At 70.8% G+C, this 164,161-nt stretch carries 137 protein-coding genes, 4 tRNA genes and 3 pseudogenes; 79 read left to right on the forward strand and 65 right to left on the reverse strand.

Translation table 11 applies throughout. From position 1 onward, the window contains the following. Positions 1 to 101 precede the first annotated feature (101 nt). Positions 102 to 692 carry a class I SAM-dependent methyltransferase gene (locus IEY73_RS10340; protein WP_189078919.1) on the forward strand — a complete coding sequence of 197 codons (591 nt, stop codon included), beginning with the start codon at positions 102 to 104 and terminating at the stop codon, positions 690 to 692. Positions 693 to 720: 28 nt separating this feature from the next. On the opposite strand, the gene IEY73_RS10345 is transcribed toward IEY73_RS10340, so the two are convergent. Next, complete coding sequence (locus IEY73_RS10345; RefSeq protein WP_229715725.1) at positions 721 to 1,185, reverse strand: DUF6069 family protein; 465 nt, start codon at positions 1,183 to 1,185, stop codon at positions 721 to 723. Positions 1,186 to 1,315: 130 nt separating this feature from the next. On the opposite strand from IEY73_RS10345, the gene IEY73_RS10350 reads away from it, so the two are divergent. Both IEY73_RS10350 and IEY73_RS10355 read left to right on the forward strand, forming a co-directional pair. Further along, positions 1,316 to 2,488 carry a sensor histidine kinase gene (locus tag IEY73_RS10350; protein ID WP_229715726.1) on the forward strand — a complete coding sequence of 391 codons (1,173 nt, stop codon included), beginning with the start codon at positions 1,316 to 1,318 and terminating at the stop codon, positions 2,486 to 2,488. After that, entirely contained in the window at positions 2,485 to 3,138 is a 654-nt protein-coding gene (locus IEY73_RS10355; protein WP_189078920.1) for a response regulator, read from the forward strand. Before IEY73_RS10350 ends, IEY73_RS10355 begins: the two co-directional genes overlap by 4 nt. Positions 3,139 to 3,234: 96 nt before the next feature. Here IEY73_RS10355 and IEY73_RS10360 read toward each other — a convergent pair whose 3' ends face one another. After that, entirely contained in the window at positions 3,235 to 3,948 is a 714-nt protein-coding gene (locus tag IEY73_RS10360) for an aggregation-promoting factor C-terminal-like domain-containing protein (RefSeq protein WP_189078921.1), read from the reverse strand. Between the two features lie 218 nt (positions 3,949 to 4,166). Between IEY73_RS10360 and IEY73_RS10365 the strand changes: the two genes are divergently transcribed. Together IEY73_RS10365 and IEY73_RS10370 are read left to right on the forward strand one after the other, a co-directional pair. Next, the gene (locus IEY73_RS10365; RefSeq protein WP_189078922.1) at positions 4,167 to 4,499 is read left to right on the forward strand and encodes a YciI family protein; all 333 of its coding nucleotides are present in this window, start codon (positions 4,167 to 4,169) and stop codon (positions 4,497 to 4,499) included. Positions 4,500 to 4,578: 79 nt separating this feature from the next. After that, positions 4,579 to 5,169 (forward strand): dienelactone hydrolase family protein, encoded by a 591-nt coding sequence (locus tag IEY73_RS10370; RefSeq protein WP_189078923.1) that lies wholly within the window; start codon positions 4,579 to 4,581, stop codon positions 5,167 to 5,169. A 41-nt stretch (positions 5,170 to 5,210) separates the two neighbouring features. Here IEY73_RS10370 and IEY73_RS10375 read toward each other — a convergent pair whose 3' ends face one another. Beyond that, a complete protein-coding gene (locus IEY73_RS10375) occupies positions 5,211 to 6,017 on the reverse strand; it encodes an S-methyl-5'-thioadenosine phosphorylase (protein ID WP_189078924.1) in 807 nt (268 codons plus the stop codon). Positions 6,018 to 6,193: 176 nt separating this feature from the next. Between IEY73_RS10375 and IEY73_RS10380 the strand changes: the two genes are divergently transcribed. The 3 genes from IEY73_RS10380 (at position 6,194) to IEY73_RS10390 (ending at position 7,334) form a co-directional block, all read left to right on the forward strand. Continuing rightward, entirely contained in the window at positions 6,194 to 6,751 is a 558-nt protein-coding gene (locus tag IEY73_RS10380) for a YqgE/AlgH family protein (RefSeq protein ID WP_189078925.1), read from the forward strand. 86 nt (positions 6,752 to 6,837) lie between these two features. Continuing rightward, positions 6,838 to 6,910 (forward strand) — tRNA-Ala (locus IEY73_RS10385). A 79-nt stretch (positions 6,911 to 6,989) separates the two neighbouring features. Further along, positions 6,990 to 7,334: a hypothetical protein gene (locus tag IEY73_RS10390; RefSeq protein ID WP_189078926.1), complete on the forward strand. Its 345-nt coding sequence runs from the start codon at positions 6,990 to 6,992 to the stop codon at positions 7,332 to 7,334. Positions 7,335 to 7,455: 121 nt separating this feature from the next. Here IEY73_RS10390 and IEY73_RS10395 read toward each other — a convergent pair whose 3' ends face one another. Then, the gene (locus IEY73_RS10395; protein WP_189078927.1) at positions 7,456 to 7,872 is read right to left on the reverse strand and encodes a hypothetical protein; all 417 of its coding nucleotides are present in this window, start codon (positions 7,870 to 7,872) and stop codon (positions 7,456 to 7,458) included. Between the two features lie 145 nt (positions 7,873 to 8,017). Here IEY73_RS10395 and IEY73_RS10400 point away from each other — a divergent pair, with 145 nt between their 5' ends. The 3 genes from IEY73_RS10400 to IEY73_RS10410 are packed head-to-tail and all read left to right on the forward strand — an operon-like array spanning position 8,018 to position 11,300. Beyond that, entirely contained in the window at positions 8,018 to 8,287 is a 270-nt protein-coding gene (locus IEY73_RS10400; protein WP_189078928.1) for a hypothetical protein, read from the forward strand. Further along, the gene (locus tag IEY73_RS10405) at positions 8,280 to 8,903 is read left to right on the forward strand and encodes a DUF6879 family protein (RefSeq protein ID WP_189078929.1); all 624 of its coding nucleotides are present in this window, start codon (positions 8,280 to 8,282) and stop codon (positions 8,901 to 8,903) included. Before IEY73_RS10400 ends, IEY73_RS10405 begins: the two co-directional genes overlap by 8 nt. A gap of 18 nt (positions 8,904 to 8,921) precedes the next feature. Beyond that, the gene (locus IEY73_RS10410) at positions 8,922 to 11,300 is read left to right on the forward strand and encodes an ATP-binding protein (protein WP_229715727.1); all 2,379 of its coding nucleotides are present in this window, start codon (positions 8,922 to 8,924) and stop codon (positions 11,298 to 11,300) included. Here the strand turns inward: IEY73_RS10410 and IEY73_RS10415 are convergent. Beyond that, the gene (locus tag IEY73_RS10415; protein ID WP_229715728.1) at positions 11,275 to 12,141 is read right to left on the reverse strand and encodes a methionyl-tRNA formyltransferase; all 867 of its coding nucleotides are present in this window, start codon (positions 12,139 to 12,141) and stop codon (positions 11,275 to 11,277) included. The two genes, IEY73_RS10410 and IEY73_RS10415, sit on opposite strands and share 26 nt — an antisense overlap. 173 nt (positions 12,142 to 12,314) lie before the next feature. Then, positions 12,315 to 14,414, reverse strand: coding sequence for a methyl-accepting chemotaxis protein (locus IEY73_RS34095; RefSeq protein WP_189078931.1), 2,100 nt, complete (start codon positions 14,412 to 14,414; stop codon positions 12,315 to 12,317). A gap of 267 nt (positions 14,415 to 14,681) precedes the next feature. Here IEY73_RS34095 and IEY73_RS10425 point away from each other — a divergent pair, with 267 nt between their 5' ends. Both IEY73_RS10425 and IEY73_RS10430 read left to right on the forward strand, forming a co-directional pair. Next, on the forward strand, positions 14,682 to 16,418 hold the full coding sequence (locus IEY73_RS10425; RefSeq protein WP_189078932.1) for a glycoside hydrolase family 3 protein: 1,737 nt from the start codon (positions 14,682 to 14,684) through the stop codon (positions 16,416 to 16,418). A gap of 59 nt (positions 16,419 to 16,477) precedes the next feature. Then, positions 16,478 to 17,374 (forward strand): LLM class flavin-dependent oxidoreductase, encoded by an 897-nt coding sequence (locus IEY73_RS10430; protein ID WP_189078933.1) that lies wholly within the window; start codon positions 16,478 to 16,480, stop codon positions 17,372 to 17,374. Positions 17,375 to 17,415: 41 nt separating this feature from the next. Here IEY73_RS10430 and IEY73_RS10435 read toward each other — a convergent pair whose 3' ends face one another. The 11 genes from IEY73_RS10435 to IEY73_RS10485 form a co-directional block, all read right to left on the reverse strand. After that, on the reverse strand, positions 17,416 to 18,063 hold the full coding sequence (locus IEY73_RS10435) for a GntR family transcriptional regulator (RefSeq protein ID WP_189078934.1): 648 nt from the start codon (positions 18,061 to 18,063) through the stop codon (positions 17,416 to 17,418). Between the two features lie 67 nt (positions 18,064 to 18,130). Next, positions 18,131 to 18,733, reverse strand: a complete 603-nt coding sequence (locus IEY73_RS10440; protein WP_189078935.1) for a PulJ/GspJ family protein — start codon at positions 18,731 to 18,733, stop codon at positions 18,131 to 18,133. Beyond that, entirely contained in the window at positions 18,730 to 19,161 is a 432-nt protein-coding gene (locus IEY73_RS10445) for a type IV pilus modification PilV family protein (RefSeq protein WP_189078936.1), read from the reverse strand. Before IEY73_RS10445 ends, IEY73_RS10440 begins: the two co-directional genes overlap by 4 nt. Positions 19,162 to 19,171: 10 nt before the next feature. Further along, the gene (locus IEY73_RS10450) at positions 19,172 to 19,840 is read right to left on the reverse strand and encodes a type 4a pilus biogenesis protein PilO (RefSeq protein WP_189078937.1); all 669 of its coding nucleotides are present in this window, start codon (positions 19,838 to 19,840) and stop codon (positions 19,172 to 19,174) included. Beyond that, positions 19,840 to 20,544: a PilN domain-containing protein gene (locus IEY73_RS10455; RefSeq protein WP_189078938.1), complete on the reverse strand. Its 705-nt coding sequence runs from the start codon at positions 20,542 to 20,544 to the stop codon at positions 19,840 to 19,842. The genes IEY73_RS10450 and IEY73_RS10455 overlap by 1 nt, the downstream gene beginning before the upstream one ends. After that, positions 20,544 to 21,569: a type IV pilus assembly protein PilM gene (gene pilM / locus IEY73_RS10460; protein WP_189078939.1), complete on the reverse strand. Its 1,026-nt coding sequence runs from the start codon at positions 21,567 to 21,569 to the stop codon at positions 20,544 to 20,546. The genes IEY73_RS10455 and pilM overlap by 1 nt, the downstream gene beginning before the upstream one ends. Positions 21,570 to 21,585: 16 nt before the next feature. Continuing rightward, positions 21,586 to 22,374: a prepilin peptidase gene (locus IEY73_RS10465; protein WP_189078940.1), complete on the reverse strand. Its 789-nt coding sequence runs from the start codon at positions 22,372 to 22,374 to the stop codon at positions 21,586 to 21,588. Between the two features lie 88 nt (positions 22,375 to 22,462). Further along, the gene (locus IEY73_RS10470; RefSeq protein WP_189078941.1) at positions 22,463 to 22,912 is read right to left on the reverse strand and encodes a type II secretion system protein; all 450 of its coding nucleotides are present in this window, start codon (positions 22,910 to 22,912) and stop codon (positions 22,463 to 22,465) included. Positions 22,913 to 22,985: 73 nt separating this feature from the next. Further along, the gene (locus tag IEY73_RS10475; protein WP_189078942.1) at positions 22,986 to 24,215 is read right to left on the reverse strand and encodes a type II secretion system F family protein; all 1,230 of its coding nucleotides are present in this window, start codon (positions 24,213 to 24,215) and stop codon (positions 22,986 to 22,988) included. 3 nt (positions 24,216 to 24,218) lie between these two features. Continuing rightward, entirely contained in the window at positions 24,219 to 25,349 is a 1,131-nt protein-coding gene (locus IEY73_RS10480) for a type IV pilus twitching motility protein PilT (RefSeq protein WP_189078943.1), read from the reverse strand. Positions 25,350 to 25,437: 88 nt separating this feature from the next. After that, a complete protein-coding gene (locus tag IEY73_RS10485) occupies positions 25,438 to 27,105 on the reverse strand; it encodes a GspE/PulE family protein (protein ID WP_189078944.1) in 1,668 nt (555 codons plus the stop codon). Positions 27,106 to 27,376: 271 nt separating this feature from the next. On the opposite strand from IEY73_RS10485, the gene IEY73_RS10490 reads away from it, so the two are divergent. The 4 genes from IEY73_RS10490 to IEY73_RS10505 all read left to right on the forward strand — a co-directional run bounded on the left by IEY73_RS10490 (position 27,377) and on the right by IEY73_RS10505 (position 32,146). Further along, a complete protein-coding gene (locus tag IEY73_RS10490) occupies positions 27,377 to 28,675 on the forward strand; it encodes an acyltransferase family protein (RefSeq protein WP_229715729.1) in 1,299 nt (432 codons plus the stop codon). Continuing rightward, the gene (locus IEY73_RS10495) at positions 28,672 to 29,907 is read left to right on the forward strand and encodes an NAD(P)-binding domain-containing protein (RefSeq protein WP_189078946.1); all 1,236 of its coding nucleotides are present in this window, start codon (positions 28,672 to 28,674) and stop codon (positions 29,905 to 29,907) included. The genes IEY73_RS10490 and IEY73_RS10495 overlap by 4 nt, the downstream gene beginning before the upstream one ends. A gap of 24 nt (positions 29,908 to 29,931) precedes the next feature. Next, positions 29,932 to 31,167, forward strand: a complete 1,236-nt coding sequence (locus tag IEY73_RS10500) for a cytochrome P450 (protein ID WP_189078947.1) — start codon at positions 29,932 to 29,934, stop codon at positions 31,165 to 31,167. 205 nt (positions 31,168 to 31,372) lie between these two features. Then, entirely contained in the window at positions 31,373 to 32,146 is a 774-nt protein-coding gene (locus IEY73_RS10505) for an AfsR/SARP family transcriptional regulator (RefSeq protein ID WP_189078948.1), read from the forward strand. 8 nt (positions 32,147 to 32,154) lie between these two features. Here IEY73_RS10505 and IEY73_RS10510 read toward each other — a convergent pair whose 3' ends face one another. The 7 genes from IEY73_RS10510 to IEY73_RS10540 all read right to left on the reverse strand — a co-directional run bounded on the left by IEY73_RS10510 (position 32,155) and on the right by IEY73_RS10540 (position 40,500). After that, complete coding sequence (locus IEY73_RS10510; RefSeq protein ID WP_373292766.1) at positions 32,155 to 32,868, reverse strand: lysophospholipid acyltransferase family protein; 714 nt, start codon at positions 32,866 to 32,868, stop codon at positions 32,155 to 32,157. A 140-nt stretch (positions 32,869 to 33,008) separates the two neighbouring features. Further along, positions 33,009 to 33,746 (reverse strand): SDR family oxidoreductase, encoded by a 738-nt coding sequence (locus IEY73_RS10515; RefSeq protein WP_189078949.1) that lies wholly within the window; start codon positions 33,744 to 33,746, stop codon positions 33,009 to 33,011. Further along, on the reverse strand, positions 33,743 to 34,267 hold the full coding sequence (locus tag IEY73_RS10520; protein ID WP_189078950.1) for a hypothetical protein: 525 nt from the start codon (positions 34,265 to 34,267) through the stop codon (positions 33,743 to 33,745). Before IEY73_RS10520 ends, IEY73_RS10515 begins: the two co-directional genes overlap by 4 nt. Beyond that, the gene (locus IEY73_RS10525; protein ID WP_229715731.1) at positions 34,264 to 36,525 is read right to left on the reverse strand and encodes an FAD/NAD(P)-binding protein; all 2,262 of its coding nucleotides are present in this window, start codon (positions 36,523 to 36,525) and stop codon (positions 34,264 to 34,266) included. The genes IEY73_RS10520 and IEY73_RS10525 overlap by 4 nt, the downstream gene beginning before the upstream one ends. Positions 36,526 to 36,529: 4 nt before the next feature. Continuing rightward, positions 36,530 to 37,657, reverse strand: coding sequence for a pyridoxal-phosphate-dependent aminotransferase family protein (locus IEY73_RS10530; RefSeq protein ID WP_189078951.1), 1,128 nt, complete (start codon positions 37,655 to 37,657; stop codon positions 36,530 to 36,532). Further along, positions 37,654 to 38,841 (reverse strand): phosphonopyruvate decarboxylase, encoded by a 1,188-nt coding sequence (gene aepY / locus IEY73_RS10535; RefSeq protein ID WP_229715732.1) that lies wholly within the window; start codon positions 38,839 to 38,841, stop codon positions 37,654 to 37,656. The genes IEY73_RS10530 and aepY overlap by 4 nt, the downstream gene beginning before the upstream one ends. Further along, on the reverse strand, positions 38,842 to 40,500 hold the full coding sequence (locus IEY73_RS10540) for an isocitrate lyase/phosphoenolpyruvate mutase family protein (RefSeq protein ID WP_229715733.1): 1,659 nt from the start codon (positions 40,498 to 40,500) through the stop codon (positions 38,842 to 38,844). Between the two features lie 378 nt (positions 40,501 to 40,878). Between IEY73_RS10540 and IEY73_RS10545 the strand changes: the two genes are divergently transcribed. From IEY73_RS10545 to IEY73_RS10610, 14 genes and pseudogenes are all read left to right on the forward strand, one after another. Beyond that, positions 40,879 to 41,505 carry a lysophospholipid acyltransferase family protein gene (locus tag IEY73_RS10545; protein WP_229715734.1) on the forward strand — a complete coding sequence of 209 codons (627 nt, stop codon included), beginning with the start codon at positions 40,879 to 40,881 and terminating at the stop codon, positions 41,503 to 41,505. Positions 41,506 to 41,508: 3 nt separating this feature from the next. Next, positions 41,509 to 42,411, forward strand: a complete 903-nt coding sequence (locus IEY73_RS10550; RefSeq protein WP_189078954.1) for a sterol desaturase family protein — start codon at positions 41,509 to 41,511, stop codon at positions 42,409 to 42,411. Positions 42,412 to 42,503: 92 nt separating this feature from the next. Then, positions 42,504 to 44,075 carry an MFS transporter gene (locus IEY73_RS10555; RefSeq protein WP_189078955.1) on the forward strand — a complete coding sequence of 524 codons (1,572 nt, stop codon included), beginning with the start codon at positions 42,504 to 42,506 and terminating at the stop codon, positions 44,073 to 44,075. Positions 44,076 to 44,109: 34 nt separating this feature from the next. Then, positions 44,110 to 46,680: a class I SAM-dependent methyltransferase gene (locus IEY73_RS10560; protein ID WP_229715735.1), complete on the forward strand. Its 2,571-nt coding sequence runs from the start codon at positions 44,110 to 44,112 to the stop codon at positions 46,678 to 46,680. Positions 46,681 to 46,704: 24 nt separating this feature from the next. Beyond that, positions 46,705 to 47,928 carry a beta-ketoacyl-[acyl-carrier-protein] synthase family protein gene (locus tag IEY73_RS10565; RefSeq protein WP_189078956.1) on the forward strand — a complete coding sequence of 408 codons (1,224 nt, stop codon included), beginning with the start codon at positions 46,705 to 46,707 and terminating at the stop codon, positions 47,926 to 47,928. 204 nt (positions 47,929 to 48,132) lie between these two features. Beyond that, on the forward strand, positions 48,133 to 49,020 hold the full coding sequence (scoE, locus tag IEY73_RS10570; RefSeq protein ID WP_189078957.1) for a (3R)-3-[(carboxymethyl)amino]fatty acid oxygenase/decarboxylase: 888 nt from the start codon (positions 48,133 to 48,135) through the stop codon (positions 49,018 to 49,020). Positions 49,021 to 49,051: 31 nt separating this feature from the next. Beyond that, on the forward strand, positions 49,052 to 50,251 hold the full coding sequence (locus tag IEY73_RS10575; protein ID WP_189078958.1) for a cytochrome P450 family protein: 1,200 nt from the start codon (positions 49,052 to 49,054) through the stop codon (positions 50,249 to 50,251). A gap of 5 nt (positions 50,252 to 50,256) precedes the next feature. After that, a complete protein-coding gene (locus tag IEY73_RS10580) occupies positions 50,257 to 50,844 on the forward strand; it encodes an FcoT family thioesterase (RefSeq protein WP_229715736.1) in 588 nt (195 codons plus the stop codon). After that, positions 50,841 to 51,230: an acyl carrier protein gene (locus IEY73_RS10585; protein ID WP_229715737.1), complete on the forward strand. Its 390-nt coding sequence runs from the start codon at positions 50,841 to 50,843 to the stop codon at positions 51,228 to 51,230. Before IEY73_RS10580 ends, IEY73_RS10585 begins: the two co-directional genes overlap by 4 nt. Positions 51,231 to 51,250: 20 nt before the next feature. Beyond that, positions 51,251 to 57,631 (forward strand): type I polyketide synthase, encoded by a 6,381-nt coding sequence (locus IEY73_RS10590; protein WP_229715738.1) that lies wholly within the window; start codon positions 51,251 to 51,253, stop codon positions 57,629 to 57,631. 4 nt (positions 57,632 to 57,635) lie between these two features. Further along, complete coding sequence (locus IEY73_RS10595; RefSeq protein ID WP_189078960.1) at positions 57,636 to 59,075, forward strand: beta-ketoacyl [acyl carrier protein] synthase domain-containing protein; 1,440 nt, start codon at positions 57,636 to 57,638, stop codon at positions 59,073 to 59,075. A gap of 26 nt (positions 59,076 to 59,101) precedes the next feature. Beyond that, positions 59,102 to 60,679 (forward strand): long-chain-fatty-acid--CoA ligase, encoded by a 1,578-nt coding sequence (locus IEY73_RS10600; protein ID WP_189078961.1) that lies wholly within the window; start codon positions 59,102 to 59,104, stop codon positions 60,677 to 60,679. A gap of 27 nt (positions 60,680 to 60,706) precedes the next feature. Then, on the forward strand, positions 60,707 to 61,549 hold the full coding sequence (locus IEY73_RS10605) for an alpha/beta fold hydrolase (RefSeq protein WP_189078962.1): 843 nt from the start codon (positions 60,707 to 60,709) through the stop codon (positions 61,547 to 61,549). Positions 61,550 to 61,647: 98 nt separating this feature from the next. Further along, positions 61,648 to 68,610, forward strand: a pseudogene (locus tag IEY73_RS10610) (SDR family NAD(P)-dependent oxidoreductase); the annotation flags it as partial. A 49-nt stretch (positions 68,611 to 68,659) separates the two neighbouring features. Here the strand turns inward: IEY73_RS10610 and IEY73_RS10615 are convergent. Then, positions 68,660 to 69,598: a beta-ketoacyl-ACP synthase III gene (locus tag IEY73_RS10615; RefSeq protein ID WP_189078964.1), complete on the reverse strand. Its 939-nt coding sequence runs from the start codon at positions 69,596 to 69,598 to the stop codon at positions 68,660 to 68,662. A gap of 126 nt (positions 69,599 to 69,724) precedes the next feature. After that, the gene (locus tag IEY73_RS10620; RefSeq protein WP_189078965.1) at positions 69,725 to 70,042 is read right to left on the reverse strand and encodes an STAS domain-containing protein; all 318 of its coding nucleotides are present in this window, start codon (positions 70,040 to 70,042) and stop codon (positions 69,725 to 69,727) included. A gap of 104 nt (positions 70,043 to 70,146) precedes the next feature. Between IEY73_RS10620 and fxsT the strand changes: the two genes are divergently transcribed. Beyond that, a complete protein-coding gene (fxsT, locus tag IEY73_RS10625) occupies positions 70,147 to 72,564 on the forward strand; it encodes an FxSxx-COOH system tetratricopeptide repeat protein (RefSeq protein ID WP_189078966.1) in 2,418 nt (805 codons plus the stop codon). Between the two features lie 13 nt (positions 72,565 to 72,577). Here fxsT and IEY73_RS10630 read toward each other — a convergent pair whose 3' ends face one another. Both IEY73_RS10630 and fxsA read right to left on the reverse strand, forming a co-directional pair. Beyond that, positions 72,578 to 74,035, reverse strand: a complete 1,458-nt coding sequence (locus IEY73_RS10630) for an aKG-HExxH-type peptide beta-hydroxylase (protein WP_189078967.1) — start codon at positions 74,033 to 74,035, stop codon at positions 72,578 to 72,580. A 4-nt stretch (positions 74,036 to 74,039) separates the two neighbouring features. Further along, positions 74,040 to 74,240, reverse strand: a complete 201-nt coding sequence (fxsA, locus tag IEY73_RS10635) for an FxSxx-COOH cyclophane-containing RiPP peptide (RefSeq protein WP_229715739.1) — start codon at positions 74,238 to 74,240, stop codon at positions 74,040 to 74,042. Positions 74,241 to 74,411: 171 nt separating this feature from the next. Between fxsA and IEY73_RS10640 the strand changes: the two genes are divergently transcribed. Further along, positions 74,412 to 74,888: a YbaB/EbfC family nucleoid-associated protein gene (locus tag IEY73_RS10640; protein ID WP_189078968.1), complete on the forward strand. Its 477-nt coding sequence runs from the start codon at positions 74,412 to 74,414 to the stop codon at positions 74,886 to 74,888. A gap of 48 nt (positions 74,889 to 74,936) precedes the next feature. After that, a complete protein-coding gene (locus IEY73_RS10645) occupies positions 74,937 to 75,317 on the forward strand; it encodes a hypothetical protein (protein ID WP_229715740.1) in 381 nt (126 codons plus the stop codon). An 8-nt stretch (positions 75,318 to 75,325) separates the two neighbouring features. Here IEY73_RS10645 and IEY73_RS10650 read toward each other — a convergent pair whose 3' ends face one another. Beyond that, a complete protein-coding gene (locus IEY73_RS10650) occupies positions 75,326 to 75,610 on the reverse strand; it encodes a DUF427 domain-containing protein (protein WP_189078969.1) in 285 nt (94 codons plus the stop codon). A gap of 163 nt (positions 75,611 to 75,773) precedes the next feature. Here IEY73_RS10650 and IEY73_RS10655 point away from each other — a divergent pair, with 163 nt between their 5' ends. From IEY73_RS10655 to IEY73_RS10665, 3 genes are all read left to right on the forward strand, one after another. Next, complete coding sequence (locus IEY73_RS10655) at positions 75,774 to 76,859, forward strand: hypothetical protein (RefSeq protein WP_189078970.1); 1,086 nt, start codon at positions 75,774 to 75,776, stop codon at positions 76,857 to 76,859. Then, positions 76,856 to 78,322: a hypothetical protein gene (locus IEY73_RS10660; RefSeq protein ID WP_189078971.1), complete on the forward strand. Its 1,467-nt coding sequence runs from the start codon at positions 76,856 to 76,858 to the stop codon at positions 78,320 to 78,322. Before IEY73_RS10655 ends, IEY73_RS10660 begins: the two co-directional genes overlap by 4 nt. 64 nt (positions 78,323 to 78,386) lie before the next feature. After that, the gene (locus tag IEY73_RS10665) at positions 78,387 to 79,370 is read left to right on the forward strand and encodes an ADP-ribosylglycohydrolase family protein (RefSeq protein WP_189078972.1); all 984 of its coding nucleotides are present in this window, start codon (positions 78,387 to 78,389) and stop codon (positions 79,368 to 79,370) included. 2 nt (positions 79,371 to 79,372) lie between these two features. On the opposite strand, the gene IEY73_RS10670 is transcribed toward IEY73_RS10665, so the two are convergent. The 4 genes from IEY73_RS10670 to IEY73_RS10685 form a co-directional block, all read right to left on the reverse strand. Then, positions 79,373 to 81,157 (reverse strand): SpoIIE family protein phosphatase, encoded by a 1,785-nt coding sequence (locus tag IEY73_RS10670; protein ID WP_229715741.1) that lies wholly within the window; start codon positions 81,155 to 81,157, stop codon positions 79,373 to 79,375. A 118-nt stretch (positions 81,158 to 81,275) separates the two neighbouring features. Beyond that, entirely contained in the window at positions 81,276 to 81,950 is a 675-nt protein-coding gene (locus tag IEY73_RS10675; RefSeq protein WP_189078974.1) for an activator of HSP90 ATPase, read from the reverse strand. A 27-nt stretch (positions 81,951 to 81,977) separates the two neighbouring features. After that, the gene (locus IEY73_RS10680) at positions 81,978 to 82,820 is read right to left on the reverse strand and encodes a bifunctional DNA primase/polymerase (RefSeq protein ID WP_189078975.1); all 843 of its coding nucleotides are present in this window, start codon (positions 82,818 to 82,820) and stop codon (positions 81,978 to 81,980) included. Positions 82,821 to 82,844: 24 nt separating this feature from the next. Further along, positions 82,845 to 83,858: a beta family protein gene (locus tag IEY73_RS10685; protein ID WP_189078976.1), complete on the reverse strand. Its 1,014-nt coding sequence runs from the start codon at positions 83,856 to 83,858 to the stop codon at positions 82,845 to 82,847. 170 nt (positions 83,859 to 84,028) lie between these two features. On the opposite strand from IEY73_RS10685, the gene IEY73_RS10690 reads away from it, so the two are divergent. The 5 genes from IEY73_RS10690 (at position 84,029) to IEY73_RS10710 (ending at position 87,845) form a co-directional block, all read left to right on the forward strand. After that, positions 84,029 to 85,306, forward strand: coding sequence for an AAA family ATPase (locus IEY73_RS10690; RefSeq protein WP_229715751.1), 1,278 nt, complete (start codon positions 84,029 to 84,031; stop codon positions 85,304 to 85,306). 76 nt (positions 85,307 to 85,382) lie between these two features. Beyond that, positions 85,383 to 85,781, forward strand: coding sequence for a YbaB/EbfC family nucleoid-associated protein (locus IEY73_RS10695; protein ID WP_189078978.1), 399 nt, complete (start codon positions 85,383 to 85,385; stop codon positions 85,779 to 85,781). Then, positions 85,774 to 86,088 carry a type VII secretion target gene (locus IEY73_RS10700; RefSeq protein WP_189078979.1) on the forward strand — a complete coding sequence of 105 codons (315 nt, stop codon included), beginning with the start codon at positions 85,774 to 85,776 and terminating at the stop codon, positions 86,086 to 86,088. The genes IEY73_RS10695 and IEY73_RS10700 overlap by 8 nt, the downstream gene beginning before the upstream one ends. After that, complete coding sequence (locus IEY73_RS10705) at positions 86,085 to 87,371, forward strand: WXG100-like domain-containing protein (protein WP_189078980.1); 1,287 nt, start codon at positions 86,085 to 86,087, stop codon at positions 87,369 to 87,371. The genes IEY73_RS10700 and IEY73_RS10705 overlap by 4 nt, the downstream gene beginning before the upstream one ends. 15 nt (positions 87,372 to 87,386) lie before the next feature. Next, positions 87,387 to 87,845: a hypothetical protein gene (locus IEY73_RS10710; RefSeq protein ID WP_189078981.1), complete on the forward strand. Its 459-nt coding sequence runs from the start codon at positions 87,387 to 87,389 to the stop codon at positions 87,843 to 87,845. 280 nt (positions 87,846 to 88,125) lie between these two features. On the opposite strand, the gene IEY73_RS10715 is transcribed toward IEY73_RS10710, so the two are convergent. Both IEY73_RS10715 and IEY73_RS10720 read right to left on the reverse strand, forming a co-directional pair. Further along, positions 88,126 to 88,446 (reverse strand): hypothetical protein, encoded by a 321-nt coding sequence (locus IEY73_RS10715; RefSeq protein WP_189078982.1) that lies wholly within the window; start codon positions 88,444 to 88,446, stop codon positions 88,126 to 88,128. Further along, positions 88,443 to 89,627 (reverse strand): WXG100 family type VII secretion target, encoded by a 1,185-nt coding sequence (locus IEY73_RS10720; protein WP_189078983.1) that lies wholly within the window; start codon positions 89,625 to 89,627, stop codon positions 88,443 to 88,445. Before IEY73_RS10720 ends, IEY73_RS10715 begins: the two co-directional genes overlap by 4 nt. 739 nt (positions 89,628 to 90,366) lie before the next feature. Between IEY73_RS10720 and IEY73_RS10725 the strand changes: the two genes are divergently transcribed. The 3 genes from IEY73_RS10725 to IEY73_RS10735 all read left to right on the forward strand — a co-directional run bounded on the left by IEY73_RS10725 (position 90,367) and on the right by IEY73_RS10735 (position 96,341). After that, positions 90,367 to 91,038: a hypothetical protein gene (locus tag IEY73_RS10725; RefSeq protein WP_229715742.1), complete on the forward strand. Its 672-nt coding sequence runs from the start codon at positions 90,367 to 90,369 to the stop codon at positions 91,036 to 91,038. A gap of 204 nt (positions 91,039 to 91,242) precedes the next feature. After that, the gene (locus IEY73_RS10730; protein ID WP_189078984.1) at positions 91,243 to 92,016 is read left to right on the forward strand and encodes an SDR family NAD(P)-dependent oxidoreductase; all 774 of its coding nucleotides are present in this window, start codon (positions 91,243 to 91,245) and stop codon (positions 92,014 to 92,016) included. A 47-nt stretch (positions 92,017 to 92,063) separates the two neighbouring features. Further along, on the forward strand, positions 92,064 to 96,341 hold the full coding sequence (locus tag IEY73_RS10735) for a PDDEXK-like endonuclease domain-containing protein (protein ID WP_189078985.1): 4,278 nt from the start codon (positions 92,064 to 92,066) through the stop codon (positions 96,339 to 96,341). Positions 96,342 to 96,351: 10 nt separating this feature from the next. Here IEY73_RS10735 and IEY73_RS10740 read toward each other — a convergent pair whose 3' ends face one another. Next, complete coding sequence (locus IEY73_RS10740; RefSeq protein ID WP_189078986.1) at positions 96,352 to 97,938, reverse strand: restriction endonuclease; 1,587 nt, start codon at positions 97,936 to 97,938, stop codon at positions 96,352 to 96,354. A 423-nt stretch (positions 97,939 to 98,361) separates the two neighbouring features. Here IEY73_RS10740 and IEY73_RS10745 point away from each other — a divergent pair, with 423 nt between their 5' ends. From IEY73_RS10745 to IEY73_RS10755, 3 genes are all read left to right on the forward strand, one after another. After that, positions 98,362 to 100,023 (forward strand): EAL domain-containing protein, encoded by a 1,662-nt coding sequence (locus IEY73_RS10745; RefSeq protein WP_229715743.1) that lies wholly within the window; start codon positions 98,362 to 98,364, stop codon positions 100,021 to 100,023. A gap of 67 nt (positions 100,024 to 100,090) precedes the next feature. Continuing rightward, positions 100,091 to 100,480, forward strand: coding sequence for a cupin domain-containing protein (locus tag IEY73_RS10750; protein WP_189078987.1), 390 nt, complete (start codon positions 100,091 to 100,093; stop codon positions 100,478 to 100,480). Between the two features lie 244 nt (positions 100,481 to 100,724). Beyond that, positions 100,725 to 101,207: a MarR family winged helix-turn-helix transcriptional regulator gene (locus IEY73_RS10755; RefSeq protein WP_189078988.1), complete on the forward strand. Its 483-nt coding sequence runs from the start codon at positions 100,725 to 100,727 to the stop codon at positions 101,205 to 101,207. Between the two features lie 66 nt (positions 101,208 to 101,273). Here the strand turns inward: IEY73_RS10755 and IEY73_RS10760 are convergent, their stop codons facing one another. Then, positions 101,274 to 103,367, reverse strand: a complete 2,094-nt coding sequence (locus IEY73_RS10760; RefSeq protein WP_229715744.1) for a TPM domain-containing protein — start codon at positions 103,365 to 103,367, stop codon at positions 101,274 to 101,276. A 139-nt stretch (positions 103,368 to 103,506) separates the two neighbouring features. Here IEY73_RS10760 and IEY73_RS10765 point away from each other — a divergent pair, with 139 nt between their 5' ends. Continuing rightward, positions 103,507 to 104,592, forward strand: coding sequence for an S-(hydroxymethyl)mycothiol dehydrogenase (locus tag IEY73_RS10765; RefSeq protein WP_189078989.1), 1,086 nt, complete (start codon positions 103,507 to 103,509; stop codon positions 104,590 to 104,592). Continuing rightward, entirely contained in the window at positions 104,589 to 105,188 is a 600-nt protein-coding gene (locus tag IEY73_RS10770; RefSeq protein WP_189079056.1) for an MBL fold metallo-hydrolase, read from the forward strand. Before IEY73_RS10765 ends, IEY73_RS10770 begins: the two co-directional genes overlap by 4 nt. Positions 105,189 to 105,237: 49 nt before the next feature. Here the strand turns inward: IEY73_RS10770 and IEY73_RS10775 are convergent, their stop codons facing one another. Further along, positions 105,238 to 106,584 (reverse strand): MGH1-like glycoside hydrolase domain-containing protein, encoded by a 1,347-nt coding sequence (locus tag IEY73_RS10775; protein WP_189078990.1) that lies wholly within the window; start codon positions 106,582 to 106,584, stop codon positions 105,238 to 105,240. 437 nt (positions 106,585 to 107,021) lie between these two features. Between IEY73_RS10775 and IEY73_RS10780 the strand changes: the two genes are divergently transcribed. The 3 genes from IEY73_RS10780 to IEY73_RS10790 all read left to right on the forward strand — a co-directional run bounded on the left by IEY73_RS10780 (position 107,022) and on the right by IEY73_RS10790 (position 111,434). After that, complete coding sequence (locus IEY73_RS10780) at positions 107,022 to 108,131, forward strand: FAD-dependent monooxygenase (RefSeq protein WP_189078991.1); 1,110 nt, start codon at positions 107,022 to 107,024, stop codon at positions 108,129 to 108,131. 124 nt (positions 108,132 to 108,255) lie between these two features. Continuing rightward, positions 108,256 to 110,007: an aa3-type cytochrome oxidase subunit I gene (gene ctaD, locus IEY73_RS10785; protein ID WP_189078992.1), complete on the forward strand. Its 1,752-nt coding sequence runs from the start codon at positions 108,256 to 108,258 to the stop codon at positions 110,005 to 110,007. Positions 110,008 to 110,147: 140 nt separating this feature from the next. Continuing rightward, the gene (locus IEY73_RS10790; protein ID WP_189078993.1) at positions 110,148 to 111,434 is read left to right on the forward strand and encodes an MFS transporter; all 1,287 of its coding nucleotides are present in this window, start codon (positions 110,148 to 110,150) and stop codon (positions 111,432 to 111,434) included. Between the two features lies 1 nt (position 111,435). Here the strand turns inward: IEY73_RS10790 and IEY73_RS10795 are convergent, their stop codons facing one another. The 3 genes from IEY73_RS10795 to IEY73_RS10805 are packed head-to-tail and all read right to left on the reverse strand — an operon-like array spanning position 111,436 to position 115,932. Next, complete coding sequence (locus IEY73_RS10795; RefSeq protein WP_189078994.1) at positions 111,436 to 112,017, reverse strand: isochorismatase family protein; 582 nt, start codon at positions 112,015 to 112,017, stop codon at positions 111,436 to 111,438. Between the two features lie 11 nt (positions 112,018 to 112,028). Further along, positions 112,029 to 113,315: a nicotinate phosphoribosyltransferase gene (locus IEY73_RS10800; RefSeq protein ID WP_189078995.1), complete on the reverse strand. Its 1,287-nt coding sequence runs from the start codon at positions 113,313 to 113,315 to the stop codon at positions 112,029 to 112,031. A gap of 10 nt (positions 113,316 to 113,325) precedes the next feature. Beyond that, positions 113,326 to 115,932 (reverse strand): helix-turn-helix transcriptional regulator, encoded by a 2,607-nt coding sequence (locus IEY73_RS10805; RefSeq protein ID WP_189078996.1) that lies wholly within the window; start codon positions 115,930 to 115,932, stop codon positions 113,326 to 113,328. 318 nt (positions 115,933 to 116,250) lie between these two features. Here IEY73_RS10805 and clpS point away from each other — a divergent pair, with 318 nt between their 5' ends. The 5 genes and pseudogenes from clpS to IEY73_RS10830 all read left to right on the forward strand — a co-directional run bounded on the left by clpS (position 116,251) and on the right by IEY73_RS10830 (position 118,994). After that, the gene (gene clpS / locus IEY73_RS10810; protein WP_189078997.1) at positions 116,251 to 116,541 is read left to right on the forward strand and encodes an ATP-dependent Clp protease adapter ClpS; all 291 of its coding nucleotides are present in this window, start codon (positions 116,251 to 116,253) and stop codon (positions 116,539 to 116,541) included. A gap of 19 nt (positions 116,542 to 116,560) precedes the next feature. Then, positions 116,561 to 117,064, forward strand: coding sequence for a DUF2017 domain-containing protein (locus IEY73_RS10815; RefSeq protein ID WP_189078998.1), 504 nt, complete (start codon positions 116,561 to 116,563; stop codon positions 117,062 to 117,064). 73 nt (positions 117,065 to 117,137) lie between these two features. After that, positions 117,138 to 117,628: pseudogene (locus tag IEY73_RS10820) on the forward strand (M67 family metallopeptidase). A 55-nt stretch (positions 117,629 to 117,683) separates the two neighbouring features. After that, the gene (locus tag IEY73_RS10825) at positions 117,684 to 118,022 is read left to right on the forward strand and encodes a MoaD/ThiS family protein (RefSeq protein WP_189079000.1); all 339 of its coding nucleotides are present in this window, start codon (positions 117,684 to 117,686) and stop codon (positions 118,020 to 118,022) included. Positions 118,023 to 118,028: 6 nt separating this feature from the next. Next, entirely contained in the window at positions 118,029 to 118,994 is a 966-nt protein-coding gene (locus IEY73_RS10830; RefSeq protein ID WP_189079001.1) for a PLP-dependent cysteine synthase family protein, read from the forward strand. A 76-nt stretch (positions 118,995 to 119,070) separates the two neighbouring features. Here IEY73_RS10830 and IEY73_RS10835 read toward each other — a convergent pair whose 3' ends face one another. Beyond that, positions 119,071 to 119,463: a hypothetical protein gene (locus tag IEY73_RS10835; protein ID WP_189079002.1), complete on the reverse strand. Its 393-nt coding sequence runs from the start codon at positions 119,461 to 119,463 to the stop codon at positions 119,071 to 119,073. A gap of 265 nt (positions 119,464 to 119,728) precedes the next feature. Between IEY73_RS10835 and IEY73_RS10840 the strand changes: the two genes are divergently transcribed. The 4 genes from IEY73_RS10840 to rdgB all read left to right on the forward strand — a co-directional run bounded on the left by IEY73_RS10840 (position 119,729) and on the right by rdgB (position 123,142). Continuing rightward, positions 119,729 to 120,475 (forward strand): MBL fold metallo-hydrolase, encoded by a 747-nt coding sequence (locus tag IEY73_RS10840; RefSeq protein ID WP_189079003.1) that lies wholly within the window; start codon positions 119,729 to 119,731, stop codon positions 120,473 to 120,475. 34 nt (positions 120,476 to 120,509) lie between these two features. Beyond that, entirely contained in the window at positions 120,510 to 121,712 is a 1,203-nt protein-coding gene (locus IEY73_RS10845; protein WP_189079004.1) for a glycosyltransferase, read from the forward strand. A gap of 84 nt (positions 121,713 to 121,796) precedes the next feature. Further along, positions 121,797 to 122,525: a ribonuclease PH gene (gene rph / locus IEY73_RS10850; protein ID WP_189079005.1), complete on the forward strand. Its 729-nt coding sequence runs from the start codon at positions 121,797 to 121,799 to the stop codon at positions 122,523 to 122,525. Further along, a complete protein-coding gene (rdgB, locus tag IEY73_RS10855) occupies positions 122,522 to 123,142 on the forward strand; it encodes an RdgB/HAM1 family non-canonical purine NTP pyrophosphatase (protein ID WP_189079006.1) in 621 nt (206 codons plus the stop codon). The genes rph and rdgB overlap by 4 nt, the downstream gene beginning before the upstream one ends. 10 nt (positions 123,143 to 123,152) lie before the next feature. On the opposite strand, the gene hutH is transcribed toward rdgB, so the two are convergent. From hutH to IEY73_RS10925, 14 genes are all read right to left on the reverse strand, one after another. Beyond that, a complete protein-coding gene (gene hutH, locus IEY73_RS10860; RefSeq protein WP_189079007.1) occupies positions 123,153 to 124,688 on the reverse strand; it encodes a histidine ammonia-lyase in 1,536 nt (511 codons plus the stop codon). Continuing rightward, a complete protein-coding gene (gene hutI, locus IEY73_RS10865; RefSeq protein WP_189079008.1) occupies positions 124,685 to 125,857 on the reverse strand; it encodes an imidazolonepropionase in 1,173 nt (390 codons plus the stop codon). The genes hutH and hutI overlap by 4 nt, the downstream gene beginning before the upstream one ends. Beyond that, the gene (locus IEY73_RS10870) at positions 125,854 to 127,167 is read right to left on the reverse strand and encodes a formimidoylglutamate deiminase (RefSeq protein WP_189079009.1); all 1,314 of its coding nucleotides are present in this window, start codon (positions 127,165 to 127,167) and stop codon (positions 125,854 to 125,856) included. The genes hutI and IEY73_RS10870 overlap by 4 nt, the downstream gene beginning before the upstream one ends. Beyond that, the gene (locus IEY73_RS10875; protein WP_189079057.1) at positions 127,164 to 128,357 is read right to left on the reverse strand and encodes an allantoate amidohydrolase; all 1,194 of its coding nucleotides are present in this window, start codon (positions 128,355 to 128,357) and stop codon (positions 127,164 to 127,166) included. The genes IEY73_RS10870 and IEY73_RS10875 overlap by 4 nt, the downstream gene beginning before the upstream one ends. 2 nt (positions 128,358 to 128,359) lie before the next feature. Then, on the reverse strand, positions 128,360 to 129,994 hold the full coding sequence (gene hutU, locus IEY73_RS10880) for a urocanate hydratase (protein ID WP_189079010.1): 1,635 nt from the start codon (positions 129,992 to 129,994) through the stop codon (positions 128,360 to 128,362). 26 nt (positions 129,995 to 130,020) lie between these two features. Next, positions 130,021 to 130,866, reverse strand: coding sequence for a MurR/RpiR family transcriptional regulator (locus tag IEY73_RS10885; RefSeq protein ID WP_189079011.1), 846 nt, complete (start codon positions 130,864 to 130,866; stop codon positions 130,021 to 130,023). Between the two features lie 83 nt (positions 130,867 to 130,949). Next, a complete protein-coding gene (locus tag IEY73_RS10890) occupies positions 130,950 to 131,891 on the reverse strand; it encodes an expansin EXLX1 family cellulose-binding protein (protein ID WP_189079012.1) in 942 nt (313 codons plus the stop codon). 54 nt (positions 131,892 to 131,945) lie between these two features. Beyond that, a complete protein-coding gene (locus tag IEY73_RS10895) occupies positions 131,946 to 132,752 on the reverse strand; it encodes an MOSC domain-containing protein (protein ID WP_189079013.1) in 807 nt (268 codons plus the stop codon). A 66-nt stretch (positions 132,753 to 132,818) separates the two neighbouring features. Beyond that, positions 132,819 to 132,902 (reverse strand) — tRNA-Leu (locus IEY73_RS10900). A 167-nt stretch (positions 132,903 to 133,069) separates the two neighbouring features. Beyond that, the gene (locus IEY73_RS10905; protein ID WP_189079014.1) at positions 133,070 to 134,689 is read right to left on the reverse strand and encodes a methyl-accepting chemotaxis protein; all 1,620 of its coding nucleotides are present in this window, start codon (positions 134,687 to 134,689) and stop codon (positions 133,070 to 133,072) included. 96 nt (positions 134,690 to 134,785) lie between these two features. Further along, positions 134,786 to 135,259 (reverse strand): thioredoxin-dependent thiol peroxidase, encoded by a 474-nt coding sequence (bcp, locus tag IEY73_RS10910; protein ID WP_189079015.1) that lies wholly within the window; start codon positions 135,257 to 135,259, stop codon positions 134,786 to 134,788. Positions 135,260 to 135,307: 48 nt separating this feature from the next. Further along, a complete protein-coding gene (locus tag IEY73_RS10915; RefSeq protein ID WP_189079016.1) occupies positions 135,308 to 136,054 on the reverse strand; it encodes a DsbA family protein in 747 nt (248 codons plus the stop codon). After that, positions 136,051 to 136,545 (reverse strand): MauE/DoxX family redox-associated membrane protein, encoded by a 495-nt coding sequence (locus tag IEY73_RS10920; protein WP_189079058.1) that lies wholly within the window; start codon positions 136,543 to 136,545, stop codon positions 136,051 to 136,053. Before IEY73_RS10920 ends, IEY73_RS10915 begins: the two co-directional genes overlap by 4 nt. 100 nt (positions 136,546 to 136,645) lie before the next feature. Beyond that, the gene (locus IEY73_RS10925; RefSeq protein ID WP_229715745.1) at positions 136,646 to 137,194 is read right to left on the reverse strand and encodes a sigma-70 family RNA polymerase sigma factor; all 549 of its coding nucleotides are present in this window, start codon (positions 137,192 to 137,194) and stop codon (positions 136,646 to 136,648) included. A gap of 160 nt (positions 137,195 to 137,354) precedes the next feature. Between IEY73_RS10925 and IEY73_RS10930 the strand changes: the two genes are divergently transcribed. From IEY73_RS10930 to IEY73_RS10945, 4 genes are all read left to right on the forward strand, one after another. Continuing rightward, complete coding sequence (locus IEY73_RS10930) at positions 137,355 to 139,010, forward strand: copper resistance CopC/CopD family protein (protein ID WP_189079018.1); 1,656 nt, start codon at positions 137,355 to 137,357, stop codon at positions 139,008 to 139,010. Positions 139,011 to 139,204: 194 nt separating this feature from the next. Further along, positions 139,205 to 141,727: a hypothetical protein gene (locus tag IEY73_RS10935; RefSeq protein WP_189079019.1), complete on the forward strand. Its 2,523-nt coding sequence runs from the start codon at positions 139,205 to 139,207 to the stop codon at positions 141,725 to 141,727. A 390-nt stretch (positions 141,728 to 142,117) separates the two neighbouring features. Then, on the forward strand, positions 142,118 to 142,708 hold the full coding sequence (gene orn / locus IEY73_RS10940) for an oligoribonuclease (protein WP_189079020.1): 591 nt from the start codon (positions 142,118 to 142,120) through the stop codon (positions 142,706 to 142,708). A 96-nt stretch (positions 142,709 to 142,804) separates the two neighbouring features. Next, a tRNA-His gene (locus IEY73_RS10945) sits at positions 142,805 to 142,880 on the forward strand. 57 nt (positions 142,881 to 142,937) lie between these two features. Here the strand turns inward: IEY73_RS10945 and IEY73_RS10950 are convergent. The 3 genes from IEY73_RS10950 to IEY73_RS10960 all read right to left on the reverse strand — a co-directional run bounded on the left by IEY73_RS10950 (position 142,938) and on the right by IEY73_RS10960 (position 146,005). Next, positions 142,938 to 143,369, reverse strand: coding sequence for a hypothetical protein (locus IEY73_RS10950; RefSeq protein WP_189079021.1), 432 nt, complete (start codon positions 143,367 to 143,369; stop codon positions 142,938 to 142,940). Positions 143,370 to 143,392: 23 nt separating this feature from the next. Next, positions 143,393 to 144,643 carry a L,D-transpeptidase gene (locus IEY73_RS10955; protein ID WP_189079022.1) on the reverse strand — a complete coding sequence of 417 codons (1,251 nt, stop codon included), beginning with the start codon at positions 144,641 to 144,643 and terminating at the stop codon, positions 143,393 to 143,395. Between the two features lie 126 nt (positions 144,644 to 144,769). Then, complete coding sequence (locus tag IEY73_RS10960) at positions 144,770 to 146,005, reverse strand: L,D-transpeptidase (RefSeq protein WP_189079023.1); 1,236 nt, start codon at positions 146,003 to 146,005, stop codon at positions 144,770 to 144,772. Positions 146,006 to 146,181: 176 nt separating this feature from the next. Between IEY73_RS10960 and IEY73_RS10965 the strand changes: the two genes are divergently transcribed. From IEY73_RS10965 to IEY73_RS10985, 5 genes and pseudogenes are all read left to right on the forward strand, one after another. Beyond that, a tRNA-Lys gene (locus IEY73_RS10965) sits at positions 146,182 to 146,254 on the forward strand. Between the two features lie 174 nt (positions 146,255 to 146,428). After that, positions 146,429 to 146,617: pseudogene (locus IEY73_RS10970) on the forward strand (type II toxin-antitoxin system RelE/ParE family toxin); the annotation flags it as partial. After that, complete coding sequence (locus tag IEY73_RS10975; RefSeq protein WP_189079025.1) at positions 146,614 to 146,913, forward strand: helix-turn-helix domain-containing protein; 300 nt, start codon at positions 146,614 to 146,616, stop codon at positions 146,911 to 146,913. The pseudogene IEY73_RS10970 and the gene IEY73_RS10975, both read left to right, overlap by 4 nt. Before the next feature lie 284 nt (positions 146,914 to 147,197). Further along, entirely contained in the window at positions 147,198 to 147,809 is a 612-nt protein-coding gene (locus IEY73_RS10980) for an adenylate cyclase (protein WP_189079026.1), read from the forward strand. An 11-nt stretch (positions 147,810 to 147,820) separates the two neighbouring features. Continuing rightward, positions 147,821 to 148,252, forward strand: a complete 432-nt coding sequence (locus tag IEY73_RS10985; RefSeq protein ID WP_189079027.1) for a hypothetical protein — start codon at positions 147,821 to 147,823, stop codon at positions 148,250 to 148,252. A 388-nt stretch (positions 148,253 to 148,640) separates the two neighbouring features. On the opposite strand, the gene IEY73_RS10990 is transcribed toward IEY73_RS10985, so the two are convergent. From IEY73_RS10990 to IEY73_RS11000, 3 genes are all read right to left on the reverse strand, one after another. Beyond that, on the reverse strand, positions 148,641 to 148,934 hold the full coding sequence (locus IEY73_RS10990) for a hypothetical protein (protein WP_189079028.1): 294 nt from the start codon (positions 148,932 to 148,934) through the stop codon (positions 148,641 to 148,643). A 213-nt stretch (positions 148,935 to 149,147) separates the two neighbouring features. Continuing rightward, on the reverse strand, positions 149,148 to 149,351 hold the full coding sequence (locus IEY73_RS10995; protein ID WP_189079029.1) for a cold-shock protein: 204 nt from the start codon (positions 149,349 to 149,351) through the stop codon (positions 149,148 to 149,150). A gap of 179 nt (positions 149,352 to 149,530) precedes the next feature. Further along, complete coding sequence (locus IEY73_RS11000) at positions 149,531 to 150,577, reverse strand: fatty acid desaturase family protein (protein ID WP_189079030.1); 1,047 nt, start codon at positions 150,575 to 150,577, stop codon at positions 149,531 to 149,533. 121 nt (positions 150,578 to 150,698) lie between these two features. On the opposite strand from IEY73_RS11000, the gene IEY73_RS11005 reads away from it, so the two are divergent. The 4 genes from IEY73_RS11005 (at position 150,699) to katG (ending at position 155,494) form a co-directional block, all read left to right on the forward strand. Beyond that, positions 150,699 to 151,964: a sensor histidine kinase gene (locus tag IEY73_RS11005; protein ID WP_189079031.1), complete on the forward strand. Its 1,266-nt coding sequence runs from the start codon at positions 150,699 to 150,701 to the stop codon at positions 151,962 to 151,964. Continuing rightward, positions 151,937 to 152,572 carry a LuxR C-terminal-related transcriptional regulator gene (locus tag IEY73_RS11010; protein WP_189079032.1) on the forward strand — a complete coding sequence of 212 codons (636 nt, stop codon included), beginning with the start codon at positions 151,937 to 151,939 and terminating at the stop codon, positions 152,570 to 152,572. The genes IEY73_RS11005 and IEY73_RS11010 overlap by 28 nt, the downstream gene beginning before the upstream one ends. Positions 152,573 to 152,782: 210 nt before the next feature. After that, on the forward strand, positions 152,783 to 153,214 hold the full coding sequence (locus IEY73_RS11015) for a Fur family transcriptional regulator (RefSeq protein WP_229715747.1): 432 nt from the start codon (positions 152,783 to 152,785) through the stop codon (positions 153,212 to 153,214). Between the two features lie 66 nt (positions 153,215 to 153,280). After that, a complete protein-coding gene (katG, locus tag IEY73_RS11020) occupies positions 153,281 to 155,494 on the forward strand; it encodes a catalase/peroxidase HPI (RefSeq protein ID WP_189079034.1) in 2,214 nt (737 codons plus the stop codon). 572 nt (positions 155,495 to 156,066) lie between these two features. On the opposite strand, the gene IEY73_RS11025 is transcribed toward katG, so the two are convergent. Then, positions 156,067 to 157,080, reverse strand: a complete 1,014-nt coding sequence (locus IEY73_RS11025; protein ID WP_229715748.1) for an ArsR/SmtB family transcription factor — start codon at positions 157,078 to 157,080, stop codon at positions 156,067 to 156,069. A gap of 369 nt (positions 157,081 to 157,449) precedes the next feature. Here IEY73_RS11025 and IEY73_RS11030 point away from each other — a divergent pair, with 369 nt between their 5' ends. Continuing rightward, positions 157,450 to 158,841, forward strand: coding sequence for a DUF1996 domain-containing protein (locus tag IEY73_RS11030; protein ID WP_189079036.1), 1,392 nt, complete (start codon positions 157,450 to 157,452; stop codon positions 158,839 to 158,841). Positions 158,842 to 158,900: 59 nt separating this feature from the next. Here IEY73_RS11030 and IEY73_RS11035 read toward each other — a convergent pair whose 3' ends face one another. Next, the gene (locus IEY73_RS11035) at positions 158,901 to 160,292 is read right to left on the reverse strand and encodes an MFS transporter (RefSeq protein ID WP_229715749.1); all 1,392 of its coding nucleotides are present in this window, start codon (positions 160,290 to 160,292) and stop codon (positions 158,901 to 158,903) included. Positions 160,293 to 160,300: 8 nt separating this feature from the next. Beyond that, complete coding sequence (locus IEY73_RS11040) at positions 160,301 to 160,738, reverse strand: MarR family winged helix-turn-helix transcriptional regulator (protein ID WP_189079037.1); 438 nt, start codon at positions 160,736 to 160,738, stop codon at positions 160,301 to 160,303. 117 nt (positions 160,739 to 160,855) lie between these two features. Between IEY73_RS11040 and IEY73_RS11045 the strand changes: the two genes are divergently transcribed. The 3 genes from IEY73_RS11045 (at position 160,856) to IEY73_RS11055 (ending at position 164,087) form a co-directional block, all read left to right on the forward strand. Further along, a complete protein-coding gene (locus tag IEY73_RS11045) occupies positions 160,856 to 161,974 on the forward strand; it encodes a MalY/PatB family protein (RefSeq protein WP_189079038.1) in 1,119 nt (372 codons plus the stop codon). 83 nt (positions 161,975 to 162,057) lie between these two features. Further along, positions 162,058 to 163,044, forward strand: coding sequence for an aldo/keto reductase (locus tag IEY73_RS11050; RefSeq protein ID WP_189079039.1), 987 nt, complete (start codon positions 162,058 to 162,060; stop codon positions 163,042 to 163,044). A gap of 65 nt (positions 163,045 to 163,109) precedes the next feature. After that, positions 163,110 to 164,087, forward strand: a complete 978-nt coding sequence (locus tag IEY73_RS11055; protein ID WP_189079040.1) for an acetylxylan esterase — start codon at positions 163,110 to 163,112, stop codon at positions 164,085 to 164,087. Positions 164,088 to 164,161 lie beyond the last annotated feature (74 nt).

Here is a 164,161-nt window from a genome sequence, read left to right on the forward strand (position 1 = left end):
ACAGGACGGGACGGGACGGGACGAGGTGAGTTTGTCCGGCCGTACGAGAATGGCGCGCAACCGCAGATGCGCCATGACCGCCGGAGGGGAGCGCGAGAGCCGTGGCCGACGCCTTCGCCGCCTACCGCGACGCCAAGTCCACTCTGATCGGCGGCCTGCGCGGCACCGTCCTGGAGATCGGCGCCGGCCGTGGGCGCAACTTCGACGCGCTGCACCGGGGCGTCGTCTGGATCGGATGCGAGCCGCACCGCCGAAGCCGCACCCGGCTGGCCGTCGCCGCACGTCGGCACGGGCATTCGCGCGAGCCGCTCCCGTCGGCGGCGGAATCGCTGCCGATGCCCGACGCGAGCGTGGACGGGGTGCTCGCCACCGTCGTGCTGTGCTCGGTCCGCGATCAGTCCCGCGTCCTCGATGAGATCGCGCGGGTGCTGCGACCCGGCGGTGCATTCGTGTTCGCCGAGCATGTCGCGGCGCCGGATCACACCTGGAAACACGCCTGTCAGCGAATGATCTCGCCGGTGACGCGTCTGCTGGACCGGGGGTGCGATCCGGCGCGCGAGACCGAAGCTGTCGTGCGGCGGTCACTGTTGGACGTGGACCTGGTGCGGCACTTCGAGCTGCCGGTGCTGGGTGCGGTCACGGTGCCGTTCATCGTCGGGCGGGCGGTGCGCCAGGAGCGGTCCGAGGCGTGACCCCACCCCGGTCGCACATCGCATCGCCTCATCGCCGTGCGGTGCGTGCCAGCCCGGGGATGAGGACCGCCGCGACGGCCAGGTGCATGCCCGTCAGCACCAGCCGGCTTGCCATGTCCGCGCCGTCGCCGAGCGGTCCGACCAAGGAGACCACCAGGACGATGAGCGCGACGACGGTCCAGGTCCGTGCGGGCCGGGCGATTCTCCGTTCCAGTACGGCGAGCAGCGCCCAGGCGGCCAGGCCGGTGACCAGCGCCGCGGCCGCCACGGTGCCGGGTCCGACGTGCTGGACGTCGGTTCCGCTCGTGACGGACAGGGCGACGCCGGATGCCGGGCCGGCCAAGGCCCAGGTCACCAGTGCGGAGACGGTCGCGCCGACCACCGCGGCGATGCGGCGGGCGGTGGCGCCGCACGTCGCGGAGCCGCCCGCCACGATGCGGCGGAGCTGGACGCGGCGGGTCGCCGGACGTGTGCGGTTCGATGTGTTTGTCATGCGGCGAGCATCGCCGCGGCGGCGGTGTCCGCACATCGTGCGAAGGGCAGCGCCGGATGCTTCTCCGGTCGGATCGGGCACCGACTTTGGTCGGTATCGGCGCCGCCGCGCCCGGCGTTAGCGTCGGCGCGTGACTGACGTGACGGTGCCACGGCCGGACTGCCGACGTCGACGTGCCCTTGCCGTCGCCGCGACGATGAGCGTGACCGGCGGCTTGAACGCGCTGACCATCTGGGGCGGGTGGAACGGCGGTCATCGCGGCCTTGATCTCGCCGTCGGCCTGCTGAGCTGGGTGCTCGCGCCGCTGTTGGTGTGGCGTCCGGCCGTCGGGGCGCTCGTGGTGGCTCCGCTGGCGGCGTTGTCCCCGGTGGGCAGCCCGGCGGCTACGGCGGGCACGCTCCAGGTCGCCCGCCGGTGCCGGTTCTCGCTCGCGGCGGCCGTCGCGGCCGTGGGGTTCGCCGCGCACGTGGCGCAGGGCGCATGGCGGCCGAACGGCGGCATCTCGCTCGGCTGGTGGCTGCTCCTGATCGCGCTCGCCCACGGTGCGCTGCTGGGCTGGGGCGCGTGGGCGCAGGCGCGAGCGGCGCTGATCCGGTCGTTGCGGGACCGGGCCCGCCGGGCCGAGGCCGAACAGGGCCGCCGGGTGGCCGAGGCGCGCATCGCGGAGCGGCACCGGATCGCCCGGGAGATGCACGACGTGCTGGCCCACCGGCTGTCGCTGCTGGCCACCTTCGCCGGGGCGATGGAGTATCGCCCGGACTCGTCTCCGGAGCGACTGGCAGGTGCCGCCGGCGTCGTGCGTGCCGGGGTGCACCAGGCACTGGACGAACTCCGGGAGGTCGTCACGCTGCTCCGCGACGATGATCCGCGGACCGCCGACGGTGAGACATCCGACGTGCGCGCGGATTACCGGCCCCAGCCCGCGCTGACCGACATCCCGCGGTTGATCGGAGAGTCCCGCGAGACCGGTACGCCGGTGCAGTTGCGTGACGAGGTGGACGACCCCTCCACAGCCCCCACGGTCACCGCGCGGACCGCGTACCGGATCGTCCAGGAGGGGCTGACGAACGCCCGCAAGCACGCCTGCGGCCAGCCGGTCGTGGTCACGCTGCGCGGTCGGCCCGGCGCCCGGCTGGTGGTGGAGATCCGGAACCCGCTGGGCACGGAGCCTGTCGTCACGCCGGGCGCCGGCGTCGGGCTGATCGGGCTCACCGAACGCGTGCATCTCGCCGGCGGCCAGCTCGACCACCGGGCCGACGACGGTGAGTTCCGCGTGCATGCCTGGATACCGTGGCCGGCATGACCCGTCCGTTGCGCGTCCTGGTCGTCGACGACGACGCCCTCGTCCGTGCCGGCTTGACCATGATGTTGGACGGCGCGCGGGGCATCGCCGTGGTCGGCGAGGCGGCCGACGGCGACCAGGTGCCCACCGCTGTCGACGCGCACGCGCCCGACGTGGTGCTGATGGATCTGCGGATGCCGAGGGTGGACGGCATCACCGCCACTCGCCGACTGCGGCGCCGCGTGCGTCCGCCCGAGGTGGTGGTGCTGACCACCTTCGACACCGACGAGAACATCCTGTACGCCCTGCGTGCGGGCGCGAGCGGCTTCCTGCTCAAGGACACCCCTCCGGAGCAGATCGTCACCGCGGTACGCCAGGTCGCCGCCGGGGAACCGATCCTGTCGCCACGGGTCACCCGTCGGCTGATGGACCGTGTCGCCGGGCAGGCCGATGCGTACGTGCGAGCCCGCGACGTGCTGTCCGCGCTCAGCCCGCGGGAGACCGACGTGGTCGCTGCGCTCGCCAGGGGCGGGAACAACGCCGAGATCGCCGCCGAGCTGCGGATGACCGTCGCCACGGTCAAGGCGCACGTGTCGCACATCCTCACCAAGCTCGATCTCGACAATCGAACACAGATCGCGATGCTCGCCTACGAGGGCGGATTGGCCTGACGGTTCAGTGAACCATTTTCAACCTGGCATCGAGACCGTCGGTTGCGCGCCGTCGACCAGCGGCGGCATCTGCCGGCCTCGCCATGTTGACAAGGTTCAGTACGAACCCGTGCGCTCCGAATGGGACCATGCGCCGCACGGCGTGTTGTACCGGCCCGCGATATAACCGAGACCCCACGTGATCTGGGTCGCCGGGTTCGTCTTCCAGTCCGATCCGGCCGAGCCCATCTTGCTGCCCGGCAGCGCCTGCGGTATGCCGTACGCTCCGCTGCCGGAGTTGGAGGCGTGCGCGTTCCAGCCGCTTTCCTTGTTCCAGAGCTTGTTGAGGCAGGGGAACTGGTCGATGGCGAAACCGGCGTCCAGCATCAGCGCGCAGCCGGTGGCCCGGTTTCCGCTGTACTCCTTGCAGGAGGTGGGAATCTTCCCGGCGTAGGGCACCGTCCCGCCGGACGCCTCGGCCTCCTCGGCCTTCTTCTTGGCCTCCGCCTCGGCCTTCGCTTCGGCCTTGGCCTTGGCCGCCTTCTTCTCCAGGGTGTGCGCCCGGCTCGCCGCCTTCGTGGCCTCGACGGCGGCCATGGCTGCCGCGTCGCTCTCCGCCTCCTGGCGCCGGGCCCGGTCCGCGGCGTGATCGTTCAACCCGGACTTCAGCAGCCGGATCTCCTCGGCGTCGGCCTGGACGACCATCTGCGCCTCGGTGCCGTGCTGGCGAACGTCGCGGAGCTGTCCGAGGTGGACCCCACCGACGACCCCGGCGACCAACAGGCCCACGGACGTGACGCGTACGCCCACCCGGCTCCAAAGCCGCTTCACGCCGATCCCTTCGCCTCGGGGCGCGACTCCGCGCCCGTGTTCGCGGAACACCTTCGCGCACACCGTGGTCGATGGGGAAGGAGCATCCATCGATGTGGGATTGGTCATATCTGTCGGGATGAGCGTCGCGGGTGCCGACCGCGGCCACTGCTTGCATTGTGCCATCAGATTCCCTAGCCTCCATCCAGTTGCAATTTGCAATCGGATGGAGTTGAGTGATGCCGAAGTTCGTCACCATCGGATACGGCGACCGGGCCGGCTACGAACGCACCGATCCGGCCGTCCGCGACGAGGCGCATGCCCACGACAGCCGGTTGCGAGCCGACGGCGCCGTCACCGGCGTCGCCGGAACGCCCGTGCAGGTCCGCAATCACGATGCCGCCGGATTGACGGTGACCGAGGGGGCATACCTGTCCTCGGCGCTACCCGTGGCCGGATTCTCCATCATCGACGCCCCCTCGCTGGACGAGGCGATCCGGATGGTGTCGCGGGTGCCCTGCGCGGTGGCGCACGGCGTCGTCGAGGTCTGGCCGTTGCGCGACACGCCGTGACACCGCCAAGCTGGGCGCGAGACGTGCACCGATCATCGTCGTCCGCCACGGGAGAGTCGTCCGCCACGGGAGATCAGAGATGGCCGAGGTTGTGCTGTTCCACCACGTCCAGGGGCTCACGGACGGCGTACGCGCGTTCGCCGAGCTGCTGAAAGCCGGTGGGCACACCGTGCACACGCCGGACCTGTTCGACGGCGAGCGGCCGGCGAGCATCGACGACGGGATGGCGCTGACCCGGCGCATCGGCGGCGACACGCTCGACGAGCGTGCCGACCGGTACGTCGCCGACCTGCCCGCCGGCCTGGTCTTCGCCGGGTTCTCCTTCGGCGCGGCCATCGCCCAGCGCCTCGCCCAGACCCGGCCCGGCGCCCGCGGCGCCCTGCTGTACGAGGCGTGCCTGCCGATCGTCGGCGAGTGGGCCGTCGGGCCGTGGCCCGACGGTGTCCCCGTTCAGGTGCACGGGATGGACAAAGACCCCTTCTTCGCGCTCGAAGGCGACCTGGACGCCGCACGCCAACTCGTCGAGGCGGCGGGGGAGGCCCTCGCCGCCGTGTACACCTATCCCGGCGACCGGCACCTGTTTACCGACGGCTCGCTGCCGTCGTACGACGCGGAGGCGACCGCGCTGGTCATTCGGCGCTCGCGGCAACTCCTCGACCGGGTCGGTTGACCGTCGGCCGACCGGTGCGCGTCAGGGCAACTCCAGCGGCGTCAGGGCAACTCCAGCGGCAGCTTGATCCCGTCCAGCGACCGCGCACACGGGCAGTCCCGCTCCAACGGCAAGCTCGTCACCGCGTTCAACAACACGCTCCGCAGCTTCTCGGTGTTCTCCCGAAACACCGAGAAGACCTCCTCCTGAGTCACTCCGTGATCGCCGTCCACTCCGGCGTCCAAGTCGGTGACCAGGGCGATCGCCGAGTAACACAGCGACAACTCCCGCGCCAGCACCGCCTCGGGATGCCCGGTCATGTTCACCACCGTGCCGCCGATCGCGGTGAACCACTTCGACTCCGCGCGGGTGGAGAATCGCGGTCCCTCGATCACCACCATGGCGCCGCCGTCCACCGGGTGCACCGCGCTCGCCGCCTGCAGCAGGGTGCGGCGGCCGGCCGGGCAGTACGGGTCGGCGAAGTTCACGTGCACCGCGCCGGTGTCGTAGTACGTCTGCGCCCGTCCGCTGGTCCGATCGATGAGCTGGTCCGGAACCACGAACGTGCCCGGTCCCAGTTCCGGCCGCAGGCCACCGACCGCGCACGGGGCGAGCACCTGCCGTACGCCCAACGACCGCAGCGCCCACAGATTCGCCCGATAGTTGATCTTGTGCGGAGGGTATCGATGATCCCGGCCGTGACGTGGCAGAAACGCGACGTGACGACCACCCAGGTCGGCGATCGTGATCGGATCCGACGGAGGTCCGTAAGGAGTGGACACCTCATGTTCGGAGGCATTGTCGAGCAGCGCATACAGCCCCGAGCCGCCGATGACGCCGATCTCTGCCGCTGCAGGTGGATGGTTCATGTGCAGACCTTATCGAGGGTCAGATCCGCAAGCTATGGTGCGAGGCATGGCGTGGCACGCTCCCGGTTCGCGGGCCTTTGATTCACTCGACCCTGCCCAGCGCGGACGGCACGGCGCCGCGCACGGGCAACGGGGACGCTGTGCATAGCGAGGAGCAGCGGATCGGAGGTCGGCCGATGGAGTCGATGACCGGTCAGTTGCTGGTCGCCACCCCGACGCTCAAGGATCCCAACTTCGACCGTACGGTCGTCCTGCTGGTCGCCCACGAAACCGGCGGCGCGCTCGGCGTGGTGCTCAACCGAGCCACCGAGGTGCCGGTCGGCGAGGTCTTGGGCGACTGGGGCGAACTGGCCGGTGAGCCCGCGGTGCTGTTCGAGGGCGGTCCGGTGCAGCCCGAGTCGGCCATCTGCCTGGCACGCACCAAGCCCGAGGTGAAGCGTCGCCTGTCCGGCTTCCACCCGGTCGCCGGCGCGCTCGGCACGGTCGACCTCTCCGCCGACCCGGACCGGTTCCGGGACGCCATCGCCGGGGTGCGCGTGTTCGCCGGATACTCCGGCTGGTCGGCGGGCCAACTGGAGGACGAAATCGCGGGCGGCTCGTGGTTCGTCTTCGACGCTCTGCCTGGCGACCCGTTCGTCAACCGCCCGGACGACCTGTGGTCGATGGTCCTCCGACGGCAGGGCGACATCCTGGCGGCGGTGGCGCACTTCCCGCCGGACCCGCTGCTGAACTGAGGCCCCGCGGAACCCCAGGGGGTGCGCACGGCATCCGCCGCGGGTGTGTACTATTCCGTGAGTGCCCGGGATGCCGGGTGCGGCAAGGGGCTGTGGCGCAGCTGGTAGCGCACCACACTGGCAGTGTGGGGGTCAGGGGTTCGAGTCCCCTCAGCTCCACCGACCGCACCATTGTGCGAACCGTCGGTTGTTCATCGCGTGTGCCCTCATCCGTTCGGGTGGGGGCATCGTGGTGTCTGTGGGGATCCTGAACACGGGTACGGCGCCCTCGCGGGGTGAGTTGGACTTCGCGGATGAGGGTTTCGATGGCGGCTTTGCGTTCGGTGACGGTGCCGCGGTTCACGATCTCGGTCAGGTGTTCGCGGATGCGGGGTCCGGCGGTGGCGTCGTCCATGGTGCCGTTCTCGAACGCCGTGTGGTAACGGTCGAGTGCGGCCTGGCCGGTGGTGACCTGGGTGGTGAGGGCGGCGAGTTCCGCATCGCTGTCCCCGATCGAGGCTTGGCGGTGTGCTTGGAGCGGTGTGCTTGGACTCGGTTGATCATGTCGGTGAGGACGGCCTCGGTGTTGGCGGAGAACTCGTAGATCTCCGCGGAGCGGTCATCCGCCTGCTTGCACACGACGGCCGTCCTGAACGAACCCCATGATCGAGCGGTGGAACCCGCTCGCCGTGTTGTGAACACCGGTGACCTGCGGCTGCGCCGGTTCAGCGGTCGATCCGGGCAGGGCCGCCGAAGGAGATGCCGCCGTGGACGTCACGCGCCTGCACCATGTTGCCGCTCACGGTTCCGGCGACGCTGTTAATCGTTCCGGCTTCTCCTGTGGTCATCAGATGGGGTGACAGCTCCCGCCATCGGTCTCTCAGTTCCGCCTCGAACGATGGATCCTCCGCGACCGCTTGCGCCAGCGCCTCGCGGAGGATTTCGATATGCGTGTCTTTCGTCGACTCGACCCCGGCCTCGGCGTCGGTGAGCGCGGCTTGCGCGGACGCCCGGTTTGCGAATCTGCGCCGGACCAGCCCCGCGAGGGCCTCGAACGCGGCGCGGCCGGTCTCGGCGAGCCCCTCGGCGGTCTTGGTCGCCAGGGTAACCGCGATCGTCGTCAACAGTTCCGGATCGGCCACCGTGCCTCCCAGTTGCGTAGGCGTTGCGCGTCGGCCTACTCCCGAGATGATAGATGTACGCCTATATTCAGCGCGGTTGCCTGTCGCATTTCCGTCATGTAGTGTCACTTTGGGTAATTTTGATCTCGAATTCGGGAGCGCTTTCGTGGGGAAAAGGTGGGAAGCTGATCCGTCCGCGTCATTTGCCCGGCGTATCGGAAAGTCATCTCACGAGCTTGGGCAGACGTCCGGGAATTCGAGTTGCCCGGACATCTGGGAACTCGACAACGGTGACGTCGCGGTCATCGGATCAGACCTGACCACCTCGTACGAGGGCCGGCTGCCCGAGGGCGTCAGCGTCGATCCCGGCGAGCGGCTGGTGATCATTCCACGGAAGACCATCCTCGCAGCGAAGGTGGACATTCCAGATGCCTGACCTTCTTGACGGCGCCGAGGGCGAGCGGATGGAACTGGACGCCTACTACGCCGACTTCGAGAAGAACTTCTGGACGATCAACGAGCTGGGTTTCTGGAAACTGGAACGCCAGCAGTTCTTCAAAGAGCCCGGCTACGACAGTTGGGAGGCGTTCGCGAGGGGCGACTGGGACGCATCGCTGGGCCTGCTTGAGGCCGGCCGAGCCGACATGGCCGCCTACCACCGTCGCGTCGAGGAGCACGGCTTCGCCGCCTACCGCGTGCGGGTCGTCGAGGAGCCGATCACCGCGTACCTGCAATGGGAGTTGCACGCGCTGCGGATCCGCGACCAGTGCGGCGGCAGCGTCCACATCGTCGGCCCGCAGCAGGTCGCCGAGTTTGAACACCTTTCGGCGCTTCCAGAGATCTACACTCTCGGAACCTCGGTGATGTATCAAGCGATCTACGACGACACCGGGGTGCTGGAATCCGTCCGCCGCTTCACCGACCGTGATCTCATCGTGCGCTGCCAGCGGTTCATCCAAGACCTGTACGAGGCTGGCCAGCCACTGGAACCGTTCTTCGTCAACCACGTCGCGACACTGCCGCCGCCCACCAGCCATAACGTCAGTGACTGACTGGACACGGCGATGCCCATGGGTGACCCCGACGACGGCGACGACCTCTCCCGCCACGTCAATCGCCTGACCGCGACCGGAACCGGCGATATCGTCCAAGCCCGCGATGTCCACGGCGGAGTGCATTTTCACCGTAATGAGGCCGCCTTCGCGGTGACGCCGTCGCAGCTACCCGGCGACGTGCGCGGCTTCGTCAACCGCCACGCCGAGCTCGCCACCCTCACCAGCGTGACCACCGAACAACACGACGATCCGCACGCCGCCGCCGTCACGGTCATCACCGGTACCGCCGGGGTAGGCAAGACCTCGTTGGCCCTGCACTGGGCACACCAGGTCCGTGACCGGTTTCCCGACGGCCAGCTCTACGTCAACCTGCGCGGCTACGACCCCGGGCCACCCGCCAACACCGACGAAGTCCTCGACAGGTTCCTGCGCGACCTCGGCGTCCCTGCCACAGCTATTCCGGTTCGTCTGGACGACCGGGCCGCGCTGTACCGGTCGCTGCTGGCCACCCGGCGCATGCTGGTAGTCCTCGACAACGCCGCTACCACCGGACAGATCCGGCCGCTGCTGCCCGGAACCGCCAACTGCCTCGTCTTGGTGACCAGCCGCAGCCGACTGTCCGGGCTGGTCGCCCGCGACGGCGCCTACCGGCTCGGACTCGACATCCTGCTGGAAAACGATGCCGTTGCCCTGCTGGGAAACGTGACAGCCCGCTACCGCGGACACGATCAACACCAGGAACTGGTCGAGCTGGCCCGGCTCTGCGCACGCCTGCCCCTCGCGCTACGGATCGCCGCCGAACGCGCCGCCAGCCGACCGATGATGCGGCTCGCAGAACTGATCGCCGACCTACGCGACGAGTCAGGACTGTGGGACGCCCTGACCGCCGAGGGCGACGACGACGCCGACGCCGTCCGGACGGTGTTCGCCTGGTCCTACCGGGCCCTGCCGGAACCCGCAGCCCGACTGTTCCGACTGCTCGGCCTGCACCCCGGCAACGAGTTCGGCCTGCCCGCCGCCGCGGCGCTCGCCGGGCTCAGCACCGCGCACGCACGACAGCAACTCGATGTCCTCGTCGGCGCGCACCTGCTGGAACAGCCGGCACCCGGCCGGTACGAATTCCACGACCTGCTCCGCGCGTACGCCGTCGACCAGGCCCACCACCTCGAAACCTCCGAAGCCCAGGACGAGGTACATCGCCGCATCCTCACCTGGTACTTGTACAGCGCCGACGCCGCCGCGGCCAGCATCACCGCGTACGACCGATACGAGCTCGCCTCGCCGATCACCGGCGACGCGGTACCGCTTGCCTTCGACAACCACGAGACCGCGCTGCGCTGGTACCAGACCGAAAGCCGCAACCTCGTCGCCGCGACCCGGGCCGCGGCCGAAGCCGGCCTGCACTCGATTGCCTGGCGGCTCGCCGCCGTCCTGCGCGGCATATACATCCACCAGAACGCCTTCGACGACTGGCTCGCCACCAGCACGATCGGCGTCGAATCCGCCGGCCACGACGGCGATCGCACGGGACAGGCCGAAGCCCTGGAAAGCCTCGGCCGCGCGTACTTCCAGTCCCGCCGCCTCGACGAGGCCGAGACCAGCCACCGCGCCGCACTGGCCATCCGGCAACGCCTCGGCGACCGGTTCGGCGAAGCCGTCTCCCTCAACACGCTCGGCCTGATCGGCCTGCGCCGCCGCCGACTCGACGGCGCTCGCGCCTACTTCGAACAGGCCGGAGCGATCTTCCACGCCCTCGGCGACCAGCGATGGGAAGCACTCATCCGCAGCAACCTCGCCGAAACCCTCTGCGAGGTCCAACAGCCCCAAGCGGCAGCCGACATCCTGACCGACACCGTCACCGTCTTCCAGGAACTCGGCGACCCCGCCAGCGAGGGCAATGCGCTGTTCCATCTCAGCTGGGCCCAGCGAGAAATCGGCAACCTCGCAGCCGCCCGCACCCACATCGACCAGGCGCTTCGCATTGCCGAAGACAACGAAAACCAGGTGTGGCAGGCGCACTGGCTCGTCGAACTCGGCACCGTGCAACGCGCCGCCGATCAACCCGCCGACGCTCTGGTTTCCTACCAGCGGGCTGCCGTAATCCAACGGCAACTCGGAGACCGCAGCCGGGAAGCCATCGCCCTCGACGGCGCCGGACAGGCATACGAAAATCTCGGCCGCATCGAGGACGCCATCGGCTTTTACCACACTGCCGCCGCCGTACACCGCGACCTGGACGACCGGTGGAACCTGGCCCAGACGCTGCACCACCTCGGCCGCGCCGCTGGCGACACCAACGCGTTGCGGCAGGCCCGCGACCTGCTCACCGACTTCGACGACCCCCGGGCCGCAGCACTGCACCGCCTCCTCAGCCAGGCACTGCCGGGTTCGTAGCCGGCTCCGACTCCTCGATCCAAATCGGCGCGTCCGCGCACTCGACCCGGATGCCGTCCGCCGGCTCCAACCGGGTGCGCAACACCGCCAACCAGCGCCCGCCCACCTCGGCAACCGGCGCGTGGTCGCGGCCCATGAACGCGAACATCCGCACCTGGTTGTGGACCTCACGCGCCGACCGCGACCAATCCACCACCGAGAACTCCGGCTCGATGAACCCCGCCGACGATGCGCCCGAATCGTCCTGCGGGGTTCCGGGATTCTGACTCGCGACCATGCCCAGGGCATCCACCACCAAGTCGCGGATGACCGGGCGGATCCGCGTCCATAGCCGTCCGGGAGTGACGTCCTCGTCGAGCGGAATCCCACCGCGCTGAACCAGGACCGGGCCGGAGTCGAACCGATCATCCATCCGATGGATCGTCACGCCGATCTCCGGATCACCGTTACGGACAGCCCACAAGACCGGGGCTGGTCCTCGGTAGCGGGGAAGCAGCGACGTGTGAATGTTCACCACACCAAACCTGGGCGTGCCCAGCACCGAGGCCGGAAGCTTCCAGTTGAACCCGTAAACCATCAAGAGATCCAAGCGATATCCAGCCAGCGCGCTGGCCAATCCATCGGCGGCACCTGGCAGCAACAGGTCCATTCCGGGTGGCAGCGCCTCAATGATCCGGGCGGCTCCCTCCGCAGCCTGCGCATCCGTGTGACTGTTAAGCCTCATCGAACGGCAGTACACGTACGCGACGGGAACGTGGCCAGCATCCACACATGCCGCATGGAGCACTGCGAACTCGTCCACACCGAAGGTCGCGAGCGCGACACGCATCGAGTCCTCCACATCCGCGACGATACCGGTCGAACAGGCACGAACTGCTGTCCGCTCCGTCGCCGTGCGCCGCCCAACTGTCGCTTGGACGGGTCGCTGGAGGTGTGACGTGGTGAGCCCGTCAGCGGTGATGACGGGGTCGGCGTCGTCGCCCGGGAGGCGCGGATGAGGCCGGGAGGCGCGGATCAGGCGGGCAGGGCCGCGTTCAGCAGTCGCTTGACAAACGTCTCCAGTTCGTCGGCCAGCCGTTGGTCCGGCACCAGGAACTGCAGGCCGAGCTCGTGATCCCCGCCGCCGGTGTCCACCACGTTGATCACGTTGCCGCTCACGCGGAGCTGGTTGCCGTCGTGTTCCAGATCGATGTCCACGGTGTCGCCCTCGGTGATGCCGAGATCCGTGGGGACGGCGCAGCGCAGGCCGCCGGAACTGACGTTGATCATGGTCGCCTCGATCTTTTCACGGCCGGGGATCCGCAGCCAGGTGCGCCCGGTCGCGGCGATGCGGTCGTGCTGACGGCGTTCCAGTTGCTCGGCGAGGTGCGACATCTCCTGCACCCGGGCCAGGGTGCCGCCCATGTATTCGGAGAGCTTGTCGACGAGCGAGTCCTGATCGGCGGCGACGGTGCGCAACGAGCCGGTGGCCTCGCCCACCCCGGAGATGCCCTCGATCATGGTGGTGATGGCGCGCGCCATCTCGGTGGTGTCGTGTTCCAGCGCGTTGATCGTGGCGGTGATCTGCTCGGTGGACTTCGCGGTGCTGTCCGCGAGCTGCTTCACCTCGTCGGCGACCACGGTGAACCCGGCGCCCAACTCGCCCGCGCGGGCCGCCTCGATGGTGGCGTTCAGCGCGAGCAGGCGCGTCTGCCCCGCGATGCCGGTGATCAGCGTGGCGGTGTGGGCCACCCGGCGCAGGCTTTCCTCCAGTGAGCCGATCACCTGCTCGGCCGCCCGCGCGTGCTCGATGACGGCGGTGGTCGCGGCGCCGGTGGTGGTGATGTTCTCGTCGATCGTGGTCGCCGCCTCGCGTACCTGTCCGACCTGCTCGGTGACGTGGCGCAACTCGTCCGCGATGGTGGCGGTGGACTCGTCGATGATGGTCTGGGCGCGGTTGCGGAACTGGGCCTCGACCTGCCTCTGGTGCAGGAAGCTGGAACGTAGCTGCTGCTCGCGGGCGGCCTGCGCGGCGCGGATCTCGGTGTCCTGCTCCTCCAGGCGCCGGCGGGCGGTGGTCAGAGACCGGCCGATGTCGCCCATCTCGTCGCGCCCGTCCGGCAACGACTTCTCGGTCAGGTCGCCGCCCGCGATGGCGCTCACCGCGCGCACGGTGTCCCGCACGTCGCGGCCGGTCTGCCAGAGCACCGCGGTGGCGAACCACCCGGCGAGCAGGAATCCGCCGATTGCCACGGCCAGCACGAGCGTGCGTTCCATCGAGAACACCGAGATGCGGGTGTCGAGCAGGTCGACGAGCACGTCATGCAAGGCCGGAACGGTGTCGCGGGCGGCCCGTGCGGCGGCGACCGGGTCGGTCGGCCCCGGCTGGTTCAGTGTGCTGGTCAGCGTCTGGGCGAGCGCGTCGATGGCATCGGCCGCGGTCTGCACCGGGGCCAGTCGCCCGCCGACATCCGCACGGTCGGTGTTCTGGACGGTGGTGTCGACGTCGCTGCGCAGGCTTTCCGCGGCCGCGGACAGTTGGCCGGCGAGGACCGCCTGGGCGGCCAACGCGGCCTGGGCCCCGTCGGCGCTGGGCTCGGTGGCCGCCTTCGCCGCGGCGACGAGCGCCCGGGGAAGCACCACGATCTGCGGATCCATCACGTAGAACGAGTCCAGATCCGGGTCGAGGATCAGGTTCGACGTGTTACCGATGTGTGTGATGAGGTCGGCGAGCCCCTGCGCGAGCGCCACCCGTTGCGTCGGTGAACCGTCGCCGAGGCCGGGCAGGGCCGCCGCCATGTCCACGGCACCCAGGTGCGGGTGGTCGTTCACGACGGCGCGTACGCCGTCCAGGTCGGGGGTGTCGCCCGCCACCGTGTCGCTGAGCGCGACCAGCAGCGGCCGGACCACATCGACGCCTTCGCGTTCGGCCGAGGAGAAGGCGATCCGGTCGGTGGTCTCCACGGTGTACATGGTGGTGGCGATGCCGCCGGGGATGAGCAGGAAGACGACCAGCGCGAGCAGTCGCATGCCGGTCCGCATCCGGTTGGCGATGGACAGCATCGGCCGCAGCGTGCCCGGTGCTCGCCGTGCCGGGCCTGATCCGCCGTGCGGCGCCTGTTCGATGACCGTCATATGCCTTCCACCACCGTGTGCTCGCCGGACGGATCGCGCGTCGTGCCTCGACACGTAGTGTCGCGGCTCAACATCACCGAAGTGGGCCAAACCGGGAAACAGTGACAGAGCACCGCCTATCGGTGATCGTGAAATCGGCGGCAGACGGTAAGTCGTTATGCAACTATTGCGCTATATCGGGCATCCGGTGACGGCGTGATCGGCGACGTCGAGCCGTCGAGGATGAACAGGTTGACACATGTCAATCAATCGGCATCTCATGAGTGGATGATTCGGCGCATCGCGGTGATCGTTCCTACGGTTCTGGGCATCCTGGTCGCCACCACGGCGGCCCCGGCGAACCCCGCCGCGGCGGCGACCCGGGCGAACGCGGCGACGGCTGCCCGGATCTCCGCCGTCCTGGCCGGGATGAGCCTGCCGGAGAAGGTCGGCCAGATGTTCGTGTCCTATGTGTACGGCGCGAGCGCCACCGCCGCGACGGCTTCCGAGACGGCGGCCAACCGTGCTGCCTACGGCGTGGACACGGGCGCCGAAGCGGTCGCCCGCTACCACCTGGGCGGCGTCATCTATTTCACGTGGTCGGGCAACCTCACCGGCCCGGCGCAGATCGCGGACCTGTCCCACGGGTTGCAGTCCGTCGCCGGGCGCGTCCCGCTGCAGATCAGCACCGACCAGGAAGGCGGCGTGGTGAACCGGATCGGCGCCCCGCTGGCGGTGTCACCCGGAAACATGGCGGTGGGTGCGACATTCGACCCGCGCAGCGCGTACGACGCGGCGAAGGTGAGCGGCACGGAACTGACGGCGCTGGGCATCAACACGGTCGACGCGCCCGTGGTGGACGTGAACACCAATCCCCGCAACACCGCCGACGGGCCGCGCGCCTTCAGCGACCGCACCCCGCACGTCACCGCCGACGCCGTCGCGGCCGTGCGCGGCTACGCCGACGCGGGCATCGGCGCACAGGCCAAGCACTTTCCCGGCCTCGGCGACACGGAGGTCAACACGGACAACGGGGTAGCCGTGACGGACGAGACCCGTGCGCAGATCATGGCGACGCACCTACCGCCGTTCCGGGCCGCGATCGCCGCGGGGGTGCCGAGCATCATGGCGGCGCACATCGTCGCGCCCGCGCTGGATCCCTCCGGCGCCCCGGCGAGCCTGTCCCGCCCGATCGTCACCGGCCTGCTGCGGGGCACGCTGCACTACGACGGAGTGGTGATCACCGACGCGCTGAGCGCCGCCGCGCTCGCCGACATCCCGGCCGACCAGATCGTGCTGCGCGCGATCGAGGCCGGCGACGACCAACTGCTGATGCCCACGGACGTGCCGGCGGCGATCGCGACGGTGCTCGACGCGGTGGCCGCGGGCACCATCTCGACGGCACGGATCGACGCGTCGGTGCGCCGCATCCTGCGGATGAAGATGCGGCTCGGCCTCTTCGGCGCCGGCCCGGTGGGCGCACCGCCGGTGGTCGGCACCGACGCGCACCTGAGGACCATGGCGGAGGTCGCCCGCCGGTCGATCACCGCGTTGCGCTCCGCCGACCTCCCGCTGCCCGGCGGCGACGTGCTGGTCACCGGCTGGGGCGTGAGCACCACGCAGAACCTGACGAACGCGCTGACCGACCGAGGGCGGCACGTGATGCGTCTCTACACCGGTTCGCCCGACGATGCGCTTGTGGCACGGGCGGTGGCCGCGTCCTCGGACGTCGACGTCACGGTGGTGACCACGTACAACGCGTGGGGCGACGTCCGCCAGCAGCATCTGGTCACCGCGCTGTTGGACACCGGGCGGCCGATCGTGGTGGTCGCGGTGGGCGGCCCGTACGACATCGCGTACTTCCCGCAGGCGGACACCTACCTGGCCGCGTACGACTATCAGCCGGTCTCGGTCACCGCGGCGGCCGACGTGCTCACCGGCCGGACGGCGGCGACCGGGCGACTGCCGGTGACGATCCGGACCCCGGACGGCGGCGCGGTGCTGTTCCGTTACGGCACGCGGTAGCGCTACGCCGGTGGCGAAACGGCTTCCCCTGACGGAACTCCGGCGGCAGAGTCGCGGCCATGGTCGAGTTCGCCTATCAGGCCGTGCCGGACAGCGCCGCGACGTGGCGGGAGACCGCACGCCGCGCCGAGGCGGTCGGTGTGCACACCCTTCTGGTCCCGGACCACCCCGGATCGTGTGCGGCACCGTTCGTGGCGCTGGCCGCAGCGGCGGCCGTCACCGACACGATCCGGCTCGGCTCGTACGTGTGCAATGCCGGCGTGCGCGAACCGATGCTGCTCGCGGCGGACGTCGCGACCCTGGACGTGGTCTCCGGCGGCCGTGCCCTGCTGGGCATCGGCGCGGGGCACACCCCAGCGGAGTGGCAGGCGATCGGGCGCAGCCGACCGGACGTGAACGGGCGGGTCGCGAGGTGCATCGCGGTCGCCGAGGCGACGATGCGGCTGCTCAGCGGTGCGGAAGTCACTGTGGACGGCCCGGCGCTGACGATGGCCGGGGCGCGCCTGACCGAACCGCGACCGGTGCAGGATCGGGTGCCGTTGCTGTTCGGTGGTGGCAACACGAGGCTGCTGGAGTGGGCTGCCGACCACGCGGACATCGTCGGGCTGTCCGGCCTCGGACGCACGCTTGCCGACGGCCACCGGCACACCGTCCGCTGGCGGCTCGACGACGTCGACGCGCAGGTGGATCGCGTGCGCGGCCGGGTCCTGGAGACGTTGGTGCAGCGTTTCCAGATCACCGACGATGCGGAGGGCGCGTTGGCCGACATGACCGAGCACACCGGCCTCACCGCAGCCCAGCTGCGGGCCACGCCGTACGTCCTGGTCGGCACGGTGGACGAGATCGTGTCGTCGATCCGGGAGCACGAACGCCGATGGGGGATCAGCCGGTACGCGGTGCGTCCCCCGGCGCTCGATCTGCTCCCGACGATCATGGCGGGGCTGAGCGCCGCCTGAGCGCGGCACTCCGGGACGGTCGTTACTTCGAGTACCACGACCTAGTCGAAGAGGAACGCCTCCACGCGAGCCCGGAAGTCGACATAGATCTGGCGGTAACGCTGCACCGCGCCGCGGTTGTCGCCGGCCTCCAGCAGCCGGATGATCGCCTCGTGGCCGGTGATCCATGTGTTCCACAGGTCGCTTTCGGCGGTCATCGCGAGGATTCGCGTGGTCCGCGCCACCACGAGATCCACCATGGATTGCAGCTCGCGGTTGCCGCTGGCCAGAATGACGATGGTGCTGAAATCGGCGCCCGCCGCACCGGCCGCCAGCACATTGCCCTCGCGCAGCGCCTCCACGAACTCGCGCTGGCGGCGGCGCAACAGGTCGAGGTGGGTCTCGGTGAGGTTGTCCACGCCCCACTCGAAGCCGGCGCCGGCGAGCACGCCCATCACGTCGATCAGCTCCAGGGCGTTCTTCTGCGTCACCCGGGTGACGTGGCGGGTGCGGTTCGGGGCGATGTCGATCAGCCCCTCGACGGAGAGCTGCGCGATCGCCTCACGGACCGGGGTGATGCTGACACCGAGGCGGGCGGCCAGCTCACCATCCTTGATCAGGGTGCCGGGTGGCAGTTCGCCGGTGACGATCTCGTTGCGCAACTGGCGCACGACCGCTGCCGTCCGTGTCGGCGGCACCGCGAAAGACATGCCGGAAGCGTACTCACGACGACTGCTCGGGGGAGCCGGCGTGCGACCGCGCGGCGCTGAGCGAGGTTCACTTGTCGCAGGCGATCGTTTCGGAGACGGTGTTCAACGCGGTGAACTTGAGCTGGTACGCCCGGGTCGCTCCGTTGGTGGCGACGCCCACGGTGCTGGTCACGGCCAGCGTCATGCGGTCGAAGTTGGTGCCGTCCGATCCGGACGGTTGCACCCGGAAGGGGTTCGTCCCGTCGGTGGATTCCAGGTGCTCGGCGACCGCGGAGACGGTGGCGCCCGCGGACATCGCGGAGCGCTGCGGCCAGATGGTCCGTTTCAGGGTGCCGCCCGCCTTCGGCAAGGTGAGCTGGACGCACTGCTGCACGTTGTCCGGGTCGGGGATGACATAGTCCACGGCGTACAGGCTGTTGCCGTCGCCGGTCTGGTACGGGGTGCCGATGTGATAGGCGTACCGGACCTCGGTGTCCAGTTTAGAGAATGAAGCCATCAGGGCCGTTTGTGCCAAGGCGGCAGACTCGGTCCGGTCCGCGGTGCGATACATGGTGACCAGCCCGGCGGTGGCGATCGCCATCACGACCGACATGATGGCCGAGCCGACCATCACCTCCATCAGGGAGAAACCGGAGTCGTCGCGCCGCAGCCGGTGCATCCGGGCCCTCACGGCGCCGCCGGGTCGAAGACGGGCTCCACGGACGACGTGCTGATCAGCGTCGACGTGCTGTACGAGCAGGTGTCGTCCGGGCAGCCCTTGCTGCGCCAGGTGACGTGCACCGTCGCGGTGATCAGCGACGACGACGGCGGCACGTCCCAGCCGCGGTGGTAGGTGATGCCGTTCATCTGCACCTCGACCGGGTCGGCGTGCTTGGTCAGCCAGGTCAGCGCGAGCTGGCCGGAGACGGCGCGCAGTTCCTCCATGCCCGATGAGGCGACGCGGATCGCGGTCTGCCGCGCGCCCTGCAGGTCGACAACGACCATCGACCGGATGAAGAAGGTGGTCACCGCGGTCAACACCACGCCGATCACGGCCAGCGCGGAGAGCACCTCCACGAGGGTGAAGCCGGCGTCGGCCGGGTCCTTACGCGCGGTCATCGGCGTCCACTCACTTGCTCGTCACGGTGGGAGCGCCGGTGCCGGCCGGGGGGATGACGTACGCCTTGAGCGCCAGGCTGAGCGTCATCGTGGCGGCCTGGTCCGCGTCGCCGGCATCGCCGCCGTTCTCATCGGTGCCGGCGGAGTCGGTGCTGGTGGAGTCGGTGCTGGTGGAGCCGGAGGTTCCCTGCGACGTCAGGGTCGCCGCGGTGATCAGCACCGCTCGTGGCTGCGCGGACTGCATCCGGGTGAGGAACGAGCTGAGCCTGGCCGCGGTGCCGTTGACCGACACGGTCATCGGCAGCTCGTATACGCCGGCCTGCTCGACGACCTCGGACGGTGCGGCGACGCTGATGCCGTTGACGTCCACGCCCAGTTCGTCGCCGGAGGCCTGCAACTGCCGCAGGAAGTCCGGCACGCCCGAGTCGGCGGGCAGCGCGGCCTGGGCCTGCTTCAGCGCGGCCTTGTACTTCGGCAGTTCGTCGCTCTCCTGCTTGAGCTGCCCGACACGCTTGCGCAGGGTGATGGTCTGGATCTCGACGGTCTCCCGCTCCGCGCGAGTCTCGTCCGCCTCGGCGTACTTCGGCCCGATGAACAGGAACCAGCCACCGGCCGCGAGCAGCAGGATCACCGCCAGCCCGGCCGCCTGCCAGACCCGGTCCGCGCGAAACCGCCCCATCAGTCTTCCCCTGCCTTCTTGCATGCGGTGGTGAAGCGGCCGCAGAGCGCCGCGGAGGTGACGTCGACCGACAGGCTGAACTGCACGCCCGCCTCGTTCTGGGTCACGCTCGTCACATAGGGATTGGCGACCATGGTCACCGCGTTCAGCGTGTCCACGTACCGGGCCACCGAGGGCTTGTCCGGTGCGATACCGGTGATCGTCAGCATGCCCACCGTGGTGGCGCCGGAGGCACTGGGCAACGTCGAGGTGACGCCCTTGCCACCGTCGGAGACCAGGCTGCCGTTGACGCCGGTGACCGTCACGCCCGCCTCGTCGCCCACGTCACGCAACGTGTCCAGCAGCGTCGACCACGGCAGATCATCGGCCAGCAGGGCGGACAGCCGGTTGGTGATCGCGTCGGTCTGCGCCTGCACGGTGAGCACCTCGTCGTACTGGGTCTCGCTGTGCCGCACCGCGGTGGCCGCGGTGGTTGCGGCGGCCAGCTCGTCGTCCGCGGAACGCTTGACCGTGGCGGCGTGCACGTACCATCCGGCGAGCGCAAGCACCACCAGGAACACCGTGATCAGCACCCAGGTGCGGCTGCGCCGTGCGCGCCGCGCCGCGACGATCTCCGCGGGCAGCAGGTTGGCCGAAATGGTCAGCACACGGGAGACCCGCTGCGGGGACACGGCCGGGTCCAGGGGCATCAGGGTGGTCGCCATCAGGCTGCCGCTCCCAGGGTGAGGCCGATCGACACCGCGGCCGACGGCAGGAAACTGTCGAAGCCGCGCTGCCGGGCACGGCGGGTGTCACGCAGCCGGCCGGCGCTGTCGGCGTACATCACCGGTACGCCGAGGCGCTCCTGCAGGTGCTCGGCCAGGCCGGGCATCAGGGCGCTGCCACCGCACAGCGAGATGCGGGTGACCTGCTTCTGTCGTTCACCGGAGGCCAGGTAGGTGAAGGAGCTGCGCAGTTCGCTGATCAGTGGCCGGACCGCGTCAGCGGCGGCTGCGGCCGTCGCCGGATTGCCGTCGCCGTGCAGGCCGAAGCGGCACTTGAGCAGTTCCGCATCGGGTTCGGCAAGGCCCAGCCGGGCGGCGAGACTCGTGGTGATCTCGGTGCCGCCGCGCGGCACGGTGCGCACGATCAGCGGTTCGCCGTCGGCGTGCACCACCACGCTGGTGACGTCCGCGCCGATGTCGACGATCGCCTCGACCTGGGCGTCCAACCGGGATGCGGCGCGCAGCAGGGCGAACGACGCCAGGTCCACCGCGACCACGTGCAGCCCCGCCTTCTCCGCCGCCTGAACGGCGGTCAGCACGGCGTCCTTGGGCATGGCGATCAGCAGTCCGCGTACGGTCGGGGCGTTGCCCGCCTCCTCCAGCGGCCGGAAGTCGAGCACCGAGCGCTCCACGGCCAGCGGCAGCATGTCGCGTACCTGGAAGGGCAGCGCGCTGGCCATCTCCTTGGCCGGCAGGTTGGACACGGACATCTCGCGGACCACTAGCTGCGGGTTGGTCATGCCGAGTACGACCTTGCGGGTGTCGAACTTGCAGCCCGCCCAGAGTTGCTTGAGTGCGGAGGTGACCGCTGCCGGCTCCTGGATCACGCCGCCCTGCACGGTGCCCGCAGGCAGCGGAACCTGGCCGAAGTTGGTGAGGTTGTGCTCGTCCTTGGCGCGCCGCACCTCGACGGCACGCAGGGACGACGAGCCGATGTCGAGCCCGATCGGATTGACGCCAGCCATCGGTGTTCCTTCCTGATCAGGCGGACGGGAGCAGCAGGGACGTGTACCAGTCGGCGATCGGCGCCGCGGCGAAGACCGCGAGGAAGGCGCCGCCGAGCATGTACGGGCCGAACGGGATGCGGCTCTTGCGGGTCGCCAGCCGGGCGGCCAGCAGCACCATGCCCACCGCGCCGCCGAGCAGAAAGGCGGCGAACGCGCCGACGGCCACCCAGCTCCAGCCGAGCCAGCCGAGGTAGAAGCCGAGCAACGGGGCGAGCTTCACGTCACCGCCACCCATGCCCTTGGGCAGCACGGCGAGCACCCAGTAGAACGCGTACAGGGCCGCGGCGGCGGCCAGGGCGCGCAGCGGGGCGCTCCAGTCATGCCCGGCGACGGCGGCGGGCAGCAGCAGCGCGGCGGCCACGCCGTACGAGGGCAGCACGATCCGGTCCGGCAGCCGCAGCACGTCCAGGTCGATGGCGGCCAGGGCGACGGCGATCGCCGCGAGGTACAGGTAGGCGGGCAGCTCCCAGGACAGCCCGAACCGGGCGGTCACCGCGACGAACAGCGCCGCCGTCACGGCCTCGACGAGCGGGTAGCGGGCGCTGATCGGCGCCGCGCAGTCCGCGCATCGCCCGCGCAGCAGCAGCCAGCCGAGCACCGGGACGTTGTGCCGCGCACGTACCGCGACGCCGCAGTGCGGGCAGTGCGATCCGGGCGCGACGAGCGACTCGCCGCGCGGCACCCGATGGATGACGACGTTGAGGAACGACCCGACCACGAGACCGAGGACGCCGGCGGCACAGAGCAGTGCGGGCTGCGGCATGGCCGTCCTCCTGTTCTCGTGATGGGGTCGGTGGGTGTGCGTCGGGCGGCGAGCTGCGACGGCTCGCCGCCCGGAACGCGGTGCGGGATCAGGAGGCGCAGGTGCCGATCTGGACGTCGGCGTCCTTGACCGAGCCGCCGGCCGAGCTGTCGTACAGGTAGACCTTGCCGCTGCCGCCCTCGTTGGTGGCGCAGACCAGATAGCTCGTGGTGGGGCTGCCGACCGGGACGTAGGTCATCTTGGTCTTGTCGGACAGCGTGATCTTCTGGTCGCCGATGGTGACCGGTGAGGTGGTCTCGTTGGCGAACCCGGTCGGGTAGGCGTTGCCGTTGTCGGTGTAGTACTGCTCGATCGCGCTGATCGCGCCGCGCACGTCGGACTGCGCCGACTTGTCGGCCGCGCCCTGCCGGTAGTTCAGATAGACCGGCACGGCGATGGCCACCAGCACGCCGATGATGACCACGACCACCAGCAGCTCGATGAGGGTGAACCCCTCATCCTCCTTCTTGGCGCGCAGCCGTGCGATGGTGTCCTGCATTGGGGGTGCCTCCAGGGTGGCTCAGGGGTGGGGACGGTCGGCGACCGAACCGGTCGCCTGGTGTTCCAGGGGCTCAGCCCTGGATGTTCTGATAGATGGTGAACATCGGTAGGTAGAGACAGACCACCATTCCGCCGACCACGGCGCCCATGACGAGGACCATGATCGGTTCGATCGAGGCGGTCAGGGACTCGGCGGCGCTGTCGACTTCCCTGTCGTAGAAATCGGCAACCTTGTCGAGCATCTGACTGATTTGGCCGCTTTCTTCGCCGACCTCGATCATCTGTGTGACCATCTCGGGGAAGATCTTGTGGCGACGCAGCGCCGACGACATGGGCTGTCCCTCGCGCACCGCGGCCTGCACGTCCCGCATCGCCGCGTTGATCACCGCGTTCCCGGTGGTCTCGCCGACCACGGACAGCGCCTGCATCACCGGGACGCCGACGTTGAGCAGCAAGCCCAGGTTGCGGGAGAACCGGCTCATCGCCATCTTGCGGAACAGCGAACCGAACACCGGAAGCCGCAGCTTGAACCGGTCGAATGCCTCGCGCAGTTCCTCGTCCTGGCGCAGGCGCTGCTTGAAGACCGCAGTGCCGCCGCCGACGATGATCACTACGAGCGGGCCGATCCACCACATGTTGTGACTGGCGTCGACCATCGCCTGGGTGATGGCCGGCAGCTCGCCGCCGAGGTTCTTGAACATCTGTTCGAAGATCGGCACGATGAAGATCAGCACCGCCGCGATCAGCACGAAGGTGAACGCGAGCACGATCGCCGGGTACGTCAGCGCGCTCTTGATCTTGCCGCGGAGTGCGGAGTCCTTCTCCAGGCTGTCCGCGATCTGCTCCAGCGCGCGGTCGATCATGCCGCCCGTCTCGCCGGCCCGGATCATGGCGATCATCAGCCGGGGAAAGGCCCGGTCGTGTTTGGCCATCGCCGCGGACAGCGAGGCGCCTCCGGACACGTCCGTACGCACCTCGCCCACCGCCCGCTTGAGTGCGGGCGAAGTGGTCTGCTCCTCCAGAATCGCCAGCGACCGCAGCAGCGACATGCCGGAGGCGGTCATCGTGGCGAACTGGCGGGCGAACACCGCCAAGTCGTTGAGCTTCACCCGGCTGCCCAGACCGGGGATGCTGATCTCCCGGTTCAGGCCCTGGCCGGCCGCGGTCAGCTCCAGCGGCATCTCGCCGCGGCTGCGCAGCAGGTTGGACGCGGCGGCCTCGTTGGCCGCCTCGATGGTGCCCTTCGACTTACGGCCGTCGGCGTCGATGGTGTTGTACTGAAAGGTCTTCAGCGTCGGCACGGCTCACCGCCCTCCGATCAGTCGGCGTAGCTCTTCCGGCGAATGGCAGATCTCCATCGCCACCTCCACGGCGACCACACCCTCGCGGACCTTCTCAGCCAGGTGCTGGTCGAAGGCCAACATCCCGTCGCCCGCGCCGGCCTGCATGAACGAGGGGATCTGGTGCGACTTGCCCTCGCGGATCAGGCTGCGGATGGCCGGGGTGGCGGTCAGGATCTCGCAGATCACCTGACGCCCCTTGCCGTCGGCGCGGGGCGCCAGCGCCTGGGTGACCACGCCCTGCAGGCTCGCGGCGAGTTGCGCGCGGATCTGCAACTGCTGGTGCGGCGGGAAGATGTCGATGACCCGGTCGATGGTCTGCGTGGCGCTCTGCGTGTGCAGCGTGGCCAGCACCAGGTGGCCGGTTTCCGCCGCGGTCAGCGCGGTGGCCGTGGTCTCCAGGTCGCGCAGCTCGCCGACCAGGATGATGTCCGGGTCCTGGCGCAGGGCGTGCTTGAGCGCGGTGGCGAAGGTGCCGGTGTCCGACCCCACCTCGCGCTGGTTGACCACGCTGCGCTTGTGCGGGTGCAGGAACTCGATCGGGTCCTCGATGGTGATGATGTGCGACGCCCGCGTACGGTTGGCGAGATCCAGCACCGACGCCAGGGTGGTGGTCTTGCCGGAGCCGGTCGGCCCGGTGACCAGCACCAGGCCGCGGGGCAGGTGGGCGAAGCGAGTGACCGAATCCGGCATGCCGAGCTCGTCCAGCGGCTTGATCTCGTGCGGGATGGCCCGGAAGACCGCGCCGCAAGAGTTGCGCTGCACGTAGAGGTTGCCCCGGAACCGGGAGACGCCCACGATGCTGTGCGCGAAGTCCATCTCCTGGTCGCGCTGGAACGCGGACCATTGCTCCGGGGTCAGCGCCGCGCGGGCGAGCAGGGCGGTGTCGGCGGAGTTCAGCTTTCCGTACCCGGTGATCGGCCGGAGGCTGCCGTCCACCCGGATCATCGGCGGGGAGCCGACGGTCAGGTGCAGGTCCGAACCGCGGGACTCGACGAGCGTGACGAGCATCTGGTTGAGCACCGCGAGATCGTCTGGGGCGTGTGCGTCAACCGGTTCCGTCTGCCGCGGGACCTGGTGGTCGAGCGTGTGCATCTGCTCACCGGCAATCTCTGGGCTGATCCGACGCCCCCTTTCATCGGCACGGTGACCGGGTGGTTTAGCCGGGACGTCCCGGTACGCCTCAGATCGCCACCCGGGACACCTCGCGCACCGCGGTCAGGCCGCCGGCCGCCTTCGCCAGACCGTCCGCGCGCAGGTCGTACATGCCCTGGGCGAGAGCCACCTCGCGGATCTCGCCGGCGGAGGCACGTCGGATGGTGAGCGACTCGATCTCCGGGCTGATCGGCATCACCTCGTGCAGCGCGATCCGGCCGCGGAATCCGGTGTTGGCGCAGTTGCGGCAGCCGACCGGCCGGTACACCGCCTCCGGGACCCGCAGATCCTCGAACGGCCAGCGCGCGCCGACCAGCTCCTCCTCGGTGGGCACGTACGCCTCCTTGCACCAGTCGCACAGCCGGCGGGCGAGCCGCTGCGCCAGCACACAGTCCAGCGACGAGCCCACCAGGAACGGCTCGATGCCCATCTCGGTGAGCCGGGTGACCGCGCCGGGGGCGTCGTTGGTGTGCAGGGTGGAAAGCACCAGGTGGCCGGTGAGGGAGGCTTCCACGGCGATCTGCGCGGTGTTGCCGTCCCGGATCTCGCCGATCAGCACCACGTCCGGGTCCGACCGCAGGATGGCCGGCAACACGGCGGCGAAGGTCAGCCCGGCCTTGGAATTCACCTGAACCTGGTTGACGCCGCGCAGCCGGTACTCGACGGGGTCCTCCACCGTGATCACGTTGATCTCCGGTTTGCTGATCCGGCCCAGCGTCGCGTACAGCGTGGTGGATTTGCCGGAGCCGGTGGGTCCGGTGACCAGGACCATGCCGTGCGGCTTGCTGAACGACTCCTGGAACCGGGCCAGGTTGTGCTCGGTGAAGCCAAGCTTGGTCATGTCGAGGTCGATGCCGCCGGTGTCCAACACACGGAGCACGATCTTCTCGCCCCACACCGTGGGCAGCGTCGCCGTGCGCAGGTCGACGGTGCGGTCCCGGATCAGCGCGGTGATCCGGCCGTTCTGCGGCACCCGCTTCTCGGTGATGTCGACCCCGGACATGATCTTCAGGCGGGAGGTGAGCGCCGCGGTCACGCCGCGCGGAATGGTGTCCAGTTCATGCAGCACGCCGTCGATCCGGTAGCGGACCCGCATGTCGTCCTCGGTCGGTTCCAGGTGCAGGTCGGAGGCGCGGTTCTGCACCGCCTGCTCGATCAGGCTGTTCACGTAGCGCACGATCGGCGCGTCGTCGGCGCTGGTGGCCTGGGCGGTCATCCCGGCCTGGTCGTCCAGCACGTCGTCCGCGAGCTCGGCGAGGTCGCTGTCCTCACGCTGCAACCGTTCGATGATCCGGCGCACCTCGCTGCGGGCCACCACCACCGGGCGAACCGTCATGCCGGTGGCCGCCCGCACGTCGTCCAGCGCCACCACGTCGCCCGGGTCGGTGACGCCGACGGTCAGCTCGCCGTCGCTGATCGCCAGGCCGAGCACGCGATGGCGCAGCACCACGGGCAGCGGGATGCGGCGCAGCGCGGCCGGGTCGGGGGAGAACCCGACCAGGTCCAGGGTGTTGATGCCGAACGCGGCGGCGGCCGCCGTGGTGAGCTGCTCCTCGGTGACGACCTGGTCGTTGATCAGCACGGCCCGGACCGACCGGCCGCTGCGCTGCGCCTCATCGGCGGCAGCATCCACCGCGCGGGGGTCGGCGCCGATCTGCTTCAGCGCGTCCAGCAGCGGGCGGAAGGTCTGATCCATGACATCCTCGGAAAACAGTGCGTTAGGGATACGTCTGTCCCATCGGACGCCGCCGCCGGGAACTGAGTGACCGCACGCCCGCCGGGCCGGGCCCGATCCCGCCTCCAGGGGTGAACACCGGCCGCCACTGGCCGCCGTTGTTGCGTTCCGCTAAAGCGGATCTATCGACGCGATTAATGGCAGATTCGACAACCTTGTCTTGTCGTCGACCGTGGGCGATAGTGGGACCGCTCGCGTCGACGAAATCATCGACAATGAGCCGTTTTTTTGAATGACAAATTCGGGGGCGTGCGTGGAAAACGGCGTTGGTGTGGCGAGAAATTCGACCAGTGCGGTCGATATCTCATCTCCGGTCTCCTCGTCCACGCGCCTCGATTCGCTGACCGGGCTGCGTGGCTTGACGTCCACCTGGATCTATGTCTTTCACTTCTTTACTTTTCGGTTCGTGCTCGATCAGAGCCACCACCTCCAATTCGTGCAACTCGACCGGCCGCGGTTTCTCACGATGGCCGGCAACATGGCGCTGTCCAGCTTCTTCGTGCTGAGCGGTTTTGTGCTCACACTGACCACCAGTCCGCGAACCAGCCTGATGAACTTCTGCGCCAAACGCGTCGGGAAGCTCTATCCCATTTATTTCGTTACGTCGGCCCTGGCCATAGTTGCGATCCTTCTCATCGGCATGCCGATCACCGGCGAGAACATCGCCCTGCACCTGACGCTGCTCCAGTCCTGGGTGCCCTTCCAGGACATCTACCACGGCGTCAACCCGGTGACCTGGTCACTGAGTACCGAGGCGTTCTTCTACGTGCTGTTCCCGTTGTCCCTGTTCCTCTTCCGGCGGTTGTCCACCCGGGCCCTGGTGATCCTGATGGGCGTTGCGATCTTCCTGGAGTTCGCCCTCCCGCTGTATGCCGCCCGCTACTTCACGGTGCGCTCCGGCGGCGATCACTCGGCGTTCCTGACGTCCGGCAACAACGGCGGCGACCTGGTCTACTGGTTCACCCTCGCCTGCCCGCCGTACCGATTCCTGGAATTCGCCGTGGGGATGATGTGCTGCCTGCTCCTGCGGCGCCGGGTGGTGCCGGTGGTGCGCCAGCGATGGGCGTGGACACTGGTGGCGATCGGCTATCTGGCCGGCACTTTCGCTCCCGGGCCGTGGCAGCGCACGTCCGTCGGGCTTATCCCGCTGGCCGTGCTCCTGATCGCCCTGGCCCAGGCCGATCTCGCCGAACGCGCCTGTTTCCTGCGGATGCGGATGTTCGTCCGCCTCGGCGACCTGTCCTACGGGCTCTATGCGATCCAGTTGCTGGTCCTGCTGCCCAGCTACCCGTTCCTCTTGCGCGGGCTCTCGGCCGGGCTGGGCATCGACGAGCAGGTGCTCGGGCGCGCGCCCTGGAACCTCGTCTTCCTGGTGGCGTACTTCCTGCTCATCGTCGCCTTGGCGATGCCGCTGCACCGGTACGTCGAGGTGCCGGCCTATGAGTTCGCGCGCAAGTTGTTCCGCGACCGTCCCGCCTCGCCGACGTTCGCCGCCGAGCGGGCGGAGACGCCGGATCGGGCCGCGCCGTGAAGATCGCCGTGATCGGCTCCGGCGTTTCCGGCATCGCAGCGGTTCGCGAGATCGGCGCCGAGGTTCCGGGCGCCCACGTCACCTGGCTGTCCGCGGACACCGAAGCCGGAGGTCTGTGGAACGCGTCGTCGACCTGCGCCCGGGTCTACGACTCCCTGTTTCTCAACACGTCGCGGCGGCAGAGCACATTCCACGGCACCCGCATCCCGGTGGATCCATGGATCGAATTCGTGCACCACTCGATCTACGCGACCTATCTGGCCGAGGTGGCGGCCGATTGCCGCGGTGTGGACCGGCGATGGGGGCATCGGGTGACATCGGTGTCGCGGCATGCCGACGGTGGTTGGCGGGTCGCCTGGCGGGACGCGGACGGCCATGCCGACGCCGCGTGCTTCGCGGCCGTGATCGACGCGACCGGTCGCAACGCCGAGCCGCGATGGCCCGGCGTCGCCGTCGACCCCGAACCGTCGTACGAGTATCGGCATTCGGCGGCATATCGCAACGCGGCGCCTTATCGGGGCCGGAATGTGCTGGTGGTGGGCAACGGGGCCTCCGCCGTGGACATCGCCTGCGAACTGGTCGGCGTGGCGTCCGGGGTCACCGTCAGCGTGCGTACCCCGAAGTGGCACCTGCCCAAGATGATGTTCGGGCGGCCGGTGGACCGGTCCGCCGAGGGCTTGCTCGGCCGGTTCCCCGGGGCGCGTCGCCTCACCGCGGCCGTCGCCGAGTTCGTGGTCCGAAAGGTGCTCGGGCCCTACCCCACGTACGGTCTCGGGGTCCCGCCGTCGCCGCTGGCGGCGTCCACACCGGTGCTCAACGACCACTTCCTGGGTGACCTCAGCCACGGGCGGATCGCGGTGCGGGGACCGGTGGTCGAACTCGGACGGACCGCGGTGCGTTTCGCCGACGGCGAGGCGGCCTTCGACGCCGTCATCGCCGCTACCGGATTTCGCGAACGGGCCGTTCACCTGCCCGGCGACGTGCAGGAACTGCTCGGCACCGGAGGGCTCGGGCTGGCCCTGGAAGCGCCGGGGCGGCCAGCTCTCTTCCTCATGAACCGGTTCCGCTGCGGCGACGCCGCGGTGCGATGCGCCGAGGTGCAGGCCGCCGCGATCGGCCGGGCCCTGCGGCGCGGCCAGGCGCTCCGGCCGGGTCCGCTGCCGCGGCCGGTGGCGCCCGGCGCCCGGATCACCGCGGGCGTCCTGCGCGGCGCGTACGCCGCATATCAGTGAGAGAACAGATCGAGAGGTGGGAAGATGACGATCGACTCCGAAACCCCCGCGCTGCCACCGCTGCCGCACGGCGCACCCGACGGTTGCCCGTACGCACCAGCGCCGGCGATGGCCGACCTGCGTGATGCCTCGGGCGGACTGACCAAGGTCCGGCTCCCCGACGGCACGTGGACCTGGCTGGCCACCGGCTACGACCGGGTCCGCGAGATCATCGCCCACCCCGCCTTCAGTTCCAGCCCGCAGTCTCCCGGCTTCCCGAGCTGGAACCTGCCCGGTGGTCTGGATCTGCCGCTCAACATGACCCAGGCGGACCCGCCGGTGCACACGCGGATGCGGCGCATGGCCGGTGGCGAGTTCAGTGTGCGGCGGATCGCTGAGCTCCGCCCGGACATCATGCGCATCACCGACGAGCGGTGCGCGCACATCGAGTCCTTGCCGCAGCCGTTCGACTTCGTGGACAACTTCGCCACGCCGATCCCGGCCACCGTGATCTGCCTGATGCTCGGGGTGCCGCAGGACGAGTACGACTACTTCGTGCGGCGGATCCGGCTGGTGCTCGCCCACGACGACCTCGACTCCGACCAACGTCAGCAGGCCAAACTCGACCTGCTGCAGTACATGTTGCGGCTGATCGAGGTGAAGCGGGAGGCACCGGACGGCCGGCTGCTGAGCAAGCTGATCATCGAAAACCCGGAATTGGACCCGGTCGAGCTGGTCTCCTATGCCTCGTCGCTGCTGCTTGCCGGCTTCGCGACGACGGCGCACATGATCGAGCTCAGTACCCTGACGATGATCGAACAGCCGGAACTGGCCGCACGCATCCGGGCCGACCCGGACATGATTCCGGACGTCGTCGAGGAACTGCTCCGGTTCCACTCGGTGGTGCGCGACTCGCCGCGGCGGGCGGCTCTCGCCGACGTCGAGTTCGGCGATGTCACCATCCGGGCGGGTGAGGGTGTGATCGCCTCCGTCCAGGCCGCGAACTGGGATCCGACGGCGTTCCCGGATCCGGAACGGGTCGACGTCGACCGCCCACACGAGCGGCGCAACCTGGCATTCGGGCACGGCATCCACGCCTGCATCGGCGCCATGCTGGCCAAGGCCGAGTTGGAGATCGTGCTGGAACGGATCGTCACCCGATATCCGGCGATCTCGTTGGCCGTGCCGCTCGCCGACGTGCGTTTCCGGACGACCACCCACCTGCACGGCTGCTACGAGCTGCCGGTCGATCTCAACCTGGGCGGGCCGTCCGGACGGTGATCGGTATCCGTCGCGTTCGGACGGTCATCGGGGAAGCGCCCGGACCGCCCATCGGGCACAACGGCATCCGTCACCCTGTTATCAAGTCGCCACTCCGCGTATGATCCTGCTTCATAGATCGCGGAGTGCCATCGGGGGAGGCGGCGATTTGGTGGAGCAGACGTATGCCCAAAACGGCGAACGGGACAGTCAGCGCCGAGTGGGGATGAGGCTTCTCGGACCCTTTGAAGTCGTCGGGCCGGACGGCCAGACGATCACCCCGCGTCCTGCGAAGATGCGCACCCTGCTGGTCCTGTTGTGCGCCCACGCCGACACGGTGGTCTCCACGGCGCAACTGGAGGCGGCACTATGGACGGATTGCCGGCCGCGCACCGCGGCCACCGCCCTGCACGTCTATGTGTCACGGGTCCGGAAACACTTGGAAGGGCACGGGGCCGAGCCGGTTGGCATCGCCACCCGCTGCGCCGGGTACGTCCTGGAGAGCGCCGTGTACGACCTCGACCATCAGCGGCTGCGGCACCTGGTGCAGCGTGCCGAGCGGGCGGAGGCGCTGGGAGCGGTCACCGAAGCGGTCGACATCCTTCAGGAGGCCACCGCCCTGCGCCGCGGTTCGGCCCTCGCCGATTTCCGTGATGTGCGGGTGCTCAACTCGGTCGGACGGCAACTGGACGAGCAGTTCCTGGTGGCGTACGAGCGAAAGGCCGAACTGCAGATGCGGCTGCTCAGGCATGCCCAGCTCATTCCGGAACTCTACGCCGTGGCCGCGGAGTACCCGACCCACGAACGTCTCCACCAGCTTCTCATGCTGTGTTTTTACCGCGCGGGGCGCACGGCCGAGGCGTTGTCGGTCTACGCGCAGTTGCGTGAGCATCTGGTGGATGCCGTGGGTCTTGAGCCGAGCGCCCGATCACAGCGCCTGCAGCAGCGCATCCTGCACTTCGACACGATACTCGACGAGTCGAGCGCGCTGGTGATCTAGGCCGGCCCCTATGCGTCCGGTGTCTGCTCGCCCGAGCGAGTCGCGTAGACGTCCATGATCTCCTGTCCGGAGAGTTTCGCGATCCGGCCCATGATGTCGTCGGTGATCTCCCGCAACTTCTTGGCGTTGTGCCCGATGGTCTCGGCATGTCCGTAGAAGACCGGTTCGCCGATCCGCACCGTCACCGTCCCCCCGGGATGGGGGAACGCGGTGCCGATCGGCTGCACGTGATTGGTCCCGACCAGACCAACCGGCACCACGGGCGCCCCGGTCATCAGGGCCAGCCGGGTGACACCCGTCTTCCCGCGATAGAGCCTGCCGTCCGGCGAACGGGTGCCCTCGGGGAAGATGCCGAAGACGTTGCCGTCCATGATCACCTTTCGGGCCTGCTCCAAGCCGGCAAGCGCCGCCCGGCCGCCGCTGCGCTCGATCGGGATCTGGCCGACCGACCGCATGAACACACCGCGGAAACGGCCCTTGAGCCCGCCTTGCAGGAAGTAGTCCGACTTGGCCATGAAGAACACCAGCCGCGGGCAGGCCACCGGGAGGAACAAGTGATCCGAAACTGATAGGTGATTGGCCGCCAGGATGACGGGTCCGGTCTTCGGGACGTTCTCCCTGCCGGTGACCCGCAGTCTCCAGAATGCGTGCAGTGTCGGAACGGCGAGGGCGCGCAGGCCCGTGTAGATGAGAGACAACAGTGCCTTTCCGATCCTTCTCACGCCGCCCGCGGCGGCCAAACGTCTCAGCAACGACCCCTTCCACGGCCGGAAGTGACCGCGGTCATCATAGAGGTTGGGTCGGCGGGGGCGGGGTCCTCATTGTCGCGCGCGGCGGCATCATGCCCGCCGGTCCCCGGGTCTCAGTACACCAGTCCACCGTCCGCCCGGATCACCACGGCGTTGATGTAGTCCGCGTCGGCGCTGGCCAGGAACGCCGCCGTGGCCGCGATCCGCTCCCCGGACCCGATGCCGAGCATGGACCGCTCGGCCTTCTCCCGTACGATCCGGGGGTCCAGCGCCTCGCCCAGGCCGGTGTCCAGCAGGCCCGGTGCAAGAACCACCGTGCGCACGCCGTACCCGCGGTACTCCTGGGCCACCGTCGCGGAGAGACCGTGCAGTCCCGCCTTGCTCGCGGCGTAGGCGGCCTGCCCGGCGTTGCCCAGGATCGCGGCTCCGGACGACAGATACACGATGCGGCCGTACCGCTGGCGCATCATGACCCGAACGGCGTACTTGGAGAGCAGGAACGCGCCGCGCAGATTCACCCGGTGGACCTCGTCCCAGTCCTCGACCGGCATCCGCACCAAGAGCTGGTCCCGGGCGATTCCGGCGTTGTGGATCAGGGCGTCGAGCCGGCCCAGTCCGCGCGCGGTGGCCACCAGATCGGCGGCGGTCTCCTCCACCGCGATGTCGCCCTGGTGCAGCACCAACTCCGGGTGTTTCTCGGCGAGCTGGTCCAGGTCCGGCGACGGCGTGCGGTAGTTGGCCACCACGCGCGCGCCGCGGTCCAGCAGCGTACCGGCGATCTGCAATCCCAGACCGCGCCCCGCGCCGGTCAGCGCGACGACCCGGCCGGCGAGGCTGTCCCGGCCGGTCATGCGGCCGGCACCGGGGCATCGAGGTGGGCGTTGGTCGCCGGCGCGGCGAACAGGTGGGCGACCACTTCGCGGAGATGGCGCGGCCACAGCGGTTGTGGACTGGTGCGCCGCGCGAAACGGAGCGCGCCGGTCGCATCGTCGAGCAACAGACCAAGAACCAGCAGCCGTGGTCGTGCGGCGAGCACTCCCGAGCTGGCGGCCAGAAATTCGAGCCCGCGCGCCCGCAGCGGCCCGGGAAGCCAGTCGAGCACGTCAACGGTGACGTCCAGCGGATCCGGGCCCGGTGCCGAGCCGTCGCACTCGTCGCGGAACACCGCCGTCGACACCGGTCCGCCGAGAATCACCAGTACCGGATCGCCCGCGTCGATGCGCGCGCACACCCGGTCGCGCTCGACCGCGTCGGGCCAGACACCGGTCATCTGCCATCGTCCGGTCTCCCTTCGTCGCCAGCGCAATCGCGCGCTGCCCTCGACGATGACCAGACAGCCGTCCAGGTCGATTTCGGCCTCGTTCGCCGTCATCGGCGTTCACCCCTCGCTTCGGCGTCGTGATGTGCGGGCCCGGGCTGCCCCACCTGTTCGTGACATGCCGCCCAGAAGGTCTCCAGCCACGTCAGGACGTCCCGCATGACGTAGTGGTCGCGCCCCGGGCGCAGGGCGGACAGCAGGAACGAGCGCCGTCCCTCGGCCGCCGGGCCGAGCACGGTCAGCCGTGTCTCCGGCATGCCGTCGGCCCGGACCGGGTGCGCCTCGTCGGTCAGGTCGAGGCCGCCCGGCGCGAAGGCGGTGCCGTCCGCGCCCAGGTTGCGCCACCTCCGCACGAGCCCGCGGGCGGCGAGCGAACGAAACAGCGGCCGCTCGTCCAAATCCGGGTCGAAGGGGTGGATGCGGGCGTCCACCAGGACGTCAACGGTGCGGCTCGCGCCGGTGAGCGGGCCGATGATGCGGAATCCGCCGGTGGTCTCGTCGCCGTCGGCGCGGGCCTGCGGACCGGTGCCGACGTCCACGATCCCGCTGCGCACCAGGGCGGTGATCCGCGCCATCACCTCCGGCGCCGCGCCGTTGGCCAGCCTGTTGTGATGGCGCGGATACCGGGCCAGGAAGGTGCGATGCGAGGGCGGGGTGAGGCCGCCGTCATCGACCGCGTACGAGATGACGCCTCGCAGATCGCGCCACACACCGTCGGCGGCTGCCTTGTGCGGGTTGTCGAGGTTGCCCTGGTTCGCCCAGCGCAAGTCCTGTTCCATGAAGGACCGCACGCGTGCCGCGTACCGCTGCGGGCCGGGCCGGTCGTCGGTCGTGATCGGGGCGCACGTGCGAGTCCAGTCGAAGCGATTTCCCGCCACCGAGGGCACCAGCCCGGTGGGTACCGGCCATTCGGAGGCTGCGGCGGCCAGCGCGGCCGGGTCGTCCAGCAGACCGGCGAGCTGGGTGGCGGCGTCGTCGCCGTGCACCACGCGTACCCATCGGGCCAGCGCACCGGCCACCGGCCATCTGGTCGTCCGGTGCCCGGCTTCGGCGAGGCTCCGCCGGCCCGCCAGCACGTCGGTCAGCGTGCCGGCGATCTCGTCGACTGCCTGCTCCAGCGGAGCGATCAGGTCGCCGTCGGTGGACGCGCCGGCCAGGAATGCCTCGTACGCCGGGCGTGCGCGGGCCGCTAGGTGACGCCCGGTGCGCGCCCCGAACAGGGTCGTGTAGTGCACGTGTGCCATTTCCAGCAGGACCACCGGCAGGAGGTGCGCATCGAAGTCCAACTGCCGGATCCGGCGGCCGGGCGCGGCCACGCCGACGGACGCGCGCAGCCGATCCACCGCCGCCGTGGTCAGAAAGGTGCCTCGATGCTCCTGGCCGGCGTCGCGCTTGTGGTTGTCCGGGCGGGTGAAGGTGAACACCCCGGCCGGGCTGCCTGCCACGATCACCGCCGGCTCCGCCCCGCTCGGACGATAGACCAGCCGGTCGTCGCGGCCCGGTTCGAAGGTTCCACCGCGCCCCTCGGTGAGATGCAGGATCACGTCGATCGCGGTGAGGCCCATGCCCAGGCAGCCCACGCTGCACCCGGGCGGGGCCTCGGCCGGGGAGAGCGTGACCTCCAACGGATATGCGTACGGGACGTAAGGCACCCGGTGCCGTGCGGCGAACGCCGCGACGCTGCGCCCGGCGCGCGACCGCCACGGGTCGTGCGGCGAATGGCCGGTGACCAGCAGCACGCGGTCGGCCGGATAGTGTCGGCCGTCGGCGGTGCACACGATGAGTTCGGCGCCGTCGTCCCGGATGTCGACGACCTCGCCGCCGACGAGATCGACCCGCGCATCCGGGCGGGCCTCAAGTTCGGCCACGAACCGGGCGAACATGTCGGACAGTGCGGCGCCGTGCACGTACCGCCGCGGCCAGTCCGTGGGGGACAGGTCGAGGTCGGGGTGTCCGCTACGGGCGTGCTGCTCACGGCACCACTCGTACAGGGTCGGCCGCTGTTCCGGGGCGCGCAACGGACGGGCGCCCCGCATGGTCTCGTCGGCCGCGAGGCCGACCTGCGCACAGGTGCGGTTGAGAAAACTGGTCCGGCTCTGCCGAGCGCTGTGCACCGCCCCGGCACCGAACTCGCCGGTCCGCTCGAACACGCGCACATGCAGTTGCCCGCCGCCGATCCGGTCGGCGGTGGCGGCGAGCCGCTCCAGCGCATAGGTGGCACGCGGGCCGCCGCCGACGATCGCCAGCCGGACGGTTGGACGCCCCGCCGCCCCCGGCGCGGCGAACGTGGGATGCACGGTGGTCATCGACATCGGATCACCTCGTTTCTCCGGTCGGGGCCGATGCGACGAGCGCACCCAGCCGTTCCAGGAAGCAGTCCACGTCGGCGGCGGTCATCGTGCCCATGGTGGAGAGCCGCAGGTGACCGTCGGCCAACGACTCCTGCGCCGGGTAGACGACGAATCCGGCCCGCCGCATGCCGTCGTGGACGGTGGCGAACGAGATCCCGACCGGCAGCGCCGCGGCGGTCAGGCTTACCGCGCGATCGTCGCGGTCGAGCAGGAGCCGGAAACCCAGCCGCACGAGACCGGCGCGGAGCCGTTCGGCCAGCCGCGCATAGCGGGCTCCGCGGGCCGCCACGCCCTCGTCCAGGGCGAGCCCGAGGGCGACGTCGAAGGCGTAGAAGGCCGGTACCGCCGGGGTGAAGGCGGGGGCGCCGGCTGTCTCCTGCGCGGCGTAGTGCCGATGCAGATCCAGGGAGTAGCCCCGTCGGGGCAGAGTTTCCAGGTCGGCGAATCCGGCGCGACTGCCGCAGACGAAGCTCAGACCGGGCATGCCCTCCAGGCACTTGTTCGCCGAGCCGGCGAGCCAGTCGATGCCGTCCGTCCGCAGGCCGAGCGGCTCGGCGCCGACGCTGCTGACCGCGTCCACGATCACCTGACGGTCGTGCCGGTGCGCTTGGGCGGCGACGGCCCGCACGTCGTTGCGCATGCCCGTGCTGGTCTCGTGGTGGACGATCAGCACGTGGCTGAGCCGTTCATCGGCGGCCAGTTCCCGGCCGATCATGTCCGGGTCGATGCGTGTGCCCCAACCGAGTTCCAGAAGGCGACGGGGAATCCCGTACGCCTGGGCGATGTCGTGCATCCGACGCCCGTAGTGGCCGTTGTCCACCACCAGCACGCCGCGGCCCGGCGGTACCGCCGAGCTGATGGCCGCCTCCACCGCAGCGGTTCCGGAGCCGGTGAGCACCACCGCGGCGTGGTCGTCGTCGCCGCCGCAGATCCGCGTCACCCGGTCCCGGACACGGTCCAGCAGCTCGGTGAACTCGACCTCGCGATGGCATATGTCCGGGCCCGTCAGGGCGGCGCGCACCCGCTCGTCGGCGTTCACCGGACCCGGGTTCATCAGGATCTGCCGCGGAGGGCGAACGGTCTCAGTGCTCATCGTGCTGCCCCTGCCGTACGGGCCGCCGCCGACCGGTGTGCGGACGTGCCGTCGGCAACGGGTGGCATGTCGGCTACGGCGGCGCGGAATCGAGCCGCGGATGCCGGTGGTGCCAACGCGGGCCGGCCCAGCCCCGGATGCGAGCCGGGCACGATGGGTATCCGGATGAGCCGTGGGCCATCCGCGCGCACGGCACGGCGCACCGCCGCGCGGATGGCCGGACCCTCGGACACGCTCGCCGCGTCGTGGTAGCCGCAGGCGCGCGCGACGCCCGGCAGATCGACCGAGCCGGACATGGTCGGCTGGCCGCCGGTCGACTCGTACGACTCGTTGTCGAGCACGATGTGCAGCAGGTTGGCGGGGGCGTGCCCGCCGATGCCGGCCATCGCCTCCAGGCGCATGAGCGCGGCTCCGTCGCCGTCCAACACCACGACCCGCCGGTGCGGGGCGTGCAGCGCCAGGCCGAGCGCGACGCTCGACGCGCACCCCATCGAACCGACCACATAGAGGTTGCCCGGCCGGTCGCGGTCACGTTCCAGTTCCCGGGCCGTCTTGCCGGTGGTCGCCACGACCAGCACGCTGTCGTCCAGCGCGGACATCACGTGACCGATCGCCGCGGCGCGTCGTAGCGTGGCTCCGGCGACGCTCCGGTCGTCCGCGCCCGGCTCGGGCGCGACCGAGCCCTTCGGCACCACCAGCGCGAACGGTCGGCCGGTGATTTCCATGTGCCGTCGTGCGCCGGCGATCGTGGCGGCGAACGCATCCGGATCGGGCCGGAGCACCTCGTTCCGGATCTCCATCGCGTCCAGCAGATCGCCGGTGATCCGGCCCATCAGCTCATGCTGCGGCTCATCCGGGCGCCCCGGTTCACCGCGCCAAGTGACAAGCAACAGGACCGGGACCCGGAGGGTGTGGCACAGCGAGGTGAGCGGGTTCACGGCGTTGCCCAGACCGGAATTCTGCAGGAGCACCACCGGCAGCCGCCCGGCGAGCCGGGCACCCACCGCAACCGCTACGGCCTCGCCCTCGTTACCGCTGATCAGGTACTGGTCTGGCCGATGACGCTGAAGATGGCTGATCACCGGACCGAGGAATGAGCAGGGCACCCCGGTGAACGGCCCGAAGCCCTCGTCCAGCAGCGTGCCGACGATCGTTGCGGCGTCCAGCCGGGCGGCGGGTGCCACCTACGCCTCGTCACGGGTGAGGAGCGCGGAGACCCGGCGCAGGTCGTCGGCGGTGCGCAGCTCGGCCCACCCGGAGGCGATCTCGACCGCGTGTACCGGCCAGCCTGCCGCGACCAAGTCGGCGAGCAGTTCGGCGAGCGTGGCGCAGGGGTGACCGCCCGCCCGCCGAGCGACCGCGGCGTCGTGCAACGCGGCGAAGCCCTTCGCCGACAGCACCGCAGCGCCGGCGAACTCGGCGTCGGCCTCCGCATCGGGCACACCGAGGGCGGTGAGCCGCGGAACACCGTCGCCGCAGATCCGTCGCCCGTTCGTACCCCAGGAGTCGAGCGTGACTCCGCAGGCGTCCGGCGCCCGGTGTCCGGGCCCCGGCACGCCGACGTCGACGAGGACAGCGATGTCCGAGGGCTCGGCGAGGAGTTGTCGCAGCGGTCCCGGGTCGAACAGGACGTCGGACGCTGTCACGACGGTCCGGCCGGAGAATTGGGTGCCGAGGGACGCGAGAGCCTCGGCGGTGTCCGCGGGACACCGGGTCACGCCCGCCGCTGCCGCGCCCGCCACGTCCGCGCACGCGCTGATGTCCTGGACGTCGGCCCGCCGCAGCGCACCGGCCTGTCGCTCCAGGACGGTGGACCCGGCGATGGTGATGCTCGCCGGACTGCCCGGAACACCGAGGGGCGGTGCGGTCCTCGCCCCGCTCACCATGACGGCGCGTACCTGCTGGCCCCGCCGGTGCAGGAAGCGGTCCTCCTGCTCCTGGAGGCGGGCGACGCCCTGCAGATCGAAGACCGTCGACAGCGGCGCGATGCTGGGCTCGATCTCGGTGGTGCGCCCGTCGCGCAGGATGGCCGCGAAGGTTTCGCTGACGGCCGCGATGCTGGCCCGGAGACCCTGGTTCGCGTAGATCACCATGCGGGCGCCGGCTCGGTGCAGTTCGTCGGCGGTGACCGTGTGATAAGTGGTGGGCACCACAACCACGGGCACGGGCAGGCGCCAGCGCTGGAGGAACGTCATGATCGGTTCGGGGCTGTCGCCCTTGGCGTGGATGAGCACGGCATCGGCGCCGGCTTCCACATAGGCGTGCCCACGGCGTAGCGCTTCGGCCATGCCCCACCCGGCGATCAGCGCCTCGATGCGGGCGATGACCATCAGGTCGGGATGGCTCTGTGCGGCCTTGGCGGCGGCGATCTTTCCGGCGAATTCGTCGATCGGCACGAGTTCCTGGCGGCCGGGCACGAAGCTGTTCAGCTTGGGGAAGGGTTTGTCCTCGATGGACACCGCGGCGATGCCCGCGGCCTCATACTGGCGCACCATGTGCATCACGTTGTTGGCGTTGCCGTAACCAGCATCGCAGTCCGCGACGACCGGCAGATCCACCGCCATGGCCATGGACCGCGCGACGGCGAGCAACTCGCTCATGGTGAGGATGTCGGCGTCCGGAACGCCGTGTGAGGCGGAGATCTCCAGCCCGCTCGACCAGACGCCGTCGAAGCCGGCGCGTTCGGCCAGACGCGCGCCGAGGGGGTTGTGCGCACCTGCGATGCGAACCGGTCCGGGACGGTCGAACGCCTGACGGAGCCGGGCGGCGCCGCGAATGGACGGCACAGTGCGACCGCCAGCGTGCTCGATGCGACCGCCAGCGTGCTCGATGGTGTACGTCAAGACACATTCCTCCGTTGCCGGCTGAGGGCAAGCCCGGCTTACCCACGTCGGCATGCCGAGAGTTCGCACGAGGCGAACGGATTTGCGGACCGACGGTAAACGGCGGCATTCCGGATCCGCCAGCGCCTGCGCGCAAATTTAGCGGAGATGCAAAGTTTGTGAACGGTCTGATTTAGCGGCCATTTAGGAGCGTTTCAGAGGGAGCCCTAAATGCGCTGCTAGCATCGAGGCCGCCGAATTGACGAGCGGAGTCCCGCCTCCTCGCGAACAGGGAAGTTCCTCGTCGAGTCGTGCTCGGTGCAGGGAGGTATTCATTTGTTGCGGAGATTCGCGCGGTTCGCGGTTTCCACTCTGGTGAGGGTGGTGTGCCGTCCTCGGGTGTCGGGAACGCGCCACATTCCAACGGCTGGGCCGTGCATCATCGCGGCCAATCACTTGTCTTTTTCCGACCATGTTTTTATTTCTCTGGCGACGCGGCGTCCGGTGGTCTTCATCGGCAAAGCCGAGCGCCTCGCCGGGGGAGGGCTCAAGGGCCGCTTGGGGGCGGCGTTCTTCCGTGCCATCGAGATCGTTCCGGTGGAGCGTGACGGTGGCCGGCGAGCAACGGCCGCCCTGGACGCCGCGCGGTCGGTGCTCGACGAGGGCCGGATCTTCGGCATCCATCCGGAGGGCACCCGCTCGCCGGACGGTCGGGTGCACAAGGGCCGTACCGGCGTCGGTTTCCTGGCGCTCGCCACCGGGGTGCCGGTGGTTCCGTGCGGCCTTGCGGGGACGGACCGGGTGCAGCCGCTGGGCAGCACGATGCCCCGGCCCGCCCGCTTCGCCATGCGGTTCGGCGCGCCGATGACCTTCACCGGTTCGGAGACCGATCCGCGGCTGCGTCGCACGGTCACCGACCAGATCATGCACGAGATTCAGCGGCTGTCCGGCCTCGACTACGTCGACCGGTACGGATCCGTGGACAAGACGGCACCCGTCGAGACCTCGACGAGAATCGGAGGCTGACTCATGTGGGAACAGTTGCTCGATCGGCTGCATGATCCGGCCGTTTATGCGCTGCCGGCGATCGCGCTGCTCATCGTGATCGAGATCATCGCCACCTATCTGGACGACGACGTCAAGGGCTACGACCGGCGAGACCTGAAGGCCAACGTGCTGACCGGGCTGGGCGCATTGGTGGTGTCCACCGTGATGCGCACCGCCGCGCTGGCGCTCTACGCCCTGGTGTGGGTCTACGTCGCGCCCTGGCATCTGGACCCGGGGGCCTGGTACACCTGGGTCCTCCTCTTCTTCGGCGTCGACATCCTGCTGTACTGGTACCACCGCATGGCGCACCGCGTCCGCCTGATGTGGGCCGGCCACCAGGTGCACCATTCGAGCGAGTACCTGAACATCTCGGTGGCGCTGCGGCGCAAGTGGGCGCAGTGGTTCGAAAAGATCATCTGGTTGCCGCTGCCCTTGCTCGGTGTGCCACCGTGGATGGTCTTCACCATGCACTCCCTGCATTTGGTGTACGGCCTCTTCGTGCACACCGAGAAGATCGGCAAGCTGCCCCGGCCAATCGAGTTGGTGCTCGTCACGCCGTCACACCACCGGGTGCATCACGGCAGCGATGCGGAATACCTGGACAAGAACTTCGCCAGCGTGATGATCATTTGGGATCGGCTCTTCGGCACCTTCCAACCGGAGATTCGACGGCCCGTGTACGGGCTCACCACGCAGATCGGGACGCACAGCATCTGGCGCATCCAAGTGCACGAATTCGCCGCCATGGTGCGTGACGTCCGGCGTGCCCGCACCTTCCGGCACCGCATGGGATACATCTTCGGACCGCCCGGATGGGAGCCCGCCGATGTGGACCGTCCCACCGTCGACGGCGCGCTGACAACCGCGCCGGCCGTCGTGAACTGACGGCGGCGGTCATATCGTGCGGGCCGAGATGTCCGTCCCGGCCGACACGGAGGCCGCCGACACCGGCCGCCTGCCGGAGCTAGGGGACCATGGTGGATACGAGATCAGCGGACGCGCGTGGCGACGACCGTACGGTGCCGGACGCCGGCCGACGCCCGGCGCTCCGCGGGCATCCCTGGCTGACGCTGATCGTGGTGTCGTGCGGGGCGATGATGGTCGCCCTGGACAGCATGGTGGTCACCGTGGCCCAGCCGGTGATTCAGCAGGAGCTGTCCGCCTCCCTTCCCCAGGTGCAGTGGGTCACCACCGGATACCTGCTCGCGGTGGCTGTCCTTCTGGTCGGCGCGGGAAAGCTCGGCGACCGGTTCGGCCACCGTCGGATGTTCCTGATCGGGGTCACCGGTTTCACCATCACCTCGGTCCTGATCGGACTGTCCGGGACGATCGCCCTGGTCATTGCGCTGCGCGTGGTGCAGGGGCTGTTCGGCGCCGTCCTGCAGCCGGCGACGCTCGCCCTGCTGAGGGTGGCGTTCCCGCCCGAGCGGCTGATGATGCCGATCGCCGTCCGCAGCGCGGTCCTGGGCGCCTCCACCGCGGCCGGCCCGATCCTGGGCGGCCTCGTCGTGGAGCATCTCAACTGGCAGGCGGCGTTCTTCCTGAACGTGCCGATCGGCGTCGTGACGGTGGCCATCGCGTTGCTGTTCGTGCGGGGGACGGGTCCCTCCGCGGTGCGGGCGCCGTTCGATCTGCCCGGGCTGCTGCTGCTGTCGACCACTCTGGCGGCGCTGCTGTGGGCCGTGACGAACGCACCCCAGCGGGGCTTCACCGGTCCGTGGATCGTCGCCGCGTTCGTCGTCGCCGCGCTGGTCGGCGCGCTGTTCCTGCGGCGCGAGCGACGGGCCGCCGACCCGCTGATGCCGCTGTCGCTGTTCCGCCTCCGACCGGTCGCGATCGGCGTCACCCTGATGGCGCTGATCTCCTTCGTGCTTTTCGGTGTGCCGTTCCTGCTCACCTTCTATCTGCAGAACGTGCTGGGGCTCACCCCCGCCCAATGCGGCATCCAGGTGCTCTGGCTGACCCTGGTGATGGTCGCCGGTGGCCCGATCGCCGGTTCGGTGATGTCCCGGACCGGTCCATGGATCCCGGTGGCGGTGGGCATGACGCTCACCGGCGTCGCCCTGCTGGGCGTGATGCGGCTCGGAGCGGGAGCGGACATCCACGCGCTGACCGTCTGGTTCGTCCTTCTGGGCGTCGGCTTCAGCCCCGTGGTCATCGGCGCCACCCGGATGATCATCGGTGGCGCGCCGGTGAGCGCCGCCGGGGTGGCCGGCGGCCTCCAGCAGACCGCCATGCAGATCGGCGGCAGCTTGGGCACGGCGGTCCTCGGCGCGGTCGTTGCCGCCCGCGTCGGCGCACTACTGCCGGACCGGTTGCACGCCGCCGGCCTGGTTGTCGCGGACCGGGCAGCGGCGGTCCAGCACGTCGCCGTCGGTGACCCGCCGACGGGAATCACCGGAGCCGGGGCCCGGCTCTTGAACACGATCGCGGACACGACCTTCGTCGACGGCATGGACACCGCGCTGGCCGTGACGGCGGTCCTGGCCTTCGCCGGAGCGCTCGCGGCGCTCGCCGGACGAAGCCCGTCCGGCTCCGAGAGCACCTAACCCCTCAGTGAGCACTCCTTCGGATAGGACGGCTATGCAGACTTCCGCAACCCCCACCGTCACCGCGGCGCCCGAGCGTGCCGGTGCCTCGCTGCGCCGGGCGGCGTTCCTCGCGCAGGACGGTTTGGTGCTCTCCTGCGTCCTGCTGGCCCTGGACGAGATCGGTGTCCTGGCGCCGTCGCTGTGTCGCGACCGGACGGTGGCGGACCTGCTGCCCGGGCTGCCGCCGTCCGGGTTCGGCTCGCTGCGCGTGGTGCTGCGTAGCCTGGCCGCACAGGGCTGGCTGGCAGACGCGCCCGCGGGCACACCCGAATCCACCCGCCTGCGGTGGACCGACGACGGCCGGGCGGTCGCCGCGCTGCACGAGGATTACCGGGCGATCGGCCGCTACCTGGTCACCTTCCGGGACGCCGACCGTGACGCCTGGACGCGGCCGTGGTCGGCCGATTCGATCAAACGGTTCGCGGAGGTCCTCGATCGTGCGGGTGGCCGGTGGGGCACGGACGCGTTGCCGCCCGCGGTGCGCGCCACGGTGGCCGGCCATCTGGACGGAGCGGTGATCATTCCGCTGCTGCTGAGCGGCCCGGCGGTGCGGCTGCCGGACGGCGCGAGCGATCTGCTGGAGCGCAGCGGCTGGTCCGCCGACGCCGCGCGGCGGTATGCCGGGACTTTCGGCATGAGCGCCTCCTATCTGCCGATGTTCGGGCGTCTGCCGGACCTGCTGCGGGGCACGCTGGTGGTCCGGCCGGACGCCGTTCCGGAGTGGCATGTGAACCGGGCGTTGAACGTGCATGCCAGCGGTGCTGCGCATGGCCGGTACTTCCGCGACACGCTGGCCGTCGTGATGGATCTGTTCAACCGGCCCGACCTCGCCGAGCAACCCCGCTTCATCGCGGACACCGGGTGCGGTAACGGACGCTGGCTGGTCGAGCTCTATCAGGCGATCCGCGACCGTACGCTGCGTGGGGCGTTCTTCGCGGAGCATCCGCTGACGATGGTCGGCATCGATCCCAACCAGGCGGCTCTCGACGAGGCGCGCCGGGTGCTCGCCGCGCACGACATTCCGGCCGTGCTGCTGGCCGGAGACATCGGCGCGCCGGACGGCATCGCCGACGAACTCCGCGCGCGCGGCATCGACATCCGGCAGGGCCTGCATGTGCGCTCGTTCATCGACCACGACCGGCCGTACCGGGGCGAGGCGCGTCAACCGGACGGCCGGGCGCACGCGGACGGCGCCTTTCTGGACCCGGACGGCGCCGCACTGTCCGAGCACGCGGTCCAGGACGACCTCGTCGCACATCTGCGCCGGTGGGCGCCGTACGTCCGGAAGCACGGTCTGCTGGTCCTGGAGGCACACAGTCTGGCGCCGCACATCGCCCGGCAGCATCTCGGCGAGACGCACGCGGTGGCCTTCGAGACCTACCACGGGTTGTCACACCAGTACCCGATCGATCACGCCGACTGGCTGCGGAGTTGCCGCGCCGCCGGGCTCGAACCGGTGCTCTCGGAGAGCCGCCGCTATCCCCGCCGGCAGCCGTTCGTCGCGGTCAGCCTGAACCGGCTCATGCCGGTGGAGACGCGTGGCATTCCGGAGGCCACGCCGGCCTCGGCGGGCAGCGGCGACGGTTGGGGCCTGCACACTCTGTTGTTCGAGGGGGGCGACATCCGTCGGCCACGGCAATGGTCGGCCGGACCCACCGGATGGTTGGTCGGCCGCGCGGTGCGCGCCCTGGAACGGCGGCTGGCCGTGGTCCGGCCGGGCGAGACCTTGCGGGTGCTGGACTACGGCTCGGGCACCGGACTGTGCGCCATCGAATTGCTGAAGGCGCTGCGGGAGCGACGCTTCGCGGATCGGATGGCCGGTGCCGGCGCCCGCCTGGAAGTGCATCTGGTGGATCTGCCGGGTGACTGGTTCGCGCAGGGGCGCCGTCTGTTGGCGAGCCACCCCTGGGTGCGGTGCCACGACTTGCGGGACGCCGCCGGTGGCTTCCGCCCGCTGCCGGACATCGTCGGTGCCGCAGAAGTCGACCTGGTGCTGGCGAGCATGGTCTTCCATCTGGTCCCGGCCACCGCGCTGGATCGGGTGGTGGCGGACATCGAGGCAGTGCTGCGCCCGCACGGTGAGCTGCTGTGGAGCTCACCGGACATCGGTCCGGCCGGGCCTGGCGCGTGCCTGTTTCATGACGTCAATCGTGCGGTCCGGGCCGCGGCGCTCGACGAGCCGCTGGACGGGGACTGGCCGCCGCAGATGCGCGACCTGCTGCGTGAGGTCCGAACCGCCCGGTCCGCGTCCGCGGACCGGCGCGCCGGGCGGCGGATCCTGGCCCGGCCGCACGATGCCGCCGACCTGGCGGCCGCCTTCGGTCGGCGTCTGACCGGCGAACTCCACCACGCCGATTACGAGATCCAGCCGGATGAGATCCGGGACACCCTGCTGGTGCCCTCCAACGCCGCCGAATACCTGCCCGAGGTGGCCGACCCGCTGCGCCGGGCCGCGCTCGTCGAGGCGCTGATCGCGCGCGTCCTGCCCGGTTTCCGGCGGGGGCCCGCCGCGACCGCGTCCGGGCTCAGCATTCGCTGGACCTTCGGGGCGTACGCCCGATGACCGATCGCCGGGGAGGGCGCTGACATGCGGGCGGACGACGTGGTGGTGACCGGTCTGGGCGCGACCACCCCGCTGGGCGGCGATGTCGCGGCCACCTGGGAGGCGATGCTGGCCGGCCGGTCCGGGGTGCGCGCGCTCACCGAGGAATGGGCGCGGAGCCTGCCGGTGCGGATCGCGGCACCGGCCGCCGTCGAGCCGGCCGCGGTGCTGGACCGCGTACGGCTTCGCCGGCTGGATCGTGCGGAGGCGCTGGCGCTGATCGCCGCCGGGCAGGCGTGGCGAGACGCCGGCTTGGACGGCGGGGGTGCGGACCCGGATCGGCTCGCCGTGAGTTTCGGCAGCGGCATCGGCGGGGTGCAGACGCTGCTCGGCCAGGACGACATTCTGGAGACGGCAGGAGCGCGACGGGTCTCCCCGCACACGCCCATCATGATCATGCCGAACGGGCCGGCGGCACAGATCGGTGTGGCGTTCGGCGCGCGGGCCGGAGTGCATTCGATGGCCAGCGCCTGCGCCACCGGAGCCGAGTCCGTGGCCTTGGCTCGGGACCTGTTGCGCACCGGGCGTGCCGACGTGGTGCTGGCCGGCGGAGTGGAGGCGGCGATCGCGCCGCTGCCGATCGCGGCGTTCGCGGCGATGAAGGCGATGTCCACCCGCAACCACGAGCCGGAACGCGCGTCGCGGCCGTGGGACATGGCGCGGGACGGCTTCGTGGTCGGTGAGGGCGCGGGTGCGCTTGTCCTGGAACGGGCGGCGCATGCCGCCGCCCGCGGGGCCAGGCCGTACGCGCGCATCGTCGGCGCCGGCATCTCCTCGGACGGATACGACATGGTGCTTCCGCACCCGGAGGGGGAGGGCGCTCGCCGCGCCATTCTGGCGGCGCTGCGCGACGCCGGTCTGTCCGGCGTGGACGTGGCGCACGTCAACGCGCACGCCACCAGCACTCCCTCCGGCGATCTGGCGGAGCTGGCGGCGCTGCGCGCCGCGGTGGGGGAGCATGCGGTGCTCACCGCCACCAAGTCGATGACCGGCCACCTGCTCGGTGCGGCCGGGGCGGTGGAATCGGTCGTCACGGTGCTGGCGGTGCACCACGGCGTCGTCCCACCCACGGTGAACCTTGACGAGCCGGACGGTCTGCTCGGCATGGACGTTGCGACGGACAAGCCACGCTATTTCGACATTCCCGTTGCTTTGAACAACTCTTTCGGTTTCGGTGGGCACAATGTCGCCCTCTTGATTGCTCGATGACGACTATTCCTCGGCATTCTTGATCGCTTCTATTTCCCTTCGCCTTAGCGTTTCCGCTGGTCAAGGTGCCATGAAATCGTCGCTTTGTCGTCGCTTTAGCGACGAATAAGCCTAGCCTTAGGTGGGGCTGCTACCTTTGCCGCGGGACCATTCGACTCGCCATTCGTTGATGTTTCTTCCGATGTTTGAGATGGGACTGTGCAGATGGACGTGCAAGCCGGCGGCGAGGGGCGGTTCGGTGCGACGGTGCGGGGTTTCGACCCCGCCACCGCGTCCGACGACGACTTCGCCGCGCTCAAGAACAGCGTCTACGAACACAAGATCGTGATCCTCAAGGGGCAGAGCCTGGCACCGGCCGAGTTCGTCGAGATGGGACGGCGGATGGGTCGCGTCGAGGCGTATTACGAGCCCATGTATCACCACCCGGATGAGCCCGACATCTTCGTCTCGTCGAATGTCAGCGACGGTGACAAGAAGGTGGGCGTGCCGAAGACCGGCAAGTTCTGGCATGCGGACTACCAGTTCATGCCCAAGCCGTTCGGCCTCACTCTGATCTACCCACAGGTGATTCCGGCCAAGAACCGCGGCACCTATTACATCGACATGACCGAGGCCGCTCAGCGTCTGTCGGAGGGCCTGAAGCAGTCGCTGTCCGGCACGCGGTCACTGTTCAGCGTGCGGCGCTATTTCAAGATCCGGCCGTCCGACGTGTACCGCCCGCTGGGCGAGGTCAACGAAGAGGTGGAGCGGAAGACGCCGACCATCGCGCACCCCACCTTCTTCCGTCACCCGGTCACCGGCGCCACGGTCCTTTACAACAGCGAGGGCTTCACCGTGGGCATCGAGGACGCCGACGGCAAGAGCCTCGACGACGGGATCCTGCACCAGGTGCTCAAGGAGACCGGGCAACTCGACATGACCTTCCAGGCTCCGGGCATCCACCTCGTCTCGCCGGAGCAGGGCGACCTGCTGGTCTGGGACAACCGCGCGCTGATTCACCGGGCGTTGCACACCACCACGCCCGAGCCCACCGTGTCCTACCGGGTGACGGTGCACGACGAGTTCCCGTTCCACGACGACAAGCCGCTCTGACTACCGAACCGACTTCTCGGAAGGCGCCACCATGGTTTCCCAGTGCCCGGTGCACCATCTCGACTCTCCGTACGACGAAGACTGGTTCGCCAACCCGTACCCCACCTACGAGCGGCTGCACGGTGAGGGGCCCATCCACCGTGTGTGTCTGCCCGACGGCTCCCCGGTGTGGCTGATCACCCGCTACGACGAGGCGAGCGAGGCGCTCAAGGACCGCCGTCTGGTGCGTAACCGGCGGTATGCCGGTCCCGACTATCAGAACGAGATGCTGCCGGAGATCGTCCGGTCCGGAAACCTGCACATGGAGGACGGCGAGCTGCACACTCGGTTGCGGCGCTTCATGAATTTCGCCTTCACGCCCAGGCGGATGGCCGCCCTGGTGCCACGCATCCAGGAAGTGGTGGACGGACTGCTCGACGAGATCGAGCGCAAGGGCGGCGGCGACATCATGTCGGATCTCGCCGCGCCGCTGCCGATCACCATGACCGCCGACATCCTTGGCGTGCCGGACAGCACCCGCGCGGATTTCCGCGCGTGGAGCGACGCGATGCTGGGCAACGACCCCGCCGCCGCGAAGGTGGCGTCCGGCAAGCTTCTGGCGTTCGTGGAAGAGCTGATCGCGGCCAAGAAGAAGGAGCCGGCCGACGACCTCATCTCCTACTGGATCAGCGCCCGCGACAACGAGGGGAATCCGCTGACCGATCAGGAGATGATCGGCATGACGTTCTTCTTGCTGCTGGGCGGGTACGACACCACCGTCGGTCAGATCGGTGCCTCGGTGCTGGCGCTGATCAACAACCCGGACAAGGCGCAGCAGATGCGCGACAACCCGGAGATCATCCCGGATGCGGTTGAGGAGCTGATGCGCTGGGACGGCTCGACGCACAGCGGCATCCGGCGTTTCGCCCTTGAGGACATGACGATCGCCGGGGCAAAGGTCGAGGCGGGGCAGACGGTCATCATCTCGCTCGGCGCGGCCAACCGGGATCCGGAGCGCTTCGACTGCCCCGCGGAGATCCATCTCGACCGGTCGGACAATCAGCAGCTCGGATTCGGTCGCGGGCCGCATCATTGCCCCGGCAAGGACCTCGCCCGCAACGAACTGCGTATCGCGCTCGGCGAACTGGTCCGGCGCTTTCCGGACATCGCGTGCGCGGTTCCGCAGGATCAGCTCAACTGGCGGCCGTCGTGGCTGATCCGGGTGCCACGCCAGTTCCCGGTGACGGTCTGACCACGGTGACCGACACCGCGAGCATCGATCTCCGGCCGATCAGCCGGCACGCCGACGACCCGCCGTTGCTGGCTGCCGTGCTGCGGCCCTACCGCGCCAACTGCAAATACCTGCAGTCGGCCGAGGTGACCGCCGACGGCGAGCCCGGCGACGGCGGTCGGGTCACCGCGCGCTGCACCTTCACGATCCCGGAATCCTGCTACATCGACGACACTGGGCACTTCAACTCGGTCGAGTTCAACATCTGTTACAACCAGATGCTCTATTACACCGTCGCGAAGTCGGTGCAGGAGCGGCTGGTGCAGCCGTTCGCGCGCTGGTCGATGGATGACTATTGGGCCCGGCAGCTCGCCGACTTTCTCATCACGGACTTCCGCAGCTCGTTCAAGCGCGCCATGAGCGGTCGGCACTTCCACGGTGAACTGGAGATGGTGGACATCGCCGAATGGGGCGGCAGCGACGTTCGCGACCCGCTGATCGTGGTACGGACCACGTGTCGCTACTGGGACGACCGGGGCGGCACCTCCCAGGGCGAGGTGCGCGTGGCGATCACCAATCCGCCCGTCGGCGGACCGGAGAAGACAGGGACGTGAATCGATTGCCCACCGACTTCGTCATGGCTCTGCGCCGGGTGCCGGCGGCGGGGCGCCGCGCAGTCCTGCAGGAGGCCGTGGCCAGCGAGTTCCGCAGCGCATTGCTGATGACGGACGACGAGAGGCTCGCTCCGACCGACAACTACTTCGATCTCGGCCTCACCTCGTTGCGGGCCACCGAGGTCAAGCAGCGGCTGGAGGCGAGGCTCGGCTGCGAGGTGGACGCGGCGGTGCTGTTCGCCAGCCCCACCATCGCCGACCTGACGGACAACCTCGTCACCGCGCTGCCCGAGGTGTTCGCGCCGGCGCCGGACACGCCACCGTCCCCGTCACCCGACCGCAAGTCGCTTGTCGACGACCTCATGAAGGACCTCTTCGACGCATGAGAACCTCGGAGGAGACACCGATGTCCGCGCCCGACGCCGAGCTCCTGCGAGAGTTGTTGCTGGAACGGTACGAGCCGATCGCGATCGTCGGGATTGGACTGCGCCTGCCGGGTGACAACGAGGATCCGGCGGGCCTGGCGGACTTCCTGCGATCCGGCGGCTCGGGCATCGGTCCGGTGCCGGCGAACCGATGGGACGTCGGACGATTCGCCTCGGACGACGGGGGCAAAGGCAAGATCCGTGCCGCCGGCGGCGGGTTTCTGGCCGGGATGGACCAGTTCGACCCGCGCTTCTTCGGGATCTCCCCGCGTGAGGCGCAATACATGGATCCCCAGGCGCGGCTCGTGCTGGAGACCGGCTGGGAGGCGCTGGAACACGCCGGCATCGACCCACACCGGCTGCGGCGGTCCGACGGCGGCGTCTACGTGGGTGTGAGCTGCGTCGACTACCCGCTCGAAGTGGAGGCGCTGGCCTTCCCGGACCTCGACGCCTACATCGGCACCGGCACCGCGCACAGCGCGATACCCGGCCGGCTCTCCTACTTCCTCGGGTGGCGCGGCCCGAGCATGGCCATCGACACCGCGTGCTCGTCCTCACTCGTGGCGTTGCACCTGGCCGTCGAAGGGCTGCGCCGCAAGGAATGTTCGATCGCGCTCTGCGCCGGGGTGAACGCGATCCATCATCCGCGCAACCACGTCGTCTTCAGCCAGGCCGGCATGCTGTCGCCGGACGGCTTCTGCAAGACCTTCGACGACCGCGCCGACGGTTACAGCCGCAGCGAAGGATGCGGCGTCGTCGTGCTGAAGCGGTACTCCGACGCCAAACGCGACGGCGACCGGATCCTGGCGCTCGTCCGCGGCACCGCGGTGCGCCAGGACGGCGAGAGCGGCGGACTGACCGTGCCCAACGGCTCGGCCCAGGGCGCCGTGATGCGGGCCGCGCTGGCAAACGCCATGGTGGAGCCCGCCGACGTGCAGTACGTCGAGGCGCACGGCACGGGCACCTCGCTGGGCGACCCGATCGAGGTGGGCGCGATTCACTCGGTGTTCGCCGCTTCCCACACCCAGCAGCGGCCGGTGCTGATCGGATCGCTCAAGGGCAACATCGGGCACATGGAGGCGGCCGCGGGGATCGGCGGTGTGATCAAGACGGTGCTGCAGTTGGTGCACCAGGAGATATTCCCGCACGTCGGGATGACCGAACCCTCCCGGCACATCCCCTGGTCGACCTACCCCGTGTCGGTGCCGGTCGACGGCCTGCCATGGACCGCGCCAACCCGTCGCGCGCTGGTCAACTCGTTCGGCTTCGCCGGCACCATCTCGTCCGTGCTGCTCGAACAGGCGCCCCCGGCAGGGCCGGCCGGTGCCGCCGAGGTGCCCGGCCGGCCGTACGTGCTCGCGCTCTCCGGCCGCACCGAGGCCGCGCTGGAGAATCAGGCGGCGCGATACCGGGAATATCTGGCGGCGCACCCGGAAACCGTCCCGGCCGACCTCTGCTACACCGCCGCGGTATGCCGGGCCGACTTCGCCGCGCGCACGGCCGTGGTGGTGCGGGACAACGAGGAGATCGCCGCGGCGCTCGCCAAGCCCGCACCGGCGGCTCAGCCGGCACCCGCCAAGGTCGCCTTCCTTTTCACCGGCCAGGGCTCGCAGTACGTCGGCATGGGACGAGCCCTCTACCACCGATACCCCGTGTTCCGGGACCGGGTCGACGAATGCGACAGGTTGTTCGCCGCCCATCTCGGCGAGTCGATCCGGGACCTGATGTTCGACGGCGAGCCGGGATGCGTCGACGAGACCCGGTACACCCAACCCGCCCTGTTCACCGTGGAGTACGCGGCCGCCATGCTGTGGCGCTCGTTCGGCATCGAGCCGGATGTCCTCATCGGCCACAGCATCGGCGAGATCGTCGCGGCCACCGTGGCCGGACTGTTCCGGCTGCCCGACGCGGTGCGGTTGGTAGCCGTCCGGGCCCGGCTCATGCAGTCGGTCACCGCGCCCGGCGGCATGGTCGCGGTGTCCGCTCCGGCCGACGAGATCGCGCCACTGATCGCCGGGTTCGCCGACGTCAGCTTCGCGGCCTTCAACGCGCCGGGCCAGTGCGTCGTCTCCGGCGGTGTGGACGCGCTCGCCGAGATCACCACGGCGCTCTCCGACCGGGGCGTGCGCACCCGGCGGCTGTCGGTCTCGCACGCCTTTCACTCGCCGCTGATGCGCGAGGTTGCCGAACAGTTCCGCCGGGAGACGGCCGACGTCCGGTTCGGCGAGATCGAGATGACCTTCGTCTCCAACGTGACGGGCCGGATCGCCGACCCGGAGCAGGTCGGCACGATCGACTACTGGGTGCGGCACCTCGCCGAACCGGTCGACTTCGCGGCTGGCATCGGCGCTGTCGACGATCGGGGCGAGCATGTCTTCATCGAGGTCGGCCCGGCGCCGACGCTGACCGCGGTGGGCCGCAGGTGCACGCCGGCGGGCCGGGGTCACCGGTGGCTGTCCAGCATGCGCGCCGGGGATGAGGACGGGTCCGTGCTGCTGGAGTCGGTCGCCGCGGCCTACGGTGGCGGCCTGCGGATCGACTGGACCGCGGTGTTCGACGGCATCCCCGCGCGACGGCTGGACCTTCCGACCTATCCGTTCGAGCATCGGCGGTACTGGCTGCCGCTCAAGGGCGCGCGGCACGAGCGAGCTGGCCTCGCGGCGTCCGGGCCCGCCCGCCATCCGCTGCTGGGCGAGGAGACCACCACGGCGGAGCAATCGGCGGAGGGGATCCGTGAGTTCCGCACCCGGATCGGCCCGGCCGATCCGGCCTACCTGGCCGACCACGTGGTGATGGACCAGGTGGTCTTCCCGGCCGCGGGCTACGTCGAGATGATGCTGGCGGCACAGGATGCGGTGCATGGAGAAACCTCCCGGCCGTTGCGCGACGTTCAGATCCGAGAACCCCTGCTGCTGTCCGAGGAGCGGCTGACCGAAGTGCACGTCCGCCTCCGGCGGGGCGCCGACGATGCCGGTGCAGCGAGCATCCACGAGGTGGAGATCCTCTCGCTGGACGGCGCCGGGGACGGGGCGATCGAGCGTCGGCACGCGGTGGCGCGGATCGCGGACGAAACGGTCAGTGCCGGGGAGCACGACGCCATCGTCGCGGACCTGCGCGCGGCGGCCGCGGCGACCGGCGCCGACGATCGCGACGGTGCCGACCTCTACCCGGAGTGGGCCGACCTGGGTCTGATGTACGGTCCGCAGTTCCAGCGCATCCGGTGGCTGCGCCGGGTGGATGCCGGCACCGCCGTCGCGGAACTGCGCGGACTCTCGGCGGGCGCCCTGGAACATCTGCCGCCGGTGCTGCTCGACAACGTGATCCAAAGCCTCGGCGGGGTGATCGACGACGGCCAGACGTACCTGCCGGTCCGGTTCGGATGGCTGCGCCTGCTGAGCAAGCCGCGCGGGCGAACGCTGCGTGCGGTGGTGCGGCGTACCGGGGAGTCGGTCACGCATGCCGGTGAGTTCGAGGCGGATTTGCTGCTGCTCGACGGCGACCGGGTGGTGGTCCTGGTCCGTGGCCTCGGCTTCCGCCGGGTGGCGCGCACCGGTGAGCGGGCACGCAGCCGCATGTTCCACCGGGTCGCCTGGCTCAAGCGAGCCCTGGTGCGCACCGGCACGCCGGGCGACCGGCGGTTGATCCTCGCGAACCGCAGCGCCGCCGAGATGCCGTTGCTGGCCGAACGGTTGGCGGCCGACGGGGTCGACGCGGCGTTTGCCGGCAACGCGGAGGCGGTCACGGCCGTGCTCGACCGGCGGCCCACCGACGTGTGCTGGGTGTGGCGCCCGTCGGCGGACGGTGACCCGGTCACCCGCCTGCGGAGCGAGACCGAGGACAATTTCCGCGACCTGCTGTCACTGGTGTCCGCCGTGGACGGACACGACGTACGGCTGTACCTGGTCACCGAGGGAGCGCAGCATCTGCCCGGCGACCCGGCCGGCTTGGCGGTCGAACACGTGGCCGCGAGCACCGTGTGGGGATTCGGGCTGTCGTTGTGGTCGGAGTACCCCGCGCTGCGGGTGACGCTGCTCGACGTGCCGTCGGCGGAGGCGGACGCCGAGCGGCTGCTGGCGGAGGTCTACGCCGGTGAGGACGAATATCAAGTCGCCCATTGTCCGTCCGGGCGCCATGTGCGCCGTATCCTGCCGCACTCGATGGAGTCGCCGGAGGGCGGCAACGCCGAGCTCGCGGTGAAGGAATACGGCAGCTTCGACGGCGTCGGCCTGGTGCCGGTCCCGGACGTGCCGCCGGTCGACGACCAGATCGAGGTTCAGGTCCGCGCGGCCGGGCTGAACTTTAAGGACGTGCTCAACGCCTTGGGCCTGCTCCGGCAGCACGCGGCCGACACCGGGATGCCGTACGCCCCGCTGCCGCTCGGATTCGAAGGTTCCGGCACGGTCGTCGCCGCCGGGCCGCGGGCCGCCTTCGCGGTCGGCGACGACGTGGTTCTCAGCCACATCGGGTCGATGCGTCGGCGAGTGACCGTGCCGTCCGCACATGCGGTGCCGATGCCCGAGGGTCTGTCGTACGTGGACGCGGCGGCCCTGCCGACGGCCTACATCACGGCGTTCTACGCGCTGCACCGGCTGGCCGGGATGACACGCGGCGACCGGGTGCTCATCCACGCCGGCGCGGGTGGCGTCGGTCAGGCGGCGATCCGGCTCGCCCGGGCGGCCGGCGCGGAGATCTTCGCCACCGCGAGCCCGCACAAGCATCCGGTGCTGCGCGAGCAGGGCGTGACCCACGTGCTGAACTCGCGTTCGCTGGACTTCGCCGGTCAGGTGCTGGAGCTGACCGGCGGCGCCGGCGTGGACATCGTGCTGAACAGCCTGAACAAGGACTACATCGAGGCCGGCATGCGCGCCCTCGGCCACGGTGGCCGGTTCGTGGAACTGGGCAAGATCGGCGCGTGGTCGGCGGACCGGGCCGCCGCGCACCGCCCGGACGTGGCTTACCACCACTTCGATCTCAGCGAATTTCCGGACGGGGAGCTGCGCCGGATCAATCACGAGATCCTGACCGAGGTGGTCGACGGCATCGCCGCGGGACGGCTCTCGGCGCTGCCTACGACGGCGTACACCCTGGACGAGGTGGACGAGGCATTCGCGGTGTTGAGCCGGGGTGCCAACATCGGCAAGCTGGTGCTGTCCCTGGACGCCGAACCGGCCACCGCGCGGCCGGTGGCGGTGCGAGCGGACCGGACCTACCTCATCACCGGTGGGCTCGGCGCCCTGGGTCGGCTCGCCGCCGTCAAGCTGGCCGAACTGGGCGCCCGGCGCCTCGCCCTGGTCTCGCGTCGCGAGCCCGACCCGGAGGACCTGGCCGCGTTGCACAAGCGCCTTCCGGACGGGGTCGACGTGCGGGTTCACCGGGCCGACATCGCCCAGCCCGAGGAGGTGCGCAGGTTGTTCCGCGAGCTGGCCGACGGGGCGAGCCCGCTCGGCGGCGTGGTGCATGCGGCCGGAGTGCTCGCGGACCGTCCGGTGGCCCGGATGACCTGGGAGGATGTGCAGACCGTCTGCGCGCCGAAGGTCCTCGGCACGTGGCTGTTGCACGAGGCGGTCACGCCACTGGCCGAGCTGGACTTCTTCGTGGCCTACTCGTCCGTCGCATCGGTGATCGGATCCGTGGGACAGGCCAACTACGCCGCGGGCAACGCCTTTGTGGACGCCCTGATGGTGCGGCGCGCTGCGGCCGGCCGGCCGGGCAGCTCGGTCAACTGGGGTCCGTGGGCCGAGGTGGGCATGGCAGCCGGGCTGGAGGCACGCCTGGTGCGCAATCTGGAAGCGCAGGGCACACGCTTCATCCGGCCTGGGCCCGGGGCGGCGGCCTTGGCGACGGTGGTCCAGCATCCGCTCGCGCAGGTGGTGGTCGGCGAGTTCGACTGGGACCGGATGGCCGCCGGCCGTGCGGCCAATCCGCTGTACCAGCGCGTGGCACGGCGTACCGGGAACGCTGCCGACGTGGTCGACGTCGAGCAGTTGGCACGGCTGCCGAAATCCGAGCGCCGGACCGCTCTGAACCGTCTGATCCGCGCCCACGTGGCAAGCGCGCTGCACTTCGACGGCGCGGACGACGTCCCGGCGGACGCGAAGTTCCTCGACGTCGGCCTCGACTCGCTGGGCGCCGTGGAGCTGAAGAACTTCCTGGAGTCGTCCCTGCGGGTGGCGTTGCCGACCGGGCTCGCCTTCGACTACCCGTCCATCGAACTGCTCGCCGAGAACCTGGGGGAGCAGCTCGACGCCGCACGGGGCGAGGACGCACTGCCGGAGGAACCGTCGCGGGCCGGGCGGGGCGTGGTCGGCGAGATGACCGCCGACGAGGTGGCCGCCGAACTGGACGCGTTGAAGGATCTCTGAACCGATGAAGGAGTACATCGCTTCGCTGGAGTCGTTGAGCCGGCAGCAGCTCATCCTGCTGGCGGCCCGGCGGCACGCCGAGGACGTCCAGGGCATCGCCGTGACCGGCTTGGCGTGCCGGTTCCCCGGCGGGATCAACGATCCGGCGGCGTTCTGGGCGGCGCTGTGCGACGAGCGGATCGTGCCCGCCGAACCGCGGGGCGTGCCGCCACGATGGAACGCCGCGGCTCCGGACCTGCAACCGTTCGCCGAGGTGCTGGCCCGCGGCGTGCATATCGACGGCGTCGACCTGTTCGAACCCGAACGGTTCGGCATCTCCGAGGACGAGGCGCGCTACATGGATCCGCAGCAGCGCGTCCTACTGACCTGCGCGGCTCAGGCGCTGGAAGACGCCGGCATCACCGATGTGTCGTCCGTGCGGGTGGGGGTCTTCGCCGGTGTCAGCACGGTGGAGTACCACTATGCGCACCTGCGCAACGGCATCCGCCCGGAGGATCTGGATCCGATGATGGGCACCGGCGCCGCGATGAGCGCCACTGCCGCCCGGGTCGCCACCGGGCTGCGCCTGAACGGGCCGGTGCTGACCGTGGACACCGCCTGCTCGTCGGCGCTGACCGCGGTGCATCTCGCCCTCCCGGCGCTGCGCCGCGGTGACTGCGACGTGGCCGTGGTGGGCGCCTGCCACCTGCAGGTAGCGCCGTTCACCAGCGCGGTGTTCGACCGTGCCGGGATGCTGTCGCCGTCGGGCCGCAGCCGTCCGTTCGCGAAGGACGCCGACGGGCAGGTCCGCGGCGAAGGCTGCGGGGTTCTGGTGCTCACTCGCGTCGGGGACGTGCGCCCCGGCGGTCCGGCGCCGTACGCGGTGATCCGCGGCAGCGCGATCTGGCAACAGGGGGATCGCCCCGGCATGGCGGCCATGCCGGTTGCCGCGCAGCGCCGGGTGATGGTCGATGCGCTGCGCGCTGCGGAGATCGATCCGTGGGACGTGCGCTACGTGGAGGCGCAGGCGAACGGCTCCAAGCTGGGCGGGATTCTGGAAGCGGAAAGTACGGCGTCGGCTTATCGGCGTGACGGCGTCGGCGCCCCCACGCTCTACCTCGGCTCGTGCAAGGCGAACCTGGGCTATCTGGAGACCGCGTCCGGCGCAGCGAGCCTGATGAAGGCCGCACTGGCGCTGAGCCACGGCCAGATCCCCGCCCAGCCGGGCTTCGACCTGCCGGACCCGGACATCGCCTGGGACCGGATGGCGATCGACGTACCCCGCGAGCGGATGCCGTGGCCCGAGGCGGCCCGCCGCGTCGCCGGGGTCAGCGCGTTCGGATTCACCGGCACCAACGCCCACGTGCTCATGGAGGCGGTGGCCGGAGCGTCACCACGTGCCCGCCGGCAGGCCGGGCCGCCCGTCGGGCGCCGCCTCTGGCCGGAGACCCATGTCTGGTCCTGACCAGCCACCCACGAGGAGTTCGCCGGATGTCGCTGTACTATCCGCACCTACGCACCTTGCAGCAGTCGCTCGCCTTCCATGCCGCGCAGCGCCCGAATCAGCCGGCCGTACTGTGTGAGGACCGTTGCGTCACGTACGCCGAACTGCATCGGCGCAGCAATCGCACGGCCCGCGGTCTGCTCGCGTGCGCCCCGCACGCCGGTGCGCGTGTGGCCTACCTCGGCAAGGAGTCCGAGCACTACTACGACGTGCTCTTCGGCGCGGCGAAGGCCGGCGCGGTGCTGGTGCCGATCAACTGGCGGCTGGCGCCGGCCGAGATCCGGCACATCCTGGCCGACTCGCAGACCGCGGTGCTGTTCGTCGAGGAGGAGTTCCGGGTGGCCGCCGAGCGGGTCGTCGCGGAGTTGGCGCAGGCGCCGCGGGTGGTGCTGCTGGACGGCCCGGACGGCCCGGGGAGCGGGTTGCGCGCGTGGCAGGACCGGTACGCCGACTCCGCGGTCGACGAGGGCGGCGGATGGGACGATCCGGTGGCGCAGCTCTACACCAGTGGCACCACCGGCCTGCCCAAGGGCGTGGTCTTGGCGCAGCGCAGTTTCTTCGTGGTGCGCGATGCGATGGAGTCGCAGGGTCTGGAGTGGATCGACCTGCGGCCGGGTGACGTCAGCCTGATCGGCATTCCCGGCTTCCACGTCGGAGGCATCTGGTGGGCGACGCAGGGCTTCAACGCGGGCGTCACCATCGTGTCGATGCGGATGTTCGTCAGCTCCGCCGCGATCGAGGTGATCCGCAGGCACGGCGTGACGATCGCCTGCGTGGTGCCGGCGATGCTGCACATGATGTTGTCCGAACCGAGGGTGACCGGCGCGCACTTCGCCAGTCTCCGCAAGGTGGTCTACGGCGGGTCGCCCATCTCGGAGACGCTGCTGAAGCAGTGCATCGACGAGATCGGCTGCGAGTTCGCCCAGATCTACGGGCTCACCGAGACCGGCAACACCGCCGTGTGCCTGCCGCCGGCCGAGCACGTGTCGGGCAGCCCCCGGCTGCGGGCGGCCGGACGCCCGTACCCGGGCATCGATGTCAAGATCATCGGTCCCGGCGGAACGCTGCTGCCGGCCGGCGAGACCGGCGAGATATGTCTGCGCACGGCGGCTGCCATGCGGGAGTACTGGGGCCTGCCCGAGGCCACCGCGGCGACCTTGGTGGACGGATGGATCCACACCGGAGATGCCGGTTATCTGGACGACGAGGGGTTCGTGTTCGTCTGCGACCGGATCAAGGACACGGTGATCGTCGCCGGCGAGAACGTCTATCCCGCCGAGGTGGAGGGCGCGCTGGCGAAGCATCCCGCGGTGGCGGAGGCCGCGGTCGTCGGCATCCCGCACGAGCAGTGGGGCGAAGCTGTCCACGCGTTCGTCGTGCTGCGGCCCGGCCACCGTGCCACGCCGCGCGAGCTGATGCTTTTTCTCCAGGGTGAACTGGCCGGGTTCAAGGTCCCGGGCAGCTACGAGGTCATCGATGCGTTGCCGCGCAACCCGAGCGGCAAGATCCTCCGGCGTAGCTTGCGGGACCGGTTCTGGTCGGGAAGGGTCCGACAGGTCAACTGACCCGCGCCGCTTCGAGGTGGGAGATCCATGGCAACGTCACTCAGTAACCGGCTCAACGCGATCTCGTACGTAGCACCCCGGCTTGCCGGGCGTCACGCGTTCAAGCTTTTCATCGAGCCGATGCGGCGCGCCGAGATCCGGCCCGCCCAGCAGCAGGTGATGGACACCGCGACGGTCTCCGCATTGGACATGGACGGCACGCCGGTGCGGACCTACCGGTGGGGTGACGAACCCAACCCGGTCCTGCTGGTGCACGGCTTTCAATCGCGGGCGGCGTCCTGGGCTGCCTTCGTGCCCGCCCTGCGCGCCGCCGGCGTGCCCCTGCTGGCCTATGACGCACCGGGTCACGGCGAATCCGGCGGGGTGTCGGCCACCATCGTGGACCAGGCCGCGATCATCGAGCGGCTGCAGGCCGAGCACGGTCCGTTTCGCGCGATCGTGGCGCACTCGTTCGGCGTGCTGTGCGCCTTTCATGCGATCCGGTCCGGTGTGCCGACGGAACGCATCGTGGTGATCAGCGGCATCAGCCGGTTCGCCGACTTGGCCGACGCCTTCTGCACGCAGCTCGCGTTGCGGCCCGCGATCAGCAAGGAACTGCGCCGGCGCACCGAGATCTATTTCCGGCCGCTGACCGACATCTGGGAGCGGTTCTCCACCATCTATCAACCGGACCAGATCACGGCACCGGTGCTTGTCGTCCACGACGCGGACGACAAGGAGGTCGCGGTGCGGCACGGGCAGCGGATCGCGCAGGCGTTTCCGGGCGCGGAGCTGATCGTCACCCATGGGCTCGGGCACCGGCGCATCCTCGCCGACACCGGGGTCATCGAGGCGGTGCACTTATTCGTGACGGGCAAGGACGAACAGTGAACCCTTTTCAACCTGGCATCGAGCCCGTCGGTTGCGCGCCGTCGACCAGCGGCGGCATCTGCCGGCCTCGCCACGTTGAAAAAGGTTCAGTAGCGAGGATGATGAGCAATTCGGGGGACAGCCGGTCGGTCGCGATGGTCGGCGCAGCCGTACGGCTGCCGGGCGCCGCTTCGGTCGACGAGTTCTGGCAGATGCTGGTCGAGGGCGGCAGCGGAATCGGGCCGGTGCCGGCGCAGCGCTTCGGGCCGGAGGATTTCGCGGCGCTGAGCCCGGACGAGCGCCGGTGCGTCGGTTCCGGCGGCTTTCTGCACGACGTTGACCTCTTCGACGCCGCCTTCTTCGGGCTGTCCGACCGCGAGGCGGCCGCGACGGACCCGCAACAGCGGTTGGCCCTGGAGCTGAGCTGGGCTGCCTTCGAGGACGCGCGGGTGGCCCCGGACCGGCTCGGCGACAGCCGGACCGGGGTGTACATCGGCGCCACCGCGGACGATTACGCGACCCTGGTCCGGGCCGCCGATCTGCAGGACGGTTACAGCTTCACCGGCCTCAACCGGGCGCTGCTGGCCAATCGGGTGTCGCATCTGCTCGGCCTGCGCGGTCCCAGCCTGGTGGTCGACTCGGCACAGTCGGCTTCCCTGGTGGCGGTGCACCTCGCCTGCGCCGCGCTGGTGGCCGGGGAATGCGAGCAGGCCCTGGTGGGAGGCGTGCAACTGAACGTCTCCGCGCAGAGCTGGATCGCCGCGGCGCGGGCGGGTGTGCTGTCGCCGACCGGCGGGTGCCACACCTTCTCGGCCGCCGCGGACGGTTTCGCCCGCGGCGAGGGCGGTGTGGTGGTGGTGCTCAAGCCACTCGATCGCGCGGTGGCGGACGGCGACCGGATCTACTGCGTCATCCGCGGCAGCGCGGTGAACAACGACGGCCGCACCGACACGCTCACCATGCCGAGCGCACGCGCGCAGGCCGAGGTGATCCGTGCGGCGCACCGCCAGGCCGGCATCGACGCCTCCGATGTGGGCAGTGTCGAGCTGCACGGCACCGGCACGAAGCTCGGCGACCAGGTCGAGTCGACGGCGCTCGGCGAGGTGTTCGCCGAGCGCCCGCATCCGGTGGCGGCGGGCTCCGCGAAGACAAACGTCGGTCATCTGGAGGCCGCCGCGGGACTGGTCGGGCTCGTCAAACAGGGTCTGGGCCTGTGGCACGGCATCATCCCGGCGCAGCGCGACACCGGTCCGGCCGCCGCCGTTGTGCCGCCGGTGTTGCGGGTGCTGACCCGGTCACGTCCATGGCCGACGGGGGACCGGCCCTCGATCGCCGGCGTCAGCGCGTTCGGCATCGGCGGCACCAACTGCCATGTGGTGCTCGCCGCGCATCACGCCCCGGCCGAACCCGCGCGCCGGCACGAGGAACGCGCGTGGCCGTTCGTAGTGAGCGCGCCGTCCGCGGACGCCGTGCGGGACCAGGCCGGCCGGCTGGCCGAGTGGCTTGCGGCGCGACCGCGGGTGCCGCTGGTGGATGTGGCGTACTCCCTGGCCACCACGAGATCGATGTTGCGCCGCCGGGTTGTGATCACCGCCGCCACGCATGCCGAGCTGGTGTCCGGGCTGCGCGAGGTGGCCGGCGGCGGCCAGCTTGATCGGCCCGCCCGGACGGTCGACCCGGCGACCGTGTTCGCCGGCTCCGGGGCACGCACGCTCACCCTGCCGGGTTACCGGTTCCGGCGGCGGCGCCACTGGCTGGATGCCGCATCGCGGAGCAGGGCGGCCGGGAGCGGGGCACCCGTCGGCGACGAGCTGGACCTGGTGCTGCGGCACACGGCAGCGGTGCTCGGTGCCGACGACGCGGAGACGGTGGACCCGGCGGCCACCTTCACGGACCTCGGAGTGACCTCGGTGACGGCGGTGGAACTGCGGGACCGGCTCGCGGAGGCGACCGGCACGCCACTTCCCCCGGGCCTGGTCTTCGACCGGCCGACACCCCGCGACCTGGCCCGCCACCTCGGTCACGCCCGCGCCGGGCGGCGAACGCCGGCGAACGGCCGGGCGGGCCGGGCCGGGCGGGATGAGCCGATTGCCATCGTGGCGATGGCTTGCCGTTACCCCGGTGGCGCCCATTCGCCCGAGGAGCTCTGGCGCCTGCTGGACGAGGGCCGCGACGCCGTTTCGGCGTTCCCCGCCAACCGGGGCTGGGATCTCGCCCGGATCTACGACCCGCGTCCCGGGCAGCCCGGACGCACGTACGTCCGTGAGGGTGGCTTTCTGCACGACGCGGACCGTTTCGACCCGGCATTCTTCCAGATCAGCCCGCGTGAGGCGCTCGCGATGGATCCGCAGCAGCGGATTCTGCTGGAGGTGGCCTGGGAGACGATGGAGAACGCCGGCATCACGCCGGCGTCGCTGCGCGGCACGGACACCGGGGTGTTCGTGGGAGCCATGTCCGGCGGGTACGGGCCACGGCTGACGGAGGCGCCCGAGGCCGTCGAGGGCTACGCGCTGACCGGATCGGCGGCCAGCGTGCTGTCCGGCCGTCTGGCGTACACGTTCGGGTTCACCGGTCCCGCGATCACCGTGGACACCGCATGTTCGTCGTCGCTCGTGGCGCTGCATCAGGCGGCGCGAGCGCTGCGCGCGGGTGACTGCACCATGGCCCTCGCCGGTGGCGTGACGGTGATGTCCGAACCGGGCATCTTCGTGGAGTTCAGCCGCCAGCGGGGACTGTCGCCGGACGGGCGGTGCCGTGCGTTCGCCGCAGACGCGGCCGGCACCGGATGGTCCGAGGGCGTCGGCCTGTTGCTGTTGGAACCGCTGTCCGAGGCGGTCCGCAACGGTCACCAGGTGCTCGGCGTGCTGGCCGGAACGGCGGTCAATCAGGACGGCGCGAGCAACGGCCTGACCGCGCCGCACGGTCCGTCTCAGGAACGTGCGGTGCATGCCGCGCTCGCCGATGCCGGTCTGCGCCCATCCGACGTGGATGCGGTGGAGGCGCACGGCACCGGCACCCGGCTCGGCGACCCGATCGAGGCACAGGCGTTGCTGGACAGCTACGGCGCGGACCGTCGTGCGGACGCGCCGCTGTGGCTGGGATCGTTGAAGAGCAACGTGGGGCACACCCAAGCCGCAGCCGGCGTGGGTGGGGTGATCAAGATGCTGCTGGCGCTGCGCCATGAGACCTTGCCCCGGACGCTGCACGCCGCCGAGCCGACACCGCTGGTCGCCTGGTCGACCGGCGTGATGCGGCTGCTGACCGAGGCGGTGCCGTGGCCGCGCGGCGAGCGGACGCGCCGGGCCGGGGTGTCGTCGTTCGGCATCAGCGGCACCAACGCGCACGTGATCGTCGAGGAGGCGCCGGCGCCGGCCGACCGCCCGCCGCCGGTGTGGGCGTTGCGGGCGTCCAGCGTTGCGGCGCTGCGCGTACGGGCGGCGGACCTGCTTGCCGCGCTCACCGTGGGGGACCCGGAGCTGTTCCGGGAGCGTGCCCGTGCGGCGGACGCGGGGCCGCCCGGCGCGATCGTGCGCGCGGCGGTGACCGGTGACACCAGCCGGGGGCTGCGGGCGTTGGCTCGCGGCGCGGCCACCGAAGGCGTGTTCACCGGCCACGCCCGCCCCGGTGGCACCGCATTCCTGTTCACCGGCCAGGGCAGTCAGACACCCGGCGCGGGGCACGGACTCTATCTGAGCGAGCCGGTTTTCGCGGCGGCGGTGGACGAGATCGGCGCGCACTTCGAGGCCGCCTTGGAACGGCCGCTGCGCGCGGTCATGTTCGCCCCGGCCGGTCACCCGGACGCCGCACTGTTGCACGAGACCTCCTACACGCAGGCCGCACTGTTCGCCCTTGAGGTGGCGATGTACCGGCTGGTGGAAAGCCGGGGCCTGACACCGCAGGCGTTGCTCGGCCACTCGGTCGGCGAGCTGGCGGCGGCCTACGTGGCCGGAGTGTGGTCGCTGGCGGACGCGTGCCGGATGGTGGCGGCGCGTGGCGCCCTGATGCAGGCGTTGCCCCGCGGCGGCGCCATGGTGGCGCTCGCCGCCACCGAGGCGGAGTTGACGCCGCTGCCGGCCGGGGTCGTGGTGGCTGCGGTCAACGCGCCGGATGCGGTCGTGATCTCCGGTGCCGAGGAGGCGGTCCTGGAGGTGGCACGGCAGTGGCGAGAACGTGGCCGCCGCGCGGATCGGCTGCGAGTCACCCATGCGTTCCATTCCGCGCTGATGGATCCGATGCTGGAGTCGTTCGCCGAGGTCGCCGGGGCGGTCAGTTATGCGCCGCCGCGCCTGACCGTGATGTCCAATCTGACCGGACGCCCGGCGTCCGCGGTGGAGATCTGCACGCCGCGGTATTGGGTGCGGCACGTCCGCGAAGCCGTCCGGTTCGCCGACGGCCTGCGCCATCTCGCCGACGGCGGCGTGCGCCGCTTTCTGGAACTCGGGCCGCGACCCGTGCTGTCCGCGCTGGGCATCCGCTGCCTTCAGGGCGAAGACGTGGTGTTCGAGTCGCTCGGGCACGGGGTATCGCCGGCGTTGGCACGGATGTACTGCGCGGGTGCCGACATCGTCTGGCCCGGACCCGGCGCCGAACACCGACGACGCCGGTTCGAGCCGCCCGCCCATCCGTTCCGGCGGCAGCGTTTCTGGCTCGACCGGGCGGCCCCGGTCGCGGTCCCGGACCTGCCGCCTGCCGGCCATCCGCTGCTGACCTACGGCATCTCCGTGCCGGGCTCGTCGACGGTGCTCTACACCGGTCGCCTGTCCGTCGCGGATCACCCCTGGCTGGCCGACCACCGGTTGCGTGACCGCATCGTGCTGCCCGGCGCGGTCATCGTTGAGTGGGCCGCGCACGCCGCCGATCGCCTGGACCGCGCGATCGCCGAGTTGGTGGTCGAGCGGCCGGTCTTTCTGCCGGAGGACGCGGTGCTGGAGGTACGGCTGGTGGCCGACCCGGCGACGATCGCGGTCTTCAGCGGGAACGACGCGGCGGGCTGGACCCGGCATGCGAGCGTCACCCTGGAACCGGCCGGTCACCCGGGACCGGAACCGGCTCCGGCGATCGGTGCCGGCGTGGTGGTCGATGTGGTCGAGCACTACCGGCGGCTCGCCGAGCGCGGCTTCCGGTACGGCCCGGCCTTCCGCGCACTGCGCGACGTGCGGCGCGACGACGAGGGCGTCTCGGCGGTGGTCGAGTTGCCGAGCGACGTCGCTCCGGATGGATACGCCGCGCATCCGGTGCTGCTCGACGCGGCCCTGCATGCGGCGTTGATTCTCGTGCCGCAACCGCCCGGCGCGGTCCCGCTGCCGTTCGCCTGGACCGGCGTGACGGTCCGCCGTACCACCGCCACCGAGGTGCACGTCCGGATCGCCCCGCGAGGGCCGTCCGCGCTGTCGATCACCGCCACCGACGCGCGGGGCGCCGAAGTGCTGTCGGTGCGGCGGTTGCTGTTCCGGCCTCTCCCGCTGTCCCAGTTGGACGGCGTCCGCACGCCCCGAGACGTGTTGTTGCGGAGCGGCTGGGTGGCGCTGGGGGAGTCCCCGTCGGCGTCCGTGGTGCGCTGTGGCGTGCTCGGCACCGACCACCTCGGCTTGAGCGGGGCGGTCAAGGAGACTAACGCGTACCCGTCCCTGCGTGACCTGGACGCTGAGGTGCGCAGCGGTGCCGCGGTGCCGGAGACCGTGCTGGTCTGCGGTGGTGAGGGCCTGACCGAGGCGGACGCCGGCCTGCCCGGTGCGGTGCGGTCCGCCGTGGAACGCGCCCTCGTGTTGATGCAGCACTGGATCGACGACGACGCGTGCGCCCATGCCACCCTGGTGTTCATCACGCGGGGCGCGGTGGCCGCCGAGCCCGGCGCTGATGTCGCGGACATCGCGGCGGCGGCCGTCTGGGCGGCGGTGCGCAGCGCGCAGCGGGAACATCCGGGCCGGTTCCGCCTGATCGATCTGGACGACGGCCCGGATGCGTCGGCCGGGCTGCGCCGCGCGCTCGGATCCGGCGAACCGCAGCTCGCCGTGCGTCGCGGGGAGCCGCGCAGGCCCGAACTGGTCCCGGAGCACGGCGGGCCAGCCGGCGCCGCCGGTCTTGATCCGGAGGGGACCGTGCTGATCACCGGAGGCACCGGTGCGCTCGGCGCGCTGTTCGCCCGTCACCTGGTGCGCACGCACGGGGTGCGGCACGTGCTGCTGCTCAGCCGGCGCGGCCCGGACGCGCCGGGCGCCACCGAACTGGCCGCGGAGCTGGGCTCGGCCGCCACCATCATGGCGTGCGACGTGGCCGACCGGGCACAGGTGCGCGGGGCGCTGGCCGGTATCCCGGCGGAGCTGCCGCTCACCGCGGTGGTGCACACCGCGGGCCTGGTGCGGGACAGCATGCTGACGCTGATGACACCGCGCCGGGTGGACGCCGTGATGCGTCCGAAGGTGGACGCCGCGGTGCATCTGCACGAGTTGACCGCCGGTCAGCGGCTGTCCGCCTTCGTGCTGTTCTCCTCGGTGATCGGTGTACTCGGCGGTCCGGGACAGGCGAACTACGCCGCCGCGAACGCCGCGCTGGACGCGTTGGCGTGTCGCCGGGCCGCCGCCGGGTTGCCCGCGCTGGCGCTGGCGTGGGGTCCGTGGGCCGGCGAAGGCATGGCCGGGGAGTTGTCCATCGCCGACCGGCGGCGCATGGAGCGAGCCGGGTATGCCGAGCTGCCCGTGGCGAAGGGCCTGGAGTTGTTCGACGCCGCACTGGCCCGGCCGGACGCCACGGTCATGGCGGCCGTCCGGCTCTCCGGTGATGACGGCGCCGCCATCTCGGCGCTGCTCCCGCGGGCGGTGCCGGAGCAGCGCGGGCAGACCCTCGGGCGGGCGTCGGGCGGATGGTCCGAGCTCTCCGCCGATGAGGTGCTGCAGAGCGTGCTTGGGCAGGCCGCAGCCGTGCTGGGGCACTCCGGGCCGGAGGCGGTGGATCCCGACGGGGAGTTGTGGGATTCCGGCTTTGACTCGTTGACGGCGCTGGAACTCAGTCAGCGGTTGTCCGCCGCTTCCGGCCTGCACCTGCCGCCGACACTGGTCTTCGACCACCCGACTGCCGGGTCCATCGCGCGCCGGCTGGTGGCGATGATGGCCTCCGGGTAGGGGCCCGCCGCGCTCAGGGGCAGTGCACGACCTGCCCGGCGTAGGAGAGCCCGCCGCCGAAACCGAACAGCAGGATCGGTGCGCCGGAGGGCACCTCGCGCCGCATGACCAGCTTGGACAGCGCGATCGGGATGCTCGCCGCGGAGGTGTTCCCGGAATCGATCACGTCGCGGGCGATGACCGCGTTGGTGGCTCCGATGCGCCGGGCCAGCGGTTCGATGATGCGCAGGTTCGCCTGGTGCGGAACGACGGCGGCCAGGTCCTCGGGGCGCACGCCGGCCTTCTCGCAGACGCTGCGCGCGATCGCGGGCAGCGCGTGGGTGGCCCAGCGGAAGACGCTCTGCCCCTCCTGCTCGAACTTGGCGTCGCGGCCCTCGATGCGCACCACCTGCGACATCTCCGGCACCGATCCCCACACCACCGGCCCGACGTGCTCCGCCTCGTCGGCCACCAGGACCATGGCGCCGGCGCCGTCGCCGATCAGCACGCAGGTGCTGCGGTCGGTCCAGTCGGTGAAGTCGGAGAGGCGCTCGACGCCGATGATCAGGGCACGGGTCGCCGCGCCGGTCTTGATCGCCTGGTCCGCGCTGGCCAGCGCGTGCGTGAAGCCGGAGCAGGCGACGTTGAGGTCCAGCGCGGCCGGTGCGGCCATTTCGAGACGTCGGGCGACGCGGGCGGCGATGTTCGGCGAGCGGTCGAACGCGGTGCAGGTTGCCACGATGACGTAATCGATGTCGGCGGCCTCGACGCCGCTCTCCGCCAGCGCCTTGCGGGCGGCGTGCGCGGCCATCTCGTCGAGGCTCTCGTCGGGTGCCGCGATGTGCCGGGTCTTGATGCCGACACGGCTGCGGATCCACTCGTCGTTGGTGTCGACCATGCCCGCGAGATCGTCATTGGTCAGCACGCGGGACGGCTGATAGTGGCCGAGCGAGACGATGCGGGAACCGGCCATGGAGAATCTCCTCGGGAGGTGCTGCCGCGACATTTGACAAAACCGTCAACATTGACAAAACCGCTGCGCTACACGTGCATTTCTGAACCTACTGGGCGCGGTGCGACCACCGCAAGCGCCGTCCAGTCATGCGGACAGCTTGATCACTTCAAGCACCCCGCTGAGTACCAGCAGCCGATGAATCCCGGCCGGGGGCCGCGCCAGCGCGAAGGCGATGTCCGCTTCGCGGGCCCGCTGAAAGCCGAAGACGATCGCACCCAGTCCGGTGGAGTCGATGAAGGTGAGGTCGGCCAGGTCCACCACCACCGAGGCGGGCCGGCTCCGGATCGCCTCCGCCAGCGCCATCCGCACCTCGTCGACGGTGAGCACATCGACTTCGCCGTGCAGGCGCACCGTGACGGTGCCGTCGTCGCGGTCCAGACTCGTCGCGGGTTGCTCGGTCACAGTGGCCTTCCGTCGAGGCAATCTTCCGTAGTGGCGATGATTCCACGTACGGTAATCGGCAGCACACGACTGTACGGTGCCTTGTCACGAGTGGGGAGGTCGGCGTGCCGATCCGAGGTGGGCTGCCGCCGCGAAACGCGCACTTCGTCGGGCGGGAGCTCCTGCTGGCCCGGACGCGAGAGCTTCTCGGCAACGGCCCCGTGGTCCTCCTTCCCCCGACCGACCACCAGCTCGGCGGAACCGGACGTACCCAACTGGCCGTCGAGTATGCCTACCGGTACGCGGAGACGTACGACCTGGTGTGGTGGATCCCCGCGGAACAGACGGTGGGGACCCGGGCCGCGTTGGTGGGCCTGGCCCAGGTGCTCGGGCTGCCGGAGGCGCGCGACATCAACCGCACGCTCGGCGCGGTGCGGGATGCGCTGAGCCGCGGCGAGCCGTACCGCAATTGGCTGGTCGTCTTCGAGAACGCGAACCGTCCCGAGGACATCCGGCCCTACCTGCCCAGCGGGGCCGGCCACGTGCTGGTGACCTCGCGCAACCCGCGCTGGACCGCGGAGACCGCGCAGGTCGTCCCGGTGCCGGTGTTCGACCGCGCGGACAGTGTGGACTTCCTGCGCCGCCGCGCCGGTGATCTTCCGATGGCCGACGCCGATCGGATGGCCGACCGGTTGGGCGACGCCCCGATGGCGCTGGCCCAGGCCGCCGCGGTGCGCGCGGCTGCTGGATGGACGGTCGACCGATACCTGCACCGGTACGACGAACGCGCCGCCGAGCTGTCCTTCCCGACGCCGGTACGCACCGCGTGGAGCCTGGCCATGGATGGGTTGCGCGCGGCCTCGCCGTCCGCGGCCGAGCTGCTGGAACTGTGTGCCTTCCTGGGCAGTGCCGCGGTGTCCTGGCAGTTGTTATGGGCGGCACGCCATCTCGACCTGCCCGCCGGGCTCGCCACCACCGTGCGGGTCGAGCGTCGGCTGAAGGCGGCGATGCGTCTGATCCACCGTTTCGGCCTGGCCGATCTGGACCCGCCGGGCGAGCGGCTGACCGTCCACCCGCTGGTCCGCGGCATGCTCAGTCAGCAGCTCAGCAGTGACCGCCACGGCACTCAGATGGACGCGGTGCGGCGGATGCTGGCCGCCGCGGACCCCGGCGACCCGGATGCGCCGACGAGCTGGTCGCGGTACGCCGAGCTGGTCCCGCACCTGGTGCACTCGGACGTGCTCGGCGGCGAGTCCGAGGAGATCCGCCAGTTCGTCATCAACTGCATCCGCCAGCTTTACGCGTGGGGCGACTACGACAGCAGCCGTGACCTGGCCGGGCAGGCGGCGGGACGGTGGCGCGAGGAGACGGGGGAGTCCGACGAGCTGACCCTGCTCGCGTCCTTCCACCTGGGCAACGCGCTGCGTGCGGTGGGCCGCATCGCCGACGCCCGGTCGCTCAACGCGCGGACCCTGCGCGCGCAGCGCGACGCGTTGGGCAGCGATGACGAGACGACCCTGGCCACCGCCAACAGCGTCGGCGCCGACCTGCGCATGCAGGGTCACTTCGGCCAGGCTCGGCAGCTCGACGCGGACAACCTGGTGCGTTACCGGCGGCTGTTCGGTGAGAGCTTCCCCACCGCGTTGCGCTGCGCCAACAACCTGGCGGCCGACCTGCGCCTGCTGGGTGACTTCCGGGGTGCGCGGGCGATCGACGAGCAGGTGTTGCGGCATCGCCAGGCGGTGCTGGTGGACGGGCATCCGGAGACCCTGTCGTCGCGCGGTGCGCTGGCCCTGGACCTGTTCGGCACCGGGGACTACGCGGGCGCTGCGGCCATGCTCGGCGGGGACCGGCCGCTCGGCCCGGACCATCCGATGGCGTTGCTCGCCGACCGGTACGCGGCGATGATCGCCCGCCGTCGCGGCGACCCTCGGGCACGGGACATGGCCGAGGTGAACGTGGAGCGGTTCCGGCAGAAGTTCGGCGACCTGCACGTCGAGACGCTCGGGGCGGTGGTCTCGCTGGCCAACTGCGCCCGGGTGGCCGGCGACCTGGACGCCGCGCATCGGCTCCTGGAGCGCGCCGTCGCCCGCTATCACGCGGTGCTCGGCGACGCCCATCCGTTCACCCTGGGCGCGGTGTGCGACCTGGCGACGGTGGTGCGGTTGTCCGGGCGTGCGACGGAGGCGCGGACCATCGACGAGGAGGCGCTCGGCGGCCTGCGGCGCAGTGTGGGCCCGGACCACCCGTTCTCCCTGGCCTGCGCCAACGGGTTGGCCGCCGACATGCGGCGCACCGGCGAGGCGCAGCCGGCGAAGGAGATCGCCGAGGACACCCTGGCGCGCAGCCGCGCGGTGCGCGGCGCCGACCACCCCGACACGGCGGCCTGCGCGTGGAACCTCGCCCTGGACGACGCCGACGAGACGGCGCAGCAGCAGGCTCGGGTGGCGCTGGTCAAGGCGTACGGCGACGGTCACCCGGTGCTCGACGCGGCGGATGCGGGGGAGCGGCTGGAGACCGACATCGATCTGCCCGCTCTGTAGGTCGCGAGCCGGCTCAGCCGGCCAGCCAGGCCGCGAACGCTCGCGGGTCGAGCCGCGGCTCGGCCGTTTCCCGGTACGCCGCCGCGACGATCTCGACACGGTCCGTGAGCAGCGGGTCCGAGGTGGTCAGCGCCAGTCCGGTCCATGCCTCGTGGTCCGTGGCATCGGCGCGGATCCGGTCGGCGAATGCCACGGCGGCCGCGTCGAGGTCACCGGCCAGATAGGCACGTTCGCCGGGTGGCATGGTCGCCTCGTCCGTGGCCGATCCGGGCGTGCGCAGGGACCGATGGACCAGGTCCAGGCGGGTGCTGTGGTCGAGGACCCGTCCGCGGCCGGTCGTCAGTCCCGCTTCGGGCATCGCGGGCGCGGGTGCGGCGTGCCGCCACGCTGCGGCCAGCGCATGGGCGTCGCCGGGGTGCACCGCCAGGTTCCGCAGTCGCCAGCGCAGCCGGTGATCGAGGTTGGCCTCGGCGGCGAGGCGTGCGATCGGCGGGGGGACGGTGTCCGCGCGCCACCCGTCCGCCTCGTCCCGCAGCGCCCCGACGAAACGAGCGCCGGCCGTGGTCAAAACCCCGGAGTCGAGCATCTCGGCAGCCGAGCCGGCCACCGCGTCGCGCCACCGGGCGAACTCGAAGGCGGCCACGGCGTCGTCGTCGGCGTGGCGGAACTCGGTGCGCCAGAAGCGGGTCAGCGCCAGGTACGCGTACGTGCCGTGCAGGATGCCGGAGGCCGGCCGGGGGTCGGCCCGCCACGGCGAATATCCCCGCGCATCCGGCGTGCGGTGCAGGTCGAAGAGGTATTGCACGGCATTGAGCACGTTGTGCTGTGCCTCGTGGACCAGCGCCACCGCCAGTGACCGGCCGTCGGCGGGCGTGGACAGCGCCACCGCGCCGAAGGCGTCCGCCGAGGTGGCGCTGATCCCGCGGACCGACGAGTCCGGCAGCACCGGGATGATCCAGCCGAGCATGCCGGCGATCGTCTCGGCATCGGTGCGGTGCCGGTCCACCAGCACCGGCCAGGCGTCCGACAGGCACGCCTGCCAGTGGGCCAGCTCACCGTCGGTGAGCCGGTCGGCGGGGCGCAGGCCGAGTCGTGCGCGCAACGGGCTGGTGTCCTCGATGCGCAAAGTGGCGGTCAACCCGCGGTGGCTGGCCGTGATGGTGCGCCGGGGGGCCTCCGCGAGCCGTCCACCGAGGTATCCGGGCGACTCGGGGGCGCGCCCGGCGCGCAGCGCGGCCAGCGTGGTGGTGGCCCACAGCCCGGTCATCGGGTCGGTGAGAACGGCCGCGTGCTGCTCGGTCTGCGTGTCCGGACCCGTCGCGACCAGGCTCGGGTCGATCCGGGCGATGCGGCTGAGCAGGAGCAGATGCTTGCCGAGCTGGGCGCGTCGCAACTCGGCGTGGACCGGCGCGGAGGACCGCCCGGCGCCGAGCGCCGCGAACGCGGCATCGGTCAGCGTGTGGGGGTGCACCGGCTCACAACGCCGAGTTGAAGCCGGCCACCGGCTCGACTGGCCGGTCGAGGTCGGCCAGGAGGCGGCGCAGCGCGACCCCCAGGGCGGAGTCGTCTTCCGGTGCGATCCGGGCGAGCTCCGCCAGGGACATCCCGGAAACGTCCACCATTGCCGACCGCCAGGGCGGTGCGTCCTCGATGGTGCTGCCGTCGTCCACGAACACCTGTCCCCCACTGCTTGCCGATGTGCAACCGATCAATGTATTGCCGCAAGGTTACGGTGCGGTCGCCAGAGCGAGTGACGTGTCGGCTTTCACGGAGGGTGAGGTCGACCACGTCCGCGGACCGTGATGTCATTACGCCATCACCGCGAAGCAGGCAACGGAGGACAAACTGTGTCCGGTCACGAGTGGGATGACGCCCCGGAGCAGGATCAGGGGCGGACGGAGGCGGCTGCCGCGCTGGCCGACCGCGTCGCCGCCTTGGTCTCCACGGCGTCCGGTGCGGACGGGGCGATCCGGGTGACCGTCGTCGGCTCGGGCAGCCTGGCCGGCCTGGAACTGGACGACAGCGTGCACCGGCTGCCCGGCGCCGATCTGGCGGCGGCGATTCTGCACACCGTGCGGCGCGCGCAGGCCGGGCTCGCCGAGCGGGCCGCCGCGGCGGTCGAGGAGACCGTCGGCGCCGAGTCGGCCACCGGCAAGGCGGTGCTGGACAGCTTCGCGCAGCGTTTTCCCGCGGAGCCGGACGGCCCGGCGGCCGGCATCCTGCCGCCCCCGCCGCCGTTCCCGACCTTCCAGAGCCGCCCGTCGCTGCCGCATCAGGCGCCGGGCGTGGGTTACGAGAGCGGGCGGGACAGTCGGGCCCGCTGATCGTCGTCTATCTTCGGATGATTGGTTTGGCGAAGGGGCTCAGAACACGTGAATCCACCATTGCCGCGGCGCGGTCCGGCGCCGCCCGTGGAGCAGATGGACAACGCCGAACTCGCCCGGATGGTCGAGGGCGAACACCCGTACCGGGGGAAGGCTCTGTTCGAGCTTTCCGACCGCATCCCGTACGACGATGATGCGGCGACAAAGGTCGCGATGCTCAGCCGCCTCACCTCGCTGCGCCAAGCGCGGCTGTTCGACCCGGTCTCGCTGGCCTGGTCGGCGATCATCGCGTTGCTCGCCGCGGAGACCGCACATGCCCGCATGTCGGCCTACGAGGCGTTCGGCGCGCTGGAGCCGGGCGAGCAGGCGGACTTCCTCGCCTACCTGGAGGCGCCCAGCATCGAGGAAGCCCATCCGCGCCTGGTCTGAACCACCGGTCAGGAGATGACCACGGTGTCCTTGCGGAATGCCACCCGCCCGCGCACCGCCGTGGCGTCCGGCTTGGGATCCGGGTAATACCACGCGGCGTCCTTGCTGGAGACCTCGCCGGACTGCAGCGTGTAATAGGATGCCCTGCCCTTCCACAGGCAGATGGAATGGGTCTCGGAGGGCTTGATCACGTCCTCGCGCAGCGACGCGCGGGGGAAGTAGTGGTTGCCCTCGACGACAACGACGTCGTCGCTTTCGGCGATGATCTCGTCATTCCAAATGGCCTTCGGCATGGTTCGAACGTAGCGGCAGGTGGAGGTATTCGTCCGATACGTGCGCTTTATTCGCCTCCGCCGGGTGAATCGCGGGGCGTCGCGCGGACATTGTCGCCCCCATGGGCGAAGATCTACTGTCGACCGGCACCGACCGGCACCCCCGACGAAGATGGCTTTGCGGATGAACCGCCCGAACGCACCGTCCACCAGGCTGGACCGGTTACGCGGCGCTACGCCGGCGCGTCGGCACGACGCGCGCACCATCGCCGCGCTCACCGGCAACCCCGGTTGCTCCCGCCGCGCCGTCCTGGACGCGGCCGGGGTGGACAAGCATGCGGTGGCCCGGCGCATCGGCTTCCCGGGCAGCTTCGGCCAGTCGCGGTTCGCCCTGGCGCGCGGCAACGCGTTCGAGGCGATGCTCAAGGCCGACGAGGGCCTGCTGCTGCTGTCCGCGCTGCGGGAGGTGCTGCCCCTGGACGCGCCCGAGGTGGACTACGACGATCTCGGCGGGGAGGCCGATGGCACGCGCGGGGCGCGCCACGCCCGCACCCGGGAACTGCTGGCGGAGGCGGCCGGCGCAGCGCTGATCGACCATCCGCTGCTCACCCTGGACGTCGCCGGGCAGACCGTCTTCCTGGAACCCGACCTGGTGGCCTTGCAGGTCCACGGCCGGCTGCACGTGGTGGAGATCAAATCGTTCGCCGTCGTCGACGGGCGGGCGGACGGCGCCAAGGTCTCCGCGGCGGCGGTGCAGGCCGCCGTGTACGTGCTGGCGCTGCGCGGACTTCTCGTCGAACTGGGCCACGATGCGGACCTGGTCAGCCACGAGGCGGTGCTGGTCTGCCCGGAGAACTTCGCGCTGCGCCCGGTCGCGGCGCTCATCGACGTGCGCAAACAACTGTCCACGCTGCGCCGGCAACTGAATCGCCTGGCGTCGGTGTCGTCGCTGATCGACGAGTTGGGGGAGGAGGTCAGCTTCGACACCGCGCTGCCGCCCGCCGAGCTGATCGCCTCGCTCACCCGGATCGAGGCTCGGTACGCCCCGGAGTGCCTGTCGGTGTGCGAGCTCGCGGCGTACTGCCGGCATGAGGCGGGCGGTGCCACCGCGGCGCTCGGCCGCCCGGTGCGCGACGCGCTGGGCGGGGTGCCCACGGTCGCGCAGGCGCTGGCCCTGGCCGACGGGGCCGAGCCGCAGACGCCGGAGCTGGCCGAGGCCGCCACCCTGTTGCGCACCGCGGCGCGGCTGCGCGCGGAGGCCCTCGGGTGAGCACGCTCGTCGCGCTGGCCCGCGCGCAGGCGCAGGCCGCCGGGCGGGCCATGCCGATCGCCCGGGTCCGCCATGTGCACGTGCACGACCGCCCCCTGGTGCTGGTGCCGCTGGCCATGGCGGGCGAGGCGAACGCGCCGCTGGCCGCCATGGTCGGTGCCGCCCGCGACCGCCCGTGCCTGCTGGCGGTGGCGCAGCCGCGCAACCGGGATCAGCGGTTCGCGTTCGCCGCGGAACTGGCCGAGCAGGTGGTGCCCTACCTGGAGTCGTTCACCGGGGTGAGCGAGGCGGTACCCGTCGACCGGGGACGTGACGTGCGGTACCGGTTCGTGGACGCGCCGCAGGTCTGGGTGCCGAACGCCGGCGGCGTGGACTTTCTGCGCCTGTTCGGCCGGTCCACCCGCTTCCGTACGGTGGACGGCGAGTACCCGGTGCCCGCGTCGGTGCCGCTGCTCGGGCGCTGGTTGACGTTCCTGGCGAACGCCGCCGAGGTGCCCGGTTCGGCGCTGTTGCCGGACGCCGTACGGGCGCTGGGCATGCACTGGGCGAGCGGGCAGAGCAGCACCGAAGACGGCCAGATCGCGTCGCTGCTCGCCTGGATCGATCCGCGCGAGCCGATCGCGGACGCGTTGCGCGCCGCCGAGCGGACGCCGCCCGCTGGACCGGCCACCGACCCGGACTTCGACAACCGCGTGCTTGCGCCGCTAATGAACGCCGATCCGCCGCGTCTCGACGAGTTGACCGCGGCGCTGCGCGCGGCCCTCACGCCCACCTGGGAGCTGATGTGGCAAGCCCTCGACCTGCTGCGCGGACTGCCGCCCGGCGCCCGGGTCGCGACGCGGTGGGACGGTGACCGGGACGCCTACTCGGCCTTCGTGCAGCTTCTGGCCGAGGGGGGCCCGCCGCAGCCGCGGCACGACTCGGCGGTGGCCGCCGCGGCCCGGCTCAGCCGCCTGGAGAACGCCGCCGCCCGGTACGCCGTGCAGCGCGCCTTCGACGATCCGCTGGTGATGGCCGAGCACCGGCTGACCGGGGCGGCGTTCGCCGGCACGGTGACCATGTCCGCCCCGGACCGCGTCGACGACACCGGCAAGCGCCCGGTGCTCCGCCCGCGGATCATCGTGCAGACCACGGAACCCGTGCGGGTGGCGACCGGCGCGGCGCTGACCTCCCCGGCCCGCCCCGGCCAGAAGGCGACGGTGGTCTCGATCACCCGGTTGCCGGCGCCCCGCGCGGCGGACACGCTTGTCGCGCCCGATGCGGGGGACGAACCGGTCACCGAGGTGCTGCTGGAGCTGTCCGGCGGCATGGGGCGCAAGCTGGTGGCCGAGCCGGGCAGCGTGCCGCAGGCCGGCGAGACGCTGCTGCTCACCACGCTCACCGACAGTTTCCGCCGTCCGGTGCCCTTCCCGGAAGCGGCGGACACGCCCTGGACGCACGGCGGCCCGCCGGAGCCGAACTGAGAGCGGGGCAACACCGCCGCCGGGCGGAACCGACGGTCGACCGCCGCGCCGTAGCCTGCGAGGAATGGCGCAAACCCTGACCCTTCCGGCCGCCCGCGGCCTGCTGCTGGGCCTGCTGCTCGGCGACGCGGTGGGATCCGCGAACGGCCGGGTGGCCGCCGCGGGTTCGCTGCCCGCCGGGACGGGCGGCCAGCTCGCCTGCTGGACGATGGAGGGACTGATCCGCTCCCACGTGCGAGGCGTGCAGCGCGGCGTGACCGACCCGGTCGCGATGCTGCTGTCCGGGTACGCGCGATGGGCGGCGGTGCGCGGCGAGCGGCCCGGACCGGTGGACGGCTGGCTGGCCGGGGTGCCGGCGTTGGCGCAGCGGCGTGGCGCCGGGCTGGCCGCGCTGGCGCCCAGCCCGGCCACCGGCGGCCCGGATGCGTACGCGCTGATCCCCGCCCTGCCCATCGGCCTGTGCGACTGGTGGCCGGGGCTGGCCCGGCAGATCGCCGCCGGCATGCGCTCCGGTCCGGCGGTGGGCGCCGCCGGACTCGCTGCGGAGCTGGTCGGCGCGCTGGCCCGGGGCGAGGCGCTGGACGCCGCGGTGCGCACCGCCTCCCTGGCCGCCGCACCGGGGCAGGCCGGTTCCGGGCAGGCCGGTTTGGGGCAGGCCGGGTCCGGGACGGCCGACGTCGACCTGGCCCGCGCGGTGGCCCTGGCGCGTACCGGAAACGGGGAGCCGGACATCATCCGCGGGCTGGCGCCGCGTCCCAGCGCGGTGAACGCATTGACCGGCGGGGTGTACGCCGCGGCCACCGCGGGCGAACCGGGCGGCATCCGCGCGGCGCTGCTGCTGGCCGCCTCCACCCAGGACGGCGGGCACACCGCGACGGTCACCGGCGCGTTGCTCGGGCTGATGCACGGCCCGGACCGGCTCCCGCTGGACTGGCTGGGGCGGTTGGAATTGGTGTGGCCCGGCGACACGCTCGCCCGTGACCTGGTGCGACAGGCGGATGAGCGGCCAGCCGACGGGCCGTGGTGGGAGCGATACCCGGGCGCTTGAGGTCACGCCGGTTCCGCGGCGCCCATCCGGATCAGCAGCAGGGCGACGTCGTCCGCCCGGCGTTCCGCGTCGGCCAGCAGCCGGGAGCAGATGTCCTCGCCGGGCGCACCGGCCCGCTCGCCGAGCAGCGTGGCGACCCGGTCGATGCCGGTGTCGATCAGTTGGCCCGGGTCTTCCACCAGGCCGTCGGTGTAGAGCAGCAGCGTGGAACCGACCGGCACGTGGCGCAGGTGCGTGCTGCGGGACCCGCGCGGACTCAGCCCCAGCAGGGGCTCCGGCTCGGTCCACCAGACGTCGACCCCTCCGTCCGGCCGGGCCAGCATCGGCGGTGGGTGCCCGGCGTTCGCGAACGTCACCGCGAAGCCCTCCGGGGTGTGGCGCAGCCGGGCCAGCACTGCCGTGGCGGCGCACGACACGCCCAGCCCGCGCAGCGTCTGATCGAGCTGGCTCAGCAACGCGCCCGGCTCGTCGCCCCGCCCGTACGCATTGCCGCGCACCAGATTGCGGAGCTGGCCCATGGTCGCGGCGGCCTCGATGTCATGCCCGGAGACATCCCCGACGGCCAGCACCACCGAACCGTCCGGCTGCCGGAACGCGTCGTACCAGTCGCCGCCCACGGCCGCGCCGACCTGCGCCGGGCGGTACCGCGCGTGCAGTTCCACCCCGTCCAGCCGGGGCAATTCGGTGAGCAGGCTGTGTTGCAGCACCTCGGCGACGTGGCGTTGCCGTCGATACCAACGGTTGTTGTCGATGGCCATGCCGGCGCGTCGCCCGATGTCCACCGCGGTCCGTTCGTCGGAGTCCGTGAACGCCGCCCGGTCCGGTCCGTTGACCAGCGTGACGGTGCCCAGGATGCGCTGCGTGACCGGTGCCACGACGGGGGCGGTGAGGTGCGACGCGTACCCGAGGCGGATGGTCAGATCGGCGAGTTCCGAGTCGCCGACCCGTGCGCGCAGCTCCGCGGCTTCTGCGCCGGCCGTGCGGACGGCTTGGCCGGTGCGCAGCACGCTGAGCATCAAGGTGGCCTTCGGGATCGCCCCCGCGGCCAGCTCGGCCAGCCGTGCCACCGCCGCCGCCTGGTCCGCATCCCGGTGCGCCGCCACCACCCGGCGAGTGCGGCCGGTCTCGTCCAGCAGCGACACCACGCACCAGTCGGCTAGCCGGGGTGTCAGCGCGTCGGCGACCCGTTGCAGGGACTCCTCGACGTCCCGCGTGGCGGCCATCGAGCGGGTCAGTTCCGCCAGCATGGCGAGCTGATCGTGGGCGGTCTCGGCGTTCCGGCGCGCCTCCTCGGCGATCTCCCGGGCGATGCGCAGGCGCAGCTCCGCGGAGCACGCGGCGGCCAGCTCCGCCAGCACCGCCAGATCGTCCGCGGTCCACTCGCGGGGTTCATGGTCGATCGCCGACAGTGACCCGAGGGTGCGTCCGTCGGCGTCGGTCAGCGGCATCCCGGCGTACGCCACCACGCGCAGGTCCCCGATCGCGGGGCTGTCGCGGACCTGCGGATCGGCTCGCGCGTCGGTGAAGACCTTGGGTCGTCCCTCGGCCACCACCAGCCGGCAGAACGAATGGCTCAGCGGCGTCTGCCGGGCGACGTCCCACGGCGGACCCAGCCCGCTCTGGCCGGGGAAGAACTGGCGATCGTCGTCGACCAGGGAGACCAGCGCCACCGGGACCGCGAGCAACCGCCGGACCAGGCGCGCGAACCGGTCGAACGTCTCGTCCGGCGCGGCGTCCAGGCAGGCCCGCCGGAGCGATCGCAGACGCTCGGACACCGCGTCAGCCATGGCTTCCTCTTCTCGCCGTCGCATCCCGGGCAGGTGGCACACGCCCGCGGGCGGCGAGGAGAAAGATACCCGCTGGACAGGCCGTCCGCGCGGTGCCGGGAGGTGCGATTGCGGGTGGTCAGCCGGTCGGGGCGGGGGTGCCGGCATGGGTCACCGCGGCCTCGTCCGCCACGGTGGACCACCGCTTGGTCCAGATCTCCCGGCACGCGGCGAACTCCGCGTCGCCGAGCCCGTACGTCGAGACGGTCACCTCGGCACGAGAGGCGTCCGGATGGTCCAGCGGGGCGCGCGTCGCCACCACCACGAGATGACCCCCGGCGTCGATGGTCCACCCGGTCCGTGGGCCGTCCGTCGTCCAGTCGCCGTCCACCAGACCGAGCGCCTCCCGGCCGGTGGCGTGTCCGGTCAGATAGAGCGTCCGACGCTCGCCGTCGGGCCGCCGCTCCAGCAGGTGGCGCAACTGGACGAGGAACGAGCGCCAGCCTTCCTCGATCGCGTCGTAACGGTCCGGGTCGTCCGGATCGGGTCCTTCCCGTACGGCGCGTACGGTGCACCGGTCCTCGTCGCCGGTGACCTCCAGATAGGACCCGTCCGCCCAGCCCATCCGCTCGGGCGCGATCAGGGTCGCCTCGGTGACGAAGATGTGCTGGATCTCGGCATCCAACCCGTCGTAGTCCCACCCGAACCAGCGCCGCAGCATCGGTGGGCTGGTCACCGCCTGCCACGCCGCGTCGCGGCTCACGGTCAGCGAAATTTGCACGTCGTACGGCTTCAATACCCGTTCGTCGCTCACCGCACCATCTTGGCGGCGATGCCGGTCTCATGCCACATGACTCGGACCCTGGTTCCACGGCCGGATCCGTCCGGCGGACAGGCCGGATCGCAGGGTGCGGCGCGTCTCGGCGCGGCCCAGTCCGGCGTGCAGCGCGGCGGCGGTCAGTTCCGCGCACACCGGCCCCTCGTCCAGCATCCCGGCACCGACCAGCCGACCCAGCGCGAACGCGGCGCGGTTCAAGGTGTCGTTGCGGGCACCCACCGGTGCCCGGGCCACGCGGTCCGCCTCGGCCTCCAGGGCCGCCCGTGCGTACCGGTCCGGATCGCCGACCGGTGCCGGTGCCGAGACGGCGGGCGGCCCGGCGATCAGCTCGCGCAGCGCGGGCGTCACCTCCGGCAGCCCGGCGGTGGGCGGGCACAGCCAGCGGTAATCGGCTCCGCCGGCATGCCGGGACGGCGGCGCCACCACATAGCCGTCGCGTCCGCGCCAGTCCAAGCCGGGCAGCAGGCGCACCCGGTTGCCGTGCCCGCACGGCCGGAACCACACGTGCCGGCCGCCGCCGCCGGTGCGCACCTGCGGACCGTCCGGCGGCCCGCCGCCGAGCAACAGGCACAAGCCGTGCCAACCCGGTGCCGAGTCGACGTCCGCGACGTCCATGACCACGCCGGTGCGCAGCCCGATGTTGGCTCGCGGCCACCGCTCCCACCACACCGCGATGCGGCGCCGGTCGGTGCTCGCGTCGTGCAGCCCGTGCCGCAGCAACGGGTGCTTGCCGACCCGGTCGCAGTCCGGCCGCCCGCAGCAGCAGACGCCGGGACCGGCAGGCGGATGCACCGGCAGGACCGGGATGCCGAGCCGGGCGTACGCCAGTGCCGCCGCGAGCAACATTGATACAAGTGTACGATGATCGGCTCACGTCGCGGTCGTATGCAGCATCCGCACCACGTGCGTGAGGTGATGCGAGGTGCTCCACGCGATCCACCCGTTGGCGCTACCGCCGCCATGGGCGATCCGCGACCGCCGGGCGATCTGCGCGTCGCCCCAGGAAAACCGGGCCCCCTCGGCCGGCCACTGCGGTGACTGCGTCAGTGTGCGGCACAGGTCGCGGCACCGATCGTCGCTGCGCCCGCCGCGCCGCGCCCATCGATAGATCCACCACGCGTGCTCGGCGGTGTATCGCAAGGTCGGCAACTGTCGGTGATAGGGCGCATCGCGGCGGCGCACGGGGGAGGTGACGCCGTAATCGGCGAAGTCGACATCCTCCTCTTCCAAGTGCTGGAACACCCGTGCGTCCAGCCGGCCCAGGGGCACCGCCCGGTCGACCGGCAACCCGTCCAGGTTGGGTGGCATCGCCCCGGAGGCCACGCTCACCGAGCGCCACGGCCGTGAACGGGCCCAGCGCAACACCCGCCGGGCCCGTTCCTCCACCGCGTCGGCATGAGCGCGGCAGGCCGTCTCGGCCAGGTCGATCACCAGGTCGAGCTGTTCGCAGTCCAGATCGCTGCCGCGCATGACGCGCCGGGTCACCGCGTCGGCCTCGACGGGGTTGGTGGCGTCCACGTGCGGTTGCAGGCGCAGGATCCCGCGGCGCAGGTGCATCCGCGCCGCCAGGCCGTGTTCCACCAGGCGACGCCCGGTGTCGTGGGCACGCAGCACCGGGATCATCGCGATGTCCAGGTCGATCAGGTGCTCGGCCAGATCCAGTGGAGGGGAGCGCAGCGGGTCCGGATCGTCCGGCAGGTCACCGAAGTCCATGCCGACCGCTCCGGTCCGCGGGTGCAGGGTCGTGAGCAGGCGCGCCACGTTGCGTTCGCCGTGCATCTCCAGGATGGGCAGGGTGGCCGCGGCGGTCACCGGGTCGAGATGGTGCAGCGCGGTGAGCTCGCCGCGGCGCGGTCGCAGGAAGGGTCGGTACGACGCACGCATGTACCCAAAGTAGCGATGCCTGTCCATTTAGTGACAGTCATGGGAGACCGATGTCATGGAACTGCTAAGGACGCCGGGTTACCTTCGGTGTCGTGTCGCCGACCCGCTCCACCGCCACCACCTCGTCCGATGCCTCGGCCGGGCACCTCCCGTGCCCGGATCCCGCCCGCGTGATCGAGGCGGTGCTCGGCGACCTCACCTCCGGCGACCACCGCGGCGTCGTGGTCGACTCCCCGCCCGGCGCGGGCAAGTCCACGTTGGTGGTGCGCGCGGCCGGCGTGCTCGCCGCGACCGGCGCCCCGCTGATCATCGTCGCGCAGACCAACGAGCAGGTCGACGACCTCATCGATCGTCTCGGCGGCGCGCACCCCGCGCTGCCGGTCGGCCGGCTCTCCGCGGTGGACTACGTGCCGTCCGAACGGGTGCGCGGCCACCCGCGATGCCGCGTCGGCGTCAAGGTCGCGGACCTGGGTGAGCCCGCGGTGACCATCGGCACCGCCGCCAAATGGGCCACCGTCACCGACGGCGTCTGGCCGTGGGCCATCGTGGACGAGGCTTACCAGATGCGCTCCGACGCCCTGCTGCGCGTCGCCCCGCGCTTCGCGCGCGCCCTGTTCGTCGGCGACCCCGGCCAACTCGACCCGTTCTCCACCGTCGAGGTGGATCGCTGGACCGGGTTGTCCTGGGACCCCATGCAGAGCGCCGTTGCGGTGCTCCTGCGGCACAACCCGGACTTGCCGGTCCACCGGCTGCCGGTGTCCTGGCGGCTGCCGCACACCGCCGCGCCGGTGGTTGCCGAGGCGTTCTATCCGTTCACCGGATTCCGCTCCGGCACCGGGCCGGGGGACCGGTCGCTGACCTTCGGCCGGCCCGCGGACGACGAACGGGACGCGGTGCTGGACACCGCCGCCGCCACCGGCTGGGGACTGCACGAACTGCCCGCCCGCTTCACCGTACGTACCGATGCGCAGGCCGCCGCGGCCTGCGCCGACCTGGCTGTGCGCGCGCTGGCGCGGGAGGCCGTCGCGGTCTCCGAGAAGGGGAGCGCGCGGCTGTCCGCGGACCGGGTGGCCATCGGCGCCGCCCACCGGGACCAGGCCGCGGCGATCCGCTCGTTCCTGCCGCCCTGGGCATCCGGCGTCACCGTGGACACGGCTAACCGGCTGCAGGGACGCGAATACGACCTCACCGTGGTGCTGCACCCACTCTCCGGGCGCCAGGACGCCACCGCGTTCCACCTCGAATCGGGCCGCCTGTGCGTGCTCACCTCCCGGCACCGGCACGCGTGCGTGGTGGTGGCCCGCGCCGGGATCGCCGACCTGCTGGACGCGCATCCCTCGACCGAGCCGGTGCACCTCAACGTCCCGGTCAAGTTCCCGGACGGCTGGGAGGCGAACCAGGCGATGCTGGCGCACCTGGCCCGGTCCGGCCCGGGACGGCATCGCTGACCCCTGGGCCGGGTTCGTCCGCGGTACTACCGTGGGCTCGATCGCGGATGTGGGCAGCTTGACCGAAGGGGGCTCCATGTTCGACGGCCGGGACCTCGACGACGCCGAACGGCTCGTCGACGAGTGGCAGGCGGGCATCGACGAGCGCGCCGCGCGCACCCGCGAGCTGTCCGCACAGCTCGGTGGGCTGACCGCCGAGGCGCGCAGCGACGACGGGCTCGTGACGGTTGCCGTGAACGCCAGCGGCACCATCACCCGGCTGGAGCTGGCGGAGGAGATCCGGCAACGCCCGGCCGACGAGACCGCGCGGAAGATCCTCGGCACCCTGCACGCCGCGCAGTCGGCGCTGCTCGCGCAGGCCACCACTGCCACCGAGGAAGCCCTCGGCGCCGACTCGCCGACCGCGCAGGCCATCATCGCCTCGTACGCCGCCCGGCAGACCCCGGTGCCGCCGGTGGAGCGTCAGGATGGCTGACGAGGTCGCGGTGCGGCACGCCGAGCTGCTCGCCCACGCCGGACACGTGGAGGCCGTCGCCGAACGGGTCGCCACGGCGGCACGGGCGGGCGCCGCCGTGCGCGCGGGCGGCAACGCGTACGGGATGTTGTGCGCGATGGTGCCCGCCTTCCTGAACGGCTTGCAGGACGTCCTGGTGGACGGCATCGACTCGGCGGCAAGTTCGCTGCAGGACACCGGCACGCGGTTGCGCGCCACGGCGGGCGATTACGGCGCGGCGGACGAGCGCCGCGCGTCGGCGTTCCGCCAAGCAGGCGGCGGACCGTGACCATCAACCCCCTCGTGGCCGGCCGGGTCGACCAGGGCGAGGGGGCGTGGGCGGGGGTCTGGATCGCCGAGGACATCGAACTGATCGCCCAGGGCGTGCGCGGCGGCAACTGGATCGACGGCACCCTCGGCGCGGTCGGTGCCGGCCTCGACGGCCTGGCGTTGGTGTCCGATCCGGTCGGCGCGCTGCTGCAATACGGGATCTCCTGGCTTATCGAACACGTGCGGCCGCTGTCCGAGGCGCTCGACTGGCTCGCCGGCGACCCCGCACAGATCGCCGCGCACGCTCAGACGTGGCGCAACGCCGCCTCCGAGCTGCGCACCGAGTCCGACGAGTTCGCCCGGGCGGTACGCCACGACATCACCGAATGGCAGGGCACGGCGGCGACGGCGTACCGGGCGTGGGCGGCGCAACGTGACGGTTCGTTGGACGCGCTGGCGCGGGCATGCGACACGATGGGCGCGATCACCGAGGGCGCTGGAATCCTTGTCGGCACCGTCCGCATCATGGTCCGGGACGCGATCGCGACGGTGGTGTCCCGGCTGATCGTTTATGCGGGCGAGCTGGTGGCGTCGGCGGGCTTGGCGACCCCCTTGGTCGTGGAGCAGGTGACGACGTTGGTGGCGTCGTGGGCTGCCAAGATCACCCACTGGTTGAAGAGCCTGATCAGCAGCCTGCGCCGGCTGATGAGCGAAGGCGGCCGGCTGGCAGACCTGATCGAGGCGCTGAAGCGCCTGCTGCGCGGGCACTCGTCAGGCAATCCGGGTCGGCCACCCGGACGCGGTAGCTCCGAGCCGCCTCGCCCAGGCGATGCCGATTTCGATCCGGGCATGCACCATGGCCCGCTGGGCCGGGACTTTTCGCCGGGGGTACACGACCCACGCGGGCTTTTCCAAGCTAAGGAGAGAGCCGTTGCCGATCGGCTCGCCGACGAGCATGAAATGGTTCACCCCCGGGAACGCATTGACAACGTCCAAAATCTCAAGAACCCCGATGCCATGGTGCGGACTAGCCCATCGGACCTCGGCACCGTCACAGAGTTCAAGACCATTGAGAGCGGTAGTAGTGGTGCCGTGCGAACCAATATTCTTGCGGCCGGGAGGCAGACAGAGTCGACCGGCGGGGGCAATGTCGTCATAGATGGTCGGGAGGTCGGACTTCTGGAGGCTGAGGCGCGCCGCGGATATGCCAGGGCATTAGGACAAGCGCGGGCGCATTCAATGTCGTTTCCCGGCAAGGTGCGATTCATTCTTGGTGACGGTACTATGATGGAACTTCCCTGAGTGTAGGAGTCTCAGTTGTCCACGCAGGAGCATATTTACCTTCGCGTCAGTATGCCGCCCAACGAACTCGCTGCGGAGCTGGCGTCGATGCTGGGCATGGAACTCACTCGTGACGCAGCCGACAGGGTCTATCTCGGGCGGCCGGCGCGACTGGCCGAGGGCGTAGTAGGCGGCGAGGTTTATGGGAACTTCACGGTCGACCCCGATGCCGCCCTCGACGAGGAATCCTTTACCGACTCTTTCCCGATGATGTTCGACGTCGGCTTCACCGGGGGTGATCGGAGTGTTCAACTTGAGGAAGCGAAGCTGCTCTTCGTTGAGCTGAGTGACAAGTATCCCGCGACGATGGCCTTGGTTCGGGGATTCGACATGTTGATCGCGGTGTCCTCGGAGCGCGCCGGGCTGCGATGGATGCCGGAGAACACCACTCCCTATGCGCCTGATCGGAGTGCATGGCTCGCCTATCAGGAGTGATCAGCGGTGCCGCCTCCCGCTGGTGCGTCGTTGCTCCTGGGAGTGTTCAAGGGGTCCGCCGGACTGGCTCAGCCGTAGTCTGCGGCTGCCTTCGTGACCCAGCCGTGCGGGTGGCTGTCATGGCTGCCTCACGGCAGCCACCGGCTACGGCCGAACGCCCCGAGGCGGCCATGGACGACGCCGGCATCTGCCCATGCGCGTATCCCGCCACATCCCGCCCAGACTGGGAAATGACCAGAGTGCCGTGCGGGGGCTGAAAGCCATGCGGCGCGGGGCGGAGTCAAGCGTTGCCGGCGCGGGTCATCTGCACCAGATCGCGCAGGGTCGCCAGGGTATCCGGTTTTGCCGGGCCCTCCGGCAGTTCCTTTTCCGCGTGCGTCAACAAGCCGCCCTGCAACAGCCGGTAGATGTCCTCCCGCGCCTCCGAGGGTAGATCCGGGATCCACATCGAGCCGAGGTTCTCGTTCACCACCGTCTGCAGCCACTCCGCCGTCTTGGCGTCCGAGACGCGGGGGATGAGGTACTCCAGGACGAAGTCGAACAGTCCCCCGGAAGACTGCCAGTCGAGCCCGGGTCCGACCATGATCAGAGCTGCCATCATCTCCCCACAATGAATACGCGCGGAGCCAGGTTCGTTCGCGCGATGAACGCCTCTATCCGCGCCACCTGCTGTGGCGTGAATTGTGAAACGTCGACCGGGACGAGGTCCGCCTTTTTGAGGTGCAAGACGATCTGCTCCGAGAATCGGCGCCATTGACGCTCGAAATACTTCGGATCGAACGGTCCCACAGCATCGTACGATCTGTCTGTCTCGTCGAACCAGTCGGCCCGGGAGCTGCTCGGTGCGCGGGTCAACGTGATGCCCCGTTCACGTTCCAGGCGGCGGGCCGTCTCGGCCTCGGTGGGCCGGAACTGCGCGGTGTGCGGGTCCATGCCGAGCCCGTGAATCCGTGCCGCCTCCAGTTCCGGATCCTTGGTGGGTTGCGCCGGTTCTTCGGGATCGTCCAGCGCATTGTTGCGTCCCGCGACGAGCTTCTCCTTGAGCAGCCGTATCAGGTCGGCGAGCCGGCCGCCCGCACCAAGGAGCCGGCGGATGCTGGCGAACAACGCCGTGAGCCACCGGGACATCGTGGCCGCGGTGGCGGCGCACAGCGCGGTGGCTCGTTCGGCGGCGACGACGGCTGCTGCGCCCGCCGTCGCGGTGGGCTCTACCGCGTACGTGAGAAGGCGGGAAACCACCGCGGTGACGGCGTCGCGCATCATCGCCCGGACCGTGCCGATCAGCGCGCCCGTACCCTCGGTGATGGCCGCCATGGTCTCCGCGGCCCGGGCCAGGGCGGCGAGTGCCTGTTCGCGTTCGCCGGCCCAGCGCCGGTACGCCGCGGAGGCGCCACCGGTCCACGCGCGCGTATCCCGGCGTACCGCGGTCGTGAGAGCGTTCAGTTCGCGGCGTAACGCCGACGCGGTATGTCGCCAGGCGCGGGCGTGCGCGGCGATCTGCACCGGGTCGCCGGTGAGCCGGTGCATCGCCTCCGACAGCGGCGCCACCTCGGCGGCCAACCAGGGTGCCCCGCATCGCCGCAGCGCGTCGGCGGGGCCGGGTGTCGACGCGGGATCGTCCAGGCCGCCGAGTCCGGCGCGCGGGCGCGCGAGTTCACCGTCGATCCAGGTGCCATCGTGGACGCCCCGGGCGATCAGTTCGATCTCATCGGCGATCCACACGCCGGCCCACGGGCCCGCCGCGTCGTCGAACCGGGCAGCTATCACCGGATCGACCGTCATCGCGTGCCCGCTTGCCGCGTCACGTTCGAAGCGTGACCAAAAGGACGCGATCAGTCAATGAGCTGATCGCGCCGACGCGCCCGGCCCCACGTCGCCCGTCGGGTGATGAATCGCCGTGAACCGACATGCCGTGTGCGGGGTTGGGTGCCCGGCGATTGCGCACCGTGACCGGCGTGGCTCGCGACTGACCATGGTCGCCGAGCGGGCGGTGAATTCCATCGATGTTATTCGTTCCGTCGGGTTTCCGCGATCGGCAATCCGGGCACACGACACCCAGGTGGGGCGGTATCCGCATCTCGGTGCGCTTCCGCAGGTCAACCACGGTGACAACGGATCGGCGCTGGGCCCGCAGCGGGTGACATCGACAAGATCTGTCGGGAAGCCGACAGTCAAAGTTGATCTTCTCGGTGGGCTCGGGTGCCCGGATAAATCTCCATGGTGGTCGGCAATCGGTGTTTTCCTGCTGGTCATGCGCATGAAATGAACCGGGGATTGAATGGCCGCACGGGGATGAATAGCGACGTGGGGCATGCAACTTGCACTGCGGTGCGCGTGCAAGTTGCATGCCCTGCGGCCTCCGGACCTGCTGATCCAGCGTCGGCGCAGCGGTTTGACCGACCCCGCTGGCCCTCATTCATGTGCGTTTTTGAGATGGCCGGAGTTGCCTCTTCCAGTCGATCACCGGAGGTGGAACTCTTCTAGCCAGCAGTAGCGCCAGCGAGACGGACGGTGGTGATTCATGATGCGTCCAGACGTTCTGGTTGGTCCGAGCCCCTGGGTGGTCGATCAGTTCGGCGACAAGGTCGCCTCCGAACTTTGGACCCGGGTTCCCGAGGCATTGAGCACGGCGATTGACCGCGAAGTCAATACGCACCCTGCAATGACTCAGACCTCCGAACGCATGCTGGCCAACCCGCGTTGGCCTCTCCCGTACGAAGAGCTCGTGCTCTTTCTCGGTACCCTCCCGGGTGCACAGATCGTTAGCATTCCCAGGTCCGTCTATCAACTCGTCGTCATCAATGGTCATCTGGTCGTCCCGTGGTGTTACGGGCAGTCGGCGCGCATGTCGATGCGCGATGCCGAGGTGGGCCGGTCCTTCGGCCGCCTCGCGCGGGAGCTGCTGCGGCGCTTCGGGCCGGCGTGGCGACGCTCCCGGGCCGAAGTGCCGCTTCCCCTGGATGTCGTCGACGAACGTGAAGTCGCCAAGGTCTGCTCCGCGATCGTGCAGGCCGAACCCGATCCCCACATCGTCATAGCCGGGTACGCATGCGCGCCGAACCTCGGGCTGGTTCGCGCCTGTCTCGGCGAGATCGAGTCGACCGACAACGGAATGATCTTCTGGTCGCATCTCGACGACCTGCCGCTTCCGCCGCCGGTGATTCCTCGTCCCCGTCGTCTCGTCTTCCCCTGATCCCACGGAGCGGGTCCCGCGGCGCGGTGGCCGCGGGACCTTTGCTTGTCCGTCCCCCGCCCGGCCGCATCCGGTGGCCGCCATTACGGTCATGCACCCCCGAGTCGGCCGTAGGCTACGGCCGGGACCAGCCAACGCGCCGGCCCGCCACACGGCAGCAGGCATGCGGGAGCACGCCGGACGGCCGCGCCGATCGGGGGAGCGATGACCAATTCGTACGTCGTGACGGGCGGCGGTCGCGGTGTCGGCCGTGCCATCGTCGAGCGCCTCGCCGAGCGCGCTGACGCCGTCGTAGTGGTGATCGAATTCGACGCCGCCGCGGTGCGGTGGATCGACGAGCATCCCGCCCGGGCGCGCCTGCGGGCGGTCATCGGCGACGCCTCCGACGGGTGTACCGCCGAACGCGCGGTGGACGAGGCCGCCGCTGCGGGCGTGTTGCGCGGCTGGGTGAACAACGCCGCCGTCTTCGTCGACGCCTGGTTGCACGCCGACCCGGACGCGGTCACCGCCGCGATCGGCCGGAACCTGAGTCCGGCGGTGGTCGGCAGCGCTGCGGCGGCCCGCCACTTCCTGGCCACCGACCGGCCCGGAGCGATCGTCAACGTCTCGTCGCATCAGGCCCAGCGGGCCGTACGCGGTGCGTTGGCCTACGCCACCGCGAAGGCCGCCATCGAGGGGCTGACCAGGGCGCTCGCCGTCGACTACGGCCCGCACGGGATCCGTACGAACGCGGTCGCCCTCGGCTCGATCGCCACCGAGCGTTCCGCCGGTCATCTCGCCGGTCTCGCGCCCGACGCACGGGCCGACTTCGAACGGGAGATCGCGCGCGCCCACCCGCTCGGCCGTATGGGAAGTGTCGCCGAGGTCGCCTCCGCGGTGGCGTTCCTGCTCTCCGCGGAGGCCGCCTTCGTCAACGGCACGGTGCTGGCGGTCGACGGCGGCCGGGCCGCGCTCGGTCGTGACCCGGAGGAGCTCTGACCTGCGGATACACGATTGCGTCGCACGGTTGGGCTACCTTTCAGGCCATGTCCGAGTCGCCGATCGTCATCCGCGACCGCGCGGTCGCGGTCGCGGACTACCTGCTTGCCGTGCGCGCCCAGATGGACCGCCCGGCGCGGACCGTGCCGGACGACGCGGACTGGCTGGACGGCCTTCCGGAGCACCCGGACTGCCGGTCCGGTCCGGCCGCGGACGGCACGTCCTGGCTGCGGGTGGGCCTTCCGCCGGCGCCCGCGCCGGTGCCGGTCCCGGCCGAGTTGCGTCGTCGCCTCACCGAGGTGTCGGCGGACGACGAGCCGAAGCTCGACGATGCGGACGAGCTCTTCGCCACCTGGCGTGACGAGCAGTGGCGGCCATGGGCGCGGGAGACCGCGGAGGCCGAGCGGACCCGTGCCCTGCACCGGCGGCTGTTCGACCTGATGCATCGCCTGGACATGAGCTCGGCGACGACCGAGCTGGTGTGGGGGCACGGCGTGCTGGAGGCGGAGGTCGGCGGCCAGCGGGTGCGCTACCCGCTGGTGGCCACCCCGGTGATGATCGATTACGCGCCGGATCACGCCCTCGTCAGCGTTTCCCCGACCGGGCCGCCGCGACTGCAGACCGACGCGTTGGCGGGCCTGGACGAGCGCTACCTTCGGCAACTGCTCGCGTTGGCCGGCCCGGCCGGCGTGCTCGACGTCGATCTGTGGAACGACTTGGACCGTCGTGAGCTGTTCGAGCGCGCGCTGGGGCGGCTCGGCTATGACCGGGTGGTGGTCGGCCCCGGCGAGGAGGACGAGCGGCACCCGGGCACGGGTGGTTCGCGGGGGGCCGTGCGCGGCGCCCACGTGGTCGACACCGGCGTGCTGTTCGTCCGGCCGCGTCAGCGGCTGCTGCGCGGGTTCATCGAGGCGTGGCGCGACCGTCTGCTCGGCGACGAGCCCGGCCCGACCGGTCCCGGCCCGACCGGGGCGTCGCGCCGGGGTCCGGCGGCGGTCGGCGCGCTGGCCTCCGTGGTGGCGCACGAGCCGAGCGCGCTGCGGATGCCCGGAGACGATCCGGAGGCATGGCGGCGGGTGGGCGAGCGCCTGCTCATGCCGCTGCCCACCAACCAGGCGCAGGAGTCGATCGCCCGACGGCTGGCGCAGCATCGCAATGTCGCCGTCCAGGGGCCGCCCGGCACCGGCAAGACGCACACCATCCGCAACCTGATCTGCCACCTGATGGCCAGCGGCAAGCGGGTGCTGGTGGTCGCGCAGAAGGAGGATCCGCTGCGGGTGCTGCGGGACGGGCTGCCCGAGGAGGTCCAGGCGCTGTGCCTCGCGGTGCTCGGTCGCACCACCGATCAACTCGTGCAGTTGCAACTGGCCGCGCGCGAGCTCGCGGACCGCGCGGCGACCCTGGACCGGGACGCGGAGACGGCTCGCGTCGCCCACCTGACGCGGCTTCTGGAGGACGCCGAGAGCGAGCTCACACAGGCGCTCAGTAGCCTCCGTGCCATCGCGGAGAGCGAGGCGGCGACCTACGCGGTGGACGGCGTGCGCCTGTCACCGGCCGAGGTCGGCGCGTGGCTGCGCGAGCACGCCGCGGCGTACGGCGGCATCCCGGACGCGGTGGGCGAGCCCCCGCCGCTGACCGCGGACGAGTTCGGCGTGCTGTTGGACATCGGATCGCGGTTGTCGCCCGCCGACCGCCGGGCCGCGGTCGCACCACTGGCCGACGTGACGGGACTGCCCGCCGCCGCGCAGGCGCACGCCGCGCGGGAGCGCCGCGCCGAGGCGTCCGCGGCGATCGATGATCTGTCCGCCGCGGGCGTCGATGTGACCGAGGTCCGCGCCCTGGGCCCGGACGGTGCGCAGCGCCTGCGCGGCGAACTGCGCGAGGCGGTGTCCTGGCTGCGCCGGCGCGAGGGCGGCTGGACCGACCGGCTCGGCCGCCTGCTGGCGGACCCGCATTGGCAGCAGGTGTGGACGGACCATCTGACGGCGACCGCGGCGCTGCTCGACGAGCTGGCCGGGCTGACCCGGGCGCTGGCCGGTCATCGCGTCGACGTGCCGGCTCAGCTGGCGGGCGAGCCGAAACGGACGCTGCTGCAGTTGGCCGAGATGCGGCAGCGCTTCGCGGCGGGGAAGGGTCTGAGCCGGCTGATGCAGCCCGGGCTGGCCAAGCTCGCCGACGAGATCCGGGTCGATGACGAGGCGTTGCGCACCACGTCCGATGTCGATCTGGCGACGGCCTGGCTGCAGCGGCGGCAGGCGCGGCGGCGGCTGGCAGAGCGCTGGGCCGAGTGGTCGCAGCGGCTGGACATCCCGGCACGCACCGGGGATCCGGAGAGCTGGGCCGGAACGCTGGTGTCCGAGGCCCGGCAGTCGCTGGACTGGGACACCCGTGAGTGGCCGCACCTGTCCACCCGGCTGCGTGCGGTGCTGCCGCAGGCCGAACTCGGCGTGGACGCCGCCCGGCTCGCCGCGGTGTGCGAGACGCTGGACGGCCTCCCGGTGGTCTTCGAGCACGACGACCTGGGGGACGCCGATCAGGCGGTTGCGCGGCGGCTGGAGCCGTGGCCCGCCCTCGCCGCGTCCTGGGTGACCCTCGCGGACTGGGACGCGGCGGTGGCCGAGGTGCGGCGGCGGCACGAGCTGCGTCCGACCGTGCAGCGGTATGTGGAGTTGCGCGACCGCCTCGCCGTCCCCGCTCCGGAGTGGGCGGCGCAGATCGACGCCGGCGCGGTGCCTGCGGTGTCCGGCGAGGTGTGCCGTCGAGCGTGGACCTGGCGGGCCGCGCAGAGCTGGTTCGATGAGGTGATCGGCGGCGTCGACCCGGCCGTGCTGGGACGGCGGGTGGAGTCGAGCCGGGATCGCATGCGCCGGCTCACCGCGGAACTGGTGGTCGCCTCCTCGTGGCTGGAGGTGGCCGCCGGCCTCGACGACCGGCGCCGGGCCGCTCTCGCCGACTGGACGACCGCGCTTCGCAAGATCGGCAAGGGCACCGGCCGCAACGCGGCAGCATGGCAACAGCACGCCCAGCGGGCGATGGCGGCGGCGGTGGAGGCCGTTCCGGTCTGGGTGATGTCAGTGGACCGGGCGGTCGAGCAGTTCGCCGGTGGCGCGCACTTCGACGTGGTCATCGTGGACGAGGCGTCGCAGGCCGACCTGTTCGCCCTTCCGGTGCTGGCGCTCGCCGACCGGGCCGTGGTGGTCGGCGACGACCAGCAGATCGGTCCGCAGTTGGGGTTCGTCGGTTCGGTCACCGGGCTGATCTCCGGGCATCTGAGTGACGTGCCGTCGGCCGAGCATTTCGATCCGGAGTCGTCGCTGTACGACCACGCGGTGCGACGCTCGCCGGAACGAATCCTGCTGACCGAGCACTTCCGCTGCGTCCCGCAGATCATCGAGTTCTCGTCCCGACACTACTACGACGGCAAGATCATGCCGTTGCGCGCCGACCGGCCGGCACTCGATCCGGTGCGAACGGTGTTCCTCCCGTCCGGTGCGCGGGAGCCGCTGCCGCCGTACGGCGAAGTGAACCACGCCGAGGCGTCCGCCCTGGTGGCTCAGGTGTGCCGGATGGTCCGCGATCCGGCGTACGCGGGGCGCACGATCGGCGTGATCAGCCTGCTCAGCACGAGCGGGCAGGCGGCTTACCTGCTGTCACTGTTGCGGGACGAGATCGGCGAGGACGAGATGGAGGCCCGTCGGCTGCGGGTCGGCGACGCTTACACGTTCCAGGGCGACGAACGCGACGTGATGTTGCTGTCGCTCGTGGTGTCCGCCGGCGGCGGACGGATCGCCGCCTTCACCCGGCGTGAATACCACCGGCGGATCAACGTCGCCGCCTCGCGCGCCCGCGACCAGTTGTGGATCTTCCACAGTGTGCAGCCGTCCGATCTGCTCGCCGACGATGCACGAGGACTGCTGCTGACGTACGCGCAGAACCAGGCCGCCGCGGATCCCTCGCCGGCCGATCCGGTCGCCGTGGTGGAGAACGACTTCGAGCGCGAGGTGCTGCGGCGGCTGGTGGAGCGCGGTCTCACACCGACGCCACAGTTCCGCATCGGCGCCTATCGCATCGACTTCGTGCTGGCGGCGCCGGACGGGCGCCGCCTCGCCATCGAGTGCGACGGCGCGGGATACCTGGGTGTGCAGCAGTGGGAGAGCGACATGCGCCGGCAGGCGGTGCTGGAACGCGTCGGCAACTGCGTGTTCGTCCGGATCCGGGCCAGCGTCTTCGCCCGTGCGCCGGAGGTCGCCATGCGCCCGGTGTGGCAGCGCCTGGACGAACTCGGCATCGGCCCGCAGCCGTCCCCGGCCGCCGTGGAGTCGTGAGCCGGGCGGCTCAGCGTGGCTCGATGCGGGCCTTCAAGCGGCAGTGCTCGGACAGCAGCGAGAGCAGCGTCGCGCCGTCGATCAGCTCGATCGGCCGGCCGGAGACCGCCTCGGGCACCCCGGGCTCGTACCCGCCGAGCGTGATCATGATGCCCTTGGTGCCGCCGGCGCGGGTGACCGCCTCCGCCAACGCGCCGATCGCCGTGTCGCCGACTCCCTGGTGGCGCACCGCGTGGATCACCACCGTGCCGCCCATCAGCGGCCGGGGGTCGGTGGCCAGCCACTGCGCCCGGTCGCCGACGCGTTCCGGCGTGCCGGCCGCCAGGCCCATGCTGACGAACAGGTCGGTGAGCAGGTGCTCGAACTCGTTCTCCGGCATGGCCGGCAGGTTGGGCCGTTCGTCGAGTTCGGCGAGCACGTTGAATTCGCCGGTGAGGTCCTGTTCCGCGTCGCGGTCGAAGTCGAGCGTCGGCGGCACGCCGGTCAGTTCGTCCGGCTCCATGGAGAGGCCACCGTGCAGGTGTTTGAGGCACGCCACGGGATCCACCCGGCGGAGTTTGATCGCCGCGAAGGTGTCCCGGTCGGTGCGTACCGAAACCAGGCACGGCCGCACGAACCGGCCGGTGCGGCGATCGATGGCGTCCACGATGCCGTTGAACAGCACCTCCGAGACCAGCGCACCCCGGTCCGCTTCGATGATCTCGTGGATCGTGCGCAACGTGACCTGGGCGATGATGTCGATGTAGCGGTGCCTGATCTCCGCCTCGTCGCGGGGCACCGCGACCACGTCGTCGCTGGTCCGGTCGTACCGGTGCTCCTTGACGATCGGGATCACCTCCACCGGCGGCAGGTGGTACTCGATCAGCAGGCGCTTGCGTTTGGGCAGGTAGGCCAGGCGGAAGTGCTGTGGGAAGTCGTCCGGGTAGACGGAGTTGCCGAGCACCATCGCGAAGTACTCCACCACCGACTCCGGGTCGGCCCCGGCCACCGCCGCCGCAAAGCGGTCCACCTCGGCGTTGTACGCCTTGATCCGGGCTTGGTAGCGGCTGCGATGCCGTTCGTACGCACGTTCACGCTCGGTCAGCCGGCGCTGGCGTCGCTCCTCGGCGTGCGTCCAGCGTTGGTGTGCCTCCCGGAACGCCCGGCGCGCCTGATCCATCTGGTGCTGGCGCAGGCGATCGCCGATCCGTCCCATGCGGTGTGACTCGGGTGGCGCATAACTCGCCCAGGACGGTTCGGGCAGGGGCCGGCCGAGCGGGCCGGGGTCGAACGGCGGTGCGTTCGCCGGCTTCTTGAACCTGCTCAGGTCGATGTGGTCGTCGACGTCGAGCGTGGACAGCAGCAACGTGTCGAGGTCGGACAGGCGCGCCCGGACGTCCGCGTTGGCCGCCGCGGCGTCAGCCGCCCGCGCCTCGGCATAGAGCCGTCGGCTCTCGCGGCGCCGTTGCGCGTCCGCGGCGGCCTGCTGCGCGGCGGCCAATGCCAGGTCCGCGTTGCGCCTGATGAGTTCTCGCTGCTGGGCCGCGGCAGTGCCGGCCCGTTGCTCGGCCGCCACCTGTGTGGCGTGCGCCCGCTGCATGTCCCGGATGATCCCCATGCGCCGTCCTCGCTCGCGTTGCCGACGTCCTCCCACCCCGCGCGAACCGTTCACCCGTGTCCGGCCGGGCCGATTCGCCACTTTAACCAGTCCGCCCAGATCTTGTTACTCCCCGCACCGTGACCAGCGCACACCGTGCATGCATGGCGGTCATCGCGGGTAGGAATCGCGGAAGGTTTCCTGTTCGACACGTCATGTGACTGTCCGTCATGGTGTGACCGGGCGCGATCTCGAAGGGTTACCTCACGAGGCGGTCGTACGATCGGCCCGAATGGAGGCGGCGTTCGGCCGAGAAACACCAGGTCGTAGCCTTGCTGGCGGATCCGGCCAACATTTGTCGCGGGCGTCCACTGTTATGCCTGGGGCGTGACGGGTCGTAATAGGTGAGGGGTAACTGCCATCCGGGCGGGAGGTGACGGCAGCATGACGGTTCCCGGTGAGCGCTTTCCGCGCCAGCGGTCCGTCCGCAACGCCGGCCCGCCGATGGCGGCGCGGACCGGCGACGATTCATGGTTCTCGTACGCGGCTGCCGGTGACGAAATCGTCTGGTCCGAGGAACTCGGTGCGATGCTCGGCCAGGCGCCCGACGGCAGCGAACTGTCCCGGCAGGTGCTGGCCCGCTTCGTGCATCGGGACGACCACTCCGAGGCGCTCGGCGCGGTGACCCGTGCCTGGGCCGGCCGTGCGGCCACCGAGGCCACCCTCCGCCTGCTCCGCTCCGACGGCGGCTGGTTCGACGCGGACGTGCGCTTCGAGCCGGTGGTCGAATCGGACGGCATGGTGCGCGGCGTGCGCGGGACGGTGACCGACGTGTCCGCCCGGGAACGTGCTCGCCGCGAGGTCGCCCGTCTGGCCCGGCGCGGGGAGACCGTGCAGCCGTCGCTGCTGGACGAGGACCCGGCGACCGGGCTGCTGACCCGGGCGCGGTTCGCCGACGAGATCGACCGTGCGTTGCGGCGTGGGGGCGGGGCCGTGCTGGTGGTCCGGGTGGAGGCGGATCGCGTCGCCGGTGGCGCCGACCAGGTCCGGCCGGAGCGCAACGCCGACCTGCTGCACAGCGCCGCGCGTGTCCTGGAGAGGGCGGCTCGCCCCACGGACCGTCTCGGCCGGGTCGGGCCCAGCGAGATCGGCGTCCTGATGGCCGGGGCGTCCTGGGCCATGGCCCGGCGTCAGTCGGAGTTCTTCGTCGAGACGTTGCGTGCACATCCGTTCGTGCTGCCCGACGACTGGTCGCGCGCGCATGCGTGGGCGGGTCTCGTGCGCTATGTGCCGGACGGCGACACCGGCAGCCATGAGCTGCTCATCGACGCGGAACATGCGTGGCGGCAGGCGCGCGACGATGGCAAGGCGATGACCCTCGTGCAACATCCGGTGCCGGCCCGGGACCGCCAGGGGTCGTACCGCAACCGGGTGTCCGACGCTCTCGGCACCGAGCAATTCACCCTGTACGCGCAGCCGATCCTGGAGTTGCAGAGCAACACGGTGACCCGCCACGAACTGCTGCTTCGAGTGCTGGACAACGCCGGCGGCCCGCAGTCGCCCAGCCAGGTGCTGGACGCCGCGGAACGGCTGGACGCGGTGTTCGACATCGACCTGTGGGTGGTGGAGCGCGCGGTGCAGCTAGTGGCCGCGCACCCCGAGCTGTTCCTGCAGGTGAATCTCTCCGGCCGGTCGGTGGGAGACCCCCGCCTGACCGGCGAGGTCGAGCGGCTGATGGAGCGGTACGCCGCCAACCCGCAGCAACTCACCTTCGAGATCACCGAGACGGCGCTGATCGGCAACCTCAGCGAGGCGCGCCGCTTCGCCGACCGGATCCGTGACCTCGGCTGCGGGCTCGCGCTGGATGACTTCGGGTCCGGGTACGCCTCCTTCCGTTACCTACGGCTGTTCCCGATCGACCTGGTCAAGATCGACGGCGAGTACGTGGTGGACCTTCTGCGCAAGCCCCAGGATCAGGTCCTGGTGCGTGCTCTGGTGCAGGTGTGCCAGGCGTACGGGATCCATACCGTGGCCGAATTCGTGCAGGACGAGCCACCCTGCAGTTGCTGCGGGAGCTGGGAGTGGACTTCGTGCAGGGCTATCTGATCGGGCACCCGTCGCCCGTGGAGCTGGCCCGGTTGCGGCGTTCCCCACCGGGGTAAAAAATCCCGGTATGGAGCACTACACGATCGCCACCGTGGCCGAGCAAAACGATGACTTCCGCCGGGTGTTGTGGACCGGCAAACACACCCAGCTCGTGATCATGACGATTCCGCCGGACGGCGAGATCGGCGAGGAGACGCACGAGGTCGACCAGATCCTGACGTTCGTGAGCGGCACCGGACGTGCCGAGGTCAGCGGGCAGACCCGCAACGTCGCTCAGGGCGACCTGGTGGTGGTGCCCGCCGGGCGCAAGCACAACTTCGTCAACACCGGCCCCAACCCGCTCGTCCTCTACACGATCTATGGCCCGCCGGAACACGCCGACGGTGCCGTGCATCGCACCAAGGACGAGGGGGACGCGCTGGAAGAGGCGGGCAAGGACGAGCCGCCGACCGGCTGAGCGGCCCGGCAGAGGCGCGGCGCCGACGTGCGGCACGACGCCGGGACCGGCCGAGGCCCCCCAGCCAGCCGGTCCCGGCGTCGTGTCAGGTGAAAAGTCTCCGGAAGGATACCGTCGGGGTTCACCGGTGTCGATCGAAATGCCTCTTCAGGTGGGTATCGATTCCCCGGCCGGGCAGATCCCGTGCCATTTTTCCGCACACCCAGGCGTGGCGCGTGGCGTGCGGTTCATTAGCCTGCCTGTCATGGGAGAGCCACGGTGGTTGGACGATGACCAGCAGCAGACGTGGCGTCGGTTCGTCGAGTTGCTGGTCCGGTTCCCTGCGGCGCTCGAAACCCAACTGCAGCGTGACGCCGGCATCACACACATGGGATATGTCGTGCTGGCCACCCTCTCCGAGCGGGACGATCGTCGCCTGGCGATGAGTCAGCTAGCCAAGAACGCGAGCTCCTCGCTGTCCCGGCTCTCCCATGTGGTGTCCCGGCTGGAAACCCGGGGATGGGTCCGCCGCGAGCGGGACCCGGAGGACGGACGCGTGCAGATCGCGGTGCTCACCGACGCCGGTCTGGCGAAGGTGCGGGAGACCGCGCCGGGACATGCGGAGGCCGTCCAGCAGTTGCTGTTCGACCGGCTCACCGCTTCGCAGGTGCGCCAGCTACACCGGCTGGCGCAGATCCTGCTGGCCGACCCGCTGGAAGTCCGGTCCTGCGAGCAGTCGCGATCCTGAGCACCGATCGATCGATCGGCCGGACCGCGCCGTGCCGTCCGGCGGCCGTGCGCCCCGGGAAGCGGGTCAGAAACGCCCGCCGCCGCCGCGGCGACCGCCGCCCCCGGTGCGCCGGCCCCGGCTGGCGCTGCCTCCGAAGCCGCCGCCGCCCCAGCCCCCGCCCCAGCCGCCGTGCCCGTGCGACCCGCCGTGCCGATGGCCGTGGCCGCCGGCCAGGATCCCGCCGAGCACCGCGCCGGCAAAGGAGCCCGCATCGAAACCGCCGGTGCCCCGGCCGCCGTAGCCACCGTCGTAACCGCCCCACCCCTGCACGTCGGCTCGCGCCTGCTGACCGGCCTGCGCCGCGAGCCGCTGCGCCTGCTGCGCCTGGCCGACCGCGGCCACCGGGTCGGAGCCGGCCAGGCTTTCCGCGAGGGCCAGGTGCCGTTGCGCTTCGGAGAGTGACACCCGCGCGCCGGCCTGCACCGCGCCGCGCCGCGTGGTGATGAAGTCGCCGGCCGCGGCCACCTCCGCGCGCGCCACCGGAAGGGCCTGGGTGAGCATGCTGCGGGCGCGTGCCGCGCGCTCCGCGGTGTCACGAGCCTCAGCCAGCGCGTCGTCGAGTGCGGCGTCGGCCGCTTGCAGCCGTGCGGCGTCCGACGGGGGATCGGTGCGCGGCTGCGCCAGCCCGGACCGGACGTCGGATACCACCCGTTCGGCTTCGCTCACCGCCGGCGCCAGGGCGGTGGGCACCGGTCCCTCGCCGGCCATGGCGGCGCGCCCGGCGGCGATCTCCGCCTCCACCTCCAAGATCAGTGACTGGACGGCATCCCGCGCGGACGCGAGATCGGTGGCCGCCCGGTCGACCGCCGCGAGAAGCTGCTCGGCCTGGTCCGCGGCCTGCTCCGCGGCGCGGACCGCGAGAGCCGCCTCCGCGCGATCCCCGCCGGGCACCTCACCGCCGGGGGCCTCCGCTGCGGGCACCTCGTCCCCGGGAGCCGCCCCGGCACCGTCGTCGTTGGCGAGCGCCGCGGTCGCCCGGGACACCGCCTGGGCGGCGAACGCCAGGCGCTCCCGGGCCTGCTCGGCGTTGGTCGCGATGCCGGTGGCGGTGCTTGCGTCATAGCGGGAGAGCAGTTCGGCCGTCGTGGTCTCGGCGGCCGGAAGCCGCGCCTGGAGAGCCGCGCGCCGGCGGTCGACCTCGGCGGCTACCTCGGCCGCTCGCCCCTCGATGTCGCGCAGGCGATCGAACGCCTCGGACTCCGCGTCCAGACGGTCGTCGGCGGCACGGCAGCGCTCGATGATCTGCTCCAGCACCGGACGCTGCTGCGCGGGGTCGGAACCTGCCTCCTCCTCCAAGGTCATGCGCAGCCGGAAGGCCTCGGCGACGTCGCGTCGCGAGGTCTCCAAGGCGTCGCGGAACTGGCGGGTGGCCTCGGCGCCGTACTGCCCGGTGGCCATGTCGAGCTCGCGCTCGCTGGCGCGCAGATCGTCATCCAGCTCGATGAGCATCGCGTTCGCCCGGCTGGTCAGCTCCTGGGTGGAGACCGCGGGTGCGGCGCGGGACGCGGAGGTCGTGGTGCGGGACGCGGAGGTCGTGGTGCGGCGCATCCGCCGGACCACGACCCAGGCGATCCCACCGGCGATCACCAGGAGGATGACCACGACGGCGAGGAGCGCACCGCCGCCGGAGGAACCCGATGCGGCGTCGCGGTAGCCGTCCGCCGCCGCGACCACCGCACCGGCCCAGTCGCCACGAGACAGCGCCGGTTCGATGTCGTCCCGGGCCACGTCGGCCAGCTCGTCGTCGGACACCCGCGAGTCCGCGGGGAAGGAGTAGGCGTACCCGCGGTCGACGGTCGCGACGGCGAGCAGCGCGTCCCGGTCTCCGAGATCGCTGAGCCGGGCCGTCTCGTCGGTCCACTGCTGCGCCGGCTCCGCGTCGAAGGACTCGACGAACACCACGAAGAGCTGAATGCCGGTGTCGTCCTGCAGGCGGCGCAGCGCCGATTCGGCCGCGGCCCGGCCGGTGTCCAGCGCCCCGGCGTGATCGGTGATCTGGCCTCCCAGACGGGTCGGCGCTTCCGCGGCGGCCGGCGTGGCCACCAGCAGGGGCGCACCCACGAGCAAGACGGCGACCAACGCGAGCAGGGCGGGCAACGCCCGTCGGATCGGAGTCACCTGCTCAACTTAGAGGTCGGTCGGCCAGTTGTGCGCGGGCTGTGCGCGACGGACCCGCGAGCCGCGAATATCGCCAGGCCACGCCGCGGAGTGAGAAGGTGGGACCGGTGATCGGATCGACGGCGAAAGGTCATGCGACATGAGTCAGCGGGTGCAGGGTGTCATCTCACGCGCCAAGGGCGCACCGGTCGAGGTGACGACGGTGATCGTGCCCGATCCTGGGCCGGGCGAGGCGGTGGTGCGGGTGCAGGCCTGCGGCGTCTGCCACACCGATCTGCATTACCGCGAGGGCGGCATCAACGACGAATTCCCCTTCCTGCTCGGGCATGAGGCGGCCGGGGTGGTGGAGGCGGTGGGTGACGGGGTCGCCGATGTCGCCCCGGGCGACTTCGTGGTACTGAATTGGCGCGCCGTCTGCGGCGACTGCCGGGCGTGCCGTCGCGGCAAGCCGTGGTACTGCTTCGCCACGCACAACGCGGCGCAGCGGATGACCCTGGAAGACGGCACGGAGCTGTCGCCGGCACTGGGTATCGGCGCGTTCGCGGAGAAGACCTTGGTGCACTCCGGCCAGTGCACCAAGGTCGACCCGCAGGCCCGTCCGGCAGCGGTGGGCCTGCTCGGCTGCGGCGTGATGGCGGGCATCGGGGCGGCGATCAACACCGGCGGCGTGACCCGTGGCGACGCGGTCGCGGTCATCGGGTGCGGCGGCGTGGGCGACGGTGCGGTGGCCGGCGCCGCGCTGGCGGGCGCCACCACGATCATCGCGATCGACACCGATGATCGGAAACTGGAGTGGGCCCGCGGTTTCGGCGCCACGCACACGATCAACGCGCGCGGCGCGGACGTGGTGGCCGCGGTGCAGGAACTCACCGGCGGCCACGGCGCCGACGTGGTCATCGAGGCGGTGGGCCGCCCGGAGACCTACAAGCAGGCGTTCTACGCGCGCGACCTGGCCGGGACGGTGGTCCTGGTCGGGGTGCCGACCCCGGAGATGACCGTTGAGCTGCCGCTGCTCGACGTGTTCGGCCGCGGTGGCGCGCTCAAGTCGAGTTGGTACGGCGACTGCCTGCCGACCCGGGACTTTCCCATGCTGACCGAGCTGTACCGGCAGGGGCGGCTCGACCTGAACGCCTTCGTGACCGAGGAGATCCGGCTCGACCAGGTCGAGGAGGCGTTCGGCAAGATGCACACCGGCGGCGTGCTGCGCTCGGTGGTGATCTTCTGATGGTGCGCGTCGACCATGCCGTGACGAGCGGGACGTTCTCCCTGGACGGCCAGACCTTCGACGTGGACAACAACGTGTGGGTGGTGGGGGACGACCGGGAATGCGTGGTCATCGACGCGCCGCACTCGGTGCCGGGCATCCTGCAGGTGGTCGGCGACCGCACGGTGACCGCGATCGTGCTGACCCACGCGCACGACGATCACGTGCGGGTGGCTCCGGAACTGGCACGGCGCACCGGCGCGCCGATGTTTCTGCATCCGCTGGAGGAACCGCTGTGGCGGCTGACCCACCCGGATGTGCCGATGCCGCGGGCGCTGTCGGACGGCGAGCAGATCGGTGCGCTGCGGGTCATCCACACGCCGGGACACAGCCCCGGCGCGGTCTGCCTGTACGCGGCAGAGCTGGGCGCGGTCTTCACCGGCGACACCCTGTTCCAAGGCGGCCCGGGCGCCACCGGCCGCTCGTACAGCGATCGGGACACCATCGAGGCGTCGATCCGGGACCGGCTGCTCACCCTGCCGCCGGAGACCGTGGTGCACACCGGCCACGGCGACGACACGACGATCGGCGCGGAGAACGGCGTGGCGCGGTCCTGACCACCCGGCGGGCGCGCGGATCCCCGTGCGTCCGCCGGACAGCCGGTGGTCAGGCGGCCCGGGCGTACGCCGGGATGGAACGGTCGGCCAGCAGGTCCAGCGAGAGCGCGGCGGTCCAGGAGAACGCCGGCTCCCCGATGCCCTCGCCGGTCATCGGGTGGAAGTACTCGTACTCGCCGGAGCGATGCACCAGGCGCACCATCGCGGTGCGCAGATCCTCCGCCTCATCCCGGTACCCGTGCTGGAGCATGCCGCGACGCAGCAGCCAGTTCACGTTGATCCAGACCGGCCCGCGCCAATAACGCAGCGTGTCGAAGTCGGCTGCGGTCCGGTCGTAGCTGGGCGCCGGCAGGTCCGTCTGCTGCGGCAGGCCGAAGCGCGCCGAGCGGGCCTCCGTCATGATGTCGTCCGCGTAATAGGCAGGCAGGTCCGGCAGGATCAGCGGGACCAGGCCGCTGATGCACCGGGCCGGGCTGTGTGCTCCGGTACGCACGTCCAGCACCCGGAAGGTGCGGCTCCGCGCGTCGTAGAGCCGGTCCACGATGGCCGTGGTGATGCGTTGCGCGCGCGCCCGGTGCACCTGCGGGTCGGCGCCGAGCACTCCGGCGATCTGTGCCAGGGCGATCTCGGCGGCGCCGAGGATGGCGTTGAAGTTAGGGCATTCCACGACGAAGTCATGGTCCCGGGCGAGGTGGGCGTCGGCGTACCCGCCGTCGCGATAGGACAGGACCAGCCCGAGGTAGCGCGCGTAGTCGACGTCGGTGGGCCGGTGCGCGGCGTCCGCGACGTCCAGGTCGCGCCGGTGATATTTCTGCAGCAGCGTGAGGTCGGCCGGCACCGCGGACATGGCGGCGTCCCAGGCGGGACTGTTGTCCAGACCGGACTCCCAAGGGTGCACGATGCTGGCCAGCCCGGCACCGCCGGCATCGCGGTGACCGGTGAGATAGTCCTGTTGCGCGACCAGCCGCGGATAGAGCCATTCGAGGGCGGCGTGGGCCTCGCGGACCGCCGCCGCGCCGTGCGACATGGCGCGGCGGTACACCTCCCACGCCGCGACGGCGTGCAACGGTGGCTGCACCAGGGCGGTGCTGCCGCGCGGGCGCCGACCGCCGTATGCGGGCACGTCCCAGAACACCGGGCCGGGGAAGTAGTCGCCCTCCGCGGTGTGCGGGTCGAAGACGATGTGCGGCACCCGGCCGTCCGGCCATTGCGCTTCGAAGAGGCTGCGCAGATCCCGCCAGGCGCGGGACGGATTCACGTAGCAGAGACCGACGGCGATGAACGCGGCGTCCCAGCTCCACTGGTGGGGATAGAGGCGGCGGGACGGGACCATATGGTCACCGGCCCAGTTCTTGTCGAGGACACGGACGGCGGAATTCCAGAGTTCAGCAGACATCTCAGAGATCACAGCGGTCGGATCGGGCAGGTCCAGGTTCATCTGTCGTAAAACCCTTTCCGCTGCACCGCCGGGTAAACCCGCTAGATCATCGGATCGGACGGCGGCGCTCGAATCCAAGCGAAAGCAACGTCTCGATTCGGTGGACGGCGGAAGAAGTTGTCCAGACCGTGGCAGCGGCGCCACGCACAAACGCCGCCATTTTATGCCGGGAGTTCCGCAACGACCTCGTCCGAACGGATGAGTCGGTCATGACGATCATCGTCGTCACCGCGGCCCATGGTGGGCTGTCGGCTGGTCCGGCGGGTGGTCGAACATGGGCGGGGAGGTGCAAAACATCCCAAGCGCCACAAGATCGCGTCTTCCGCGTACAGGTGGCGGCGAGTAGTGTCTTGGCTCCCAAGCGTGTCGTTCACCGTCTCGGAGGCGTTGTCGCGATGTCCTTGCGCATCCTTGTCGTGGGCGCCGGCATCGCCGGTCTCGCGGCGGCCAGGGGCCTTCGGGTGGCCGGCTTCCGGCCCGATGTGGTCGACAAGCTGTCCGCCAGTGTGGTTCCGGCGGCCGGGATCTTCCTCCCCGGCAACGCCATCCGGGCCATGCGCCGGCTCGGCCTGGACGCACCGTTGCGTCCCCTCGGCGATCTCATCTTTCGGATGATCTTCCTCGATTCCCGTGCCCGCGGGCTCTTCGAGCTGGACGCCGCCGCGATCTGGGCGGGTGTCGGCGAGTCGCGTGCGCTCTCCCGCGGCGAGCTGCAGCGGGTGCTGCTCACCGGGGTGGGTGGTGAGGTTCGCTACGACACGGAAGTGAGCGCGTTGCAGGCGGTCGACGGCGCGGTGAAGGTCGACTTCCGGGACGGCCGGGTGGCCGAGTACGACCTGGTGATCGGCGCGGACGGGCGCCGATCGTCGGTCCGGGTGCATGCCGGCCTGGGCGCTGCCGCGACGCCCACCGGCCAGGTCGTCTATCGCAGCGTGGTGCGCGGCGCCCCGCCGCTGTCCGACCTGACCGTCCTGCTCGGCCGGCGATGCGCGTTCCAGATGATGCCGATGGGTGGCCGGCGGCTGTACTGCTATGCCGACGAGATCGTGACCGCCGGCACGCCCGACGCGGAGGACCCGCTGGCACGCGTGCGGGAGCTGTTCGCCGACTTCGGCGGGCACGTCCCGGCGGTTCTGGAGGCCATGGAGACGGTGCAGGTCGCGCACACCGACGAGGTGGTGCTGGACCGGTGGCATGCCGGGCCGGTGCTGCTGGTCGGTGACGCCGCGCACGCGACCGCGCCGACGTTGGCGCAGGGCGCTGCGATGGCGCTGGAGGACGCGGTGGTGCTCGGCGAGGTGCTGCGCGAGTCGTCCGGTGACATCCCGGCCGCACTGGACGCCTACGAGAAGCGTCGTCGGCCGCGCTGCGTTCAGATGCGCGAGCGGACTCTGGAGCGCGACCGCACCTGCGAGGTCCCGCCCACGCTGCGCGATCCGATGCTGCGGAGGCGCGGCCAGCGGATCTTCACGGACCACTACCGCGAGCTGATCCTTCCGTTCTGAGCGAGCTCGTTCGGATTGGTGCCCCCGCGCCCGCGCAGACCCGGCGGGGGATTATTCTGCCTGCGAGGTACGCCTTTCCCGAGGCGCACCCGGAGTGGGACGAACGAGACACCGGAGGCGATCCGTGACGACTGTCGCGCCTAAGCCGATCGTGACCCGGCCCTGGCCGGTGCGACCGCAGGTCAGGGGCTCAGCCTTCGCGCGGGTTCTCCGCACGACCGACGCGAAGCAGATCGGGATCATGTACATGATCACCGCCTTCGTGTTCTTCATGCTGGGCGGCCTGATGGCCCTGCTGATGCGCGCCGAGCTGGCCCGTCCGGGCATGCAGTTCCTGTCGCCCGAGCAGTACAACCAGCTCTTCACCATGCATGGCACGATCATGCTGCTGTTCTTCGCGACGCCGATCGTGTTCGCGTTCGCCAACTTCGTGGTGCCGATCCAGATCGGCGCGCCGGACGTGTCGTTCCCGCGGCTCAACGCGTTCGCCTACTGGCTTTACCTGTTCGGCGGCTTGATCGCCATCGGTGGGTTCCTGACGCCCGGCGGCGCGGCCGACTTCGGCTGGTTCGCCTACACGCCGCTGAGCGACGGCCTGCACTCGCCCGGCGTGGGCGGGAACATGTGGGTGGTCGGCCTGGCCATCTCCGGCCTGGGCACGATCCTCGGCGGCGTCAACATGATCACCACGATCCTGACGCTGCGCGCGCCCGGCATGACGATGTTCCGGATGCCGATCATGACCTGGAACATCCTGGTCACCAGCCTCCTGGTGATCATGGTGTTCCCGTTCCTGGCCGCGGCGCTGTTCGCGCTCGCCGCCGACCGGGTGCTCGGCGCGCACGTCTTCGACGTGAACACCGGTGGGCCGATGCTCTGGCAGCATCTGTTCTGGTTCTTCGGTCATCCCGAGGTCTACATCGTGGCGTTGCCGTTCTTCGGCATCATCACCGAGGTCATCCCGGTGTTCAGCCGCAAGCCGGTGTTCGGCTACAAGGGCCTGGTCGCCGCGACGCTGCTGATCGGCGGCCTGTCGATGAGCGTGTGGGCGCACCACATGTTCGTCACCGGCCAGGTGCTGCTGCCCTTCTTCAGCTTCCTGAGCTTCATGATCGCGGTGCCGACCGGCATGAAGTTCTTCGTGTGGATCGGGTCCATGTGGCGCGGTCAGATCAGCTTCGAGACGCCGATGATGTTCGCCATCGGCTTCCTGGTGACGTTCCTGTTCGGCGGTCTGTCCGGCGTGCTGCTCGCCGCGCCGCCGATCGACTTCCACGTCTCCGACTCGTACTTCGTGGTCGCGCACTTCCACTACGTGCTCTTCGGCACCATCGTGTTCGCGGTGTTCTCCGGCATCTACTTCTGGTTCCCGAAGATGTTCGGCCGGATGCTCGACGACCGGCTGGGTAAGGTCCACTTCTGGCTGACCTTCATCGGTTTCCACACCACGTTCCTGGTGCAGCACTGGCTCGGCACCGAGGGCATGCCCCGGCGGTACGCCGACTACCTGCCCACGGACGGCTTCACCACGCTGAACACGATCTCCACCCTGGGGTCGTTCGTGCTGGGCGCCTCCACGTTGCCGTTCATCTACAACGTGTGGAAGTCCTACAAGGTGGGCCAGTTGGTCACCGTGGACGACCCGTGGGGCCACGGCAACTCGCTGGAGTGGGCCACGTCCTGCCCGCCGCCGCTGCGCAACTTCGACAGGATGCCGCGGATCCGCTCCGAGCGGCCGGCGTTCGACGCCAAGTTCCCGGAGCTGGCCGCCGGTGCGCACCTCCCCGGTCCGCCCGAGGGTGGTGCCCGCCCGTTGTCCGGTGACTCCGACGGCGGCGCGAGCTACGTGGAGGACACCTCCGGTAACCGCGACTGACGACGCACGCGCGCAACGGCCCGCCTCCGCTCAAGCGGAGGCGGGCCGTTACGCGTGCGTGGAGGCGGACGTCACCCCTAAATGCCTTGGCCAAGTGTCGTACCCGTGGCGCAGGATGGCGGGCGGAGGTTAGGACCGCAATGACACTCACGCCTTACAAGGAGACGCTCGCCCTGCGCGGCATCCGTTCGCTGCTGGTGGTGGCGACGCTGGCGCGCATCCCGATCGCGGCGGGGCCGGTGGTCATCACCCTGCACGTGGTGCAGGACCTGCATCGCGGATACGGCCTCGCCGGTCTGGCCACCGCCGCCTTCACCATCGGCAGTTCTCTCGGCGCGCCGATCATGGGGCGTTTGATGGACGGCCGTGGTCTGCGGCCGGTCCTGGTGCTCACCACGGTGGGCGAGGTCACCTTCTGGACCAGCGCGCAGGCCATGCCGTACTGGGCGGTGCTGCTCGCCGCACTGGTCGGCGGCATCGTCACGCTGCCCGCCTTCGCGGTGGCCCGGCAGTCCATCGCGGCGCTCGCCCCGGAGTCTCACCGGCGGGCCGCCTTCTCGCTGGATTCGATCGCCACGGAGATCTCGTTCATGACCGGGCCGGCGCTGGGCGTCGTGGTCGCCACCACGGTCGGCGGGCGTCCCGCGATGTTCGCGCTGGGAGCCGGCATCCTGATCTCCGGCATTGGTCTCTTCTGGCTCGACCCGCCGATTCGGGGCCGCGGCGAGGAGCCGACGTCAGTGGCCGCCCGGGTGCCGCGTCGTAGCTGGGTGACGCCTCGGTTCGTCGCCGTGCTCGCGGTCACCATGGCCTCCACGGTGGTGCTCAGCGGCACCGACGTGGCCATCATCGGCAACCTGCGGGGAACCGGCCAGGTCGAGTGGACCGGCCTGGTCTACGCGGTCTGGGCGGCCTATTCGATGCTCGGCGGTTTCGCCTACGGGACAGGGAACCGCAGCCTGTCGCCGCTGACGCTGCTCGCGTCGATGGCGGTGGTGACCGTGCCGGTCGGTCTCGGCGGGCATCAGTGGTGGCTGCTCGCCGTGCTGATGATCCCGGCCGGGGCGCTGTGCGCGCCGACCATCACGGCAACGGCGGACGTGGTGAGCCGTCTTGCTCCGGCGGCGGCGCGCGGCGAAGCGATGGGCCTGCACAATTCGTCGCTGACCGTCGGTGTGGCGCTCGGCGCACCAGTGGCCGGTGCGGCGATGGACGCGCTGTCCCCGCCGTGGGGATTTGCCGCCGTCGGCGGCCTGGGCATGCTTGTCGCGCTGGCGGTGCTGCCGACCGAGCTGCGCCGCCGCGCGGACGAGCGGCGGGCCGCCGCCGCGCAGCGGATGATCCGACTGGACACGGCTGTGCCGGCCGCGGGCGCTGTGCTAGCCGCGGAGGCCGAGCCGTCCGCGGGCGCCGAGCCGGCGCGCTGAGTCAGCTCGGCGCGACGATCGGTTCGCCGGTGGTCGCCACCGACGCCGTGCGGAACTCGCGCAGGGCGGCCTCGGTGGTGGCCGCGGAGACGCCAGCGGTCAGCTCCAGCAGGACGGTGGTGCCGAAACCGGCCGCCACCGCGTCCAGCGCGGTGGCGCGCACGCAGTGGTCGGTGGCGATGCCGACCATCTCGACCTCGGTCACGCCGCGCTCCCGCAGCCAGTCCGCCAGCCGCACGCCGGACTCCGTGCTGCCTTCGAAACCGGAGTACGCGGCGGAGTGCCGACCCTTGTGGAAGACGTCCTCGATCCGGTGGGTGACCAGTTCCGGATGGAACTCGGCACCGTCGGTGCCCACCACGCAGTGGGCGGGCCACGACTCCACGAAGTCGGGATGATCGCTGAAGTGGCCGCCGGGGTCGATGTGGTAGTCCTTGGTGGCCACCACGTGGTCCCATCGGTCACCGGCCTTGTCCAGCACCAGTGAGATGCCGGCGGCCACCGCGGCGCCGCCGGCCACGGCCAGCGAGCCGCCTTCGCAGAAGTCGTTCTGCACGTCGACGATGATCAGAGCGCGGGACATCGTACGGACTCCTAGATGTTGGTGATGAAGGTGACCGGAATCGCCGGGTCGCCAGCGGAGAGCTTCAGCCCCTCCCACGGGATGGAGATGAGGCACTGGCGCAGGTGCTCCCGGGAGTCCGCCAGCGTGGGCTGCTCGACGGTCTCACCGCCGGCGACGAACGAGCGCTGCAACAGCCGGTCGTTGGCCTGGTGGTCCGGCACGCCCTGGGACACGATGATCTCCTCGATGGCGGTGCCCGTCGGCTTGTGCCGCCGGACCGCGGTCTTGCGGCCACCGACCGTCGCCTTGTGCTCCGAGCGCTTGACCACCGGGCGCCCGTCCACCTCCACGAGCTTGTAGACCAGACCGGCGGTCGGCGCTCCGGAGCCGGTGACCACGGCCGTACCGGCGCCGTAGAGGTCCACCGGCTCGGCGGCGAGCGCGGCGATCGAGTGCTCGTCCATGTCGCCGGACACAATGATCTTGGTTTCCGTGGCGCCGAGCGAGTCCAGCAGCTCGCGGGAGTGCTGCGCGAGCACCGACAGGTCGCCCGAGTCGATGCGGATCGCCCGCAGATCGGGGCCGGCCACCGCGATCGCGTTGCGGATGCCCTGTCCGATGTCGTAGGTGTCCACCAGCAAGGTGGTGTTCTTGCCGAGCGCGTCGACCTGGGAGGCGAACGCGGCCGGCTCGTCGTCGTGCAACAGCGTGAAGGCGTGCGCCGACGTGCCGGTGGTCGGAATCCCGTACGCGGCGCCCGCGGCCAGATTGGACGTGGAGGCGAAGCCGGCCAGGTAGGCCGCCCGCGCCGCGGCGACGGCGGACCGCTCGTGGGTGCGGCGGGAGCCCATCTCGATGATCGGACGCCCGCGTGCCGCGGTCACCATGCGAGCAGCACCCGCCGCCACCGCGCTGTCGTGGTTCAGCACGGACAACACCAGCGTCTCCAACAGGACGCACTCGGCGAAGCTCCCGGACACGGTGAGCAGCGGAGAACCGGGGAAGAACAGTTCACCCTCGGCGTACCCGTCGACGTCGCCGGTGAAGCGGTAGTCCGCCAGCCAGTCGGCGGTGGTCCGGTCGACGACTTCGGCCGCACGCAAGAAGTCGATGTCCCGGCCGCTGAAGCGGAAGCCCCGGATCAGCTCGATGAGGCGGCCGGTGCCGGCCACGACGCCGTACCGTCGGCCGATCGGCAGTCGTCGGGCGAACACCTCGAACACGCAGCGGCGACCGGCCGTGCCGTCCTTGAGCGCTGCGTTGATCATGGTCAGCTCGTACTGGTCGGTCAGCATCGCGGGGGCGTAATCCGTCACGCCCTCAACTTTATTGAAGCTTCGGCAGCGATCGCAGCGCCGGTGCCAGCTCACCCCGCCGGTTCACGCCCAGCTTGCCGTAGACCCGCTGCAGATGGTTCTCCACCGTGCGCGGCGATAGGTAGAGCGCGTCCGCGATTTCCTTGCTCTTGGCACCGTCCGCCGCCAGCTCGGCCACCTGGCGTTCCCGGCTGGTCAGCGACGGGCCGACGGTCCGCAGCGCGGGGGTGCGCATGGTGTCGCAGCGCGCCAGGATGTCGCCGAGCAGCGTGCTGGCGGCCAGCGCCTGCGGATCCCGGGCGGCGCGGAAGGTGCGGGCGGCGACCGCCGCGGCCTCCGCCGCGAAGACCATGTATCCGTGCGCCTGCAGCTCGCGGGACACCGCGAGCAACTGCTCGCCGCAACCATCGGCGGCGGCTCGGGTGTGCCGCAGCATCATCGCCGTCATCCGGGTGCCGGGCGTGCCGGCCAGCAAGGTGCTCATCCGGGCGGCGGCCAGTTCCGGCCGGCCGAGACGGGTCAAGTCGTACAGGGCCAGCAGCTCGTGTCCGTGGAAGCCATCCGTGCGCAGCCGGATGATCAACTCAAGGAGATGGCGGATCGCGGTGGGCACGTCGCCGGCGCACGCCGCGGTCCACACCCGGGCCTGAGAACGCCACGGGTAGTACAGGCCAGCGCAGCTCGCGTCGGCCCCGTCGGCGACCGCCATCGACTCGTGGGCCAGATCGATGTCACCACGAATGGCGGCGGCGTTGGCCCGCGCCGCGTGGGCGTTGCCGTCGTACAGCCGGTTCGCACTCAACGCCGCGCACGCCTGGTTGGTGGCCTGCAACGCCTCGCCGGTGCGCCCCCGCAGCCAGGCGGCGTGTGCCTGGAGGAGGGAGATCCATCCGGCGCCGACGCCGAATCCGCCGGTATGCGCCAGGCCGGCGAACTCGGCAGCCAGGATCTCGTCGATGCCGTCCAGGTCGTAGGTGATGCTGACGCGCGTGCCGAGCGCGATGGGCAGCGCGAATCCGAGCGCCGGAGCGTCCCAGCGCCACGCGGAGGTGTTCGTGGTGACGTCCGCGATCAGGTCGGTGGCGGTGGCCGGGTCGCCTCCGGTGGCGGCGAGGAAGGCGAGCACGCAGCGGGCGATGTCGCGGGTCGGTGCGTCCGCGGCCGGGTCGGTCAGCGCCCGCGTGGCCCCGGCGCGGGCCGGGGTCAACTGGCGCATCTGCAGCCGCATCAGCGCTTCCACGGCGGTCATCCGGGCGCCGTCGCCCGGGTCGTCGGCGGCGACGGCGCCGAGCCGGTCCGGCGCGTCGGTGCGGCCCAGCCCCCAGAACGCGACCGAGGCGTGCGCGGTGCGCAGCCGCGCGCCGGCGGCCTGGCGGGTCTCGGCGGCGTCCAGCACGGCCACGGCGCGCTCCGGCTGGTCGGCGAAGAGCAGCGCGGTGGCGACAAGTTCGGAAGCCGGGTATCCGGCCCCGGCGTCGCCGGCCGCCTCGCCCAGGCGTTGCGCGAGTTCGAGGTCGAAGCGGGCGAAGGCCTGCGCCGCCGCGTCGAGCAGCCGGCCACCGTCCATCCGGGTGCCCGAGTCGATCCGCCACACCGCGGTGCGGAGCAGGTCGCCGCGGCGCCGGGCGCCGGTGCCGTCGACCATGTCCGCGAGCGTTGCGAGCAGGCGCCGACCGCGGGTGCGCGGGCATCCGCGGCGGACCACCTCGCCGTACAGCGGGTGGCCCAGGTGCACGTTGCGCCGCCGACCGTCGTCCAGCACGGTGATCAGCCCGCGTTCCTCGGCGGCCTCGACATCGTCGGCGTCGGTCGCGTCCAGCAGCGCGCTGAGGCCGATCGGTTCGCCGAACGCGACCAGCTCCAGCACTTGCCGCACGCCCGGGGTCAGCGTGCCGATCCGGGTGTCCACCAGGTCGGCCAGGCTGGGCGCCAGGCACAGCCTGCCGGTCCAGCGCCAGACGCCGTACGACTCGGTCATCTCTGAGCCGTCGGCCGCTGCCATCACCAGTTCGCGCAGCAGCAGGGGATTCCCGCCGGCCAACCGCACGAGCCGATCGGCCGAGCCGGCATGCACCGGACCGCCCAGCATCGCGGCGAGCAGTTCCGCGCTCTCCCCGGCCGTCAGCGGACGCAACTCGGCGTGCCGGACCAGCCCTTCGGTCCACAGCGACATCAAGGGCGACGGCACCCGTTCGGCGGTGCGTACCGTGCCGAGCAGCGTGGCACCCTCGCGGACCAGCAGATGCACCAGGGCGGCGGAGGGCGGGTCCAGCAGATGGAGATCGTCGACGGCGAGCACGAGGGGCCGCTCGCCGGCTTCGGCGTGGAGGGTGTCGACGGCCCAGCGCAGCAGTCCGGCGGGGGACAGCCCGGTGGGTTGGCCGGGTGGCAGCATTTGCGCGACGCCGCCGAACGGCAGGCCCGAGCTGGCGAGGGTGGCGGTGGCCACATGCACCGCGTATTGGCAGCTCGGGAGGGCAGCGACGACTTCCTGCAGGAGCCGGCTCTTGCCGAGCCCGGCGGTGCCGCTGAGGACGAGGCCGCGGCCGGGACCGGTTACGGCGCTGGTCAGCCGGGACTTTTCGTCGTCGCGTCCCACGAAGACCCAAAGTCCCACCGAAGCAGCATATCGAGATCCGTCATGCTGGTGTCACTGGCTGTACCGATAATGACAATGAGTAGGTCTTCCGGTGGTGCTGAGTAGCCCGGTGGGTGTCGGTGCCCCCGCGACGGATCGTACGGTCGCCATACCGGCGAACGTGCCCGGATCCGCCTGGCGGGGCGGATCCGGGCGCCCGGCGCCGCCCGAGCGGCGCCGTGGCCGGCGAAGCGGGGGCCGCCCGCGCATCCGCGACCGGGCGAGAAGTCGCAGCCCGGAGCGGCTGCCGTCGGCGGGTCGGGACGCCCGCCCCGGCCGCGTGGCACGATAGGGGCCATGGCGTTACCTCAGGTCGCTCCCGTCGAGATGCCGGAGATCGAGGAGGTTCCGCTTGGCGAACGCCAGTGGGTGACGATCGTCTGGGACGATCCGGTGAACCTGATGTCGTACGTCACCTGGGTGTTTCAGAAGTTGTTCGGCTACAGCTACGACAAGGCCGAGCAGCTCATGATGGAAGTGCACAACAAGGGCAAAGCGGTCGTCTCCATCGGTACGCGAGAGCGCATGGAGATGGACGCCAACCAGCTTCACGGCTACGGCCTGTGGGCAACTGTCGACAGAGCGTGACTGGCGGGTGGGTAACAGCATGTTCCGACGCAGCGGTCAGGTCTGCGTGGCGACGTTCGCCGTGGACGAGGTGCGTGTGCTGCGCAAAGTCGCCGGCGAGGTGATCGGTCTGCTGACCGACGGTTTCGAGCACGGCGACCCGGTGGTGGACCGGCTCTTCCCGGACATCTATCCGGAGATGCCCGCCGACTCCGCCGACTTCCGGCTCTACACCGAGGGCGAACTGAAGACCGGGAAGATCGACCAGGCGGGCGCGATTCTGGCCGCGCTGCCGGATGGTGACGGCCCCAGCGAGGTCCGGCTCGACGCCGAGACGGCGGAGGCCTGGTTGCGCGCCATCAACGACGCGCGGCTGGCCATGGGCACCCGGCTCGACATTCGCGCCGACACCGATCTCGGCGCCGAACTGGACGACGCGGCGGTGCACGATCCCGCGTCCAGCCGGGTCTTCCAGCTCTCCGTCTATGCGTACCTCGGATATCTGCAGGAATCCCTGCTGAACGCGTTGATCACCCGGCGTTGACGGGAGTCTGCCGGATCGGCGTGTGGGCACCGACACCTCGGTGTGCCCGACGGGTCACGGTAGGGTGGTGCGTGTGCTGACCATCGACAGCGCGATCATCGATGCGATCGTCGCCCACGCCCGCCGGGACCACCCCGACGAGGCCTGTGGTGTCGTCGCCGGGCCGATCGGCCGGGACCTGCCGGCGCGGCACATCCGGATGGAGAACGCGGCCCGGTCGATGACCTTCTACGAGTTCGACTCGATGGAGCATTTGCGCGTCTGGCGCGAGATGGACGACAACGACGAGGAGCCGGTGGTGATCTACCACTCGCACACCGCGACGGAGGCGTACCCGTCCCGCACCGACGTGTCGTTCGCCGGTGAGCCCGGCGCGCATTATCTGCTGGTGTCGACCCGTGAACCGGATTCCGAGGAAATCCGTTCGTTCCGTATCGTGGACGGCGTGGTGACCGAGGAAGAGGTCAACATCGTGGATGCGACGGTTGACGCATGATGGTGAGTCCCGTGCAGTCGTACATGTTTGGGCAGAGCCCGGTGTCGGTCTTCTACGAGTGTCGCTGAGCGATCGCTCGCAGCCCGGCCTGTCCAGAGAACGACAATAGGAGCATCATCTTCCATGGCTATCGAAGTTCGCATTCCTACCATCCTGCGCTCTTACACCGGCGGCGCCAAGGTCGTCGAAGGCTCCGGTGACACGCTCGGCGGTCTCCTCGACGACCTGGACGCCCGGCACAACGGGCTGAAGGGCCGCCTGGTCACCGCCGAGGGCGGTCTGCACCGCTTCGTCAATGTCTACGTCAACGACGAGGACATCCGGTTCCTCGGTGGACTGGACGCCAAGCTGTCCGACGGCGACTCCATCACGATCCTGCCGGCCGTGGCCGGCGGCGCGCTCGGCTTCGTGGCGGCGGCTGCGATCGCCGGACAGCGCGCCGCGGCCCGCACCGGGCGGTAATCGACGATGGCTCGCTATGAGAGCCTGCTGGACGCCTGCGGCGGCACACCGCTGGTGGGCCTGCCGCGCCTGTCGCCGACGGTGCCCGACGGGGCACCGCCGGTGCGTCTGTGGGCCAAACTGGAGGACCGCAACCCGACCGGCAGCATCAAGGACCGGCCGGCGTTGTTCATGGTGCGCCAGGCCGAGGAGGCCGGACGCCTCCGCCCCGGGGACACCATCCTCGAACCGACCAGCGGAAACACTGGAATATCCCTGGCCATGGTGGCGAAGTTGCGCGGCTACCGGCTGGTCTGCGTGATGCCGGAGAACGTCTCCGCCGAGCGCGTCCAACTCCTCCGGATGTACGGCGCGGAGATCATCTTCTCGCCGGCCGCGGGCGGGTCGAACCAGGCCGTCGCCACCGCCAAGCAGATCGCCTCCGAGCATCCCGACTGGGTGATGCTCTACCAGTACGGCAACACGGCCAACGCCCAGGCGCACTACCAGACGACCGGTCCGGAGCTGCTTCACGACCTGCCCACGATCACCCACTTCGTGGCCGGGCTGGGCACCACCGGCACGCTCATGGGCACCGGCCGCTTCCTGCGCGAGAAGGTCGACGGCATCGAGATCGTGGCCGCCGAGCCGCGTTACGGCGAGCTCGTCTACGGCCTGCGCAACATCGACGAGGGGTACGTGCCCGAGCTCTACGACGCCTCGGTGCTGAACCGGCGGTTCTCCGTCGGCACCCGCGATGCCGTGTTGCGCACCCGTCAGTTGGTCGAGGTGGAGGGCATCTTCGCCGGCTTCTCCAGCGGCGCGATCCTGCACGCGGCGCTCGCGGTGGCGCACGAGGCGGTCAAGGCCGGCCGCCGCGCCGACGTGGCGTTCGTGATCTGCGACGGGGGCTGGAAATACCTCTCCACCGGCGCCTACGGCGGCACCCTGTCCGAGGCGGAGGACGCGCTCGAAGGCCAGCTCTGGGCCTGAGGGGTCCGGGACCGCGTCGCGACGGCCGCGCGCTCGTGTGGGCGTTGGCGAGCCGTCGCGACGCGGAGGTGATTCGTCAGTAGGCGATCGCGATGAGCACGTCGGCGGCCAATGGCACCGACGCGGCAAGCAGCAGTACGTAGGGCAGCGCCCGCCGGTGGATGGACAGAAACCCACCCACCGCCAGCGCCACGCTCAGCAGGCCGGCCAGCACCAGCACCGGGGCGTACCAGCCGGGCGGTCGGCCGGCGATGGTGGACACCGCGGCGACCAGGCCCACCCCGACCGCCACCATGCCGAGCGCGCTCGCGAGCAGCGACATGAGCAGCAACCGGCGGTTGCCCGGTGCCGGGTCGTGCACCGCCGGAAAGCGGAACAGGCTCTGCTCCGCGGCGGGTTCCGGCGTGCCGTGTGTCGATTCCCAGCCGAAGGGAAGTACCCCGGTGGGTGAGTCCAGTTCGGTTGTCACTGCGCCTCCCATGCATCCGTGATGGTCTTTACGCTGTGCAACGCATGCGACTCACGGCGCGTAACGCGCAGACAGAGGCCGAGGTCACGGAGTGTGTGATGTACGTTGTCGATTTTGCGACAAATCCATCAGACATTTACCGGGTGCGCTGGTCACGGCGTACGCTTCGCTGCGTGATTGGCTGGTCTGATGTGATCTTGACGGGCCGGTCTTCCGGAGGCGCCGGGCGAGCCGTCCCGACCCTGCGTGAGTCAGAGGGACCTGCATGCGACTGACCGTCCTCGGCTGTGCCGGCAGTTTCCCGGGCCCCGAGTCGGCATGCTCTGCCTACCTCGTGGAAGCCCAGGGTTTCCGGCTCCTCATCGACTTCGGATCGGGGTCGCTGTCGGCACTTCAGCGCTACGCGGATCTCAACAGTGTCGATGCGATCGTGATCACGCATCTGCATTGCGATCACATGCTCGACGCCTGTGCGTACGTGGTGGTCCGTCGCTACGATCCGTCAGGACCGCGTCCGCCGGTTCCGGTTTACGCGCCGCTGGGTGCCGCCGAGCGGATCGCCGGGGCCTACAGCTCCGAGGCGGAACCGGTCGACGACGTCTACACGTTCTACGGTCTTGAGCCGGGGACGTTCCCGATCGGCCCCTTCGCGGTCACCGTCGACAGGGTCAACCATCCCATCGAGACGTACGGCGTCCGCGTCGAGCACGGTGGGCGAGTGCTTGCCTACTCCTCGGACACGGCGCCCTGTGAGGCGCTGCTGCGCCTGGCCCAGAACGCCGACCTCTTCCTCTGTGAAGCGAGCTACCTGGACGGCGTGGACAACCCCCCTGACCTGCATCTCACCGGCGGGGAGGCAGGTGAGGCGGCGACCAAGGCAGAGGTCGGCAAGTTATTGCTGACCCACCTCGTTCCGGCGTGGGTCAGTGAGGCTTCTACTGTGGAGGCCGCTTGTGCGGCATATGAGGGACCGGTGGAGGTGGTTCGCCCCGGTTCCCGCTACGATCTCTGAGCCCCCCGGCTCCGGAAATTTGGAGTGGCCTGCTATGCGCATCGTCCGACTGGCGAACTTCGTCTCGGCCCGCTCCAGCGGTCTCCGCACGGCGCTGCGCAATCTCGGCGAGGGCTACCAGCGGGCGGGCCACCAGTCGGTGCTGATCATCCCGGGTCGGCAGCGCAGCGACGAGATGACCAGCCAGGGCCGCGTCATCACGCTGCCGGGTGCCAAGCTGCCCCGCACCGGCGGCTACCGTGTGCTCGCCGGCCGCCGGGAGCTGACCCGCCTGCTGGACGAGCTGGAGCCGGACCGCATCGAGGTGTCTGACCGGTCCACCCTGCGCTGGACCGGCCGGTGGGCCCGCCAGCGGGGCGTCGGCTCGATGATGGTCTCCCACGAGAGTCTGGCCGGCCTGATGGGTGTCTGGGGCATGCCGGCCCGCACGCGCCTGGCGGACCGTCTCAACCGCTACACCGCCGAGGCGTACGACCAGATCGTGTGCACCACCGCGTACGCCGCCGCGGAGTTCCGCCGCCTGGGCGTGCCCAACCTGGTCGAGGTCCCGCTCGGCGTCGACCTGGACGAGTTCCACCCGAGCGCCGCCGACGCGGCGGTGCGTGCCCGCTATGCGCGCCCCGACGAACTGCTCGTCGTCTACTGCAGCCGGCTGTCCGCGGACAAGCGTCCGGAGCTGGCCGTGGACACCCTCGCCGCGCTGCGGGGGACCAGGGCGCCGGCGGTGCTGGCGGTGGCCGGTGACGGGTCGCGTCGCACCGCGCTGGCCTATCGGGCCGCCCGGCTGCCGGTGCGTTTCGCCGGCCACATCGCCGAGCGCTCGGCGGTCGCCGCGTTGCTGGCCAGCGCCGACGTGATGGTCGCGCCGGGGCCGGTGGAGACGTTCGGGCTGGCCGCCCTGGAGGCCCTGGCCTGCGGCACCCCGGTGGTGGTCAACGCGGCGAGCGCGCTGCCCGAGGTGGTCGGCGACGCCGGCGTCGCGGTCCGCGGCACGGCGGACGCCTTCGCCGAGGGTGTCCGGCGGCTCATGGACCGCCCGGAGCAGGAGCGCCGCGCGTCGGCGCGGGCCCGCGCCGAACTGTTCGGCTGGCCGCAGGCGGTGGCCGGGTTCCTGCGGGCGCACGGCGTTACGGCGCCGGACTCCCGGGTGCCCGCCGCGCCCCGGCAGGCCGCGCTGCGCCCGGCGGTGCCCGCCGCGGCCGGAGCCTGGGCCTCCCGCGGCGCTGACCCGGCCTGATCGCACCGCCGGCGCCGGCGGCTCGCCGGACGCACCCGCCCCCGGCGCGGTTCGCGCCGTGTGCCCTGTCATAGGGTGGTCCGCATGGCACGCCCCGACGGCCGCGCGCCCGGCCAACTGCGACCCGTCAGCCTCAGCCGTGGCTGGAGCATCCATCCCGAGGGGTCGGTGCTCGTGGAGTTCGGCGACACGAGGGTGCTGTGCACCGCCAGCGTCACCGAGGGTGTGCCCCGCTGGCGCAAGGGTTCCGGGTTGGGGTGGGTCACCGCGGAATACGCGATGTTGCCCCGCGCCACCAACACCCGCGGTGACCGGGAGAGCGTCAAGGGCCGGGTCGGTGGCCGCACTCAGGAGATCTCCCGTCTGATCGGGCGCAGCCTGCGTGCCTGCATCGACCTCAAGGCGCTGGGCGAGAACTCGATCGTGCTCGACTGCGACGTGCTGCAGGCCGACGGCGGCACCCGCACCGCCGCCATCACCGGCGCCTACGTGGCGCTGCACGATGCCGTGACCTGGCTGGCCGGGCGCAAGACGCTGGCCGGCAAGGTGGACAAGGTGATGCACCGTTCGATCCAGGCGGTCAGCGTCGGGGTGATCGACGGCGAGCCGCGCCTCGACCTGATGTACCTGGAGGACGTGGCCGCCGAGGTCGACATGAACGTCGTCTGCACGGGCGACGGCGATTTCGTCGAGGTGCAGGGCACCGGCGAGGCCAACGTGTTCCGGCGGGAACAGCTCGACTCGCTGCTGGACCTGGCCGTGGCCGGGTGCGCGGAGCTGGCCGAGGCGCAGCGCAAGGCGCTGACGCCGTGACCGGGGGGTCGCCGCTGCTGGTCGCGACCGCGAATAAGAAGAAGCTTGTCGAGTTGCAGCGCATCCTCGATGTTGCGCTGGGTGCCAGCGAAGTCACGCTTCGCGGTATCGACTCGGTGGTCGATTACCCGGAGGTGCCGGAGACCGGGCTGACATTCGGTGAGAATGCGCTGATCAAGGCCCGTGCCGGCGTGGAGCGGACCGGGCTGCCGACGGTGGCCGACGACTCCGGTCTGGCCGTGGATGCGCTGTCCGGCATGCCGGGTGTGTTCAGCGCCCGATGGTGCGGCCGGCACGGCGACGACCGGGCGAACCTGGAACTGGTGCTGGCCCAGATCGCCGACGTGCCGGACGAGCTGCGCGGCGCGGCGTTCGTGTGCGCGGCGGCGCTGGTGCTGCCCAACGGCCGGGAACACCTGGTGGAGGGGCGACAGCCGGGTCGCCTCCTGCGCGCCGGGCGCGGCGACGGCGGCTTCGGCTACGACCCGATCTTCCTGGGCGACGGCCAGGACCGGACCAACGCCGAGCTCGCCCCGGCGGAAAAGGACGCGATAAGCCACCGCGGCAAGGCCTTCCGGAACCTGTCCCGGGTGGTGGCCAAGGAACTGCGCGCCTGACCGGGGCGGTTCAGCCCAGCGCCCCGACCGCCTCCTCGATCCGGGCGCGCAGCGCCCGCCCCGCCACCACCGACCGGGCCTGGTCGATGATCGGGGCGAGGAACTGGTCGGGTCCGGGCTGCCCGGCGAACTCCTCCACCGCGATGACCGCCGCCCGGCCCGCCGGTGAGGGCGTCAACGGCCGGCGCAGTTGCAGGCCGCGCACGGCGGACAGCAGCTCCACCGCGAGCAGGCTCGTCAGGTTGTCCAGCACGGTGCGCAGCTTGCGCGTCGCCGCCCAGCCCATCGACACATGATCCTCCTGCATGCCGCTGGTGGGCAGGGAGTCCACCGAGGCCGGCCCGGCCAGCCGACGGTTCTCCGCGACGATGCCGGCCGCGGTGTACTGAGCGATCATCAGCCCCGAGTTCACCCCGGCGTCCGGTGACAGGAACGGCGGCAGTTGGCGGGAACGGGTCACGTCCAGCAGGCGGTCCACGCGGCGTTCGGCGATCGCACCCACCTCGGCGGCGGCGATGGCGAGGAAGTCGGCGGCGAAGCCGAGCGGGGCACCGTGGAAGTTGCCGGTCGACTCGACCCGCCCGTCCGGCAGCACCACCGGGTTGTCCACCACCGACCGCAGCTCCCGCTCGGCGGTGGCGGTCACGAAGTCGAGGGTGTCCCGGGCGGCACCCGCCACCTGCGGCGCGCACCGCATCGAATAGGCGTCCTGCACCGCGTGGGCCAGGTCGTCGCGGTGCGAGTCCATGATGGCCGAATTCTGCAGGAGCCGGTGGATGTTGGCTGCCGAGACGGCCTGGCCGGGATGCGGCCGGATGGCATGCAGCTCGGGTAGGAACGGTCGTTCCGAGCCGAGCATCGCCTCGATGGCCAGGGCCGCGGTCACATCCGCCATGGCGAGCAGGTGGCCGGCGTCCGCGATGGCCAGCAGCAGCATGCCGAGCATCCCGTCGGTGCCGTTGATCAGGGCCAGCCCCTCCTTGGCGGCCAGCCGCAGCGGCTCCAGCCCGGCCTCGCGCAGCGCATCGGCGGCGGCCACCCGGCTGCCGTCCTTGCCGAGCACCCAGCCCTCGCCGAGCAGCACCAGGGCGCAGTGCGCCAGCGGGGCCAGGTCACCGGAGGCGCCCAGCGAACCGTGCTCCGGCACCCACGGCACCACGTCCGCATTGAGCAGGGCGACCATCGCCTGCGCCAGGTCCGGGCGCACGCCGGACAGGCCCAGCGCCAGCGACCGTACGCGCAGCAGCATCATCGCCCGCACCACTTCCGGTGGCATCGGCGCGCCCACCCCGGCCGCGTGGGAACGGATCAACGCGTGCTGCAGTTCGGCGCGGCGCGGCGTGGCGATGGGCGTTCCGGCCAGCGCGCCGAACCCGGTCGACACGCCGTACACCGGGCGTCCGGACGCCTCGATGCGGTCCACGATGGCGCGGCTGCGCGCCATCGCCTCGATGGCGGCGTCGGACAGCGCCACCCGGGCGCCGTGCCGGGCGACGGCGACCACGTCGCCCGCGGCGACGCCGGTGGTGTCCACGGTGACGATCATTGCGGCACTCCCTTGTCTCCGGGCACGCCATCCCTCAGCACGGTGCGGATCAGCGGCACCCCCGGCCGGTAGGCCAGATGCAGGGCGGATGGTGCGTCGAGGATCAGCAGGTCGGCACGTGCGCCGGGGACGAGGCGGCCGATGTCGTCGCGGCGCAGCGCCCGGGCGCCACCCACGGTCGCCGCCCACAGCGCCTCGTCGGGGGTCATCCGCATCTCGCGCACGGCCAGCGCGATGCAGAACGGCATCGACGAGGTGTAGGACGATCCCGGGTTGCAGTCGGTGGCCAGCGCCACGGTCACCCCGGCATCGAGCAGCCGCCGGGCGTCCGGGTAGGGCGACCGGGTGGCGAACTCCGCACCCGGAAGCAGCGTGGCCACGGTGTCCGACGCGGCGAGCGCGTCCACGTCGGCCGGTGTCAGGTGCGTGCAGTGGTCCGCGCTTGCCGCGTCGGCCCGCACCGCGACCTGCACGCCCGGCCCGGCCTCAAGCTGGTTCGCGTGCACGCGGGGGAGCAGGCCGGCCCGGCGCCCGGCGGCAAGGACCGCCGCCGCCTGTTCGCCGTCGAAGGCGCCCCTGTCGCAGAACACGTCGATCCACCGGGCATGCGGGGCCGCGGCGTCCAACATCGGCCCGGTGACCAGGGCGACGTAGTCGTCCGGATCGCCCTCGGGCACCACATGCGCGCCCAGGAACGTGGTTTCCGTCGTCCATTCCCGGGCGATGCGCAGGCTGCGAGCCTCGTCCGGGACGCTCAGTCCGTACCCGCTCTTGATCTCGATCGTGGTGGTGCCCTGCCGGCGCGCCTCCGCCACCAGGCGCCGGGCGGTGGCACGCAGCTCGTCGTCGCTCGCCGCGCGGGTGGCCGCCACCGTGGTGCGGATGCCGCCCCCGGTGTACGGCCGGCCGGCCATCCGGGCGGCGAACTCGGACGCCCGGTCCCCGGCGAACACCACATGGGTGTGGCTGTCGACGAAACCGGGCAACACGGCCGCGCCGGCGGCGTCGATCCGGGTGTCGGCGGCCGGCGCTCGTCCGGCCGGACCGACCCAGGCGACCCGGTCGCCCTCGGTCACCAGCGCGGCGTCGCGCAGCGGCGGACCGTCCTGCGTGACCAGCTCGCCGATGCGGTCCACCAGCAGCGACACGGTCGGTTCCCGGCCGCTCATCGGAGCACCGCCGAGAAGAGCGCCGCCGGGATCGCCTCGCGCAGGGCGCGCGGCACGTCGATGGCGGTGTGCCGGCCGCCGGTGACGATCGGCCGCCCCCCGACTATCACGTCCGTGACGTCGGCGGCGCCCGCGGCGTACACGGCCTGGTCCGGCAGGGCACCGGCGGTCCGGGCGGTGTCCATGGCGAGCGCCACCAGGTCGGCGCGCTGGCCGACGGCGATCCGGCCGGCGTCCGGCCAGCCGAGTGAGGCGTGCCCGTCAGCGGTGGCGGCGGTGATCAGCTCGGCCGGGCTGAACCGGCCACGCTCGCGGCTGTGCAGCCGCTCGTGCATCTCCAGCCCGCGCATCTCGGCGAACATGTCGATCGTCGCGTGGCCGTCGCTGCCCAGGCAGAGCCGAGCGCCCGCGTCGGCCAGCGCGCGGGCCGGTCCGATGCCGTCCGCCAGGTCCCGCTCGGTGGTGGGGCACAGGCAGACGTGCTGGGCGCCGAGCAGCTCCCGGTCGCGGCCGGTCAGGTGGGTGGCGTGGACGGCGGTGGTGGTCGGCCGCCAGACATGGTGCCGGTTCAGCAGCTCGGCCGGCGTGCAGCCGTGCACCGCCTGGCACTGCTCGTTCTCGGCCGGCTGCTCGGAGAGGTGCACGTGCACCGGCCATCCGTCGGTGCGGGCCGCGAACTCGGCCATGCACGACGACGGAACCGCACGGACCGAGTGCAGCGCCGCCCCGATCCGCACGTCCGGAGCGTCGCGTAGCAGGCCCACCCGTGCCGACCAGCCGTCCAGGTCTGCGTCGCCGAAACGCCGCTGCACCCCGGCCAGGGGCGAGCCGTCCACCCCGGCGGTCAGATAGAGCGTGTCCAGCAGGGTGATCCGGACGCCTGCGGCGCGGGCCGCCTCGATCACGGCGTGGCCCATCGCGTTCGGGTCGGCGTAGCGGGTGCCCTCCGCATCGTGATGCAGATAGTGGAACTCGCCCACGCAGGTGATCCCGGCCAGGGCCATCTCGCCGTACACCGCCCGCGCCAGGGTGTGGTAGCCGTCCGGGTCGAGCCGCCCGGCCACCCGGTACATCAGGTCGCGCCAGGACCAGAAGCTGCCACGGGTGGCCTGGGTGCGGCCCCGCAGCGCCCGGTGGAAGGCGTGCGAGTGCGCGTTGGCCAGGCCGGGTAGCACCAGTCCGCGCAGCCGCCGCGCATCCTGGGCGCGCTCGCCGGGAGTGACCGCGGTGAACCGGCCGTCGGCGACGCCGATGAGCACGTCGCGTTCCACCCGGCCATCCACCCAGGCATGCTCGGCGTGGAACCTCATGTCAGGTCCTCCAGCACGCGCGCGAGCGCCGCCACGCCCGCTGCGCAGTCCGCGTCGCTCGCGTGCTCACCCGGGGCGTGCGACACACCGGTCGGGTTGCGCACGAACAGCATCGCGGTCGGTACGTGCGTGGACAGCACCCCGGCGTCGTGTCCCGCCCCGGTGGGCAGGATCGGCGCGTCGCCCAGCAGCGCGGACAGCCGCCGCGTCAGTACCGGGTCGAACGACACCTCGGCGGATCGCGACTCGGTGTGCATCTCGACCCGCGTGCCGTCCCGGCGGGCGCGGTCGGCGGCCCGCGTGCGGACCGCGGCGACGAGCTGGTCCAGGGTTGCGGCGTCCGCAGCACGCGCGTCCAGCCAGCCGCGCACCACGGCCGGGATGGCGTTGGTGGCGTTCGGTTCCACCACGATCCGGCCCATGGTGGCCTGCGCGCCGGACAGCCGGGCCTCCTTGTTCGCGGCGAGCACCGTGTATGCGTACGTGAGCATCGGATCGTGCCGATCGGCCATCCGGGTGGTGCCGGCGTGGTCACCGGTGCCCGCGAAGTCGAAACGCCATCGCCCGTGCGGCCAGATCGCGCTGGCCACGCCGACCGGCGCATCCAGCGCACGGCCCTGTTCGACGTGCAGTTCCACCACCGCCGACAGCCGGTCGAGCAGGTCCGGCCGGGCACCGGCGGGCGTGCGGCCGAGCGCCTCGGCGACCGAGACGCCGCCCGCGTCGGTGAGCTTCGCCGCGTCCGCGGGGTCGAGGGCGCCGGTCAACAGTCGCGACCCCAGGCACGGCACGCCGAAGCGGGCGCCCTCCTCCTCGGCGAAGGCTGCCACCGCCAGCGGCCGATCCGGGGTGACGCCGCGGTTGCGCAGCACGTCCACGGCGAGCAGGCCGCTGACGATGCCGAGCGGGCCGTCGTACCCGCCGCCGTGCGGCACCGAGTCGAAATGCGAGCCGGTGAGTACCGTCCCGTCCGCCCATGGCGATCCCCACCAGGCGAAAAGGTTCCCGTTGCCGTCCTCGGTGACCGGCATGTCCCGCCGGTCGGCCTGGCCCCGGAACCAGTCGCGCAGCGCCATGTCCGCGGCGCCGAACGCGTACCGCAGATAGCCGCCGCCGTCGTCCGCGGCCCGGCCGATCGGGTTGATCTGTGCCCACAGTGCGGCGAAGTCCCCGGCGCTGAAATCATCCATGGTCACGCCCGGTCCATCGGCACGCGCAGGCCCTCGGCCGCCGCCGCGGTGTATCCGGCGTCGACGTGCCGCAGCACCCCGGTCGCCGGATCGTTGGTCAGCACCCGTTCGATCTTCTGCCCGGCCAGCGCGGTGCCGTCCGCCACGCACACCTGCCCGGCATGGATCGACCGGCCGATGCCCACCCCGCCGCCGTGGTGCAACGACACCCAGCTCGCCCCGCTGGCGGTGTTCACCAGGGCGTTCAACAACGGCCAGTCGGCGATCGCGTCGGAACCGTCGGCCATCGCCTCGGTTTCCCGGTACGGCGAGGCCACCGATCCGGAATCCAGGTGATCACGGCCGATCACGATCGGCGCGCGCACCTCGCCACGGGCCACCATGTCGTTGAACCGGACCCCGGCGGCGTCCCGCTCGCCGTACCCGAGCCAGCAGATCCGGGCCGGCAGGCCCTGGAAGGCCACCTTCTCCCCGGCAAGGCGGATCCATCGGGCCAGGTGCTCGTCCGCGCCGAACAGGTCGAGCACCGCGCGGTCGGTGGCCGCGATGTCGGCCGGATCGCCGGACAGCGCGGCCCACCGGAACGGGCCCTTGCCCTCGGCGAACAGCGGCCGGATGTAGGCCGGCACGAAGCCGGGGAAGGCGAAGGCCCGCTCGTACCCGCCGAGGCGGGCCTCGCCGCGTATCGAGTTGCCGTAGTCGAACACCTCGGCACCGGCATCCAGAAAGCCGACCATGGCCGCCACGTGCGCCGCCATGGACGCTCGGGCGCGGTCGGTGTATTCCTCCGGCTTGGCCGCCGCGTATGCCGCCGCATCCGCCGGATCCACCCCGGCCGGCACGTACGACAGCGGGTCGTGCGCGCTGGTCTGGTCGGTGACCACGTCCACCGGCACGCCGCGGCGCAACAGCTCGGGGAAGACCTCGGCGGCGTTGCCCACCACACCCACCGACAGCGCGGTCCGATGCGTACGGGCCGTCTCGGCCCGGCGCACGGCATCGTCCAGATCGTCCGCGACCACGTCCAGATACCGGGTGTCCACCCGGCGGCGCAACCGCGCGGCGTCCACGTCGACCACGATCACCACGCCGCCGTTCATGGTCACCGCCAGCGGCTGCGCCCCGCCCATGCCGCCGCACCCCGCGGTCAGGGTCAGCGTTCCGGCGAGGGAGCCGCCGAAGCGCTTGGCGGCCACCGCGGCGAATGTCTCGTACGTGCCCTGCAGGATGCCCTGCGTGCCGATGTAGATCCACGAACCGGCGGTCATCTGCCCGTACATGGTCAGCCCGAGCCGTTCCAGCCGGCGGAACTCCGGCCAGGTGGCCCAGTCACCCACCAGATTGGCGTTGGCCAGCAGCACCCGCGGCGCCCACTCGTGGGTGCGCAGCACGCCCACCGGCTTGCCGGACTGCACCAGCAGCGTCTCGTCGTCGGCCAACTCGTCCAGTTCGCGCACGATGGCGTGGAAGGACGGCCAGTCCCGCGCGGCGCGGCCGGTGCCGCCGTACACGACCAGATCCTCCGGCCGCTCGGCCACGTCCGGGTCGAGGTTGTTCATCAGCATCCGCTTGGCGGCCTCTTGCGGCCACCCCTTCGCGGTACGCGTGGCACCGCGCGGCGCACGAACCTCGGGCATGGCGACTCCTTCACGAAGCGGGCGGATCAGGTCACGAACAGATGGCGGCGGGAGGCCGCGGCCTCGAACTCTTCGAGCCGGTGCTGCACCGACCCGGGCGAGACGTCGCACATCGCCTGCAACAGCACCATGGCCAGGGCCATCGGCCCGGTGTGCAGGTCGAAGACGAGCTGCGTGCCGACCTGCGCGGTCAGCACCACGTCGGCCGGTTCGGCGATCGGGCCGACCGGCGAGTCGGTGAGCAGCACCACGGCCAGGCCGGCGGCGCGGGCTTCGCGTACCGCGTCCAGGGTCTCCCGCGGATACCGCGGCAACGCGATCGTCAGCAGGGCGGTGGCTCCGGCGGCGCGCGCCTGGTCCAGCCGGTCCAACAGGGAGGTGCCGTCGGCGTCCAGCACACGCACGTCGGGGAACACCTTCGCCGCGAAGTAGCCGAAGTAGCCGGCCAGCGGGGCGGCGGCTCGCAACCCGAGCACCGGCAACGGACGACTGGCCACCAGAAGATCCGCGGCGCGGCGCACCACTGTCAAATCGGCGAGCTGATCGCGCAGCGCACCCAGGTGGGCCGCCTCCGCGGTGATCGCCCGTTGCATCTCGTTGCTGGCCGGGACGGGCGCGGGCACGGCACTCGCCCGCTCGCGCAGTTCGCGGCGCAGCGCCGGGTAGCCGGTGTAACCGAGCGCGACCGCGAAGCGGGTCACCGACGGCTGGCTGACGCCGGCGAGCTCGGCGACCTCGGCGGCGGACAGGGCGGCGGCGGAGGAGGCATGCTGCACCAGGCTGTGGGCGATGCGCCGCTGCGTCGGCGTGAGGCGCACATCGTGAAACAGATCGAGCACCCGATCGGCCGCGCTGACAGTCCCGGCATTCACCGTCGCAGCCTATGCATGGAAACTTTCAGATGGCCAGTGGGGGTGGGTCGGCCGGCAGCGTGGAGAGGTGCCTGGAGTGCTGCTCAGCGGCAGGAAGCGTCCTTCGCCGCCAATTGCACCTCACCCTGCCGGACGCCCGCCGACACGCCCGCCGACGCGGCCGTGGACGTAGACGCCGACGTCGGGGACGCCGACGGGGACGCGGGCGAGGGGGACGGCGAGGCCGACGGGGACGGACGGGACGTCGGTGATGCCGAGGCTGCCGGCTTTGCCCGCTTGGCCGAAGACGTGGACGACGACCCTCCACCCGTCAGGCGTGCCGACGTCTTCTGCGTCTTCTCCGGCGACAGGGTGATGTCGCGGAGGGTGGCCGTGTGCCCGTACACGTCGGTCACCTTGATGCGGAACGGCCCCGGCCCCGCGCCGCCGTCGATGATCCAGTAGTTGAAGTCGCTCCGGGACGCCGACCGGTAACGTCCGCCGCCGCTGGACACCGCGACCTTGGACAGCGCGTTCGCGTGATTGTCGATGAGGACCGCGAACCAGTATTGCGACGAGCCGTCCTTGATGCGCGCGCTCAGCCCCCCGGAGGTGGCGACGCCGGTCACCGTCCGATAGCTGATCGGCACGATGCCGGTGACTTCGTCGGCGATCCGGCGGAAGGCGGTGCGGCTGAGATCCAGGTGGCCGGCGGCGCACTCCGGGCAGGAGTCCAGCACCTTCACCCGTACGGTTCCGTGGGGTCCGGTGACGTCGAGGTAACTGCCACAAGCGGCCGCATCGGCGTACTGCGTGTCGCCGAGCGCGACGAACAGGTCGTCGGCCGGCGGGTTGGGGAACGAGCAGTGTCCGAGCCCGTCGCCGAGGTCGTAGAAGGTCGCCTTGCCGCTCGTGGACGAGGTCGAGGGCGGGGCGGCACAGGCAGCACCGCCGTCGCGCAGCAGCAGGGTGAGAGCGGCGACGGCGGCCAGGACGACGGCGGCGGCGCCGGTGGCGAACCAGCGCGGGGACGGGCGTACGGTCACGCTGAGGCATCCTGCGCGACCGACTGGACCGACGGCAACGTTCCTAAGACAGACCTAATCCGCGACGGCCGCCCTGTCACCGATACGGATGACGTCGGCGCCATCCGGGATCAGGCTGACGCCGAACATGAGGCCGCCGTCGCGGTTGCGGCGTTGGCCGAGCATCCGCAGCGGTTGCTGGCCCGCCGCGGCGGTCTCCTGGTCGATGGTGGTGACCACGCACCGGGCGCAGGCGCGCGCCACCCGGAACTCGGCCGCGCCGATCCGCAACCGGCCACCGACCCAGGCATCCTCGGCCCAGGGCGAAGCCCCGGCGAGCACGATGTTGGGCCGGAACCGGGTCATCGGCATCGGGTCCGCGCCGGCCTCCAGCAACCAGTCGCTCAGCGCGGCCAGCGACGCCTCGGTGGTCAGCAGCAGCGGATAGCCGTCGGCGAGGGTGACCCGGTCGTCGTCGCGGGCGCCGGACTCGATCGGGCGGGCTGCAGGGTCGGCGAGCCACGCCAGCCGGGCCGGGCGTCCCACCAGGTCGGTGCACCATCGCCCGGCGTCGTCGGCGAGCCGTGCCGGTACCGCGGCCTTGCGCCGGAACACGCGGACGAACTCCTTCGGCCCCTCGCCCGGCTCCGGTACCTGCACCTCCGGCAAACCGGGTGCCCGCAGGATCAGGCCGTCCGCGACGGGGAGGGCGCGCAGCAGGGCCAGACCGGCGCATTCGCGCTGGGTGATGCCCACGCCGTGCGCGTCGATGATCATCCACCGGCGGTCGCCGGCCAGGCCCCAGGGTTCCACGCGGGCTTCGTCGTGGTCGAGGCGGCGACACCCCTTGACCGGGTACGTGTGCAGCGAGGTGATGCGCATGTGCTTCACCCTCGCACGCCTCGCGACTCGTCGGTCCGGGGCGGGAACGCCCGACGCTCAGCACGGTGCGGAAGGGGGGACTCGAACCCCCACGTCTTTTCAGACACGGGCACCTAAAACCCGCGCGGCTGCCGATTTCGCCACTCCCGCTGGACATCGCCGCCTCGGCGATCGCCGATGAGTCTAGACGGTACGGCCGGTGGGCGTGTCGCGCCCCGAGCGGGTGCGGGCATCCGCCGCATGCGCGAGGGCCCATGGCACGACGGCCGCCACGCGGTCCAGCGCATGACGGCCGCCGTGGATCTGCGGGCGGGGAATCAGTACCGGAACATCGCCAAGCTCTGCCGGAGCTCCTGCGCCACCCGGGACAACCGGTGCGCCGCCTCCGCGGTGTTCTCCGCCGACCCGGTGGTCTCGGTGGCCACCATCGCCACCTCCGCCACGTTGGCGGAGATGCGGTTCGAGCCGGTCGCCACCTCGCTGACGTTGCGACCCATCTCGTTGGTGGTCGCGGTCTGTTCCTCGACCGCCGCCGCGATCGCGTTCTGCGTGTCGTTGATCTGTTCGATCACCTGGCTGATCTGGGTGATCGCCTCGACCGCCGCGGAGGAGTCGTTCTGGATCGCCTCGACCCGGCGGCGGATGTCCTCGGTCGCCCGTGCGGTCTCCCCGGCCAACTCCTTCACCTCGCCGGCGACCACCGCGAAGCCCTTGCCGGCGTCGCCCGCGCGGGCCGCCTCGATAGTGGCGTTGAGGGCGAGCAGGTTGGTCTGCTCGGCGATGTTCGTGATGATTTTGATGACCGAGACGATCTCCGAGGAGGACGTGCCGAGCTGCTGCAGGATCTGGCTGGCCTCGCTGGAACTGCGTACCGCCTGACCGGCCACCTCCGCGGCGCTGGACGTGCTGCGGGCGATCTCGGCGATGGAGCTGGTGATCTCCTCGGCGCCCGCCGAGACGGTGGCGATGTTCTGGCTGATCTCCTCGGATGCCTCGGAGACGGCGTGCGCACGATCGGCCGAGCGGGTGGCCGAGGTGTTCATCGCGCCGGCCACCGTGCTCAGCTCGCCGGAGGACTGCGCGAGCGTCTCCGCATTGCCGTTGATGTCGCGCAGCGCGGCGGCCAGCCGGTCCATGGCGGTGTTCAACGCCTCCGCCATCTGGCCCACCTCGTCCGTGCTCGACACGGTCAGCCGCTGGTCGAGGCGGCCCTCGGCCAACCCCCGCAGGACGGTGTGGGTCTGCCGCAACGGCCGGGCGATGGCCCGGCTCACGGCCAGGCCGAGTACCACGGCCAGCAGCAGCGCGCCGCCGACCATCACCGCGATCAGCAGGCGTGCCGCCTCGAACTCGCGCTGCGCGGTGTCCATTCGCTGTTTGGCGGCGGCGTTCTCCGCCTCGGTCAGGTTGTCCAGCGCCACCGTGATGCGGGACGCGAGCGGCTCGATGAAGTTGTTGTAGGCGCCGAGGAACGCGGTCATGTCGTTGCGCTCGGCGGCGGGCACCAGCCGGTCCTCGCGGGCCTGGCGAAATTCGGCCAAGCTCCGCGCGAAGGCGTCCCTGTCGGACTGCGCCCCGACGTCGGAGGCTGCCGTGTACGCCGCCCAGCTCTGGTCGATCGTCTCGTCAATCCGGCGCAGCGAGGTGCGCACCGCGTCCACGTCGGTGACCGGCGAGCGCAGGATGAGCTGGGTGGTGGTGGAGGCACCCTCCCGGACGTGCAGGCGCAGCTCGCCGAGCTCTTCGGCGGCGAGCAGGCCGGCCGCGTACATCTTGTCCAGGCGCTGGTCGGACCGGCTCACCTCGACCAGCCCGGCGGTGCCCACCGCCACCAGCAGAAAGGTCAGCAGCCCGAAGCTGACCAGCAGCTTCTGGGCCACGCGCAGGTTGCGCAGCGGGTTGCGGCTGGGCGGGTTCGTCGTCGCGGCTGTCGACATGTGCGGTCTCCGGAGGGTGCGTCGGTACCGTACCTATCGGCACCCGCAACCCGGATCCGCAGCGCGGGGCGGACGATTTTCGCGGTGCCCGCCGGGTCAGTCGATGTGCAGGTCGCGCCGCAGCTTCGCCACGTGGCCGGTGGCCTTCACGTTGTACAGCGCATGCGTGATGATCCCGTCCGCGTCCAGCACGAACGTCGAGCGGATCACGCCGGTCACCGTCCGGCCGTACGACTGCTTCTCCCCGTACGCGCCGTACGCGCTGAGCACGCTCTTGTCCTGGTCGCTGACCAGCGGGAAGGTGATCGCGTCGCGCTCGCGGAAGGTGGCCAGCTTGGCCGGCGTGTCCGGGGAGATGCCCACCACCTCGTAGCCGGCGGCCTGCAACGAGGCGAGCGAGTCGCGGAAGTCGCAGGCCTGCTTGGTGCAGCCGGGCGTCATGGCGGCCGGATACGCGTAGAGCACGACCTTGCGTCCGCGCAGATCCTTGAGCGACAGGGTGTCGCCGCTGTCGGTCGGCAGGGTGAAGTCGGGTGCGGCGTCGCCGGGGGCCAGGCGGGTCTGGGTCATGAGTGGACCCTATCGCCGCCCGGCCCGGCACGCGTCGGCCGTGGCGCCTCAGCCCGCGGCGGAGGCCACGGCGGTGGTGAGGGTGGCCGGGGTGGGCGGGGCGCCGTTGGCCTCGGACACCTTCTTGCCGTTGATCATCACCGTCGGGGTGGAGCTGACGCTGCGCTCGGACGCGGTGTCGGTGGCCTTGGTCGCCCACGCCCAGTACGTCTTGTTGTTGATCGCGTCGGCGAACTTGGCGTCGGTCAGCCCCACCGACTTGCCGAGCTCGATGAGCTTGGCGTTGTCCAGGCCGTTGCTGCCCTCTTCGGGCTGATTGGCGTAGAGCACGTCGTGGTACTCGGTGAACTTGCCCCCGACGAACGCGGCGGCGGATGCGGCGGAGGCGCGGGTGGAGTACTGCGTGCCGTTGGACGCCCGGTCCAGGATGGCGATCGGGTGGTAGCGGATGGTCGCCTTGTCATCCGCGGCGAGCTGCTTGAGCGTGTCGCCGGACTGCTGCTCGAACTCGTGGCAGATCGGGCACATGAAGTCCTCGTAGACGTCCACGTTGACCGGGCCGCTGCCGACCGGGAACGCCGTGCCGTCATCCACCGCACCCGCCGGGACGGTGAGATTGTCGGCGTTGTCGTTCTGCTGGCCGGCCAGCACGCCCCAGCCGATCAGACCGGCGATCAGCAGGACCGCGACCACGGCCACCGAGGTCCACAGCGTGACCGCCCGGCGGCGCTCGGCCGCTAGCTGCTGCTGCACCACCCTCTTGGCGGCGGCGCGTTCCTTGGTGCCCTTGCTCATGCGAGGTCCCCCATCAGTTTTCCGTCCAGCGAATAGCGTGTGCGGGGCTGCCAGAGCAGGGCTCCGGCCAGGATCAGGAAGCCGACATCACGGGCGATCTCCGAGAGATATTGCGGCGTCTGCCCCTCACCCAGCGCGCCGCCGGAGCTGAAGCAACCACAATCGATCGACAGGCCGCGGGCCCATGCCGACACGATACCCGCAATGAAGATCAACAGGAGTAGGGCCGAAATGCCCGCGCTGAGTCGCACCGCGAGGCCGATGAGCAACAGCAGGCCGAGGGCGATCTCCAGGAACGGCTGGACGGCGCCGACGACGCGGGCGGCGTCGTACGGCATCAGCTCGTACGCGTTGACCGCCCGGCCGGACGCGCCGAGGTCGCCCACCTTCAGGCCACCCGCGATGATCCACACCGCGGCGAGGCCGAGGCGGACCGCCGTCAGGATCCATGGCCGGGCGGCGGCAAGCCGGGCGCGCGACGCCGTCTGCATACTCACGTCCCTTAGTCGATGTGTACGCCTGCGAAGTTCCCTTCGATCTTGCACCGCTGCGCGCGGCGGCGGATGCGGGGGTGCCGCCGCACGCCCCGAGTCAGCTCGCGCGCGCCCGGGACACCGCGGTCACCAGATCGTCGCGGGCGCGTGCCACGCGGGACCGGATGGTGCCGACCGGCACTTCCTCGACCGCGGCGGCCTCCGCGTACGACAAGCCGACGATCTGGGTGAGCACGAACGCCGTACGCCGCTCCTCGGTGAGGCCGCGCAGCAGATCGGCGGTGCCCAACTGGTGTGCCGGATCGGGATGCGGCAGATCGGTCTGCGCCTGCGCGGCCAGCCGCACGTCCAGCCTGCGGCGGCGCATCACGGCCCGCAGATGGTCGGCGCACGTACGCCGGGCGATGCCCAACAGCCACGTACGGGCGGTGGACCGTCCCTGGAACGCCGGCAGGGCCCGGAACGCCCGCAGGAACGTCTCCTGCGTCAGGTCGTCGGCCGCGCCCGGGTCGACCAGCGCGGCGGTGAAGCGCCACACATCGCCCTGCATCGCCCGGACGAAACCAGCCTGGGCCGCCGGGTCGCCGGTCCGCGCGCGCAGGGCGAGTTCGGTGGCCGGGTCGGCGGTTCTGTCACCCGTCGTCACGGGGACGAATGGTACGCGTGAGGAATTCGTAAACCCCCGCCGGGAACCGCCCGCCCGGCGACGGCGACCATTCCGCGATGACACTCCTGGCGGTACGGGCACGGCGCGCATCCCGCGATCCGGGTGTCGCCGAGATGTCCCGGTCGGGCAGCATGACCGGATGATCGGAGACCGACGGCGCCGCGCGGTGTTCGCGCTCGCGGGCGCGCTGCTGGGCCTGGCGCTCACCCTGGCCGGCCCGGCCGCACCGGCCAGCGCGCACGCCGTGCTGGTGAGCAGCGATCCGGGCAACGGCACGGTGCTGCCCGACGCCCCGCAGCAGGTGACGCTGACGTTCAGCGAGTCGGTGCAGCTCATGACCGGCAAGATTCAGGTGCTGGCGCCGGACGGCAGCCGCGCGGACACGGGCGACCCGACGGCGTCCGGCGCCGCGGTCACCATCGGGTTGCGCTCCGGCGGAGGCCGGGGCACCTACCTGGTGAGCTACCGGGTGATATCCGCCGACACCCACCCGGTGGGCGGGAGCATCACCTATTCGGTGGGCGCCGCTTCGATACCGCCCACCGCGAATCAGGCCGCCGACCGGGTCGACCCGTTAGTCGCCGCGCTGATCCCGATTGGCAAGTACCTCGGGTACGCCGGACTGGTGCTGGTGATCGGACCGGTCCTGGTGCTGTCGCTGCTCTGGCCGCACCGGCTGTCCCGCACCGGCCCCGCCCGCCTGGTGTGGACCGGGATCGGCCTGGTCCTGGGCAGTTCGCTGCTGGCGTTGTGGCTGCAAGCCCCCTACGCGATCGGCGTCGGCCTGTTCGACGTCCGCCCCGGTGATCTGCAGGACGTGCTCGGCAGCACGTACGGGGCGGTGATGCTGATCCGGCTGGGCGTGGTCTGCGCGGCCGCGTTCCTGCTGCGCCCGCTGCTCACCGGCACCGAAGGGGACAGCCGAGCGGACACCGCGGTGCTCGGCGTGCTGGGCATCGCCGCGCTTGCCACCTGGCCACTCACCGGACACCCGACGGCGTCGCCGGTACCCGGCGTCTCGGTGGTCCTGGACGCCCTGCACCTGGCGGCGATGGCGGTGTGGCTGGGCGGGCTGGTGATGCTGTTCGGGTTCCTTCTGCCCCGGGCCGATGAGCGGGAACTCCGCGCCATCCTGCCGATCTGGTCACGGTGGGCCACCGTTGCGGTCGCCGGGTTGGTGTTCGCGGGGGTGGTGCAGGCGCTCATCGAGATCGGCTCCCTGCGGGCGCTGGTGGACAGTCCGTACGGGCGATTGATCCTGCTGAAGACGGCGCTCGTGGTGGTGGTCGGCGGTGTGGCCGCGTACAGCCGCAAACTGGTGTCGTCGCGGGCCGCGGCGAGCGGGCCGGGCAGGCTGCGCCGAGCGGTGCTGGCCGAACTCGCGGTGACCGCGGTGGTGGTCGGGGTTGCGGCGGTGCTGGTGCAGATCCCGCCGCCACGGTCGGCCGAGGCGGCGCAGACCGCGGCCGAGGACACCGCGATCTCCCGGACGGTGACCGGCAAGACGATGTCGCTTCAGGTGGAGGTGCTGCCCGGCACCACCGGAAACAACTCGATCCACCTGTATGCGTACACGCCGGACAATAAGCCGTTGCCGGTCGTGGAATGGAAGATCACCGCGGCGCTGCCGGCGAAGAAGATCGAGCCGATCGCGGTGCCGGTGCTGCGGATCACCGACAACCACGCGGTGGGCGACGTCGCGCTGCCCACGCCCGGGGAATGGACGTTCAGCATCACCGCCCGCACCAGCGACATCGACCAGTCCACGCTCACCCTGACCGGCGAGATCGGCTAGCCGGAGCGCGCGGCGGGCCGGCCGGAACGGCCTATCCACCGATGATCGCGGCACGCGTACGTTCAGGCTCTTTGTCGCTGCCCACCGCTTTATACGCAGTTTGCCCTTTTACCGCCATTTAGATCGGTATGGTCTGTGCAGTCTGGCCGGAGAGGGAGGCGAGAAGAATGCGGGTGTTCCGCACGATCGTCGGAATGCTGATGCTCATCGTGGGGCTGCAGGCGTTGCTGATCGGCGCCGGATTCTGGGCCGCCCTGCAGCACCGCGACGCCGGAGGTTCCTACAGCGGCGCGTTGCAGCGGCTCTCCACCACCGGCTATGCGGTGGTCGTCGAGGACATGGACGCGCTGCTGCGGGCGGACGCGCCGTTCGCGCGCTTCGGTGACACGCGCCTGAGCCTGACCGCGTCCACCGCCGAAGGCCGCGCCTTCATCGGCATCGCGCCGCGCGACCGGGTGGCGCAATACCTCGGCAACGTGCCGCACGTCTCGGTGCGGTCAGTCGACATCGGCACCGGCGCGCTGCCGCTCGCCTCGCGGCGGGTCGACGGCACCCGCGCCCCCGCGGTCCTGCCCAGCCAGGAGAAGTTCTGGCTGCGTACCGGAAGTGGACGCCTCGACTGGACGCCCGGACAGGTGGGCCAGGACTACAGCCTCGTCGTGATGAACCCGGGGGCGGAGCCGGGCCTCGAATTCACCGGCACCGCGGAGATCCGTCCCGGCTGGCTCAACTCCAGCACCTGGTCGTTGCTCGTGCTGGGAAGCATGCTCGTCGCCGGGGGAATCGTGGTGCTGCTCTGGCCGGGACGCCGCCGGGAAATCGTCTATGTCGTCGAGCCGAGCCAGGTGCCGGAACTGGTCCGGGTCATCGGCGCTCCGCTGCCCAGCAGCCGTGGCGCCGGGGGTCGGCACGCTCTCGCAAATCGCCCGAGGACGCTCGCCGACGCGGCCGGCAAGCCCGCCCCGCCCCGGCTGACCTGGCCCCCGACGATCGCCCGGGTATCCGGCCGCACCACGTCCCCGGAGCCGGTGTCGGCCGCGGATAAACCCGGCGCCTCGGCGGTGCCCGCCCAGGTGACCCCGTCGTCGCCGACTCTGCCCTCCGCCCCGGCCGGCGCCGGGGCAGCCACCGGCGCGGCGAAGCCCGCCCCGGGCGAGCCGCTGAGCCTCATCGCCGCACCGCGATCGGCCGCGCTCGCCGGAAAGGACCCCGCCTCCCCGGCCGCCTCGGTCCCGGCGGTAGCCGTCCCGTCGGCCGCCTCGGTCCCGGCGGTAGCCGTCCCGTCGGCCGCCTCGGTCCCGGCGGTCGCCCGCCCCGCCTCCCAGGCGTTGGCTCGAGCCGCCGATTCGCTGTTCGGCCGCACCACGGGTCGCCCCGCACGTCGGCGGCCCCACGAGGCACCGGACGCCCCGGTCTTCGAGGCGTCCGCCGTGGGCGCGTGGAAGGCGGCGAACTCCGCAGTCCGTGCCCGCGAGACCGAAGCCCTGGCCGCGGCGGCCGCGGCGGCGGCACGCTCCAAGGACGCACCGGCCGGACCGGAGTCCGAAGCCGCACCCGAAGGCCCGGCCGTGGACGACACGCCCGAAGGCGCGGCCTCCGCCACCGGTTCGGCGGTTTCCGCACCCGACACCGAGCCGGCTTGCGGCGACACCGAGCCGGTGTCGGCCCCAGGAACCGGGTCGGCCGGGTCCGCTGGGTCCGCCGAGCCGATCGAGCAGACCGGATCGGCTGAGTCCACTGGGTCGGCTGAGTCCGCTGAGCCCACTCAGCCGGCTGGGTCCGACGAGTCCGGCGAGTCGGCCGAGACCGGCGAATCCGGCGAGCCGGGGCGGACGGCTGGCGCCTGGGCGAGCGGCCTCACCCGCGCCGACTCTCCCCGGGTCGGGCAGCCCGCGAAGGACGGATCCGTCGCCGATGCGACAACCGCGCCGGCGCCGCCGCGTCCGACGGTGCCGTCACCGGCGCGTCCCGCCAACCCGACCGGCCCGTCCACGCCGAACAGGCCGTCCGGGCCGGGCACGTCTGCGACACCCGCTGCCCCCAGCGCCCCCACGGGTGAGGCGGACGGCGGCACCGCGGCGCGCACGGCGACGGGTGGCGACGCTGCGGCGCGCACGGCGACGGGTGGCGATGCTGCGGCGCGCACGGCGACGGGTGGCGATGCCGCCAAGGACGCCGAAACGGAGCGTCCCGCCGACACGAACCCCACCCCGGCCGAGTCCCGTCCTGCGGCGGCCGAGTCCCGCCCTGCGGCCGGGCAGCGTGTCGGCGACGAGCGGCGTGCCGGCGGCGAGCAGCCGACCCCGGCGGCCCGGCGCGGAGGGCAACGCACCCCTGCAGCCCGGCGCGGCGGCAACGGCGAGGGCGGCGCCCCCACGACGGCCAGGGGCGCGGCGAAGTCCTCATCGCCCATCACCAGGCCCGACAACGGCCGCGGACCGGCCGCGTCCCGGTCACGCTCGACGAGCAACCGGCCCGGCGGACTGGGACGGCACGTTCTGGGCCAGCCGTCAGCCGGGGCCGCTGCCACGCCCGCCGCGTCGACTGCGCCCGCGGCCCCGGCAACCCCTGCCACGCCGTCCGCACCGGACCAGCGCGCCGCGGACGGCGACGCCCATGCCTCGCCGCGGTTGTCGAGTTACATGGCCGAGGCGGCGGAGTTGCTCTCCGGCACGGCTGCCAAGCGCAAGCGCCAGCCGGACGCGGACGACGCATAACACCACTGCCGAGTAGATCGAGCACCTGCCGAAGGCTGCCTCCGCATGTACGGAGGCAGCCTTCGCGCCTAGACGACGCGCAGCAATGAACCTTTTTCAACGTGGCGAGGCCGGCAGATGCCACCGCTGGTCAACGGCGCGCAACGTGCCGGGTCTCGATATCCCTCACTCGGTGCGTGCCCGTGGGCCCTCCGCGCTGCCGACGCGGAGGGCCCAACCGGGGAACGGAGTAACCGTTGGGGGGTTCGTCCGCTAAGACCATTTTAGTCCGTCGAACCCTGAGTGGGAAGTCTGCGGCGAAAACCGATCATATAGTGACCAATCCGCCCGGAAGGGTGGCTGCCGAGGAGGTCGGGGCGCGTCGGCAGCGCTGAGCGTAGGCTGACGGGTGTGGCGGATCTTCTGGTGTGGGTCGATTGCGAGATGACCGGTCTCGACCTAGGCAAGGACAAGTTGGTCGAGGTTGCTGCCCTGGTGACCGACCCGGATCTCAATGTCCTGGGCGAGGGCGTCGACCTGGTGATCCATGCGGACGACGCGGCGCTGGACGCGATGCCCGGCGTGGTTCGCGAGATGCACGCCAAGTCCGGGCTGACCGAGGAGGTCCGGCGGTCCACCGTCACCATGGCGGAGGCCGAGGAGGCCGTCCTGGCGTACGTGAAGGAGTTCGTCCCCAACCCGGGCTCCGCGCCGCTGTGCGGCAACTCGATCGCCACTGACCGGGGTTTCCTCGCTCGTGACATGCCGGCGTTCGACTCTCACCTGCACTACCGGATGATCGACGTGTCCTCGATCAAGGAGTTGTGTCGCCGCTGGTATCCGCGGGTTTACTTCGGTCAGCCGGCCAAGGGGCTCGCACACCGAGCCCTGGCCGACATCCGCGAAAGCATTCGTGAGCTGCAGTACTACCGTCAGGCGATCTTCGTGCCGTTGCCCGGTCCGGACGTGGACGAAGCGAAGGCCATCGCTGCCGAGTTGTAGGACACAGCGCCGCGCCGGAACCCGCTCGACCGGGCCGCACCGGTTGTGGCTATGATTGTCCGGCGCAGGACGCGGGGGTTGCCCCGCGGATGCATGGTGGTCGTAGCTCAGTTGGTAGAGCACCGGGTTGTGGTCCCGGGGGTCGCGGGTTCGAATCCCGTCGATCACCCCATGTGATGTTCGAGCTCGGTTCGCCGGTGGTGGACCGGGCTCGATGCTTTCGGGCAGGTCAGCCGACCGTTTCGAGTCCGCTGTCCGTGCACACCGAGGACATATCCGCGCCTGCCGCGCTCACCCCCGCCACGGCGTCCGGCTCGTCCTCCGTTCCGTGTGCTCCGGCCGCCGACGCGTACGCCGCGGCAAGCCTCCGCCCCGCGTCGGCGACCGGAGCGTCCGCGCGGCCGCTGATGCGCACGATGGCGTCGACGACGCCCGGCTCCATCAGGGTTCCCTCGTCGACGGCCCGCTTCAACAGGCTGCACGCGTCCACGCCGGGTGCGTCGCTCGACGTCGGCTGGAGATCATCCATGCCGCCCGGCGCGGCCGACGCGGCGGACGCATCCGTGGCCCCGTCCGGGGAGCACGCCGTGCCGGTCAGGGCGATGCCGCCGGCCAGCAGGAGCCGTACGAACAGGGCTGGTGCGGAAAGTGATCGCGCCACCACAACAGGTTATGTGGCGATGATCAGATGGCGCTGCCCTTCTTGTACTCCGACCAGCTCATGTTCCAATCGGTCCAGCCGTTGCCGTTCTGCAGCGGCCGATCGGTGCCACTGACCGTGATCGGGTCTCCCATGAGGGTGCGCGAGAAGAGCCACTCGCCCATCTTCATCGAGACGTTCACGCAGCCGTGCGAGACGTTCTCCTTGCCCTGCACACCCTCCGACCACGGCGCCGCGTGGATGAACTGACCGCTCCAGGTGATTCGCTGCGCGTAGTCGATCTCGGTGCGGTACGCGTCTTCCTTGGGCAGCTCGTCGGTGGTGTCGAACACCGTGTGCCGCTTCTTCTCGATGATCACCATGGTGCCGCTGGACGAGGGTGTGCTCTTCTTGCCCAGGCTGACCGGAATCGTCTTGATCGTCGTGCCGTCCTGCTTGACCGTCATCTTCTTGGTCTTGTTCGACACGGTCATCGTGAAGGAGCGCCCGATCTTCATGTCCACGGTGAGGTCGGAACGGCCGTACCATCCGTCGCCCATCGGGACGCCTGCTAGCTGCACCTTATAGAAGATCTTCGTGTACGGCTTCCAGTACTCCTTGGGTCGGTAGTGCACCTCGGTCGGGCTGATCCAGTGCCAGATGCCCTCTTGAGCCGGCTTCGCCGTCACCGTCATCCGGCGCTGCACGTCGTCCCGGTAGCTCTCCGGAATCGAGCGCCCGAACTTGATGATCAGCGGCATGCCCACGCCGACCGTCTGGTTGTCGCCCAGGAAGCTCGACACGCGCACCAGATTCGACGGCTTCGCCATGGTCGTGAACGTGCTGGACGCGGTGCCGATCTTGTCCCCGGAGGCGGTGCCGTTCACCTTGACGGTGAAGGTCTCGCCGTACGCCAGGGCACTGCTCGGGTGCCAGACCTGATCATCCTTGTCCAGGGTGCCGTCCACCTCTTTGCCGTCGGCGCCGGTCACCGTGAGGCTGGTGTTCTCCGGGTCCTCGCTCTTGTACTTCACATCGGTGACCGCGATCACGTCCGTCGCGCCCGACTCCGGCGAGGTCACCGCCACGGTGCTCTCCGGCGGCGGGGGAGAGGCGGACTGAGCGGCGCCGCTGCCCGCGCCGTCACCTGCCGAACCGCCGTCCTGCCAGGAGGGCGACCGGCCGCCGCTGCATCCGGCGCTCAGCAGGACGATGCCGGCCGCCGCCACTGCGGCAAGCGTTCGCCAGCGCCGCGGCCCGAAGCCGCCCGTTGACCGAATCCCACTGATGTCCATGATCCCCTCACCGCATCTGCGTCTGGCGCTCCATCCTGCTCCATGAATGCCGGGCCGACCAATCCCGGATTCGTGCCGCACGCCGGATACGGGCCTCATGTCACGTACGTGTGACACATCCGAGTCCTATCCGAGATCGTCCGGCACGGGCAGGGCGCTGCCCTTCGCGAACTCGTCCCAGCTCAGGTTCCACGGCGTCCAGCCGTTGCCGTAGACCAGTTTGTCGCTCGTGCCCTTGACCGTCACCGGGTCGCCGATCAGCGTCTTGTCGAACAGCCACCGGGCATTCGACGGCGAGACGTTGACGCAACCGTGCGAAACGTTGCGGCTGCCCTGGGCGCTGACCGACCATGGGGCGGAATGGATGTACTGACCGCTCCAGGTCAGTCGCTGGGCGTATTCGATGTCCGTGACGTACCCGTCGTCGCCGTCGGTGTCCGTGGTGTCGAAGACGGTGGACGCCTTCTTCTCCATGACCACCATCGTCCCGCTCGACGACGGCGTGCTGGGCTTGCCCAGGCTCACCGGCATGGTGCGCACCGTCGTGCCGTCCTGGACCACCGTCATCTTCTTGGTGGCGTTGTCCACCTTCATCTCGAAGCTGCGGCCGATCTTGGCGGTCGCCGACCGGTCCCGGTCCCCGTAGCGCCCGCCGCCGGTCGGTACGCCGTCCAGCGCCAGCCGCACGGTCAGCGTGGTGCCCGGCTTCCAGTAGTGCGGTGCCCGGTAGTACGCCTGCGAGCCGCTCGACGTCCAGGACCAGGTGCCCGCCTGCGGGGGATCGGTCTGCACGAACATCCGGCGCTGCACGTCCGCCCGGTCCGCCTTCTTGATGCCCGGGCTGAACTCCGCCACCACCGGCATCGCCACCCCGTACGTCTTGTCGTCGAACAGGTAAAGGCCGGTGCCCGTACGCTTACCCGGCTCGGACATCGTCGTGAACGACGCCTTTGCCGTCGTGCTCTGGCCGGCTTCGTTCGTTGCGGTGACCGTCGCCTGATACTTCCGCTTCGGCTGCAGTGGCTTGCTCGGCACCCAGGACGATCCGTCTTCGCGCAGCTTGCCGGTCACCGACGCGCCGCCCGAGTCGGCCAGCTCGACCGAGGTGACCTCGCCACCGGACACCTCGAACTCGATCTCCGCGCTGATCGGCACGCCCGTCTTGCCGTCCGAGGGGGAGATGGTGAGGGACGCCGGTGTCGTCGCGGGCTGGGGTTCGGCAGACGCCTCGGCCACCGGTGAGGCGCCGCGCCACTCGGCCGACGCGCCGTTGCCGCCGCCACCACCGTCGCTGCACGCAGACAGCGCCAGTGGCGTCCCGACCACCAGCGCCATCACCGTCACGAGCCGTCTGCTGACCATGTCGAAGCCCCGTTCTCACGTTCCGGTGGCACATCCTGCCCTACCGACGCAAGATCTGGCTCCATCCGGTGGCTGGTTTTGCCCCGGAGCCGCAAATGGAGCCGCCGCAGAGCCACGCCGGAACCGGTTGGAGTGGCCGCAAAGTGCCGTGCTATCGTTCCGTCGTTGTCAGACGAGCGCCGCTAGCTCAACTGGCAGAGCAGCGGACTCTTAATCCGCGGGTTGTAGGTTCAAGTCCTACGCGGCGCACAGTTTTACATGGCCTTGACCAGGTATTCATATCTGGTCAAGGCCATTTCTCGTTCGGAGGTCGCCACAGTCGAACGTCAGGCTGACGATCCGCCTGCGGGCGTTTGCCTTCCGGTGGCACTCACGCGCTGATGAGGTGACGGTAGCGGAGGAACGGCACAGCACCTCAGGTTCCTCAAGGAGCTACGCGCCGGCACCGTGCGCATCCCGTTCGCCTTCGACCCATGGCGTTCCAGCATTTTGCTGGTCGCCGGGGACAAAAGCGGACGGTGGAACCAGTGGTACGACGAAGCCATCCCGCTGGCCGAGCCGCGTTACGAGACCTACCTGAAAGAACGGGCCGAGCAGGAGGGTGAACGATGAGCGGCTACACGCGTTGGAGCGACATCCGGACCGCGCAGGTCGAGCGCGCGGGCGGGGAGCCGGCGGTCGAGGCCGGCAAGCAGGAACTGCTCGCGACTGTCGTCGGGCACCGGCTGGCCGAGGTCCGTCGCGCTCGCGGCCTGACCCAACAGCAGGTCGCCGAGCGGATGGGCGTCACCAAGGGCCGGATCTCGCAGATCGAACAGGGGAAGATCTCCGGCCAGGACGTCCTGGCTCGCTATGCCGCCTCCGGCGGCCACGACCGCGCCGGAATCCTGGTGGGCGAAAGCCCTTGACATGGGCCTTTCGGCGGAGAGGTGCTGGATACACGTTCCCGTGCGGCGGTTTGCTTGCGGGCCACATAGGTCGATGCCGGGGCGCCCTGTCGGGCGCTTTTCGTCGTTGCAGGCCCGGAACGGGGCCGACCGACGCGAGGCCGCATCATCGTTGGATGGTGACGGGGGTCACAAACTAGCCTCTGCGTTGGCACTCAAAGTGCGTCCAGGGAGGTCCGATGGCGCCTGACTGTGTCCGGCGTTGATTTGGTGGAGCCGACTTCGCGCTCTGGTACTCCGTCGGGTTGTGCGCCGCGCTGCTCGGTGGTGCCGTCACTGCGGCAGTCGGTCTGACCGTGCTCGTCTCCGCGGATGTCGGATGCCAACAGTCGGTGGGCGGCGACATCGCGCCGGGAGACACACAGCAGCGCCCCGACGGAACCGCAAGAGTGCTGCCCGCCTCAGTGTCAGGCGTCGTCGGCGCCCTCCTCGTGCTCGCCGCCGTGGCGCTCATCCTCACCCGGCGGGCCGACCCCCCGAGCCTCCTCACAGCGGCACAGCACGCGCTGTGGCTGGCCGTCCTCATGACCGCCGTTCCTGGGCTGCTATGGTCCGTCGCGGCGCTGAGCTCCACCGTTTCCTTCCGTGGTCTCTGGGGTCTTGCCGCAACCGCCTTCGCCTGTCTGCCGCTGGTCACTTCCTACGTCCGGCCCACGATCATGATCCGCGTGCTGGCGGGCTGTCTGATCGTCCCGGTCACCGGTGTGACCATGGGCGTATGGCTGCCCCTGCTCCTGCCCATAGCAGTGCCCGTGGCGGGCATGTGGCTGATCGCCTGGTGGCTGGCACATACCGCACATCGCATCAAATCGGATACCGGATCCGGGGGGCGCTCAACGGCAGATTCGACGAACTGATCTACAAGAACATGGTCACGCTCGACGTGGATCCCGGCGTCGACTCCACCGTCGTGGTGACCGACGCGACCACCGGGGACAGCCCCGAGGTATCGGGAAGCTTCAACATGACCTGGGCGACGCTGCGCGGCCGTATCGGTGTCGACCTTGACACGGCCACCGAACTCGCCGCCTCCGACGACACCTCCGGAATGGATTTCAACTACCTGCTGATCTCCGGTGCGCACGGCACCCGCCTGCACCGGTGGACACAAGGCGACCCGAGCCTGGCCGGCTGCACGTCGGTGCCCGGCAACGACTGGTCCTCGGTCGACCTGCGGATGCGGGTCCAAAACGGTAAGTACTGCGTGGTCACCAGCGACGGCAGATTCGGATTCATCGACTACGTCGGCGCTAGCAAGATCGGCGAATCCCAGTACGTGCTCTGGAAGCGCACCTCCTAGGCTCCGATGCGCCCTTGGCGCACGTCAGCGCGGGTCGGGGAGTGTGGACATCGTGCCGAGGTGCCTGCCCAGACCGTGGGGCCGGGTCGTTGACCGCGGTGCGGGGCGGGGCTCGGTGAAGGTGCTGAACGTCGTGGTCAGGGGGTCGCCCAGTTCCGGGCGGTCGAGGACCGCGCCGACGTGCTCGCCGACGACGTGGAGCGCCGCGATCAGGGGGCTGACCTCCGGATGGTCGGACAGGGTGCGCTCGACGCGAGGGCGCAGCAGTGCCGGGCCGTGTCCTCGCGGTCTGGCCGTGGATCCGGGCTCGAAGCGTTCCGTGAGCTGGCCGTGCAGGGCGCGGCAGGTGAGGTTGGTGCCGTCGCCGCCCTTGACAATGAACCTATTTTCAACGTGGCGAGGCCGACAGATGCCGCCGCTGGTCGACGGCGCGCAACCGACGGGCTCGATGCCAGGTTGAAAAAGGTTCAACCTGGAGGAGTTCGGTGCCGGTCGACAGTTGCTGGATCCGTGATGGCAGGAAGCCGACGGGTGCGCGTTCTTCGTAGCAGTAGGTGGTCAAGGTTGTCGCAGGCCCGCCACCGAGCCGGGCGGCCACGGTGGCGGGGTCTCGATCGCGAATGAAACTGAGGCAGAATCCGGGGTAGCGGCTCTGGGTGGCCCATGCCCATCCGGATTCCATCGTGGAACGGTATCAGGACGGCAGGGGCGGGTCAGGCGACGATGGTGAGGGTGTATTTGTCGAGGTCGAGGAGCCTGACAGCGGGGTGAAAACGATGTCGACGGAGACGGCCGGCCGCCCGGGGAGATCACGCAGCATTCGCGGATCTTCGACCACGGGCAGCCGGCCGCCGCCACGCCCAGCGGTTCCGTGAGGAGCAGCCGGGCCGCATCATCAGAGCGGGCGGATGTTCGCCGCCTGCAGCCCCTTGGCACCCTGCTCGACGTCGAACTCCACGCGCTGATTCTCCTCAAGGCTGCGGAACCCGGACATCGCGATCGCGGAGAAGTGCGCGAAGACGTCGGAGCCCCCGTCGTCCTGGGTGATAAAGCCGAATCCCTTGTCGCCGTTGAACCATTTCACGGTGCCGGTAGCCATGACTTCTCCTGTCGACTCGTGCGGGGACGCACCGTGCGTCGCCGCGTGTCGCCGCGCTGATCCACCCGTCCGTGTTCTGGCGAACAAAAAACGCCTGATGGGCTGAGATACCCGTCAGGCGTTGATCAACGTCCAAGGAAATCAAAACTGCAACCCGGTCAAGGTAGCACGTGACCGGTTCAAGCGCCCATGCCGAAACGGCGGCTTCGTGCCTCGCGCAACGGGGCGCCGACCGCATGGAGGTGGCGGAGCGCCTGCCGGTACGACTCGATCAGGCTTGTCTGCTCATAGGGGACGCCGATCTCCGCGCAGTATCGCTGCACGATCGGCTGTGCCTTGCGCAGGTTCGGCGTCGGCATGCCGGGGAAAAGGTGGTGTTCGATCTGGTAGTTGAGGCCGCCCAGGGCGATGTCGACGAGTCGTCCACCGCGCACGTTGCGGGAGGTCAGCACCTGCTTGCGCAGATAATCCTCATCGCCGGTCGGGTGCGGCATGCCCTTGTGGTTGGGTGCGAAGGTCAACCCCAGGTAGACGCCGAACAGCGCCTGGTGCACCACGAGAAACGCGATCGCCTGCAAGGGGGAGAGCAGCAGAAAGAGCGCGCCCAGGTACGCCACCGCGTGCACCGCCAGCAGCAGGGCCTCCAAGCCGGGACGCTTGACGACGCCCGCCCGCAGCGCCTTGATGCTGGACACCTTCAAGTCGGTACTCAGCAGGGTCAGCAGCGGGAAGAACAATCCGGCCTGGTGGCGAGTGACGAAGGCAGCCAGCCCGCGCCGGCCGAGAGCCGATTCGGTGGCCCAGATCAGCACCTCGGGCGCCACGTCCGGGTCGAGGTCGTCGTGATTGGGGTTGTTGTGATGGCGAGTGTGCTTGTCCATCCACCAGCCGTAGCTCATGCCGACGCCGAGGTTGCCGGCGATCCGGCCGGCGATCTCGCTCGGGCGCTTGGTGCGGAACACCTGCCGGTGCGCGAGATCGTGGGCGACGAGCGCCGCCTGGGCGAACGCGACCGCTAGGAATGCCGCCACCAGGAGGGTCCACCAGGAGGATCCGATCAGGGCGAACGCGGCCCAGCCGCCGACGAGCATCAGGCCCACGAGCGTCAGCCGTAGCGTGTAGTAGCCGGGTTGGCGCCGCATCAAGTCCTGTGCGTTCACCCGTCGGCTCAGGGCTGCGAAGTCGCTTCCCGACGTTGCACGCGGCCGTACTGTGGTTGCCGTCATCGTCTCAGTATTCGATCCGCGAAGCAGAATGGGAGGTGTGGGAGGACCCACCCGCCCGGGGGTGCTATCACCCTTGCCGGCGCAGAATCTGACATGACGCAGACAGCGCCATGATGGTGTCATGACACTCCGGGAACACGTACGCACCGGCATGCGCGCCACGGCGTACGGACTGTTCGCGGTCGCCCTCGCGCTTCTCAACCCCGCGGTGCTGGCGCTCTGGCTGACGTCGTTGGTGCTCAGTCCGATTCCGGTGCTCGGCGCCGAATTTCTCGCGATGGCCACCAGCGTGGTGCGATGGCGTGCCGATCTGCAACGCCGCCTCGGATCGCGAGCAGGTGTGCCGATGCACCGTCCTTATCTCATCGCACCGGAGGGCGCCGGGCCGGGCAGCCGCCGCTGGCTGCGGTGGATCATCACGGATCCCGCCACCTGGCGCGACTTGGCCTGGCTGGTCCCGGGCGCACTGGTCGGAGCGGGGCTGGGCCTGATCGCTGTGGCGGTCACGGCGTACGGCCTGGCCGGTGCCGGGCTGCTGCCGCTGTGGCTGCTGCTGGGCGGGGTGTGGTTCGGATATGGCATGTTCTGGCCCACGGCGAACCTCACCGAAGCGTGGTTGGCCCTTCCGCAGGGGCTGTTCATCCTCGCTCTCGGCTTGTTCGTGGCGCCGATGCTGCGCGCCACCGACCTGCGGTTCGCGCGACTCTTCCTCGCGCCGACCCGGGCCACCGAGTTGCGGTTGCAAGTCGCTCATCTGACGGTGACCCGAGCCGACGCCCTGGACGCACAGGCAGCCGAACTGCGCCGCATCGAGCGAGATCTGCACGACGGCGCGCAAGCTCGGATGGTGTCGGTGGGATTGACCATCGGGCTCGCGGAGCGGCTCGTTCGCCGTGATCCGGGCGCCGCGCTCAAACTGCTCGCCGAGGCGCGCGCGTCGAACAACACCGCGCTTGTCGAACTGCGACACCTGGTCCGGGGCATCCATCCACCGGTGCTGGCGGAACGCGGATTGGAGGGGGCCGTCCACGCCCTGGCACTGGGTCTGCCGGTGCACACCGCGGTGAACGCGGACCTGCCCGGGCGGCTCGACACGCCGGTCGAGTCGGCGGTCTACTTCGCCGTGGCCGAGGCCCTGGCCAACCTCGGCCGACACAGCCACGCCCGTGCCGCACGAGTGGACATGCGCTACGCCAACGGCGTCCTGTTCGTCGAGGTCGGTGACGACGGCGTCGGTGGCGCCGACGCGGCGCACGGAACCGGCCTGCAGGGCATCGAGCGCCGGTTGGACGCGTTCGATGGGACCATGATCGTGTCGTCCCCAGCCGGTGGCCCGACCGTCGTGACCATGGAGATACCGTGCGTGTTGTCATCGCCGAGGACTTGACGCTGTTGCGCGACGGGCTCACCCGTCTGCTGCAAGCTTTCGACTTCGACGTGGTCGACGCCGTCGACAACGGCCCTGCGCTGCTGCCGGCGCTGTTGCGGTTGCGACCGGACGTGGCCGTCGTCGACGTGCGACTCCCACCGACCTACACCGACGAGGGACTGAAGGCGGCCATCGCCGCCCGCGCTGCCGTGCCTGGTCTTCCGGTCCTGGTGCTCTCCCAGCACGTCGAGCCGCTGTATGCACGGGAACTGCTTACCGACCAATGCGGAGGCGTTGGTTATCTGCTCAAGGAGCGCGTGTCGGATGTGGAGCTCTTCGTGCAAAACGTTCAACAGGTGGCGGCCGGCGGCACCGCTTTCGATCCCGAGGTCGTCGCTCAGATGCTGGCCCGGCGGGAACCGCTCGCCGATCTCACCGCACGGGAACGCGACGTGCTGCGACACATCGCAGAAGGCAGGTCCAATGCCGCCATCGCCGGTCAACTGTTCATCACGGAGAAGGTCGTCAGCAAGCACATCAACAACATCTTCGCCAAGCTCGGCCTGCCACCGTCCGAGGGTGAGAACCGGCGCGTGATGGCCGTGCTCAGGTATCTCGACGCCTAGCGTCCGTCAATGAACCTTTTTCAACCTGGCACCGGGCGCCGCGGTGCCACACACGGACTCGCCTGCACCGTCGCATAGTCACACGGCCGTGGTTCGTTGCCCAGCCGGCCGCGCCTCGTCGCACTCATGCCGGGAGTGGTACCCCTACGCACACCCCCGACATTCGCGGTGTACTTGATTGGTTCCAGAAAATGGGCCAGACTTCCGGACGTGCCGACGACGCCACCTCACGAGGCCGTGTTGCGCGGGGCCGGCCTGCGCGTGACACGTCCGCGGGTGGCCGTCCTCGCTGCCGTGCACGACCATCCGCATGCCGACACCGAATCGATCTTCAATGTCGTGCGTCGAGAGCTCGGCGCGGTATCCCACCAGGCCGTCTATGACGTCCTGCACGCCCTGACCGCCGTCGGCCTGCTGCGGCGGTTCGAGCCGATGGGCTCGGCGGCACGCTACGAGGCACGCACCGGGGACGATCACCACCATCTCGTCTGCCGGTTTTGCGGAGCCATCGCCGACGTGGACCGGGCGATCGGCGACACCGCCTGCCTGACGCCCGCCGACGACGCGGGATACGAGGTGGATCACGCCGAGGTCATCTATTGGGGCCGGTGCGCCACCTGCGCCGCACCGGCCGACGGGTGAGCACCGGCACCGCCGACGACCGTCACAGCCATCAGTAACCCCGACCGAGACAGCGGAAGGACCCACGTGTCTGACAAGAAGGACGCGACTCAGAGCGTCAGCGAAAGTGAAAACCCGGAGATCCCCTCGCCGGCTCCGCAGGTGAGCCGCCCCCGGACGAACCGGGACTGGTGGCCCAACCAGTTGGACCTCTCGGTTCTGCACCGGCACGCGCAGCGGTCCAACCCGATGGGGGAGGACTTCGACTACACCGAGGAGTTCAAGGGCCTCGACGTGGAGGCGCTGCGGCGTGACCTCCTCGAGTTGATGACCGACTCGCAGGACTGGTGGCCGGCCGACTACGGCCACTACGGGCCGCTGTTCATCCGGATGAGCTGGCACGCTGCGGGCACCTACCGCATCGCCGACGGGCGCGGTGGCGGCGGCCAGGGCGCCCAGCGCTTCGCGCCGCTGAATAGCTGGCCGGACAACGTGAGCCTGGACAAGGCGCGCCGCCTGCTGTGGCCGATCAAGCAGAAGTACGGTCGCGCGGTGTCGTGGGCGGACCTGCTGGTCTTCGCCGGCAACTGCGCGTACGAGTCGATGGGCTTCAAGACCTTCGGTTTCGGCTTCGGCCGCCCGGACATCTGGGAGCCGGAGGAGATCTACTGGGGCCCGGAGGACACCTGGCTGGGCGATGAGCGCTACAGCGGCGAACGGGATCTCGGCGAGAACCTCGCCGCCGTGCAGATGGGCCTGATCTACGTCAACCCGGAGGGGCCGGCCGGGCATGCCGACGCGCTGGCGTCGGCCCGCGACATCCGGGACACGTTCGGCCGGATGGCGATGAACGACGAGGAGACGGTGGCGCTGATCGTCGGCGGCCACACGGTCGGCAAGGCACACGGCGCGGTGAAGCCCGAATACCTCGGCCCGGAGCCGGAGGGCGCCCCGATCGAGCAGCAGGGCCTGGGCTGGTCAAACTCGTACGGCACCGGTAAGGGCGCCTACGCGATGACCAGCGGGCTGGAAGGTGCCTGGACCACCGACCCGATCAAATGGGACAACGGCTACCTGGACAACCTGTTCTCGTACGACTGGGAGCTGACCACTAGCCCGGCCGGTGCCAAGCAGTGGAAGCCCAAGGGCGACGCGGGCCGGGACACCGTGCCGGACGCGCACGACCCGTCGAAGCGGCACGCCCCGATGATGTTCACCTCCGACTTGGCCCTGAAGATCGACCCGATCTACGAGCCCATCGCACGGCGCTTCTGGCAGAACCCGGACCAGCTCGCCGAGGCCTTCGCCAAGGCCTGGTTCAAGCTGCTGCACCGCGACATGGGACCGATCTCGCGGTACCGCGGTCCGTGGGTGCCGGGGCCGCAGCTATGGCAGGACCCGGTCCCGGCGGTGGACCACGACCTGATCACGGAGGCGGACGTCGCCGCACTGAAGGACAAGGTGCTCGCCTGCGGCCTGTCCGTCTCGCAACTGGTCACCACCGCGTGGGCGTCCGCGGCGAGCTTCCGCGGCACCGACAAGCGCGGTGGCGCCAACGGCGCGCGGATCCGGCTCGCGCCGCAGAAGGACTGGGAGGTCAACAACCCGGCCGAGCTGTCCACCGTGCTGGGCAAGCTGGAGCAGGTGCAGCAGGAGTTCAACGGCGCGCAGCCCGGCGGCACGAAGGTCTCGCTGGCCGACCTGATCGTGCTGGCCGGGTGCGCGGCCGTCGAGAAGGCCGCCAAGGATGCCGGGCACGACATCACCGTCCCGTTCGCGCCGGGCCGCACGGACGCCTCGCAGGAGCAGACCGACGTCGACTCCTTCGCGGTCCTGGAGCCGCGTGCCGACGGCTTCCGCAACTACCTGCGCGCCGGGGAGAAGCTGTCGCCGGAGACGCTGCTGCTGGACCGGGCGTACATGCTGAACCTGTCGGCACCCGAGATGACGGTGCTGGTCGGTGGCCTGCGGGCGCTGGGTGCCAACGCGGGGCAGTCCGCGCACGGCGTGTTCACCGACCGGCCGGGGACGTTGACGAACGACTTCTTCGTCAACCTGCTCGGCATGGGCACCGAATGGAAGGCGTCCGAGAAGGAGGAGAACACCTACCAGGGCCGGAGCCGCGTCACCGGTGAGCCTACGTGGACGGCCACCGCCGTCGACCTGGTCTTCGGCTCGCACGCCCAGTTGCGTGCCATCGCGGAGGTCTACGCGACCAACGACGCCAAGGAGAAGTTCGTGCGCGACTTCGTCGCGGCATGGGACAAGGTCATGCGCCTGGACCGCTTCGACCTGGCCTGACGGGCCCTGGCCTGCCTGGGTGACGTGCCGGCTCCCGTTCGGGGTGAACGGGAGCCGGCCGGTGTCGCGGCCGATTTCGTCAGTGTCGCCCCGTGCCGATCTGGCGAAATCCGCACCGCCCGGTGCGGTGTCAGCGCGTCCGGTGCAGGGTCAGCGGCTGGTCGTCGTCGAGCCAAAGATCGATGCGGTCGGGCGACCATGCCCGTACGCGGCGCAGCGGCCGCAGGAGCGAGCACGGCCAAGCCTTGGCCGGGGTCCCGGCCCTGATCGCCGCCGGAGATGCCCGCGCCGACGCCACCGTTGTCGGTCCGGGCCACGACGACAGCCGCGCGCGGCGATGCGCGCGGGACCGTGTCACCGTGGCGGCCACCGCAACACCGAGCAGTCTTGTCAGGCTTGTCACTCGGTCCCCCCTTGCGTGAGTTTCGGCCCCCGGTTGCGCCTCTCGACGCCGTGCGCCTGCACGGGGGAATCCCCGGGAAAGCGGTACGGAGCCGGATGCCATCCATCAGGTTCCGAAAGGCGGGACCGGTGCGGGAGTCACTTTCGATGAGGATCGAAAAGCCTGCGTGTCAGGAATTTGCCTCAAGAAGTCTCGCCCCCGCCGGCGCGAGCTGGTGCACGACGCAGTTGTCCTGGCGGCGGCTGTCGATGAGGCCGGCGCCGCGCAGGATCGTGGCGTGGTGGCTGGCGGTCGCCGGGGAGATCCCGACGCGTCGCGCCAGCTCGCCCGTGGTCGCGCCATGTGTGGTCGCGAGCAGGACCCGCAGCCGAGTGGTGCCGATCAGCGGGCCCAGTCGGGTGCCCGGCGCCCCGAGGCCCCGGCCGCCGTCGAGCTGCCCGTCGCCGCCGGAACGCCCCGGTCCGCCGTTTCGTGCGGGCATCAGGTTTACTCGCTGCCGATGCGCCGGATAGGACAGTGTGGGTGTCAGCTCGGGGTCGGCCAGGGTGACCGGGTCCCGCCAGCAGAAATAGGACGGCACCAGGGTCAGGCCGCGACCGCCCAAGTGGAGGTCGCCGTCCCGGGGGTAGCCGTCGACGGCCAGCACCGGCGGCTTCCATCGGGCCAGCGGGCCGACGTCCTCCAGGGCCCAGCCCAGACCCCGGTCCAGCACGACGGCGCCGCGCACCGCACGCTCGGCGGCGACCGTCCGGGTGACCTCGTCCCAGTACGGTGCGACCGCCACCGCGAAATAGGCGCGTAGCGCCGCGCCGAGCTCGTGCAGCGCCCTGGACCGTGCCGCGGCGAGGTCACCCAGCCATCCGGTGGTGCCCGGCGGCTGTGCCATCCGGCCGAGTTCCCTGCGGATCCGTGCCGGGTCGGTGTCGAGCAGAAGATCGATGCCCTCGTCCAGGTCGTCGACCGGCCCGGGGGTGAGGAAGTCCGGGAAGTAGCCGCCCAGCGGGACGAGCGGCAGCAGTTGGGTCCGGACCATGGCGGTCAGGCCGGCGCGTTCGAGGTCGCGCCGCACCCGCACGTGCCAGCCCTCGTAGGAGGAGTAACCGCGCCGGGTCTGCAGCCGGTGCAGGCTGGCGATCAGCTCCCACAAGGGATCGGGGCGAGTGGCGAGTCTCGTCCTCGCCATGTCCTCTGCATTGAAGTGGATCTGCAGCGTGCCCATAGCGTCATGGTCCCCATCGGGCTGGGTCTTTGTCTGTCCGTGCCCGGACATGCGTGATGTCGCCCCGCCACTCGTAAGTTAGCCGCGACGTCCGGTCGGGGCGCAAGCATTCTCACGGGCCGGGAAGCGCCGAGGTCACGGGGAAGTCGTGTGCGGAAGCGCTTTCCCGAAACAGTCCGTTTGAAGATCATCCATCCAGGATGCGTTGAAGAAAGCGCTTCCTCGTGTGCATACTGTGCGGACCGCAATGACGGCCAGTCCTCCCGCACATCCCCGGATCCGTGGTCCACCTCGGATCCAGCCGGGAGGCGTCCTCCGACGCGAAGGATCGTTATGCGCACATCCCCGTTCCCCACCCGCACCCTGTCCACTGCCCGCCCCGCCCGCGCCGCCGGCGTGTTCGCCGCCGCCTTCGGCCTCGCCGTGGTGGCGAGCGTCGCCACGGCGGTCACCGCGCAGGCGGCCACCACCACCGTGCAGGCCGAGTCGTACGCCGCGCAGTCCGGCGTGCAGATCGAGAACACCGCCGACGCCGGCGGCGGCCAGAACGTCGCCTACGTCTCGCGGGGCGACTGGATGCGGTACGACAACGTCGACCTTGGACCGGCGGGCGCGTTGCCGGTCTCCGCTCGGGTGGCGTCGGCCGCCGGTTCCGGCACCATCGAGCTGCGCACCGGTTCGACCAGCGGTCCGCTGCTGGCCAGCTTCTCGGTGACCCCGACCGGCGGCTGGCAGAGCTGGACCACGCTGACCGCCACCGCCGCGAGCCACCCCACCGGGGCGCAGACGGTCTATGCCGTGATGTCCAGCCCCGCGGCGGGCGACTTCGTCAACATCAACTGGTTCCGCTTCGGCAGCGGCAGCGCCGACGGTCCGGGGTGGATCCCGATCGACGCGGCGAAGTGGCAGGCGCAACTGGCCGCGTTCAACGCGCTCACCCCACGAACCGTGCCGGCCGGGACGGTCCGGGTGCCGGAGTTCAACGCGACCTGCGCGTACAGCCACTCCCGCACGGACGACCCGATCGTCTTCCCCGGCATGCCGGGCTCCTCGCACATGCACACCTTCATCGGCAACGACAGCACCGACGCCTTCACCACGACGGACACGCTACTGGCCCACACCGGCACCAGTTGTCGTCCGCTGCAGGATCTGTCCGCCTACTGGATCCCCACGCTGTACGAGCACGAACAGGCGATTCAGCCCAAGGACGTGGTGGTCTACTACGGCTCTCGGCTCGTCGACCCGACGCACACGGTGCCGTTCCCGCAGGGCTTCCGGATGATCGCCGGGGACGCGCGGGCGCAATCGCCCACGCCCGCCGGTTCGGTGAACCAGTTCTACTGCGCCGGACCGGGTGGTGAGATCGGCCGCAGCGCGGACGGCAACTGGCCGCGGTGCGCCTCGACCGCGAACCTGATGTTCCAACTGGTGTTCCCGGACTGCTGGGACGGACAGCACCTGGACAGCCCGTCGCACAAGGAACACGTCAGCTACATGATGGACGGCACCTGCCGGGGTGACTACCCGGTCGCCATCCCCTCGGTGTCCTTCCTGATCTCGTACCCGACCAGCGGCAGCGCCGACGGATTCCGGCTGGCGTCCGGCATGGCCTCGTCCATGCACGGCGACCTGTTCGCGGCGTGGGACAACACGGCCCAGGGCACCCGGGTGAAGAACTGCATCGTGCAGAAGGCCAAGTGCAACACCGCCGGGGACTTCTGACGTACGCCGTGCGGCCGGTCGCGTGGGCAGGATGCCCACGCGACCGGCCGCGCCGGTGCTCAGTCCTCCGCGTCTCGCGAGCGGGACTCGTCCGGTTCCGATCCGACCCGGGACAGCGAGCGGTCCGCGACGACCATGATGAGCAGGAGGACCGCCACCACGATCAGGAAGATGGCGAAGTGGTGCAGGCCGGCGGTGTCCGCGCGGCGGTGGAAGAACGCGCCGGACGCGGCGGACGACACCATCGCGCCGAGGTAGGTGAAGGTGCGCAGCAGGCCGGCCGACGCGCCGATCCGTGCCGGGTCCGCCTGGTGATAGACGGCGTTCTGGTTGGCGAGGCTGTTCAGGCCCTGAGGCAGGCCCAGCACCACCGCGATGAGCACCGGCAGCCAGACCGGGCTGCCGTCGCCGAGGAGCAGCATCAGGCAGCAGGCCACGATCTGGGCCGCCGCGCCGACCAGCAGTTTGATGCGGAACTCCTGGCGCCGACCGGTGAGCGCGGCGACCCCGATGGCGACCAGCGACATCGGCAACAGCACCAATCCGGCCTGCGAGGCGTTCAGGCCGCGGCCCGCTTCCAGCCATTGGGTGAAGCCGTAGAGCACGGCGTACGCGATGGTCTGCGCCAGCAGGGTGCGGACATAGGTGGCGATCAACGGCGGGTTGCCGCCGAACACGCGCAGGTCGAGGAAGGGCTCCGGGAACCGCAACTCGCGCAGGGCGAAGCCGGCACCCGCCGCGATCGCCAGGGCCAGCACCCAGAGATGCGCCACCGACGGCTCCATCAGGAAGAGCATGAGCGCGGTCAGCATGCCGGCGAACAGTCCGATGCCCAGCAGGTCGAACGGCTGACGTCGGCCGTCCTGCCGGGACTGCTCGGTGCGGGGCAGCCGGATCGCACCCAGCGCCAGGGCGGCGACGGCCAGCGGGACGTTCACCGCGAAGACCGAACGCCACCCGCCGAAGTTGATCAGCAGCCCGCCCAGGGTCGGCCCGACCACGACGACGGTCTGCGCGGACACCGACAGCGTGGTGAGCACCCCCGCCGGACTGTCCACGCCGGTGCGCCGGGACTCGCTGCGGATGAGATACATGGCGGCCGGGTAGCCGGCGCAGGTGCCCAGTCCGAGCAGTGCCCGGGCGGCAACGAGCACGCCGAGCGACGGCGCGACCATGCCGATCACCCCGGCCACGCCCACCAGAGCGGTGCCGACGAAGTAGAGCCGCCGCGGGCCGAAGCGGTCGACCAGCCGGCCCATCACCGGCTGCCCGGTCGCGGTGGCCAGATAGAGACCCGAGACCAGCCACGCCGTCGCCTTCGGTGAGGCGCCGAAGGCGATGCCGATGGGCACCAGCGCCACCGCGATCATCGACGAGTTGATCGGGTTCAGGATGGCGCCGAGCACCATCGGGGCGATCAGCTTGCGGTCGAAGGCGGCCTCGTCGCGCACGCCGGAACTCACCGCTCGACCAGCCGGTCCATGAGCTCCAGCGCCGCGAGGATCGTCTGCCGTTCGTCCTCGGTGAAGTCGTCGGTGAGCGACCGCGCCATCCACTCCTCGCGTTGCCGGCGGGAGCCGAGAATCGCCTCGGTGCCCGCCGGGGTCAGCGAGACGAGCTGGCGGCGGCCGTCCGCCGGGTCCGGGGCGCGCTCGATGAACCCGTGCTGCTCGATGGCTGCGAGCGTCGCGGCCATCGACTGAGGGCGCACCCGCTCGGCGGCGGCCAGGTCGCTCATCGAGGCCGGGCCGCCACGGTCGAGGCGGCTGAGCACCGCGAGCTGTGACGGGGTGAGGTCATCGAGGCCGGCCACCTCGCGCAGGCGGCGGCGCAGGCGGCTGAACACCACCCGGATCTCTCGGGCCGCGTGCACCGCGGACATCGGCATCTCGGTCATGATGCGATAGACGCTAGATCCTTCAGTTCAAACTGAAAAGTCTTGACTGAAGAATTTTCCGGCCGGGCGTACCCCGACGGGGCTGCCGGGGCACGCCCGAAGCCGCAGAATGAAGCGATGATCATCGACTCGCTGGACCATCTGCGGCGGCGTCGCAGCGCCAAGTGGCGCCGCTACCCGGACGACGTGTTGCCGCTGTTCGTCGCGGAGATGGACGTCCCCCTCGCGCCCGCCATCGCCGATGTGCTGCGGGCCGCCGTCGAGTCCTCGGACACCGGGTACGCGATACCCGGCGCCGATCTCGGCGAGGCGGTGGCCGGCTTCGCCGCCCGGCGGTGGGGCTGGCAGGTGGACCCGGCGAAGGTCACCGCGGTCGCCGACGTCGGCGTCGGAGCCGTCGAACTGCTGCGGGCACTGACCAGCCCCGGCGACTCGGTGGTCATCAGCCCGCCCGTCTATCCGCCGTTCTTCCACTGGGTGCAGGAGGCGGGCGCGCAGCTCCGCGAGGTACCCCTCGCCGACGGCCGTCGCTTGGACCTGGCGGCGCTGGAGACCGCCTTCGCCAGTCACCCGGCCGCATATCTGCTCTGCAACCCGCACAATCCGGTCGGCCGGGTGCACACCCGCGACGAACTGACCGCCCTGATCACCCTCGCTTCCCGGTACGGCGTGACGGTGATCAGCGACGAGATCCACGCACCGCTGGTGCTTCCGGGCGCCACGTTCACCCCCTTCCTCAGCCTCCCCGGGGCGGCCGACGTCGGCGTCAGCCTGATCTCGGCGAGCAAGGCGTTCAACCTCGCGGGCCTGAAATGCGCGGCGGTCGTCGACGGCACACGATCGGTGGCGTCCGCATTCCCGCCGGACGCACGCTGGCGCACCGGTCACTTCGGCGTCCTGGCGACCGTCGCCGCGTTCACCCACGGCGACGCCTGGCTGGATGGACTGCTGGGCTTCCTCGACGAACGCCGGACGCAACTGGGCACGCTGTTGCACGACCGGCTTCCGTGGATCACCTGGACGCCGCCCGAAGGCACGTTCCTCGCCTGGCTGGACTGCCGGGCGAGGCCGGACGAGGAGCAACCCGCCCGGCGCTTCCTGGACCGGGGCCGGGTGGCGCTGGAACCCGGCCTGCGGTTCGGCGCGTCCGGTGCGGGATACGTCCGGCTGAACTTCGGCACCAGCGCGGAGATCCTGGACGAGGCCACGCAACGGATGGTTCGGGCGTACCGGTGATCACACACCCTCCCGAACCGCGCCGTCGCGGACGTAGCGTCGGATATGACGAAGCTCGCGACCAGCACCAAGGAGTGCATGTGATGGACAAGCGCACGCTCGGCACCGGTGGTCTGGAAGTCTCCGCCCTCGGCTTCGGCTGCATGGGCATCAGCCATGCGTTCGGGCCGGCGGCCGAGAAGTCCGACGGCATCGCGGTGATCCGGGCAGCGGTGGAGCGCGGCGTCACGCTCTTCGACACCGCCGAGGTCTACGGCCCGTTCGTGAACGAGGAACTCGTCGGTGAGGCCCTCGCGCCGTTCCGTGACCAGGTGAAGATCGCCACCAAGTTCGGGTTCGCCATCGGCGGATCGCGCGAGAGCGGGCTGGACAGCCGGCCCGAGCACATCCGGCAGGTGGCCGACGCCTCCCTCAAGCGGCTCGGGGTGGAGACGATCGACCTCTTCTATCAGCACCGGGTCGACCCGGATGTGCCGATCGAAGACGTCGCCGGGACGGTCAAGGCCCTCATCGAGGAGGGCAAGGTCCGGCACTTCGGTCTCTCCGAAGCCGGGGTGCGGACCATCCGGCGCGCCCACGCGGTGCAACCGGTCACCGCCCTGCAGAGCGAATACTCGCTGTGGTGGCGCGAGCCGGAGGACGAGATCCTGCCGGTGCTTGAGGAACTCGGCATCGGGTTCGTGCCGTTCAGCCCGCTCGGCCGCGGCTTCCTGACCGGCAAGATCACCGCGGACACCCCGCTGGCGGACTCGGACCTGCGCCGTAACCTGCCCCGCTTCGCACCCGAGGCGTTGCGGGCGAACAAGGCGCTCGTCGACCTGATCGGCGAGGTCGCCGCCGGCAAGGGCGCGACTGCCGCGCAGATCGCCCTGGCCTGGCTCCTGGCCCGCAAGCCGTGGATCGTGCCGATCCCGGGCACCCGCAACGTGCAGCGCCTGACGGAGAACCTGGGCGCCGCCGAGGTGGAGCTGACGCCGGCGGATCTGGCCCGCATCGAGGACGCCGCGGCGCAGGTCCCGGTGCAGGGCGAGCGGTACCCCGAGCAGATGCAGCGTTTCGTGGACCGCTGAGCGCGTGACCGCCCGGGACGGCGATCATGGACGGGTCAGCCAAGCCGCCGAGGAAGGACCCGTCCATGCTCACCGACCTCCCCTCCGCCGACCTGCACACGTACCGCAGCGACCAGACCGAGCCGGCGGACTTCGACGAATTCTGGGCGGGCACACTGGCCGAGGCGGCGGCGCACGACATCGACGTACGCCGGGAGCCGGTACGCACCGGCCTGACCACCATCGACACGTACGACGTGACGTTCCGCGGCTACGCCGGGCAGGAGGTACGCGCCTGGCTGCGGGTGCCGGCCGGACACCAAGGCCCGCTGCCCGCCGTCGTGCAATACGTCGGCTACGGCGGCGGGCGCGGGCACGCCCTGGCCAGCCTGCTGTGGGCGTCGGCCGGCTTCGCGCACCTGCACATGGACACCCGCGGCCAGGGCGCCGGATGGAGCGTCGGGGAAACCCCGGACCCGGCCCCGGCCGGCCCGCAGGTGCCCGGCGTGATGACCCGCGGCATCCGGAACCCCGCGGACTACTACTACCGGCGGTTGACCACCGACGCCGTACGCGCCGTGGACGCCGCCCGGTCGCTGCCGGAGATCGACTCCGGCCGGATCGCGGTGCTCGGCGGCAGTCAGGGCGGCGGCCTTGCGCTCGCGGTCGCCGGACTGCGCGACGACCTGGCCGCGGCGGTGGCGTTCGTGCCGTTCCTGTGCGACTTCCCGCGCGCCACTCGGATCACCGACGAATACCCGTACCGGGAAATCGCCGACTACCTGAAGACCCACCGGGAAAGCGTGGACCAGGTGCATCGCACACTGGCCTACTTCGACGGCGTCAACCACGCCCGCCGGGCGCGCGCCTCGGCCCTGTTCTCGGTGGCGCTGATGGACGAGACCTGCCCACCGTCCACCGTCTACGGCGCCTTCCATGCGTACGCGGGTCCGCGCCGCATCCTGGTGTGGGAGTACAACGGCCACGAGGGCGGCGGCATCCTGGACGAGGCGCGGGCGCTGGACTTCCTGCGCGAGCACCTAACCCCCACAGCCACCCCCTAACCCCGACCCCGCCCCGCCCGGCCCCGCCCCGCCCGCCCCGCCCGGCCCGCCCCGCCCCGCCCCGCCCCGCCCCG

The sequence above is a fragment of the Mangrovihabitans endophyticus genome (assembly GCF_014646155.1).
Taxonomy (GTDB): domain Bacteria; phylum Actinomycetota; class Actinomycetes; order Mycobacteriales; family Micromonosporaceae; genus Actinoplanes; species Actinoplanes endophyticus.

Coding starts and splice junctions, on each gene's coding strand:
- IEY73_RS10995 (WP_189079029.1), bottom strand. CDS start 149,351: ATGGCTACCGGCACCGTGAAATGGTTCAACGGCGACAAGGGATTCGGC.
- IEY73_RS10765 (WP_189078989.1), top strand. CDS start 103,507: ATGAGTCAGCGGGTGCAGGGTGTCATCTCACGCGCCAAGGGCGCACCG.
- IEY73_RS10465 (WP_189078940.1), bottom strand. CDS start 22,374: ATGCCGCAGCCCGCACTGCTCTGTGCCGCCGGCGTCCTCGGTCTCGTG.
- pilM (WP_189078939.1), bottom strand. CDS start 21,569: ATGGCTGGCGTCAATCCGATCGGGCTCGACATCGGCTCGTCGTCCCTG.
- IEY73_RS10730 (WP_189078984.1), top strand. CDS start 91,243: ATGACCAATTCGTACGTCGTGACGGGCGGCGGTCGCGGTGTCGGCCGT.
- IEY73_RS10670 (WP_229715741.1), bottom strand. CDS start 81,157: ATGGCTGACGCGGTGTCCGAGCGTCTGCGATCGCTCCGGCGGGCCTGC.
- IEY73_RS10375 (WP_189078924.1), bottom strand. CDS start 6,017: ATGAACCATCCACCTGCAGCGGCAGAGATCGGCGTCATCGGCGGCTCG.
- IEY73_RS10975 (WP_189079025.1), top strand. CDS start 146,614: ATGAGCGGCTACACGCGTTGGAGCGACATCCGGACCGCGCAGGTCGAG.
- IEY73_RS10655 (WP_189078970.1), top strand. CDS start 75,774: ATGAACCGCCCGAACGCACCGTCCACCAGGCTGGACCGGTTACGCGGC.
- IEY73_RS11045 (WP_189079038.1), top strand. CDS start 160,856: ATGATCATCGACTCGCTGGACCATCTGCGGCGGCGTCGCAGCGCCAAG.
- IEY73_RS10470 (WP_189078941.1), bottom strand. CDS start 22,912: ATGCAGGACACCATCGCACGGCTGCGCGCCAAGAAGGAGGATGAGGGG.
- IEY73_RS10700 (WP_189078979.1), top strand. CDS start 85,774: ATGGCTGACGAGGTCGCGGTGCGGCACGCCGAGCTGCTCGCCCACGCC.
- IEY73_RS10935 (WP_189079019.1), top strand. CDS start 139,205: ATGCTGATGCTCATCGTGGGGCTGCAGGCGTTGCTGATCGGCGCCGGA.
- IEY73_RS10915 (WP_189079016.1), bottom strand. CDS start 136,054: ATGAGCAAGGGCACCAAGGAACGCGCCGCCGCCAAGAGGGTGGTGCAG.
- IEY73_RS10485 (WP_189078944.1), bottom strand. CDS start 27,105: ATGGATCAGACCTTCCGCCCGCTGCTGGACGCGCTGAAGCAGATCGGC.
- IEY73_RS10515 (WP_189078949.1), bottom strand. CDS start 33,746: ATGACCGGCCGGGACAGCCTCGCCGGCCGGGTCGTCGCGCTGACCGGC.
- IEY73_RS10595 (WP_189078960.1), top strand. CDS start 57,636: ATGAAGGAGTACATCGCTTCGCTGGAGTCGTTGAGCCGGCAGCAGCTC.
- IEY73_RS10615 (WP_189078964.1), bottom strand. CDS start 69,598: ATGGCCGGTTCCCGCATCGTCTCGCTCGGCCACTATCAGCCGTCCCGC.
- IEY73_RS10370 (WP_189078923.1), top strand. CDS start 4,579: ATGGCCGAGGTTGTGCTGTTCCACCACGTCCAGGGGCTCACGGACGGC.
- IEY73_RS10480 (WP_189078943.1), bottom strand. CDS start 25,349: ATGCACACGCTCGACCACCAGGTCCCGCGGCAGACGGAACCGGTTGAC.
- IEY73_RS10905 (WP_189079014.1), bottom strand. CDS start 134,689: ATGTCGACAGCCGCGACGACGAACCCGCCCAGCCGCAACCCGCTGCGC.
- IEY73_RS11005 (WP_189079031.1), top strand. CDS start 150,699: ATGACACTCCGGGAACACGTACGCACCGGCATGCGCGCCACGGCGTAC.
- hutU (WP_189079010.1), bottom strand. CDS start 129,994: ATGCCCGAGGTTCGTGCGCCGCGCGGTGCCACGCGTACCGCGAAGGGG.
- IEY73_RS10575 (WP_189078958.1), top strand. CDS start 49,052: ATGGTTTCCCAGTGCCCGGTGCACCATCTCGACTCTCCGTACGACGAA.
- IEY73_RS10815 (WP_189078998.1), top strand. CDS start 116,561: ATGTTCCGACGCAGCGGTCAGGTCTGCGTGGCGACGTTCGCCGTGGAC.
- IEY73_RS10435 (WP_189078934.1), bottom strand. CDS start 18,063: ATGTCTTTCGCGGTGCCGCCGACACGGACGGCAGCGGTCGTGCGCCAG.
- IEY73_RS10345 (WP_229715725.1), bottom strand. CDS start 1,185: ATGACAAACACATCGAACCGCACACGTCCGGCGACCCGCCGCGTCCAG.
- IEY73_RS11030 (WP_189079036.1), top strand. CDS start 157,450: ATGCGCACATCCCCGTTCCCCACCCGCACCCTGTCCACTGCCCGCCCC.
- IEY73_RS10780 (WP_189078991.1), top strand. CDS start 107,022: ATGTCCTTGCGCATCCTTGTCGTGGGCGCCGGCATCGCCGGTCTCGCG.
- IEY73_RS10990 (WP_189079028.1), bottom strand. CDS start 148,934: ATGGAATCCGGATGGGCATGGGCCACCCAGAGCCGCTACCCCGGATTC.
- IEY73_RS10775 (WP_189078990.1), bottom strand. CDS start 106,584: ATGTCTGCTGAACTCTGGAATTCCGCCGTCCGTGTCCTCGACAAGAAC.
- IEY73_RS10590 (WP_229715738.1), top strand. CDS start 51,251: ATGTCCGCGCCCGACGCCGAGCTCCTGCGAGAGTTGTTGCTGGAACGG.
- IEY73_RS10830 (WP_189079001.1), top strand. CDS start 118,029: ATGGCTCGCTATGAGAGCCTGCTGGACGCCTGCGGCGGCACACCGCTG.
- IEY73_RS11040 (WP_189079037.1), bottom strand. CDS start 160,738: ATGACCGAGATGCCGATGTCCGCGGTGCACGCGGCCCGAGAGATCCGG.
- IEY73_RS10680 (WP_189078975.1), bottom strand. CDS start 82,820: ATGTTGCTCGCGGCGGCACTGGCGTACGCCCGGCTCGGCATCCCGGTC.
- IEY73_RS10550 (WP_189078954.1), top strand. CDS start 41,509: ATGTGGGAACAGTTGCTCGATCGGCTGCATGATCCGGCCGTTTATGCG.
- IEY73_RS10985 (WP_189079027.1), top strand. CDS start 147,821: ATGGTCACGCTCGACGTGGATCCCGGCGTCGACTCCACCGTCGTGGTG.
- hutH (WP_189079007.1), bottom strand. CDS start 124,688: ATGATCGTCACCGTGGACACCACCGGCGTCGCCGCGGGCGACGTGGTC.
- IEY73_RS10685 (WP_189078976.1), bottom strand. CDS start 83,858: ATGCGTGCGTCGTACCGACCCTTCCTGCGACCGCGCCGCGGCGAGCTC.
- IEY73_RS11050 (WP_189079039.1), top strand. CDS start 162,058: ATGGACAAGCGCACGCTCGGCACCGGTGGTCTGGAAGTCTCCGCCCTC.
- IEY73_RS10895 (WP_189079013.1), bottom strand. CDS start 132,752: ATGCGCATCACCTCGCTGCACACGTACCCGGTCAAGGGGTGTCGCCGC.
- IEY73_RS10960 (WP_189079023.1), bottom strand. CDS start 146,005: ATGGTCAGCAGACGGCTCGTGACGGTGATGGCGCTGGTGGTCGGGACG.
- IEY73_RS10430 (WP_189078933.1), top strand. CDS start 16,478: ATGGTCGAGTTCGCCTATCAGGCCGTGCCGGACAGCGCCGCGACGTGG.
- IEY73_RS10745 (WP_229715743.1), top strand. CDS start 98,362: ATGACGGTTCCCGGTGAGCGCTTTCCGCGCCAGCGGTCCGTCCGCAAC.
- IEY73_RS10530 (WP_189078951.1), bottom strand. CDS start 37,657: ATGAGCACTGAGACCGTTCGCCCTCCGCGGCAGATCCTGATGAACCCG.
- IEY73_RS10565 (WP_189078956.1), top strand. CDS start 46,705: ATGCGGGCGGACGACGTGGTGGTGACCGGTCTGGGCGCGACCACCCCG.
- clpS (WP_189078997.1), top strand. CDS start 116,251: ATGGCGTTACCTCAGGTCGCTCCCGTCGAGATGCCGGAGATCGAGGAG.
- IEY73_RS10455 (WP_189078938.1), bottom strand. CDS start 20,544: ATGGCGACCACCCTGATGCCCCTGGACCCGGCCGTGTCCCCGCAGCGG.
- IEY73_RS10870 (WP_189079009.1), bottom strand. CDS start 127,167: ATGAGGTTCCACGCCGAGCATGCCTGGGTGGATGGCCGGGTGGAACGC.
- IEY73_RS10955 (WP_189079022.1), bottom strand. CDS start 144,643: ATGGACATCAGTGGGATTCGGTCAACGGGCGGCTTCGGGCCGCGGCGC.
- IEY73_RS10520 (WP_189078950.1), bottom strand. CDS start 34,267: ATGACGGCGAACGAGGCCGAAATCGACCTGGACGGCTGTCTGGTCATC.
- IEY73_RS10365 (WP_189078922.1), top strand. CDS start 4,167: ATGCCGAAGTTCGTCACCATCGGATACGGCGACCGGGCCGGCTACGAA.
- IEY73_RS10525 (WP_229715731.1), bottom strand. CDS start 36,525: ATGTCGATGACCACCGTGCATCCCACGTTCGCCGCGCCGGGGGCGGCG.
- IEY73_RS10750 (WP_189078987.1), top strand. CDS start 100,091: ATGGAGCACTACACGATCGCCACCGTGGCCGAGCAAAACGATGACTTC.
- IEY73_RS10600 (WP_189078961.1), top strand. CDS start 59,102: ATGTCGCTGTACTATCCGCACCTACGCACCTTGCAGCAGTCGCTCGCC.
- IEY73_RS10665 (WP_189078972.1), top strand. CDS start 78,387: ATGGCGCAAACCCTGACCCTTCCGGCCGCCCGCGGCCTGCTGCTGGGC.
- IEY73_RS10790 (WP_189078993.1), top strand. CDS start 110,148: ATGACACTCACGCCTTACAAGGAGACGCTCGCCCTGCGCGGCATCCGT.
- IEY73_RS10740 (WP_189078986.1), bottom strand. CDS start 97,938: ATGGGGATCATCCGGGACATGCAGCGGGCGCACGCCACACAGGTGGCG.
- IEY73_RS10735 (WP_189078985.1), top strand. CDS start 92,064: ATGTCCGAGTCGCCGATCGTCATCCGCGACCGCGCGGTCGCGGTCGCG.
- IEY73_RS10720 (WP_189078983.1), bottom strand. CDS start 89,627: ATGACGGTCGATCCGGTGATAGCTGCCCGGTTCGACGACGCGGCGGGC.
- rph (WP_189079005.1), top strand. CDS start 121,797: ATGGCACGCCCCGACGGCCGCGCGCCCGGCCAACTGCGACCCGTCAGC.
- IEY73_RS11000 (WP_189079030.1), bottom strand. CDS start 150,577: ATGACGGCAACCACAGTACGGCCGCGTGCAACGTCGGGAAGCGACTTC.
- IEY73_RS10795 (WP_189078994.1), bottom strand. CDS start 112,017: ATGTCCCGCGCTCTGATCATCGTCGACGTGCAGAACGACTTCTGCGAA.
- scoE (WP_189078957.1), top strand. CDS start 48,133: ATGGACGTGCAAGCCGGCGGCGAGGGGCGGTTCGGTGCGACGGTGCGG.
- IEY73_RS11055 (WP_189079040.1), top strand. CDS start 163,110: ATGCTCACCGACCTCCCCTCCGCCGACCTGCACACGTACCGCAGCGAC.
- IEY73_RS10755 (WP_189078988.1), top strand. CDS start 100,725: ATGGGAGAGCCACGGTGGTTGGACGATGACCAGCAGCAGACGTGGCGT.
- IEY73_RS10695 (WP_189078978.1), top strand. CDS start 85,383: ATGTTCGACGGCCGGGACCTCGACGACGCCGAACGGCTCGTCGACGAG.
- IEY73_RS10650 (WP_189078969.1), bottom strand. CDS start 75,610: ATGCCGAAGGCCATTTGGAATGACGAGATCATCGCCGAAAGCGACGAC.
- IEY73_RS10920 (WP_189079058.1), bottom strand. CDS start 136,545: ATGCAGACGGCGTCGCGCGCCCGGCTTGCCGCCGCCCGGCCATGGATC.
- IEY73_RS10425 (WP_189078932.1), top strand. CDS start 14,682: ATGATTCGGCGCATCGCGGTGATCGTTCCTACGGTTCTGGGCATCCTG.
- IEY73_RS10490 (WP_229715729.1), top strand. CDS start 27,377: ATGACAAATTCGGGGGCGTGCGTGGAAAACGGCGTTGGTGTGGCGAGA.
- IEY73_RS10500 (WP_189078947.1), top strand. CDS start 29,932: ATGACGATCGACTCCGAAACCCCCGCGCTGCCACCGCTGCCGCACGGC.
- hutI (WP_189079008.1), bottom strand. CDS start 125,857: ATGAGCGGCCGGGAACCGACCGTGTCGCTGCTGGTGGACCGCATCGGC.
- IEY73_RS10875 (WP_189079057.1), bottom strand. CDS start 128,357: ATGGATGATTTCAGCGCCGGGGACTTCGCCGCACTGTGGGCACAGATC.
- IEY73_RS10930 (WP_189079018.1), top strand. CDS start 137,355: ATGATCGGAGACCGACGGCGCCGCGCGGTGTTCGCGCTCGCGGGCGCG.
- IEY73_RS10845 (WP_189079004.1), top strand. CDS start 120,510: ATGCGCATCGTCCGACTGGCGAACTTCGTCTCGGCCCGCTCCAGCGGT.
- IEY73_RS10355 (WP_189078920.1), top strand. CDS start 2,485: ATGACCCGTCCGTTGCGCGTCCTGGTCGTCGACGACGACGCCCTCGTC.
- IEY73_RS10725 (WP_229715742.1), top strand. CDS start 90,367: ATGATGCGTCCAGACGTTCTGGTTGGTCCGAGCCCCTGGGTGGTCGAT.
- IEY73_RS10405 (WP_189078929.1), top strand. CDS start 8,280: ATGCCTGACCTTCTTGACGGCGCCGAGGGCGAGCGGATGGAACTGGAC.
- IEY73_RS10605 (WP_189078962.1), top strand. CDS start 60,707: ATGGCAACGTCACTCAGTAACCGGCTCAACGCGATCTCGTACGTAGCA.
- IEY73_RS10445 (WP_189078936.1), bottom strand. CDS start 19,161: ATGACCGCGCGTAAGGACCCGGCCGACGCCGGCTTCACCCTCGTGGAG.
- IEY73_RS10560 (WP_229715735.1), top strand. CDS start 44,110: ATGCAGACTTCCGCAACCCCCACCGTCACCGCGGCGCCCGAGCGTGCC.
- IEY73_RS10715 (WP_189078982.1), bottom strand. CDS start 88,446: ATGATGGCAGCTCTGATCATGGTCGGACCCGGGCTCGACTGGCAGTCT.
- IEY73_RS10840 (WP_189079003.1), top strand. CDS start 119,729: ATGCGACTGACCGTCCTCGGCTGTGCCGGCAGTTTCCCGGGCCCCGAG.
- bcp (WP_189079015.1), bottom strand. CDS start 135,259: ATGACCCAGACCCGCCTGGCCCCCGGCGACGCCGCACCCGACTTCACC.
- IEY73_RS10505 (WP_189078948.1), top strand. CDS start 31,373: ATGAGGCTTCTCGGACCCTTTGAAGTCGTCGGGCCGGACGGCCAGACG.
- IEY73_RS11025 (WP_229715748.1), bottom strand. CDS start 157,080: ATGGCGAGGACGAGACTCGCCACTCGCCCCGATCCCTTGTGGGAGCTG.
- IEY73_RS34095 (WP_189078931.1), bottom strand. CDS start 14,414: ATGACGGTCATCGAACAGGCGCCGCACGGCGGATCAGGCCCGGCACGG.
- IEY73_RS10450 (WP_189078937.1), bottom strand. CDS start 19,840: ATGGGGCGGTTTCGCGCGGACCGGGTCTGGCAGGCGGCCGGGCTGGCG.
- IEY73_RS10380 (WP_189078925.1), top strand. CDS start 6,194: ATGGAGTCGATGACCGGTCAGTTGCTGGTCGCCACCCCGACGCTCAAG.
- IEY73_RS10410 (WP_229715727.1), top strand. CDS start 8,922: ATGGGTGACCCCGACGACGGCGACGACCTCTCCCGCCACGTCAATCGC.
- IEY73_RS10825 (WP_189079000.1), top strand. CDS start 117,684: ATGGCTATCGAAGTTCGCATTCCTACCATCCTGCGCTCTTACACCGGC.